Raw genomic sequence first — 230,686 nt, forward strand, 5'->3', positions numbered from 1 at the left:
ACCCCGTATTACCTCAACACCATTTCGCGCAACGGCCGGCTTGCCGTTTTGGCGAACCTTGGAACCCGTCCGATATCGATCCGTTGGAAGCCATTTTATCGAATCACGGCGACTCCTGCGCGGCGGTCATTCTCGAACCGATCGTCCAAGGCGCGGGCGGCATGTGGTTTTATCATCCCGACTATCTAAAATCGGTAAGCGCCTTATGCAAAAAATATGAGGTATTGCTGATCGCCGATGAAATTGCGACCGGCTTCGGCCGTACCGGCAAACTATTTGCCTGCGAACATGCCGGTATTTCGCCGGATATTTTATGCCTCGGTAAAGCCTTGACCGGCGGCTACCTGACGCTAGCCGCTACATTGACGACCGACAAAGTTGCCGAATCGATTTCGGATGGGCCGGCCGGCTGTTTCATGCACGGCCCGACATTCATGGGGAATCCTCTGGCCTGCAGCATCGCATCGGCGAGCATCGACTTATTACTCGAGTCGGATTGGCAAAGTCAAATCGCGGCCATTGAGGCCGGACTCAAAAAAGGCTTGGAACCGTGCCGCAACCTGGCTAGCGTTAACGATGTCAGGGTGCTCGGCGCGATCGGTGTCGTTGAAATGAAAGACCCTGTGAGCCTTTCCGAAATTCAAGACCGCTTGGTTAAACAAGGCGTTTGGTTAAGGCCGTTCGGGCGTTTAATTTATACGATGCCGCCTTATATAATCGACGAACGCCAATTGCAAAAATTAACCGCGGCGATTTTTGAAACCCTACAACTAACGGATCATTAAGCGTTATACTTCGCGCGGTTTAGAGTAGGTCGGGTTAGCGCTAGCGTAACCCGACATTTTGCTCATCGATATGTCGGGTTACGGCTCCGCCAAACCCGACCTACCCGGCTACGAACTTTCACAATAACGTTCATGAAGACCCGGCCATCGCCCCGGCAAATCAAAGTTTAACCGCGTAGCCCGGATTGAGCGCAAGCGCAATCCGGGGCGTTCGAGGCCACGCAATCCCCGTATTCCGCTTACGCTGCATACGGGCTACGCGCTTCTTCCGGCGAGTATAAACAGCGTAGTCCGGATGGAACCCAGCGCAATCCGGGAAGTTCGAAGCCACGCCATTCCCGTATTTCGCTACGCTGCATACGGGCTACATACCTTAATAGCAACTTGGGAAAGAGCGGAGCGGATTGGCCGTTTTTAGCTTGATGCGTATGGCTTGCAAACCCCGTCTTGCTAAGAAAGTTGGCTGACAAAAAAAGTAGGTTTCTGCCGTTAATTCTTTTGTTCCAACTGCCATTCGTTTAGCCAGTTGAACAAGGCTTCCTCTGTCATGGGTTTCGCAATGGCATAACCTTGACCATTTTCACAACCCAACTCAAGTAATTTCGATAAGTGTTCGGTTGTCTCGACGCCTTCCGAGATGACTTGTAATTTGAATATCGCGGCGAGATCAATAATCCCTTTAACTATCGCCAAATCCCCCTCGTCTTCCAGCATACCCAACACAAACGACCGATCGATTTTTAACGTTTTCGCCGGCAAGGTTTTCAAATAACTCAACGACGAATAACCTGTTCCAAAATCATCAAGCGCAAATACGACACCCAACGCTTGGCAAGCCTTCATCACCTTAGCGGCACGTTCATAATCTTCCGATGTCCCGGTTTCCCGTATTTCCAGTTCAAGACAGCCTGGCTGCAACTCGGGGTTTTCGTCAAGCTTGGCGGCTAAATTTTCAACAAAATCAGAATGCAATAATGCCCCGGGGGGCAACATTAATACTAATGGCAATATCGATTCCTGATTTTTTCCATTGATGCCAATAACTTAAGACCCTCGACAACACCCATTGGCCGATATTAATCTCCAACTGACTGCCTTGAATCATCGGTAAAAACTCGGCAGGGCTCAGTAATCCGCGAGTGGGATGTTGCCAGCGAATCAAGGCTTCAACACCCAGAAAAGTACCATCGCGAAGATTGATCTTCGGTTGAAAATACAACACAAATTCATTATCGGCTAATGCGCGCTCGATACGGGCAAATTGCTTTCCTTGCTCACAGGCTTGTTTTTCTTGAAGCACGTCGAACCGTTGAAATCGATTCTTACCTTGCTGCTTGGCTTGATACATCGCTTGATCGGCATGGCGAATCAGTGTTTCAGCATCGGCTGAATCGTCCGGATACAGCGTAAAACCCAAGCTTAACGATACCGACACATTTTGATTCGCCAGCAACATTTTTGCCGAAACGGCTTTAAGAATTCTTCGTAATATCGCCTTACATTCGCCGCTGTCATTGATATCCAACAATAACAATACAAACTCATCGCCGCCAATGCGTGCCAGCGTATCGCCTTCGCGTAAACAAGCCTTGATGCGACGGGTAACTTCGATCAATAATTGATCGCCGACTTGATGACCGAATCGGTCATTGATCGGTTTGAACTCATCCAGATCCAAATAGCACACCGCCATTAATTTTCGCGACCGCCGTGTATGAACGATGGCTTGTTCCAGTCGATCGGATAATAAAAAGCGGTTCGGAACCCCGGTCAAGGGATCGAAATGCGCGATACGTTCCAACGCATGCTGATGTTCTTTGATCGGAGTAATGTCGATAAACGAACCGATGAAATGATGGATACAGCCCTGATCGTCCCTGACGACGGCAATAGACGTCAATGCCGCGTAAATCTCACCCTGCTTGTTGCGATTCCAAATTTCGCCGTTCCAATAACCTTTCGACAGCAAGGCTTGCCACATGCTTCGGTAGAATTCGATATCCTGCCGCCCCGATTTAAGTATGCGTGGATTTTCGCCTTTGATTTCGTCAAGCCTATAACCGGTAATACGACTAAAGGCGTTATTGACATTGATAATACGGTTTTCAATATCGGTTATTACGATACCGTCATGGCTATAGGCAAAAACATTCGCGGCAAGACGTTGATCTTCTTCCTTTTGACGCAATGCCCGCCGCATCCGTTCGGTTTCCAACAAATTACGCACCCTAAGCTGAGCAATCTGGAGATTAAAAGGCTTGATCAAAAAGTCTGCCGCACCCAGCGATAAACCCTGAATTTCAGCTTCAATTTCACTCAACGCCGTCACGAAAATAATCGGTATATGCTGTAATTTAGCATCGGATTTAAACATGCGGCAGGTTTCATAGCCATCGAGATCGGGCATCATGATATCGAGCAAAACCAAATCGGGCGGAGTCTCGCTAGCCAGAGCCAAGCCTTTTTTCCCGCTAGTCGCTATTTGGATCTCGTATTGATCCTGTAATGCCATCCCCAATAGCGTGATATTAGCCGGTGTATCGTCGATTATAAGAATCTTCTGGCGCTCAATGCTCACAATGCGTTTCCCTTGGTCTCGGAGAATTTCTCACGCAATAATTTTAGCTGTAGATGAGCCTCCTCAAAATTCATATCGTTGATCAACTTACCAAGCGTGGCAAAATGCGAAGCAATCAAACTACCCTCCAGCTTTGCTTGCAGCATGCTAAATTGTTCAACGGCAGTAAACATATTTTTTTCCAATTGGCGCTCGAGACCATCGAGAATCTCGTTAATACCCTCGCAATTTTTGAAAAACATGCGTTCTTCATCGTTGCAAGTCAACGTCTTTTGCTGCTGAACCGCGGACAGATGGATATGGCTTTCGATAACGCTTATTAAATGCTCAATCGGAAAAGGCCGAACGAGTAACTCATCGATAAGCTCTTTGAATTCCGGCTCTAGCCCTTGTTGGCATAGTTGATCGCTAATGCCGATAATGAATGCTCGGGGAAGATGCTTGGCCGACTCCAAGACCCGAATCTTTCTCGCAAGCAGGCCAAGATATCTATTTTCCAAATTAGGTCCAATAATGATGGCATCCAACCCAAAATCCTTGTCGATAACGTCCGAAATTTGATCATCCTGATCGACACCAATCACTTCGATGGATCGTGCCTTTAGTTGTGCCGACAAATTAGCACCATGTCCGCAATCACTGTCGATCAATAACACGCGGCTTAGTCTAGGATTTGGATTCGATAATGGGCATGACTCATCGATATTGGATGGCAAAGCGCTGTTATCGATCTCATTATCGACGCGGGTAGGTATCCGAAACCAAAAACGCGAGCCTTGCCCTTCATCGCTCTCAAACCCTGCTTTGCCTTGCATCAACTCGGCAAAACGCGATACCAGCGACAATCCCAGCCCAGTCCCCACATAGCGCCGATTCGAACTGCTATCGACTTGGGTAAACGGTTTAAATAACTCGCGCTGTTTGTCCTTTGGAATACCGATACCGGTATCGCTGACCGAAAACTCCAATTGACAATTCCCGGACTCGTCAAGGACCGGACCCGCCTCGATCCGGATGGAACCGCGATCGGTGAATTTAATGGCATTACTGACCAGGTTGGACAACATTTGTTTAACTCTGAGCGGGTCAATTCGATAGACCTGTGCCTCGCCATCCACCCAAGCCGCATAAATCCTCAGGCCTTTTTGCTGGGCGGCGCCGGAAAAAAGTATCATGATTTCATTTAAAACCTTTTGCGGATGAACGGCTAAAAAATTTAGCTCCAAGCGATTCGCCTCGATTTTAGACAAATCTAAAATATCATTGAGCAAAGCAAGCAAATTAGTTCCGGACGTCAGAATCGTCCGAGCGCATTCTAGGCGTTTAGCATCATTGCATTCCTGCTTGGCTAATAATTGGGCCATGCCCAGAATCCCGTTCAATGGCGTCCGAATTTCGTGAGACATCGTCGCTAAAAAACTACTTTTGGCACGATTAGCGGCTTCCGCTTTACGAGTCTGTATTTTATTATTCAAAATCAGCGCGATGTGAGAAAAAAACGGTGCCAAATAATTGCGCATCTGTGCCGATCCCAGCAAATCGGACATTTTAACAACACCCAACATTTGATCGCCAATCGTCAAAGGCATCACCCATGTGCATGCCACCGCCGCAACATTATCTTTAAGCAAGGTATGGTTCAAATCGGTATTTTGTTCGACAAAATGATGTGTAGCGAAGACTTCTGCCACCAACGAATCTTCAATCTCACCGACAATCCGTTTTTCGCCGAATAAGTTGACATAGTGAATCTCGCCTTCGTCCAAATAATAAATCTCTGTATTGGTACCGCCTAAACTACAGCAAAGAGCCGCGATCATACTATCTAAGAAATAATCGATACCGGCAATCGGATTAAGCAATTCCACCATATGCAGGACAAGATGCAGATTGGCTTTTTCTTCGGATAGCTTACGGACACGATGTTCCAAATGCTCTATACGCCTTTGCAAATCATGTTCGTTTGAATTCATCATGCCCGTTCAAGTCGTTGCTTAATAGCTTCGAACACCACTTGCATTAAGTGTTCAAGATCCACTTCGAGCCACTGTAAAGGTAAATCCACAAAATCGGCCGCGGCTTGAGCGGCTTCGGAAAAATCGACGCTGCATGGGGTTTTGAGTGCAAGCATGAATTTATGGCTACTGTGAAAAATTTCGCGCACAACGGCAATATTGTTACCGAAACATGCCGTGATCATCGGTTGCCAAGTCAAGGCCCAATCCTCGACCAGAAAGTACGCTCCCCTTTCAAGCTCCTGCATGAAACGCTCGTAACCTAATAACATAACGATGCAATTTTGACCCCGGGTGCGGCAAGTGCGATGTTCTTCCAAATAATTGTCCATCAACGGATGGCAGCTGCCGTAAAAAACAAAGGTTTTGTCGCCTTTCGCCTCATGCTCTTGCAAGGCTTCGTTAAGCTCTTTCGATAAGCGATTCAGGTAATTGTGCAAGGCCGAATCCAAAAAATGCGTTTGTACATTCCAGCCATGAGTCCGAATCAAATAGTCGACTTCTTTGCGCAAAATACCGCAACCGACCATCGTCAATGGCTCTGTATGCTCCTGATGCAACACAAATTTTTTCATGTCAACTGCCCGTAGTCAAAGGCTGCCGTTATCATCGCCTTAATATTGCCCTCGGGTACCGCCAAAGGCATAACGCCATTACCGAATAAAAAATGTCCGCCCGGTTTGCCTATCTCTATGATACGCTTGACTTCGGCTTGTGTTTCCGCCTCATTCCAATGAATCATTTTGATATCGTCAATCACTCCACAAGTCAATCCTCTGGTATTGATCAAGCGTTTAGCTTCGGCCAAGTCAGCCAATGGACTGATGTAATGCGACTCGATGCCCAGTTGGTCAAACACCAAATCTATGACCCCATTAAACGGCGCCATGCCGCAGTAATAGACGACATCATCTACGCCGCCCGGCTGCAAATCGAGTTTCATCCAAGGCAACACGATTTCTTCGATGATTTTGTTACCGACGAAATAGGGAGAGCCGAACGGCGTTGAATACATCAGAACATTGGCTCCGGCCGCACGTAGCGCATTAATGTGCCGATGAACAAAATCAACGCATTTGCGCAACAATTCATCGCGCAGATCGGTCGGCCCGGTTAAAAACAGCTCCATCCATTTATCCATACCCATCAATAGCGCCGGCAAGGTCGTCGAAGCCGTAACATAAGCGCAAATGGCATGGGTCCGCCCTATTTCGGCGCGCAAAACCGCTAAACAATCGGCAATGGCTTGCCAAGCTTGATGTTGAGTGATATCGGTCGGGACTTCGAATTTGGCAATATCGTCCCAATTCTTGATCACGAAATCTTCTACATTAGGCACGCCGTCATCGGCAAATAATATTTTTTGGCAGCCCAACAATTCGGCTTCCTTGCCGACATAATGCAAACTCCACGCATTGTCATGACCGAAGCGCTTTAACATTCGCAATTGCGCTTCTGCAACACAATCGCCCCGTGCAAAATAATCTTGAGCGCGCATATCGAGTTCTCGCGCACCTTGATCGAACAAATTGCAAAAGATCGGAATACGCGGTGCCGGGTCGCCGTTTTTAGCCGCCGCTAAAATTTCTAAGGGTGTCATGGACTCACCTCTTTGATCAATTGAATAATAATTTTTGCCGCCGTCACGCCATCAGGAGCCCACGCATCGGCCCCCACTTTTTTATATAATTCCGGGTCGAATCGATAGGGCGCTCCACCAACCGCCAACTTTATTTTGTTTTCCAAGCCTCGCTCCTTTAATAAGGATCGAACTTTGATCGAGCCATTCTCGCCGGTTGCGGTATGCACCATCATGGCTGAGATCGCGATGACTTGTGCGTCGTTTTCAACGGCTTCGTCGACAAATTTTTCGGCGCTAATATTGATGCCTAAATCGATGACATCGACCATCAGCGATTTTAAACAACCTATCACGATACGTTTACCCAGCGAGTGCAAATCGCCATAGGCGGCTCCGATCACCACTTTGCCGATCGCCTCCGGTGCGCTGGTGAATTTCTCCAGCATTCGCTCGGTCACTTCGGAGGCGATTTGCGCCGTCATGAAATGTTGAGCCAAATTGGAATCGGGATCCTGTTCGATGCGCGCCATCATGGCTTCCACGGCAGGAATGACCAAATTGAACACAATATTTTCAGGACTGTAACCGTCCTGAAGAGCCCCGTCGACCACGGCCAATGCCGCCTGTTTATCGGTTTCGAAAACCGCTTCGTTGTATGCCTGCACATAACGACTCAACATATTCCGGCCCCCTTATGCCATCGGCTGCAAGCGCAATTGATCGATAAAACTTTCTTCATAACTACTGATCCCGCCTAAATTAATCGCTTTCGTCTTGCTTATGATCGCATTTAAACGAGCATTTGCATTTCGGTCCAGCAACAACTGCTCGCACCCGGCCAGACTCGCATTCGCAAGACGTTTGAATCTGTCGACCGGTAAACGAGGCAACAAGCCGACACGCATCGCATTATGCAAATCGAGGTGTTGCCCCAAACTACCGCAAATCCAAACCGCCTGTAAGTCGCTTGGTTTCAAATCGGCAAACCCGAGCAATTGCAACATGGCTGCAGCGGTCGAAGCCTTGGCTCGTTGAAAAATATCGATATCGCTACCAAAAATCGTCGACTGAGCATTGTTGGCATCAAGCCGATAACCCGTACCGCTCGGCTGCAATGATTGGGTAAAGCGACCGGAAGGTTTGAGTACCTGTTTGTCCAACATCACGGCAATCGCATCGATGAAGCCGCTCGCGCAATAGCCTCGAATCGGCTGGTCGCCAATTGTGGAAATCAGCCAACGCTCGCCGTCAGCGCGTACGCGATATATGGCGCCTGTTTCAGCCGTCAAGCCATTGCGCATCCCTACCCCTTCAAACGCCGGACCGCCCGGAACCGATGTCACCCATGCCGTAGTACCGTCCCACAGAGCAATTTCAGTATTGGTTCCCAAATCCGCCAACAGCCTCGGCTCGGGTTGCTCAGTTATACCTGTGGCCAAAAGATCGGCCAATAAATCCGAACCGACAAAACCGGCCAATGGTTGAACGATCGATATATCCGCATGGGGCATACGCCAATCTTGACGCCACGCGGCTATATCATCGATTCGGTACTCGACAGCAGTATGCCAGTTTTCAAGCCGATAAAGATCATCGCTATCGTTACCACCGCCAATCAACATTAACATGACGGTGTTTCCGACAATGCTAATCTTCCCGGTTTCGGCAAGGACATGAGCCACTTCCCCAAAATCTCGGCTTAATATATCTCGAATACCATCCAAGATAGCCTTGCGCCCTTCGGTCATCAAGCACCGCGAGGCTTGAACGTCCAATCGCCGGGCATCCAATCGAGTCAAGACATCAGCGCCGTGAGCCACTTGGGGATTGATGCCTACTCGGCAACCGATGAGCCGAGCGGTATGACGATTCCAAATAGACAAACGAATATGAGTCGTTCCTAGGTCGACCGCAATGCCATACGGTTTCCGAACCTCGTCGGTCACTTTCGAAAACACGACCGTAGGCCACTGGTATCGATCCGGACTCCTCCATTGCGACGGCGGAGCAGGATGGGCAAGGTAGGTTTCACCGTCACTCAAAGGCCTTAATTGACAAGCGAGCCTGCAGCCTTGCGCCAATTGATCCGGCAATAATTTCTGCCGTTCCGCCGGTGTCGGCGGATTGAACCGGCCGGAAATCACTTGTATCAAACAAGCGCCGCAAGTACCCAGCCCGCCACAGGCCGCACGAACACGAATTTCGGTGTGATCGAGCGCTTCTCGAACCGATGACGAACCGGACAGGTAAAGCTCTAAATCGCAATCATCCGTTCTCACACGCAACCGGTGATGTTTTTGTTGATCAATAGATTCTAAATTTTTTGGCATCGGTCTTTTAGCCGCAATTCCGGACACTATCTTGGAGGGTGGAACTCATATTACTATAGTAACGTTCATGAAGGTCCGGCAATCGATCGTCCCGGCAAATGAAAGTTCTCTGGTGGCGGAGGGTGCGGTCACTCGCCCGATAGGACGCCGGTGCCTATTTTTGATCTACGATGATGATAAATGAATTTTGAGGTCTTGATGTCAAACGATACCACGAGCATTGATAAGCGCCCTAGCATTCTGATAGTTGACGACGAAAGCGTCAATCTTTCGGTTTTCGGACAATGTTTGATGACGGATTATGCGGTATTGGTGGCAACATCGGGCGCTAAAGCCTTGGAAATTGCAAATAATACCTCACTAGACCTCATATTGTTGGACATCATGATGCCCGGCATGGATGGTTACGAAGTCATTAAAGCGTTGAAGGCTAATCCGAAGACGCAAGACATTCCTGTCATTTTCGTGACGGCCTTGACCTCCGAACTAGACGAAACGTTCGGTTTTTCATTGGGTGCGGCGGATTACCTCTATAAACCCTGCAACTTATCGATATTATCGGTTAGGGTCAACTCACAGATAGAACTAAAAAAAGCGCGCGAGCGCTTACAAAATCAAAATATCCATCTCGAGGCGGAACTGCAAAAACGCTTACAGGAACATCAATTGATTCAATCCGAACTGATGCAATCGGAAAAACTCGCCGCGATCGGTCAATTAGCGGCAGGAATCGCACACGAAATTAATAATCCCTTGGGGTTTATTTTTTCCAACCTCAATTCTTTTCAAGAATATGCCCTCGAAATTTTCGACTTGATCGACCAATACGACAATCAACTTTCCAAATGCCGGCCCCAACCGGACTGTCTCTCGAAATTACAAGACTTGAAGCAGCAAAAAGACTGGAATTTTTTGCGCGAGGATATCGCCGATCTGATTAGCGAATCCAAAGAGGGTTTAACCCGAGTGCGAAATATCGTCCGTGCCTTCAATCAATTCACCGATGACAACGGCCAAGACTGGCAGCAATGCGATATCAAGCTGAGCTTGGAGACGACCTTAAAAGTGTTCGTCTGCAGCCAACATATCCAATGCCGTATTCGCAAAGAATATGGCGACACGCCCGAGATCGAATGCATTCCTCAACTCATGAATCAAGTTTTTTTGAGTTTGCTGACCAATGCCTGGCAAGCCGTCGGCGAATCCGGTGAAATCATCATACGAACCGGTACCGATGACAAACAGATCTGGGTGGAAATTGCAGATGACGGCCCCGGGATTAGTCCGGAGCATCTGCATCGATTATTTGAACCGTTTTTCACGACGCGCCCCATTGGCAAAGGCATCGGCCTTGGCTTATCGACCGCGAATAATATCGTCCGAGCTCATCATGGCAGAATCGATGTTTCGAGCCAAATCGGAGAGGGCGCCAGTTTTAAGATTTGGTTGCCTATTCATCAAACGCATGACTGAATGATTAACTCTGCACAAACATCGACTACCTATTGCTACCGGCATACTCGCCGATATACTCCACTTCCACTTCGGCAAGCCCTTTAACGCCAATCGCTTTAGCCGCGCCTTTCGATAGATCGATCAAACGATTTTTGGCGAAGGGGCCGCGATCGTTCACGACCAAAATAATCGACCGGCCATTTTGCAAGTTAGTCACTTTGACTCTGGAAGGTAAAGGAAGCGTTTTATGCGCGGCGCTTAAACCTTCGGGATTAAACTTGACGCCCATCGCAGTGCGATTGCCGGATTCGGCGCCATACCAAGAAGCAATGCCTCTTTCCTTATATCCATTGGGATTGGTCAAGGGATAGTAGCGTTTGCCTCTAACTTGATAAGACCTATTATAAGGCGCATCCCTCTTGAATTCGATAACTCTATCGAAGCCATCATCCGGCACCGGCTGTTTGGAAGAACAGCCGAATAACATCGTAGCGACAATCGCCAAAACGGCGACGAACCCGAAATTACGTCCAAAGGGCAAATGATACGGTTTTTTATGCAACAACTGAAAAGCCATAAGATACTTAAAATTCAATATATTAATTAGCATTCTTAAAATAGCTTAATAAACTTAACGTCTGCTGAAGAACAACTGGCGAATCGATACGAGCGCCAGAATATTTCCGCTTAAAACCCAAAAGTACCGATTATCATCACCGTCATTCTAACCGGCCGCGATTTGCAGTAAAATCTTAAATGTTACATACTCCCAGATCAAAAAGGGGGGCTTATAATCATTTTTGATTGAGTTCACGATACTACAAATCCAGCCGCAGCTCATCCATCAAATTTAAGCTCCTAATTAATCATACTCTCTCGATAATGCCCGGGACGCAGGCACCAATAAAAATTAGCGTCAACTCGGTTAATCTAAGTTTCCACCTTCACCTATTTGCACATTTAGATTGCTGACAACCGGGACGATTGCAATGCCGCGGCATTTCGATAAACAAGACTTATGACCGAGTACGCTACGAAAACGACCTACTCTCAACACGAGGAATTAACATGAACATCAACGAAGCAATTTCATTGACCCGAAATCCAAGTCTCTGGCTATTGCTATTTTACTTGATGACACCGTTTAATTTAGCCTGGTCTCAAGACGCACAACAAGCAACGGAACCCGAGACTAGCACCGAATCCGTCACGCTCGACCAAACCATCGAAGCCATTACGGAACGTCGTAAAGCCCTGGAAAATGAAAGAACTGAAATCAAGCGGCGTTTGCAAAAAGCATCGGGCCAAGATGCCGAACTATTACAAAAGCAACTCGCACTGCTGGAGCAAACAGCGGCAACCTTTACCGCACAAATCATCGAACTCAATCGAACTCAGGAACTAGATGCTCAAAAAGCCGCCGACTTACAAGAAATTTCCCGACTAGAAAAAGATCCTAAGCCTGAAAAACCCGTTTCAGTTTTGGATTTGGATCGCGCACGAGAGCAACTCGCCATAGAATCGGCCCGGGTTAAAGTAGTTCGCGCCAAAGTCGATTTGGCAAAAGAAGGCTTGGTGCAAGCGCAACTGGCATTTAAACAAACACAAGACAAACTGACTCAATTTCAAAGTCAAAATGGAGCAATCGAGCCCTTGCTGCTGAAAGCGACGGAATTCGAACATGATCTCGCCGAACAACAACAAACGCTTCGCGAACTGGAACTGAAAAACGAAGAAAAAACGTTTTCAGTCTATGATACCCATCTTGAGCTATTACGTCGTCAAGTCGACTATTTACAGCAACACGCGCGCTTCGACAGTGCGGAATTAACCCAAAAAAACGAGAGCATCCGCAAACATGAATTCGAACTGAACCGCGATTTATCTCGACTCAACGATCAGCAAGCAAAGGCGCAAAGCCTATTGGATCAAGCTAGGAAGCGACTGGAAGCGGCTTCTTTCGAAGATATACAAGCCATTGAAGAAACAGAAGCGCGCCGCCTGGAGTTAGAAGCCCTTAAATCGAAAACCGATGCTGCGCAACGCGAACTAAAATTGCTTTCGGAAAAAAAGGAATTATGGCAAAAGCGCCATGCAGTATTCAACGAATCGGTCGAACTACAGGAATTACCGAACTGGCGATCGCAGGCCAACTCAGCCATCACACAAATCGAACAAGAACAAGCCACTATCAAGCTTTGGCTCAGCGACTGGCAAAGCCGACTGAATGCGGTCGGCAGCAAATCGACACCGGACAAGTCCATTTGGCAATCCCGTCAAAGCGAACACATACAAAGCATTATCGACACATTGAACGATTTAAACGGTGCAATGGATGAAAGCCGCCGGCTTCATCAATACTTGATCGACGATATTAATGCCAGAACCTCGCAATACAACCTTCGCGACCGGATCAAAAGTTTAATCAACATGGAGATCAATCATAATTCGCTATGGGATTGGCTTTATGCCTTCGCCATCGCGTCGATCACCTTCATTTTATTATTCGTTTTGCGTTGGTTCCTGATCCGTGGTTTAAAGCATGCCGCCGAACGCCAACATTTTTCCCAAGCGAATGAAATTCTAAGCACCGTCAAACGCGCCAATCTCATATTCTTTCTAGTCATCGCTGTCTTTTTCGCATCATTATCGCTAACGCTAGACCCCGCTACCGACACGACGATCGCCAAAATTACAAAAGTCGTTATCGCGCTACAGATCGCGATTTGGATGAGCGGTTTTATAAAAGCCTGGATTTTCCGTATCCTGTCGCGCAAAACCAAGCGCGACGGCGCCAGCATGGGCGCATTGGCCATCCTCAATTTCACGAGCCAAATAGTGTTATGGTCGGTAGCATTATTGCTGATTCTGCAAAACCTCGGCATCGACATCACCGCCCTGATTGCCGGTCTCGGTATCGGCGGTATCGCGGTCGCCTTGGCGCTACAGCGCATCCTCAGCGACTTATTCGCATCGCTTTCCATCGTTCTCGACAAACCCTTCGTCATCGGCGATTTCGTCAATTTCGGCGATTATTTCGGCACCATAGAACATATCGGCATCAAAACTACTCGATTGCGCAGCCTGACCGGCGAACAGATCATTTGCGCCAACGGCGAATTGCTCGATACCCGCATCCGCAACTACAAGCGCATGCAAGAACGGCGGGTCGTCTTCAAGATCCGCGTGGTTTACGATACCCCCTATGAACAACTGCAACGCATTCCGGCCATGATCAAAGCTATCATCGAAGCGCAAGAAAACACGCGCTTCGATCGCGCGCATTTCGCACAATACGGCGATTTTTCGCTCGACTTCGAAATCGTCTATTATGTGCTAACCCCGGACTACGCCTTATATATGGACAAACAGCAGGCTATCAACCTTGATATCTACCAACAATTTCAACAGGAAGGCATCGAATTCGCTTATCCGACTCAGTCGCTGTATTTGCATCATAAGTCCGTTTCGGAGCCTAAATTATCTGAAATTGGTTAATCCAGCCCTCAGGAAAACCCATTGGCCAAGAAAGTAAGTCTAAATCAAGGAAGCATCATCGCAAATGTCGTTCAAATACTCGGACGGCGGATTGTCTTGTCCGAAGTCGGTTGGGATAACGAAACGATCGCCTCGATCATCGAATTGGGCGATGAAGACCCGGACAAACCTTATCTGTTACCGGGCTTTATCGATGCGCATGTGCATATCGAAAGCTCAATGCTGACGCCATCCGAATTTGCCCGGATCGCGTGCCGGCACGGCACCGTCGCTACCGTTTCCGACCCGCATGAAATCGCCAATGTGCTCGGACTGGACGGGATTCGCTTCATGTGCGATAGCGCCGCATCGACGCCGATGCCGATATTGTTAGGTGCACCTTCATGCGTGCCGGCGACGCCGTTCGAAACGTCCGGCGCGCGCCTCGATAGCGAACAACTGGCCCGGCTTTTCGAAAACCGTCAGGCGGGTTATTTATCGGAAGTGATGAATTACCCGGGAGTTTTGCACGAGGACGCCGAACTCATGAATAAATTGGTTTTGGCCAAGCGTTTCGACTGCCCGATCGACGGTCATGCGCCCGGCCTGAACGGCGAAGACCTCAAGCGCTATGCGGCAGCCGGCATTTCGACCGATCATGAATGCAGCACGCTCGATGAAGCCCGCGAAAAACTCGCGGTCGGCATGCATATCTTAATTAGGGAAGGTTCGGCGGCTCGCAATTTCGAGGCATTGCATCCGTTGATCGACGAAGCTCCCGAGCGCGTGATGTTTTGCAGCGACGACAAGCATCCGGACGACTTGGTTGCCGGCCACATCAATTTCTTGGTCGCACGAGCCGTCGCGCACGGTCACAGCGTTTTCGATGCCTTGCGCTGTGCCTGTTGGAATCCGGTCGACCATTATGATTTGCCGGTCGGTCGCCTGCGGGTCGGCGAGCGCATGGACGCCGTACTGGTCGAAAACCTGACCGGCTTTAACGTACTTTGCACCTGGATTGCCGGCCAAAAAGTCGCCGAGCACGGCAAGAGTCTGTTGACGTATCACGCAACAAAACCCGTCAATCGTTTCGCCGCCGTACCGATCGACACATCCGATCTCGAAGTGCCGGCGAGCAGCGAGCAAATCCGTGTGATCAAAGCGTTCGATGGAGAGTTGTTCACGCAAGCTTTATTACGCACGCCTAAAATCGAGCATGACAAGATCGTGCCCGACATCGAATCCGACCGCCTATTACTAACCGTCGTCAATCGTTACGAAGCCGCCCGCCCGGCGCTGGCCTTTATCGAAGGCTTCGGCTTGCAACGAGGGGCGCTGGCGTCGAGCGTCGCGCACGATTCGCATAACATCATCGCGGTCGGCGCCGATGCCGATGCCGTTTGCCGCGCAGTCAATGCGGTGATCGAGGCGCGAGGCGGCATTGCGGTTGCGGACCGGGAGCATGTCGAATTACTGCCGCTGCCTATCGCGGGCCTTATGAGCGATGCCGACGGCGATAGCGTCGCGGCGCGCTATGCCGAATTGGACGCATCGGCCAAGCGACTGGGTTCGCCGCTGCGCGCACCGTTCATGACTTTATCGTTCATGGCCCTGCTGGTTATTCCCGAATTGAAATTGAGCGACCGAGGTTTGTTCGACGGCCGGACATTTTCCTTCACTCCACTGACGGTAACGCCGTGATGACTCGCTTGGTACTAAATCGCCAACTGATCGAGTATCATGCAAACCCGGCAACGGTCGTTCTGGACCTGATTCGTCAGAGGCAGGGCCTGACCGGCACCAAGGACGTCTGTCGGGAAGGCGATTGCGGCGCCTGCCAAGTGCTGCTGGGAAAAATACGCGGCGGTCGCCTGCGCTATCAGGCCGTCAATGCCTGTTTGTTGCCGTTGGGCGCGATCGACGCATGTCATGTCGTAACGGTGGAAGGCCTGAACGCCGAATTGTTGAATCCGGTTCAACGCGCCTTGGTCGATTGCGGCGCGATTCAATGCGGATTTTGCACGCCCGGCCTGGTTTTGGCCTTGACCGGTTTTTTTCTGAATGCCGAGACTTCCGATGAACAAGCCGGGATCGATGCGCTTGCCGGCAATCTATGCCGCTGCACCGGTTATGCCGGCATCAAACGCGGGATAGCGCGGCTCTGCCGGCAATTCGACCTATCCGGTTCGCCGCCGGAACGCAGGATCGACGATTTGGTGCAATGGCAAATCCTGCCGGCTTATTTTTCTGGCATTGCCGAGCAGCTATCGGCGATCATTCCATGCGAGGCGAGAGAGCCGTCGCCGGACGCGGTACTGGTCGGCGGCGGCACCGATTTATGGGTGGCCCGTCCGCAATCGCTGCACGCCCAGCCCTTGGCGTTCTTGCCCGGCAACGCCGACGGCGTTCATGTCGACGGTGACGACTGCATCGTCGACGCCGAGACGACGATAGAACAACTTCGAACCTCTAAGTTGTTTCGGCAATTGTTTCCGTCGGTCACGCAAGACTTTGAATTGATTTGCTCGGCGCCGGTCCGGGCCCGCGCGACGGTCGGCGGCAATCTGGTCAATGCCTCGCCGATTGCCGATCTGGCGGTGTTTTTTCTGGCCTTGAATACCCGTCTGCTGCTGGTTTCGCATGACGCAAGCCGCACCGTTTCGCTCAAGGATTTTTTTAGAGGCTATAAACAAATCGATTTGCAGAGCGGCGAACGCTTGCAAACCATCCGTTTTAATCGAGCCGCGGCACAGAGTTTCAGTTACGAGAAGGTCGGCATGCGCCGGTATCTCGATATCGCCGCCGTCAATTCGGCACTCGGCATTGAGCATGCCGACGGGCGCATCGTCACAGCCCGTTTATCGGCCGGCGGCGTTGCGCCGGTGCCGTTTTATTTCGAGAAGGCCTGCGCCTATTTGCAAGGCCGTCCGATAACTCCGGAGACCGTAACTGCCGCGGTCGAAATCGCCCGGCAAGAAATCGCGCCGATTTCCGATCTGCGCGGTTCAACCGAATATAAACGCTTGCTCTTAAGACAGTTGATCTTCGCGCATTTCATGAAGTTATTTCCGGAAGCTATCCGCTGGGAGCAATTACATGCAAGCCAATGATCTCGAACTGCACGCCCAAGGGCGCTCGACTTTCGTCGACGATATCGCGCCGCCGGCCGGTGTGCTGCATGCCTTTCCGGTCGTGTCGACGATCGCGCACGGCCTGATCGCCGGCATCGATTTCAGCGAGGCCTTGGCGTGCTCCGGCATCGCCTCGATAGTGACCGCAGCCGATATACCGGGCGTCAACAATATCGGCAATGTCGAGGCCGAGGAGGTGCTGTTGGCTGAACAAACCGTAATGTATCGAGGCCAGCCGATCGCCGTGATCGTTGCCGAATCCGAAAGCGAAGCCCGGCATGCGGCTGCGCGCGTCAAGGTCGACTACCGCGAACTGCCCTCCGTGTTCGACGCCCGCGAGGCGCAACGGCAAGGTCTGCACATAGCGCCGCCACGCATCTTCTCACTCGGCGATGTCGAGCAAGCCTGGCAAACATGCGATGTCATCGTCGAAGGCAAGACGCAATCGGGCGCGCAAGAGCATGTCTATCTGGAAACTCAAACCGCGATCGCCTGTCCGCTGGAAAACGGCGGATTGAAGGTCGTTTCGGCCACGCAGTCGCCGGGCATGGTGCAGCGGGTCATCGCGCGCGTTCTAAATCTGGCGATGACACAGGTCGAAGTTGACGTGCTGCGTCTCGGCGGCGGTTTTGGCGGCAAGGAAGAACAAGCGACAACCTGGGCCGCGCTCGCGGCTTTGGCGGCTTGCCGTCTGCAACGGCCGGTAAAAATACGATTGAGCCGAAGCGACGACATGCGTTGGACCGGCAAGCGTCACCCTTACGATGCCGATTTCAAGATCGGCTTGGATCGCGGCGGGAAGATCTTGGCTTATCAGGTCAGTTTTTACCAGAATGCCGGTGCGTTCGCCGATCTTTCGCTGGCGATCTTGGAGCGCACGCTGTTTCATGCCTCCAATAGTTATTTCATTCCGAACCTGCGCGCGACCGCGGTCAGTTGCCGCACCAATCTGCCGCCGAATACCGCGTTCCGAGGCTTCGGCGGGCCGCAGGCGATGTTCGTACTGGAGGCGGCGATTTTCAAAGCCGCTGCGGCATTGCAAATCGATGCAGCCGAAATTCAGCGCATTAATTTATTGCAAGAAGGCCAAGCGTTTCCTTACGGTATGCCGGCGACAGAATGCCGGGCCGGTCTCTGTTGGGAACGCTTGCAGGAAAAGCATTCGTTGTCTCTGCGGCAACAGGATATCGACGACTTCAATGCGAGCCATCGACTCGAGAAAAAAGCCTTGGCGTTGATGCCGATCTGCTTCGGAATTTCGTTTACCGCGACTTTTCTGAATCAGGCCGGCGCGCTGGTGCATGTTTATGCCGATGGTTCGGTCGGCGTCAGTTGCGGCGCGGTCGAAATGGGCCAAGGCGTCAAGCAAAAGATCGGAAACATCGTCGCGTCGACCTTTTCGATAGAACGTGACCGCGTCAAGGTCGAAAGCACGAATACCTCGCGCATCGCGAATATGTCGCCGACCGCGGCCAGCGTCGGCGCCGATCTCAATGGTCAGGCGACTATATTGGCTTGCCGGCAGATTCTGCAGGGTTTGAAGCGAGTCGCGGCCGGATTGCTCGAAATCGAGGCCGAAGCCGATAAAATCGTCATCGAACAAGAACGCGTGTATTTCAACGGCCAGCCGACCGCAATCGGCTGGAATCAATTGATTTCCGCAGCCTATCTGTCCCGGACGGCGTTGTCGGCGCATGCGCATTATGCGACGCCCGGAGTCTATTTCGACAGAAGCAAGGAACAGGGCCGGTCTTTCGCCTATCATGTTTACGGCTGCGCTGCCATTGAAGTAACGGTCGATTGCTTGCGCGGGATTTATCGCATCGATGAAGTCGTTATCGTGCATGACGGCGGCAAGAGTCTCGCGCCCGAGGTCGATCTCGGCCAGGTCGAGGGCGGTCTGATGCAGGGCTTGGGCTGGATGACGATCGAAGATATCCGTCATGATAGCCAGGGTCGTTTACTGAACAATACGCTGACCGCCTATAAGATTCCCGATATTCATTTCGCACCGGAAATCAACGTCGAATTTTTGGCCAAGGACAATCCGGCCGCGATTCTGCATTCGAAAGCCATCGGCGAGCCGCCGTTCATGTATGGGGTCGGCGTGTATTTCGCGCTGCTCAAGGCGATACAGGCTTTCAATCCGGCCTTTGAACCGGAGTTCAGCGCGCCAATGACGCCGGAAAAAGTGTTGCTGGCCTTGTACGCCGAGTCATGATATTAGAAAAAGCAATTCACCATGATCATGAAGAACACGAAGTTAATTCAATGGCTTGCCATGCCTTTGCAAAACATTTTTGCTTCTCTGAAAAGTTGTTCAAATTTTTATATAAACTCTTGAAAGACTTCACGACCTTCATGAGCTTCATGGTTAAACTGCCGGATTTGGGATAATGGCACTGTTGACGCTGCGCAACAGCATGTCGGGCGCGTTGATTTATGCGGCGGGCGATGGCGGGGCGGCGCTGTTGACCGGCGAATTCCAATGGCCGCGATTGCTCGGCATGATGCTGGTTGGGGGTTTGTTGTATGCGATCGAAATTCCTGCCTATTTCAGTTGGCTGGCGCGTCGTTTCGGAGGAAGCGATCTTCGCAACCGTATTCTACGCGCCTTGCTGGCTCAGGCGTTTTTCAATCCGCTATGGATCGCACGGCATATCGCATTGATCTATTGCGTGTCGGGCCGCTTTGCCGAACTGGGCTGGCAACTATTGAACATCGGTTTGGCGTCATTTCTGCGCATCGTGCCGCTGGCATTTGCGGCCAATTATCTGATTCAAAATTATATTCCGCTACGCTGGCGTTTTTTCTACAGCGCGGTTTTTTCGGCGACGATGGCGGTCTATTACGCAATGAGTGAGGCATTCTTTGGCTAAATCGGCATCTTTATGGCAATGGCTCGCGAACCGGCTGACACGGCATCGTTCCGTCATGCTCATGATCGTCGTCGAAAGTCATGGCAGCTCGCCCGGCAAGGCGGGTGCGAAAATGGCCGTGACGGCAAACGGCGAATGCTTCGGCACGGTCGGCGGCGGTGCGCTTGAAAGCGCCTTGCTCAAAGAAGCCCGTTCGGCCTTGCAAGAACATATATTCGAGCCGAGGCTTAGACGCTTGCAGCATCATTTAACAAGAGACGGCGAAGCGTCCGGCATGATCTGCGGCGGCGAGCAAACCGTTTTGCTGTATCCTTGCCAACAAGATCAGTCCGCTTTATTCCGGCGCTTGGCTAACAATCCCAAAGGAGTGTTGACACTGTCGCCGGCCGGCATCGCATTCGATCACACGCAAATCGTGCCTGAGTCGTGCCGGTTTACCCGGCAGGGCGACAACGATTGGCTGTATCGAGAATCCGTCGGTTGGTCCAGACAGGCTTATATTATCGGCGGGGGTCATGTCAGTTTGGCTTTATCGAGGACCCTGGCGACGCTCGATTTCGATATCATCGTGATCGACGAACGCGATAACCTCGACACCCTAACCCGCAATATGTATGCGCGACAAAAGTTGAAACTGCCCTACTCTGACATCGACGCCGCGATACCGGAAGGCAGCCAAATCTATGTCTTGATCATGACGCATAGTCATTATGCCGACCAGAAAATCGCCGAGCGCTTGGCCGGCAAAAAAGTCGCCTATCTCGGCGTATTGGGCAGCCGGAAAAAAATCGTCCAACTCAAGGCTAAGCTTGCCGAAACGCTGTCTTGCGATGAGCTTCAACGCATTCGAGGTCCCATCGGCTTGCCGATCCATAGCCATACGCCCGAGGAGATCGCGGTCAGTATCGCGGCCGAATTGATACAGATTAGCAATAGTGCGAATTCCGCACTCGGTTTGTAACTATTCAGTCCCCCGGAAGTTATCGTTCCCACGCTCTGCGTGGAAACACCTGAGTACCGCTCCAGCGGTACGAGAGGCTAGAGCGTCTCGGTCTTCATTCCCACACGGGAGCGCTCATCGTTATACACAAATATCGGTAAACTTGCTAAACAGAGGTTATCGTATACTTGAAAACGGTGCTGTTTGATAAATCTGCGGATATTGAACATCAGTGGCTTCGAAATCGCGACGAAGGCGTCGCTCCCACAAAGGGGCGGATGCTCTGTGGGAGCGATCCCCAGATCGCGATTTCGAAGTCGGGAACGTTTGGCGACAAGAAATGGTATCGAGGCCTCATTAGCTAAGATTGCAAAACGGTAATTTTTGACTTATGGATAACGATGAGCGAGGGAGCGGGGAACGATAGGGGGTGAATAATTACCTCGTTTTTTAAAGTGACTGATCAAAAAAACCAATAAACAATGGAATGATCAGATGTTTTTGACTATCCGCCGCAATTCAATAATCAAGCCGGGAATATCATCTTGAATAATACTCCATAGAGTATCGTTATCGATGCCCAAATAACCGTGTATCAGTCTGTTGCGCGTTGCGATGATTTACCGCCATGGAGCATAGGTATCTACACAAGTACTTGCTCCTTTTCCCTTGAGGGAGAAGGTTGGGAGAAGGTTGGGATGAGGGGGATATAAGTGGTTGTTTTTACTCTCACCGCCGCAATCCTCTCCAACAGGAGAGGGTGCTAGAGCGGATTATAACTAATTGTATTTATTATATAAAAACTTGTGTAGATACTTATGGCCATGGAGCCACCGGATCGGCTTCCCTGACTTCTTTTGGGATATGAGTTGCGGCCTCTCCGATCAATTCAAGCTTACGAAGCGTTGCATCATAGTTTAGCCCGGTGGTTTCAAATGACTGTCGATCCAATCCTTCACAATAAGCCAAAACATTTTCGGCAAAATGCAGCATATCCTTCAAATAAAATCGCCATTCCCGTTCAGATATTTACGGCTTCCCGCTCTATAAAAGGCTGCAATTCGGTTCTAAGCGCTTTTTCAGTGACTAAATCGACCGGTACGCCCAGTTCATCTTCCAACAAAAACTGTACACCGAAATATTTTTCCGAGGTCGCCGGCCCGTCAAAGGCTACGATAATATCGACGTCGCTATTCGGCCCCGCTTCATTGCGCACGGTAGAATCAAACAAAGCCAGCCGCGTCACACCGTAACGCTCCATCAACATAGGTTTTAATTTTTCTAAGATTGCCAATGCGCACTGCCGATTCATAGCATTTATCCGATTGACTCAATTTTCAAATCCGATCTTCCGCGATTCCTGCTCGTCGAATCATGTTGTTGGATTGCGGAAATTAGGTGAGGCCTGTCAGGGCCCGCTGCCATTGTTCTTGGGCTGACGCGTAGCGCTTGTTTTTGTCGATGACACACTGAATGTCTAGGGTATTTGATTGATAGGAACTTTCATTGCGGTAAAGTGAAACGACATAGGTATTAAAAGGCACATTTTGGCTCACCTAAAAAGCATAATACAGAAGACAGCAGCGCGCGTTAGCGCGTCCGCTGGGCTGACTTGTTACTTGTTCCCAGTGATGTCCTTAAGTCCGCCGGAGACATACTTGTGCAGGACACTAGACACCAAAGACTGATATGGAAGTCCTTCTTCTAATGCTCGGCGCTGAAGTGCCTCCAGATCACGGCTGGAGATACGGATATTGATCCGCTTATCTTTCTTGAATGTTTCTTCCGCTGCCTGGGTGAGAGACTCCCGACGAGCAGCATCTAGATCCGACTTAAAGTCCCCAGACTCATATGCATCAAGTAGCTCTTGCTCTTCTGGATCTAATTTAATCTTGGCCATACTAATCCCCTAGAAATTTCTTGGTAGCCTTGCGACTGGGAATAATCGTCTTGAGAAACAATTCCTTATCATTCTCAACATACGGTACCAGCCAGGCATAATCATCAATTCGAACCACAAACAACCTCTGATTCGGGTACTTGTCCTTGCTGGGATGAGGTCCATCATCAAGTAAACCACCGGATTGAAGAGCGAACAAAACATCTTCGAAGGAAACTCCGCGCTCGCTCATCAGCTGCTGGTTCTTTTCCGCATTCCAGTTAATCTGCTTCATGAGATGAGTCTAGCAGGGCATGTACTTATTGTCATCTTGCTAACAAGTTACCTGATTAGCAAGTTTCTTCAACCAAAGACCAGGACATTCTGGGCCTGAAGGCCGCATACAAGCCACTCAATTACCCAGTAGCCCGTATGCAGCGTAGCGGAATACGGGAGTGGCGTGGCTCCGGGCTTCCCGGATTGCGCTACTCTCCATACTGGCGCACAAAAACCGCCCGGTCAGGTTGACCGCCATCACGGTTTCCCATTGTTTCAAGGTCATCTCAACAAAAGGCGCATCGAGTTGTATGCCGGCATTGTTGACCAAAATATCGAGACTACCCCAAGTCCCGATGACTCGTTGAAACATCGCCATCACTTGATCCTCTTGGCTGACATCGGCCTGAACCGCAATCGCTTCGCCGGTTCCGGGACTGGCGCCCCAGATGGTGCCTTCGTCGTCGAGACAAATACCGTCCGGCGTTGCCCCGCTCAAATCGGCCCAAGTTCGGGCGTCTTTCAACAAGCCGTCTTCGCCGATCGTGGACGACACGCGCGGCTCAATGCCGGCGATCGTTCGACGAATTCATACTTCTCTCGTCAGTCCGGCAACGTAAAAACAAGATAGCCCCACGCCGGGAAATCGAGCCGCATGCCCTCCTCGTTTATTTCAACGCTCGGTTTTTGCTGCCGCGAACTCAACAGGACTTGCTGCTGATTGAGGCCCTCTTGGTTTGGCGACCATTCAAGACGGCATTGGCTCGGCTGAGCAGCATAGTTCACGACGACCCAGGCCGTTTCATCGGTCGATCACCATCGATAAACAATGAAATCCTGCCAGGATTCGTTGCCGCCTTCGACCGGACGACATTCCGCCAATGCCCATTCGCCGCTTCTAAACACCGGTCTTTGCAAGGTCTGCAGCAAGTCGCTGTAAAACTCGCTCAAGCGTCTGTCGGCGGTCTCCTCGGGTCCTCGGCATAGATGAATCGGAATGTGTACCCGGTTACCGGTCAGTTGTCCGTCATGAAAAAAACGCAAGCCGGGCGAGAGAAAAGTGACGATCGCGGCGGCTTCGTGGACATCTTGCGGAAAAATCTCCGCGGCGCGCGGTTCGTCGTGGTTTTCGAGAAAACGCGCCAGTTTATTTTGAAAATCGAGACCCGCAACCAAATGATCGCGCACGGGTCGGCAAGCCCTGTCTCTGAGCCGGTCGTAAAGGCGTTTGTCGTAGGTGTAATCGAAGCCTTGTTGCTGCAGCGTCCATTCGAGATCCCAATAGACTTCTGCCAGCAGCATGAAATCCGGAAATCGCTCGCGCACCTCCGCGATCGCCTTCGGCCAAAACGGCTCAATCGGTTTTCCCCAGGTTCGCTCGAATACGTCCGGCAAAACCAACATCGCCATGTCGCAGCGCACTCCGTCGCAGCGTTCGGCAACGGCAAGCAATTCGGCTATCATCGACTCCTGTACTTTCGGATTGCCGTAATCCAGTTGCAGCGTATCGGGCCAACCGTCGAAATAAGGATCGCGGCCGTAAGCAAAGACTTGCCTGCCCTGCGAGCTTTCCAATTCGATATAATTTTGCGGTTCGCGCTCGATATCTTCTTTCGAGCCTTGAATATAAAATTCCGGATGTTCCCGAACCCAAGGATGGTCCAATGCGGTGTGATTAGGCACGAAATCGAGCATCAGCTTCAGCCCTCGCTCGTTTAGCTTTTTGCGTACACTAGCGAGGGCTTTATCTCCGCCAAGGCACTCCAACGTTCGATAGCGGGTTACCGCGAAGCAGGAACCGCAAATGTCGTCTTCGGACAAGTCGGCCAGACTGGCCCGAAAGCCTTGCTGCCACGGTTCATGACTCCGGGAAACTTGTGCTCCGGCCTGACCGGCCTGCCAAACGCCCAACAGCCAAACCCAATCGAAACCTTGCTCGGCAATACCTTGCCATTCGTCATCCGGCCAGTCGCCGATGCCGGCGGCCCGTCCCCGGTCGCGGCAAAACCGTCGATGCCGAACCCGTGTATTGATTTGATAAAGCGATGGATAATTTATAGCCGGCATCAAATAGCCTTATTTTTTATGTAGGTTCTTCGCTACGAAAATCGAAGGACGATCAGCCTTGATAAACCTCATCATGGCTATCGGCATTAACCACCAAGCTGGTGAAAGTATTGCATCCCTACATGCTTCGACTTGGCTCTCAAAAAACAGCTTTTTTGTACCTTTGTTATCAATCACTTGCGAAAATGCAAAAAAGTCGGAAATTGATGACAAGCAGCGGCTGTTTCATGGTAACGCCATGCGACCGAATGGCGCTTACTTTGCTCAGCACGAACGGTCTCCAACACATGCCAACTGCTCTTTTTAGGTTCCTACTTCGATCTCGGACACGAGCGGCAGATGATCGGAGGCAATTCTGCTCAATTCCGAAACATGAACCTCAAGCGAAATCATGCGTTCCGCAGGATCGACCCAAATTCTATCCAGACTCAGCAGAGGTCGATGAGCCGGAAATGTCGCCAATGCCGGCATTTTATTGAAGCGGCGCTTCAACCAGCGCATCGAACGTCCCCAAAGCAGCCATTCATTGAAGTCGCCCAGCACGATATTGACATCGGCGGTGCTGCTAGCCAAAGCCGACAACACGCTTCGAACTTGCCGGCGCCGTTCTCCCGGGGACAAACCGAGATGAGTTGCCAGTACCGTCAGGTTCGTGTTGTCGAACGTCAACTTTGCATCGATCAAGCCGCGCGGTTCTCTGCCGGGCACACTGATATCGATATGGTCCACGGAGCGAATAGGAATGCGGGACAGCAAGACGTTACCGAAATGCCCGTGTTTCGCTAAATACGTAAATCCGCTGATCGCGTTCGCCACGGCGGCCTGTTCGAGCTCCGCCAGCACGCTCTCGGGATGAGCGATCAATGTCTCCACTTCCTGCAATGCGATCAAGTCGGCATCGATTTCTTTCAGCACTTGGGCGATGCGGGTCGTATTTCTGGCACCGTCCCGGCCGATGCAACTGTGAATATTGTAAGTCGCGACTCTAAGCTTCATACGCTCCCGCTGCTCGCCCCTTTGCCGTATTTTTTTCGCAGATGCCCCAGAAAAAAGAACAAAGCTGCGCCGAATAAAACGATTGCGATCAATAATCCGACGATATAACTCGATCCCGTATCGCGCATCGCCACGGAAATACCGTAAGCCAAGAGAACTAGGACGGACACGGCAGGCAGCAAACCGATCATCGTTCCGAGCGCAAAGTCGTATAGGCGAATTTTGGAAACCCCTGCGATCAAATTGACGATTGAAAACGAAGCCACCGGAAAAATACGAAAAAATATGACCGATTTCAGCCCGGATTCGGAGAATTTCCGAGTCAGACTGTTCAATAAATCGCCGCTCAATCGGCTCATTTTATCGCGACCTAGTCTTCGTCCAATCAAGAATAAGCTCACCGCGCTTAATTCGGCGCCGATCAGTGCATACAAGAAGCCTTGCCAGGGCCCGAATAACAGCACTGTGGCTATTAGTAGCACTGTAACCGGAAAAAAACACAAGCCGCCCGCGATGTAAAGAAATGGAATCAAAAGAAATGTGTAATGCTGTTGTTGCACCCACAAAGCGGCCGCTTCGACCGTATCGAAAACCGAGTATTCACCCAAGTCGGCCCAGCGCCACAATGCCCCGACCACCAGAAAAATAGCGATCAACAAGACGTTGTTCAACATATGTTTGAAAACGGGGAGTTGTTGTTTCGGGCCAATAAGATATTGGAACAATTCATCCGGCTCTATCGGTTGCTCAGGATCCAATAATTCGGACTCGGGCACCCATTGATCGACTTCATCGGGAATTTCGCCGTCTAACGGCACGAGCCTACGCGCGCCCTTGCTCAACGATTCGATCGCGCCGGCCAATGTTCCTGTTTCATGATACGCTTTCGCTACCTGTTCGATTTCCGTGTCGAGATGTTCGGCCAGCAATCCATTACGAAATGCCGATATCGCTTTCGATTCCGGAGAGCCTTCCTCCGCCGCGATCGCCAAATCGCATTCCGAATCGAAACCGAGCGAGCGATTACTCAGGTTCGACGAACCGACGCGAACGAAACAATCGTCGATCACCATCACTTTCGCATGCACCATCAAATCCACCTCCGGATCGACGGAAATTCTCGGATAATACACTTGCAGGCGCCGATGGCGGTCGACCTCGCGTAATTTCAACAAGATCCGAGCGCGCAACACGTCCATGGTGTGCTGTTCGAGCCAACCGCCGGTTTTTTTCGGCTGCACGATGATCACTTCGGGCCCGTCCGTTTCTTGTAAACGCGCCGTCAATGCCTCGCCGATTCGAAAGGAGCTCAAATACTGGTTTTCGATATAGATGAATTTGCGCGCCGCGGCAATCGTATCCAGATAGAGCCGTTCGACCTCGCGCACTTCTGCGTAGTCGCGATGTCTAGGCCAGGTGCGTGCAATCACGACCTCAACATCGTTGAAGTCCGCTGTAACACTTTCCGGCCAAGAATCGCCGATCTCGATTCGCTCGTCGATCAACGGCGCTTCACCGTAAGCTCTTTGCCAACGTTCGCTGGCCAATTCGCCGAGTGCTTGCGCCGCCGGACCGTCGACTAGCATCTGCATGTCGTGAAACGGCGGATAAGCTTCGCCGTCGGGGTCGACCCGGCGTTTATCGTCCGGTAAATGCTTAGAGGTATCCCAACGCCATTTGCTCAAGTCCAAACCACCCGCAAAGGCGACGGCGTCGTCAATAACGACCATTTTCATATGCTGGGACGCGCCAACCGGATGTTCCCCGTCCAGGCAAAATCGAACTTGCTTGTGGGTGCTCCATAGCAATTTGTAGCGAGGAAAAAATTCGCGCTCCATCGCATAGATCATCGCAAAATCCCAACTCAACACATAAATTTGCAGTCCCGGATTCCGTTTAGCCAAAAAATCGAGCAGTTTTCCCAACTCTTCGGGGCATTCGGCGATTTCACCGTTTCGAATCAAGCGCAATTCGCTATGCAAATCCCAACCGACGATCATGATTGACCGTCGTGCTTTCTGCAATGCTTCGTGCAAGGCCCGAAAGTAATTTTCGCCGTCTATGATCAAAGCGACACGATGCGCTTTCTCAATTCGCCAAGAGTTTTCGCTCCGGAAAATATTTTTCATGCGCACGGCTCCTTCAAGAAGCGATTACCGAGCAATGGAAAGCTTCGTCGTTTGAAAAATCCCTTTTTTATGGAATCTAGACGGCTTCGAATGCCGCGAAGAAGGCTGCGCTCCCACAGGTAGTTGAAATCATTGTGGGAGCGCAAAAAAAATGCTGGGCCTATTAGTAACCATGGATTATCAGCTACATTGATTTGAAATTTTTATTTGAATTTTGAAGCAGCCGATTTAAACGATTGACTCATCGAATCCCAAGCGCTTTCCAAACCGCCTTTGAGGTCTTGCCAGGCACTCTCACTGGCTGCTTTGATCTCCTCGAGTTTTGCAGAAGCTTCATCGCGCTTCTTTTTTAAATCGCTGATTTCTTCCTTGTATTAAATCTCGGCATCGGCTTCGGCCTGCTTTGCCTTAGCCTGGAGCTTGTCAATCTCGGCATTCCATTCGTCGAGTTTAGCTTTCATTTTTTCTACATACGCATCTTTTTCGCTCATGACCGACTCCTTAATTATTGATTAAAATATCGAACAAAATAGTTTTCGGGTCACGGCTCCGGGTAAAAAATTTACCGAAACCTGTTTGCAATATACGCAACTCTTCAATTTAACGCAATTTTATAGATCTTAGGCTACTCTAATTCTAATACTCTGTAACTCAATGCTTTTTTCGTAACGTACGATAAAATCAATTTAAAATCGCCATACATTAAGAATTTCGTGAAAAATAATCTCCTGGAACCATCAGCTTTGCAGCGGGTTCGATGTAAATATTCAGTCACCCTCTTTGAAAAAGAGGGTTAGGGGCTGAGGTATCCCCACAAAATAGCCAAATAAAACGATTTGCTATGGCTGAAAATTGATAGATATATTGATTTTTTCATCGTTCCTACGCTCTGCGTGGGAATGCATCCCGGGACGCTCTGCGTCCCCAGGGGTCGATAATCCCGAAAAGAGCAACGATACATTCTCGACTGTTTCTTAATCCAATTGCCCGCCGCAGTCGACGCAGAGCGTCTAAAGCGGCATTCCCACGCAGAGCATGGGAACGAGCGTTTTGTGGGGATACCTCAGGGTTAGGGGAGATTATTTAAATAAATCCTCCTCAATCCCCCTTTTTCAGAGAGGGAGGCCAAGTTCCAGCTTGTTTTAAATGGAGGGGGCTGAATGATTACGGTTCGGTAACTCGCTTGACAAAGAGCTCCGGCGCCGAATTTTGATCTCCGATGGATATAAGCGCTCTGAATGAATTTTGTATTTTCAATTACTACCGCCAATAGAGCCATTTGCAATGACAAAAAACAGGTCTTACTCCTTTTATACTCAAAAATTAGCTAACTTTGTGAAGGTATGGGGTGTGGCTAGCGAGGATGTCGGCAGCAGGGATTGCTGCCGTCAAGCCCCCATGGATGGGTTTACCCAGCACCTAAATTCCATAGTCCATTGGCTATGGTCAACTATCTGAGATAATTTAGGTGCTGGGTGAACGGCGGTCCTCGATAGACACATCCCATACCTTTTATTCTTAGTCGGTTTTTCAATCAAAAGGGAGTAGCATCATGAATCGCCCGCCCAATGAAAATCATGAAGCGTCTGAAACCATTGAATTATGGAAATTCGTTTCAATCAGCGATTTTGAACGCCCTATCGTTCTGAGCACGGATGCGGCCCGACAAAAATGGCTTTTATTCAAGCGCCTTTTTACCCGTGCCGACGAGTCCTCGACGCCAATAAAACCGGAAGATGCCTTACAAACTTTGTCCGAGGCGCGCTTGGACCAGCTCGTCCCTCCAATCGACCGGCATGCGGCCGTCGATGCGCTCGATCGGGTATTGGAAGACTGGTTGCAAACTCGACCGAACGGCTCCCCGGTTAAATTCATCATAGGTCAAGCTTTTTCGGCTAATGAGGAAGTTCTCGCCCGTTGGACCGCTCGGCATAACGCTCGTCTAATAACCAAACCCACTATAGAACAAATACTCGAAAATGATTCGACTTGGCCCAATGTTCCGACAGACTCCCAAAGTCTTTGGGTTTTGCCGAATTTGGACAAATGTTTTCTGCGTCATGCGGAAGGATTATCGTTGATTCGGCGATTTTTAACCTTGGCTTTAAACGGTGATTTAGGACCCGGAATTATCGGCTGCGCCGACTGGTCTTGGACCTACCTGCGACGGGTCTGCTCCTTATCGAACGGCAATGCATTGACACTGCAAGCATTCGACGGCAAGCGACTCTCCGCTCTATTCTCGCAACTGGCAAGCTCCGCCCAACCGATCGGTTTGCAATTCCTAAACGCCAATACAGGCAAAACCGTTTTATCCGATTCTCAGGAAGGAAATTTAGACGTCAGCAAAGACTTGAACAAATTAGCCATGCGCTGCCGCGGCAATGCCGAAATCGCCAGACTTTTTTGGCGCGATAGCTTGAGAAATGAGCCTGAGGAAGCAGCGCTTGAAGATTCGACGCCAACTACCACAGTTTGGGTCGGTCCTTTCACTGAAGGTGCCGTTATACCCGGCTCTCATGATGAAAACGTCGCATTGATCCTACACGCCCTGCTGATACACAACGGATTGCCGGCTAAGGTCTTAACCCGAGTCTTACCTTTTTCCGACTATCAAATCATGGATTTATTATTCAATTTGAAGTCCTTGGGCGTCGTTCATTTGCAGCATGGCAACTGGCACGTCGCGCCAATGGGCTATCTCAGCAGCCGGCATTACTTAAGCGCGCAAAACTTTCTGTTGAGCGATTTTTAGGAGAATACAATGGACAACAATAACATCGCCAACATTTTCATCAAGCCCGATTTAGGAACCTTACAGCACGTAGTACTCGTCATTTTGGGCACCGTTTTCGTGATTCAGGCGATGCAAAAGCTTTTTCCCTGGATCGCCGATTATCTCCACGGCGCTTCACGGCTTTTCGTTTTAGCGATGATTCCGTTGCTGCGGCTGATTTTGATTCTGGCGGCATTTATATTGATCGTACCCCGTATCATAGAACCGTCCATGCAAAACATGTTGGCGTTGTTGGGCTCTATCGGAATCGTTCTGGGTTTCGCCTTGAAGGATTACGCCAGCGGTCTAATTGCCGGTATCGTCGCGGTCGGCGAGAGACCCTACCGTAACGGAGATTGGATCGAAATCAACGACATCTACGGCGAAGTCAAACATATCGGCATGCGCGCCGTACAAATCGTCACGCCGGACGATACCGCCGCTTATATCCCTCATACCAAAATTTGGAACGAGCCGATTCTGAACGCCAACAACGGTACACCGATGCTGCAATGCGTGGCCAATTTTTATTTACACCCGGATCATGATGCCGTTCGAGTCAAACAATTACTGCACGATGTCGCATTGACCAGCCCTTATTTGAATCTCGAGCAACCCATTGCCGTGGTCGTTCAAGATCAGCCCTGGGGCACGCATTACCGAATCCGGGCCTATCCTATCGAACCCTACCAGCAGTTTCGTTTCATTAGCGACCTGACTATTAGAGCCAAGGCCGGTTTAAAAAACCTTGGTATTATTTTTGCCGTTGCACCGGCGCTTCCGAAGAATAAAAATATCCATTGATTCAAAGGTTCCGCCAGAACCCTTTAGTTTGGCACAACGTAAAAACGAATTGACTGTCATTTATTTTCTCCATGTTAGAATCATCCGGACACTTAAATAATAACAATTGGGAGGCATCATGACGCCGACGGAAAAAACCTTATTGATTCATCAACAGCCCGAAAACTCGGTTCGGCTCCGCAGCGCCTTGGAAGCCGCGATTCATTACGGCGGAGAATTGGAACCGGTATTGCTCGACGAGTTTATGAACGATCCTGCCGCCTTTTTGCGAGGCCGTTTACATGTTGTGAGCCTCCTAACTAGCAGCGAATTGTCCCAATTATTACGCGAAGCCCATCGTTATCGATTCAGTGTCGGCTTACTGCCGGCTAAGGATAAGTCGATTATCTGCCGACTTTTCAACATTGCCGAACAAATCGAAGATGCGGTCCCGCGCGCGCTCGACCCCGCCAAAGCCTATCCTGTGGATTTGCTGCTGTGTAACGATGAAGCGGTAATCTGGACGGTTTTGATCGGTGAAGCGCCTTTCATCACGATGCGCCAACATGCCTACGAAAAAAAACCGCTACGGGAGCAGGTAAACGAATTTATTGCCAGTATTCCCAATCTGGCCAAACTCAAACCCTTCGAACTATCAGTCTCAACTGAAAAAGGCCAGCGCATCGAAACGGCCGTTACCGGCGTGTTGGTTATAGAAAACGATATCGAAACGCTTGCCGCTAACTTGATTAATGAATCCATTTCGTCACAAGACGGCAAGTTATCGGCCATTTTTTTGGCGCCTTCGTCGGTGATGGAGTTTCTTAATTTCTTGATGATCGCGATTTATTGCAAGCTTCGCGCGGTCAGTCATCTACCAAAAGCGGTCGGTTATATCAAGAGCGCCACGTTGGAATTATCGAGTCCGAACACCCTTTCGTATGCGATCGACAGCCGGCAGCGCAAAGCTGATCGTATTTCGTTGAAGACCATTCCTCAAGGTATTGCGATCAATGTCGGCGAACGCTACAAGGCCGCGCATAGAGTCATTCATGACGACGCGAAAGACACGGCTAAAATCAAACCGCTTAGACATAGCGCGGCACATATTAACCGTTTAAAAAAGAGAATGCCGTTTTTCTCGACCGCAGTCGAGTCCGATTTCAAGGATTTGTTTTTGATGCTGCGCGACAATGCCAAACTATCCGGGCCTTATATTAGCCTGATGATCTTGAGCAGCATGCTGGCGACCTTCGGCCTGTATCTCAACAGCAGCCCCGTCGTCGTCGGCGCGATGGTGTTGGCGCCGCTTATGGGTCCGATCGTGTCGCTATCGATGGGTATTCTGCGCAACGACAGCAAATTACTCAGAAGCGGCATGACGGTATTCGGCATTGGCGTTGCCCTTGGTTTGTTCGTGTCGATCATCACCGCGCTTTTAATTCCTTACGAACAATTAACCGGTGAAATCCGCGCCCGCTCGCAACCGAGCCTGCTGGATCTAGGCGTTGCAATTATCTCGGGCAGCGCGGCCGCCTATACGCACGCCAAGGCTACCCTATTTAGAACACTGCCGGGCGTCGCAATCGCGGTCGCTTTAGTTCCGCCGCTGTGTTCGATGGGCATTGGCATTGCCTGGTGGGACTGGAATATCATCAGTGGCACCGGCTTGTTATTTTTGACTAACTTTGCCGGCATTGCGCTCGCCGCTGCGGTTACTTTTCTGTTTTTAGGTTATTCGACGATGTTTCGAGTCAACCGGGGACTCGGCTTATCGTTGTTACTACTTTTCTTAGTCAGCGTTCCGCTCTATCATTCTTTCGCTAACACAGCGATACACAGCCGTATTACCAACGCGATCAATGCAAAAACCTATAAGGTGAACGATAAGACGATAGAAGTCGACGATGTCGAAGTCGTATCGATTAGCGAAAAAGTGCGCTTATCGGTAAAGCTGCATAGTTCCGACCCGCTGGTATCGGAAGATGTCGCCGCGCTCCGCGATTACATCAGTAAACAAATCGAACGCCCCGTTTTATTGGATGCGTCATTTAGTATTTTGCAGTAGCTGGAAAAACCAAGCCGCTCATTTGCCTTGTTCTCAAGTCCGAGAACAAGGCATAGACCAACAATCTTGAGCACAAAAAATACATCACCGCCGGACGGTTTTTTGAAAGCCGTCCGAAACGCCTTTATCTCGATCCTTAAGCCACTCTTTCAACGCGTCGTTGTGCGCGTTTGCCAGCCGTCGCCGGAGGCTTTAAGCGCATCGACAATATCGGCATCGAGGCGAATGCTAACCGGAATTTTCGGACTATCGCTTTTCGGCCGCCCCATTGGCTTCAGCATGGAAAATTCGGCATCGGTTAATTCGTAGGTATCGGAATCGGCATCAATACCGGCATTGATTTGCCCTTCTTCCTCATCATTGGGCAGTTCGAAGACGCGGCCTGATTTAGACATGACTTGATCCATTCAACGCCTCAAACCACTCTCTTATAAGCACAAGCCGGCAGGACCAAGGTCGTACAGACAATGATCAATAGCAAACCGATCGATAACAGCAAACCCATACTCGCCAAGCCCAGATGTGGTGTAAACGCCATGCTGAACAAGCTGCACAAGGTCGTCAGACTGCTGAAAATCACGCCCCGTGCCGTACTGGTTTGTAAGACACTCCGCTGTTCGTCCGGCATGCTCCGCAACCGGTTCATGATGTAAATACCGCTGTCGACGCCAAGCCCGAACAGCAGAGGAATCACAATGATATTCGCGAAATTAAAAGGATTATCCATGACGACCGTCGAGGCGGCGGTCAATACCGCGGTCATCAACAACGGCAACAACATTAGAAATGTATCTTTAATACTGCGATTGACCAGCAACAAAACGAACGTAATGGCAACAAGCGCGCCGATCAAGGCTTGTTGAAAGGCCTTGACTACAGCATTGCCCGACTCGATATAAATCACCGGCAAATCGGTGGCATTCGGCGCAATTCCCCTCACTTCGGCAACAAATTGCTTCAGGTTTTCGTGATCGCCAAGATTTTTACTCGGAAAGACTTGAATACGGTAAATACCGTCCTTGCTGAGCCAACGTTCGGATAAATCCTTCGGCAGGCTGTTCAGCGTCACAATATCGGCATCGAAGGCTTGCAATAGCAGATTCATCGTATCCGGCAAAGTACCCAGCAGATTGTTTTGCAAACGGTTCAACATGCTTTCTTGCTCGGACAAGGATTTCGATTGTAATTGAAGCAACAAGCTCTCCAAAGCGTGGCGTAGCCTCAATAAATTGCCCGTCAATTCGCTATTGGGAAGATCCTGTAAATGTTGTTCTATATGATTTTTAAAGTGCGTCAAGGCCGTCAAATGATTGTCGATGTTGTCTTGCTGCAACGGCGGAAACGTGGCAAAACGAAAACCCATCAGCAAGGCCGTAACTATTCAGCCCCCCCCATTACAAAAATCATCCAATCAGTCACTAAAAAACTGTATTTTCAAGCCGCCAAGACGTATCCTGTGCACCATGCAACTGAGCGATCATGACCTAAACCAACTGGATGAAGACAGGCTTCTGGACTTACCGGAAGAGGATTTGCGTCGCCTTTCGATTCGCTTGCTCAACGATCTCAAGGAAGCACGCGAGCGCTTGAAGCAAAACTCGCGCAATAGCTCCCGGCCACCCAGTAGTGAAGCACCGTGGGATAAGGCGAACGATACAGCCAGTGATACCGATGCGATAGACGCTGGCGAAGACACGCCGGACCAGGAGGCAGATAACACATCTTCCGCCCCACCTGCTAAAGAATCCAAACAAGATTCTCAAACCGACTCGTCTCAAGCTTCGGATGATGTGCGTAAACCCGGTAAGCAGCCTGGTGCGCAAGGCTTCGGTAGACAGCAAGTCCTGCCGGTGACCGACTATCAAGACCATCGTCCCGAGCTTTGCGCGTGTTGCGGTACTGTGTTCACGACAAGTCAGCAAAAAGCGTATACCGCTTTTGATACCGTTGACCTCACCTGGGCTGACGCGAACGATCCGGGCTTGAGATTGATCACGACGCGGCATACCTATTATGAAGCGACGTGTCACTGCGGCCATGTGACGCGAGGCGAACCGTATCGTCATGTGCCCCACGGCAGTTTGCCGAACGTCGTGTGCAGCGAATGGCGCCTGGTCGGGCCGGGTTTAGCCGCCTTGATTGTGTGTCTGGCCTATCGCATGCGGCTATCCCGTGAGCGCATCCGCGAATTCTTGCAGGATTGGTTAGGGTTAAGTCTCAGTGTCGGCACCATCAACAACACCCTGCATGAAAGCGGCGCGGCGGCGCTGCCGATCGAAGACGAACTCATTGACGCCGTGGTCAATAGTCAATTACTGCATGTCGATGAAACGTCTTGGATGGAACTGACGACCTTCTTATGGCTGTGGGTGTTCAGTACGGATACCGTGACTGCTTACTGGATTGCCTACCGCAGTGCCGAATTGCTCGAGAACCTCTTGGGCTCGGATTACTTGGGCTGGCTCATGAGCGATGGCTACCAAGCCTATCGCAGATACCCGAATCGCGTGCGTTGCTGGGCGCATCTGCTGCGCAAAGCCCAAGGGCTGGAAGAGAGTTTCGACCCTGTGGCACGCCAGTTCGGCAAACAAACACTAGCGTTGCTGAATACACTGATGAACGCGATTCGAGAGGCCCGTGTCGACCCACCCGACAAACTGTTGACGGAAACCTTTCAAGAATCACTGGCGCTCTATCGAGCGCTATGCGAAAGCCTGCGCGAAGCAACGCATAAAAAGACGCGTGAGCTGGCCGGTGAAATGCTCAATGATTGGGAGGCGATCTTTCAGGTCGTTGCATCCTATCATTTGCCGTTGACCAACAACGAAGCCGAGCGGGCACTGCGGCACTGGGTGATTTTGAGACGCATCAGCTATGGCACTCGCACCGAACAAGGCTCGCGGGTATTCGCCATTTTAATCAGCGTGATCGAAACCTGTCGTAAAAGACAGCAATCCCCTTGGCTTTATTTGGCAGTAGTCATTGATCATCAGCGAACCGGTCGGCCGATTCCAAAATTGCCTCCAGTGGACTGGGGGTCTGAATAGTTACGCAAGGCCAGCTCGTGAATCATATCGAGCTTGATTTCTTGATCCTCCGGAACGAAATCGAAGATCGTCAGCGCCGATTCGACCGATGGCAAGCGGCTCAATTGGCGCGCCTTGTCGAGAGCTTCCGATTCACTGGAAGCCAGTATCGTCAAGGTCATCGGCGATGTCTGTTTGGTTTCCAGCAACTCCAAAAATGTCGCTACGGATTCGCTTTTCGGGTCACGCAAGTTCAAGGGATTGAAATCGAATCGAACTTGCGTCAATAAGCCTAAACCGGCGAGCGTTAAAGCGAGCGCCATCCATTTAATGCGCATATGATGCCGCATCGGAATCTCGTAAACCCAATCCGGAAAGATGCTTTGAGACAGCTTGGCACTCGGCTTGAGCGGAAACAGCTGCAACAATGCCGGCAATACCGTTACCGACACGACTAAGGCAATAAACATCCCCCCGCCGGCAATCACGCCGAGTTCGGAAACCCCAGTATATGCAGTCGGAACGAAGGAAAAAAAACCGACCGCAGTCGTCACGGCGCAAAGCATAATCAACGGACCGACTTTGCGCACGGCTTGAATCAGCGCTTGTTGTTGCGGAATCTGTCGTCGCAACAACTCTTGGTAGCGCAAACTGAGCTGTACCGTATAATCGACGCCGATACCGATATAAAGCACCGCGAACGACACCGAAATCAGATTCAAATGCCCAACAGCCAAGGTGGCGAATCCTGCGGTCAACACCAAGCCCATCAACAACACGGTAAAAGTAATCAGCACCAATTTCACCGATCGTAAGCCGATAAACAAGGCCGTACACACGAGAATTATCGAAAAAAACGAAGCGATTTGCGCACTGCGCTGAACGCTTTCCAACTCATCATGCTCAAGTACAACCTCGCCGGTCAAGCGAATCGAAACATCGGGAAGCGCCGATTTCGCATCCTCGACAATAGCGCGAACGCTCTGCAAGGCTTTTTCGCTCGGAATCAACTCAGTGAAATCGAGCACAGGCTTCAACAAAATGAAGCGTTTCGTACTCAATAAGTCTTGTTCATCGCTCAACATCAATTGTTGCCAAGACAGGCGAATATCGCGGTTGTCGAGCAAGCCCTCGGTCACATGCGCGACGTTATCCAACAAGGGATTCAAATCGACCGGCAACTCGCGGTCCTCGCCAGTCAAGGCCAGTCCGATAATCTCCAAAAAGCTTTTCAGCGTGTTATCGCTCGATAAGGCGCCGATAAAAGGTTGCGCTTCGATCAAATTCGCGGCCAATTCATTGAGCGTCTCGAAATCCAGATAAAGCAAGCCGTGACGGTCGAAAAAAGCCCCCTCGCCCGGTGCATAAACCGATTCGATACCTTCGGTTTCCCGCTTAAACCGCTCTACCAAGTTAGCGACCGCCTGCGAGGCTCTTTCCGGCGTCTCGGCATCGACCACGACCAGAATGGCCTCTTCGTCCTGCGGAAAAGTTTCCAGAAAACGGGTCCTATCCTGCAAAAACGGCAATTCTTTCGACAATATCTCGGTCGTGTCGGTGTTTATGCCCAGATTATGAAAGGCGTAGTGCAAACTGAACCCGCAAACGATTAACAGCAGCGCGATAACCGTTTTCGGAAATTGAATCAAGAAAGTATCTAATTTGGCAAAGAATCTGCCGAATATTGCCAACAATTTGTTCATGCATCCACCTATGACTGTACTTTTTATTTAGTTTGCAACAGTTCATCGAGCTTGTCGAATGGATGAGGTTGAACAAATTTGTCGGGATGGATTTGAGATGAAATCAAGTGATTTCGGGGCTTCGCATCTAGTGTCTACGAAACCCCGTAAGAGTCGATTAACCGAAGTGTCACGACCTCACCGCTATGCGAAATCTATAAACACGCATCTACCCTTTATCCTATGCATCAACGCAGATTTCATCTCGGAAAATTATATTGTTGCTGAGGATAACCTGGCTGTTGAGGATATTGCTGTGGATAACCACCCTGCGGTTGCGGAGGATAGCTTTGTTGATTTGGATAGCCTTGCTGCGGGTAGCTATTTTGTGGCGGACGAGGATAGTTCTGTTGTTGCGGGTAATTTTGTTGTTGAGGGACTCCTTGAGGTTGCTGAGGATTGGTACCCTGATTGACAGGAGTTTGGTTAGCAACGATAGCCAACTCAACACGCCGGTTTTGAGCTCGATTCTCTTCGCTGGTATTGGGGACTTTCGGCATCGATTTACCCATCCCTTGCTGTGTGATCCGGGCATAATTGACTCCGCGCTGAATCAAATAATTCGAAACACCGCCTGCCCGTTGATCGGACAATTTAAGATTATAACTTTCGCTGCCGATATCGTCGGTATGTCCAGTGACGGTAATGTTGGATTCGGGATAATGATTCAACACATTGGCAACGGAATCCAATGCGCTCATCGCCTGGGGTGTCAATTGCGCGGAATCGAAGCCGAACGTAATGCTGCTCGGCATCGTCAGGTTAAGTGTATTTTCCGAACTTCTTTGTATTTCGATGCCCGTACCCTGCAAGGATTCGCGCATCTCTTGTTCTTGATTATCCATATACAGACCGACTGCAGCACCGACCGCGCCTCCGGCCAGCGCACCCAGACCTGCATTTTTCCAGTCGTTACCGCCGAATAAAGTGCCGGCGCCTGCGCCTACCGCCGCGCCTATGCCGGTTCCCATCGCGGTCTTGCTCATCCGGGATTGCCCGGAATAAGGATCGGTCACACAAGCCGATAAAAGTACGGAGCTAACAGCCAGTATTAAACATTTATTTTTCATAAACATAGATTCTCACGGTAAATTTGAAGCTATTAATAATTTTATATTGCTACAGATTAAAACACTAAATTAAAGCTGAGCTGAATAAGCTTTAGCTGCATGATTTTTGAGATACACCTATCGCATAAAATTTCGGCAATAGCGTATGTAAGGCACAGGAGTGTTCGCCAAAGGCTTTAACAGTCCATCACCTAGCGTTAAGTGAAGGACTGTCAAAGATCCGGTCAATCGAGCAACTGACTTTCCAAAAATAGGGCAATTATTTACGACAAAACCCTATATCGTTTTATCTTCTTCCGAGTGATACTTCCCGACAATCCAATAAGTTACACCTAAAGCCAGCAAAACAACGCCTGATGCGTAGACATACTGCGGATCGATCGCTTTATAATCGAAGATAATAATTTTCCGAGCAACCGCCATGACTGCGGTTGCAAGCACTAACCGGATCGGAATGACATCAGTACGTAAATACAGCGTGATATTGATAAAAATTTCGATGGCAATCAAAACCATCATAAACGATCCGAAAGTCGCCAAAATATCGCTGACTGTCAGCATTAGATAAGGCGGAGTAAATAGTTTATCGAAAATAACGACAACGACATCCCAAACACCGAATATGATCACCGCCACCATCAAAACGGCTAAAACGTTGACGGCTTTGATAATTGTTTTATGCAAACTTCCAATCAGAGGATTCACATCTTCCGTGGGTAATTCGGCGTGAGCCATTTGGGCTTGATATTTTTTTCTAAAATGCTGCATCAGCAAAGAGACAATGTTTTGCTCGTGTATGAAATAATCCGACCCGGCATCATGCTCAAAAAACGAATTCAGCCCTTCCACGTTCGATAAATCGGCATCGGTAATTTTTTTAAATCCCATGCTCCAGTCGGGAAACTGTCTTTTATCGACAACCTTACGCTCAAGGATATTTATCCCACTATGACGCGGATCTTTTTTAATACAGTTATAAAGAGCATCCACGTCCTTATCTTCGCCTTCCAAAACTTGAACGAAGGTATCCTGGCAATACAACAACATGCCTGTAATATTCCGAGCCGCATTATTAACTCGGCACTTCTCAAGCATATTCAACATATCTTCATCACTCATCGGACTAGTCGCCGAACTGATATAAAGCATACGGATCAACATGTTTACCCCTTCTAAAATTTATAATTATTATTGAGCGATTCATTATAAACCCCAATGAATCTCTGAAAATAGGATACCTCGATATTTACTTTCGACAATGAAATTGAATCATTCCTTGCGCATTGTGACTAGCCGAACTTAAGCGTTAACAAGCAAAGGTAATGCGAGTGTCGTTTCCGAGTGGACTGGAAATTGGAGATAAAATCCAAAAGCAACTAGTAGGAAGTGACTTAAAATCTATGTTTATTCGTTCGGATTATCTTCGATATCTTGGTAATTAGCATCCGAAAAACGAGGCGTGCAGATCGCCAGAAAAATCAAATCTTCCGGTCCGATATTGGCAATCCGTTGCCGGCACGCCGGCGGGATCAACACGATGTCGCCTGGCTCGACTTCTTGCGGCGGTAAACTTCCGATTTCAACCCGTCCCATGCCTTGTATGATGACATAACGCTCGACGGTTCCGACAAGACGATGCCAACGTGTCGTAACGCCCGGCTCGACGCGGGCTCTTGCAATGGACAAATCCGGATCGTCGAAGCTATTGGACTGCTCGATAATGAAACACTGTTCCGGAGTGTAAAATTCATCGTCGAGATTTAGTTTTTTTATCGATGCTTGCATTGATTTTTTCCAGGCATTTTTAAAGATTTAATCGAACGGCACAAGGACAAGGACAAGGGAATTATTCAGCTCTCTGTTTTTTATACCATTTGGTAACATGGTTTCTTGCTTAAAAAAAGGGTACTGACTATTCACATACTGGAAACTAAAAAACGGTTGGCAGCTTTTCTGTTGTAATTATTCACACCCCTATCGTTCCCACGCTCCGGCGTGGGAATGAAGACCGAGACGCTCTAGCGTCTCGTACCGCTGGGGCGGTACTCAGGCGTTCCCACGCAGAGCGTCACTGCCATTAAGTTAAGGTCCTTGGAGTTTTACTCCCCTCTTTGAAAAAGAGTGGCTGGGGGAGATTTTTCCTCGTTCCCATCGCTCCAGCGTGGGAACGCATACCGATCTGGTTTCGACAGCCAAGGCACGGATTCCCACGGAGGACCGTGGGAACCAGAAAAGGCTTAGCTTAATGGCAGTGTCGCAGAGCGTGGGAACGATAATTTCCGGGGGACTGAATAGTTACTTTCTGTTTACATAACACAGGTTCGGGAAAACAAGATTTCTGTTATGTTAAGAAATATCCCTCAAGTATTCACTTTCAAATAATTCACGATGCATCACGCCAATTTAGCCGAAGCCTTCCAAAACATTCTGCCGTTCGAATCGGTACTGTACGAGCCCGAGGATCTAAGGCCTTATGAATGCGATGGACTGCCGGCGTACCGGCAACTGCCGATGATCGCGGTTTTGCCTGGCAATGAAACCGAGGTCATCGAAATCCTAAAAATCTGCGAAGCGGAAAAAATTCCGGTCGTCGCGCGCGGTGCCGGCACCGGGCTTTCCGGCGGCGCGTTGCCGCATGCCGACGGCGTACTGCTGTCCTTCGCCAAACTAAACGGAATACTCGAAATCGACCCCGTGGCCTGTACCGCGCGCGTGCAACCCGGCGTGCGGAATCTTGCAATCAGCGAAGCAGCCGAAACCTACGGGCTGTATTACGCACCCGACCCATCATCGCAAATTGCCTGCACGATCGGCGGCAACGTCGCCGAAAATTCCGGCGGCGTCCATTGCCTGAAATACGGACTGACCGTGCACAATATCCTGAAACTGCGAGTGTTGACTATCGAGGGCGATGTGCTCGAAATCGGCTCGGAAGCGCTCGATAGCTCAGGGTTCGATCTGCTCGCTCTGATGACCGGCAGCGAAGGCATGCTCGGCATTATCAGCGAAATCACCGTGAAACTGCTGCCGAAACCCGGAACGGCCCAGTTGGTGATGGCCGCATTCGACGACATCGAAAAGGCCGGCGCGGCGGTCGCGAATATTATCCGGGCAGGCATCGTGCCGGCCGGTCTGGAAATGATGGACAAGATGACGATACAGGCCGTAGAAGCCTTCATTCATGCCGGCTACGATCCAGACGCCGCCGCGATTCTTTTGTGCGAATCCGACGGCTCGAACGAAGCGGTTGCCGAAGAAATCAAGAAGATACGAAACATCATGCGCGAAAGCGGCGCGGTCCGTATCGATACCGCGCGCGACGAGGCCGAACGCCGTCGTTTTTGGGCCGGGCGCAAGGCCGCCTTTCCGGCGGCCGGCCGAGTCTCGCCCGATTATTACTGCATGGACGGCACGATTCCGCGCAAGCATCTCGCCGAAGTTCTGCGCCGAATCGAAGACTTGTCTTCCGAATTCGGACTGCGCTGCATGAACGTGTTTCACGCCGGCGACGGCAATCTGCATCCGTTGATTCTATACGACGCAAACCGGGACGGCGAACTCGAAAAAGCCGAAGCCTTCGGCGCGCGCATCCTCGAAATCTGCATCGAGGCCGGCGGTTCCTTGACCGGCGAACACGGCGTCGGCATCGAAAAATTGAATCAAATGTGCATGCAATTCGGCGACGACGAGCGCGACCTGTTTCATGCCGTCAAGGCCGCATTCGATCCGGACGCGCTGCTGAATCCCGGCAAGGCGATTCCATCTTTGCACCGTTGCGCCGAATTCGGCGCGATGCATGTCCATCGCGGCGACGAGAAGTTTCCGGATTTACCGAGATTCTGAACATGGAAGCGATAGTCGAACAACTCACAGAATGCGTCGTCAACGCGAACGAGAACAAACAGGCGCTTTGCATTCGCGGCGGCGGCAGCAAAGACTTTTACGGCAATCCTCAAGGGCTGCACGATTCGAAGCTGGAAACCGGACCGTATCGAGGCATCGTCGATTACGATCCGACGGAACTGGTCGTCAGCGCCCGAGCCGGAACTCCATTATTAGAACTGGAAAACCTATTGAACGAACACGGCCAGATGCTGGCCTTCGAACCGCCTGATTTCAACGGGGCGGCGACGCTGGGCGGTTGTATCGCGGCCGGACTTTCGGGACCGAGGCGCGGCTATGCCGGAGCGGCCAGAGATTTCGTGCTCGGCGTCAAACTGCTCGACGGCCGGGGCCGAATTTTGAACTTCGGCGGCCGGGTCATGAAGAACGTCGCCGGCTACGACGTCTCGCGCCTGATGACCGGCGCGATGGGCACGCTGGGTGTCATACTCGAAGCCTCGCTCAAAGTGCTGCCGAAACCGGAAACCGAACGAACGCTTTGTTTCGAACTGCCGGTCGAGCAGGCACTGGAAACGATGCGGCGCTGCGCCGGCCAAACCTTACCGATTTCGGCAACCTGTCATATCGACCGGCGTCTTTATATCCGGCTCTCCGGCATCGAGTCCGCCGTTGATGCCGCGCACGTCAAGCTGGGCGGAGACGAATTCGGCGGCAATCTGAGCTTTTGGGAATCGATCAAAGATCAGACGCATCCCTTTTTTCGCGACAACAAAAGGCTCTGGCGTTTATCAGTCAAGCCCACTGCCCCGCCGTTTTCGATCACCTGCGAACAAGCGATCGAATGGGGCGGCGCCCTACGCTGGTTTGCGGCGGCCAAAGATTATGATGCGACAGCGGTTCGCGCACAAGCCGAAAAAGCCGGCGGACATGCGACGTTGTTCCGCGGCAAGGACCCGAACATACCGGCCTTTCATCCGCTGCCGCCGGCCTTGTTGAATATTCATCGGCGCCTGAAACGACAATTCGACCCGGCCGGCATCTTCAATCCGCAGCGTCTGTTTCCGGAGTTTTAAACGATGCAGACCAAACTCGACGAACGATATCAAAATACGTCGCAAGGCCGCAAAGCCGAAACGATACTGCGTAACTGCGTCCATTGCGGCTTCTGTCTTGCGACCTGCCCGACCTACCAGCTTTCGGGAAATGAACTCGACAGCCCGCGCGGCCGGATTTATCTGATCAAACAACTGCTCGAAGGCCAGGAAGTCACGCGGAAGACGCAATTACACTTGGACCGCTGCCTAACTTGCCGCGCCTGCGAAAGCACCTGTCCTTCAGGCGTGGAGTACGCGCACTTGCTCGATATCGGCCGCAATGAAGTCGAACAAACGATAACTCGCTCTCCTATCGACCGGATGCTTCGTTTCGCGTTGCGCAAGGTACTGCCGAACCGCAATTTGTTTGCGTTTGTTTTGAAATCGGCTAGGCTGGGCCGGCCCTTGCTGCCCGAGCGATTGCAAAGAATGGTGCCAGCCCAACCGAAGATTCGGCAAAACCCGCCGCAGGCCAATCATCCACGTAGAATGCTGGTGCTGCAAGGCTGCGTGCAACCCGCGTTAAATCCCGACATCAACCACGCTGCAGAACGCGTGCTGGACAAGCTCGGCATAACGCTTCTCGAAGCGCAAAAAGCCTCTTGCTGCGGCGCTCTCGCCTATCATCTCGACGCACAACCCGAAGGACTGGATGCAATGCGCCGTCTGATCGATGCCTGGTGGCCCTACATTGAAAATCCCGATAAGCCGATTGAGGCGATCGTCGTCACGGCGAGCGGCTGCGGCGTTATGGTCAAGGATTACGGCCGTCTGCTGAAACACGACTCGGCTTACGCCGAAAAGGCGGCCCGCGTTTCGGAACTGACCAAAGACATCGGCGAAATCGTCGCCGCGGAACTGCCCGAACTGACTCGCCTACTGGAAAACTGCCCAGCGCCCGAGGCCGAAACCATCGCGTTTCACGCGCCTTGTACGCTGCAACACGGTCAGCGGCTCAATGGCGTCGTCGAAAACATTCTGCAAACGGTCGGTTTTCGATTGACCCGCGTCACCGATGCTCATCTCTGTTGCGGCTCGGCCGGCGCCTATTCGATAGTACAGCCTCACATCGCCCGGCAGCTACGCGACAACAAAATCGCCGCCTTGACCCGGGACGATTCGACTCTTCTGGTCACCGCGAACATCGGCTGTCAGATGCATTTGCAAAGCGGCACCCCGATGCCGGTGCGTCATTGGATCGAAATTCTGGACAAGGTTTTGTGCGGACAAACGGAAGACCGTTATCCCTAAATTCGGCTGTTTGACCATGAAACACATGAAGTTACTCCCTTTTGATTGAAAAATCGTCTTAGAATAAAAGGTATGGGATGTGTCTATCGAGGACCGCCGTAAACCCATCCATGGGGGCTTGACGGCAGCGTTCCCTGCTGCCGACATCCTCGCTAGCCACACCCCATACCTTCATAAAGGTAACTATTCAGTCCCCCGGCAATTATCGTTCCCATGCTCTGCGTGGGAATGCCTGAGTACCGCTCCAGCGGTACGAGACGCTAGAGCGTCTCGGTCTTCATTCCCACGCCGGAGCGTGGGAACGATAGGGGTGTGAATAATTACTCATAAAGTTAACTAATTTTTGAGTATAAAGGGAGTAATAAGGTATTCGATAAGATTATCTAAATATTCCAGCTAAGGATTAGGTCATAAATAACGTCCTTATTTTATGTGGGTTCGGTTGCTCGATTGACCGGTTCGGCGGCAGGGAGCCGCCGTCAGGCCTACAAGGACGTATCACCTAGCGCCTAAATTACCCAGGATAATGAATGATGGCCAATGGAATTTAGGTGCTGGGTGAATACATCCCTGTAGTCTCTATGCCAGCTCCATGCTGGCAAAGCCTTTGCCGCACACCCCGTCACCTCCTCAGCCACTGCCGAAATTTGAAGTGCGAAAGGTATAATTATTCACACCCCCCCTATCGTTCCCACGCTCCAGCGTGGGAACAAAGACCGAGACGCTCTAGCGTCTCGTACCGCTGGAGCGGTACTCAGGCATTCCCACGCAGAGCACTCGCCGTTATACACAAGTATCGGTAAACTTGCTAAACAGAGTTCGTCGTATACCTGGAAACGGTGCTGTTTGATAAATCTGCGGATATTGAACATCAGTGGCTTTCCCTCACCTAGCGTTAGGTGAGGGACGACGAAGGCGTCGCTCCCACAAGGGGGCGGATGCTCTGTGGGAGCGATCCCCAGATCGTCCACCACCTAACGCTAGGTGAGGGAAAGTCGGGAACGTTGGGCGACAAAAAATGGTATCGAAGCCTCATTTCCTCGTTCCCATCGCTCCAGCGTGGGAACGCATACCAATCTGGTTTCGACAGCCAAGGTACGGATTCCCACGGAGGACCGTGGGAACCAGAAAAGAAATGACAAGCTTCGCTTGTCGCACGGGGTCTGAATACTCACCCGTCGGGATATTTGCTTCGACAAGCCTAAGCTTCTTGTTGATCAGATTACTTTTACTGCGTAATCAATTATTATATGAACCGATTCAGTTGATTTCTCCAGCAATGAATTCGAGGTGTGCAATGTATTTAGTCAGGCTAATATACGCCAGCAGAGCAAGAGAAGGTTTCGGACCGACCGATATCGAGCAAATTTTAGGAGTTGCCCGCAAAACCAATGCCCAAAAAGGCATAACTGGCATGTTGTGTTTCAATGGTTATAATTTTTTGCAATCATTGGAAGGCTCGCGTACAGCTGTCAATGAATTGTACCGTCATATTCTTGAAGATAAACGCCATTTCGATACAACTTTGTTGGAATATCGCGAGATAATAGCCCGCGATTTTGATAATTGGCATATGGGATATCTAGGGTTGACCAAAGAAAATCAAGCGTTATTGTTGCGTTTTTCAAATAATTTGGAATTTGACCCTTTCAAGATGAGTGGCGCCACTGCTCATGCAATGTTGTGTGAATTAAGCGAGACGCTTCAATAGAAATTACCAGAATATCTTGAATTAAAAACCCAGCTTGACCTATCTAAGTAACTTACCTTAATCCGCTACTATGCCAAAATCTGTCACATTGAAGTCTCGATTAACCGTCCATTTCCTTTCATACGGTGTTTTTTTCTTTATAGCGAGCTTAATCTTTACTTTTTCCCTGCAAAACCATGACGTTTTTAATACATTATCAGTAGAAATACGATCTCAGGTTTTGCAAATCGCTTATATTTTTCTCGGCATACTGGCAGCATTTACCGCGCTTGTCGTTATTATGCTCAATATACTGCTAGAGAAAAACCTCACCATTCCGATTAACAAAGGCATTTCGCGGCTGGAAAACATGCAAAAGGATTTGAATATTCGTTTTGAATATTCAAATGACGATGAACTGGGAAGTTTATTTTCCGCTTTCAATGGTTATTCGAGCCAATTGCATCAAATCATAGAAGAAGTCGCAAGAACCTCGGACGACCTTAACGTTGCTGTCGAGCAATTTGCCGGCAATACTCACCAAAGTATCGATCTTGCACATTCACAACAACAAGAGACCGACCAAGTCGTCAAGGCGAGTGCTCAGATGACCGTTTCATCAAATGAAACGGCCGAGCATGCCGATGCGACTCAAAAAGTCGCCTCCGACGCTAAAGAACAAACCAAAATGGGATTACAAGTAGTCAATGAAACGATGTCCTCGATCAGTATGTTGGCAAATCAAATGGAATCCATGCAATCGGCGGTCAGTCGACTCGACCAGGGCAGTCACAATATCGGAGACGTAATCGACACTATCGCTAAAATTGCCGATCAAACGAATCTTTTAGCATTGAACGCGGCTATCGAGGCCGCTCGAGCCGGCGAGCACGGTCGCGGTTTTGCCGTTGTTGCCGATGAAGTTCGAAAACTCGCTTTTGATACGCAAGAAGCCACTCAACAAATACATGCCATCATCGCCGACCTGCAAGAATCTGCACAAGCAGTAACCGGTGCGATTGAACAAGGCACGACACAAGCGCATAACTGTGTAGAACAAGCCAATAAGGCCGGAGAATCTCTGCATACAATAGATCATCGAGTGGATTCGGTTTACGACATGGGAAAACAAATCGCTTTAGCCGCTCGCGATCAAAATAGCGTAGCAACCGATATTAGCCAAAGCATGCTGCGCATTAATGAACTCGCCGAGGCAAACGCTCAGGCAATGAATCAAAATCAAGAAGTGAGTCAAGCGCTGTCTCAGCGCGCCCAAAAACTGGAAAAATTGGTTTCCAACTTCAAAACCAACACACTCTCATCCAGCATCGTCGAATTTGGACGCGACGATATCGAAAGCGCTATGCGTAGAATGAGCAGCGAAGAATTGGATCGTATTGCATTCGGTGCAATCGAATTGGATAAAAACGGTCGCATTTTGCGATATAACTCCGCGGAAGGCGATATAACCGGACGCAATCCGAAAGAAGTCCTCGGTCGAAACTTCTTCACCGAAGTCGCCCCCTGTACAGACACTCCCCTATTCAAAGGCGAGTTCGACAAAGGGGCTCGTATGGGCTTTCTCAACAAAAAATTCGAATACACTTTTGATTACAACATGCGCCCGACCAAAGTTAAAGTACATATGAAAAAATCACTGAGTGGCGATACCTATTGGATTTTTGTTAAACGTGTATGATGTGGTGGAAAAACGGCGCTAATATGCGCCGATTGGTTGTCGATTTCGTTCTTGGGCATATAAGTCGATTACGCCCTGGCGCTCACATGCCGTCTCCGCAAGCAGTCATGCTTTCAGAAAACTGGCCGGCTTCGCCGCTCAACATTGACTCATTGGAATTGGTGGATTGCGCAACGGCATTCGCACGAATGTTGCATATTGCGGACTCCGGGCTGGAAGATTTTTTACTTGCCAAACCTTCGGTCAACGGTTGGAAGGAGATCGCGGCGGCGAGTCTTGAAAATTTTCATCAATTCATCAGTTTTTCTAGCTCAGGATCGACATCTTCTCCTGTCGTTACGACAATACCCCTCGGCCATATTCAACAAGAAGTCGATTTTATCGCTCAGCATTTGTTAACCGGCAATAGCGCTGTTCGTCGAATCTGGACTTTGATTCCGGCTCAACATATCTACGGCTTTATTTTTACAATGGCATTGCCGAGCAGATTGGTCAATCGACCGGAAGTGATAGATGGACGCCAACGCTTACCGATTTCATTAGAAAAAAGCTTACAGGATGGAGACATGATCGTTTCAATACCTGACTTTTGGCAACATTGGATAAATTCGGGTCTTAGATTGCCGCGTCCGGTTACGATTGTTATGGCCGGCGCACCTTGCGCACCAAAAATACTCGCGGCTTTATTAGCGCAAAACGCAGATACCATTGAAATTTACGGAGCAACCGAAACCGGAGGCATCGGCTATCGAAAAAAACCTGATGAGCCGTTTGCTTTATTCCCTTATTGGCAAATTGTCAACGATTCGATTCGTAACCATCTTCATAGCGCTAACATTCCAGACAAACTACACTGGGTAGATAAAAAACACTTCATTGTTCAAGGACGTAAAGACGGAAAAGTCCAAATCGCCGGAATCAATCTTAGTCTCGAAGCGATTGCTTCAGAGATCAAACAGCATGCTGCTATCCACGAATCGGTGGTTAGGTTCGACGGAAACCGGCTGAAAGCATACATCGTACCTAATAAAGACAGCCAACTAAACTCGTCCATGTTGATCGATGAACTGTCTTCATGGTTATCGACTCGACTGCCTAGTACACAGATACCCAAACATTTCACGGTAGGTTCAAAATTGCCGCGAAATGGGATGGGTAAACTATGTGATTGGGATTGATTACTCTTTTAATCCTACTTCCTTAATATACCCGTCGCAGATCAAAATTCGGCGCCTGGGTGTCCGCTAAAGGACGCCGTGAATACGTCCATGTAGGCTCTATGCCAGCTCCATGCTGGCAAAGCCTTTATGAGCGCCATGGATGGCGTGAATGTCGATTTTGCAGGAGCGAAAATCGACCGGACACCCAGGCACCTCCTCTGGCGCTGCCGAAATTTGAAGTGCGAAAGGTATATACCTATCGGAGATGTGTGTAAAAAATGCCCGCCCCACTTTTTCCACGCTTTTTCCTTGATTTTATGCGGTAAAATGCTCTCGATAAACGTCCCGTTCTGAAATCCGCTAAATAAACACTATGAAATCATCTTTATTGTTTTCGCTACGATTATCGTTATGTTGCATCCTAAGCCTATTGATCGCAAAGCTGCCGCATGCAGAAGAGACTTTATCCGTCGATAACGAAGCGGTGATCGAGCAATTGCAACAAGAATTTCACGATTCTTATCCGGAAACCGCCTCGCCTTCGAATAAAGTCCAAAGCCAAGAACTGATTGCTGCCGAAGCCGAATGGGGAATCCTACCGCCTTACCAGACTACGGTTTGGGCCTATAACGGGAAAATCGCCCCCGTTATCCGCATCAACCTGGGCGAAACGCTCAAGCTGACCTTGCACAACAAGTTACCGCAAGCGACCTCGATTCATTGGCACGGAATAAGACTGCCGAATGCCATGGACGGCGTGCCGGGCGTCACCCAGCCGGCCATCGAACCCGGCGCAAGCTTCACCTATGAATTTACCCCGAAAGACGCCGGCACGTTCTGGTTTCATCCACATGCCAATTCTCCCGAACAAATCGAACGCGGCTTGCAAGGACTATTGATCGTCGAAAACCCGGACGAGCCGAAATATTCGCAAGATCTCGCCTGGATCTTGGATGACTGGCTATTGGAAAAAGGCGCGAAAATTCACGACCGCTTCGTCACCGGTCATGACTTGATGCATGATGGACGCTGGGGCAACGTTGTGACGATCAACGGCCAGTACCGGCCGTCTATTCCGGTAAAACCCGGCGAACGCATTCGGATCAGAATGGTTAATTCCGCCAACGGTCGCGTGTTCGCGCCCACCGTGGAAGGCATCGAAACCCAAATTATCGCCGTTGACGGTCTGCCGGCCCAAAGCCCCATAACGTTACAAAATTTTTATTTGGCTCCCGGCAATCGCATCGATCTGGACCTGACCATTCCTAAAAACGCCGCCGGAAAAACATTCGCTGTTTTGGATAGCTTCGGCAACAAAGCCAACAACTTGGCCATGTTACAAGTGGAAGACACGGCAGCGGTAACTACGCCGACCTTCAAGCCCATCCAGGCCAAGCATTTTCCGAACTGGCGATCGGCAATCGACGCCCCGGTCACGCACGAGTTCATGCTGAACGCAATGCGCGGAGGCGAACACGGCATTACCTGGACCATTGACGGCCACAGCGGTCACGACACTATCGCGCAAGAACTGCAAGCCCATCGCTTTTACCGCCTGCGCTTTACCAACCGCTCTTATCGCTTGCATCCGATGCATCTGCACGGCCAATTCTTCCAAGTTATCGCGGTCGACGACCGGCCGGTGCGAGAAGGCTTTTGGCGCGACACGGTATTGATTGGTCCCAAGCAATCGGTCGATATTGGCTTGGTGCCGATCGACAAAGGGCTCTGGGCGCTACACTGCCATATTCTCGAACACGCCGAAGCGGGCATGATGACTACGATACGTATTCAATAATCCGAAAATCTCGGTACGAATTATCACGGAACATTGCTAGCGAGCAAAATCATTCGACTAAAATAACCCCGCTCTTCCCAAAAATACGGCTATAGGTTTTGAATATCAACTGACGTTCCTGTCGCCGAGGCCATGACTTGGTATTCGATGCTGAAATGTGTGCTTTGCCAATCCGGCCGCCACCATTAAGGCTCGGTTTTCACTAGAACCATGAGGAACGCGGTTTGAATGATGCTCCCATTCCTCTCCATGGTTTCTCGCCAATAACGGCTCCTCGCGAAGTACGATCCTAAGATGAAAACCGGCAGCCAAGATATACCTTTCGCACTTCAAATTTCGGCGCTTCAATACCTTCTCCCTCCGGGAGAAGGCTAGGATGAGGGGATAAAAAAACCGAAATTTGATATGCGAACACTATAGATAATTTCAAGATCTGCCCCCACTTCTCAAAAGTTTAGCCCAATTTCAGCACATGAACTAAATAGTTGTGGTTGGGCATGCCTTCATAGGGGCGATCGGGGCTTATCGTCATTTGGGTCTTGACGCCCCAATTATACATGTAGCCGGCTTCGTTAATGTAGACCCAATGGCGTAGGCCAAGAAAGCCGTTATTTATGTTCGCGTTATCACCGACACCGCATACGCAATTCTTGAAATTACTTAAGTTCTCTTTGCACCAGACACCATTGTGTGGAATCTCGGTCGCCTTGGCACCGATCCAGTCGATATATGCCATCAATGCGTTCTTTGTCATGGCAATACCCCAGCCGGCTTCGGTTGCCTTTGCTCCTTGAGTACCGCCACTCAACTTGATCGCATTGACTGATTTTTGGCACTCTAGGATCAGAGTGTCAATGGTCTTGTTGGCATGAACGCCTCCGAACGTCCGAGTGAACCTAACCAGTTCATCCGCAATCTCCGGTTTACTCAACTTAACATATTTTAGAAAAGCCAATATAGACAGCCCCAGGTTATATTCCAGTTCGTCCTGACTCAGTCCATTCAGAGCATCGCCGTCATTTTTCGATAGTAGTATTCCATGAATTACGGAGACGAACCCGCAAACACCACCCCAATAGTTTTGACCAAGAAGCTGCATGATAAACCCTCTTTTTTCTAGCGTTATAATTAAGAAAATGACTCATCCAGAATGGCGATAAAAATGTTTAATTTATAGCGATGTATGCGGTAATAGTTTAAAAACCATCGAAATCGTCATCCCGACAGGAATTGACGGGGCCCCGGCGACCCAAGCCGGGATGGCGCCAACTTTTAACGCGAACATAATCTAATTAATAGCCCATTCAACAAACGACGTCAATAAATCGGTAAATTGAGGTCAATCCTTATGGCACTCGCTCTTCACAGTTTCACTTATTTGACTAAGCGGATCGCAGCAAGGGCTTTGATTTTGCATTATTTCGTTGGTTTCCGAGAAACCGGGGTTTCGACTAGAACGGACACCCCCAGCGCGGCAGGATCTCCCTTGTGTCAAGATAGTTGCCGACGAACATTAAAAATTGAAGTGCAAGGTCGGGATGTCAAATGTAAGGTCTGCCCCACAGCCTTTCTCCGTCCGGCCTACACCCATAAAAACCGACCTCTAGCGCCCCGATGACCCAGGGCGGTCTCTCATTATTTTTCCTGATTAGCAAGATGCTTCAGCTTACCGAAGCCAAGTGTCCGAGCAGGGGCTAGTCGTAGTCGCAAAAACTAAAATATGCTGTTACCCAAGCTCCAGCTTGGGTAACCTGTTCAGGAAGCTCTAGCTTCCCGACAATCAAGAAAGATTGAACGAGCGAGTCGGCGTTGATTGAGAAAGTGCGGAGGTTGTGTCGGTCACAGGAAGCTGGAGCTTCCGGTGTGTCTTTCCCAAGCTGGAGCTTGGGAAAGAGCGTGAGTACATCAAGGAGAAAGGCTATCAAAACATTCATGCGTTAGTCGCATTTTCAGGTGAAGTGGAATTCAGTAAAAACGATCCGAACGTGGCCGGTTTGCGGGGCGAAAAGTTTAGCGAAAGCTCGATGAACCCCAATCTCAAAGGCCGTGACATGCGTAAAGCCTTTGATACGGACGATTATCAGGTCATGCTGGTCGCCAACAAATACCAAACCGGCTTTGATCAACCCAAACTTTGCGCGATGTATGTGGATAAGAAATTGGCCGGCGTGGAATGCGTACAGACGCTATCACGAATGAATCGGAATTATCCCGGCAAAGCGGAAACCGGCACGTTTATCTTGGATTTTTTTAATGATCCCGACGATATCCTGAAAGCCTTTCAGCCTTACTACCAAACCGCGGAACTTACGGATGTCTCCGATCCGGATTTAATCTTTGATCTGTACGACAAGCTGAGAGCCGCCAATATCTTTACTTGGCAGGAAGTGGAACAATTTTGCGATGCGTTTTTTGTCAAAAGCAAAAGCAATGCGGCACTGGCCAATATTTGCAAACCGGCGGTTGATCGCTGGCAAAAACGTTACAAATCGGCGGTGGATGCTTACAAACAAGCGAAAGCCATTTTTGAACGCACGAAAAAAACGGCCGATGCGGTGTTGATCGCGAATGCGGAAAATTCTTTCAAACAATGCAAGCAGGAAAAGGATGCCTTGGAAATCTTTAAAAAGGACTTGGGCTCCTTCGTGCGTTTTTATGAGTTTATGTCGCAGATTGTCGATTATGACGATAAAGCGCTAGAAAAGCTCAGTCTGTATGCGCGTAATCTACGGCCTTTGTTGCGCGAAACCTTTATGGAAGAAGACAACATAGATTTGGACAACGTGACCTTGAGTCATTACCGTCTTTCGATGATCCGCAAGCAAGACATCAAGCTACAAGAAAATTCCGCCGATTATAAGCTGGTGCCAGGCGATGATGTCGGCAAAGGTAAAGCCAAGTACAGAAAAGAGGAATTTCTGTCGCAGATTATCAGCCGCTTGAACGAGCTATTTATTACGGACAACCTGACAGAAAAAGACCTGGTCAATTACGCTTATGCCATCCGCGATAAAGTCAGTGAAAACGAGATCGTCATGAACCAAATTGCCAATAACACCGCCGAGCAAGCGATGCTGGGCGATTTTGTCAAAGCGATTGACGATGCCATCATCGATAGCAGCGAAGCGCATCAGAATCAGAAGCTGCAACTTTTATCCAATCCGGCAAAAGCCGCCGCCTTTGCTAAGGTGGTGTTTGATTTGTTGAAATCGTAGCGTTGCGAACTCAATGAATTCCACCGCATTAGGTCGGGTTAGGCGATAGCCGTAACCCGACTTGACGCTGGGGTTCTATACATGAGTATCTACACAATCTTTGTAACTATTTGAAAATAAAAAGAAAAATAATTTTTCAATCAAAAACACAACCCATTGATTATGTTATCTTTCATAAATATGTGTAGATACTCATGGGTTCTATGTCGGGTTACGCTTACGCTAACCCGACCTACGCAACCGATACCCGGCGCCGCAGCTTTGCTGCAAAACCCAGTAGACCTAAACCCAAAAGCTCAAGCGTGCCGGGAGCCGGAACCGATCCAGAACCAGTCTGCTGATCATTAATGGTATAGGTCAGCGAAGTCAGGCCATTGTTCCACCCGTCTGGACCGAAGCGGAACTGAAAGCCTGTCGTAGAAGTGACATTGGCTGTAACGTTGAACGGAGAATTAGATGGTGTTGGTATTTCTGCAGTACCCGTTGAAACTGGATTAACTAGATCATCGAGATCGAAAATGGACCAAGGTACTAATCGATTTCTGTTTAGATAATTTCCAAGCTCAAAGGAAATCAGGGTCAGTGAGGCGCCGCCGAGCGGTTCTAAATTGAAAACGCATATGGCTGATGCATTAGATCCGCAGTAAAACGCATCCTCTCCACTATAGCTGTCGTTCCACATGAACATGTTGCCATTAACACTCCAGGTGAAATTTATGTCGGCTGTGTCGCCGAAATTATCCGAAACAGTAGTTCCGTTTGCCACTGAAAAATCGCTGGGATTAAGCGTGATGGGTGCCGCATAGCTTGCGACCGAGAAACCGAGACCACCGACTAAAACAGCAGAGGTAAGCAGGGCATTGTTGAATAGCATTGAAGCCTCCTAATGACAAGAATACAAAAAAATAAAAAAGATATCTCTAAACTCAGGTTAGTTGCGAACATGATCGATACCTTTAAAAAAGGGGTTGAACAATTACTAGCCTCATGGTCCTAACTTTGATCGATACTGGATTTCTAATGTTAATTGCTTTAACCCCACAACCTTAAAGCAAAAAACACGCCATTTTTTATATCATTCATTTTTATGGTTTTTTTTGTTCTTAGATAAATATTGGCTAACCTTTGTAAAATTTATCGACAAACACAAAAAAGAGATAGCAATAAGGGCGCAAAATTGAACAATGTAATGAACAAAAAATGGCGGCACAAGAAAATGCGGTCGAATTTTTCACTAAACGCTATCTCTAAAGCAGCGTCTAGCTTGGGTTAACAGTCATTTGACAAGCCAACGCTTACAATAAACACTTAATAAAAATAATGTAAATTTTTTTGACATCAGAAACGAGTCCAAAGTAATTATTCACAACCCACTATCGTTTCTCCCCCCTGCATGGCAACGATAAATGCTTGAGTGAAAATATCACCCAATAAAGTACGCGGCATTGCCAAGCCGCATTGACACCGTTCTTTTCGATCTCTTTTGTCAAACGAACCAAAAGCCCGTTGGATTTTGATGAGGGATGCCCAGCGCCATGATGCGAAACGCGAGACACCGCAGATCAAGCGGCTAACCGATGTGGCTTGCGAAGTTCAAAGTTCTGGTTCCGATGTCGACGAGTCGCCTCCGCCCATGGTTGGCTCGGGGATGAGAATGCGATAGCCGCGTAGCTCCGATTAGCGAACGCGTAATCGGAGGAATGAAGACTATATTCGTGCGATTACGCCATGCTAATCGCACCTACGGCCCTGCGAAATATGCAAATAAAGGAGGAACAGAATTTCAGGTGATTTGTGTATCCAAATATACAGCCCGCAACGGCTCTGGCAATTGCTCGGCGGGGAAGGTTTTAGCACGGATTTTACCAAGGTGCCACCACCAGAGGGATAGGGCTTGCGTGTCGTCATCGCTCAGAAGATAACTCGCAATCCAGTCCAACCCAACAACAGAATCGACCACCATTAAATCGATATCGATCAATTCAATTTGTTCGTTACCGCTTAACGGCATTTTGGCAATCCGGTCGCGCGCTTGACGTAATGTAAGTCCTTCGCCGACTTCAAGCGCAAACATGATTTCTTCGCGATAACATCTCAATCGATCAGAGTACGGACAAGCCATAGCGGGGCTCCTATTTTTTCAATATCATCTTTCTAGGGCCGGTAAATGTTGGCTTCCAATCTGAATGCCCTAATCTGTATCAATCGATATAAGATCCTCAGTCGCGATCTGGGGATCGCTCCGACAACTCTGTATTCAATCCCCCGGCGTCAACTGCTTCAACAATGCCTCGATGAATTCCAGCTTCTCTTCGGTTGCGTTGAAAGGCATGATGAAGCGCAATTTGTCCGCGCCGTCGAATTTGTAGACTTGCGCCTGGGTTTGTATCAATTCGATCAGGCGGGCCGCGTCGATCTTCGGTTCATGCGAGAACACGATGCGGCCGCCGCCGGCGTTCGCTTCGATTTTTTTGATGCCGAGTATTTCGGCTTGCTGTTTCAGTTCGGCGACGCTGAACAGCGTCTTGACCGGTTCCGGCAACAGGCCGAAGCGGTCGATCATTTCGATTTGCAAGGCTCTCAAGTCCTCGTGCGTGTCGGCGCTGGCGATGCGTTTATACAGCACCAGCCGGGCATGGATATCTGGCAGGTAATCTTCGGGAATCAAGGCCGGCGACTGCAGATCGACTTCGGGGCCGGTTTCCATCGGCGCGTCGAGTTCGGGCTGTCGGCCCGATTTCAATGCGTTGACCGCACGTTCGAGCAGCTCGGTGTAGAGCGTGAAGCCGATTTCCTGGATTTGTCCGCTTTGTTCGTCGCCGAGCAGTTCGCCGGCGCCTCGGATTTCCATGTCGTGCGACGATAGCATGAAGCCCGCGCCGAGGTCGCCCGACGCTTCGAGCGCTTCGAGCCGTTTCAAGGCGTCCTTGGTCATGACCGTTTTCGGCGGAATCACGAAATAGGCATAGGCGCGATGATGCGAGCGCCCTACCCGGCCTCGTAACTGGTGCAGTTGCGCGAGACCGAGCTTGTCGGCGCGGTTGATCACGATCGTGTTCGCGCTCGGGATGTCGATACCGCTTTCGATGATCGTCGTGCTGAGCAATAAGTTGAAGCGCTGGTGATAGAAATCGAGCATGATCTTTTCCAACTCGCGCTCGGGCATCTGGCCGTGCGCGATCTCGATGCGCGCCTCGGGCACCAGGTTTTCGAGCTGGCGCGCCATTTTCTCCATCGATTTGACGTCGTTGTGCAGAAAGAACACCTGGCCGCCGCGCTTGATTTCGCGCTGGCAAGCTTCCTTGATTTGCGAGTCGATCCATTCGCTGATGAAGGTCTTGATCGCGTGGCGATTCGGCGGCGGGCTCGCGATGATCGAGATTTCGCGCAGACCCGACATCGCCATGTTCAAGGTTCTCGGAATCGGCGTCGCGGTCAGCGTCAGCATGTCGATCTCGTTGCGCAGCTTCTTGAAATGCTCCTTTTGGCGCACGCCGAAACGGTGTTCCTCGTCGATCACGACCAGGCCGAGCTCGCGGTATTTGATCTCGTTCGACAGCAGTTTGTGCGTGCCGATCACGATATCGACCTTGCCCTGTTCCAGGTCTTCGAGAATCGCTTTTTGCTGCTTCGGCGTCACGAAGCGCGACATCACTTCGATGCGCACCGGCCAGTCGGCGAAGCGATCGCGGAAATTCTGATAATGCTGCTGCGCCAACAGCGTGGTCGGTACCAGCACCGCGACTTGCTTGCCGCTTTGCACCGCTATGAAGGCCGCGCGCATTGACACTTCGGTCTTGCCGAAGCCGACGTCGCCGCAGATCACGCGATCCATCGGCTGCGGGCTGGCCATGTCTTCGAGAATCGCTTCGATCGCGGTTTGCTGGTCCGGCGTCTCCTCGAACGGAAAAGCGGCCGCGAAGGCTTGGTATTCGGTGTTGTCGACTTCGAAGGCATGGCCTTTTTTCATCGCGCGTTTAGCGTGGATGTCGAGCAATTCGGCCGCGACGTCGCGAATGCGCTCCATCGCCTTTTTCTTCGCCTTGCTCCATTGATCGCCTCCGAGCCGGTGCAGCGGCGCGTTTTCCGGGCTGATACCGGTATAGCGACCGATCAGGTTAAGCGACGAGACCGGCACGTAGAGTTTGTCGTTGTTCGCGTATTCGAGCATCAGGAATTCAGCGGCCATGCCGCCGAGTTCGAGCGTCTGAAGCCCCAAATAACGCCCGACGCCGTGCTCGACATGCACGACCGGCGAGCCGATCGTCAATTCGTTCAGATTGTTGACGATGTTTTCGAGTTCTTTCGCGGCCGATTTGCGGCGCCGGCGGCGCTGCTGGACTTTTTCGCCGCTCAACTGGCTCTCGGTGATCACGACGATCGCCGGACTGTCCAACCACAAGCCTTGATCCATCGGCGCGACGACCATGCACGGCGATTGTTCGGATTTCAGAAAGGCGTTCCAATGCTCTACTAATTGGGTCTTAATGCCGAATTTGCTCAATTTGCCGATCAGGTCTTCTCTGTGTCCGGCCGTTTCGGCGACGAACAACACCTTGCCGGGAAAGTCGTCGAGAAATTGTTGCAACGCGCGCGCCGGCTCTTTCAGCTTCGCGTCGATCGTCACATCGGGCAGCGGCTTGCAGTGGAAGTCGAATTCGCTTTTACCGCCGAGCCTGGCTTGACTCAGCGTCACGCGCGCGAATTTTTCGGTACGCTCGCGCATCTCCTGCGGCGACAAAAACAACAGTTCGGGTTCGAGCAGCGGTCGTTCGACATCGTATTTGCGCTGCTCGTATCGTTCTTCGGCCTCGCGGTAGAACGACTCGGCGCTTTGCGCAAAATTTTCGGCCGTGATCAACACCGCCGTATCGGGTAGGTAATCGAATAGCGCAGCGGTGCTTTCGACGAACAGCGGTAGATAATATTCGATGCCGCCGAACGCGACGCCTTTGCTGACGTCGAGATACAAACTATTCTTCTGCGAGGCATTCGGGAAACGGGTTCGAAAGGCTTGGCGAAAATGCTTGATCGCTTCGTCGGTGAACGGAAATTCGCGCGCCGGAAACAATTGAATGCGGTCGATTTTTTCGACCGAGAGCTGCGTCTCGGGATCGAAGGTGCGGATCGATTCGATGTCCTCGTCGAACAATTCGATGCGGTACGGCACCTTGCTGCCCATCGGAAACAGATCGACAATCGCGCCGCGCACCGCGAATTCGCCGTGCTGGTAAACCTGCGACACGCAATGATAGCCGACGCTTTCGAGTTTCGCGCGGTTCAGTTCCAGATTGAAGATATCGCCGACGCTTATCGAAAAACTGTTGGCCAGAACGTGCTCTCGCGGCGCGAGCCGGTGCATCAGCGTCGAAACCGGTACGATCAGCGCGCCGCGTTGGACTTCGGGCAGCGCCGCAAGAGTTCTCAAGCGTTCCGAAACGATGTCCGGGAGCGGCGAGAACACGTCGTATGGCAGGGTTTCCCAATCGGGAAAATGCAAAATCGGATGCTTATTTTGCAGAAAGAACGCCAGTTCATGTTCAAGACGCAGTGCCGTTTGACTATCCGGCGTGATAATCACGAACAAGCGTTTTTCTTGTTGTATCGCCGATGCCAGCGCAAGTGAATCGCCGCAACCGTGTAAACCGGTCCAAATTGAAACGGAATGGGCTTGTGATGGAATTTCGGTTTGAAAAATTAAATCTTGGTCTTTGGACATGACTCGGCGTCAAAATTGAGAAATTTAAAACCGCTATTATATACGTTTAATAGACGGCTTCTCAGTAGATGCATTTGAAATTTAGAATGGCGGAAACGTTAATCCTCACGATCGTAAGATGGCCGGTTTCACCTTAGAGCATGAAAGCACTGATTTCATGCCTGTTTCTAAAGGGTGAATCCCGACCCAACCTTGCATGTATATATTCGTCGGCGTATATTGATAACTAAGGATCATAAGAATACGAACAGTCCTATAAGTGAATATCACGGTTTTCTCTTCAGCATTTACTCAGAGTGAAAATCTCTCCCGCGTTTGCAAGGATCGCCAAAGTTGCGGTCGTAAAAGACCGCGTAAGGTTAAAGCTTATGTCTATCGTAAAACGTTTACACTCCATGCCGTTCGGCTCTCATATACTCGACGACGGACGCGTCAATTTCCGCTTGTGGGCGCCCGGCGCGAAGCAAGTCGAACTTTGTTTACAAGGTTTGGCTCCGGAAACACGATTATTGATGGCGCCGGAAGATGATGGCTGGTTCGGCATTACCAGCGAATTAGCCAGCGCCGGATTTTATTACCAATACCGAATCGATAAAAAAATACAAGTTCCCGATCCTGCCTCCCGATATCAACCGCAGGATATCCACGGTTCCAGTCAGGTCATCGATCCCACCGAATGGCAATGGCAAGACGATGATTGGATAGGCCTGCCTTGGGAAGATTCGGTCATTTACGAATTGCATGTCGGCACGTTCAGCAAGGAAGGCACGTTTGCCGGCGTTAAAAAGCATCTGGATCACTTGGTCGATTTAGGCGTCACTGCGTTGCAATTGATGCCGATCGCAGACTTCCCCGGGCGCTGTAATTGGGGTTACGACGGTGCACTGTTATTTGCCCCCGACAGCCGCTACGGGACACCCGACGACTTAAAAGACTTGATTGCCAGCGCTCACGCCAAAGGTCTGATGATTTTCAACGATGTGGTTTACAATCACTTCGGACCGGAAGGCAATTATCTTCATCATTACGCACCGGCATTTTTCAACGACCGAACGCATACTCCGTGGGGCGCGGCAATTAATTTCGACGGCGAACACAGCCATTGGGTACGCCAGTTTTTTATCCATAACGCCTTATATTGGCTTAACGAGTTTCATTTCGACGGCCTACGCTTGGATGCGGTCCATGCCATTTTCGACGAATCCGACCCGGATTTTTTGAGTTGTCTGGCCGAAGCCGTGCGTCGCGGTCCGGGGTTCAATCGGCAAATTCACTTGATCCTCGAAAACGACGCCAATGCAGCGCATTACTTGAGGCAAGATTCGGAGCACCCGGAACGCTTTTTTACCGCACAGTGGAATGACGACTTTCATCATACGCTACACGCACAGCTGACCGGAGAACACCAAGGTTATTATCAAGACTACGGCGAGCAGCCGATTCAACACCTAGGTCGTTGCCTTGCCGAAGGCTTTGCTTTCCAGGGAGAAATTTCAAAATACCGAGACGACAATCCGCGCGGCGAACCCTCGAAAGATCTACCGCCGACGACTTTTGTCAATTTTCTTCAGACTCACGACCAAATCGGCAACCGAGCCTATGGCGAACGCTTATCGACTCTATGCCCGCCCGAAGCGTTACGGGCCGCAACCGCGATATTGCTGCTAGCCCCTTCCCCGCCGTTGTTGTTCATGGGGCAGGAATGGGCCTGCAGCCGTCCTTTCAACTACTTTGTCGACTTCTCCGACGACTTAAATAAGCAAGTCGCCGAAGGCAGGCTCAACGAATTTGCCAAATTCCCCGATTTCAAACCGAACCCCAAAAAGCCGATTCCGACGCCGAATGCGCAGGAAACCTTCGAGTCGGCAATACTGGATTGGAACGAAATCGACGAGACGCCGCATCTACAATGGCTCGAATATCACCGAAAACTATTACGCATTCGAAGCCGGCATATTCGGTCGAGACTCTACGGATTGGCCGGAGGGCAAGCCGAATATCGGGTGCTCAATGAAAATGCATTTTGCGTGCAATGGCCGATGAATGATGGAAGCATTTTGAAAATGATCGCCAACCTCGGCAGCGAGCCGGCTTGGGTCAACTGTTTCAGTGAGGGAGAAGTTTTATTTGCCGCCGAACCCGATGCGTCCGAGCGTGTCGAGCAGGGCCGGTTAACGCCTTGGTCAGTGATTTTTCTATTGGCCGAAGCCGATAACGAGTCTTAAGAAATATGCACAACATAACTTTCCTAAACCGTAAGCTTTGTGGCGATTCCTGCCCGTTCCTAAGCTTTCTCGATGAGCTAAAAACTAGCGGCCATGGCGCTTTCCGATAAACCAAAGGCGGACTCCGTCATTCCTGATTCGACTTATCGGTTACAATTAAACAAGCATTTTAATTTTGAGCAGGTCGCCTCCTGCATTCCCTATCTTCACCGCTTAGGCATTAGCCATTGTTATCTATCGCCTTTTCTGAAAGCCCGCCCGGGGAGTTCGCATGGCTACGATATCGTCGACCATAACACGCTCAATCCGGAAATAGGCGGGGCCGAAGACTTCGACACCCTCATTAGTCGACTTCAACAACACGGCATGGGCTTGATCGCCGACATCGTGCCCAATCATATGGGCATCATGGGCGCCGACAACGATTGGTGGCTCGATGTCCTGGAAAACGGGCCATCCTCGTCCCATGCCTTATTTTTCGATATCGATTGGCATCCGGTCAAAAAAGTCCTCGAAAACAAGATCTTGATTCCGGTATTGGGCGACCATTACGGAAATATTCTCGAAAAACAAGAACTGAAACTTAGCTTCGACAGCGAGCGCGGCGAGTTCAGCGTTTATTATTACGAACATCGCTTTCCGATCGATCCGCAAACGTATCCATTGATCTTGAGTTCGCAACACGAACGCTTACATGAGTATTTCGAAGCAGACGACCCCGTCTTACACGAATATCAAACGCTCGATAACAGTTTCGGAAAATTACCCGCCTATACTGAAATAACGCCGGAGTCGATCGAAGAAAGAACCCGCGATAAGGAAGTATTTAAAAAACAATTAGCGAGACTTTGTTTAGAGAATGCCCGGCTTACATTATTTATCCGGTCTAGGATAACGGAAATCAATCGACATCCCAAAGACTGCGGCGAACTGCACGCCTTACTGGAACGACAAGCCTATCGCCTGGCTTACTGGCATGTAGCCGGCGATGAAATCAATTATCGCCGTTTTTTCGACATCAACGACCTGGCCGGGCTCAGAGTCGAGGATGCGGAGGTTTTCGACGCCAGCCACCGGCTTGTCCTGAGTCTCGTCGAACAAGGTAAAATCCAGGGCTTGCGAATCGATCATGCCGACGGCTTGCATGATCCGGTCGCTTATTACCGACGCTTGCAATCGGAAAATATGTCATGTTCCGATAAGGATTGCGCTTCGAAAATTGCTCCTCTTTATATCGTTGCCGAAAAAATCGTCGCGAATTATGAATATCTTAACAGCGACTGGCCCATTCACGGGACCACCGGTTATGAATTTGCCGCGATCGTCAACGGACTGTTTATCGACATTACCTCCGAAAAAGCGTTGACTCGCACTTATACGCGCTTTGTCGGATGTAAACGGGATTTCGACGAGATTCTCTATCAAGCCAAAAAGCATGTGATGGAAACGTCGCTGGCCAGCGAACTCAACATGCTAGCGATCCAACTCAGTAGAATCGCCGAAGCCAACGCTAAAACCCGCGATTACACCCTCAATGCCTTACACGATGCACTAAAGGAAACCGTATCCTGTTTTCCTGTCTACAGGACTTATATTAACAGCCTAAACGTACGCAAAGAAGATAGCCAATATATCGACTGGGCCGTTCAACAAGGGCGCCAACGCAGTCGAGCATCCGACCTGACGATATTCGGCTTTATCCATGACGTCTTATTATTAAAAACCGGAGATTCGACAGTTTCCAGCAATGACTTATTGAAATTCGTCATGCGCTTTCAGCAATATACCGCGCCGGTCATGGCCAAAGGCACCGAAGACACGGCTCTCTATGAGTACAACCGGCTGGTTTCGTTAAACGAGGTCGGTAGCGACCCTAGACATTTCGGCAACTCGAGCAATGCATTCCATCATTTCAACCAGGAACGCGCGCGAAAGTGGCCCCATAGTTTATTATGTCTATCCAGTCACGACACGAAACGAAGCGCCGACACGCGGGCTCGAATCAATGTATTGAGCGAAATTCCGCAGCAATGGCATGAAGCGGTTTTTCGTTGGCATCGCATTAATCGCATCAGAAAAGATAAAAGCGAAGCCGTTATCGCGCGTAACGACGAATATCTGTTTTATCAAACACTAGTGGGCACTTTTCCGCTAGGCGAATTAAACGCGTCAAATTTATCCGCGTATAGAGAACGTGTTGAAAATTACATGCTCAAAGCCGTACGCGAGGCCAAGCAGTTTAGTTCTTGGACGAATCCGAACACGGCTTACGAACAAGCGGTTGGCCAGTTTGTCAAACGCTGCTTGAATGGGACACACTCGACGCTTTTTTTGCCGGATTTTCTCGAATTCGAACGCGAAATTCGCCCGGCGGGATTGCTCAATGCCCTATCACAAACGCTGCTGCTATTAACCTCCCCCGGCGTGCCGGATAGCTATCAAGGCAACGAAAACTGGCGATTCTCGCTGGTCGACCCGGACAACCGACGACCGGTCGACTTTAATCGCAACAGCAATATCCTGACCGAACTCGATAAACGAACAGGCCAAGATCGAGCCGATTTACTGGAAACGATCGAAGATGGACGCATCAAATTATTTGTGGTCGCGCAAACCCTGCGCTTCAGGCGCAAGTATTCCGACCTGTTTCAAAATGGCGATTACATCAAGATCGATTGCAGCGGAACTCAGGCCGATCATATCGTCGCCTATGCCAGAAAAACGCAAGACCAATGGGCTCTAATCGTCGTACCCCGACTGACGATAAGCTTGCTGGATAAAGAAACCCGACGTGTCCGCCCGGAAATTTGGCAAGATACGGCGTTGACATTGCCGCAAGATTCGCCGTTGAGATTTTACGAGATTTTCAGCCGAAACGCTTTGTCGGCAAACGATAAAAACGGAAATCCCCAACTTAAATTAAGCGAAGTATTCGAATACTTTCCGTTCGCTCTATTGACCAACCTTGTGCCGGACTAAGCATTTGGTCATAAATAACTACCCTATTTTATGGAGGGTTCGGTGACTCGATTGGCAGGTGTCGGCGGCAGGGAATGCCGCCGTCAAGCTTACATGGACGTATTCACGGCGTCCTGTCAAGCGAGTCACCGAACCCTCGACAAACCTCAAAATTCCAGGAAGTTATTTGTCGCGAAATCCTAAGCCAATCTCACGATGCGCTTCGCTAATCAAAATCAGGTATATTTCATCACCTACTGAATAAAGAACAATGCTACGCCCAAGCCGACCGAACACAACATCGCGCCGCCAACCCTAAAACCGAGCGCGCGGCCGCCGATACTCAATGCCATGATACTCTTGACGATCGAATTAACTGACACCGCAATCAAAATGGCCAATACCGCGACATCGATCGCCAAACCTTCTTGACTCATGCGCGACATCGACAGCGTAATCGGGTCGACATCGGTGATTCCGGAGATCGCCGCGACAAAATAGACTCCGGTATCGCCGAAATAAATCCGCAGCATCCTAGCGATGAATAAAATAGCGAGCAACAACGCCCCGAATTTCAGCGCCATAACTAATTGAAAAGGATTTTCCAGCTTGAGGTCAGTATCGGATTCATAGATATTTGTCGCAGTTCTCCAAAACAGAAATGCGAAGAGATAACTGAGCACCCCCATCGAGAGAAGCGCCGGAAATAAAGGCCTCAACAAAGCCGGATTAATGATCGAAGCCAAAAACAAGGTCCGAGGAAACATCGTCGCGCAAGCGGTGAGAATTCCGGCAGACAGCGCATTTTCGTCACCCGGAAATTGCCTTGAAAACCTCGCCAAATTAAGCGTCACCGCGGTCGACGAAGCCAAACCGCCGAATACGCCGGTCAAAACCGGACCGTGCCGATTACCGGCAATCTTGATCGAAAAATATCCCAAATAAGATATCGTCGCAATCAAGACCACCATCAACCAAACATGATAGGGATTGAAAACTTGCCAAGAGTCTAAGTAACGGTCGGGTAAAATCGGCAGTATGACGATCGAAATTAGCAGCAACTTTAGTGTTGCGAATAATTCCCGACGCTCGATTTTTTTTAACCAACCATGCAGTAAAGGTTTAAAACCGAGTAAAAAAGTAACGACGACAGCCGATGAGGAAGCCAAGACGGTATAACCGAAAACGGCCAGCGCGCCGAATGCAAAGGCCAGCAACGAGGCGATGACACTGGTGACACCAAAGTCCTCGGTTCTCTCAAGGCTACTGTGATAAGCAACCATTAATACTAACGTCAATGCCAAAAAAGAAAAACCGATCAAAAGCGGATCCACCTCCCGAGCAAACAATGCCCAAACGCCGCCGAGCAAAGAGATTAGACCGAAAGTACGCAACCCGGCCACACGCGTTCCTTCTCCCCAATCGCGAGACTCCCAACCGCGCTCGAGACCGATTAGCAAACCGATGCCGAGGGCCGTACCTAACAATTTGAAGTTTTCCAAATCAGTCATGAACCACCCCTGACAAAATTATCGACTTAGATCATCCGATTTACGATAACCCTAAAAAGTGCAGTTAGCATGCGTTGTAGACCGTTCGTGCTGAGCCAAGTCGAAGCATGAACGGTCTACAACACTTTCACCGACTTAATGATGCTTCAAAACTACCCTTCACCTTACGACAAGGCTCTCCTGAGCCTATACTCGAAAGGCTCAGGGCTCACAGGTAGTTTGAAGCACTCAACTGCTCTTTTTACAATAATCGGAACGGCAGCTATCTCTTGCAGTCCAAACGATTAAAAGAATAAGATTCCGGCCGATGAAGCATTTCGGCTTAGAGTATCACGAATTTTATCAATGTAGTCTTTCAGACGGCATCGTTCTATCGCGGAGTAATTATTCACACCCCCTATCGTTCCCACGCTCCGGCGTGGGAATGAAGACCGAGACGCTCTAGCGTCTCGTACCGCTGGAGCGGTACTCAGGCGTTCCCACGCAGAGCGTGGGAACGATAATTTCCGGGGGACTGAATAGTTACATCGCGGAAGCTGATATTTCATTTTTTTCTGGTTCCCACGGTCCTCCGTGGGAACCCATACCTTGTCAGCCGAGGCAAGATCGGTATGCATTCCCACGCTGGAGCGGTGGGAACGAGGAAAAGGTAATTTTTGACTTATGTATAACGATGAGAGCTGGAGCTTGGGAAAGAGCGTGATGTAAGTTGGCCGTTTTTAGCTTGACGCGCATGGCTTGCGAACCCCGTCCTGCTAGGGATATGCTGATCTTTGGGCTTTAGCTGAAGAAACTTGCTAATCAGGTTATGTTATGTCGGTCGAGCAGAAGCGACACCGACTCATCTAATCGGAGGTTATCGACATCATGATCAAGATCAAAAATATCGACCATATTGTGATCCGTGCCCGAAACCCGGAAATCATGATACGTTTTTATTGCGATGTGCTAGGTTGCCGTTTAGAAAAATCGTCGGAAAAAATCGGCTTGTATCAATTGAGAGCAGGAGCCTCATTGATCGACATCGTTTCAGTCCAAGGCGAACTGGGTCGGCAAGGAGGACGGGCTCCGAGTGAAGAGGGTCGGAATATGCATCATTTTTGCCTGCGCATCGACCCGTTCGACGAACAAGAAATCAAACGGTACTTAGTAGAAAAAAGCGTGAGCTACAGTGATATCGAAACACATTATGGAGCCGAAGGCTATGGACCTTCGATGTATATCAAAGACCCGGAAAATAATGTTATCGAATTGAAAGGGCCTGCGAATGCTTAGTTTTTTTCGAAAATCAATCCCTCCTTTTCCCTAGGTCGAGTTTAACGCTTTACTATTCCATAATGATCGAAAAAACCGCCTAAGAATGAAGGGTATGTGATGTGTCTATCGAGGAACGCCTTGAACTCATATATGTACTTGACGGCAGCGCTCGAACGCTAGGCATGGCGTGAATGCAGTTTTTACAGGAGCAAAAACCTACCTTGCTGCCGGCATCCTCGCTAGCCACATCCCATACCTTCATAAAGTTAACTAATTTTTGAGTATAAAGGAAGTAAGTTCGAGCATTCCGGAAGTGACCTTTACCTAGAAAAGTCAAGCACTGTTGGACAGACTCGGATGCACGAATCTGGATATCTATCTAATCTTCTTATTTTTTACGATTGCAGTAACTATTTTTCAATAATTTTGGGCTACTGTAAAATCCGCTGTAAGAATTGACAAATGTTACTGAATTTTATTGAAACGATTTTTAACCCATGTTTGACACCTAACTTTAAAACTCTTTATGAATCAATATTTTATTGGATCATAAATGACCGTAAGGCACTACATAGGCGTTTTTTAAGCGTAATTCGATCTATAGTAGAGTTTTTTGTACACCTCCAGGAAGCGGGTCAAGGCCCAATGTGTGGTAAATCCGTGCTAATTCCGCTTCCGGTTGTGTGCTTTTGCGGATGTGCAGAATACCGCCGTCGGCGCGCCGGAAGGAGGCGGTGACGCGCTGCTGAACGGACAAGATGTCGCGCAGTGTGGACCAGCGGTCGTGAATGCCGTGTTCTTTCAGTTGCCGGCGGATGATTTGCACGAACTGATAGGCCAGGACGGTGATGAACAAATGGCCGTCGACGCGGACTTCTTTGTGATGGTAGACCGGACGAAGCCCGAGTTCGGATTTAAGGCTACGAAACACCGCTTCCAGGTCGGTGAGCATGATATAGGTGCGCCACAGTTTTTCAGCATCCCATTGCGTTTCGTTACTGCGGAGGCAATAGACGCCGGGATGGCTCAGGCGGCTGCCGGCTTTGGGCTGTTTCGACCAGGTCAGGCCGATGACTTTTTCGCCGGTCTCATCCGGGGTCAGTTCGATCGTGTAATGCTGGCCGATACCGTGGTATTTTTCTTGGAGCCGACCGATGCGCTGTTGCAGTTTGTCGAGGCGCTTTTCGGCGCGAGGCTTGTGGAGGCCGTCGGCGATTTTTTGTAATCCGGCTTCGAAGCGCTCGCACAGGTGTTGATTGATGCCGCGCTCTTTTTGTTCGCGCTGTTCGGAGTAGCAATACAAGCGCACTTCTTGGTGTTCGCTGTCGTCGATGCGCTGGATGTGGACGGCGGAGCCGGCGGCGGTTTCGATCGGGATCGCGGTGTCGGCTTCGAATTGCCGAGCGCGTTCGCGGCTGACGACCAGATAGCGGTAACCGTGTTCGCGCAGCCAGGTGAGATTGGCTTCCGTGGCGATGCCTGCGTCCATGACCACCAAGGCGCCGGGTGGTGCACCGAGGTCTTTGAGCATCTCGGCCAAGGTCTTGCCTTCCGAGGCATTGCCGTCGAAGGTCTGGGAACGGCGGACGAAGCCGCTGCCATCGAGCACCAAGCCCAGCGTGACCAGTGGACAGTCGCGGCGCTTTTCTTTGGAGCGGCCCCGTTGCGCTTTCGGATTGGCGGCCGCCGTGCCTTCGAAGTAGGTATTGGTCAAGTCGTATAAGGTAACCGTGGTCTCGAAACCGAACAGATCGTGCACCCGGTTGAACAGCGTGCGTTCGATGACGTCCCGGTGCTTCATCAAAGCGTCTGAAGCCCGATACAACGTGATCGGCTTCATGCGTTCGAAATCGACGTCCAACAGCTCGCCCAAACCGCTGCGCTGACCTAGCCAACGGTGCGTGGCGGCCTCAGAAGCCGGCGCTGCCATGCGCCCGATGATCGAACCCACGACCGCCGCCCGTATCGGCCCGGAGAGACCCAGTCCCATCAGCAGCGAGGTAAAATTGACCAAGTCCATCGCCGCCAAACCGACCTGCTCGACACCGATCGAACGGGGCCTCGCTAATTCCAGCGAGTTCGCATCAATGGTATATATTTCAGCGGGAGTCCGGGACTCCGGTGGCTCCGACGAGACCGATTCCGAAGCCGCCTGTGCGGCTTCATTGACGACACTCATGGCTGGGGTCGGGATCAACGAAAGCCTCACGAGCAATGGCGCGCTTTCCGCCAACAAGCGCGCGGCGATATGTTCCGCGGCCAAGGCCACCGTCTGAGGTAAGTCCGGATCGAATAAACTCGTTTGCAACGATAACAACTCCAGGACACGGCGACATAAGGCCGGCCAAAAAGTGGGCTGGATCGAAAAATGCCGGCCTAGATTCAGCAGTGTGACCTGTTTAACTTTTTGACCGATGCGTTCGGAATGAACCAGTCGATAAGTCTCATGAGGTTCGCCGGTGGCTCTGCAGCGGGTTTGAGTGCGTCGAATAAACATGCCGTCAACTTAGCGCAAACCGCGAGGCGGCGCAAGATGCCTAAGGCATTTTATGGCACTACATTAGCCATTTTCGAGGAAGTCGATTTTTATAGCCCAATGATATCAATTAGTTAAAAAATTAATAATTTTTGCGAATGATAGATATTTACTAGAAAATGTTAAAGGTGGGTTAAGCGCTTATTTATTGATTTTGCATTATTGTTGACCTATTTCTAACCGATTTTAACGCGTTTATGTCAGAAAAGTTATAGGCAAAAAAAAAGCCGCATATTCTGTAAGCGGCTGTTTTATAAGTCTAAACAATGGAGGCTGCGGCCGGAATCGAACCGGCGTAGATGGCTTTGCAGGCCACTGCATAACCACTTTGCTACGCAGCCATAGTATTAAATAAAAAAGCCGCGAGATTCGCGGCTTAAAAGTTTATTGGAGCGGGAAACGAGATTCGAACTCGCGACCCCAACCTTGGCAAGGTTGTGCTCTACCACTGAGCTATTCCCGCGTCGCTTCAATAACGAGTATTATACTTGAATATTTTAGCTCGTCAACTTTTTATTGAACATTTATTGAATTGGTCCAAGCTGTTTTGCCTTGGCATTCACCTTCCGCTTCAATTTTCACATTAGCGAAGGCATTTTTTTTGCCGAAAGCATCTTGAAAACCAAGAACAGTAACAGGTGTTCCAGGCGGCATATGCTTGCATCCGCCAACTCTGTCGTCTTCTTCTGTATCATCATAAGCTGCAATCGTGCCCGGCACGGCAACCAATCGTATCGTGGCGTTCTTATCGTAAGCATTCGGCCCTTGTAGAACATATTTTTGACCGATGACCAAGTTTTTCATAACCGGCCCAGATACGGATGAACCCGATCCCCCTCCGAACATCATGATACCCAACAAGACCACGACACCGCCTACAGCACCGTAAAAAATCTTAGGTTTTTCATCCTTGAGCTTCATTGCGGAACTTAAAAAGCCACCTGCCATTTTTTTTATTGATTCCGCTTTATCTTCAGAACTCTTTGAAGCTGTCTCTTTTTCAATTGTTTCCTGGGTGCTTTCCGAAGCTTGGTTATTGTTATCTTCGCTGCTCATATTTTTCCTCTCAATCTTCTAGTTATTATAGCTAACAATAGGCCTCTACTCGTTATCAAACAAAGCCAGTAAAAACCTAATCCCATTGCATTATACCCATATATGGACTCCTCGTTTATTGCAAGCCAAGTTTTCAAAAAATGATGTCAAAACAGAGATCAAGATTGCTGCCATATATTCGGTCTCTCAACAGAGGCTTTATTGCCTCAGGACTCCTGATGAATCTATCCGCGCGCTTATTCCTCAACCATCGTAACGGTTTCTTAAGAACCTATGGGTATAACGGGTTGTAAAAGCACCGGTCTGACCTGTTGTTGTCATCACTGATTGTCTACTTGCCTCCGCAATCTTGTGTACTCGGTTAAATCAATCTCACTCATCAGGGTTATCCACGCTTTGTCCACGGGCTCCGAGCTCTCTTCTCTAGCTGGGAGCCGGTGGGCAAAGGGTGGATAACCCGGCCCAATGCCCGCGTTAGGCAGGCGCCCCTTGATAAGCTTCATTTTTCGTGGTCATTGCCCACAAGATGCGGGCGTTTTTGTTGGCCAGGGCAACCGCGGCCTTGTTAAAGCCGCGTCGCTCGACCAGCGACTGCAGCCACCGGCTGAGTTGATCCGTTTTGCCAGCACAGTTTTTGACCACCGCGCGGGCACCATGAATTAAGTTGGTTCGGATATAACGATTACCCCGCTTACTGATCCCCAGATAGCGGGGTTTATCGCCGCTGCTATGCTGCCCGGGAACCAGGCCCAGACTCGCCGCATAATCTCGGCTACTGGTATAGCCTTTGCCGTCCCCGATATCAGATGCCACAATCGTGGCGGTGATCGGACCCACCCCGGGAACATCCAGCATGCGCCGGCTTAATGCATCGGCTTGACTGAGCCTGCCCAGCCGTTTGTCTTGCTCCTTAATCACCTTATCCAATTCTCTCAACCGCTCAGCTTGCTCCGCAATCAGCTCTCGACACAGCGCTGTTAGTCCGTTCTCGGCATCTTCTAAAATATCAGGCAATTGTTTTCTGACTTGATCGACCCCTTTGTGAATGGCAATGCCGCGCTCCAGCAAGGCTCCACGAATCTGATTCACTACAGCAGTTCGTCGTTTGACCAGATCCTGGCGTAGATTATGAAGCAGTTGCATATCTTGCTGTACCTCGGTTTTGATCGCCACCACCCGCTTATTGGGCCGGCCGACCGCATCAAAAATCGCTTGGGCATCGTTAAAATCATTCTTGTTGCCGACCACGAAGCTCTTGACAAACTTCGCGTTCAATAACATCACTTCATGGCCCAGTTTAGTTAATTCTCTAGCCCAATAATGGCTACTGCCGCACGCCTCGATACCAATCGTGCTGACCGGATAATTGGCGAAGAAGGTCAAGACTTGCGCCCGTTTGAGTTTTTTCTTGATGACTTTATTATCCGCATTCAACGTATACAGATGAAAAATGTTCTTTGCGATATCTAAACCAATTACGCTAGTATTCATCTCGGACTCCTCTTGTTTTGTTTTTTACTAAGGTGCTATTTGACACCAACAGAGTGAGAGGAGTCCATATCATCATCGTAGATCAAAATTCGGCATCGGGATGTTCGGCCCTTCTCCTAACGCTAGGTGAGGGACCGAACATCCCGATGCATCCTAAGGCGCTGCCGAAATTTGAAGCGCGAAAGGTATCAATATTGCAACGCTAGTGCATTCAACTCGGATTGATCAAATTACCACGATAGCAAAAGTTTTCAAGCTTAAAGTTAAGTATCTTAAACTCTACTTCAAAAATAATTAGAATTATCAGAGTTTTTAGCACGCTTTAGTTGGTAAGTATTCAGTCCCCCTCTTTAAAAAAGAGGGGCTAGGGGAGGTTTTTTAAATAAATCCCCCTCAATCCTCCTTTTTCAAAGAAGGAGACCAACAATTGCGACTGAATTGCGGTAATTTGCCAACGGGGTCTGAATACTTACTTTAGTTGAATCCCATCTACTCAAATAAAGTCATATCCCTTTTTGGTTTCAGTCTTTTGAACACTTAATTCCTCGACTCTTCTACATTCGAATTGCCAGTAACCCAATCCGATATTTTTTCTATCTCGGAGAATAATCGGGAACGTTTCATTATTCATAGTCATACGAATCAAATCACCATCCTTAAGATTAAAAGACTCAAGTATGATAAAGCTTTTTTCGCTTTCTTGAGTCTTAACGCCATAAATCAATGCTTTTTGAGGCAACTCGTCTGTTTCGTTTCTTGTATATAATTTATAAGAAACCGCAAACACTTGACTAGCCAACAATTGGATTTCAAAACCAATCTTTCCGTCAGCTTTAACTGAAGTAATTTTGTTGACAACACCCAGCGATCGCTTAGAAATCGGTGAATTTTTTTTTCTAAACCCGATTAAACTCCCGATTGAGATCATGCCTGCCTTGTTGAAGCGACACGCCAGCGATCTTTCCGAAGCCGATTCGGCTAACATCTCATCCTCTCCTAATTTGTTCGCGGGGTCTGTGCTAAGCAAATCGTGGCACGCTTCCAAGCCAATACAAAAATACCGCTCCAACCTGTCGCCGAATGCCGGCACGCCATGAAACTCGATCCCGGTCCATCTTGAAATCAAATAATCTAATAATTCAGCCGGCAATACGCCATCAACGTCTTTTACTAGCATTAATGAACTAAAACGCGCTTGCTCCTTCGAGACAAACCTGGATTTGTTTTGAAGAACTTTTATTAGCTTATTAAAACCCAAATATAATACCGAAGAATCAGAGGGCGGAGCAGATTCCGATATAAAATGCGGTCCTTGATCCTCATCTGTCAAAATAATGCATTGATGTGGCTGGGTCTCGAAGGGAGTATGACCTATCACCATATGAGCGCTGTGTTGTTCAATGAAATTAAATACCTGCAACACCTCTTTTTGCATAAGACCCGAAGGTTCAGCCAGGCAAAGCAACAAAATTTGCCTATAGCAATCACCCACAGAAAGCCCCTGCCCTGGTTCTAAATGACTTTTAGTAACATTGGTCGAATCTTTTTTGATTTTCACGCTTAAGCGATACAGCGAATGGATATCTATCCATACCCAATCCGGAACCGGAAAATTCATTAAATAATAACTGACGACAATGTTGCTCAGACCTCTGATCGCTCTTTGAATAGATAAAGGTGCACTCTTACCTTGAAACCAACCTAAGCTTCTTCGAGTAAGCTCTTTCACAACAATCCAATAACCGAGCGTAAATTCCTTTTCTATTGCGATCAATACGTTAAATATTTTATGCTCGTCAGGCTCTTTCGGAAATCCCTCCTGCATTAATCTGAAACGCAAATATTCCTCTACACTGGAAACTCGAAAACTTAATATTTCCAGCGCATCGAGACGAGTCTGAGCACTCATTGCCAGGCTATTAAACTCTTTCAAAAAATCGTATATTAAACGCGTAGACAACCCGGGGTTGGCAACCGGCAGCTCATCCAACCAATGTTTCAATGCCTTTTCTTCGAATATTCTTAATCTTTCAGGAATATTCTGTTGGGCGGGTATTACTAAAAAAAAAGAATTTTTCAATGATCCCTCAGATTTAAGCGCTCAACCAAAAACTGAAACATGTGCTTGACCCAACATCTCGTTTGCAACAAATATAAAGAAAAAAACGCTCGATTATTACAAATGTTTTTATACACCTTTAATGGATTCGGTCATAAATAACTTCCCTATTTTTAATGCGCAAGGTAAGCAGGTTCGGTAACTCGATTGACAGGTGTCGTCGGTAAGACAGATTTTTTCTCCGGCATAATCTGCATTCACCCAGCACCTAAATTGCATAGCCCATTGGTTATGTCTTGGATAATTTAAGTGCCAGGTACACGGCGCCTCGTCAAGCGTGTTACCGAACTCGCGACAAATCTTATAGCGCCTAGAAGTTATTTGTCACGAAATCCTAAGCACATCAAATATAGGTACCGGCTTTCACAGAAGACTCGGGAGACCGGTGGAGGCTCTAAGACCCCCGCTGGGATTATAGAACTTACAATATCGTATTCACCCAGCAAATAAAATTTTTAATTATAGTCAATATTCTATGGAATTCAGGTGCTGGAGGCTTGACGACAGTTCTCGAACACCAAGGATGGCGTATATTAGGGCACCAACAGTAGGCGCTTTGGCGATGTAGGGCAGAAATGCTCCTGCATTTTCTGTATCCATTACATCCCTGTAACGCAGAAACTAGCGAGGAGAAAATTTGCCCAGCTGCCGACATTTTCGCTAGCCAAACCTTCATGTATTCATAAAGTTAGCCATTTTTAAGTATAAAGGGAGTGTTGCTAAAATTATTCTGAATCCATACCGACAATCGACAAAAGTCTCATTTTATCCAGCGCATATTCTCGCAACGCCGATAAAATTGCTGAATCCGCTGAACTTTCGGACTGCAACTCCTGCACTTTTGAGAAATATTCATTAATCGTCATGCAATTGCTAACAGCACCCGTCAAACGCTCCACACAATCTTTCATCCAGCGCGCCCGCTCCTCCTCGTTTAACGTTTCAGGATAGTTCCGGGCTCGATATCGGAAAAACATTTCCGATAACCGCGGATCGCTGAAGTTTAAACGCAAGCTAGCTAAATTCTCAGGAAGAGTTTTATGAACTTTCTCCATTGTTTTTTTGTCGCTATCGCTGAAAAAACCGCCACTGTAAATCATCAAATCAGGGTCGGCATCAGATTCCGGAAAATCCGTTTCAAAGACATGGGTAATTTTTTCTAAGATATTAGAATCGTTGCGGATTTTATCAATATACCGGTAGCAACAATCAATATCTATATTAAGCCTAGCTGCATCATTGGACCTTATAACTGCTATCGGTGCCAGAACAGGGCATTTATTAACATGCACTGTTTTAAGAGGAATCCTTTCGACTCCTTTCGGAAGATCTTTTGTAGCTATAAAAATTCTTTGCTTTATTTCATCGACAGACAAATTAAGCAGAATTTCAGGGTCACTAGAAAGATCATAAACCACGACTCCATTGTTATTGCTTGGGTGCCGACAAATAGGCAGAACCACGGCCATACAATGATTTTTGACAGAGTATTTTCCTGAAATGTGAACAACCGGTTTAAAGCTGCCTGTCTGCAATAATCGGTTTGCGGCAGATTTAACTCGGTTATCAAAAAGAAAATTAAATAATTTCGGTTGCGACTCTCGAATCAGTTTAGCCACAGCTATCGTTGCGTAAACATCCGACAACGCATCGTGAGCCATCGCATGCTCAATACCATTAGCCTTAGTCAATTCTTCCAACCGAAAAGTAACTATTCCCTCCTCGGTTACCGGCCACTCAATACCGCCGGGACGAAGCGCGTAAGCGGCTCGAACCACATCGATTATATCCCAACGGGAATTACCGTTTTGCCACTCTCGCTGATAAGGATCGTAAAGGTTCCGATACAAAGTATTGCGGGTTACTTCATCGTCGAAACGAATATTGTTATACCCTAGGGTGCAAGTATTGGGCTGAGAAATTTCACAAGAAATCGCTTCGATAAACTCAGCCTCGCAAATTCCTTTTGCTTCGGCAATTTGCGGAGTAATACCTGTAATTAAACAGGCAACGGGATCGGGAAGACAATCGAGTGCGGGCTTACAATAAATGACAAGCGGATCGCCTAACACATTGAAATCATAATCGGTACGAATTCCGGCAAATTGAACCGGCCTGTCGCGCCTAGGATCTATTCCGAACGTTTCGTAGTCATGCCAATAAAAAGTCCGTCCGGTCACAATGGGTCGACAGGCATTTAAAGATTGACCAAGGCTTTCAGCACATCGGTCCGACTGACAACGCCCACAAGCTCGGAATCTCGAAAAACAGGAAAACTTCTAATCGCAGAATCCTTGAACTTGGCCGCAATGTCGACGATGCTCGCGTCCGCATCGACCGAAACAATATCCGTGGACATAAATTCGGAAACCTTACCCGCCGAACCTTGGTTATAAGCCGATTCCAATACCACCTTCATGCTATCCTTTTCGGAGAACATACCAACTAACTTGCCTTGACCGTTTATCACGGGAGCACAGGTAATTTTATGGGAAAGCAATTGTTTAATTGCTTCAACGACATTGGCATCTTCCTTGAGTGTGACCATATTTCTTTTGGTCATATAATCGGCAACAGTAATTTTAGCCAGCATGGATTAACTCCTAAATATGGTTATTATTATCAACGAAAGGAATCATTACACACAAACACAAGTGTTAAACTTGTCCTTCCGCTTCCATTTTTTTTCTTTTATCACACTTTTTAATGCAAACGCAATCGCCTTTATTAGCCCCGCCGCACGAGCCCTTGATAGCTTTTCTCCCAAAAATAACGCCCACTGCCATTATCGCAATAACAATGAGCATAAATGCAAATGTTACTAAAAAGTAAGTCATTGTCCCTCCTTAAAATAATCGCGATACGCCGAGGTTGATGTTTCACTGAACCCCTGCGCGGTTTTAGTAATAAATAAGACGGGAAGATGCAACTGCTCTGCCAATCGTATACCATCTTCGGCGCCTAAGACCATAAAGGATGTTGCCCATGCATCAGCCTCCATTGCGGTTTCGCTCAATACCGTTACCGAAGCAAGGTTATGATTGATAGATTTTCCCGTTCTTGGATCGATCGTATGTGAAAATCTGACCCCTTCTGCTTCAAAATAGTTTCGGTAATCTCCGGAGGTCGCCACCGATATATCGGTAATCGATACGATTTTCTGTATCATTCGCTGCTCCGAAGACGGTTTTTCTATAGCAATACGCCAAGCATTACCATCCGGTTTGTGTCCTCTCAGTCGAAGCTCGCCGCCAATTTCAACCAAATAGTCTTTAATACCTTGCTTTTCCAACAGCAAACCAACTTGATCGACTCCATAACCTTTAGCGATCGCCGATAAATCAAGATAGAGATCAGGATGATTTTTTTTGATCGATAAGGGCTCGTCTCTTAACTTCAGATTCCGATAACCAATTCGCCGCATCGCAAGAAGAATCGCTTTGTTCGAAGGCGCCTGAAACGAAAGAGGGTCAGGACCGAAACCCCATAAATTGACTAACGGGCCGACCGTAATATCAAAGGCGCCCTCCGTCAGGTCACTAATGCGTTTAGCTTCAGCCAAAACGCTGTACAGAGACTCGGAAACCGGCTGCCATTCGACAGAATCGCTGTTATTAATTATCGATAATTCTGATTGCGGCCGATAGGTGGACATCTGATCGTTAACGAGTTCCAGCAATTCTTTAATGTCAATGTTAAGCTGGTCGGTTTTGACCCCGTCAGGCAACACCGCTGCTTTGATGCTAAAACTGGTACCCATCGTTTGACCGGTCATCTCGAAAGGGAAAACCGCTTTGCTAGCCCCCTGATCATCACAGCCCGCCAATAAAAAAACGAGGACCAGGAAAATCCCGAATCCTCGTTGATTTTGTTTTACATTCATAGATCTTTTTTTTCATCCCCTCCCGAAAGACTCGGGAGAGGTGATTACCTTTAAATTATCAACCGCCGAAATCATCCAAGAAGATACTTTCAGGCTCGACTCCGTTTTCCAACAGCATGTTGATAACCGACGAGTTCATGATTGGAGGCCCGCACATGTAGTATTCACAATCTTCCGGTGCCGGATGGTTTTTAAGATAATTTTCATACAACACATTGTGAATAAAGCCTGTGTACCCGTCCCAGTCATCGTCAGGAAGAGGGTCGGACAACGCGACATGCCATTCGAAGTTATCATTCTCGGCCGCCAACATGTCGAAGTCTTCAACATAGAACATTTCGCGCTTACTGCGCGCACCGTACCAGAAGGTTATCTTGCGTTTCGACTTTAATCGGCGTAATTGATCGAAAATATGCGAACGCATAGGAGCCATACCTGCGCCGCCGCCTATGAAAACCATCTCCTTATCGGTATCTTGCGCGAAGAATTCGCCGTAAGGACCCGAAATAATACACTTATCGCCTGGTTTTAAATTAAAGATGTAAGATGACATGATTCCTGGCGGAACGTTTTCAGGCGCTCCCGGTGGCGGCGAGGCGATCCTGACGTTTAACATGATTTCCTTTTCCTCAGGATAACTTGCCATCGAGTAAGCTCTCAAGGCAGGCTCTTTGACTTCGGAAACATAACGCCAAAGATTGAATTTATCCCAATCTTCACGGAAACGTTCTTCTACAATGAAATCTTTGTATTTTACGACATGAGGAGGACATTCAATTTGAATGTAACCGCCTGCGCGGTAATTGATCGCTTCACCTTCCGGCAAGTCTAAAACCAATTCTTTGATAAACGTCGCAACGTTATGATTCGACTTGACAGTGCATTCCCATTTTTTGACGCCGAAAACAGAATCTTCGACTTCAATTTTCATGTTTTGCTTAACCGTGACCTGGCAAGACAGACGCTCGCCTTCGTTCGCTTCACGCTTAGTGATATGAGAGCGTTCAGTCGGCAAAATTTCGCCGCCACCCTCAAATATTTTGACGCGGCATTGCGCACATGAGCCGCCGCCGCCACAAGCCGAAGGGACGAACAATTTGTTGTCTGCCAAGGCAGTCAACAACTTAGACCCGACAGGAGCATGAATCGTTTTCTCATCATTGATAAGAATTTCGACATCTCCCGAGGCAACTAATTTACTTTTTGCGCCGATGATCACAAAGACCAGCGCAATCACGATCACCGTGAAAATAATAATCCCTAATGCAATTTCCAGCATTACGATACCTTTTTAAAGTTGGATTCCAGAAAAAGCCATGAAGCCAAGAGACATCAGACCCGCGGTAAGAAAAGTGATGCCAAGACCTTGCAGGCCACCCGGTATATCACTGTATTTGAGCTTTTCGCGCACACCGGCCATGACCGTAATAGCCAATGCCCAGCCGAAACCGCTACCGATGCCGTAAGTGACACTTTCGCCCAAACTGTAATCGCGCTCGATCATGAACAAACTGCCGCCAAGAATCGCACAGTTGACCGTAATCAACGGCAAAAACACACCCAAGGCATTGTATAAAGCCGGAAAGAACTTATCCAAAATCATTTCCAGGATTTGAACCAGTGCGGCGATCATACCGATACAGCTCAACAACGACAGAAAGCTCAAGTCAACGCCGGTAATCCCTAGCCATGACAACGCATCTTCTTTCAACAAGCTGTGATAGATAATATTATTGGCCGGAACTGTGATAGTTTGCACGACCATCACAGCAATACCCAGCCCCATAGCAGTCGAAATCTTTTTCGAAACCGCTAGGAATGTACACATTCCCAGGAAAAACGATAACGCCAGGTTTTCGATGAAAACCGCTTTAACAAACAAACTGATATAGGCTTCCATTAGTGATGCCCTCCTTCACCGTGAGCAATCGGCATGATTTCAAATTCAACATGCTCGCGTTGCTCGGGCTTGAATTGACGAAACACCCAAATGATCATTCCGATAATAAAAAACGCGCTAGGCGGCAACAGCATTAAACCATTCGGATCGTACCAACCGCCATCTTTAGTCAATTCGAAAATTTCGATACCAAGAAGTTTTCCGGAACCGAACAATTCGCGGAAAAACGCGACGATAACCAAAATCAAGCTATAGCCCAATCCATTACCGATGCCGTCCATGAAACTTTCCAGTGGCGGGTTTTTCATCGCATAAGCTTCGGCGCGCCCCATCACGATACAGTTAGTGATGATCAAGCCGACAAATACCGATAATTGCTTGCTGATGTCGTAAGCAACCGCCTTCAATATTTGATCGACAACGATAACCAAAGACGCGATGATCGTCATTTGTACGATGATCCGAATACTGCTCGGAATATGATTCCGGATTAAACTGATCGATGCGCTTGAACACGCCGTTACCGACGTCAAAGCAATCGCCATGATCAATGACGTCGACATTTGCGACGTCACCGCCAGAGCCGAACAGATACCCAATACCTGAAGGGTTATCGGATTTTCGTTAATTAAAGGTTTAATTAAAACCTTTTTAGTTTCGCTCGTTAATATTGCACTCATGATTAACCCCTACCCGTCTGTTCTGACTTTATCTAAATAGGTAGCAAAGCCTTCTTTGCTCATCCAATACTTAACCAGATTGGACACACCCACGCTGGTTAAAGTGGCGCCGGCTAATCCATCAACTTGGTATTCGGAGCCCGGCTTACTGGTATCGACCGTTCCTTTGACCAATTTCAAAACCGGCTCACCGGCTTCGTTGTAAACTTTTTTGCCTTGCCATAATGCTCGCCAATTTGGATTGACCACTTCACCGCCCAAGCCCGGCGTTTCGGCTTGGTCGTAAAAGTTGATGCTTTGCACGGTTTGACCGTCAGCTTCCAGCGCTAAAAAGCCATAGAGCGTCGACCATAAACCATATCCGCTAACCGGCAGAATAATCGACTGTATTTCTTCTCCGTCCTTGACCAAATAAACTTTAGCAATCTTGGCTTTGGCCTTGATACTGGCAATATCCTCTTCCGGCGGAATAGCGATACTTAATTCTGGATCCTTGGTCGCTTTCCGTTGATCGTAAGTCGCAACATCAATACCCTCGACATAATCGCCGGTTTCCAGATCAACCAACTTAGCCTCGATTTGCTGATCGAAAGCAGCATTGATATCGACCCCTTCTTGTAACAAACCAGCGACATCAAGAATATTCTTCTTCATGTCCAAGGCTTTATTATTAGCTTGCATTGGCCTCAGGGCAACCGCTGCAATGGAAACCAATATCGCGCAAACAAAACAAACCCATAACGCAATCGCAAGCGTCTTCTCTAGACTATCGTTACTCTGCGCTAAAACTTTATCCGCGTATATCTTGAATTTTTCGTAGTGTTTACAATCTTTTAGATTAGGCATGACGCTTCACCCTTCTTCTAATGTTTGCCTGAACGACAAAGTAATCGATGATAGGCGCGAACATGTTCGAGAATAGAATCGCCAACATGATTCCCTCGGGAAACGCCGGATTCACTACTCTGATCAAAACCGTCATAACACCCACTAACATTCCAAAAATCCAGCGACCGGTATTGGTCATCGCTGCACTCACGGGGTCGGTAGCCATGTAAACCATACCAAAAGCGAAACCGCCGACGGTCAAATGCCAATACCATGGGAAAGCAAACATCGGGTTGCTGTCGCTGCCGATAAAATTAAATACCGATGACATAATCAGCATGCCGAGAAACACGCCGCCCACGATACGGTAAGAAGCGATTCGGGTGTACAGTAAAAATGCACATCCAATCAAAATAGCGACTGTCGAGGTTTCACCTAAACATCCCGGCATGAAACCGAAAAAAGTTTGCATCCATCCGTAACCGGCCTCATGCACGGCATCCAGGCCACCTGACGCAGCCAAACCTAAAGGCGTGGCAGCCGTGTAACCGTCAACCGCAACCCAGACCGAATCACCTGAAATCGATGCCGGATAGGCAAAATATAGGAATGCACGTCCAGTCAACGCAGGATTTAAGAAGTTTTTACCGGTACCGCCGAAAACTTCCTTGCCGATTACGATTCCGAACGAAATACCCAGCGCGACCTGCCACAGCGGCATGTCCGGCGGCATGATCAGGGTATAAAGCATCGACGAGACCAAGAAGCCTTCGTTGACCTCATGACCACGCACGGTCGCGAACAGAACTTCCCAAACACCGCCGACAGCCAGGGTTACGATGTAAATTGGCAAAAAGTACAGTGCGCCATGAACCAAGTTGGATAACGGATTATATGGACTATATCCGAATATCATCATTGGCAGACTACGCCAACCGTCCGTTTTTTCTAGCCCCATCGCTTCCATCGCGACATTCGCTTGATAACCTGTATTATACCAAGCCATCAGGATACAAAAAAACGTTGCAATAACGACAAACGTCATCGTACGTTTCAAATCATTACCGTCTCGAACATGAGTTTTACCGCGCGTCACCTCAGCGGGCGTATACAAAAAAGTATCAACCATCTCGTAGAGACCGTAGTACTTCTCTAGCTTACCGCCTTTGGTAAAATGCGGCTCTATGCTGTCTAAAAAATTTCTAGCCGACATTAGCCTTCCTTCTCGATTTTAGTTAAATTCGCTCTCAGAACCGGACCGAACTCATGTTTACCCGGGTCGACAAAGGTAAACAGAGCCATATCTTCCTCGTCTAACTCCAAACAACCTAGCATTTGCGCTTGATCCGTATCGCCGACAACCAAAGACTTTAGCAATGGCGTTGGCAAAATATCCATCGGCATTACCGATTCGTAGACGCCAACCGGAACAATCGCCCGATTACTACCGTTTTTATTCGTCGTCAACGGAAACTTACGTCCACTATTTCGGTCTTTACTGGAAGTGTAGACATTGAGCGCGGAATATTTATCCTTGCCCGGAACGATCCAACCGAAGAACTCACGGTCACGACCTTCTTTCAACACCGAAACTTGGCTGCTGTAATAACCCAGATAATCCGACCAGTCGACCGCTTTGTGGCCATAGATGACCGAACCGGAAATCACGCGATTTTCCCCGTCCATCAGCTCTCCAGCAACGAGTTCGCTGAGACATGCACCGACACGGGTTCTTATCAATCTTGGTTTTTTAGCGGTGGGCCCCGCCAATGAAACCACTCTTTCAACATTCAATTTACCGGTCGTGAACAACGCACCGATTGCCATCACGGCTTGATAATCTAAATGCCAAACCGTTTTATTAGCGTTGACAGGGTCAATAAAATGAATGTGAGTGCTTGGCAAACCGGCCGGATGCGGGCCTGAGAACTCGGCAACTGTTATGGAAGATGCGTTTCCGGTCGGTATTTCGGCGCCGGGAGCTTTACAAACATAAACTTTGCCATCGGTCAATTTAGCAATCACTGCCAGACCGTTGCTAAAGTCTGCAGAGCGTTCGTTGATGATTACTGACGGATCGGCGGCCAATGGATTGGTATCGATTGCGGTAACAAAAATCGAGCTAGGACTGCTATCGATTGTCGGCGTCTTACCATAAGGACGCGTTCTCAACGCAACCCACAAACCGGAAGCGATAAGATTTTCCTTGACTTGATCGGTTGATAAACCGTCCAATTCGGAGTCTTTATATTTAGCAAACGATTCTGCTTCATTACCCTTCAGCTCGATGACAACCGATTGCAAAACGCGCTTGGCTCCGCGGTTAATCGCCTTGACGATCCCAGCACCGGGCGATGTAAAATTGACACCTGGATTTTTTTTATCGGAAAAAAGCACCTGACCGAGTTTGACTTTGTCACCTTCGGCTACCATCATGGTAGGCTTCATCCCCACATAATCCATACCCAGAACGGCAACCGACTTAACCTTATTACCGTTTTCTATTATTTGTTCGGGCTCTCCAGTGATTGGAAGATCCAAACCTTTTTTTAAATTAAATTGCATAGTAAATAAGCCTGCTCTCCAGACATATCGCGGCGAACAACCCCCTTATTCGAAACAGCCGGAACAAGAGGCACTTGAAGACGTAAACCCAGGCATTAGACCATAATTTCGTGTCGTTCTCAAGATCGTTAAATACCCATTGAGTCAACACACTGTCGCCTATCACGCACAATTCGGCTTATTATTATGAATTTAAAATTTGCGATACGATATCTATCAACAAAAAAGCCGTTACATACCAAGTAAGTAACGGCTTTTTTGTATCGATTCGATGCTATATTAAACACATCATATATCGTCAGTGTTCTATTTGCTAAAAATTAACTCAAATTGCGATGACTCCCGATACATCAAGCGAGCCCACCGAACCACCGCAAAGCCAACTGCTTGTAGCAGTTATTTTCTGCATATTCCTTAGCTAAAAATCTATCAATGTATCGATAGCATATTGTCCAATGCTTTTTTAGCCAGCACGGACTCGCGCTCCGGGACCGATATCCGATTAACGACATGTCCGTCCACCAGATTTTCCAGCACCCAAGCCAAATGCTGCGGATCGGTTCTAAACATCGTCGAACACATGCATACCGTCGGCGACATGAAATGCACATTTTTGCCTTGACCCTTGCATTCGTCGTTCAGTCGATTGACCAGATTTAGCTCAGTCGCAACTAGCCAACGCGTTCCAGGTTCCGCTTCGCGCACGATTTTCAAAATCGCTTCGGTCGAGCCGATATATTCGGATTTTTGGCAAACTTCAAAACTAGCCTCGGGATGTGAAATCACATGCGTTTCGGGATATTTTTCCAGGAACCGGTCGATATGCTCGGGCTTGAACATTTGATGAACCGAACAAAAACCTTTCCAAAGAATTATTTTTGCATTTCGAATTTGTTCCTCGGTTAGCCCTCCCATTGGCTTATCAAAATCCCAAGTTACCATTTCCTCAAGCGGGATGCCCATTCGATAACCGGTATTACGCCCTAAATGCTGATCCGGAAAAAACAACACCTTCTCACGCCTGGCAAAACTCCATTCGAGAATTTTTTGCGCGTTCGACGATGTACAAACGATACCGCCATGCTCACCGCAAAACGCCTTCAAATCCGCCGCGGAATTGATGTAAGTGACCGGTGTCACCATGCTATCCGGGTCTAAAACCGACGACAATTCTTTCCAACATTTATTGACTTTGATGACATTCGCCATATCGGCCATAGAACAGCCAGCCGCCAAATCGGGAAGAATTGAAATTTGATCGGGCCGAGACAGAATATCGGCGACTTCGGCCATGAAATGCACACCGCAAAACACGATATATTCGGCTTCGGACGCTGCCGCATTACGCGACAACTTCAACGAATCCCCGCTATAGTCGGCATGCTTGAACACTTCGTCGCGCTGGTAATGATGTCCAAGAATGACGCAGCGCGAACCGAGCTTTTCCTTCGCGGCTGCGATGCGCGCATCGCATTCTTCATCATCGAGAAGCGCATAATCTTGGATGGGTAAGGCTGTCGCAGACATTTTTATCACTCAAATTTTGTAGGGTGCGCAACGCGCACCCTTATTAAACTTCGTTCGCTTTATTCATAAGACTAGCGTCGCATACGAACCGATAAACACACTCCGAGCAAAATTAATTTTGCTTTTCGTCTTTTCCGGTCGGCTTACGCAATTTGATACCCAATTCCTTCAATTGTTCCTCGCTGACAAAAGCCGGCGCATTAAATAATGGACATGCTGCAGTTTGCGTTTTCGGGAATGCAATCACATCGCGGATCGAATGCGCGCCGGTCATCAACATCACTAGACGATCCAAGCCGAAAGCGATACCGCCATGAGGCGGCGCCCCGTATTTCAATGCATCCAACAGGAATCCGAATTTCTCGCGCGCTTCATCGTGGCCTATACCGAGAATCGCAAACACGATTTGCTGCATGTCGGTCCGATTAATCCTAATCGAGCCGCCGCCGACTTCGGTTCCGTTTAATACTAAATCGTAAGCACGCGACAAAGCATGCCCCGGATCGGCTTTCAACTCTTCGACAGAACAACTCGGCGCGGTGAACGGATGATGAATCGCGGTATAGCGCTGAGCCTTTTCGTCCCACGCAAACATAGGAAAATCGACGACCCATACCGGTTTCCAATCGCCATCGAGCAAGCCGCGATCTAAGCCTAATTTGACCCGTAAAGCGCCCATCGCCTCATTGACGACATCGGCCTTGTCAGCGCCGAAGAAAATCAGATCGCCGTTTTGCGCACCGGCTTTAGCCATCACCTTGGCCCAGACTTCATCGGGCGCAAATTTAACAATCGGCGACTGCAGCCCTTCGACACCGGCCGCCAAATCATTGACCTTGATATAAGCCAAACCTTTAGCGCCATAGATACCGACAAACTTGGTCAAATCGTCGATTTCCTTGCGGCTCAATTCACCGCCCTCGGGCAGACGCATCGCGACGACACGCCCGTGCGGATCGTTAGCAGGCCCTGAAAACACTTTAAAATCGACTTCGCGCATTTCTTCGGCAATATCGACTAATTCCAGAGGTATACGCAGATCCGGGCGATCGGAGCCGAATCGACGCATCGCCTCGCTATAGCTCATAACCGGAAACGGATCGACCAAATCAACACCGATGATATCCTTGAACAAACGGCGAATCATCTGCTCCATAATCGCCATGATTTCTTGTTCGTTCATGAACGAAGTCTCGATATCGAGCTGCGTGAACTCCGGCTGCCGGTCGGCGCGCAAGTCTTCGTCTCGGAAGCAACGTACCACCTGGTAGTAGCGCTCCATGCCGGCAACCATCAGCAACTGCTTATAGAGTTGCGGCGATTGCGGTAAGGCAAAAAAGGCGTTTGGATGCGTGCGGCTCGGTACGATGTAATCCCTTGCACCTTCCGGCGTTGCTTTGGTTAAATAAGGCGTCTCTATTTCGAAAAACTCCTTATCGTCGAGGAACTGACGCAAATTGCGCGTCACATCGCGGCGCACCTTCATTTTATGCTGCATCTCGGTGCGGCGAAGATCGATATAACGAAAACGCAGACGCATTTCCTCATTGACTTCGATCTCGCTTTCGATTGGAAACGGCGGCGTTTCGGATTCATTCAAGACTTCGATGCTTTTGCCCAGCACCTCAATCTCACCGGTTGCCATATTAGGATTATGCGTACCCTCAGGACGGTCTCGAACAATACCTTCGATACGTAATACATATTCGCTACGCACGCTCTCGGCTATTGAAAACGACTCCGGCGCATCGGGATCGAATACTACTTGCACCAAGCCTGCACGATCTCTCAGATCGATAAATATAACGCCGCCATGATCCCGGCGACGATGCACCCAGCCGCATAAAGCAACCGATTGTCCTAAATGTTGGGTATTCAATTCTCCACACTTGTGGCTACGCATAACTCTTCTCGTGTTAATCCAAAAAATTCGCCGATGTTACTTACTTACAACCTGTTATGCAAGCCGCCGTTATTGGGCAGAACAAGCACCGCTACCGCATCCGCCGCCGGTTGAAGAACACGACGCGGGAGCGGAAGCCTCGCCGGCGACATTTTTCTTATTGCCGCTTTTAAAATCGGTTTCATACCAACCGCCACCCTTCAATCTAAAACCGGCCGCGGAAATTTTTTTCATCAACTCGGGCCGGCTGCAGGCAGGACAATGAACCAAAACAGGATCGCTCATTTTTTGTAAAGCCTCATGTTCATGACCGCAGGCTTGACATTGATATTCGTAAATAGGCATTTTCGACTCCGTAACAAGAAATAATTCCCAAAATAAGGGCGCGATTTAATTTTTCAAGCCCATAAGGTAAAATCATCGTTTAAAAAATAAACACATTATAATGAATAAACTTACCATTACCCAGCCCGACGACTGGCATTTGCATATCAGAAACGGCGAGATACTCAAAACCGTACTGCCGCATACCGCTAAACGCTTTGCAAGAGCCATCATCATGCCCAACTTAAAGCCTCCGGTGACGACGGTCCGACAGGCCTTGCAGTATCGCAATGAAATTTTGTCGGTCCTTCCTTCCGAGCCTCATTTCACGCCATTGATGACGCTTTATCTAACGGGCTCAACCACTATCCAAGACGTCAAAGAAGCCGCCGAATACGAACACATCCATGCGTTTAAACTCTACCCTGCCGGCGCGACCACCAACTCCGATGCCGGAGTCGCCGACCCGAAGACGATTTATCCGATTTTCGAGGCAATGCAACAATTCGACATACCGCTGCTGATTCACGGCGAAGTCGTCGATCAGGACTGTGATATATTCGACCGGGAACGCGTGTTTATCGAGCGCACGCTCAACGATATTACTCGCCAATTTCCAAATTTACGCATCGTACTCGAACACGTCACCACAAGTGATGCGGTCGAATTCGTCAAATCAGCGCCGAATACGATTGCGGCAACCATTACGCCGCAGCATTTACTCTACAACCGTAATGCGATGTTAGTCGGCGGCATAAAACCCCATTACTATTGCCTACCGATCTTGAAGCGAGAACAGCACCGCCAGGCTCTAGTCGCTGCCGCAACCAGCGGAAATCCAAAATTCTTTTTGGGCACCGACAGCGCTCCACACCTAACCGGCTCAAAAGAAAATGCCTGCGGTTGCGCCGGCTGTTTCAGCGCTCATGCAGCAATAGAGCTTTATGCCGAAGCCTTTGATAGGGCGAACGCTTTAGAAAAACTGGAAGGGTTTGCGAGTTTTTTCGGCGCCGATTTTTACCGATTGCCCAGAAACACTCGCTCAGTCACATTGATTAAAGAACCTTGGATCGTACCTGAATTTTACGGGCATGGAGAAATTAATATCACACCGCTTAAAGCCGGCGAGCCGTTATCTTGGAAACTCGAGGTCGAGGGCCGTGAATCCTAACTCCGATAACTTATACCATGGAGGAGTCATGAACCTAAATTCGGCAGCTCAACCATGAATCACATGAAGTTAATGAAGTATTTCAATAGATTACCTAAACACTCCACTCCCTTTTGATTGAAAAACCGTCTAAGAATAAAAGGCTTGGGATGTGTCTATCGAGGACAGCCGCGAACCCATATATGGCTTGACGGCAGCTCAAACGCCAGGGATGGCGTGAATGCAGATTTTGCAGGAGCAAAAATCCGCCCTGCTGCCGACATCCTCGCTAGCCACACCCCATACCTTCATAAAGCTAGCTAATTTTTGAGTATAAAGAGGGCTAGCTAACCTTTCGGGTGAGCGAAAGTTGTTTACAAACGAAAGAGAAGTCATTGAATTAACTTCTTATTCTTCATGATCTTCATGGTGAAATGCTTTTTTGAGATGAAGCGTTTGCCTCGGTTAAAATCTTTTTACAATTAGGAAAGTTTTTTCATCTCATCCATTTTATCGAAATCAACCCCAACACTTACGATAAAGCTAGTCGCTTGCTCAATATTCATTTCGGACTTTATGACTCTGGATTGATTCACAATCACCGTAAAACCTGAAGTCGGATTCGGCGACGTCGGCACAAACAACACATACTGATCATCCTGCTTATTGGTCACATAAGCAGGAACCCAAAGCCCTTCTTTTGGGTACTCTATATAAACCACCTCGCGCGCTTCCTTACGCTCATGCGAGGAAAACATATTAATGACTTTTTTAGTTACCCGATAAATGCTATTCAACAACGGAATTCTATCGATAATAAAATCGAACGCCGCGATCGCCCAGAACTTACCTTCCTTGACGATTTTGTGCCCAATCATCGATAAAATCAAAAAACTAACCGCAAAGACCATCAATGTATACAGGTAATTATCGGCATAACCATATACCATCCTAAAGAGGTCGGAGACCCGGTCTTTTACGAAGATGACGATCTGTAAAATGATCACAATCGGAATTACCGCGAAAATTCCAATCAAAAAGTTATTTAAAACCGCCTTAAGCTGTTTATTCATCATGCCCTCTTTTCGTTGTCATGTGATGGTAAAGCGTGACACTTCTACCCATAGTAGATCAAAATTCAGCGCCGGGACCGGGGACTCGCCAAAGCACGCCTTTAACCCAGCATCTAATTTATACCAAATGGCTAAGCATAGCCTATGAGCTATGAAATTTAAGCGCCGAGTAAATAAGCCTCTATACCAAGCCCCCGGCGCCGCCTTAGGCACTGCCGAAATTTGAAACATAACAGGCTATTTGTTCTGTACTCACTGACTTAATCTGACAACAAGACTACAAAGATTTCCAAATCAATACAGCGCCCGATATTCCCAAAAATGCCGCGAAAATTTTAGCGTATTTTTCGTTATCGATGTTCTTATAAAGCATTTCCTCAGTCAATAAAAATACAACCACGGCAATTTGCAACAACGACACATTATCGGCATAAGAAATCACATACTGATGTTTAACAAAAAACAACGTCAAAATCTGAAATACTGCGAACATGCCATAACAAACCGCAACAGTCGACCGAGTCTGATTTTTTTCATACTGTTTGCTATGCGCCATCGCAGTCAATAGAGAGCCGCCTAAATTAGTCAAGCCATGCACGATGCCCATCGAAATCAGATAAGTTCTTTCGTAACTGACCAGCTTCCTGATTATTTTATTGACGGCGCCGACCGCATCCTTAAGCGCAACGAAAATTAAAAATACCCCAATCAATGCGCCGATATTGATTCGAACGCTAGTCACGATAAATAAAAATACCACGACGAATGGTATGCTGTATTTCAATACATTCCTAACGAAGTTAATATCTATAAAATGATGATGCTTAACCAACTGCAACAAATTGATGGCGATTGAGATCGGTAACAAAATCTCAAGCGCATTGATGAACTGATAGCCCAATAGCAATAACAAGGGCGTACCAAACAACAAAACGCCCACGCCAAAAATCGACTGAATGACGGTCGTCGCTATGATTATCAACAAAATATCCAATGGCATCGATATCGCCTTTTTATTTTTATACTCACCGTAGATTAAAATTCGGCTTAGGGTACCCGTACCCCTAACCACCACTGCCATTAAGTTAAGCCGTCATAAAAATAAGTCATTCATGCGTTCAGGTTCTACTCCCTTCTTACTGAAGAATCGTTCAACTTTGTTGGGTATGGGGTATGCCTATCGAGGAGCGCCGTGAACCCGTCCATGGGGGCTTGACGGCGGCTCCCTGCCGCCGACATCCTCGCTAGGCATACCCCACACCTTCTCGTTCTTATACGCTTTTTCGGTCAAAAGGGAGTAATATGCCTTAAACGCTTACCTTACATGGCACTGGATTCCGCCAACCCATGACGGATTGACGGTTTTCCCTTAACGTAATGACAATAACCCTAACCGCCCCTTGCACTTTCATTTACCGGATTGATGATAGCCTATTCATGATCATAAGGATTAACGACCCTAATTTTAAATCGGGCATTCTTGGTAAACCCGGAAAATGCTCGGTCGACAACGCCTAATTCCGCAAGATTATTGACATCAGCGGATTGCGAAATTTCAGCCGATTTGATCAAAATTAATTCATCGGCATCGAGTGTAAATGCGAGCCAAGCGGCAAGACTGTCGGAAGTCACATCCCAGCTAGCGGGAACACCGGCTTGGTTCAGTTCATTGACATCGGGTAACCAAATGATCGGTTTTCCTAGGTCGAGCTGTCGAACAATATCGGCAATCGAGCCAGCCAATAAACAATCGCGATGCATCGAATGCATCAGCAAGGCCATCTGCTGCATCGCCAAAAGGGCCATTTCGTGCGCGGTAATATCATCGAAGCGCCAACGCTGTTGAGCCTGCCGTACTTGCTCGGCAAAATCGCCGCCGCCGGGAACCCAAATACTCCCTTCCCGGTACAAAGCTGCCGCTTTTTCCAAGCACGATTTTAAAGCTCCGCCACGTTCAAGACTACCGCCGAACTTTATGACCCGCAAGCCGGTTTTCATACAACCGTTAGCTGGCTCAAAACCGATATCATCGCCGAAGCTTTGTCGAAGCACTCCTGGTATTCCTCTTCCATAACCGAGTCGTTCACGATACCGCCGCCGGCCCAAAAACGGATCGTATCATCCGAATGCACTAGGGTTCTGATCGCGATATTGGTATCCATATTGCCGTCGAAACCTATATAGCCGATCGCTCCGCAATAAACACCTCGCCGATGCGGCTCCAATTCCTCGATGATCTGCATCGCCCTGATCTTTGGCGCACCGGTAATCGAACCTCCGGGAAAACAGCTTCTCAGCAAATCCAAGCCATGCCGGCCTTCCGTCAACTCGCCGGTTATCGTGCTAACTAAGTGATGCACGGTCGCATAACTTTCGATATCGAATAACCGAGGAACTTTAACGGAACCTTTTTTGCAAGTCTTACTGATATCGTTGCGCAATAAGTCGACGATCATGACATTTTCGGCTCGATCTTTATTGCTGCTTTCCAACTGACTGATTTGATCGAGGTCGTCGGCGTGACTCGATTTCCTCGGGCGCGTTCCTTTGATCGGCTTGGTTTCGACAAAGCCGTCACGAAGCTTTAGAAAACGCTCCGGCGAGGAACTCAACACGGATGCCTCCGGCGTATTCATATATGCGCTAAACGGCGCCGAATTTAATTTTCGCAGTTTCAAATAAGCCGCCCAAGGATCGCCATGGCATGGCGCACTGAAACGCTGGGCAAGATTGATTTGGTAACAATCGCCATCTTTCAAATATTTTTTGATACGGCTAAATGCTTCGGCATAGTCCGCCTGATCGAAGTTGGCTTCAATAGGCCCTGTAACATAAAATCCATTTTGCATACCCTCTTCCGGCAATCGGCTAAACAATTTCGTTAAATTCGCCAATTGCGCCTCGTCGAGGTAACCGACCAAGCGGCTACGGCGCAGTTGATGATCGACAATCACAGCCCACTCGTAAATACCGACCGCCATTTCGGCAATATTTTCGGCATTCCTCGCAATGACAGGTAGTTTTTCCAAGCGGCGAGCCAAATCGTAAGAAAAATAACCGATGGCGCCGCCATTAAACGGCAAATCGTCGAATCCCGACCGTTTCGGTAGTAATTGTTTTTTGACCAATTCAAAAGGATCGTCGGTCGATTCGCTGACAACAACCCCCCGTTTGATCTTGGTGACATTTCCATGTGTGACTAAGGTGCAAACCGGATCGGCGGCCATGATATCGAAACAGCCTTGTCGACTAACCGGATATCCGCTATCCAAAAACACCGCCCAAGGTTTACCGGCAAGCGGTGCGAACAAGCGAGCACTATCTTCGAAATATGGAAGTGGTTGATTGATGATTTTAGATAGCGACATTTAATAGAGAAAGAGGGTAACCGTTCGGAGTCATCCAAGTATCCGTAATGTTTGGGAACGCAGCATCAAATGCCGATGAACAAGATTGCAATTTTATAACATCCTAGGGTATTTAAGAAACGTAAAAGGAAACGATGCCAGGACAAATGCATTTATTTAAATTCGGCAGTTTAACCATGAAGCGCATGAAGCTCATCAAGTCTTTCAACAGCTTATTCTAAAATTTTAAAAAGCCTTTCCTGACGCAACTATTCAATCCCTCGGCAATTATCGCTCCCACGATCTGCGCTCATAGTTATACATAAATTGTAGGGTACTCTGCGCGTACCAAAGCCGTGCCCCGGCGGTTCGGTAGGCAAACGAACATCCCGGGGTTACCATGGTACGCATAGCGTACCCTACGAGGCTGCCGACATCCTCGCTAGCCACACCCATACCTTCATAAGGTTAGTCATCTGTTGAGTATAAAGGGAGAAAGCTTTAAGCCTTCGGACGATCATCGAACCGTTTCGCATCGGACGGCAGTTTATCGAATACCGGATGCCTGGTAATACCGTAATGTTCCGGATAATAAACGCCGCCTAAATACAAGCCGTCGGGCGGCGCCGTGATTCCGCCTTGATCACGATCCTTGATCAGCAATAAGTCTTGCGTCCAATCGACCGGCTGTTTATCCATACCGATTTCCATCAATACGCCGGCAATGTTTCTGACCATGTGGTGCAAAAATGCATTGGCCGAAATATCCATAATGACCTTTTCCTGTTCGCGGTAAACATCGATAAAATGCATCATGCGGCGAGGACTTTTGGACTGACAGCCTTGCGCTCTAAACGACGAAAAATCATGGTCACCAATCAAATATTGTGCTGCTCGATGCATTTTATCGGCATCAAGCCGCTGATAGCACCATGTGACTTGTTTGCGCAGCAACGCCGATTTCATCGGCCTGTTCAAGATAACATAGCGATAAAACCGGGCAATAGCGCTATAACGGGCATGAAAATCGAAAGCCGCCAGCTGCGCCCAAACGATCCTAATGTCATCGGGCAAATGAGTATTCCCGCCCATTACCCATCCATACATAGATCGCTCGGCTTGCGTGTCGAAATGCACCACCTGCTCGAGCGCATGCACGCCGGCATCGGTACGGCCCGCACAGATTACTGTAATCGGTTCGTCGGCGATTTTGGACAACGCAGTTTCCAACTCGGATTGAACGGTGCGCCGGGCGGTTTGCCATTGCCAACCGAAAAAAGCGCTGCCGTCGTATTCGATTCCTAAAACGACTCTAGGCATCTCAATCTAATAATTTATTCATGAATATAAACTTCGGTATTGATCGCAACGCGCTCGAATAAATCGATCAGATCGGCATTAAGCATGCGAATACAGCCGTGCGACTCGGGCTTGCCGTTCATCAGTTCGTCGGGGCAACCGTGAATATAAATATAACGCCAAGCCGTATCGACCGAACCGTAGCGGTTCTTTCCGGGCTCGAGGCCGCCCAACCAGAGAATACGGGTTAAAATCCAATCGCGCTCGGGAAATTGCACGGCTAATTCCGGTGAATAAATTTCACCGGTCGGCCTTCGTGCTTTGAAAACGGAGCAATCCGGAAGACCCTGGCCGATTTTCGCGCGAATCTTATGCCAGCCGCGCGGCGTGCATTCGCTACCCCTCAATTCGCCGGGGCCGTTTTTTGCCGTGGAAACGGGATAAGACTTTACAACCCTACCCTCATCGACAAGTACTAATCGTTGCGAGGGAATCGAAATGTCAATAAAGGAGTTGGGTTTCATGGGTTTATTAGTGAATAGTGAATAGTGAATAGTGAAATGGCACGACATTTTAACTACTTGTCAAGCCCTAATTTCCCCTTTCCCCTTTCCCCTTTCCCCTTTCCCCTTTCCCCTTTCCCCTTTCCCCTTTCCCCTTTCCCCTTTCCCCTTTCCCCTTTCACCTTTCACCTTTCACCTTTCACCTTTCACCTTTCACCTTTCACCTATAAATCCAGCAACTCGTCATTAACATCTTCCATATCGAAATACGCCGGATCGAATTCATCAATTGCCAAACGTTCGAGCATTTCATCATACTGCGGATTTTCCGGATCGCTTAATATTTTGAGCAAGTTTTCATAACCTGGAATACCACCACAGTCTTCAGGCGGCGCGGCGCGTTCGCCTTCTATACAACGGGGCAAATGGCCGCTATTGTCATCGTTAGATAGGATTTTTTCCAGCGTTATCGTATGCATCCAACTATCGCCGAAATCGTATTCGTATTTAATTTCCTGCATCTCCTGATTCAGAAGTTCAGAAATCCTATGTTGACTTTCATCCTTTAAGTCAAACTCTTCGTCCGGTAAGCCGTAAAAAACGCCTTCGGCGATAAACTGATGCAAATGCGAATCAAGCCATCCCATCGCAACTTGAATAATATCGTGTAATTGTTGCAGGCTTGCGTGTTCCGACACCAACAAACGACGCCAGATAGGCGGAGTAGAGCCATCCAACGACACTTTGATTTGATATACGATGTTTGTCATTTTTTAACCTTTGAATTATTAAAATTAATATTTATCGATTGATTTCGTCATAGGCACGTCGATTTCGAATTGCTGTCGTTGCGCCAGCCATTCACCGATCAGCAGCATTAAACAGCGCAATCGATTCCACATGCGCGGTTTGCGGGAACATATTCATGACGCCGGCTTTTACCAGTTTAAAACCTAAATCGTTTACTAATATGCCGGCATCGCGGGCCAAGGTCGAAGGATTACACGAAACATAAACGATACTTTCGGGCTGCCAATGTTTGAAATGGTGCAATACTTCCGATGCGCCGGCGCGCGACGGATCGAGCAAAATCTTGTTATAACGTTGTTTCGCCCACGGTAAATCGACAATCGCCTTACTCAAGTCGGCCGCGTGAAACTCGACATTATCCAGATTGTTCAAGCGGGCATTCGCCCGTGCATGATTCACCAACGGCAAATCGCCTTCGATACCGACCACTTTTCCTGCGTAACGGGCCATCGGCAAGGTAAAGTTTCCAAGCCCGCAGAACAAATCCAGCACGACATCGTCCTTCGTCAAATCCAACGCTTCGATGACCCGATTAACCATGAGCCGGTTGATTTCATAATTGACCTGCGTAAACATCGCCGGCCTGAAGCGAAAAACGATATCGTGATCCGGTAAGGCATAAGTCGGGGTTACCACAGGTTCGCCATCGATCGGCGCGATCGTATCGGGGCCTTTCGACTGCAGACACAAGATCACATTATGCTTATGCGCAAAAGACCGCATTCGCTCCTTATCCTCGTCGGTCGGCGGCTCCAACACACGTACCGCAAGCACGCAATCCTCATCGCCGATCGCGACCTCGATCTGCGGGATTTTCTCTCTGATCGTCAAGCCGCCGATCATCTCCGACAAAGCCATTAAGCGTGTTCCGACGATCGGATGCATGACTTTGCAGCTTTCGATTTCGGCCAAAAACGGTTGGCGCTTTTCACGGAAGCCTACCAATACCCGCCCCTTTTTCGCGACATATTTGACGCCCATGCGCGCCTTGCGCCGATACCCCCAGTGCGGTCCGTCCAACGACGGCCAAATTTCCGGAATATCGAGCTTACCGATGCGCTTAAACTGCTCTTTCAACAATTCCTCTTTAATATGGATTTGCTCGCTTGAAGCGACATGCTGAAAACTGCACCCGCCGCATAGATCATAATGCGGACATTCGGCCTCGACACGGTGCTCGGCCTTACTCAATAGTTTGACGACTCTGCCTTCGGCGAAATCGCGGCGAATATCGGTATAGAGGAATTCAAGCTCCTCACCCGGCAATGCAGCATCGATGAATACCGCCTTGCCGTCGACATGAGCGACGCCTCGCCCATCGTGCGTCAGCGAGTCGATCACGGTTCTAACCGGTGTTTCCGGTAATTTTTTACGTTCCCTTTTTCTCCGCGCCATGCTTATTTTTGTCTCCAACTGCCGTTCGGTGCTTGATACCACCAACCGGACCGAGCATTGCCGATCCAACGCGCGGCAAACGTCGATTTGATTTGCGCGAACCAATTGGGCTGGCCATTGGCATTGGCGATGGCCTGGTAGAGCTTATTACGATCGGCGTTCTCGGCGGCCACCAAGCGATTCACTTGAGTTCGGTCTCGCAAAGGCACGGCAAAAGGATCACGGACCACTAAAAGACCGTCCGAACCGATACCTATGTAGCCTGCATCGTAATACGGTTTCAATGACGAAAAACGGTTTTGCATCGATGCGGTCAGACGTCTGATTTCGGGCGAGTCGATCGACAAATCGGCTTGTTGCGCATGCGCCGGAGAAATCACGACATTCAATATCCCGTCGATCAATCGATAAAACACGATCTTCAACGACTGTAAGTCGCTTTGGGGCTTTTGGGATGAATCAGTCGTTTGCTGTATATCTTTAATGATTTGATCCGCCGCTTTTTCCGCAGCAGCGGCGGGAAAATAGATATTAATCGTCACGCAAGCCGTTAGCAGCAAGGCGCCGATAATCGATATTTTTTTCATGTTTGACTCCGGTTACTCGATGACCATGTCGTCCGACGCCATCGTAATGCGTTTCAGACGCTCCAATAAGACGTTCCAATCAACTCGAGGATTATACCCCATCACATCGATTCTCGGCAGGCCGCCGCCTTTGACGATGTAATAACCCTGCTCGGCCGGCTCTACGCCTGTCAACTGGCACACGCCATTATGCAAATAACAGCCGATGCCGAGACGCTCGTAGCCGAAAGTCTCGAAAAAACCTAAAAAGGTTCTTGAAATCAAGTCGGTAGCCCCGCCTCCGCCGATACTGGCTAAATTTTCGACTGCGGTTTGGCTGATTCGGCGACTCGAATCGTCATCATCCGACGTGCCTAACCATGCAAAAAAAGTCACTGGTTGCCAATTTTCCAAATAGAGATCGCGAACAAAACCGGACAAGCGCCCTTCGATACCGCCGAATTTAAATTTGCTCGTCAATTGTTCCAGATCTAGATTATCAATCTCGATTGAGCCATACACTTGAGAAAACTCACTGAATAAGCCGGAAGATGCCAGTTGGCTGATCGCAATCCGACCGTCGAACACATCAATCGTCAACTCGCCATCCAAAGTAAGCTTATTTTCCCGGTAATCGACGCCGGGGATTTTGCCGCTAATCGTTCCGCTCATCGGCGTCCAGTCCAAGGCCTGCGTCAACTCTTCCAATAAAATATCTTCCAATTCGCCGATAAAAAACAAATCGTGCTCGTCGTTATCGCGTGCAGTCCAATCGAAACGATCGATAGCTAGAGCACCGCCAAGTAACGGTAAGCGCGTTTTATTTAATAGGCGAAACGAGGTCGCTTCGGTCAAAAACGATATTTTAGCCGAGTCAATCGGCACATTACCCAGTTGTAACTGTTGCCAAGCAAAGACCGAAGGTTTAGCAGGACCTTCCCGAGCGGACCAATGCAGCGACCCGATTCCATCGGTTAAAGCCAAGCGAGATTGACTGTCGCTTACGTTCAAACCATCGATATCCACAGCTAGGTCGAGCAACGTATTATTATGTATCGACGTGTCGGCGCTTAAACGCCCGGACAGACGCATGCCTTCTGCCGGCGTACCTAAGAGCAGCGAATCGAGATAAGTGCCGAATACAGACTGCAAATTTTCCGCATGGACAAAAAACCGTCCCTGCTCGAGACTCAAAGAAGGAATCATTTTAACCTGACCGCTTCCGGATACCTCGAATACGCCGGGGTGGCGGAAATCGACATGCACGATGTCCACTCGCCGCGAATCGACATGCCAAGTACCCGCGCTATTGATCGAGACAGTTTCAGGCGGCAGCTCGACAAACCAGGGCTCGAGATACAAAGCGCCCTTGGCGAATTCGATGCGGCTCAGCCATTGCCAGTTGCCCGTCACCGAACCGGCCCGGAAAGACCATACAGCATCGATATCTTCGCCGGCAAGACTACCGTCCGTTGCCTGTCCGGATAAACCCTTAAGTCTGGCATAGACGGAAAGCTTATTTAATTCGATTCCAGGCCCTTCGGCAGAGATATCGATATCGACACGCCCTGCGCCTATCTGAAAATCATCGGAATCGATAAAAGGTTTGATGGCGCCGCTTTGCAAGCCGCGCGAATTGACTTGAAGCGTCCAGCGCTCGTCTTCGACCGAGGCATGCACGTCAATTTCGCCGCCGCCGGCTTTGAGCCGTTCAATGCGTACTTCACTACGGTGGGTTCCGATACTGAAACGAAAATCGAAAGCCGGCGATTGTAACCAAGCGCTATTGATTTTCGCCCGGCCTTTGAAACAATGGATTTCATCATCGCGCCAACTGAAATCCGAACATTCGATACCGACGAATGTTATTTCATCGAAGGGCGCGGGAAGCCCGAGAGATTGCACCGATAAAACGACATTTTGAGACGGCGCCGCAAATTCGGACAACCGAATATCAACACCTTCAAGCAGCCAACCTTCCGCTTCGAACGTAGCTATTGTCAAGCCGACCGAATCCAATGCCATTACTGTTGAAGACATTAACAAACACGAGGAAATTCCAAGCGTTTTCATGGGACATAGTATACTCATCCTAGATGAAAATTCGGCGCCTGGGTGTCTGCTAAAGGACGCCGTGAACCCAGCACCTAAATTATCAAAGGAAGTTAACCATAGCCAACGAGCTATGGAATTTAGGTGCTGGGTGAATACGTCCATGTAGGCCCTATGCCAGCTCCATGCTGGCAAAGCCTTTATCAGACACCCAGACGCCTCCTCTGGCACTGCCGAAATTTGAAGTGCGAAAGGTATAGCTAATAGCCTTAGATCAACCGGGAAAAACACCGGTCGATAAGTAGCGGTCGCCACGATCGCAGATAATTACAACAATCACCGAATTTTCAACTTCTGCAGACAACCTCAATGCAGCAGCAACGGCTCCGCCCGACGATACCCCGGCAAAAATACCCTCCTCGGTCGCCAGCGCCCGCATCGTGTTTTCGGCGGTTGCTTGATCGATATCGATAATTCTATCGACGCGGCTTCGGTCGTAGATTTTCGGTAAATATTCCTTCGGCCATCGCCGAATACCGGGAATTTTCGAATCGCCTTCCGGCTGAACGCCCACGATTTGAATCGCGGGATCTTGTTCTTTTAGATAGCTCGATGTCCCCATGATAGTCCCGGTCGTACCCATCGAGCTGACAAAATGCGTGATACGGCCTTCGGTATCGCGCCAAATTTCAGGACCGGTACCTTCATAATGCGCGCGCGGATTATCCGGATTGGCAAACTGGTCGAGAATTCGGCCTTTTCCTTCACGCTCCATTTGCCGGGCCAAATCAATTGCCCCTTCCATGCTCGATGCGGATGGCGTCAAGATGATCTCGGCGCCGTAAGCCTTCATCGATGCCCTACGTTCCTCGCTCATGTTATTCGGCATGATCAAGGTCATTTTATAGCCTTTAATCGCGGCCGCCATGGCCAATGCGATACCGGTATTGCCGCTGGTCGCCTCGATCAAGCGATCGCCCGGCTTGATTTCCCCGCGCGCTTCGGCATGCTTGATCATACTCAGCGCGGGCCGGTCTTTTACCGAACCGGCAGGGTTATTACCTTCCAGTTTGGCTAAAATAATATTCGACGAATCTCCGGGCAAGCGTTGTAATTTAACCAGGGGAGTATTGCCTACACAGGATTCTATCGTTTTAAAAGTCATGTCTGAATTGTCTAAAGTAAAGTTATTGCTGTGAGGAAAATAAAGCTAAGGATTTAGACCTAAATAAAACGTCCCTGCCAATAGCGTCTATTTTCGAGCTCTTGAAAAGATTTTCCGGCTAAGCCTTACTGTCGATCGAAGGCGGCTCTAGCGGTATTTCGAATGCGAACAGACTGCCATAGCCTTCGCCTTTCGATTCAGCCCAAATTCGCCCGCCATGGTGCTCGACAATGCGCCGGCATAAGGCCAAACCCATTCCGGTACCCTCGAACCGCGTTCGCGGTTGCAAGCGACTGAAAAAAGCGAACAAACGATCAATCTGCGCCGGATCGATGCCAATACCATTATCCTTGATACGCACTTGCCAAACGCTATTGTCCCGCTTTGAAGTTATTTTCAAATGCGGTTTATGTCCTTCGCAATATTTAACCGCATTGCCGATCAAATTCTGAAACAAACGAATCATTTCATCCGGACTCGCATACACTTGCGGCCATTCGCCGTCGATATCAAGGATCGCCTTCGACTCGTTGATAATGGCTGCCAATACATCGAGCGACTCATTGAGCACCTCGAGACTTTCTACCCGGCGCATTGCCTCGGTTTTACGACCGACACGGGAAAACTCGAGTAATGACATAATCATCGCATCCATGCGTTTAGCCCCTTCAAGCACGAAATTAAAATTAAGCTGACCGTCTTCGTCTAACTTACCCCTCAAATCGTTCGCTAAGAATTGCAAATGCCCAATGATGCTTCGCAAAGGCTGACGCATATCATGAGAAACGCTGTACGCGAATTGTTCGAGATCGGCATTCGACTGCTGCAAGGCTTCAGTTTTCCGTTCGAGCTGCTCGGTCGCATGCCGCCGCTCCATTTCACTCGCGGCGCGCGTTGCAAATACTTTCAATAGAGACAACAAAAAATCGGGGTTATCGATCGGCTTGAGACCCATCACCCCCATATGCCCCAAAAATTGGCCCTGACTATCCGACAACGGTATCCCAACATAACTTTCTACGGCATTTTGTTTTAGCCAAACATCATCCGGAAAATACTCGGCGACTTTTTCGGAAAACACGCTAATCTGCTTTTTAATGACATTCTCGCAAGGCGTGCCGCAAATATCGTAACTAAAATTTTCGCCGACCGTTTCACCGTTCCAAAACGCGATCGTTCGGGCTTTTCGAAAATCGCTACTATCTATTTCGGCAACGAATGCAAAACGCATGTTCAACACGCTCGCCAAGCATTCAACCAACGACGCAAAAAAGGTTTCCCCGACCACGGACGATGTTCCTTTAATAATCGCCTCCAGTGTGTTACGCGTTTGCGTCAAAAGCTCGGTCTTCTGAAACACTCGCCGACGTTCCGCCTTCAATTTCTTATTGACTCTCCATAGCCCTAAACTCAATAGCGAGATCAAAGCAGCAATGACTAGGGCTGCGATAATTTGCAGCGAATAACGCCGCCAAACATCCTCAAGCGTAAAACGAGGCGGCGAATCGAAAGGAGGTAAACGCAAGTCTCGCAACAAATCCGCCACGGAAGTGTAATCGGTCGGAATAGTAAAACCACGAATTGCTAATTGGTGCGTAACCTCGGTATTGTCGGTTAATAAGAATAGAGCGGCTACAACACGACGAGCCAACGTTTCGTTAATATGCGGCAAAGAGGCAATAGGCCATTCGGGAAACAAACGCGTCGATATCGCAGCAGGAAAATCGGGTAAATCTTGACGATTTAGTACATGCACTCGGGCCAGGTCGAGTTTTCCTTGCAGAGCCATCGACTCGAGCACACCGCTACGCACAAAACCGACCTCGGCATCGCCGTTAAATACGGCTTCTATGACCCGGTCATGAGGCATCCCTGTTACCAATGGCTTAAAATCCTGACCGGCATATAAATTATTTTTCATTAATTCATGAGCCTGCATTTGATAGCCGCCCAGCGATCGGGTCGTGGCGACGGCAACCGTTTTTCCGCGCAAATCGGACAAATGTCTAAGTTCTTCACGATCGGCCAGTGTAAAAATCACGCCGCCAAATGCCGAAAGCGCTTGACCGCCCTCGCTTTTAACCAACGTTGCCAAAGGCGCCGATAAACCGCTTCGGTAAGCCATTAACCAATAATGCGATGGATTCGTCAAAATAAAATCGATTTGACGCGTCGCGACTGCCTGCTCCAACTCTTCATAACTCATTGCCTCGACGCTAAACTCGCAATCCGGAACCGCTTGATTCAAAATATGCGCTAGCGGTTGATATTGCTTCTGAATATAGTCTTTGGAACGATACGCCAAGACACCTATTTTCAAAGGATCGGCCAAAACAGTTGACTCAAAAAGAATGCACAAAAAAGCTAGCCCGACACAACAAGAAACGTGATTGTAAATCCCGGCAAATTTTTTCATCGGACCATCCTGCATCCGACAAACAATATCAGTCTTCGGCAATTCATACGCCTTCTTACTGATCTCTCAAGCGTTGCAACCAAGTTTCCGCCGGCTCGGGTTTACCGTATAGGTACCCTTGATAAATCACTCTGCCGCGAGCTTTCAAAAAGTCGCTCTGCGCTTGAGTTTCCACCCCTTCAGCCACTGCCTGTAAACTCAAATGTTCCGCGACCGCTAAAATGGTTTCGACCAATGCGGCATCGTTAGGGTCGGTCGGAGCATCTTGTATGAAACTTTTATCGATTTTTATTTCATGTATCGGCAAGCGTTTTAAATAAGCCAAGCTCGAATAACCGGTGCCGAAATCATCCATCGAAAAATGAATGCCCATCGTCGACAATGTAGTCATTTTAGCCACGACATCTTCGAGATTACCGATCATCAACCCTTCGGTCACTTCCAGAACCAAATGCGTCGGATCGGCACCGCTCAGCGTCAATTGCCGTTTTATTTCCGCCACGAAATCCGAACGTTCGAAATGCCTCGGACTAATATTTACCGAAAGCCGAATCGAACGGCCTTCGCCATCGAGTTCGGCCAATATCCTGCAAACCGAACCGAGCATCCAGCGATCGAGCGCTACTATCAAATCGGTGGCTTCGGCCAGCGGAATAAATACTCCGGGCATGATCAAGCCTCGTTCGGGATGCTGCCAACGCACCAGAGACTCCGCTCCAACCTGGACACCGTCGCTATCGACCTGTGGCTGCAAATAAAGTTTGAGTTGCCCTTCGGCGATCGCCGTACGCAATTCGCCTTCGAGCTTGAAACGTTCCTTGACCGCATCCCCCATCGCAGTTTCGAAGAACACAACACGTCCTCCGCCTTCGGTTTTGGCGCGATGCATGGCCATATCGGCCTGACGTAATATATCGATTGCTGTTTCACCGCTTCCTTCGGAACACAGTGCGATTCCGACCGCAGCATCGAGATGCAATAGCTCACCGTCGACCTCGAACCCACCTCGCAATTCGGCTCGCAATTTTTCCGCCAGCGCTAACGCTTCTCGTCCGAATGCTTCTTGCGTAGGCGATTGGCGCGTCAGTAAAACGGCAAACTCGTCGGAATCCAACCTTGCCAATAAATCATCATCACTCAATGTATCAAACAAACGGGTAGCGACGGTTTTAAGCAATTCATCGCCGATCGCCAGTCCGCGAGCTTCATTAATATCCTTAAAACGGTCAAGATTTAATAAAAGCACGCCGGCGCATCGCCCTTTCCGATCTATGCTAATTAAGGTTTGTTCCAATTCCTTCAAGAACAGAGCACGGTTGCCTAGACCGGTCAACGGGTCGCGCCACGCCAATTTTTCGGCCGCCTCTTGCGCACGCCTGATTTCGCTTAGATCCGCAAATACGGCGATATATTGCGTCACGTTCCCTCGTTCATCCCTAACCGCACTGATCGTTTCCCATTCCAGAAACATCTCTCCGTTCTTGCGTCGATTCCAGATTTCGCCGGCCCATTCTCCTTTATTCCGCAATGATCGCCACATCGAAGCCCAAAACAATTTACTATATCGCCCGGAGTTTAACAGGCGTGGGTTTTTTCCTTGCACTTCGGCTTCGGTATAACCGGTAATGCGCGTAAAGGCCGGATTAACAGCAATAATGTTTGCATCGGGATCAGTCACCATGATCGCTTCACCGGCCGTTTCAAAGACACGCGTGGAAAGTCTATGACGCGCCTCGGCTTGTTTACGCTCGTTAATATCGCGTCCAACCACGACTAAGCCTTTGCGGCGACCATCTTCATGAAACAAGGGAATCTTAAGAATCTCAAACGTGCGCGAAGATCCGTCGGGACGAGGAATTTCTTCTTCAACTCTGCTCATAACTCCGGCTTGCCAGGCTTTTTCGTCGCTGGCTTCACAGGCCAAAAAAGCCTCCTTGTAAAAGTCTTGGTAAACCGCTAACTCTGAGTCTTTTTTTCCTCGATAATCGACATGCTCCAAACCGAACAATTTCAAATCGTAATCGTTCGCTTCGAGCCAACGCCCTTCGCCATCCTTAAAGCAAACGATATCCGGCAGCGCATTGATTAACGTCCGCAAATGCATGCCGGTTTCAGCCAAACGTTGCTCAAGGCGGACGCGACTAATCGCATAACGAATCGCGCGCACCAATCCGTCAGTTTCGAAACGACCTTTGACTAAATAGTCCTGGGCTCCGCTATCCAATGTGCGCAATGCGAATTGACTATCGTCATTACCGGTCAAGACAATCAATGGCAAAATTCCGGCGACTTGACGAACCGCATCTACGGTATCGAGCCCACTCGAATCGGGCAAGGTCAAATCGAGCAAAACCACATCGAGCGAACGGTCCTGCAACAGACGCTTCGCTTCGGTCAAGGTTGTCGACCAAATAATTTCGAAATGGACGTCCCGAGACGCACGTAAAGCCTGACGGACCAAATTAGCATCGCCGGGATCGTCTTCCACCATTAATATTCGATAAGACCCGGTTTTTGCCATCATTTGTTAAACGTTTGAAGGGTAATCATCATTGGAAGTAATTATAAAGGTATCCGAAAAAAAATTTTCATTGGTTTTTATTTATCGCTTTTGCTACTTCTTTTCGATCAAAAAACCGATAAAAAATAAGAGCTGTGCGATATATATAACGAGATAAGACACTTGTAAAATGAAACGAATAAACTAAGCTCTTCTGTATACCTATCGGAGATCAAAATTCGGCACCGGGGTGCCTTCTAAGGCACTGCCGAAATTTGAAGTGCGGAGGGTATATAAATAAACATAAGAAAAATCGATCTCGTAACGCTCCGACGCATTCTTTACAGCCTACCCTTGCAATCCGAGGCACCGCCCGAACACCTGCTTAGAAATTACAGTATGACTCACGGATGATCGTCTATCTTGCCTATTGATACTTGACTACCCGGACACCTATCCCCATGCCGTTTAGAACCGATTACGACTACTCCACCGAAGAAAACATTCAATTTATGCATCGCATCGTTAAACTCATGATGCGGCATAAAATCACCCCAACCCCAATCAATTATGCCGTATTTTACGAATATACAGCGAGTTACAATGACAACCTCAAGGCCGCTGTCGATCAACTCATTGCCGAAAATGATCCTTTCGATATGGAGACCGGCCTAGCTTTATATAAAAAACATATCTGTCATGCGGCACTGGTATCGTTCGACAAAATCAATCAAGATATACAAAGGATCATTAATCATACCGAAAAATCGGTTAATGAAACCCAGCAAAAAGCATCCGAAGCCAGCGATAGTTTCGAGGAAAAATCGATACGCCTGGAAAGCATAACGAATTTGGAAGAATTGAAAACCGTGCTGACCGAAATTGCCGGTGAAACAAAGAGTTTAATTGACACCAGCGATCATTTTAAGACACAACTGGAAGCCGCTAATCAAGAAATGGAGCAGCTGCGCAAGGAACTTTCAAAAGTCAAGGAAGCGGCGACCGTCGATGCTCTTACCGGACTATTGAATCGCGGAACATTTGATGAAACGCTAACCAACCTCCTCGAGGAATCGAGCGACAAAGACATTTGCCTCACACTATTGGATCTGGACCACTTTAAGCAGGTCAATGATAAATTCGGACATTTAATCGGCGACAATGTGTTGAAATTCACCGCATCGCTACTGAAAAAGTATAGCGAAAAACATCATTATGTTGCTCGTTACGGGGGTGAGGAACTGGCCATCATCATGCCCGACACTTCATTATCCACAGCGCAGGATATTGCCGAAAAAATCAGAACATCATTACAAAACAGCAAACTAAAGCGCAAAAATAGCAACGAATCGATCGGCACCATTACGTTATCGATCGGTATCGCGGCTCGAAAACAGAGCGACACAATGGAAAGTCTTATCTTACGCGCCGATCAGGCCCTATATAAAGCCAAAAAAACCGGGCGTAACAAAGTTATTTGCGAATGGGCCATGGATGGAATCGGTCATTGTTGACGAGAATACCCCGAGTCTCCTTATCGATAATCTAAAAATCGTCAGTACAATCAATATTCTAAATCCGGCAATTTAACCATGAACCAGATGAAGTTCATGAAGTCTTTCAATGGTAATTTTGAATAACACTTTAGGGAAGCACAAATTATCTGCATAGGCAGAATATGCTATTGAATTAACTTCTTATTTCTTCATCAACTTCATGGTGAGATGCTTTTTCTAGGTATACGGTAACGCACACATTTGGTGCCATGTTGCACTAGCAATGACTATCCATGCACTAAATCATGCCATCGTTTGCCAAGAAAAAAAACGCGTCTCCGTCACTCTCAAATCTAAAAAAACCTATCTTCCTGTTATTATTGAATTATTAATTACGATTACGTAAGAATATCAATGTTGGCATTACATTTGCTTAAATATCAATAAATCTCCGACGATGGAGCAACTGACAAGCTCACTGTCGAGCAAACCGGACAAAGGCGTCTCTCATGCGATAACTCTCCTATCGCATGGCAGACGCCTTTTTTTTGCCTGAATTTTATATTTGCGGAACCAACCATGAACTCAAACTTAGTATCCAACGATAAACGACGACCGACCATATTGGCGGCTACCGCAGCCTTTTTACTTATGGCAAGCACGAATGCTGCTTCGGTAGAAAACATCGAAAAAGAAGACCTGAAATTGGGTTTCATTAAGCTAACCGATATGGCGCCATTAGCCATCGCCTATGAAAAAGGCTATTTCGAAGATGAAGGCCTTTATGTGCAATTAGAAGCCCAAGCTAATTGGAAAGTATTGCTCGACCGCGTCATCAACGGCGAGTTGGACGGCGCGCATATGCTGGCGGGACAACCCTTGGGCGCGACAATAGGCTTCGGCACGAAAGCCGATGTGATTACCGCATTTAGCATGGACCTAAACGGCAATGCCGTGACCGTTTCGAACGACATCTGGCAACAAATGAAACCTCATGTACCAATGCAAGACGGCAAGCCGGTGCATCCAATCAAAGCCGAATCTTTGAAACCGGTGATCGAAAAATTCAAGGCCGAAGGCAAACCGTTCAACATGGGCATGGTATTTCCGGTTTCGACGCATAACTACGAACTGCGTTATTGGCTGGCGGCCGGCGGTGTTCAACCCGGTTATTACGCGCCGCCGGGCGAAACGGTCGGACAACTCAATGCCGATGTGCTGCTGTCGGTCACTCCGCCGCCGCAAATGCCGGCTACGCTCGAAGCCGGCACGATATACGGTTATTGCGTCGGTGAGCCTTGGAACCAGCAAGCGGTGTTCAAAGGCATCGGGGTACCCGTCGTGACCAATTATGAAATTTGGCGAAACAACCCGGAAAAAGTATTCGGTGTCAGTAAAACCTGGGCCGATAAAAACCCGAACACGCATTTGGCAGTCGTCAAGGCACTGATTCGCGCGGCTATTTGGCTCGACGCCGAAAACAATAAGAACCGCATGGAAGCGGCCAAGATTATCTCCGACAGCCGTTATGTCGGCGCCGACTACGAAGTGATTGCTAACAGCATGACCGGATCTTTTGAATATGAAAAAGGCGATGTCCGTTCGCTGCCCGATTTCAATGTATTTTTCCGTTATCACGCCACGTATCCCTATTACAGCGATGCAATCTGGTTTCTGACGCAAATGCGCCGCTGGGGCCAAATCAACGAATACAAATCCGACGAATGGTTCGTAGAAACGGCTAAAAAAGTCTATCGCCCCGATATCTATAGAGCCGCCGCAAAAGAATTGATTGCCGAAGGCAAAGCCAAGGCAAGCGATTTTCCGCCTGAAAACGAAACCGGATTCAAACCGCCGCAAGCCGATTTTATCGACGGCATTGTTTACGACGGCAGCAAACCGAACGAATACCTAACGAAATTCACAATCGGCCTGAAAGGCAAAGAAATATTGAAAGACGGAAAAATCAGCCAATGACGGCGCATCGCTCCGAATAAACCAAGTAAGGATTTGGTCGTCAATAACTTTCCCATCCTATGGAGGGTTCGGTAGCTCGATTGGCAGGTGTCGGCGGCAGGGAAAGCCGCCGTCAAGCCTACACGGACGTATTCACGGCGTCCTGCCAAGCGAGTTGCCGAACCCTCAACAAAACTCATAGCAATAGGACGTTATTTATCACTAAATCCTAAATAAAGAACAACCCCTTCCGATAGTGACATCGAATGTCGCCTAGGTGCAAGGATGCGCCATTTTTTTAGACATTCACGCCCAAACATGACCGTTAGCTAGACAAAGAGGTTCGCCATGTCGACTACATTAATCAAATTTTTCAACGTGACCGGGCTGACCTGGTTCGTCCCGTTCGTCAAGCTTTGCGCCGGCGAAAATCCGCAGCAGCAAATGCGGCAAATCGGTTTGACGATCATCGTGCCGATACTGGCTTTCGTCGTATTTCTTGGCCTTTGGAATGCCTCGGCCGTAAAAATCCAAACCAGTTTGGGGGCAATCCCGGGACCTGAAGCGGTATGGCAAGAAGCGCAGGGACTGATCGACGCCCATCATGCCGAAAGAAAAAAAATGGCCGCATTCTACGAGCGCCAAAAAATCCGCAATCAACAAAAGTTGGCGCGCGACCCGCAAGCCGAAATCAAAACACGGCCCTATACCGGAAAACCGACTTACTTCGATCAAATTTTGACCAGTCTTTATACCGTATTCACGGGCTTTATCATTGCAACGTTGATTGCTGTGCCGCTCGGTATTCTTTGCGGCATGAGCCCTGTCATCAATACCGCGATCAATCCGATGATTCAGATTTTCAAACCGGTTTCGCCGCTCGCTTGGTTGCCGATTGTGACGCTGGTTGTCAGCGCGGTCTACATCACGACGGACGATTCATGGTTCGAAAAAGCCTTTTTGACCTCGGCGATTACCGTCACGCTATGCTCGTTATGGCCGACGCTGATTAACACCGCGGTCGGCGTATCGTCGATCGACAAGGATTTGGTCAATGTCGGCAAAGTCCTTCGTCTTAACTGGAGCACGCAGATCAAGAAGATCGTACTGCCCTCGGCCTTACCTTATATCTTCACCGGCATGCGCATGTCGCTTGGGGTCGGCTGGATGGTGCTGATCGCAGCCGAAATGCTCGCACAAAACCCCGGCCTCGGAAAGTTTATCTGGGACGAGTTCCAAAACGGCAGCTCGAATTCCTTAGGCCGTATCATGGTCGCGGTATTCACGATTGGTATCATCGGTTTCATGCTGGACCGCGTCATGCATTCGCTGCAACAAGCCTTCTCCTTCGGCAAAACACTCTGACCCGGAGACCGACATGAAAACATCCCGACTCTTACGTATCGATGACGAATCAATCGACACGCCGGCACCCGCCGCGCCGTTAGCTAAGGTTCATACCTTGAAACCTTTCCTGCAACTCAAAAACGTTTGCAAATCCTACGGCGAGGGCAAGAGTAAAACGCCGGTATTGAAAAACATCAATCTGGACATCGAGGCAGGCGAATTTATCGCGATCGTCGGTTTTTCCGGCAGCGGCAAGACCACGCTGATTTCAACGATCGCGGGATTGATCGAGGCCGACAGCGGCGAGGTGCTTAAACAAGGCCGGCCGATCAAGGGACCGGGGCCTGACCGTTGCGTGGTCTTTCAAAATTATTCGCTGCTGCCTTGGCTTACCGTATTCGACAATGTCGCACTGGCCGTCGATCAACGCTTCAAGGATTGGCCTGCCGACCGGCGTAAAGCGCATACCGAAAAATACGTACGCATGGTGAATTTGGGGGCGGCAATGACTAAAAAACCGGCCGAACTGTCGGGCGGCATGCGTCAACGCGTCAATGTGGCCCGGGCTTTGGCCGCCAATCCCGATATCTTGTTGTTGGACGAACCCTTGAGCGCACTAGATGCACTGACGCGCGGTAAACTCCAGGACGAAATCCTCGCGATTTGGCAAGCGGAAAAGAAAACCGTCATTTTGATCACGAACGATGTCGACGAAGCCATTTATATGGCCGATCGCGTCATCGCGCTAAATCCCGGGCCCGGCGCGACATTCGGCCCCAGTTTCAAGATACCGTTGGCAAGACCGCGCGACCGAACAGCGCTGAATCACGATGAAACCTTCAAGAAACTTCGCGCCGAAATTACTCGCTACTTGATGAATGTCGGCATGCAAAAAACCGACGCGACCGATAAAGAAAATTTAGTCTTGCCGGATGTTCGGCCCAACACCAGCAACGATTGGAAATTGGACATCTCAGCTTTAAAACCCAAACAAAACGATTTGGGCAAACCTCGTTATCTGGAATTCTCGCAACTCTCGAAAATCTATCCGACACCCGACGGTAAAAGCACGGTCAAGGTTGTAGACGGATTCGACATGTTAGCCAAAAAAGGCGAATTCATCTCGATCATTGGCCATTCGGGCTGCGGTAAATCGACCGTGTTGTCGATGACCGCAGGCCTAACCGACGTTTCCGAAGGCGGTATCGTACTCGACAACAAAGAAATCGACAGTGCCGGTCCGGACAAGGGCGTCGTATTCCAATCGCCCAGCCTATTTCCTTGGTTGACCGCGTTCGAGAACGTCATGCTTGGCGTTGACAACGTTTACCCGCATGCATCGCAATCCGAACGCGATGATATCGTCGAATATTACTTAACCCGCGTCGGACTGGCCGATGCGATGGATAAAAAAGCAGCGGACCTCTCCAACGGCATGCGCCAACGGGTGGGAATCGCCCGCGCCTTTGCCTTGTCGCCGAAACTGTTATTGCTCGACGAACCCTTCGGCATGCTCGATTCTCTGACCCGTTGGGAATTGCAGGAAGTTCTGATGGAAGTCTGGGAACGAACCCATGTCACCGCGATCGTCGTGACCCACGATGTCGATGAAGCCATCTTGCTCGCCGACCGAGTCGTGATGATGACCAACGGCCCGCACGCGAAGATCGGCAAGATCGAAACGATCGACCTACCAAGGCCGCGCACACGACAAGCCTTGCTCGATCACCCGGATTATTACCAGTACCGAGAAAGCCTACTGACCTTTCTGGCCGAATGCGAGCATACGCATTGAGACGCTTATATAACCTCAGTTCGGGATAAAAGAATCATATACACCAATGGATTAAGGTTGTATCAGGCGGCTCTGGAAGAAGTGTGCGCGGCATGGATGCCGCGCTCAAGCCTCCATGGACGGATTCACGGCGTCTTCTGGAAGAGATGCCTGATACAGCCTGATTTCCTCAGGTTTGTATAGGATACGCGATACATCCTTTGTCTGCCGTGTTGCCTATCCAGCCCTTAAGGATCGCATAGCCGACCAAAACGATTTCATGTTCATTAAGGAGAATACGATGCTATTAGCTACCGCTTTACCGCTTAAAACCCGAAGGTCTTGGCATATCGCCTGTTCGGCAACATTAATCGCAATAACATCGTCCGCCCGGGCCGGCGAATTTGACGAAACGATCGAAAACGCACTCAAGTTCGGACAAAGCGACGGTAAATACGGTCAAGTCACTTTCGACCTAAACTATCGTTACGAACACGCCAACACCGAAGGCACCCCGCCGGAACCGGCCAATGCCAATACCTTTCGCTTACGTCTAGGGTATTTGAGTCCGAATGTATTCGGTTGGCAAGGCTTCGCCGAATACGAGAATATCTTTGCTGCGCAACGCGATTACAATGGCGTATCGACCGGCAACAGCCGTTATCATGTTGTCGCCGACCCGGCCGACCGGCACGAATTGAATCAACTCTGGCTCACTTTTAACGGTATTCCGGATACATTGATCAAGGGCGGACGGCAACGCATCAAGCTGGATGACGACCGTTTCATCGGTAACGTCGGTTGGCGGCAAATGGAGATGACCTACGATTCTGTGCTGGTGACGAACACGTCGATTGCCGATTTGACGATTCGGGCCGGCTATATCGGCAGGGTCCGAAACATTCTTTCGTTGACCGACAACACCGAACTGCCTTTACTCAACGTCAATTACAACTTCGGTAATTTGGGCAGTACCGTTGCTTACGGTTACTGGTTGAAATATACCGAAGACAGGGCGTTGTTCGGCCGCTCCAGCCAGACCTACGGTATTAGATTGATCGGTTCGCCGCAAATCAACGAAGACTTGGCACTGCATTACACGGCCGAATACAGCTATCAAGCCGATTATCAAAACAATCCGAACAACTTCGCATTGGATCGCTACAACCTGATGGGCGGCTTGACGCTATTCGGCATCACTGCAAAAGCGGCGATGGAACAACTTAACGGCAACGGGCGCAATGCCTTCCAAACGCCGCTCGGCACTAACCATGCCTTTCAAGGCTGGGCCGACCGATTTCTGGCAACGCCGGCCGACGGTATTCGGGACGTCAACTTCACCTTGGGCAGCAGCGTGCTCGGCGCCAATTTAATGTTCGTCTATCACAACTTCACCGACGACAGCGGTAGTATCGATTACGGCAACGAATACGATTTCCAAGTCACCAAAGCCTTCGGCAAGCACTATTCCGTCTTGCTGAAGTACGCCTATTACGCCGCCGATGCCAACGCCCCCGCTTTTGCCCAAAACGACACGCAAAAGGTTTGGGTACAGGGCAACATTTCTTTTTAATCGCTTGGCTATTAACACGCTCGGGTAAAGTCATCGCGCCCGCTTCTTCTTTGAGGAGAATGATCATGAAACAAAAACTGGTCGTCATCGGCAACGGCATGGCGGGCATGCGCACCGTCGAAGCCTTGACCGAATCGGCACCCGACTTATACGACATCACCGTGTTCGGCGCCGAACCTTACGGGAATTACAACCGCATCCTGCTGACGCCGGTCTTGTACGGCGAAAAACGGATCGATGACATCATGATTCACGACTTCGCTTGGTATCGAAAACACCATATCACCTTGCATTGCGGCCCGGATAAAACCGTCGTCGATGTCGACCGGAGCCGCCGCCGCGTGATCGCAAAGGACGGCACGGAAGCTTCTTACGACCGGTTATTGATCGCAACCGGTTCGCTGCCGTTGATTCTACCGATTCCGGGCCGCGACACCGAAGGCGTGATGAGTTTCCGAGAAATCGCCGATGTCGAAACGATGATCGCAAAAAGCCGAAGCAAACGGCACGCCATCGTACTCGGCGGCGGCTTGTTGGGCTTGGAAGCCGCCAACGGTCTTAAGCAGCGCGGCATGCATGTGACCGTCATCAATCGCGCCGATCATTTATTGAATCGCCAACTCGATAACGAGGCCGGCGATCTCTTGAAAGCGCAGCTCGAAGCCAAGGGCCTGCATTTCAAGCTGGGTTGCACGATCGAAAACATCATCAGCCGAAACGGCCATGTCTCGGAAGTCGATTTGAGCGACGGTAGTTCTCTACCCGCTGACCTACTGATCATGGCAACCGGTATCAAGCCGAATATCGCGCTCGCAAAAACCATCGGTCTCGACTGCGAACAAGGCATCGTCGTCGACGACACGATGCAAACCAGCGACTCTAATATCTATTCGGTCGGCGAATGCGTGCAGCATCGGGGCGAATTATTCGGCCTGGTCGCGCCGGTGTACGAGCAAGCCAAAGTCTGTGCCAGGCAATTGAGTCATCGAAGCGATGCGCGTTATCAAAGCTTATTACCGGTAACCCGGCTCAAGGTGACCGGCATCGATCTGTTTTCGGCGGGCGATTTCAATGGCGGCGAACACTACGAGCAGATCGTTTTCAAGGATCCTGCCCTGTATATCTATAAAAAACTGGTCATCAAGAACCGGCGTATCGCCGGCATCTTGCTTTATGGCGATACCGGCGATTCGGCTTGGTATCTCGATTGTTTAAAAAACGGTACCGATATTTCGCCGTACCGCGATTTTTTAATTTTCGGGCGCCCAACCTTGTCGATTGCCGCGTGACTGCCGCCATGAACGGAAAGACGATCAAAACCACCTGTCCTTATTGCGGAGTCGGCTGCGGTATCGTTGCTACCGTCGATGATGCTATCGCCCACAAAGTGACGATAGAAGGCGATTCGGATCATCCCGCCAATTTCGGTAAACTGTGCTCGAAAGGTTCGGCCTTGGGCGACACCGTATCCATGGAAAATCGTCTGCTGCATCCCGAAGTCGATGGCATACCCTGTGACTGGAATACCGCGCTCGACACCGTTGCCGACGGTTTGACTTCTGTCATCCGGCAATACGGGCCCGACTCGGTAGCGTTCTATGTTTCGGGCCAGTTATTGACCGAAGATTATTATGTCGTCAATAAATTCATGAAAGGCTTTATCGGTTCGGCCAATATCGACACCAATTCAAGGCTATGCATGTCCTCGGCGGTCACTGGTTACAAACGGGCTTTCGGCGCCGATGCCGTCCCGTGCAACTATGAAGACCTGGAAGCCGCCGAATTGATCGTGCTCACCGGCTCGAACACCGCCTGGTGTCACCCGGTCGTGTTTCAGCGTATTCTCAAGGCCAAAGAAAACAATCCGGCACTGAAAGTCGTCGTCATCGACCCGCGCCGAACCGCAACATGCGACAGCGCGGATTTGCATTTGGCGATCAAACCGGGCATGGACGGCTTATTATTCAACGGTTTGTTGGCCTATTTGGCACAAAGCGATGCGCTCGATAACGACTATATCGCCGCGCATACTCAGGATTTCGAATGGGCTTTACAGTCCGCCCAAAGTACTGCAGGAAGTATTGAAGCTGTCGCGCAAGACTGCGGCTTGTCCTCGGTCGACGTCGAAACGTTTTACAGTTGGTATGCGAACACCGCTAAAACCGTTACGGTCTATTCGCAAGGCATCAATCAATCGGCCTCCGGCTCCGATAAATGCAATGCCATCATCAATTGCCATTTGGCGACCGGTAGAATCGGGAAACCGGGCATGGGGCCTTTTTCGTTCACCGGCCAGCCGAATGCGATGGGCGGTCGCGAAGTCGGCGGATTGGCCAATACCTTGGCCGCGCACATGGAATTGGATAATCCCGAGCATATCGACCGCGTCGCCCGCTTTTGGCAAACCGATAGGATCGCGACCCGTCCCGGCCTGAAAGCGGTCGAACTGTTCGATGCAATCGATGCGGGCACCGTCAAGGCGGTTTGGATTATCGCAACGAATCCGGTGGTCACACTGCCGGACGCCGATAAAGTCAAAAATGCGCTGAAACGCTGCGATCTCGTCATCGTATCGGATTGCATCAAGAATACCGATACGGTCGATTTGGCACATGTCCGCTTACCGGCGGCCGGCTGGAGCGAAAAAAACGGTACCGTCACGAACATGGAAAGGCGAATATCGCGTCAGCGACCGCTATTCCCGTTTTCCGGAAACGCTAGGCCGGATTGGTGGATCGTCAGTCAAGTCGCCGTCCGCATGGGCTTCAATCATGCCTTCGCCTACCGGTCCGGTGCCGACATTTTCCGCGAACATGCCGCGCTGTCCGGCTTTGAAAATAACCGGAAAGACCAACCGCGCGATTTCGATATTTCAGCCTTCGCGGATCTGACCGAAGACGCTTACGACCGGTTACAACCTGTGCAATGGCCGGTCACCAAGAAGAATCCTAACGGCACCGCGCGCCTGTTCACCGACGGTAAGTTTCATACCGCGTCTCGAAAAGCCCGGTTCATTGCGATACGCCCGCGCCTGCCGGTTAACAAGCCCGATCCGAATTATCCTTTTACGTTGAATACCGGACGCCTGCGCGATCAATGGCATACGATGACCCGAACCGGCTTGTCGGCGAAACTGAATGCTCATAAACCGGAGCCTTTCGTCGAGATTCATCCGCTCGACGCGGCACGTTATCATTTACAAACGCATGACCTAGCGACGGTATCTAGTCTTTGGGGCAACATGATTGCCCGAGTCGTCGTCACCGAAAACCAGCAACCCGGCAGCCTCTTCGTGCCGATGCACTGGACGGCGCAACTCACTAGCAGAGGACGCGTCGGCGCATTAGTCAACCCGGTGGTCGATCCGCATTCCGGCCAACCGGAAAGCAAACAAACGCCGGTAACCATCACGCCTTACCGAGCGCTTTGGTACGCAACGCTATTGTCGCGTTCGCCGTTGGCCATAGACGATATAGAATATCGCGTTACATTCAAAGGCAACGACTTCATCCGCTACGAGCTGGCCGACCGTACCCCCTTCCCTTCTTGGCGCGATTGGTTAAGTTCGTTATCCGGCGAATCGAACAAGCCTCATTGTCTGGAATACAGCGATCCGGAACGGGGCGATTATCGCAGTGCGCTAATCATCAACGGTCGACTGGAAGTTTGCCTGTTCGTGTCCTCATCACCGCTATTGCCGGAAACCGGCTGGCTTGAAACGCTATTCGCGCAACCGCAGATCAACAAAGAGGAGCGCTTACGATTATTGAGCGCTTTGCCGCCGGAAGGACAAGAGGATTGCGGCCGCTTGGTTTGTTCCTGTTTCAATGTCGGCGAAAAGTCGATCGCCAAAGCGGTTCGGGAATTCAATTTGGCGAACATCGAACAAATCGGGCAAAAACTCAGCGCAGGAACCGGCTGCGGCTCTTGTCTGCCTGAGTTGAAAGGGTTTTTACCGAAGCAATGACTATTTGCCTTTTTACCTAGAAAAGCATTTCGTCCACGAAACACACGAAAATCACGGCTATAAAGCATGTAGCCCGTATGCAGCGTAGCGGAATACGGGAATGGCATGGCTCCGAACTTCCCGGATTGCGCTACGCTGCATCCGGGCTACTATGTGTGTTAAACTCCCACTCCTTCCAACTTGGCATATGACAACATCAACCATTTGATACCCACCTGCTGGAAATTGATCTGAATGCGCTCCTGTGCGCCGCTGCCTTCTCTTTGCAGCACCACACCTTCGCCGAATTTTTCATGGCGGACGCGCTGCCCCAATTTGTATGAACCCGGCTCATGACTATCCACGTTTCCGGTAAATGAAACCGGACGGCTGACCTGGGCGCGCATCCTGACTTCCTGAAGCGTTTCGGTCGGAATTTCTCGCAAAAACCGCGAAGGCTTCGGATAGGTTTCGCGCCCCCACAAACGCCGGGATTCAGCATAAGTCAAACACAAGTTTTCCATCGCGCGAGTCATGCCGACATAACAAAGCCTACGCTCTTCTTCCAAGCGCCCCGGATCCTCGATCGATTGTTGCGACGGAAACAAACCTTCCTCGAAACCGACCAAAAACACCCTCTTGAATTCCAAGCCCTTAGCGGCATGCAAGGTCATCAGCTGCACGCAATCTTGCTCGGCACCACTTTGCATTTCGCCGGCTTCGAGCGCCGCATGCGCCAAAAACATATCGAGTTCGCTTAAATTTTCTTCGTTATCTTGATCGTACTCGAACAGTCGTGCGGCATTGACCAATTCTTCCAAGTTTTCGACGCGTGCCTCGCCTTTATCGTCTTTTTCTTTTTTATAAAACTCGATCAAACCGGACTTTTCGACAACGAGTTTGACTTGCTCGAACAGCGGTAAGCCTTGCGTCTGTTCGGCGAGGTGTCGAATCAAGGCAATGAATCCGTGCATGGCGTTCAGCGCTCTCGGCGTCATCAACTTTTGATCGATTGCGAGCTTGGCCGCTTGGCGAAGGGACAGATTCCTGTCGCGCGCCAATACTCGGATGTCGTCCAAAGATTTGGCGCCGATACCGCGCGTCGGCGTATTGACGACGCGTTCGAACGAGGCATCGTCGTCAAGATTGGCCATCAGGCGCAAATAAGCCAAGGCATTTTTAATTTCGGCCCGATCGAAAAAGCGCAAGCCGCCGTAGACACGATAAGGAATACTGGTCGCGATCAGCTTTTCCTCGAACTGGCGCGATTGCGCGTTGGAACGGTAAAGAATCGCGATGTCGCTGCGCATTCCACCTTCATTGACCCATTTTCGAATACGCTCGACAACGTAATAGGCTTCGTCCTGCTCGTTGAACGCGGCATAAACCGAAATCGGCTCGCCGTCCCCGCTATCGGTCCAAAGCTCCTTGCCCATTCGTCCTTCGTTATGCTCGATGACCCGGTTGGCCGCTTTCAGAATATGGCCGGTCGATCGGTAGTTTTGTTCCAGTTTGACGACCTTATGGTTCGGATAATGCTTTTGAAATCGAAAAATATTTTCGATTTTCGCGCCGCGCCATCCGTAAATGGATTGATCGTCGTCGCCGACCACGAATAGATTATCGCGATCTTGCGTCAACAGCCGCAGCCAGGCATATTGAATCGTATTGGTATCTTGAAATTCGTCGACATGCACATGCCGGAACCGTTGTTGATAAAAACTCAAGGTTTCGGGATTGTCGCGCAGCAATTCATGCGCGCGCAGCAGCAGTTCGGCAAAATCGACCAGACCCGAGCGCTGACAGACCTCTTCGTAAGCCTTATAAATCGCCAGCATTTGCCGCGCAAAAAAATCGCCGGTTTCCGGCATGTGCTTGGCCCGAATACCCTCGTCTTTTTGCGCGTTGATATACCATTGCGCTTGCTTGGGCGGCCATTTGGCCTCGTCCAGATTCAGGTTTTTGTAGAGACGCTTGATCAGCCGCAATTGGTCGTCCGAATCCATCACTTGAAAAGTCTCGGGCAGTTGCGCTTCTTTGGCGTGACGTCTGAGCAGGCGATGCGCGAGTCCATGAAAGGTGCCTATCCACATCGAACGCGCAGAAATATTGAGCAGATCTTCGATACGGGTGCGCATTTCCGTTGCGGCTTTATTAGTGAAGGTGACAGCCAAGATACTATGCGGCGAATGGCCTTCGACTTGAATCTGCCAAGCGATGCGATGCACCAAGACCCGGGTCTTGCCGCTACCGGCGCCGGCTAAAACCAACATTGCGCGGGACGGCGCCGATACCGCTTCGCGTTGAGCATCATTGAGAGGATTAATAATTGAAGTAATATCCATTTGTTATCGTTGAAACATTTCTATAAGCTATGCGCGTTTAAGGAAAGCAATAATGACGGCCGGACCGGGCTTTAATAACCAACATTAATTAGCAGAGGGGACTTACAATGAGCTTCGATTTTAAACGCATGATAAAATTCGAACACAATCTTGGCGATAAGGATAAAAAATACCGCATGTTCGGAGGCGCGGCATTGGTATTGATATCTTTATTCACCGCAAAAATTATTTTATTACTGTTAGGAACCGTATTGATCGGCACCTCTTTTTTCGGTTGGTGTCCGGTTTATTCCGGGCTCAACAAGAACACTTGCACTAGCGGCGAACCGGAAAGTAGCCAATAAGCCGCTTAATTTCTACAGGGACGTAGATCAAGCGGCTTAATAAGAAAGACCTGTCAATCCTCCTTTTTATATTCGCCTTCCAAGACATTATTATCTTTGGATCGCCCGGGATGAACCGCGCTACCCGTCTGTATCAGGTGGTTCTCAATCACATAACGGGCGATTTTGCCGCGCAGCTGAGGTATTAGACATGCAAAGCCAAGCACATCGGTAAAAAAACCGGGAGTCAATAACAATGCTCCACCAACCAGCAATATCGGCCCTTCAATCATTTCGTAAGCGGGAACCACGCCCTGGTTCAAATTATCTTGAAAACGCCTTAAGGTCGCAAAACCTTGCTGTCTTAACAAAGCAGCGCCCAATACGGCAGTAAATACCACCAAAACAACCGTCGGAAATACACCGATCAAGCCGCCGATGGGCAGCAGCAAATAAATCTCCAAAAAAGGAATGATCAAAAAACACAAAAATACAACTTGAAAAACTTTCATTTAAAATTCCTAAACAAATTTCACATTGGAAACAGATAACCCCGGAAAGTTTCCCATTTGAAATCAATTATACCTACTCTAAGATCGAAATCCGGCACCGGGAGCCCTCGGGCACTTCCGAAACTTGAAGTACGAAAGTTATGAACCCATTTTCATCCGCTCAAAATCAATGAACCAAGACCGGCGAAAAATCGCACCGAGACCTTATCCTGAATTAAACGTTACAATATAGGGATTTTAAAACCGAAACTCCAGAACAAATTGACCGAGTCTCCAGTTATGTCGAATCACATTATCCTCTTTTGCACCTGTCCGGATCAGAATACGGCAAGCTCTATCGCTCAAACATTAATCGTAGAAAATTTAGCCGCTTGCGCAAATATTCTTCCAGGATTGACTTCCGTTTATCGCTGGCAAGATCAAATCGAAACGGATCAGGAATACCTGTTGCTCGTTAAGACACGACGCGATATTTACCCGCAAGTGGAACAACGCATACAAGAGACGCATCCCTATGAACTTCCCGAGATCGTCGCGGTCTCTGTCGAACACGCTTTGCCTGAGTATCTGAAATGGATCGATTCATGCCTATCAAAATAATACTGCTTTGCCTCATTGCAAATTTTCATCAAGCCGTCTTTGCCATCAGCGAAAGCGACTTACTGCCGCAAGAGCAAGCTTTTAAACTCACCGCCAAGGCTAATACAGAGAATAAAATCGTTCTAACCTGGCAGATCGCCGACGGCTACTATTTGTACCGTGATAAATTGGGCGTTGAAAGCCGGTCAGAACGGATTACACTCGACGATATCACTTATCCTCCAGGAAAAACGAAGCATGACGAGTTTTTCGGCGACATGGTCATTTATCGAAACAAACTCGCCGTTGAAGTGCCGATCATCAAGCTAGACAATGCGCTTAACACCTTGCAATTGACAGTTAAACATCAGGGTTGCGCCGATATCGGCATTTGTTATCCTCCTCAAAAGACCGCACTGACGGTAGACCTAGCGCCTCAAGAGGCTCCCGCGAAAACCGGCTCGATTTTCGGCTTAGTTCAGGGCCTGAGCGACTTAAAGCTAAATCTGTTCCAGGATGAATTGCTTCCGGCGGAACAAGCCTTCCGCTTTTTCGCTTCGGTCAAGGACCCGAACACGCTGACCGTCAATTGGCAAATTGCGGAAGGCTATTATCTATATCGCGACAAATTTCAATTCGATATCCTAGATTCCGAAAAAGTAAAAATCGGCAACTTCACTTTGCCCGGAGGCACGCCTTACCACGACGAGGAATTCGGCGACGTTGAAATCTTCCGTAATGACCTAAGCTTCGATTTGCCGATTAACCGCTATCAAGCGGATCAACAAAATATTATTCTTCAAGCACAATTTCAAGGCTGCGCGGATCGAGGCGTATGTTATCCTCCGATGTCGCAAAGCACGCCATTGGATCTACCGATGACCGCACAGGCATCGAAGCCGATCAATGCCTTTACAAGCACTCGGGTCGACGAACCGCAATCCGAACAAGACCGCATCGTTCAATCTTTGCATCAAAACACGCTCTGGCTAACATTACTGTCCTTTTTCGGCTTCGGGTTGTTACTTTCTTTCACACCCTGTATTTTTCCGATGATACCGATTTTATCCGGCATAATCGTCGGTCAACGCAACCGGGTAACCACTAGCCGCGCCTTTCTTTTATCACTGAGTTACGTCACCGCCTCCGCATTGACCTACACGGTTTTCGGTGTCTTGGCAGCGTTATTCGGCAGCAATCTACAAACGACCTTTCAACAACCTTGGATTATCGCGCTGTTCAGCGGTATTTTCGTATTGTTGTCGTTGTCGATGTTCGGTTTTTACAACCTAGAAATGCCCGCATCGATTCAAACTCGACTGCATAAATCCAGCGACAAACACCGTGACGGTTCGTTTTGGAGCGCGGCGATCATGGGCTCGTTATCTTCTTTGATCGTAGGCCCCTGCGTTGCGGCTCCGTTGGCCGGCGCGTTGATCTATATCGGCCAAACCGGCGATGCCGTGCTCGGCGGCATCGCATTATTCGCGATGGGATTCGGTATGGGAGTGCCTCTATTGATACTCGGCGCATCGGCCGGAAAACTATTACCGAAGGCCGGTCAATGGCTGAATGCAACCAAAGCGGTCTTCGGCGTGATCATGCTGGCTGTCGCCCTATGGATGCTGGACCGTATTTTGCCGCCCGATATCACGATGTTCCTATGGGCCTTATTACTGATCATACCGGCCATTTACCTGAAAGCGATTGACCCGTTGAGCGAAAATGCAGGCGGCTGGAAAAAGCTTTGGAAAGGCGCCGGAGTCGTGATGCTGACCTACGGCGTCCTGTTATTGATCGGCTTAGGCATGGGCAACCATAACCCGCTAAAACCTTTGCAGGGACTGAGTTTAGCAAGCACAGCCAAGGCCGAAAGCCCCCTGCCCTTTGTCGAAGTCGCCTCGCTACATGAGCTCGAAAACAGCATAGAAAGGGCAGCCCGCAACAATCAACCGGTCATGCTCGACTTTTATGCCGACTGGTGTGTCTCGTGTAAGGAAATGGAGGCCTATACTTATATGCACCCTGAAGTCAAACAAGAACTGAATCGCTTCGTTTTATTGAAGGCGGACGTCACGGCAAACAATTTTGAACATCAAGCCTTGCTGAAAAAATTTAACTTAGTCGGGCCTCCGGCCACTTTATTTTTCGGTACCGACCTAGCCGAAAAAAAACATTTACGCGTGATAGGCTATCAGGATGCCAACGCTTTTTTAAACATACTGCGGCAAGTTGATTTATGAAACAAACCACGGCACTTATTATCGCCGCAGTTGTCGCTTTAGCCGGCGGAATTTGGCTACAAAATAAAACACAGCCGGAAACGCATAGTGAAACCATGGAACTACCGGATTACCGACTACCCGATTTGAACGGCAACGAACGCAGCCTATCCGAATGGCGAGGAAAAATCACCATCGTCAACTTTTGGGCAACCTGGTGCCCTCCTTGCCGCGAAGAAATCCCCGAATTTGTTGCCTTACAGCAAGAATACCAAGACCGTGGCTTGCAATTTGTCGGCATCGCTATCGAAACTAAAGAATCGGTCAAAAAATATCTCGACTTTGTCGACATCAATTATCCGATGCTAATCGCCGGCGACCAAGGCATCATCTTGACTCAACAATGGGGAAATTCTGCCGGAATCCTTCCTTTCAGCCTTATCTTCAATCAAGAAGGTCGAATAATTCATAAACAATCCGGACAATTATCCCGCAACAAGATTATCGAAATCATCGAACCTCTGATGGACTGAGAAAACATCAAATCATTCGATAAACCATGTAAATGTCTTAAAAGATCCAGTGATTACGCCTTATTTGTGTTAAATGACATAAATATGGACAAACGTGCTTAAATTAGGGAGAATTATCGGCACCGAATCTAAATTAGCACTTCAATTGCATGGCGAATATTTGCGTTATTAACGGTCCGAACTTGAATCTGCTGGGTCTAAGAGAACCTACCCATTACGGTAGCAAAACCTTAGCCGATATACAGCTGGCGATGGAAAAATCCGCCTCGACTCTGGGTCACGCGCTCCGTTTTCACCAATATAACGCCGAACACCAAATCGTGGAATTGATTCATCGATCTTTTTCCAACGATGTCGATTTTATCATTATTAATCCAGCAGCTTTTACTCATACCAGCGTGGCGATACGCGACGCATTGCTGGCGACCAAGATTCCCTTCATTGAAGTGCACCTGTCGAACGTACATGCCCGGGAAGCTTTTAGAAAACATTCCTATTTTTCGGATATTGCCGTGGGAGTTGTTTGCGGACTGGGAGCCATCGGTTACGAATTGGCCTTGACGGCCGCTCACGAGATATTAGCAAAGAGAACATAACACAATGGATATTAGAAAAATAAAAAAACTGATCGAGCTCATCGAAGAATCGGATATTGCCGAATTAGAAATCAGTGAGGGGGAAGAATCCGTCCGAATTAGTCGTTACTCGAATGCCGCCCAAGTGAACTACGCACCGGCTCAATTCGCTCCGACCACCCCATCTTCGGCACCCGCACCAAGCCCTGTAGAACCGACAGAGAAAAAAATAACCGGTCATATTGTAAAATCGCCGATGGTCGGCACTTTCTACAGGTCCGCGTCTCCCGGCGCCAAACCTTTTGTCGATATCGGACAATCGGTACAAGCAGGCGATACTCTCTGTATCATAGAAGCGATGAAAATCCTCAACCAAATCGAAGCCGATAAAACCGGTACAGTAACGCAAATATTGGTTGAGAACAGCCAACCCGTCGAATATGACCAACCTTTGTTTGTCATTGAATAACAACCCAAAGGTATTTAATCATGTTCGATAAAATAGTCATCGCCAATCGAGGCGAAATAGCCTTGCGCATCTTGCGCGCTTGCCGTGAACTTGGAGTCAAGGTTGTCGCGGTACATTCCGTGGCGGACCGGGATCTAAAACATGTTAGGCTAGCCGATGAGTCGGTTTGCATAGGCCCCGCCCCATCCACCGATAGCTATCTAAATATCCCAGCCATCATAAGCGCGGCCGAAGTCACCGATGCCGAAGCCATTCATCCGGGATACGGCTTTCTATCGGAAAATGCCGATTTTTCGGAAAAAGTAAAGCAAAGCGGCTTTGTTTTCATCGGCCCGAATGCAGATACGATCCGCATAATGGGCGATAAAATCGCCGCAAAAAAGGCAATGATAGCCGCCGGCATTCCCTGTGTACCGGGCAACGGCAATCCGTTAACCGACAATAATAAGCAAAACCTGCAAATGGCTCAGGAAATCGGTTACCCGGTTATCATCAAAGCCGCCGGCGGCGGTGGCGGACGCGGAATGCGCACCGTACATACCGAAGCCGCATTGATCAATGCCATTACCATGACGAAAGCGGAAGCGAGTGCCGCGTTCGGAAACGATACCGTGTACATGGAAAAATTCCTGGAAGATCCCCGCCATATCGAATTCCAGGTGATGGCCGATTCACACGGTAATGCGATCCATCTTGGCGAGCGCGATTGCTCGATGCAGCGAAGGCACCAAAAAGTCGTCGAAGAAGCGCCGGCACCGGGCATTACCGACGAAGAACGTAACCGTATGGGCGAATTGTGCGCCAAAGCTTGCCGCGATATCGGCTACCTGGGCGCAGGGACCTTCGAGTTCCTGTATGAAAAAGGCGAATTCTTCTTCATAGAAATGAATACGCGGGTTCAAGTCGAGCATCCGGTTACCGAAATGGTCACCGGCTTCGATATCGTTAAGGAACAATTACGTATCGCCTACGGATTACCCTTATCGATTACTCAAGAGCAAGTCAAAATTCAAGGTCATGCGATCGAGTGTCGACTGAATGCCGAAGACCCCAAGACCTTCATGCCCTGTCCCGGTACGATCCATCAATTCCACATGCCGGGCGGCCCCGGCATTCGGTGCGAAACACACATCTATAACGGCTACAAAGTACCGCCTTATTATGATTCGATGATCGGTAAGCTAATCGCGCACGGCGAAAACCGCAATAGCGCCATTGCAAGAATGACAACCGCATTGAACGAAATGGTGATCGACGGTATAAAAACGAATATACCGCTCCAAAAAGACATCATGACCGACTCCGGATTCATCGCCGGACAACGCAACATTCACTATCTTGAAAAGCTATTGGACTTAAACTAGCATGCTTGATTGGGTCGGGTCACGCTATCGCTGACCCGACCGCAAGATCCCAGCTGAGTAAGCATTTCCAGTAAATACCCTCCTTTAATCGACAATGATGGCTTTATGTCCTGGCATCAATTAAGCGTGATTACCGACGAAGTCTCGGCGCCCGAACTTTCTGATTATTTCAGCGATCTGGGCGCGGTTTCGGTTACTTACATGGACGCCGAAGACCAACCGGTCTATGAGCCCCCGCCCGGCGAAACCAAGATCTGGCCTAATACAAAAGTCATCGCTTTGTTTGAACTCGATACCCAGCCGGAAGACATTAAAGCACGAGTATTCGACGCTTTTAATCGGCATTCGCTCAAGGAGTGGTCGGCGGAAATTCTGGAAGACCAAGCCTGGGAACGCGCCTGGATGGAGTATTATCATCCGATGAAGTTTGCCGATAGACTTTGGGTTTGTCCGACCGGACAAGAGCAACAAGAGCCCGGCACGGTTTGCCTGACTCTCGACCCGGGGCTTGCCTTTGGTACCGGCACGCATCCGACTACCGCATTGTGCCTGGAATGGCTTGCCGAACATGACCTGAGCGACAAAACCGTCATCGACTACGGCTGCGGATCGGGAATATTGGCGGTTGCCGCCGTGTTGCTCGGCGCTCGTGAAGCTCATGCCATCGATATCGATCCGCAGGCACTAACGGCGACACACGACAATGCGATAAAAAACGGCATTGCCGATAAAATCCGATGCTACTTACCGGAACAATTCGCGGCCCGCACCGCCGACATCGTTATAGCCAATATCTTGGCTCAACCGCTGATCGAATTATCCGGCAAGATCGCCGCACTACTCGCTCCCTCCGGCTCTTTGGTTTTATCCGGTATTTTGAACGAACAAGCCGAAGCCGTCAGCGCAGCGTACCGGCCTTTTATTACACTCAATCCGCCGGCAATCCAAGAGGACTGGTGTCGCCTGGACGGACGAAAAGATAAATAAGCGATGTTCACACAATGCCCCGAATGTCACCACCCGCAAACGTTGACAATAGATCAATTACGCGAAACTCGGGGCATAATCCGCTGCAGCCACTGCTCGACGCAATTTGATGCACTGCAACGACTCGGCGAAACTCCGGCGGATGTTCCATTGGCCCCTTCTGAAGAACAACTACCCTGGGTACAAGACCGAAAGGCCGCTAACCCGCTTTTATGGAATTCATCGGCAGCCGCAGGCCTCATCCTGTTGTGCGGACAAATTATCTATTTCCAAGGTCCTTCGGCATTACAACACGAAAAATTCAGACCCTGGTTCATTGAAGCGTGTTCTTATTTAGGCTGTTCATTACCCGACTACAGAAACCTGACCGACTTTTCGGTTTTAACGAGCTCGCTGATCTTGACCGCCGATCAAAATTACTATTTCAAGGCCACCATCAACAATCAGGCTGAATTCGCCCAACCGTATCCGGGCATTAAACTGACTTTATTGAAGCTTTCCGGCGAACCATTCGCGCAACGCGCATTTACACCGGACAATTTAACTTTCCGCACCGACAAAATCGCGCCTCACGAAACCATCGAAATCGGTCTCGCCATCGCCGCACCCAGCGCTTCGGTCGGCGGCTATACTTTCGAACTTATATAACCCAGCATTAACAAATGTAGTGTCTACGGCCTATGCTACTGAAATAACAAAATCAAAAATCATGCAAAATTTAACTTTGTAGCGCCATAAAATTTATTATCACATATTTTTTCAATAACTTATGATAGAGAAATGTTAAAGCTGGGTTAATTCATGCCGCATCCTGAAATTTATTTAAAGAAAAACGAAGACCGACGCTTGCGCCAAGGCCATTTATGGGTTTTCAGTAATGAAATCGACACCAAACGAAGCGCGCCCAACGATTTAGAACCCGGGCAACTGGTTAATATCCTTGCGGCCGACGGCAAACAACTAGGAAGCGCCTACTTTAATCCGCACACCTTAATTTGCGCGCGCTTATTATCCAGAAAGTCCGACTTGAGCTGTAGCGTCAAATTTTTTAAAAAACGACTAAGTACCGCATTGCAACTGCGCGAACAACTCTTCGGTAAACCTTATTATCGTCTTGTGTTCGGAGAAAGCGACGGCCTGCCCGGCTTGGTTGTGGACCGTTTCGGCGATGTTTTATCGGTGCAAATCACGACCGCCGGCATTGAACGCCACAGAAACGAATTACTGACCGCTTTGATCGAATTGTTTAACCCGCAAGCCATCGTATTGAAAAACGACAATAGTCAACGTGCATTGGAAGGCTTACCTTTAGACAATGAAATCATATACGGCAGTTTGCCGGAAACAATGATCATTGAAGAAAATGGGTGCTTATTTAGAGTCGATATTCAAGAAGGCCAAAAAACCGGCTGGTTTTACGACCATCGCGACAGCCGCAATCGTCTTATGCAACTATGTAAAGAACGAAGTGTATTGGATTTGTTCTGCTATACCGGCGCTTGGAGTATTCCTGCGGCCGTCGCCGGAGCCTCCGAAGTCACTTGCGTAGACGCCTCCGAAAATGCACTGAAGCTTGCATCGAAAAATGCGCAATTAAACGGTGTGGACGCAAAGATGAAATTCAAGCACAGCGATGTATTCGATTTTCTGAAGGCTGCCCGTCAAGAAAACCGACATTACGATACTATCGTCCTTGATCCGCCCGCATTGATCAAACGCAAAAAAGATTTTAAGCAGGGCTACGAAGCTTACCGGCGCCTCAATCATTTAGCCTTGCAAATATTATCTCCGAACGGCATACTGGTTTCAGCATCCTGTTCACACCATCTAGGACGCGATGCGCTCCACGAGATCCTAAGATCTTCCGCGCGTCATATAGATCGACATTTAATTTTTTTTGCCGCCGACGGACAGGGCCCCGATCACCCGATACACCCGGCAATACCCGAAACGGATTATCTAAAGACGTTTTTTTGCGCCGTTTCTCCAAGCTTATGACCTTTTCGTTATATGCCTACTGAAGCAACAAAGCCGCCATGCGCATTGTGCGGCCAATCGGTTGAAATAAAAGCCTTTACATTCGACACACCTACAAAACAGTTATTCTTCTGCTGTGCCGGTTGTTTAAGCATTTATCAACTGCTCAACGAAAATCAAAGCACCGACGCTAATCAATCCGACGACCCAATCACACCACCTAATAAAGAGGTCTATTAACCATGAAAGCCTGCAATTCCTGCGCTCACCGCGTTGCCATCGGACGCAATTACCGAAACGTTCCTGTTTGGAAAAGAGCGATTGGAGTACCGTTGATTTATTTACCGATACTGACGTTACCATTCGTATTTGCTAGCGCTTACCTAACCTATCTACATTTACGTTTGATCGGCGCCAAAGACCTCAAAACCTTATCCGACTTCTTGCCGGCCCGCTCGACCCATCGCTATAACTTAAAAAACCAAATTACAATGGACCCAACATTCAAATTGAGTCCTTCACAATCGAAACTTTATTGGCTATTCAACTGCACTTGGTATTGCCCACTCAGCGTCGGCCTGTTCGAATGGCATACTTACATGGTCAAAATCGTTGAAAATTGGTGGTGCCCATTCGGTCACGAGAAAAAAGAAAACTATAAAGACGGTGCTATCGATAAATCGTTCTGGCATATTTATCAAAATGATGAAGACAAACTTAACCCGGAAGACCGTGTTAACCCCATCTGGAATGACGAAGTTGAAAAAGAGCAAGAGGAAAGGTGAAAGAAAAAAGAGGAAAGAGGAAAGAGTAATAGTGAGCAGTACGTAGCCCTTATGCAGCGCCAGCGGAATACGGGAAATTCTTGGCATCGTCCTTCCAGAAGAAGCTACGCTTCATCCGAACTACGCTTATTGAAGCGCCGGTCTGCATTTCCACGCAGGAGCGTGAGAACGAGGAAAAACTCCATTCACTATTCACTGATCACCGCTAACTAAAACCATGCAAATAGGACCGCATACTCTCGAAAACAATCTAATCCTCGCCCCAATGGCCGGAATTACCGACCGTCCGTTCAGAACGCTCTGTAAACAATTCGGCGCGGGACTTGCCGTATCTGAAATGGTCAGCTCCCTGCCGTCATTGCAAACCAATAAACGCACCTTATTAAAAGCTGACCACAGCGGCGAAACGGGCCTACGTTCGGTGCAGATTGTCGGAACAAATCCGCGGCAAATGGCCGACACCGCTAAACTTAACGTCGACCGGGGCGCCGACATCATCGATATCAACATGGGATGCCCGGCAAAAAAAGTCTGTGCAGTCGCCGCCGGCTCTGCCCTAATGAGAGATGAGGATCTAGTCAAACGCATTCTCGAAGCCGTCGTCGAGGCAGTTTCGGTTCCAGTCACATTGAAAATCCGCACCGGCTGGGATCCGCAAAATCGTAATGCGCCGACTATCGCTAAAATAGCCGAAGACGCCGGCATTGCCGCACTGACCATACATGGCCGAACACGCGCCTGTAAATTCAATGGCAACGCCGAATACGAAACCATCAAGCAAATCAAAAAAATCATCGCAATTCCGGTCATCGCGAACGGCGACATCGACTCGGCCGACAAAGCTCGTTATGTCCTGAAAAAAACGGGGGCCGATGCGCTTATGATCGGCCGCGGCGCTCAAGGCAACCCTTGGATTTTTAGCGACATAATCAATTCTTTACATAACGAAGAACCCTTAGAATCGCAAACTATCGACTCGACCCGCGAAACTTTATTGAGTCATGTACAACAATTATATAGTTTCTACGGCAACCTAAGCGGTGTTAAAATAGCGCGCAAACATATCGGTTGGTATCTTGACAGGCTCGGCATCTTGCCTGTCGAAATTCGCAATGCTATCAACCGAGCTCAACAGCCGACCGAACAAATTCAGCATATCGACTCGGCATTCCGGCATTTTTCATACCATCGTGCTGCATAATATGGAAGCAACTCAACAATCCGCTAAGGTGATTAATATTGACAATAAAATACCGACCGCAATACCGTTGTCTGCACAGGTCAAACAAGCCATTGAGCTCTATTTTTCGCAACTAAACGGTCATGATGCGGCAGGACTCCACGCAATGGTCATCGGCGAAGTCGAAAAACCGCTGCTGGAAGTCACGCTACAGCATGCCGGTTATAACCAAACCAAGGCAGCCAAAGTACTCGGTTTAAGCCGTAGCACCTTACGTAAAAAACTGGACCAATACGGTATCTCTTAACCCAGCCTTAACATTTAGTAAAGATAGGGTATTAAAAATAACAAACATTATGAAACTACATTTGTTAAAGCTGCGTTCATTTTTACTAATATCGCTTTCGTTCAAGGATATTATTTTTCCGGGCTACCTAAAAAAAATTTAACCACGAAAAGAAAAAGGCATTAATCGAATTGTCGAAAAGTAAGTATTCAGTCCCCCAGCTATTCTCGTTCCCGTGCTTTGCGTGGGAACGCCTGAGTACCGCTCCAGCGTTACGAGACGATAGAGCGTCTCGGTCTTCATTCCCACGCTGGAGCGTGGGAACGATAAGGGGGAAATAATTACGTCGAAAATCGATGAACACCCTTTCTATAATCCCTAAGGTCTTCATAAACTTTCTATTTTTTGTGGCTTAACTGCCCAGTGATACCTGAAACCCTTTTCGATACCGATCAACACTCCTTACCCGAGGCCCCACTCATGTACAAAAAAGTTACTCGCGCACTAGTCAGCGTTTCCGACAAATACGGCATCGTTGAATTCTGCCGAGCACTGAACGACTTAGGCATTGAAGTTTTATCAACCGGCGGTACGGCAAAAGCCCTGGCTGAACAAGACATTCCTGTTATTGAAGTCTCCGACTATACCGGTTTTCCGGAAATGATGGACGGAAGAGTCAAAACCCTGCATCCGAAGATACACGGCGGTATATTGGCCCGGCGCGGCATCGACGATGAAGTGATGGCCGCCAACGGCATCGCTGCGATCGACATGGTCGTGGTTAACCTTTATCCGTTCGAGAAAACCATCGCCAGACCGGATTGCGACCTGGAAACTGCAATCGAAAATATCGACATCGGCGGACCGACAATGATTCGCGCGGCCGCCAAAAACCATAACGATGTCGCTGTCGTCGTGGACCCAAGGGATTACGAAGCCATCTTGTCGGAATTGAGAGAAAACAACATTGGCTTATCTCAAGAAACACGTTTCAGCTTAGCCTTGAAATGTTTTCAACATACCGCAAATTACGATACCGCGATTTCAGCCTACCTGGGCCAAGTGAATAGCCAAACGTTTCCCGAAGTCCTGAATTTGCAGTTCAAACTCAAACAAACCATGCGTTATGGTGAAAACCCTCACCAATCGGCCGCTTTTTACCGGGAGCGCAACCCGGCTGCAGGAAGCATCGCCGCCGCGAATCAAATACAAGGCAAAGAACTTTCCTATAACAATATCGCCGACTCTGACGCCGCGCTTGAATGCGTCAAGTCCTTCGAAGAGCAAGCCGCCTGCGTCATCGTTAAACATGCGAATCCATGCGGCGTCGCAATCGCGGACACTATTCTAGAGGCTTACAACAGAGCCCATGCGACCGACCCGACCTCGGCATTCGGCGGCATCATCGCTTTCAACCGAGAACTCGATGAAGCAACCGCCTCGGCCATCATCGAACGCCAATTCGTCGAAGTCATTATCGCGCCTACAGTTAACAACGACGCACGCGCTATTCTCGCGAAAAAACAAAATGTCAGGGTTCTCGAAACGGGTATCTGGACCAGCGGTAACGAGCCAGGCTTCGATTACAAAAAAGTGACCGGCGGATTATTGGTGCAAGATCGCGATCACGGCACCGTGGCACAAGCCGAACTAAAAGTTGTCAGTCGCCGCGCTCCGACTGCACAGGAACTCGCCGACTTGATGTTTGCTTGGAAGGTAGCCAAATTCGTCAAATCAAACGCGATCGTCTATTGCAAAAACGGTCAAACGATCGGCGTCGGCGCCGGACAAATGAGCCGCGTATATTCGGCTAAAATCGCCGGAATCAAAGCCGCCGACGAAAACTTGTCCGTGCCGGGTTCGGTGATGGCATCGGACGCGTTCTTTCCGTTTCGCGACGGCATCGATTCGGCCGCAGAATGCGGTATCACAGCCGTGATTCAACCCGGCGGATCGATGCGCGACAACGAAGTCATTGCGGCGGCCGACGAGCACGATATCGCAATGGTTTTTACCGGCATGCGCCATTTCCGGCACTAGCCACTATCATCAAAATAGAACTCGGTTAGCATCACTGCCATTAAGGAATATGCACAAAATAACTTCTACAAGTAATAGGCTTTGCGGCGGTGCGGTGACTCACTTGACAGGACACCGAGAATACATCCATGTAGGCTTAACGTCGGCGACTGATTGCCATGGATGGCAGGCTTTTCTGGTTCCCACGGTCCTCCGTGGGAAGCCATACCTTGGCTATCGAGACAAAATCGGTATACATTCCCATGCTTGAGCAGTGGGAACGAGGAAGAACCGGAATGTCGGCAGACTATTGCCAGATGACGACTTAACCAAATGGTAGTGATACAGAGCTGTGGGAGCGCTGGAAAATAATCTCCCCTAACCCCTCTTTTTCAAAGAGGGTGACTGAAGAATGACTCACTTTGTAATCGAAAAAGCGCTTAGGAACTTAAAAATCAGTGTTCATCCATTAAGTCGGTGTCATGTGTGCCATTAATTAAACCCCAATTTTGAGAAACCGAATGAAAATTCTTATTGTCGGCGGCGGCGGCCGCGAACATGCCTTGGCTTGGAAAGCCGCGCAATCCTCTAGCGCCGAAAAAGTCTTCGTTGCGCCCGGCAATGCCGGAACCGCATTAGAACCCAACCTCGAAAATGTCGAAATTGCGGCTGATGACGTTAGCGCATTACTAGCCTTTGCCAAACAACAACAAATCGACCTAACCATCATCGGCCCCGAAGCGCCGTTGGTCAAAGGCATCGTCGACAGCTTTCAAGAAGCAGGCTTAAAATGCTTCGGCCCCACCGCTCAAGCCGCGCAATTGGAAGGATCGAAAGCCTTTTGCAAAGACTTCATGGCACGCCACAACATACCGACTGCCGAATACCAAACCTTCACCGATACCGCCGAAGCGATAACCTATATCGAAGCGAAAGGGGCGCCAATCGTCGTCAAAGCCGACGGACTCGCGGCAGGCAAAGGCGTGATTGTCGCGCAAACCATCGCCGAAGCGACTAGCGCAGTCGAAGACATGTTATCCGGAAATGCCTTCGGTGCAGCCGGCAATCGTGTCGTGATCGAAGAATTTTTGGCCGGAGAGGAAGCTAGCTTCATCGTCATCGCCGACGGCAAACATGCTTTGCCCATGGCCACTTCGCAAGACCACAAAGCCCGCGACAACGGCGATAAAGGACCGAACACCGGCGGCATGGGCGCCTATTCCCCTGCCCCTATCGTGACACCGGAAATTCATGATCGAGTCATGCGCGAGGTTATCGAGCCGACGCTGCAAGGCATGATTGAAGACGGCATTCCCTACACCGGTTTTTTATACGCGGGATTGATGATCGCGCCAGACGGTTCGCTCAAAGTTCTCGAGTACAATTGCCGGTTCGGCGACCCGGAAACCCAACCGATCATGATGCGTCTAAAAAGCGATTTGACCGAACTCTGCGAAGCCGCCCTAGACGGAACTCTGAATTCAGTCGAAACCGACTGGGACGAACGCGCCGCTCTAGGCGTGGTCTTGGCCGCCGGCGGTTATCCTGGCGACTACCGAAAAGGCGACGTGATCACGGGTCTACCTAAATCGGAACTAGCCGACCGGAAAGTCTTTCATGCCGGCACTCAGTTGCAAGGCAATGATATCGTCACATCGGGTGGCCGAGTATTGTGTGCTTGCGCTTTGGGTGAAACGATTAAGGATGCTCAAGACAATGCCTATGCATTAACCGCCGAGATACAATGGGATGGCATCTATTATCGAACCGATATCGGCTTTAAGGCTATTCGATAAATTTCATCCTAAGCACGTAGCCCGGATTGCGCTGCGCTCCATCCGGGCTACGTGCTTTAACCAAAGAAAAGGGGTCAGGTTCTGAGGTATCCCCACGAAATAGCCAAATAAAACAATTTTTTGGCTGAAAATTCGTTGATAGATATATTTATTTTTTATCATCGTTCCTACGCTCTGCGCCACTGCCATTAAGTTAAGCCGTCACAGAGATAAGTAATGCTTGCATTCAGGCTCTAATGTGCCTCAAAAGCTTGCCATCCATGGCACTGGATTCCGCCAGTCCATGGCGGAATGACGGGTTTCCCTTAACTTAATGGCAGTGATACTCTGCGTGGGAACGAGCGTTTTGTGGGGATACCTCAGGGTCAGGTTACTTTTCGTCTTATCGCAGGTTATAAAAATCGTAACCGACTTCCCTTTTTACCCTGTCCATCAACCCTGAATTTTTCTTTCAAGTTCTTCGCGACTCATGTGCCTGACATCCTCGCCTTTAACCATGTATATCACATGTTCGCAGATGTTACAGGCATGATCGCCGATTCTTTCTAATGCTCGCGCCGTCCACAAGACATCAAGCGTTCGCCTGACATTGCGCGGGTCTTCCATCATCCTCGCCACCATTTGACGAATGATGCTGCCGTATTCGCGATCGACCATGGCATCCTGACCGGTAATCGACACGGCACTTTCGACATTTAAACGCGCAAAGGCATCCAAGGCACCGCGCAGCATTTTCATAACCAACTCGGCCAAATGCTGTATCTCGTAATATTCCTCGTTTCGAGTTTGTCCTCCGGTATCGCTCAAATGAATTGCCATTTCCGCGATTTTAGTCGCCTCATCGCCGATACGTTCCAAATCGTTAATCGTTCGAATCACCGACAACAACAAACGCAGATCGAACGCGGCAGGCTGACGCTTGGCTAAAATTTCGGTACAGGCCTGATCGATTTGCTTTTCGAGCCGGTTGACAAAATCGTCTTGTTGAATCACTTGCTCGGCAATTTCCATATCGTAACTGGTAAACGACAATGCGGCCAATTCGATTTGCCTTTCGACAATACCGCCCATCTTCAAAACGCTATTACGGATATCCTCGAGCTCCACGTTGTAATGACTCGAAATATGATGTCCGATTTTATTGATATCCATTGTTTATCCTCGCATGAAAGCGTAGTTAATAAATAAGCCCGAAATAGCGATTCCGACTGAGAACAGAAATCCTCCCGCAGAGGTGCAGAGGCGCGGGGAAGCGAAGTCATTACAGCCTGAACGACTTTGGTGTTCAAGGGCGATATAGCATCCCTCCCCCACCAAAGTTTCTATGCAGCGTGGGAACTATTTAAACCCTTCTTTCCCTGCGCCTCTGCGCGAAATTGGCTCGTTCCTTAGCCAATGCGTCCTCGATACCGTTGATAGTTGTTTGACGTTCCCGGCTTCGACATCGCGATCAAGGGATCGCTCCCACAATGGAGCATGCAACAAATTGTTTGTGGGAGCGACGCCTTCGTCGCGATTAACGCAGAGCCGGGGAACGATGAAAAATCTCATTCTATACCCATCGCAGATCAAAATTCGGCGCCAAGGTGTCCGTCAAAGGACGCCGTGAATACATCCCTGTAGGCTCTATGCCAGCTCCATGCTGGCAAAGCCTTTGCCGCACACCCTGGCGCCTCCTCAGGCACTGCCGAAATTTGAAGTGCGAAAGGTATATAACCTTTATTCTTTGCGCCTCTGCGCGAAATTAAAATTCCTTTAGCCGTAACGACCGGTGATGTAATCCTCGGTTTGTTTTTTCGACGGATTCGTGAATAAATGACTGGTATTGTCGAATTCGATCAATTTGCCCATGTACATGAACGCCGTGTAATCGGATACGCGCGCCGCTTGCTGCATGTTGTGCGTGACAATCACAATCGTGTATTTCTCTTTCAATTCGTTGATCAGCTCTTCAATTTTCAGCGTTGAAATAGGATCCAGAGCCGATGCCGGTTCGTCCAGTAACAAGACCTCCGGCTCGATCGCAATTGCCCTAGCAATCACGAGCCGTTGCTGCTGACCGCCCGACATACCTAAAGCATTGTCATGCAGTCTATCTTTAACCTCATCCCAAAGCGCCGCGCCGCGCAAAGCCTCCTCGACGGTCTCGTCGAGTGTTCTGCGATCGTTAATACCTTGTATCCGCAAGCCGTAAGCGACGTTTTCATAGATCGACTTCGGAAACGGATTGGGCTTTTGAAACACCATTCCGACCCGTCGGCGCAAAGCCGCGACATTTACCGATTTCGCGTAAATATTTTCATCATCGAGCAAAATAGTGCCCTCGATTCTAACATTATCGACCAGGTCGTTCATGCGATTGATACAGCGCAGCAATGTCGATTTTCCGCAGCCGCTCGGACCGATATAGGCAGTCACTTTTTGCCGCGGAATATGCATATCGATGCCGTATAAAGCTTGCTGATCGCCATAGAATAGATTCAGATTTTGTACCTTGATACACACTTCTTCTTGAGCCATGCCTTGCGGCTTCTTATCTTGAGTCAATGCATCCAAATCGAGCATGTGTTTCCGTAAGGGTTGATTCGTCATGGTGTTTAACCTAGCCTTAACATTTTATAATCGCAAACCATTGTAATTAAAATAAAAAATAGAGAATAAACAAACACTAAATAGCCTAGTGACCACATTTGTTAAAGCTAGGTTAACCTTCCAAAGCCCGGTATTTTTCGCGCAGATGATTTCTGATAGCAACCGCCGATAAATTCAATCCGACGATCACGACGACCAATAATAAGGATGTGGCATAAACCAAGGGCCTCGCCGCTTCGACATTCGGACTTTGAAAACCGACGTCGTAAATATGAAAACCCAAATGCATGAATTTTCTATCCAAATGCAAAAATGGAAAATTGCCGTCCAGCGGCAGCGATGGCGCTAATTTGACGACGCCGACCAACATTAAAGGCGCAACTTCGCCGGCCGCCCTAGCAACCGCCAAGATCAAACCGGTCATCATCGCGGGACTGGCCATCGGCAACACGGTTCGCCAAAGCGTTTCGGCCTTCGTCGCACCCAAGGCCAGGCTGCCTTCGCGGATCGATTTCGGAATACGCGACAAGCCTTCCTCGGTCGATACGATCACGACCGGCAATGTCAATAAGGCCAGCGTAATCGACGCCCACAATAAGCCCGGCGTTCCGAAAACCGGTGCAGGAGCGGCTTCCGGAAAAAACAGCTGGTCGATATTACCGCCTAGAATGTACACTAAAAAACCCAAGCCGAACACGCCGTAGACGATCGACGGGACGCCGGCCAGATTATTGACCGCAATGCGAATCAAGCGTGTCGTAAAGCCCTGCTTCGCATATTCTCGCATATAAATCGCCGCGATCACGCCAAGCGGCGTCACGATCACCGACATAATAATGACCATCATCACGGTACCGAAGATTGCCGGGAATATGCCGCCTTCAGTATTCGCCTCGCGCGGGTCGTCCAGCAAAAATTCGGCAATTTTTTCGAAATAATGCCCAGTCTTGGCCCAAACACTCATCGTATTCGGGCGATAAATTCTGACCAACTTAGCCAAAGGCATATCGATTTCACGACCATCGGCAGCCTTCATCACCAAGGAATCTCTGTTGATCGTCTTATACAAACCTTGCAACTCAGCTTGATAGGCCCGGTATTGCCGCTCGTACTCATCGCGTTCGACCGAAAGCTCTCGTTCCGCCTGTTCATCCCATTGCTCGTTCAATTCCAAGCGTCTTTGTTTAAGCCTCAGGCGCTCCAAACCGTAATTCACTGCGCCGATTTCCTTCTTTTCGAGTCGTTGAATTTGCTTATAGACCGACAAGGCATCACGTAATCTCTCCGACACGACCGAAAATACTTGCGGACCGTCGGCGATCACTTGCCCTTCTTGCTTGAGTGCAACCGGATAACCGTAAAAATTGCCCCATTCACGCCGCTCGATTACGAGAATATCGTCTGGATACTGTCGGCTCTGAATATTACGGTCCAGAATCCAGCGAAAATCCATACCGGTTAAATCTCGATTGCCGATTTTGATCAGGTGCTGCACCAGCAGATCCGCATCGTCTGACATCTTATGACCCGAAGCACGCGCCATCAAAGCCGTTGTGGCGCTGGTATCGACAACCTCGCCGATAATGGTTTGCTTGCGTCCGTCTTCCATATAACTAAATTCGGCGACATCCGAAGGCCAAAAATGCAAGGCTCCACGATACACGATCAACGCCAATAGGCCAACCACCAAAATCAGACAAGTGCTGACTGCCGCGGCATTGAGCCAAATCCAAGGGGAACCGCTTCTAAACCATCGTTTGATCATAAGGAACTGTATTTTTCACGTAAGCGCTGGCGAATCAACTCGGCCAAGGTATTAACGACAAAGGTAAACAAAAATAACACTAAGGCAGCCAAAAACAGTACCCGGTAATGTGTGCTATCGACTTCGGACTCGGGCATCTCGACCGCGATATTGGCCGATAAGGTGCGCATACCCTGGAATATACTCAAATCCATCACCGGCGTATTACCGGTCGACATTAATACGATCATCGTCTCGCCAACCGCCCGACCGAGTCCGATCATGATCGCCGAAAAAATCCCGGGACTGGCCGTCAACAGTACAACGCGCGTCATTGTTTGCCAAGGCGTCGCGCCCAGGGCGAGAGAGCCGACCGTTAAATGTCTCGGAACAGAAAAAATGGCATCCTCGGCGATCGAAAATATCGTCGGAATGATCGCAAAGCCCATCGCCAAGCCAACCACCAAGGCATTTCGTTGGTCATAGCCGATGCCCCATTCGGCATCGAGCCAATGGCGCAGACTGCCGCCGAACAGCCATGATTCCAAAGGAACGCTGATTAAAAACGCAAACCAGCCGCTCAACAAAATGATGGGGATCAACAAGGCGGCATCCCAGCCATCCGGAATCTTATGCCTCACCGATTCCGGCAATAATTGCCATAGGTAGGCGAAAACCAGCACCGCCGGCGGCATCGTGAGCAAAAGCGTGAAAATGCCGGCCAAATGCTCTTCGACAAACGGCGCAAGCCAAAGACCGGCGAGAAAGCCCAAAATAACAGTCGGCAACGCTTCCATGATCTCGATACCGGGCTTCACCAGCGTGCGCATGCGTGGGGCCATGAAATAAGCGGTATAAACCGCGCCCATCAAAGCCAGCGGTACCGCAATGAGCATCGCATAAAAAGCGGCTTTCAAGGTGCCGAATACCAATGGCGTCAAACTATATTTCGGTTCGAAATCATTGCTCGCCGAGGAAGACTGCCAAATATAGTCGGGCTTCGGGTAGCTTTCATACCAGACTTTTTGCCATAACGATTTGACGGAAACCTCCGGATGATCGTTTTCGACCGACCAGAAATCCATGAAGCCCGACTCGGATTCGACGATAAACGCATTGGCTCGCGGCGACATCGAAACCGTTTTCGGCATTCCATTCGACACCTGTGTTTCGATCAACTGCCGCTCGGCGGTCGTATGATAAATACCGGCGACGCCTGCGGTATCGACTACGATAAAACCTTTGCGGCGCTGCTCGGCATTGATGCCGGCAACCGCCTGTTCCGATACCTTGAACGATCGGATTTTTTGCATCGCCGGATTATTCCGGGCATCCCTGACCACGCTCCATTGCGCAACCAATCCGCCCGAATCGCCGATCAATAATGAAATACTGCCGTTCAAAAAAACCATCGAGGTCAATTTACGACCGGCTTCGATTACATTCAGATGCTGGCGAATCACCGGTTTCGACTTATCGGCAATATCGAAAAAACTTAAACGACCTTCGCTATCGGCGAGATATAAATTGCGTTGATCCTTGTCCATCAAGATAAACGCAATATCGAGAGCCGGCACATCGAGTATGCTGTCGGTCCGTTCGAAATCTTCATCATCATCGAACAACGAACGCTTCTTTTCGAAGCTCGTCAATATCACACGTTTATCCGACGTTTTGGCGACCATTGTGGTCTGATCGTCATCGACACGAATTGCAATCTTTTCGAGTGCTTGACCTGATTCATCCAAAACCAGCGGTTCTCGTCCCAACGGATAATCGACAACAGGGGTTATAACCCGCCGATTTTCCGGGTATGACACATTGTACTTGTGTTTCAGTACGATCACGCGACCGTCCGATAGACCGTAAACGGCAACACCTTTCTCGGGACCGCCATCGGCGAAACTGCTAATCCGAGCGCTTTCCGGCAAAACGATTGAATGAATCAATAGCGTTTTACCGGTCGGCGCGGCAAAGAAAATAACCCGGCCGTTTTCGGTGAAACGCACGCCAACTTCATTTTGCTCCTCGACAGCCAACATAGCGGTGTCGCCAAGCGCCTGCTCCGGCACAGGGTAATGCGCGACAGATTCTGCGCTAGGCTCGATAAACAACGGCCACACAACATACAATAAATAGAAAAAAATCAACATTATCGCGGCGATGATGCTCAAGCCGCCAACGATAACGCCGTAACGAGCCACACTGTCCTTGATGAGTCGCCAACGCGGATAGAAGCCCGTCATGGCATTCAGAGAGGCCGAAGCCTCGGAGTTCGGTTCTGTCATATGGATGGTTGAATGATCAATGCCGCTAGAAAATAGTTAATGCGTAATTATTGACACCCTCCTATCGTTCCCACGCTCCGGCGTGGGAATGAAGACCGAGACGCTCTAGCGTCTCGTACCGCTGGAGCGGTACTCAGGCGTTCCCACGTAGAGCGTGGGAACGCTAATTTCCGGGGGACTGAATAGTTACGTTAATACTTCCCGATATAATGTGCTCGATTTAACTGTGCCGGAGAATAGTGAAATAATGCTGCTTTTAGACTACCTGTCAAGCGCCGATTTCATCTTTCATCTTTCATCTCATTTTATCAACCCCAGAACTTTATTGGCGACCTTGGCCGGCAACGGGATATAGCCGTCTTTAATGACGACTTGTTGACCGGTTTTGGATAAAACCATTTTGATGAATTCTTGCTCGAGCGGCGCTAAAGGTTTATTCGGATGTTTGTTGACGTAGACATATAAAAAACGCGCCAACGGATAAGTACCGGCAATCGCGTTTTCCGGCGTCGCATCGACATAGGCCTGCCCTTCTCTTGACGCCAGCGCAACCGTTTTGACCCCGGAAGTCTTATAGCCTAAACCGGAATAACCGATTCCATTGAGCGAACTGGTTACCGATTGTACGACCGATGCCGAACCGGGTTGTTCGTTGACATTATTCTTAAAATCGCCTTTACACAAGGCCTCATCTTTGAAATAACCGTATGTGCCGGATACGGAATTGCGTCCGTATAGTTGTATGCTTTGGTTTTGCCAAGCACCATCAAGCCCTGCCTGTCCCCAAGTCACGATATCGCTTGGATAACCGCATTTACGTGTCGACGACAAAATCGCATCGACTTGTGCCAAGGTCAAACCTTGGACCGGATTGTCCTTATTGACGAATACCGCTAGGGCATCTATAGCGACAGGAATCGCAGTCGGTTTATAGCCGTATCTACTTTCGAAAGCATCTAATTCGTTATCCTTCATTTTCCGACTCATCGGCCCGAGATTGGCTTTACCTTCGGTCAACGCCGGCGGCGCGGTCGAAGAACCCGCAGCCTGCACCTGAATATTGACGCTTGGATAAATACGCTTGAATTCCTCGGCCCACAAGGTCATTAAATTGGCAAGTGTGTCGGAGCCTTCACTCGACAGATTGCCGGATACGCCGCTCACTTTATGATAGTCGGATAGACCGGGATCGACCGTCTGCACGGCTCCAGCGGGGCCGGCAACTAAAGAAGCCATAGAAAAACTCAATATCAGAGTTATTTTGTTAAAGCTGTATGAAAACATCATGAATCGACTCTCTAATGAAGGTAACGCCATTATTCCATTGCGGAACGATTGGATAAGAATATGACTTCTATATTACAAGATTATGACAACGAAGAAGCGCGTGTAATCGAGACTAATTTCGCACTATGCTCGCCAAGCTTCGTCCAATCGGACGGCATCGTCAAAACTGCAAGCGTAGCGGTCGCAAGCAGCTTGCCGTCATCGGGCATCTCAATGCCGGCAACCAAATAATGCAATAAAGTTTCAAGACCGGGATTATGCCCCACCAACAAAACCCGTCCAATATCGGTCGGGCAGGCGGATAAAACAGTCTTAAAATCGGCTAATTCGGCTTCATAGAGACGCGAGTCCCGAATAATCTCTGAGTCGGAAAATCCTAACGCTTCACCCACTCTCTCCGCGGTAGTCAACGCACGCACGGCAGGCGAAGTAACGATCAAGCCGGGAATTAGTTTTTGCTTACGCATCCATTGTCCGATGCGAGCCGCGCCTTTTTTGCCGCGTTTTTTCAGAGGGCGATCGAAATCATCGGCATCGACCTCCCAATCCGATTTACCATGCCGAAGCAACATTAAAGTTCTAGCCATCGCTCAAAAATCCCCACGCTAAAAACGAACCATAACCCAAAAACCAGCAATCCCCCATCCACCTTTCACCTCTGCCCTTGCCCCTTTGACCTATAGTATGCATTCCCACGCTGGAGCGATGGGAACGAGGAATCTTGACCTGTGTGACTCCGATACCGTTTATTGACACCTGAGCTTTTCGGCTTTCCCTCACCTAACGCTAGGTGATGGACGATCTGGGAATCGCGCCCACAAAGGGCTCCATCTACCTTTCCTCTTTCACCTTTCCTCTTTCCTCTTTTACCTTTAACCTAAAAATTTTGTAATTTACTTTTCATATTAACTTGTTAGTATTCCAAAAATATGACAGTTTATGGAAAAGCTTTTCCTGACAAATCCTTCAATGATATCCCGCCAATGACTACAACCACTTTGAACTTCGAATTCCCGGGGTATTTGACCGATAACAAATTTTTGAGCCAATTGGCTGACAAGGCGAATTTAAAACCTGTTTCCGAACACTATACTTTAATATCTTATTATGATAGCTTCGACTGGCGTCTTTATCGAGGCGGTATCATCTGCGAATTAAATCGCTCCCAAACAGTTTCTATTTTAACGTTGAAAAATCTTCATACCGGCCAACTGATCGCATCAGCCGACCTAGACTCTGTTCCTAAGTTCGCGAAAGAATTTCCGTCAGAAAACATCCGTAATCTACTCGCTCCATTACTCGAAATGCGTGCTCTACTGCCACTGACGACGCTGGAATGTACTCGAAAATTTGTCAATGTACTGAATAAGGATGAAAAAACAGTATTGAAACTAATGATCGATACCTTCGAATATATCCCTTGCCGGCTTCAATTAACCCCGGTAAAAGGCTACGATAAAGCCGCGCTCAAGTTCATCGAAGCCTTGATTCGCATCGGTTTAGTCGAGTCCAATCATCCCCCGCTAATCGATGCGCTTAAAACTCAAGGACGAAAACCGAAGGATTATACCTCTAAGCTGAACATCAAGCTCGACCCGAAAATGCGCTCGGATCTTGCGGTTAAATATATTTTTAGCTACTTACTAAAAGCCATAAAAATCAACGAACAAGACACCATTGCCGCTACCGACAGCGAATTTTTGCATGATTTTAGAGTCGCTGTACGAAGAACTCGTGCCGGACTCAATCAACTAAAAAATGTTTTACCCGACGCCGAAACGGCGCGTTTCAGCCATTTTTTTGCCTGGCTCGGTCAAATCACGACTCCGACACGCGATCTCGACGTTTATCTACTCGATTTCGACAATTATAAGAAAAGCGTGCCGCCCGCACTTAGAGAAGACTTAAATCCGCTTTACGACTTTATCGACCGCAAACAAAAGCAAGCGCAAAAAAATCTCGCCAAAAAATTAAAATCGCCGGACTATATCGCGCCGCTAATCGAATGGGAAGAATTTTTACGCTCGCCGACGATCAAAAGACCGACTCAAGCCAATGCCTTGCTACCGATCAAGACATTAGCCGACAAGCGCATCTTAAAAGTTTTCCGGCGCATCATCAAAGATGGGCAACGCATTACCGATCAATCGCCTCCGGGGGAACTGCACGACTTACGAAAAACTTGCAAGAAATTGAGATATCTCATGGAGTTTTTTCAAAATCTGTACCCGAAAAATGAGATCAGGTCATTGATTAAAAGCCTGAAACATTTCCAGGATATCCTAGGCGAATTCCAAGATCTCGAAGTCCAAGAGATTACCTTGAAAAAATTTAGCGAAGAGATGATGAACGAAGGAGTCCCGGCCGACACGTTTCTGGCAATGGGCGTTTTGATTCAAACGATAGACAAGTGCCGACAACAAGCACGCGAAGCTTTCCAGGAAAAGTTCGACACATTCGATCAACCCGATATTCAAGATGCGTTTCATTCGTTATTCGGTTGTTAGCGCCGATCGGCCTCAAGACATAGGGCACACAAGAAAACACTATGAAAATCATTGCAACATTCAACATTAAAGGCGGCGTAGGAAAAACGTCCACGGCCGTCAATCTTGCTTATTTGGCGGCATGTGGCGGGTCGCACACTTTAGTGTGGGACCTGGATCCTCAAGGGGCGAGTAGCTACTACTTCAGAATCAAGCCCAAAATCAAGGGCGGCAGCAAAAAATTGATCGAAGGCAAACATGAATTGGACGATATGATTAAAGGTACCGATTTCGATAACCTTGACTTGCTGCCTTCGGACTTTTCTTTTAGAAATCTTGATTTAGTGCTGGAAAGCAAGAAAAAGCCGACACATCAGCTCGAAAAACTATTGAAACCACTCTCTCAGGAGTACGATTTCATCTTCCTGGATTGTCCGCCGAGCATCTCATTATTATCGGAAGCCGTCTTCAAAACCGCAGACATATTGCTATCGCCCGTCATTCCGACGACGCTTTCAATAAGAACGCTGGATCAATTGAAGCAATTTCTCAAAAAAGAGAATAATAAAAAAATACGAGTCATGCCGTTTTTTTCGATGGTCGATCGCCGCAAAAAAATGCACCTCGACATCCTTGAAACGACCCCCAAACAATTCCCGGAATTGCTGAAATCGGCGATCCCTTATGCCAGCGACATCGAACGCATGGGCCTTGAACGCATGCCGCTAGGCGGCTTCGTCAAAAGAGGCCGATCATTACAAGCCTATCAAGATCTCTGGGAAGAAATAAACCGTAATTTGTAGTCGATTTTTAAAAATAAATATTGAATGGCAATCAAATTCTTAAAGAGGCTACTTCATTACCAATTCTATCGACTTCCTTTTGATTGAAAAACCGTCTAAGCATTTCGTGAAAAATATATCCATCGTAGATCAAAATTCGGCACCGGGGTGTCCGTCAAAGGACGCCGTGAGCCCAACACCTAAATTCCATAGGTCTTTAGCAATGATTCAAAATCATGGCTTATTTAGGTGCTGGGTGAATACGTCCCTGTAGGCTCTATGCCAGCTCCATGCTGGTCCCTCACCTAGCGTTAGGTGAGGAATCGAACACCCCGGCGCCTCCCCGGGCACTGCCGAAATTTGAAGTGCGAAAGGTATAACTTCGTGGAGCCATGAGTTTCATAGCAGGCTCGATAACTCGTTTGACAAGATCCCGGTGCCGAATTTTGATCTACGAGGGGTATAACAAGTCCAAATCTGCGAACTTTTACAGCAACTGCCTCTTAACCCATTCGATTGACTTTTCGATACCATCGCCGAACGGCACCGCCGGTTCAAACCCCAATCGGCTGCGTGCTTTATCGATCGAAAAATCCTGATGAACACCGAGAACCTGCACAGCCTGTCTCGATAATAAGGCTTGCGTTTGCAAACCTGTGACGCCTCTGACATGGCGGTAACCACTTTCCAAAAAGTGTCCCAGCCTAAACGCTAAAGGATACGGCAAACTGATTTTTCGATAACGCGAGCCAAGCCCCAATGCAATATGATCGACAAATTCGGCCCAGGTTACCGAACTCGCATCCGAAACATTAAACACTTCGCCAAAGGCGTTTTCATTGAATAGCGTCAACTCGATTGCATCGATGAGGTTATCAATATATGTCAAACCGGCACATTGCTTACCGCCGTCAATCAATAACATGAAGCCGGATTCGACCGCTTTTGCAATTTCACCGACCAACGTTTTCGAACCGGGACCGTATATCGTTGCGGGACGCAAGATCGTATGCACCACCGAACTAGCCGAAACGATGCCCTCGGCTTCTTTTTTGGTTTCCGCATACCAATTCGCAAATTTTTCCGCCGGTCGATGATCTTCCGTCACGCCTCTTTTTCCGGAATGACCGTAGACATCGGTCGTACTGACATGAATGAAATGACTAATTCCGCATTTAGCCGCTTCCTTAACCAGGACCCGAGTCGCACCAACATTCGCGGTTTTGATTTCGTGCACGGTTCCCCAATCCGAGACTAAGGCCGCACAATGAATCACGACATCGCAACCGGTTAACGCTTCACCGACAAAACCGGCATCGGTTAAAAATCCGCGCTTGAGCTCGACTTGCGGCCGCTCGAGCCCTAAGGCATTGGAGGTCGGCCTTAGCAGGCACACCACCGAATGACCTTGGCTACACAAGCGCTCAACCAAACGTTTGCCGACAAATCCCGATGCGCCGGTCACGGCGACTTTGAGGCTTGGGACCATCAATAGCCTCCCTTGATCGTTCGCTTCGCGATTTGATAAATCGTCTTCCAGTTTTCGCTGCCGACTTCCTGGCTGTTACGCAAAATCGCCTCCATCGCATTCAGGAAATGATCGACTTCTTTTTCGGTGATCACCATCGTCGGCAACAGTTTGATCACATCGTTATGGCCGGACGCCATTGTGATGATCTGATGATCGCGGTGTAGCGGAATCACGATCAACTGCGGGAACAGGCCGGCGCTCGCGGCATGAATCAATTTCCATTCCATTTTACTGCGCAACGATTCGGGACAACCCAGTTCGAAACCGATCATCAAGCCCATGCCGCGTACGTCCTTGAGCAGCGAATAACGCTCTTTCAATTTGTTCAATCCGTCCATCAAACGCTTGCCCATCGCGTCGGCATTCTCGACCAATTTGTCATTTTCCATCACTTCGAGCGTCGCGAGTCCCGCGACCATCGCCAAACGATTACGTGCATAAGTCGAATGATGCACATAACAACGATCGAGCGTATTGAAGACTTTATCGAAAATGCTGCGCCGCGAGATCATCGCGCCGACCGGCATGTGACCGCCGCTCAAGGCTTTTGCGACCAATACGAAATCGGGCTCGATACCCCAATGATCGAGCGCGAACCAACGCCCGGTTCGTCCGAGCCCGGATTGAATCTCGTCGAAGATCAAGAAGGTGCCGTATTTACGGCACAGGCGTTCGACTTCTTTGAAATAACCGTGGCTCGGCATCGTCACAGCGCGTCCCTGAATCGGTTCGACGATGAACGCCGCGACGTCCCTCGCGCTCAATTCTTCTTCGAGCCGCTCCAGATCATTAAACGGCACCCTATCGCAGCCCGGCAACAGCGGACCAAACCCTTTGCGGAAATATTCCTCGCTCGATACCGACAATGCCCCGTAAGTCAGGCCATGATAACCGCTCTCGCATGACAGCAGGCGATGACGCTTCGACGCCGCGCGTGCGAACTTCAATGCCGCCTCGACCGTTTCTGTGCCCGAGTTCGTGAAAAACACACGGTCCAAACCGTCCGGCAAGCGTTTGCACAGATTCTCGGCCAACAAACCGGACAAGGTCGAATGATGAATTTGCACGCCGTCCGGCAAATTCGAATCCAGGGCCTTGATCAATGCGCGATTGATCGCTTGATGATTGTGCCCGAGGCTCGCGAAACCTTCGCCGCTGTGCATGTCCAAATAGGCCTTGCCTTCGTTGTCGTAGAGATAATTCCCTTCGGCTTTCGCATAATGCTTGTTGAAGCCAAGGATATCCATCACTTCGACCAGTTTCGGATTCATATACTCGCTGGCCAAATCATAGCTGTGTGTATGGCGTTCCTCGTATTCGCTTAGAAACTTCATGTCGATATCCCATACATTTGAATCGCTCACATTGACTCCTCAATCGTTTTATTTATAAAAATAATTAATTCCATTAGTAAAACTCTTCATTGACGACCGTTCGATTCGATCGAAAACGCGGCAAAACAAAACCTGTTATTTTTATCGATTATTCTTTCATAAATCTTACAACCGGCTGTTTTCAGATTCGTTCATCTTGCCCGCCTATTCCGGAATGAAAATTGACGCGTTACCGGCAAAAGTCAAGCTCAATTCGTGCATTGCACGCGCAAGCGACATACAGCAGATTTCTGTCCCTCTCTGGCGCATAATTCTTTTCGGAAGTGTCGGGCACGATTTCCCGCGTGGAATTTTTTCGGCATGATCCTTCTGCGCCCGGTTTCCCCAGAAATAGATCTACTCTTGAATGTCTCAGCATATCGCCTGACTCGGACATCGATGCTTTCGAGAGCGCCGCCGAGTTTGGTTTCGACTTGTTCAAGGTAGGTTCTTTCAGCGGCTTCGATAGAATTGCATATCGTGGGATGGGTCACGATTAAAACTGTAATGATTCGAACGATTGCGGATCGACCTCGGCCTAACAGAAAGTTTTTCGATTGAAAATCCTTGCGGGGGAGCTCAACATGAAAAAATTTAATAAAATAAACATTTTCATGTTTTTTGTATATTTTGTGAACAAAGTCCTGTTTCGGGGATCATTTCCCTTCGATCTCATCTTGGCAATTCGAACAAAAGGAGGCGCGGGATCAGCGTTAAGTCTTTCGGCCGTCGCATCGCCGCATTAACAGCACTCGCCGTAATTCCCCGAATCGATTCGAGCCAGCGCGGCGCGTAGCGCTTCTCGCCGCGTTGCATTCGCTCTTTTAAACCTGCCGGTATTGGCCACCTGTATGCCTTCTGCCACATTGGTTAAGAACGAGCATGAAATAACTTAGACAACTGTTGGAAGGGGGTTTGGTGGCTCGATTGACAGGTGTCGGCGGCAGGGCAGATTTTTGCTCCTGCAAAATCTGCATTCATGCCATCCATGGCAATCAGATTCCGCCGTCAAGCCTACATGGACGTATTCACTCAGCACCTAAATTCCATAGCCTAATGGCCATGTTTAAGTCTTTTGGATAATTCATCCAGCACCTAAATAAGCCATGATTTTGAATCATTGCCAAAGACCTATGGAATTTAGGTGCTGGGTTCACGGCGTCCTGTCAAGCGAGTCACTAAACCGCCACAAAGCCTACTACTTGTAGAAGTTATTTTGTGCATATTCCTTAGTTGTTTTTCCAATAACACCTTAGGAAACATATTTTGCTTACGGCGAGACCGGTATGCGTTCCCACGCTGGAGCGTGGGAACGAGGCAAACCATTCATGACTTGTCGGGGGTAACGCTTGACCGGCTTTATCTCAGCAGCAATAACGGTTTTTTGCTATGCAGCAGCATTTTCGCGGTGAAACTGCCGAGCAAGAGATCGCGTAATTTTGTATGACTGAACGCGCCCATCACGGTCATGTCGATATCATGGGTTTCTTGATATTCACAGAGCACCAAATCGGGTTTTCCTGCCAGTTTTTGTGCGACCACCTCGATGCCGCCTGCTTGCTTCAGCTTGTTCTCGGCTATTTCGAGCAACTTACCTTTATCGTCACCTTTGCTGACACAAATCAAATAACAAATTAAACCTTTATATAAGGGGCTGTTCGCAACGATGTCGAGTGCTTTTTCGGACGCCGCGCTACCGTCATAGGCAAGCATGATGCGCTTGGGAGCCTTGAATGGCTCGTTGACCACCAATATCGGTCTATGTAAAGAACGGATGATCGATTCCAGTTTCGCGCCGATCTTGTCGGGATGATTTTCATGCACTTTACCGCGTAGACCAATCACTAATACTCGCGTGACATCCTCTAGCTCTATCAAAGCCTCGACTAGACTTCCGTGCCGTTGCGTCAGGATAGGATCGCTAATTCCGGATTGCATGACGCGTTGCTTTGCGGTTTCGAGCAACAGCTTGCCTTGCTGCAAACGCAATTTGATACGCTGCTGATCCAATTGCGTAATTTCTTCCAACAATTCGTCGCGGCTGTCCAGACCGATATTGCCGGACAGATCGGACATTGTCGCGGTCTCGGGATGATGATCGATCGTGTGTAGTAATTTCAGCGGTACTTCGACGCGCTGCGCGATCCAGGCCGCGTAATCGCATACCGCTTCGGTCAGCGCCGATCCGTCGATACAAGCCAGCACTCTATTTTCGTTATTATTCATTAGTGTCCACCCATGATTTTTTCGATTTCTTCCGGCTTGTCGTGTACTCCGAACCGGTCGACAATCGTTGTGGTCGCTTCGTTCATGCCGATAATTTCGACTTCAGCGCCTTCGCGCCGGAACTTGATCACGACCTTGTCCAATGCCGTGACCGAGGTTATATCCCAAAAATGCGCGCGATGTAAATCGATGACGACTTTTTCGACCGCTTCTTTAAAATCGAACGATTGAATGAATTTTTCGGCTGAATTGAAAAAAACCTGACCGACAACGCGATAGATTCTGACGCTTTGATCTTCGTCGATTTCCGATTCGACATATAGAAAATGACTGATCTTGTTGGCGAAAAACAGCGCCGCCAACAACACGCCGACGAACACGCCAATCGCGAGATTATGTGTAAATACCACTACGATCACGGTCATGATCATAACGACACTGCTCGAGAGGGGATGTTTCTTCAAATCGAGCACCGAACGCCAACTGAAGGTACCGATCGAAACCATTATCATGACTGCCACGAGCGCGGCCATCGGGATTTTCGAAATCCATTCGTCGAGAAACACCACCATGATCAGCAGCAGTGTACCAGCCACCAACGTCGACAATCGTCCGCGACCGCCCGATTTGATGTTAATTACCGATTGTCCTATCATCGCGCATCCTGCCATGCCGCCGAGCAGACCCGCACCGATATTAGCCAGACCTTGGCCTTTACATTCGCGGTTCTTGTCGCTGCCGGAGTCGGTCAGATCGTCGACGATGGTTGCGGTCATCAACGATTCGAGCAAGCCCACCACGGCCAAGGACGCCGAATAAGGAAAAATAATTTTTAGGGTTTCAAGCGTCAACGGAACTTCCGGCCACAAAAATATCGGCAAATCGTCGGGCAGTTCGCCCATGTCGCCGACCGTGCGGACGTCCAATCCCAAATAGATCGACAAAGCCGTCAATGCGGCGATACAGAGCAACGGCGACGGCACCGACTTGCCGATCACCGGAATCAACGGAAACAAATAAATAATCCCTAATCCGCCTGCGGTCATCGCGTAAACGTGCCAGGTCACGTTGGTCAATTCCGGCAATTGCGCCATGAAGATCAGAATCGCCAAGGCATTGACGAAACCGGTTACGACCGAGCGCGACACGAAACTCATTAGACTGCCGAACTTGACGTAGCCGGCGAAGATCTGCAACACGCCGGTCAATAGCGTTGCCGCCAACAGATATTGCAGTCCGTGATCCTTGACCAAGGTCACCATCAACAAAGCCATCGCGCCGGTCGCGGCAGATATCATGCCGGGCCGGCCGCCGACGAACGCGGTCACGACCGCAATACAAAACGATGCATAGAGGCCGACTTTCGGATCGACGCCGGCAATGATCGAGAATGCGATCGCCTCGGGAATCAGTGCTAGCGCGACGACGATGCCGGCCAATAAATCCCCCCGGATATTGCCGAGCCAATCTTGTTTTTTCGATAAAAAGAGCATGATATTCCTGTCAATACAAAACCGTCGGCGACCGATCCAACCGCCGAATGAAAATTAAGAGAACAAATATGTTCACTGCCTTCTTCTCGTATTCTGTCCTGGTTACGAGACGAAAAGAGCCTTCGAAGTCTGCAATCAAATGCAGCTATAGTTTAGAAAATCCGGGAAAACATTAAGGTGAGTATGTTTATGAGTCATCGAGACTAAATTTAATAGTGTTGGAATCCGGTTTATCTTCATATCGTCAACCAAAACAGCAGCAGCGACAGACCGGCTAGGTAAGCAGCCGTCAGTTTAATTTTCTGTTCCGGCAATAACGCCCGCCAATAGGCCAATCTTCGCCTTCTATATTTGAGCCAGGCTGCGGAACAGTTTCTTTTCAAGCGCCGGACAATATGCGGAAATGCACGGACGAAACGATATAATCCATACAGTCCAATCAACAAAACCGCATTGACGATGATCGTCTCGCTTTGATGATGATCGGTATGTAGCAAATGTTCGAGTATCTCTTCGACATAGCCTTCGATAAACTCGATTAGCAGATGCAGAATTTCAAAAACCGAATGCATGATTTCGATTGCGAAATCCAACAGGTCTTCGAAAAACAGCAGCGCGAGAAACAGCCAAAAGAACTGCCGAGCGACTCTTGCGAGCATCTGCCGATCGCTTTCGTCAGGCGATGCAGGAGCGGGCTTTTTAAATATACCGATCATCCATCCGTTAATTTGCGATTTCTTCAGTTTTTCAATGAAATCAAACACACAATTTGCCTTTGATGTTATTGCCGCGCGTTACGGCACCGAAGAGAATTTTAGGACATATCGGGCTCGTTGCCGCAAATAGCCCCTTTAACCCGGCACAACAACCGGGTGACCAATGCTTGCTCATCCGGCGACAATGCGCCTAACACCTCGGCTTCTACCTGATCGGCAATGTCCCATAATTTTTGCATGACCGGCAATGCATTTTCGGTCAACTCGAGCCGATAGGCGCGCCGATCATCGCTGTCTTTGATGCGGCGCACCAAATTCCGCGCTTCGAGTTGATCGAGCTGCTTGACCAGTGTGATCGGTTTGATATCGAGAATATCGGCCAAATCGACTTGTCGGCAGTTAGGGTTTTCGGACAAATGCACCAAGACCCGCCATTGCGAATGAGTAATACCGATAATTTCGGCATTTTTATTAAACCGCTGACGAATGACGTGACTGATTTCGTAGCTGAGAAAGCCGAAACGAAAATGCATATAGATTGGCTTTAATATAGTAAGCGAGGGGCATTATATTAGATTGGCTTAAACGCAACAAGTATAAATTTGGTTGAAAACAATCCCAGCGCTGAAGACGAACACTCAATTTCCTTAAATCATCAAGCAATATCAATCGTTGAGGAACACTAAAATCCTGACAATAACCATGCTAATAAGTTATCAAAAAACATGCCGTCACATTTTTACTCATTCTTGTATCATTTAGCCCAAATACAACAATATTTTGCATAATGCCAACAGCATTACTATAATCATTATCGAACTTAGGTTTGGGTTGAAACTTGAAAAATGCCTGTGTTTGATTTCATTCCAAAAAGCACGCCCTCTTATTCGAATGAATGAAACTAGTACTCACTCATCTTTACAATGTCGGGTGAAAATCGTTTAGCTCAGCGTAATTCCGCTCATCCTTCGACAGGACTCTCCTGAGCGCAGCCAAAAGCTCAGGAGAGCAGATTTACTCTTACCTTTCAAGACAAGATTAACTGAGTACTTGGGGCTCAGCAACCGATTTTCGGAAGTTATATGAACAATATCCTTACAAAACTATTAATGGCTCCGTTTTAGAAACGAAGCAAGATACGCTTGCGCCTTAACAAGTCGCTTAATCGACAAGGCATGGTCGAATATATTGTAATTCCGCTCTCTTAAACCGATACTCAACAATTATCCGCCTATAAATCCATGGCAAAACATACCGCATCGATACAAACCCGCTTACTCGAATCCATCGCAATACTTCCTTTGCGTTTTCCTTGGATTTTGTTGTCATTGTTTGTTTTGTTATGCGCTCTGAGCCTGAACTACACAATCAAAAATCTCGGCATCAATAACAACACCGCAGAGTTATTGTCTCAAGAACTGCCATTTCAAAAGGTTAGACTCAGATTGGAGGAAGCATTTCCGCTCGATGCCGCCGCGATTATTGCCATTGTCGAATCGGACACGCCAGAAGAAACCTCTCTCGCCGCTACATACCTAGAAGAGAATTTGCGGACGAGGCAAAACCTATTCGAATCGGTTTATATTCCTGAAGACAATCCTTTTTTCCGGCAACAGGGTTTTTTATTCCTGAATTTGGACGATCTCGAAGCCTTATCGGAAAAACTGGTCGACGCCCAGCCGTTTATCGGCCATCTATCCAAAAATTATCACTTCGCTGGTTTTTTAGACATTCTCTCCCTGGCGCTAACGGAAAGCGATCGCGACTTAACGATGCCGATCGACCCGTTATTGAGCGCTTTCAATGAAACGGTGTCCGCAACCCAAGAAAACCGCCATCATTATTTATCTTGGCAAAAAATGCTGACCGAAGACAGCTTCGGAAAAGACCAAGCCCGCCGTCTCGTCATCGCTAAACCGCATCTCGATTTCAGCGATTTGATGCCGGCAGAAAAACCGATGAACTACCTCAGAGCGCTTTCCGAAAAAATGCAATCGCGGTTTCCGGGCGTGCGCCTGAGTTTCACCGGCGAAGTGGCGTTGGAACACGAAGAAATGGAAAGCGTTAACGAAAGCATGGTCATTTCCGGAGTCGTTTCGCTGATCTTGGTTTGTTCCGCGCTTTGGCTAGGGCTTCGCTCGGTAAGATTGGTTTTCTCGACCTTCATCGCATTGATCGCCGGACTCGTCCTAACCGCCGGGTTTGCTGCTGTCGCCATTGGCCACTTGAATCTAATCTCGGTCGCATTCGCGGTTTTGTATATAGGACTGGGCGTCGATTTCGCGACCCACCTATGCTTGCGTTATCAAGAGTGCCGCCTGCATGCCATGCCAACCGATGCGGCCATTTCGGATAGTATTCATACGGTAGGTCCGTCATTGTTTTTATGCGCTTTGACGACCGCGATCGGCTTTTTCGCATTCATACCCACCGACTTCAAGGGCGTTTCGGAACTCGGTATCATTTCCGGCGCCGGCATGTTTATCGGCTTGGCAATTTCACTGCTTCTGCTGCCCGCCTTGTTGAAATTGATGCGTTTCAAACCGATAAGCGCGAAGCCTACCGCAACACTGCCGGATTGGCTCTATCAATTTCCGTTCCGCCATTCCAGGTCTATCCGCAAGATCGCATTATTACTGGCGGTTGCTAGCGGCATTATTTTGACGCAATTAACTTTCGATTCAAACCCAATCCATTTACGAGACCCGAAAACCCCGTCGGTTGTCGCATTTAAAAAATTATTGCAAAGCAAAACCGACTCGCCGTTCATCATTTCCGCACTCACCGACAGTCTGGAAGAAGCCGACAACCTGGCCGCGAAATTCAGCGGATTATCGAGCGTTCATGAAGCAATCACACTGAGCAATCTCGTACCCGAACAGCAAGACGAAAAATTAGACATCCTCGATACACTCAATTTGATCATGCCCGCGCAGCTCGATCGATTCGACCGCGCTTACGAAAAATCGGATATCAGAAGCGCTTTAATCAAATTCGACCAATCGTTGAAACAAACCTTGTCGCAAAATGCCACACCGGTTTCGGCCGAATTGCTTGAGCAACTTCGCCGAAACATTCAAGCTTTCATCGACCATGCCGACAAGGCCGAACAACCCGATGCGGTCTATTCGCAGCTGGAAACCAATGTGATGATTTTATTGCCGGAAACGATGCGTATGTTGCGGGAAGGCCTAACCGCTACCGAATTTGCAATCGACGATATTCCCGAAACTGTCAAAAGCCATTGGATCAGCCCTAACGGTATCGTTCGACTGCTGGTTCTACCCGAGCAAGACCTTAATGACCCAGGACATCTAAAAGTATTCGTCAATCAAGTACTGGATACCTATCCGCAAGTATTCGGCTTGCCGATCGGCGACGTCACTTCAGGTCAAGCAGTTGTCGACGCGTTTATAGAAGCCTTTTCAAGCGCCCTGGCGTTTATCGTTATTTTATTACTCGTCATCACACGCAGCATCAAGACGACAATATTGATCATTGCGCCGCTATTATTGGCCGCAATCCTGACCGGTGCATTCAATGTCCTGCTCAACAATCCATTCAATTTCGCGAATATCATCGTCTTGCCTTTGCTATTGGGGATGGGAGTCGACAGCGCGATTCATATCGTGTATCGACTACAACACAAACAAAGTAATCAAACCGACTTGCTGCAATCGAGTTCGGCGCGCGGCGTGTTTTTCAGCGCATTAACGACATTATGTAGCTTTACAAGCCTGGCGTTTACTTCCCACCTGGGAATCGCCAGTATGGGGCTATTGTTGTCGATCGGTATTACGATGACTCTAGCCAGCAGTCTAATTGTTCTACCGGCGTTAATTAACACCAACAAACAAAAACGATCCTAATCATTTTTCTTTCTAAACCTTTTTAATCCAATGTTTAAATACTTTTTTCAACTCGTTTTCTTATTGTTTACCTTAAGTTTAGGCGACGTTTTTGCCCATGCCGTAGTCACCGAAACCTCATTAAAAATCGACCCGATTCAGGCCGGCAAAGCCAGTCAGGTATCGCTGACCTTTAATTCCAGAGTCGAACTGGCTTTATCGCATTTCGATCTGGTCAAAAAAGGCGATATTCACGAAAGACTAAAGGTCGATCAAGGTCAAAAACGAGGCGAAGTCATCATCGAGCTTCCTGCACTCGATCCCGGAGAGCATGCGATTCGGCTCAAAGTATTCGCCGCCGACGGTCATTTGACCGAAGACATCATTCATTTTTTTGTTGTCGAATAAGGGCTTTGCAATGGGTGGGTTAGCTGATTTTCTGGACTCTCTAGTCGGCGGCGTCGACCGCGTCTTCTTTAGCGTGGTGATCGGCGGATTGGTTTGGGGCTTGTTTATATTGAGACCATGGAATACCCGCGAGCGTTATTCCGAACCACAACTCAATTCGACCGTCACTTTGATCTACTACGGCGCTTTAGGTCTTTCTTTATCTCAAGCCTTATCGCTGATAATAAAAGTATGGTTGATGAGCGCAACCTTAGGCGTATGGCCATTTCCGGCATTTGCCGAAACCATTCAATTTAAAGCCGGCATGGCCCGCATGCTATTGGCTGGAGGCTTGGCATTCTATATCGGCCATACACTCATCACTCAACCTGCCGCGAAAGACAGATGGTTTCTTGCCGGAGCAATCGCCACGCTGGTACTTATTGCCGGTGCTTGGCTTGCGCATGGCGCGGGCCGCTATGAAGCGCGCATTCAATTGATGACGCTGACCGTAATACATCAAACCGGCGCCGCGATTTGGGTCGGAGGCATATTTCAATTGCTTAATATCTGGCGATTAACTCGGCGAAAAACCATAGCCGTCGATATTTGGCCGGCGTTTCTAAAAAAATTCACCGTTATCGGAATCGCCTCGCTTGCCATTTTACTGCTAACCGGACTGCCGATGACCTTCGAATACATCGATAGTTGGAACGGTTTTATCGGCACAGGCTATGGCAATTTATTACTAGTCAAGTTATTCATGCTAGGCATTGCTCTGTTTTTGGCTTATTTGAATAACCGAGGAACCCGGGAATATTTAGCGCAACATCGGGAAACAAAGCTCTACCGAGAAATACCCTATTACATCCAGGCTGAAACCTTTATCTTGATCAGTATATTGTTTACCGCCGTCAGTCTGGCAACCCAACCGCCCGCGGTTGATATTCCGGAAACCACCGCGACCTGGCAGGAAACTCTCGCTACTTTTAAACCTCGCATCCCAATGATGACTTCGCCGACACACGAAGAATTGATGGCCGGCGAACCCGGAAGAACGGCAATTGTCGGCCAAGTCCCGTCGCGCGCAATGACCGATTGGTCTGATTATAACCACAATATCGCCGGCGTCTTCGTCGCAACTATTGCATTACTGTCGATCTATGCCAATCTACGTCCGCCACCCCCGCATCGCGGACCCTTATGGCCGCTAGGCTTCGCAATCCTCGGACTATTTCTGTTTATTCGTAGCGATCCGGAAGTCTGGCCGCTAGGGCCGGTCGGCTTTTGGGAAAGCACATTGAATAGCGGCGAAATTTTACAACATCGTATCGCGACTCTCTTGGCCTTCATCATGGGCGTACTGGAATATAAAGCGCGGCACCCTAATAACGTGCATAGAAAGCTGGTGTACATGTTTCCGATACTTGGAGCTTTTGGCGGTTTGATGCTGCTGACGCATTCTCATGTCGGCTTTCAAGCTAAATCAGCCTTCTTGATTCAAGCCGGACACACCTTGATGGGCTTTTTTTCAATACTCGTAGCCAGCGGGCGCTGGCTTGAAATACAACTGAACGACCCGAAACAAAAACAAATCGCAGGCCTAATCTCTGCGTTCGCGATGTTACAAGTCGGCATGATTTTGATGTTCTATCAAGAGCCGCTTTATTAAGCCTTTCGGCACGCTTCGTTTGATGGCTAATGAAGCATCCATTGAGAAAATACTATGAACCTAGCTAACGACTATCCATTACTGAGCCTGATCGATAAACCGGCGGATTTACGAAAACTGACCAAAACCAATCTGGTTCCGCTTGCGAAAGAACTGCGCGAGTTTTTAACTCACACGGTCAGTATTTCCGGCGGGCATTTCTCGGCAGGCCTCGGCACCGTGGAGTTGACCGTGGCGCTGCATTACGTGTTCGATACGCCGCGCGATCAATTGGTTTGGGATGTCGGCCATCAGGCCTATCCGCATAAGATTCTGACCGGGCGCAAGGAGCGCATGACGACGATCCGCACCCGCGACGGCATTTGCGCGTTTCCGAATCGTGACGAGAGCGAGTACGATGCCTTCGGCGTCGGCCATTCAAGCACGTCGATCAGCGCGGCCTTAGGCATGGCGATCGCATCGGGTTTGCGCGGCGAGGACAAGCACTGCGTCGCGATCATCGGCGACGGCAGCATCACCGGCGGCATGGCCTTCGAGGCGATGAATCATGCCGGTGCGATCGATGCGAATCTACTGGTGATCCTAAACGATAACGATATGTCGATTTCGCCGAATGTCGGCGCGTTGAATAATTATCTGACTAAGATTCTGTCGAGTAAGATTTATTCTTCGGTACGCGAAGAAAGCAAGAAAGTCTTGAGCAGCATGCCGAGCGTCTGGGAACTGGCGCGCAAGACCGAGGAGCACATGAAAGGCATGATCGTGCCGGGCACCTTGTTCGAGGAAATGGGTTTCAATTATATCGGCCCGATCGACGGTCACGATCTGGACATGCTGGTGTCGACGCTGGAGAATCTGAAGCAAATTTCCGGCCCGCGCTTCTTGCATATCGTCACCAAGAAAGGCAAGGGCTATCCGCCGGCGGAGAAAGACCCGCTTGCTTATCACGGCGTCCCGGCCTTCGACCCGAGCCGGGATTGCCTGCCGAAATCGGCTCCTTCTCCGCATCCGACTTATACGCAGGTGTTCGGCCAATGGCTCTGCGACATGGCCGAGCAGGACGAGCGCCTGTGCGGCATCACCCCGGCAATGCGCGAAGGCTCGGGTTTGGTCGCATTTTCCGAACGCTTTCCGAAGCGCTATTTCGATGTCGCCATCGCCGAGCAGCATGCCGTAACCTTGGCGGCGGGCCTGGCTTGCGAGGGCGCAAAGCCGGTCGTCGCTATCTATTCGACATTTTTACAACGCGGCTACGATCAATTGATACACGATGTGGTCTTGCAAGACTTGGATGTATTGTTCGCGCTCGACCGCGCGGGTTTGGTCGGCCCGGACGGCCCGACCCATGCCGGCAGTTTCGATTACACCTACATGCGCTGTTTGCCGAATATGCTGATCATGGCGCCGGCCGACGAGGACGAATGCCGGCAGATGCTCTATACCGGTTATATTCATAAAGGCCCGGCTTCGGTGCGTTATCCGCGCGGCAAGGGTCCTGGCGTGCCGGTCGATTGCAGCATGACCGCCCTACCGATCGGCAAGGCCGAAATTCGCCACCAAGGCGGACGTATCGCGATGCTCGCCTTCGGCAGCATGGTAGCGCCATCGATCGAGGCCGGCAAGCAACTCGGCGCGACCGTCGTCAACATGCGTTTCGTCAAGCCGCTCGATGAAGCGTTGATTCTGGAACTGGCCAAGAGTCACGATGTCATCGTTACGGTCGAAGAAAATGTCGTCGCCGGCGGCGCCGGCAGCGCGGTCAACGAATTTCTGCAAGCGCAAAGAATCATGATGCCGGTGTTGAATATCGGCCTGCCCGACGCCTTCATCGAACAAGGCACGCGCGAGGAATTACTGAGCTATTGCGGATTGGATACACAAGGTATATTGCAGAGCATCAAGCAATTTTGCGCGTGACATCATTGGCGAAAGCCGGCTTTGCTCGATTGACCATAGATAAACCTAAATTCGGCAGTTCAACCATGAAGCACATGAAGTTCATGAAGTATTTCAATAGATTACCTAAACATTGCAGCTAATCTTTCGGGTGAGCGAAAGTTGTTCATAAACGAATGACAAGTTATTGAGTTAACTTCTTATTCTTCATGATCTTCATGGTGAAATGCTTTTTCTAAGATAAAGCACTTCGCCTAGGGGCGAATTCATTGAATTCAGGACAATTAGGACTTCGAAACAAACCGTGGAAGTTGAGCGTCGGTGGCTTTCCCTCACCTAGCGTTAGGTAAGGGACGACGAAGGCGCGCTCCCACGGCGGGCGATTGATACACCGTGGGAGCGATCCCCAGATCGCGATTTCGAGGTCGAAAATGTCAAGCTATAACAAATGGCATCGAGGCCGCATTGGCCAAAAAGTCTAGCCCGAATAGAGCACAGCGCAATCGGGGAAGTTTGAATCCACGCCATCCCCGTATTTCGCTAAGCTGCATACGGGCTACCGTTTGCTGTGAATCGCACACCTAATGCTCTTTCCCAACTTGAAGCTGGAGAAAAATCGGATGTGTGGGTTAGTCGTTTTTAGCTTGATGCGCATGGCAAAGAGTAATTCGTTTATTTCGACAGTCATGGGTATTTCGTCTCCGAAAGCTAAAAGAAATGATTAGAATAGTCGGCATGAAAAATCGCATATTAATCACCTAACCGAACCGAAACTTCATGACTTATTCGCGTAGAAAATTTTTACACCACGCTACAGCATCGGGCTGTTACGTCATAGCCGCTTGTGCAGGACTGATGACTCCGGGACAAGTTTTCGCCGAATGGGCCGAAGACTATTTCTCCCCGGGAAAACTCGAACAAACGCTGGATCGTTTGCTTGCCGGAGCGGGCATTGCCGATTCCGCTGCAATTTCGCTCAACCTACCGTTAATCGCCGAAGACGGCGCAGTCGTGCCGATCAAGGTTGCCAGCACGCTAAGCGATGTCGAAAGCATCGCAATTCTGGTCGAGAAAAACCCGGTACCGCTGGCGGCGATTTTCACATTGTCCGAAAATACCGAACCGTTCGTATCTGCGCAACTAAAAATGGCCGAAACCTGCGATGTTATTGTCGTAATCAAAGCTGGTGATAAGCTCTATAGCGCACGTCAAAAAGTCAAGGTCACGATCGGCGGCTGCGGAGGCTAAGGATTTGGCCGTAAATAACTTCCCTATTTTAAGGAGGGTTCGGTTGCTCGATTGGCAGGTGTCGGCGGCAGGGAAAGCCGCCGTCAAGCCTACACGGACGTATTCACGGCGTCCTGCCAAGCGAGTGACCGAACCCTCAACAAGGCTCATAGTTCCAGGACATTATTTATCACGAAATCCTAACATGACCAAAACCAAAATTCGCCTCAACGCCAAAAACGACAAAACCGAATTGAAAATCTTGATCGCGCATCCGATGGAACACGGTCGCAATCGCGATCCGGAGACGCAAGAATTGATTCCGGCGCATTTCATCAAGACCTTGACGATAAGCCAAAACGGAAAAACGATTTTGAGCGCACAGATGGCCGGCAGCATCTCGAAAAATCCTTATTTTGCCTTTTGGTTGAAAGGCATTGCAAACGGCGACCTGATCCGCGTCGACTGGTTCGACAATCAAGGCCTCAGCGGCAGCGCCGAACAACGACTAGCCGAACCGTCATGAGCAAAGGCTTACGCTTTGTTTATCTATTATTACTGGGGTGCTGATGCAGCACAATGTTTATAGCTTGTTTTTATTACCATGAAGGGCATGAAGATAATGAAGGGAAGAGAATTGAGTGCTTTATGAACTGTCCCAATATCACAGATGAGCTGAATCAATAGATGAACTTAATACATAAATTCAATGTAGTAATACAGCGTTTTCAAGTCCCGTTAATGACTAAAAATATCAAAACAATGGCGGGACTGGAGTGCTGGCTTCGTCTGCGCAGGTAGGTAAAGCCCGCACTCCAGGGGCAATAATGATGACATAGGCTGTTAAGGGTGAGTAACGCATTTAAATTGAAAACGCTGTATCTTCAAGTCCTTCATGCGCTTCATGGTAGAAAATAAATGACATTTTTTGGAATCAGCATCCTATTACTGGGAATCCAGGCCGGATCGGCACTTGCCGACCCGGAACAGGACCGCAAAGCCTTGACCGAACATTACCGGACACTATTTCCTAAATTGACGCTACAGGATTATGCCGACGGCGTTTATGCAATCGACCCCGGCGCCCGGCAATCCTGGCGGGCGATCGAAGAATTTCCGCCGTACGAATGGGCTTTGGAAGAAGGTAAAACCCTGTTTTCGATACCTTTTTCCAATAGTACACATTATGCGGACTGCCTGCCGAATCGCGGCATCGGCATCGCTCAACTTTATCCGAAGTGGAATAGCGAAACCGGCGAAGTCGTTACGTTGGCAAAAGCCTTGAACGACTGCCGCGAACGAAACGGCGAACCCCCTTTACCCTATCAAAAAGGCGAAATCGCATCTTTGCTCGCTTATTTGGCCTCTACAAGCCGAGGCAAAGCCCTCGCGATCGAAATTCCCGATAGCGACCCGCGCGCCTTGGCCGCCTATCAAGCCGGGAAAGCTTTTTATTACGAACGGCGCGGTCAATTGAACTTCAGTTGCGCGACCTGCCATGTGCAAAACGCCGGTAAACGGCTACGCTCGGAAGTGTTAAGCCCGTCATTGGGGCACACCAGCCATTGGCCGGTCTATCGTTTAAAATGGGGTGAAACCGGCACGCTGCACAGACGCTTTGCCGAGTGTCTCAAACAAGTCCGTGCGGAATCACCCGGCGCACAAAGCGCCCAATTCCGTAATTTGGAATATTTTTTAAGTTATATGGGCAACGGCATCCCGATAAACGGCCCGAGTATCCGCAAATGATCAAAACTCAACCTAGCTGCACAGAAATCTTCGAATCGGGACTAATGCCTTGCGAAGACGCGCTTTCCCGAATTTTAGCCAATCTGCCGACTATTAAGGGCTATCAACGATTGCCGATTGAAAAAACTCGAGGATGCACCTTGTGTGAAGCCGTCTTCTCGACTCTGAATGTCCCTGCGCATACCAATTCGGCTGTCGACGGCTATGCACTGCACAGCTCCGAACTCCCGTCCGAAGGAATCAAACGACTTGCCGTAAAAGGCCTCGCCCTGGCCGGTGTTCCTCATCAACATGTAATCGAGCCGGGCACATGTCTACGCATCATGACCGGCGCTGCTTTGCCTAAGCCGTTCGACACCGTGATCATGCAAGAGCATGTCGAAACCGGGGACGACTTTATCGCCATCGATAATCGGCATAAAGCCGGCGATAACGTTCGCCGCGCCGGAGAAGATATCAAACAAGGTGAAACCGTCTTGGCTCCGGGGCGATACCTCACGCCGCCGGATATCGGCTTACTCGCTTCACTCGGCATTAACGAAATCAATGTCAGACGCCGACTGATCGTCGCGATCGCCTCGACCGGCAACGAAATTTTTGCTCCGTTTGAAACGCCCGGCGAAGGCGGCATCTATGATAGCAATCGTTATAGCCTCTTAGCGGCACTGGACAGACCCGATATCGAAGTCGTAGATCTCGGCATTATCGAAGACGACCCCGATGCTTTATTGAAGCGTTTTAACGAAGCAGGCCGTTATGCCGACCTCATCATCTCATCAGGCGGCGTTTCGGTCGGAGAGGCCGACTTCACGAAAACGGCCCTGCTAAAATCAGGGCAAGTCGACTTCTGGAAAGTCGCAATCAAACCAGGTAGGCCCTTGGCATTCGGGCGCATCGGAAATGCCGCATTTTTCGGCTTACCGGGAAATCCGGTCGCGGTATTGGTCACCTTTTATTATTTCGTTTTACCGGCCTTGGAAAAAATGCTAGGCATCGTCGATAAGCCGATCGCCCCAACAATCATCGCGCGTACAACCGAAAAACTACGCAAAAAACCGGGACGAACCGAAATACAGCGCGGCATCCTCAGCCGCGATCAAGATGGCGACTGGATCGTCAGAACCACCGGCAAACAAGGCTCGGGAATTTTGATGTCGATGAGCAAAGCCAATGCGTTTATCATTTTGAATCATCAAGATACATCTAAATCCGCCGGCGACTGGGTCACCGTAAGACCCTTTTGCGGCATGTTTTAACCCCCTCCAAATAAATTATTAGATATTTAATGTCAATTCTGTTAGATTTGCAATTGACTTTCATCTAAACGCATGCTAGGTCATAGGATCTCATGACAACTCAGCCTTGCTGTTGTCACGGCAAATGGACACATCCAAAAATTATTACAATAAAGGGGGTAGCTATGATTACCGACGAAATTATGATCACCATGGCCGCTACACTGTCGACCACATTGATTATTATGCTTCTAGCGATAAGAAACACCGTACATAAAAAACGACTCAGAAGAAGCCTCGATTGGCTCGAAACCGCCAAACATTCGAAATACGATACGGCACATTTCCAAGATTTAAAAAACGGCATCGACCCTGCTTACATCTATGGCGGCAACTCAAGCACCTCAACTTTTAAGTTATCGCTGAAAATTTCCTTCGGCATTGCCGTATTATTGGGATTTTCTTGGTGGACTTTTCAGTTATTCACGAAAGGCGTTTTGATTTGGGCTGCGGTTTCGGGTTTATTTGCCGTGATCGGCTTGATTCTGCCGTTTCTGATATGGCGACAGGTTATGCAACGGGAAGAAATCAAAGGCAGGGCGGGACGAATACTCAAGCAAATTGAAAAAAACCTCAAGGAATCTCACGCTGAAACATCCCAACAAAGTCGCAAACCCGATACATCCACGGTATCAATAACCGAAAGCGCTCCGGTTAAAGACAATAAAACACGGATTGAACAAAAAATTCCGGTTCCCGAAGATTCGGTATTGAGACGTCACTTATTGTCGCAGTTGCGCGCCGAAGTCGAAGCAACGTTATTTCCGCGTCCGACCGATTGCGTATTGCTACGCCACTACGGGCAATTGGTCGAATCCGAAATACAAAACCGTTTACTTAATCCGGAAGCCTTACAACGTTTTAAACTTATCGATGGCATCGAAATACCCGACGCTGCCACTCCGGCTTCTATTATCGAAGTAAAGCTAAAATCAAGACCCATAGAACACGCAATCGCCGGCACACCTGGCAAATCTGACTCTAAGCACGAAGTCCCCGAGGATAGCATATTGAGAAGACACTGGTTGACGCAACTACGTAGCGAAATCGAAGCGTCGCTGTTTCCGCGCCCGACCGATTGCGTATTGCAACGGCACTATGAGCAATTGATCGAATCCGAATTGGAAAACCGCTTAGTTAATCCGGAAGATTTATCTCTGTTTAAATTCATCGATGGCCGGGAATCGGCACTTGACTCTACCACGTCCCCGAAACCCGAACGCATCGACACGCTAATTATTAAGACCGATTCCAAAGCAAAAAACGAACCTGAACAAATTACAATCCCCGAGGACTCCGTATTACGACGTCATTTTATAAACCAATTACGAAGCAAAATTGAAACAGAAGTCTATCCGCGTCCGACAGAGGCAACTCTGCAGCGCCATTACGATCAACTCATCGAAGCGGAATTAGCCTCGCATTTGAAATGGAACACAAACTGGATCCGGTAGCTATACCCATCGCAGATCAAAATTCGGCACCGGGGTGCCCGTCAAAGGACGCCGTGAATACATCCATGTAGGCTCTATGCCAGCTCCATGCTGGCAAAGCCTTAGCCGAGCACCCCGGCGCCTCCTGAGGCACTGCCGAAATTTGAAGTGCGAAAGGTATAGATCATTATTCCTTTCAAAACATTAGACCGGTAGAGACAGTCGACTCGTCTCTACCGGAATATCTGCCAAACCGATAACGAATACCGTCAAGACTCGCTCAAAGCGCCCCGGCTTTCATCGACAAATTTTTCGGTATCGTCATCCAACTGGCGGCTCGTCCGCCCTAACGGCTCATGAACATACAGCGACTTGGATAAGGCCTTGGCGCTGGAAAATTTAGTGTCTTTAACCGGCGGCTTCATTTGATATTTAACCGGCATTTGATGGTCCGCCAATTGCAATGCCGGATTGAATACTTTATCGAATTTAAACAGATTCTTCGCAAAGTTCGTTTGGCCTCGCATTAAATTGCCGACCAAGACCTTCGTCACATCGCGCATGGCCGCCCACCCCATGTGCTTAGTAAACATCACACGCTGAGTTTCGACCAATTCCGCATAAAACTCCTCTATCGGTAAGCGAGTCGGCAGCACCGCATGCTGAATATCGAACAATCGATAATCGCGAGTCGTCAAATTACGCGACTCGGTCAGCCAACTTTCGGTTCCCGGATAAGGCGTATTGACGCTGATATTAACGATTTCAGGCACTTCTTTACACCACTCCCTGACCACACGGAAACGCTCATGATCCCAGTCGGTATCGGCGATGATATTGATCGCGACATTGATACCCAGAGTCCGAGCAAACTCCAAAGCCTCGAAATTACGACTTAAATCAATACGTTTACGATATTTTTCGAGCCCGTCCTCATCGATCGACTCGATACCCAAGAACATGTAGCTCATCCCGAGTTCCTTCCAGAACTTGAAGACATCTTTGTTACGCAGCAACACATCGCCGCGCGTTTCCAGATAATATTCTTTCTTAATGCCTTTCCGAGCCAAGGCCTCGCCGATTTCGAAGCCCATTTTTTCTTGAATAAATGCGACATCGTCGACAATAAAAATCCCGGGCTCGCGAATTTTTTCCATTTCTTCGACGACTTTATCAGGGCTCATCACGCGATAACTTCGTCCATAGAATGTCCAAGCGCTGCAGAACGAACAGTCCCATGGGCACCCCCTGGAAAACTCGATTGATGCACAAGGATCCAGCGTGCCGAGAAAATATTTATTACGATGTCGAACTAAGTCTCGAGCCGGCGCAAGATTGTCAAGATCGGGGATAAACGTCGGCTGTCCGCCCTCGCCTTTCATCGTCACCACACCAGGTACATCATGAACGTTTTTCCTGTCTTCCTTGATAGCTTGGAACAACAAAGGAAGTCCCGACTCGCCCTCGCCTTTAAGAATGGCATCGAGACTACCTTCGCTATGTTCCAATAATTCTTCGGCGGTAAACGAGGCGCTATGCCCGCCGATAAAGACAAATCCTTTAGGCAAACGCTCTTTCACGGCTTTGACGAGATCGATAACCTCAGGAACATTGGCCAAATAATTCAACGAGAAACCAACGATATCGGGTTGCCAATCGTCCAGCAGACGAAATAAATCTTGATGAGACTCTACCTGCAAGTCGATCAACCGGGTATCGTAACCTTGCCGCCGTGCCGTTTCGGCAACTTGTTCCAGTCCAAGCGGCTCAAGGCGTAAAAATACCTTGGTATACATTAGCGGGCTAGGATGAACAGCAAGAAATTTCATGTTTTCGACTCCTTATCAGGCCACAGTTATGTTCAACAATTTGTACAAAACTTCCAAAAATAGTATCGACTCACTATAAAAAAACTTACTATAACGGTCAAATTTAATTGCTTTAAACTAACTGGACCGGGTTCAAATATCCGATCTATATAAAACCATGGATCTAATGATAAAACTCACCGTATTCTCGATATTTGTTTTACTGCTTCTGTCTATCACCGCGCTGGTATTAGTCGTGGAAGATGAACCTAAGCTAAGAGAAAGGCCCGATATCACTCCCGAGCAAATCGCCCGAGGAAAACAAATTTTTGAACAAAACGACCCGCGACGCCTAAGAACAGGCACGATAGCAAGGGTAAGCATTGAACAGAGGGATCTGGACTTAGCCGTCAATTATTTCGTCAATCAATATATAGGCGGCGTTGCCGGCTTAACAATCAGACAAGGTCGAGCCATCATTGAAAGCACCTTAAAATTACCCTCAAATCCACTGGGCAATTATTTAAATGTAACAATGGAACTCAAGCAAACCCATAGCCTTCCTGAAATCGACCATCTATCGCTGGGCAAATTAAAAATACCCGGACTCATAGCAAATAACATAAGCAAAAGTATTTACAGCCTTATGCTGCCGGATGCCGATTGGAAGGCGCTTCAAGCCATGATCAGAAAGGTCGGATTCATCAATAAACGGATGATCGTGACTTATAAGTGGCATGAAAATTTACCGACCAAACTCAGCGGCGCTTTTTTACCCGAACAAGAACAGCATCGAATAGAAGTTTATCAGCAACGCTTGGTAATGCTAACGCGCGCATCCAAAAGGCAGTTGAGCTTGACCGAACTCACACAACCCTTATTCCAATTGGCAAACGAACGCAGTCGCAGAGGCGACCCGATTGGAGAAAACCGTGCCGTCATCCTGGTGCTAACGTTATTTGCCAACCGTTTAACGCTGAATAAAATTATTCCTTCATTGAAAAGCCATTATCGTCCGATTTGGCGAACCGTCACTCTCAATCTACGCAACGATTTAAGCAAACATTATCTAGTGTCGGCTACGCTTGCCGCCTATGCCGGAACTCCATTGGCAGATGCCATAGGATTATATAAAGAACTGGAAGATTCGAGAGGCGGCAGTGGCTTTTCATTCATCGATATGACCGCTAATCGGGCCGGCACGCTCATGGGCGAACTCGCCGTGCAAAATCCATCACAAGCCAGAAAAATTCAAGAATTTATGACCACGGCCCAAGAGCGCGACATCATCCCCGAAACGGTCGACTTGCCCGAATATCTTGCAGAACAAGCATTTAATCGACTCTACGGCGGCTTAGAAGGCGCCGCCTATCAGAAAATGGTACAACAAATAGAGCATCGAATCGCCCAATTACCGATTAACAAACAATAAACAGCGTTTCGATTCCCCCCCCTAACCTAACGTTCATAAAGGACAAAAGAATGTTTTGGAACAGGTTTTAACTGTTCAATACCCTAGTAGGTTACGCTTTACATACCATGGCAACCCATACGCATCAAGCTAAAAACAGCCAACCTACATCAAGCTCTTTCCCAAGCTGGAGCTTGGGAAAGACACACCCCGGAAGCTCATAAGCGCCAACTTAGCGCTCATTCTATGGTGCATTTGCCGCTTTATGAAAAACAACACCGGTTCCGAGGAGGGTGCGGTTGCTCGACCGACAGGCGTCGGCGGCAGGGATAGCCGCCGCCGAGCCTACATGGACGTATTCACGGCGTCCTATCGGGCGAGTGACCGCATCCACCACAGTTTGCACTTTCATTTGCCTGACGATTGCCGGGCCTTCATGAACGTTACTTAAGTTGGCGCCAATGCCCCGGAAGCTCCCCCTTCGACAAGGCTCTCCTGAGCGCAGCCGACGGGCTCAGGGCAAGAGCTTCCTGAGACCGACACAACCTCCGAGCATTCTCAATCAGCCCCCGACTCGCTCGCTCAATCTTCTTTGAATGTCGCCCCCTGTGTCGGAAAACAGGAGCTGGCTAACAGCATATTTTAGTCTATGTGACCTCAATGCCATTTATTGTAACTTGGTGTTAACGGTCTCGAAGTCGCGATCTGGGAATCGCTCCCACAGTGTATCCGCCTTCCTCTGAGGCTGCGACTCCTTCATCGCCCCTCACCTAACGCTAGGTGAGGGGCCGAGCACCCCCGGCGCCTTCTTAGGCACTGCCGAAATTTGAAGTGCGAAAGGGCATAGCTTATTTCCAAACGCTCATAATGCTAGTGAAATCGTCCGTCCATGAACGAGCATCGGCGTAATGGGGCACTTTTTGCCAATTATGCTGCAAGTCGGCATTGACTAAAGGTAGAAGGTCCGCTTCTTTTCGAGCCAGAATGGCCCAATCCGATCGATAAACAAAAGGAATATTTTGCTCAGGCCTGAATTCTTGCAGCAACAGCGTCAATCCCAATTTTTCCGCATGATCCGCCAACACCTTCTTCAACTCCAGATAACGATTGGAAATGTGGAAAACCAACAAGCCGTGATTTTCCAGTCTGGAAAAATACAACTCCAAAGCTTCCTTGGTGAGCAAATGGGTCGGTATCGAATCCGAAGTAAACGCATCGATAACCAATAAATCAAAAGGATTCGATTGATTTTCCAATGTGATTCTGGCGTCCCCGATTTGAATATCGTAACCGCTGATACAATCCGTTAAATAAGTAAAATACTCTGGGTTCGTTGCGATCTGCACAACGGCCGGATCGAGTTCGAAAAATGTCCAGTGTTGAGACGCTTTGGCGTAACCGGCCATTTCTCCAGCTCCAAGACCGACAACGCCTATCCGCCAAGCGTTGTTTTGGTTGTTGTAATTCGCAAAAATGGAACCCAAAGGCCCTTGCGGACTGTAATAGCCGTTCGGCGTGCATTGCCGATTGACATCGTTCAACAACTGCAAGCCATGCCGGGTTGTGCCGCTATAAATTTCATGCAATGTGTGCGTATTGTTGTCGACATTGAGATCCGAAATTTTCTTGACCGACAATACGCCATAAAAATTTCGGCTTTGATGCAAGAGCTGGTCTCCGCCTTGATGTTTTTCCGGCGCCGCACAGGACAACACCAACAGTCCAACCAAAGGAAAATACAACGAATTTTTTTTAAATAGAAAGTAGGCTGCACCCATTAAAGCAATGATCGCAAAACTAATGAGAAATGCATCGTCCAGTTGTTTGACACTGATCGATAAAATGACCGCAAACGTAATGAAGTAAGCGCTAAAAATAATTTTCGCCAAATGTTCCTTAACATACTGACCAATGCCATTGATCGGGTTCAACAACAATGCGCAAACAATCATCAGTGGATATTCGTAAATCGAGCTGAATATAAACGGCGCGATAAAGCTGTTAAAAATACCTCCGAGCATCCCGCCGAAAGACATGATTAAATAATATTGAGTAAGATAGTTTGTCGAGGGGCGTTTCTTTGCTAACTCCCCATGACATACCATGATGGATATAAAGAAAACGAATAAATGAATCAATAATTCGACTGAAAAAGAGGCCAGTTTTTGATTCGAAAAGTAGTAAATCAAAAAGGGCGCGACCAGCCAGGGCTGTATCAATAATATTTTTTTATGAATCGTCGTGCCGTAGCCGGAAAATACCAAAATAAATGAGAACAAATACAAGGCTAAAGGAATAACCCATAACAACGGCACCGTGGCAATATCGATGCTGATGAAATTAGTCGTGCCCAATAATAAACTGGAAGGCACAAACGCCAATAATAACCATTGAATTTGTAATTTCAGCTCAGGCTTTTCGACTAGATTAACCCTTGATGCCTTGTTGACTGCAGGCTGAAAGTGCTGCTGTTTCAGAACTAGCATACACAATGCAATCAAGCCTATCAGCACAAGAAAGCCCGCACTCCAATATTGCTGTTGCTGGCTAATACCGATGGCGGGCTCCAGTAAAAAAGGATAGCTCAATAACGCGATCAAGCTGCCGGCATTACTGGCGATCGAAAGATAATAAGGGTCGTTACTGGTCTGGTGGCCGATTTTTGAAAACCACTTTTGCAATAAGGGCGAGTTAGTGGACAACACGAAAAACGGCAAACCTATCGACACAAATAGAGTCGACAACAACCAAATACTGGGATTTTCCGAACTGGGCGGCCTACTACCCTCAGAGATACTTACCGGAAGGAAATAAAGACTGATAAGCAGTATCGAAAGGTGGATGGCAAGATGCTTTCGATAACCAAAGCGAGTTGAAAGAAAATGGGCATAAAGATAACCCAAAAAGAGGATGCTCTGATAAAACACCATACAGGTATTCCATACGGATGCAGAGCCGCCCAATAAAGGCAAAAGCGCTTTCCCAAACATTGGTTGTAAAACAAACATTAAAGAAGCACTGCTGAATAATGTCAACGCGAACAAGAAGATAGGAAAATTGTCGCGTCTGATTTCACTATGATGTGTAATGTCCATACGCCCCCCCTAAATAACTAATTTACGGTGAAAATTAAGTTTTGACCGGATTAACCTCTAATTTGGCAATAATTATCGACAGGCTTATGGGCGTGTCGGACGAGTATTTCTTGACTGCATTGGTTGGATATTATGATCGATTTCACATTTTTTCAAGTCCTTGATTAAAAAAACTTACCTTTCCGCGCAATAACTAAATAACTTATTGTTTTTATTGATTCTAGTTAAGCCGACAGAAAAGCGCTCATGTCCGCTACATGACAATAACCTTAAGTTTCTTGCGGATAGGGCTTGCATAAAAAAAGCTAAAGCGTTATTTATTTAATAACTCAAGCGGCAACACCTCTTTTCTATAATAAACCTAACAATTTAAGAGGTAGTAGACTATGAAAACAACACTAATCCTGACGGTTACACTGATTATCGGTGTCATAGCGTACTTGGTTTACCGTCCCAACACTCATGATACCTCATCGGACTATACCGTTCTTCAGCATGTAGAAGCATGCAAGGCTGAGCTTGGGATCACCCGAAAATTGCCGGTACTCTCATGTTTAGACGGCACACAAGTGCCTATCTATGTCGACAAAAAAGAAATTCAAGAAGATAACTGGGAAAAACTCCTCTCCAATTCCAAAAGATGCGACAACCCTCATTGGCTAGGCGGCGATATGGGCTGCTGGACTTATTCGCATTTACAAATTAAGCAACTCGATGACGACAACATCATGGTGCTCAACTGCCGGCAAAAAGGGAATCAATTCGAAAAAGATTGGTTTCGGAAAACCAAAGCAAATTTAGGCATGAACCAGCAGCAAAGAAAAGAACGCTTTGAGAAAGCGTCTAGCACTGAGAAAACCGAACTTTATTACCTCTACAATACTTTTAACGATATCGGCATTATCCTGCGGAATACAAAAACAGGAAAAAGTTGTTATCTCACTCAATATGGCGAAGCAGTGGTCGGTTTTTTGCCGCCCCTTGATACCCCCCTTCCTAGCAAGAACGATTATTTAAATCAATACAATCCGGAGCAAGCAAGACCACCGAAAGACTTTCCGCAGGATCTTTGGTACCGCGATGCCAACCAGGCTTTTAAATCGCCGGCGTTTACCGCGGAAGCCGGTTGCGTTGCCTGCCACAATGCACACGGCGTCAAATACAGTCCATACATCAATTCAAAACACGGCCTACCGGATATTTACACGATGGCGCCTTTACCCTTTTTAGCGGTTGGCAAGCCTTTTCAAAACTTCTTTAACAATCATAATATTCTCCAGATTACAACCGACCCTATAGACGGTGAACCACAACTATGTACTCAGTGCCATAAAATGACGACCTCCGGAACTTGCGGTTATAGTTTTGAATTTGCCACCGGTCATCCCGACAAAACGCTGAGCACCTGGCTAACTTCGGGTCCGAACGAAAGAAACTGGATGCCGCCTATTGCCGCAGCCCCAGCCCTGATAAAAAAACATGTCGCCGCGATGAAATGCTGTTGCGACAACCCTCAGTCTCAAGGATGCAAGACCCGCAAATTCGGTCCGACTCTTGCCGACCTTCCTAAAGGTTTCCATGAAGGCAAAGGTTGGGTTAGCGGCCAAGAGCCTGGCCTTTGTAAAGACATCATGGAGTCCTACCAATGGAATGCCGATAAGTTTTGATATCTCTGTTACTTCTCGCACATCACATCGACCCAAAACCTTCCAATGCCGGGTCGCAATACCCGCCTGGCCTTGGATTATTTGCGCATGACTAAAACTCAACACAACGAGGCCCGACCTAGGTGCGCGATGCGCACCCTACACTTGGCGCCTAATAGCCTTATATGGACTCCTCGTTTATTGCAAGCCAAGTTTTCAAAAAATGATGTCAAAACAGAGATCAAGATTGCAGCCATATATCCGGTCTCTCAACAGAGGCTTTATTGCCTCAGGACTCCTGATGAATCTATCCGCGCGCCTATTCCTCAACCATCGTAACGGTTTCTTAAGAACCTATGAGTATATCGGGTTGTAAAAGCACCGGTCTGACCTGTTGTTGTCATCAATGATTGTCTACTTGCCTCCGCAATCTTGTGTACTCGGTTAAATCAATCGCACTCATCAGGGTTATCCACGCTTTGTCCACGGGCGGAGAGCTCTCTTCTCTAGCTCGGAGCCGGTGGGCAAAGGGTGGATAACCCGGCCCGAAGCCCGCGTTAGGCAGGCGCCCCTTGATAAGCTTCATTTTTCGTGGTCATTGCCCACAAGATGCGGGCGTTTTTGTTGGCCAGGGCAACCGCGGCCTTGTTAAAGCCGCGTCGCTCGACCAGCGACTGCAGCCACCGGCTGAGTTGATCTGTTTTGCCAGCACAGTTTTTGACCACCGCGCGTGCACCATGAATTAAGTTGGTTCGGATATAACGATTACCCCGTTTACTGATCCCCAGATAGCGGGGTTTATCGCCGCTGCTATGCTGCCCGGGAACCAGGCCCAGACTCGCCGCATAATCTCGGCTACTGGTATAGCCTTTGCCGTCCCCGATATCAGATGCCACAATCGTGGCGGTGATCGGACCCACCCCGGGAACATCCAGCATGCGCCGGCTTAATGCATCGGCTTGACTGAGCCTGCCCAGCCGTTTGTCTTGCTCCTTAATCACCTTATCCAATTCTCTCAACCGCTCAGCTTGCTCCGCAATCAGCTCTCGACACAGCGCTGTTAGTCCGTTCTCGGCATCTTCTAAAATATCAGGCAATTGTTTTCTGACTTGATCGACCCCTTTGTGAATGGCAATGCCGCGCTCCAGCAAGGCTCCACGAATCTGATTCACTACAGCAGTTCGTCGTTTGACCAGATCCTGGCGTAGATTATGAAGCAGTTGCATATCTTGCTGTACCTCGGTTTTGATCGACACCACCCGCTTATTGGGCCGGCCGACCGCATCAAAAATCGCTTGGGCATCGTTAAAATCATTCTTGTTGCCGACCAAGAAGCTCTTGACAAACTTCGCGTTCAATAACATCACTTCATGGCCCAGTTTAGTTAATTCTCTAGCCCAATAATGGCTACTGCCGCACGCCTCGATACCAATCGTGCTGACCGGATAATTGGCGAAGAAGGTCAAGACTTGCGCCCGTTTGAGTTTTTTCTTGATGACTTTATTATCCGCATTCAACGTATACAGATGAAAAATGTTCTTTGCGATATCTAAACCAATTACGCTAGTATTCATCTCGGACTCCTCTTGTTTTGTTTTTTACTAAGGTGCTATTTGACACCAACAGAGTGAGAGGAGTCCATATCATCATCGCAGATCAAAATTCGGCGCCGGGGTGTCCGTCAAAGGACGCCGTGAATACATCCCTGTAGGCTCTATGCCAGCTCCATGCTGGCAAAGCCTTTGCCGCACACCCCGTCGCCTCCTCAGCCACTGCCGAAATTTGAAGTGCGAAAGGTATAACACCATTAATTTCAAAAATATTTCAGTTAATGCTGTTACCCAAGCTCTAGCTTCCCGACAATCAAGAAAGATTGAACGAGCGAGCGAGCGAGTCGGACTTGATTGAGAATACGCGGAAGTTGTGTCGGTCTCAGGAAACTCTTGCCCTGAGCCCGACGGCTGCGCTCAGGAGAGCCTTGTCGAAGGCTTGCCCTGAGCGCAGCCGAAGGGGAAGCTTCCGGGGTGTCTTTCCCAAGCTGGAGCTTGGGAAAGAGCGAGATGTGGGTTGGTCGTTTTTAGCTTGACGCGTATGGGTGGATGTAAAAGCCAGCCCAAATATAAAAAAAACCCGCTCGAAAGCGGGTTTTTATTGTTCGAAAGCGATGAAAGAAAATTACTTAACCCAGCCCTAACATTTATCGAGCATAAGCAATTGAAAGCTAATAATAATTTTCAATATCATAATCCATCGTCACTACAAGAGTTGTTAAGGCTGGGTTAATTTTCCATCCAAATCAATTCTACACGGCGATTTTGCACCCGACCTTCTTCAGTTCTATTATCGGCAATAGGACGATTGGGGCCGAAACCTTTAGCGTGCATACTGTCGGTTACCCCTTTAGCTTTCAGGTAATCAACAACCGATTGCGACCGGCGCTCAGACAATCTCATGTTGTAGTTGTAGCCACCTTCGCTACTGGTATGACCTTGAACTTCAATTTCTTTTTCTTGTGGATAGGCAATCAACTTTTCAGCGACTCCATCTAAAATTATCTTTGCTTGTTCGGTCAGTTCGGCAGAATCGAATCTAAAGTTAACGCCTTTGAGCTCGATACTGATAGGGCAACCCTGCGCATCGACCTTGCTACCGGAAATAGTCCCCGGGCATTTATCCAAACAATCGTTGACGCCGTCACCATCCGAATCCAGGTTCGAACAATCCGGAGCAGCCGGCTCGGGTTCGAATTTAACGGGTGTAACAGCGGCTCTCGGTTTTTCTCCGAACGGAATCACAAAGCCGACATTGACGGTCATGTCATGAAATTCCTCGGTACCAGGACGCAGATTGGCGTTGAAGTTATTGTTGTAACGGTAACGCACATCACTACGAAGCAAAAAGTTATCATGCAATTCATAAGTAAACCCGGCACCGCCTTCGCCGGTAATCGAAGCTGCGCTGTTGCCAGGCACGCTGGTATTCATGCCGCCGATGCCGGCAACGATATAGGGCGAAAAGGTATCGCGAAAAAAGTAATATTGCAGATCCGCCGAACCGCCGGTTAAATCCCAACGCCCTTTGGTTTGACCTGTTTCGGCGTTATTGTAGCCGCTGAAACCTTGGTAGAAGCCCCTCAACTCTACGTTGAAGTGTTCGTTGAGCATTTTCCCGAAGCCCATACCGCCGCCCCAACCGTCTTTAGCGCCGCGGTCGCCGCCTGATTTGATGAAGGTGCCGAATGGCGCAACATACCAGCGCTCATCCTGTAGTTCTTCGGCCCAAGCCGAAGGAGTGGCGACAAATCCTGCCAATAAAGCACTAGCCATTAATTTTTTTAAACACATAACAACCTCTAAACTGAATAAAAACCTTTAACAATCCGGGGTTCTCGATAGAAATGACCGATATGAAAAATGTTTACTTTTTAAGAAAAACTCAAGTTGCATGCAATTTAAACCAAGTCCGTTGTATTTTTACAACAAAGACCTGTCGTATTTATACACTTCAAGTGTACATAGTTTACATCATTATTTTTTCCATCAACACAATTTTTTATTAAAAAATATTATTTATCAATAACTACAGCCCCTTACTTTAATATTTTTTTTAACTAATTAAATGTTTTGTTATCGCCACGCCGAGATTGTATTTTTTTCGCAACAATAGACAAAATAACAGGCTTTTGTATGCCGTGAATGTTTCAGCTTATTCACGAAAATTTTGAGCACCAATGAATCCGGAATCGTACCTTTCAACGGAGAGTGCTAGGTTATGGCAACCCAAAAAACCCATATTTTATGGTGTTCAACTGACAAACCATGCTGAAATTACCCACATTCGAAAACACTGTGTTCACTCTATGTAATGGTATTTTTTTTAATATTGGCATATAGTTGAACTTAAGCTCCTCCGTCATAACCCAGTGCAGCAGAGAGACACCATGGAATCGTTCATTCAAAATCTCGTTGAAACCCACGCAAGGCGCCCAACTCGGCTTTTAGCAATATTACGCGCCGTTCAGGCGCGATACTTCCATATCCCGAACCAAGCCATTCGATTGCTATCCAAGGAATTAAATATTCCAACAACTCGCATTATCGGCGTCATTGAATTTTATAGCTTTCTTCATTTAACGCCGCGCGGACGTTACGATATATTGATTAGCGATTCGATTACCGATCACATGCTCGGCAAACACAATTTGATGGACTATCTATCTAACAAACTTTCCGTGTCGCCCGGCAGCGTTCGTGAAGACGGATTGATCAGTTTGGATAATACTTCATGCACCGGCATGTGCGATCAAGGCCCCGCCGGACTGATCAATGGCCGCGCGATCACTCGCCTTGACCGACCTAGAATCGACGCGATCGCACAATTGATCGACGAACAAAAAGCACTTGACGACTGGCCCAAGGAATTCTTTGAGGTCAGCGATAACATCTATCAATCCGATTTGCTATTGAGCAGTCGCCTAACTGCCGGAGAAGGCCTCCAAGCGACTTTCGCACGCGGCCCAAAAGAAACGCTATCGGAAGTCGATAAATCCGGACTCAGAGGGCGAGGCGGCGCAGGCTTTAAAACGGCAATGAAATGGCGATTTTGCTCCGAAGAATCGGAACAAGAACGCTATGTAGTCTGCAATGCCGATGAAGGCGAACCCGGAACATTCAAAGACCGAGTATTACTGAATAGCTATGCCGACCATGTTTTCGAAGGCATGACTATTTGCGCGGCACTAATCGGCGCCAAGCAGGGTTTTCTGTATCTACGCGGCGAATATCTTCATCTTTACCAAAAATTGGAAAACATTCTCGAACAACGCCGTCAGGCCGGTTTGCTCGGTAACGATATTCTCGGCAAAGGCCTAAATTTCGATATCGAGATCTGTCTCGGCGCCGGCGCCTATATCTGCGGCGAGGAGTCGGCATTAATCGAATCGCTCGAAGGCAAATGCGGTATTCCGCGAAATCGTCCGCCCTACCCTGTTTCCCAAGGCTATTTAAACAAGCCCACTGTCGTCAACAACGTTGAAACTTTCGCGGCCACCGCCAACATTGCCTTACACGGAGGCGCTTGGTTCGCGGATAAAGGCACGGAAAAATCCCAAGGCACCAAGGTTCTTAGCATTAGCGGCGACTGTCTACGTCCCGGCATTTACGAATATCCGTTTGGCGTTACGGTACGGAAAATTCTGGAGGATTGCGGCGCCCACGATGTACTTGGCGTTCAAATCGGCGGGCCGTCCGGCACCTTTATTTCCAACCAGGAACTCGATCGCATACTAGGATTCGAGGATTTAGCCACGGGTGGCTCGTTCATCGTGTTTAATTCGACACGCAACATTCTCGACATCGTGCGTAATTTCACTGATTTCTTCGCGCATGAAAGTTGTGGTTTTTGCACACCTTGCCGTGTCGGCACGTCGTTATTGAAAAAACAACTCGACAAGATCGTCGACGGCCACGGTTCGGCCGGTGATGTGGTTGCCCTTGAAGAATTGACCCGCCTGGTTAAAAACCATAGCCATTGCGGCTTAGGCCAAACGGCGGCCAATCCGATCATTCATACCTTGGAAAGGTATCCCGACTTATATCAAAGCCAATTGAAAAAAATCAGTTACGAGCCCGGCTTCGATTTAAACGCTTCCCTTGAAACTGCCAGACGCATGGCAAACCGTAATGATGCAGGGGCACATCTAGCCCAGGTGGAGGAATAGCATGAGCAAAACATTTACCTTGGACGGCAAGCCCATTCCATTCGAAGATGGACAAACCATCATGGATGCCGCTACTGCGGCCGGCGTTTATATTCCGCATCTATGCCATCACCCGGAATTCACGCCGCACGGTAGCTGTAAGCTATGCAACGTTAATGTCAATGGCCGCACATGTTCAGCTTGTACATTCCCGGCAACAGAAGGCCAAAATGTATTGAGCGAAACGGCCGAAATCAATCAGGACCGCCAAAAAATCACACAAATGCTATTCGTCGAAGGCAATCATTTTTGCCCGTCCTGCGAAAAATCCGGCAACTGCCAATTGCAAGGCGTCGCTTATCATTTGAATATGCTCGACAATCATTTTCCGCACTTTTTCGCGGAACGTAAAATGGATGCGAGCCACCCGGACGTCATGATCGACCATAATCGCTGCATTTTTTGCACTTTATGCGTCAGAGCCAGCCAACAAGCCGACGGCAAAAACGTTTTTGCGATTTCAGGCCGTGGTATTAACAAGCACTTGATTGTTAATTCCGAGTCCGGGCAGTTGAAAGACAGCGATATCGATGCCGGCGACCGAGCCGCGCACATCTGTCCGACCGGAGCGATTCTGATCAAACGAACCGGCTATACAATCCCGATCGGACAACGTATTTACGATCACAAACAAATCGATCAAGTCAGCTTGGAAACGGAGCACGAGAGTCATGACTAATAAAATCAGAGTCGCAACCACATCGCTAGCCGGCTGTTTCGGTTGCCATATGTCGTTTCTCGACATCGACGAACGTATGCTGCAACTCGCCGAGGCGGTCGAATTCGATCGTTCGCCGATTACCGACATCGAACATTGCACGAATTGCGACATCGGTTTAATCGAAGGAGGCGTATGCAATTCGGAAAACGTACATGTATTGCGCGAATTTCGTAAAAACTGCAAAACACTGGTCGCGGTCGGCGCCTGCGCCATCAACGGCGGCTTGCCGGCGATGCGTAATTTCATTCCGCTTGAAGAATGCCTAACCGAAGCCTATTTAGACGGCATCGGCGTCGAAAACCCGCAGATTCCAAGCGACCCGGAGTTACCATTGCTGCTGGACAAGGTTCGCCCGGTGCATGAAATCGTCAAGATCGACTACTTCTTACCGGGATGCCCTCCGTCGGCAGATGTTTTTTGGAAATTTTTAACCGACTTGCTCGAAGGCCGCGAACCCTCGCTGCCATACGAGTTGGTGCATTATGATTGATGTGGATTCTCGCGCTGAGATAATTCGAAAGGATTAATTATTTCCCGCAGAGGCGCAAATGCGCCGAGAACAGCATTATTAAGATTTCGGCAGTCCACAGGGGTTGCTCGATGAACCAACCCTATCATTGAGTGAACCATGGAATAAACTCTGCGCCTCTGCGCGAGTCAATAAAATTATCGAGAACACTTATGTACGAACATTTAGAAACAGCCGCCAGCCCGGAAAACCTTAAACGTGTCGTAGTCGATCCGGTATCCCGGGTCGAAGGCCATGGCAAAGTCACATTACTGCTCGATGAAAACAACAAGGTCCAACAGGCCCGCTTGCATATCGTCGAATTTCGCGGCTTCGAGCGCTTCATTCAGGGCCGTCCTTATTGGGAGCTGCCTGTTTTAGTGCAGCGCCTATGCGGCATCTGCCCGGTCAGCCACCATTTAGCGGCCGCCAAGGCAATCGATCAGCTCGTCGGCATCGACCCGGAAAATCTGCCTCCGGCCTCAACCAAATTAAGGCGCTTGCTGCATTTCGGCCAAGTCATGCAGTCCCACGCCTTACATTTTTTCCATTTGTCGAGCCCTGATTTATTGTTCGGCTTCGAAAGCGAGATCGGCAAACGCAACATCATCGCGGTACTGGCCGAGCACCCTGAAATCGGCGTACAGGGCGTCAAGCTTCGCAAATACGGCCAAGAAGTGATCCGCATGATTTCCGGCAAGCGTGTACACGGCACCGGAGCAATCGCCGGCGGCATGAACAAACCGTTATCCCGTGAAGAGCGCGATTATTTGTTGACCGATATCGATCAAATGATCGAATGGGCGGCGGCAACGGTACAACTAGTCAAAAGAGTCCATTGTTCGAATCTGCCCTATTACGACGATTTCGCGACAATACGCAGTAATTATCTGGGCCTCACCCGCCCGGACGGTGCGCTGGAGCTTTATCACGGCGGCCTCCGTGCTAAAAAAGATAATGGCCAAACAATCATCGATCATATCGATTATTGCCGCTACAACGATTATATTCATGAAGAAGTCCGTTCCTGGACCTACATGAAGTTTCCTTATTTGTTGTCGGAAGGCAAGGAAAACGGCTGGTACCGCGTCGGCCCGCTGGCCCGCGTCAATAATTGCGACTATATCGACACCCCGTTGGCCGAGGCGGCTCGCATCGAATTCAAACAACACGGCGGTGAAGCAATGGTTCATAGCACCCTGGCAACCCATTGGGCGCGAATGATAGAAACGCTACACTGCGCCGAAAGCATCAAAGTCTTGCTGAACGACCCGGAAATCATGAGTGACGACCTCGTCGCGCAAGGTGAAAAGCGATTTGAAGGCATCGGCGTGATCGAAGCCCCTCGCGGCACACTGTTTCATCATTATCAAGTCGATGAAAACGACATTGTCACCCGCGCCAATTTGATCGTTTCAACAACCAGCAATAACATGGGCATGAACGAATCGGTCCGCCAGGTCGCCGCCGAATATTTAAACGGTCGCGAATTGACCGAGCCGCTGTTAAATAACTTGGAAGTCGCGATCCGCGCCTACGACCCTTGTTTATCGTGCGCAACCCATGCAGTCGGCAAAATGCCCTTACAATTGGAACTGATTGATGCGGATGGTCAACTCATCGATAAATTGGTTAAACGAAGCGATGGTGTCATTAGCAGCTCATCTATCTGACGAAAGATGAAATCGACGCATATGTTTTCCAGCCCATCTTACGAACTACGCCACCTATTTCGGCGAGGGCGTAAGATCGGCTGTCCCTCGCACCTTTCCTTTAGACAAACCCTCTGCAAAGCGCTACACTCAAGATGACAAAGGAATGTCGGCAATAATTGCAAGGATGCGGCAAACCGTTCCGACATATTGGTTAAGGAGTACAACTTATGTATAGTAAATGGGTCGTGGTAGCAGACAGCAGTAGAGCACGTTTTTTTTTCTATGAAGGAAAAAAAGAACCTTTGCGCGAACTTGAGGATCTAGTCCATGCCGAAGGAAAGCTCAAGACACAAGATGTCGTTTCCGCCCAACAAGGCGGGCGAGGTAACGGAGCACACTCGTTTGAACCGGTTACCGATGTCAAGCAACAAGAAGCCATCCGTTTCGCTCATCAAATAGGCGATAAATTGGAACAGGGCCGAGTTAACAACGAATTCAACGATCTCGTTTTAATTGCCCCTCCGGCTTTCCTCGGCACGCTGCGCCAAACCCTAAACGACCAAATCATGAAACTAGTCGGCAAATCGATCGACAAAAACCTTGTCGCTCAAGACGAGTCCAACATCCGAAACTACCTCTGATAGGATGAAAATTTAAGTCCATGACCAGGCCCCGATTAAAATTAACCGGGGCCTTCCGCTCGCTCCTTAAAAAGTTTTTATTTGAAACGAATACTTTGAAACTTCGCCCCCGGGGTCCGCGTTTCCATTTCAACGATTTCAGATAATTCGATTTTTTGCCTTTCCCCATTATCAATAACCAAAAATTCGCGCTTATCCTGTTCAGTCACAACGTCGATCGCTTTGCCTTCGAGACTTCGATGTTCCGTCAGTGTCAATTTGACGAGGTAACCGTACATACAGGCGATTTCTATGTAGTCGTGAAGCTCGCAAGCTATTGGTTCAATCTTCATCACGCTCCCCTTTTTTTCAACCCATAAAAAAGCCCCGGACGAAATGACTCGACCGGGGCTTTGCGTCAAGCGATGAACTCGAACGGCGATTACATCATGCCGCCCATACCGCCCATACCACCCATTCCGCCCATGCCACCCATATCAGGCATGCCAGCGCCTTTATCGTCACTTGGCGCGTCGGCGATCATCACTTCAGTGGTGATCATCAGACTCGCGACGGATGCAGCGTTTTGTAATGCGAAACGAGTGACTTTTGCAGGATCCAAAATACCCATTTCGATCATATCGCCGTATTCGCCGGTTGCTGCATTGTAACCGAAGTTACCAGTGCCTTTAGCGACTTCGTTCAAGACGACTGAAGACTCTTCGCCCGCGTTTTTGACGATTTGACGCAGAGGCTCTTCCATCGCACGGCGCAGAATGTTGACACCGACATCTTGATCGTGGTTCGCGCCTTTCAGCCCTTCCAGCGATTTCAAAGCGCGGACCAGGGCAGTACCGCCACCGGCAACCACACCTTCTTCAACCGCAGCACGAGTAGAGTGCAGCGCATCTTCGACGCGAGCTTTTTTCTCTTTCATTTCGACTTCAGTCGCCGCGCCGACTTTGATCACTGCAACACCGCCGGCCAATTTAGCCAAACGCTCTTGCAATTTTTCTTTATCATAGTCGGAAGATGCATCATCGGCTTGCTTGCGGATTTGTGCTACCCGTGCCTTGATGCTTTCATCTGTGCCCGCACCGTCGATAACCGTAGTATTGTCTTTAGTGACTTGAACTTTTTTCGCTGTGCCCAAAAGATCCAATTCAGCTTTTTCCAAAGACAGACCGACTTCTTCCGAAATCACGGTGCCGCCAGTCAAAATCGCGATGTCTTCAAGCATCGCTTTACGACGATCGCCGAAGCCAGGCGCTTTAACCGCAGCGACTTTAACGATACCGCGCAGATTGTTGACAACCAGAGTCGCCAGCGCTTCGCCTTCGACGTCTTCGGCAACAATCAACAACGGACGGCCTGATTTGGCAACACCTTCCAGTACCGGCAACAAATCACGAATGTTGGAGATTTTTTTGTCGTACAGCAGGATGAACGGATTTTCCAATTCGGCGCTCATGCTGTCTTGATTGTTGATGAAGTAAGGAGACAGGTAACCGCGATCGAACTGCATCCCTTCGACAACATCCAGTTGGTTGTCCAAACCTGAACCTTCTTCGACGGTGATGACACCTTCTTTACCGACTTTTTCCATCGCTTCGGCGATGATTTGACCAACAGACTCGTCGGAGTTGGCGGAGATCGTGCCGACTTGCGCAATCGCTTTGCTGTCTGTGCAAGGCGTTGCTGCCGCTTCGATGGCTTTGACCGCTGTAGTCACGGCTAAGTCGATGCCTCTCTTTAAGTCCATCGGGTTCATACCGGCTGCAACGGCCTTCAAGCCCTCGTTAACGATGGATTGAGCCAGAACGGTCGCAGTCGTGGTACCGTCACCGGCAACGTCGGATGTATGAGACGCGACTTCTTTAACCATTTGCGCGCCCATGTTTTCGAATTTGTCTTGCAACTCGATTTCTTTCGCAACCGAGACGCCGTCTTTGGTGATGGTCGGTGCGCCGAAGCTTTTATCCAAAACCGCATTACGGCCTTTAGGCCCCAAAGTAACTTTTACCGCATTCGCTAAAATATTGACACCTGCAACCATCAGGGTACGTGCGTCACTACCGAATTTAACTTCTTTTGCTGCCATGTTTATTCCTAGATTCTGTGGTTAATGTTAAATACTTAATCAGTTAAAAGAGACCGTTAGCTCAGAACAGCCATGATGTCTTCTTCGCGCATCACAACGACTTCTTCACCGTCGATTTTGACTTCGCTACCTGAATATTTACCAAATAACACTTTATCGCCGACTTTAACTTCTAACGCACGGACTTGACCGTTATCGAGCGCTTTACCGGTTCCTACCGCTAAAACTTCACCTTGACTCGGTTTTTCGGCGGCAGAACCAGGCAATACGATACCGCCGGCGGTTTTGGTTTCTTCTTCAACACGTTTGATAATTACTCTGTCGTGTAAAGGGCGTATTTTCATCAATATCTCCTAATCGATATAAACAATAAAGTGGATTATTAGCACTCGCTAGTAATGAGTGCTAATAATAATCAGCTTTTGCAGTCTGTCAAGTTCTTTGGCATCATTCGCACCTAAATTGATATTTATCCTAAAAATATGAAAGACGACCAACTATTACGCTACAGCCGGCAAATCATGCTGCCGCAAATCGATATCGAAGGCCAGCAACAATTGCTTGGCGCACACGTCTTGATCGTCGGTGCGGGCGGCCTTGGCTCACCGGCTTCGATCTATCTCACGGCAGCCGGTGTCGGACAAATCACTATTTACGATGACGACACAGTCGACCTTTCGAACCTACAGCGACAAATCGCTCACTACACCGACGATATTGGGACGGACAAAGTAATTTCAACCCAAAAGACCTTAAAAAAATTAAATCCGGATACTCAAGTTAATATTTTCAAGCAGCGCTTGACCGGAATCGCGCTCGACAAAACCGTAGAAAAAGCCGATATCGTCCTTGATTGTAGCGATAATTTTTCGACCCGATTCGCGATTAACAGCGCCTGTGTCAAACACCAAACACCATTGGTATCCGGAGCCGCGATACGATTTGAAGGCCAAGTATCGGTTTTTACACCGGGATTACATGACAGCCCTTGTTACAACTGCTTGTACTCGGACACGGGAGAAGAGATGCAGAATTGCGCAACCAACGGCGTTATTGCGCCCATTACCGGCATTATTGGCTGCATTCAAGCGCTTGAGGCAATTAAGTTAATTACCGGCGCCGGCGAAACGCTAACCGGGCGATTATTATTACTGGACGGTTTGACGATGGAATGGAACAGCATGAAATTAAGAAAAAACCCGAAATGCCCTACCTGCGGAAAATAGATCGATAAAATCACCCGAATTGCACTCTTTTACCGGTTGTTGAAGTTTTTTCCACAACAACGAGATGATTCGGCGGGATACCCAAGCCTCTTCTTGCCGAATAACCTTGACCGCCTTATTAAAAAACCTTGTCAAATCGGCAAACGGTAAATACCCCCTGGCTCCCGAAACCAAGCAATCGATGACCTCACGATCGGTCAACTCAGGTGCGACCAAAATTATTTTGCTATCGGGACTCGCCGCATTTAATAACGCAATATATTCGGCGGTTTGCTGTTCGCGAAGTTCATAGCGAAGCACAACGACAAGCGGCTTGTATCTTTCAACCGCGATCAAGGCCTTTATTTCGTCATGATCGACTCGTATTTTTAGGCTCGGATCGTCGATGAACCGCAGAATGTCTTCGTCATTATCAATTATTTGCAAATCTATCATAAATTTACCGATCGTTTAAGTTTTAAGTTTCCGATTTTCAAAAAGCCAATTCCACCCCTCTGTGTTTATTTGAGTCAAAATCATCCACGTTTTCAACTTAGAAAAGAGTCTAGTCTGTTTTGCGTAATTGTTAACTGTACCGAAGTACTATATTGCTCAACCTACTCCCTTTTGACCGAAAAAGCGTATAAGAACGAGAAGGTGTGGGGTATGCCTAGCGAGGATGTCGGCGGCAGGGAGCCGCCGTCAAGCCCCCATGGACGGGTTCACGGCGCTCCTCGATAGGCATACCCCATACCCAACAAAGTTGAACGATTCTTCAGTAAGAAGGGAGTAGATCACTCTTCAACAATCTGCACTCGCTGAGTAATGCCGCAAACCAGTGTGTAGGGGATGGTTCCCGACCAAGACGCCACCTCTTCGATCGGCAATCCGCCTCCCCATAGCGTCACCGGATCACCCGGCTTGGCATCGTCTTGTCCGCTCAAATCGACCGTGATCATATCCATCGATACCCTACCGATCATCGCGACGCGCTTGCCGTTAACAAGAACCGGCGTGCCGGATCGAGCATGACGAGGATAACCGTCCCCGTAGCCAATTGCGACAACCCCCATTTTAATCGGCCTATCGCACACCCAAGTACCGCCGTAACCCACCGTATCGCCTTGCCGTACGGATTTAACGGCAATCAACCGGGAATGCAAAGCCATGACCGGCTTTAAATCGAAATCACCTCCAGTCGTTTCGGGGAACGGAGAAATTCCATACAACATAATTCCGGGTCTTACCCAGTCGGTCAACGCTTCCCGCCAACCTAAAATCCCGGCTGAATTCGCGATGCTACGCGGCCCTGCAAAACCCGACAATGTCCTGTTAAATAAGTCGATTTGTTTCAAAGTCATTGGGTCGGATCTCAGGTCGGCATTTGCCAAATGGGTTATAAAACCAACCGGTTGCTTGATTAACGAGCTCGATCTCAAACGCTGATGAACTTTTACGACCTCGTCAGCCGAAAACCCCAAACGGTTCATGCCGGTATCGATTTTCAACCAAGCATTGATTCCGATAGAGCCGAATTTTCGATCAATGATATCCAACTGCCCGAACGAGTGAATTAAGGGATCTAAACCGAAATCGATCAAATCGTCCAATTCCTCAGAACACGTAAAACCTTCCATAACCGCGATGCGTTGCGTAATACCTGCTTGGCGCAAGCGAATGCCTTCATCGACGCGGGCCACGGCAAAGCCGTCCGCTTCGGTTAAGCGTTCCGCGACGCGCAATAATCCGTGTCCATAAGCGTTGGCTTTAATCACCGCCATGACTTTAGAGTCGGGTGCGTAACGCCGGGCCACATTCAAATTATGGCGTAACGCATCTAGGTTCAATTTGACATAAGCGGCCGGCGTCATTCGTAATCGTCTCCGCCGTAAGGGTTTCCGGCAAAGTTTTCAAATCGAGTGTATTGCCCGAGGAAAGTCAACCTGACCGTGCCTATCGGACCGTTACGTTGCTTACCGATGATAATTTCGGCCACGCCTTTCTCCGGACTATCCGGATTGTAAACCTCATCCCGATAAACGAACACGATCACGTCGGCATCCTGTTCGATACCGCCCGATTCACGCAAATCGGACATCACCGGCCGTTTATTGGGCCGCTGCTCCAAATTCCGGTTAAGCTGAGATAATGCGATAACCGGCACATTGAGTTCCTTGGCCAAGGCTTTGAGCCCCCTGGAAATATCCGATATTTGCTGAACCCGGCTATCACCGCTTGCCGGTGACTGCATCAATTGCAAATAATCCAATACAATCAAACCCAGCTGACCATGTTCGCGCATCAATCGCCGCGCTCTCGAGCGGACTTCGGTCGGCGTCAACGCCGGCGTATCGTCGATAAACAATTTGGTTTCGGCCAATAAATTAATCGCCGAAGTCAAACGCGGCCATTCGTCGTCGTCAAGTTTACCGGTCCTAATTTTATGTTGATCGATACGCCCCAATGAGGACATCATACGCATCGCCAAGGAGTCTCCAGGCATTTCCATACTGAACACCGCAACCGGTTTATCGCCTTTGATTGCAACATTCTCCGCCATGTTCATCGCGATCGTGGTTTTACCCATTGACGGTCGGCCTGCCACAATAATTAAATCGGACGGCTGCAGGCCCGAGGTCATTTCGTCGAAATCATTGAATCCGGTGCTCGCGCCGGTGATATTGCCTTCTTGCTCATAAAGCATTTCGATCTTATCGACCGCCTGCGCCAGCAACGACTTGATCGACGTGAAACCGCCCTGCCCGCGTTGGCGCTGTTCGGCGATTTGAAATACTTGGCGCTCGGCATTTTCGAGCAACTCCGATGTATCGCGCCCTTCCGGATTAAAAGCCGAGTCGGATATATCGGTTCCGACATGGATCAACTGCCTTAAAACGGACTTATCGCGAACAATGGTTGCATAAGCGACGATATTCGCGGCACTCGGCGTATCCTTTGCCAAGGTGCCTAAATAGGCCAGACCGCCGACCTCGTTCAATTGTCCGGCGGAAGCGAGTGCCTCCGATAAGGTAATGACATCGAAAGGATCTTGTTTTTCCGCCAATTTTTCGATGGCTCGAAAAATCATTCGATGATCCTTGCGATAAAAATCGCCTTCGACAACTTTATCGGCGATCGAATCCCAGGTTTGGTTATCCAGCATCAAACCGCCGAGCACGGATTGCTCGGCTTGTATTGAATGCGGCGATACTTTTAAAGCTTCGGTTGCGTAATCGCGGTCGAATACATATTCTTCAGACATAATATCGGTCAAGGGAAATACTGCTAAATAGAAGTTGATTGAAAATCGGTACGGATTCCGACACACCGAATTCCGACACATAGAAAGTTACTGCGATTCAGTTATGAGAAAACTCGTTTACTCCGTTCGTACCGAAAAAATCGCTGCACTTACTGTGAAAGTACGATGCCGGCTCCGAGAAAGGTGCGGTTGCTCGATCGACAGGCGTCGGCGGCAGGGCAGATTTTTGCTCCTCGGCAATTGCTCCTGCATTGCCCTAATACACGCCATCCATGGCGTAATGCAAAATCTGCATTCACGCCATCCTTGGCGATCAGATAGCCGCCGTCGAGCCTACATGGTCGTATTCACCCAGCACCTAAATTCCATAGCCTATTGGCTATGGTTAACTATCTTGGATAATTTAGGTGCTGGGTTCACGGCGTCCTGTCGGGCGAGTGACCGCACCCTAACCCGCCTCGCACTTTCATTTGCCGGGGGCGATTGCTAGGCCATCATGAACGTTACTGTGAAAGTTCACTAATTCGGACTCCTTATCTAATTTTTCGGTATGAAAAACAATGTTGTTTCCGAATAAGATGCGGTTGCCAGACCTTCATGAACGTTAGGTTGAATGTGCGAGGTGCATTAGAGGAGCGCCGCGAACCCACCCAAGGAGAATAAAAATAAGGGTATCCGAGGGCGTAGAGCCCACATAGACGTATTCGCCCAGCACCTAAATAAGCCATGGTTATGAATTATTACCAATGACCTATGGAATTTAGGTGCCGAGCCTGTCAAGCGGGTCACAGAACCACTGCAAAGCTAACTATTTTGAGAAGTTTTTGTGCATATCTCTTCACTTAACGTAGCGCTCCGTCCCCAGCAAAACCACTAAACCCCAATACGAGAAATCCCAACCGCCTCTCGCAATTGCTTCATAAAAGGCACGCTTATATCGCGGGCCTTTTTAGCGCCTTCCTGCAATTCGTTTTCAATATGCTCAGGCGCCTGTAATAAGGCTTCATAACGCTCTCGGGCCGGGGCAATATGGTCGTTGATATATTCGAACAACAACTTTTTCATTTCACCCCAAGCAATACCGTCCGCATAGAGTTTTCGAACTTCATCGACTTCCGAAGGCCGGGCAAAAGCCTGATAAATACCAAACAAAGTGCAACCATCGGGATCTTTCGGCTCGCCCGGTTCAAGTGAATTGGTTTTGATTTTGTTAATCAGTTTTCTGAGTTTTTTCTCGGGTTCGAATAGCGGGATCGTATTGTTGTAACTTTTACTCATTTTCCGTCCGTCCAAACCGGACAGAGTCGCGGCATTTTCAGTCACAACCGCATCCGGGATAACAAAATGTTCGCCATAAATATGATTGAAACGCCCGGCGATATCCCGAGCCATTTCGATATGCTGAATTTGATCTTTTCCGACAGGTACCTTGTGTGCATTGAATATCAAAATGTCGGCCGCCATCAGAATCGGATAACTAAACAAACCCATCGTAATGCCTTTGTCGGGATCGTTTTCGCCGCCTTGTTCGTTTTCGGCAACCGCTGCCTTGTAAGCATGCGCCCTATTCATGAGTCCTTTTGCCGTTACGCACGTCAACATCCAGGCCAACTCGGTAATCTCCGGCACATCGGATTGCCGGTAAAACACCGCATTCGAGGTATCCAGGCCGAGCGCCAACCAAGTCGCGGCAATTTCGAGACTCGACTGTCTGACTTTTTCCGGGTCCTGGCATTTGATCAAGGCATGATAATCGGCCAAAAAATAAAACGGACTGACGTTTGCATCCTTACTAGCAGCAATGGCCGGCCTAATCGCGCCTACATAATTTCCCAAATGAGGAGTACCGGTGGTCGTGATACCGGTTAAAACGGTTGCTTTTGTCATTATAAATAAATCCCCAAAACCCTGACGGGGTTCACATCGTTAAAATCTGCAAAATATTACATGATTTACAATCAATAGCCATAGTCTATCCGAAAACTTTTACCCACAACTCCCTTTAAGCTCAAAAAATGGTTAACTTTATAAAGGTATGGAGTGTAGCTAACGAGCAACAATGCCAAAACAGAATCTCATAATATGAAGTTATGCAACTTTCAAGGTGATTTTCATGAACAAGCATTTTATTTATAGTAAACTTCGCGCAAACAGTCTGAAAGCAAAAACGAGCACTGCCATTCACGGAAAAACAATTTATCCAATTATAAAGAAGAGAGTTGACATGCTGGAATACGATGAAAAACGTAATTACATCCGAATGAGCGTCGATTGCGAACTCACCTACAAGTTAGCCGATGCAAGCGAAAGTCATTCCGGAATTTGCACATCCATTAGCGGTTCTGGTGTCTCCTTCATTGCGGATCAGTCCTTCGATCCCGGAAGCGCTATGGAGGTCAATATTACGCCCAAAAACACAATCACTCCGCCCATGACCGCCTATATCGAAGTTGTCAGAACGACAAAGCAAGATGATGGCCGCTACGAAATTGCCGCCGCAATCAAGAGCATCAAAGGCCATTAACTTACATTATTCCAAATTGGCCGAGATTGCTAACTCATGTATACGATTACTAAGGAAGTCTATTTTTGCTATGGGCATAGACTGATGAACCACCCAGGCAAGTGCCGTCATCTTCACGGACACAGCGTTAAGGCTGCTATCACGATTAAACAAGAACATCTTAACGAGCAAGGCATGGTTTGTGACTTTTCGGACATAAAAGCGTGTGTAGAAGACTATATCAACGAACATTTGGATCATAATTTTCTATTGCATAAAAACGACCCGATCATTCCGTACTTAACCGAAACCCAAGAGCGATTCATGGCTCTAGACGAGCATCCAACCGCGGAAGTATTGAGTCAAATGATTTATCAACATATTAAAGAACAAGGGTTCGATGTCGACCAAGTGACCTTATGGGAAACCGCAAGCGCTCATGCCTGTTATAGGGAATCCTGATCTATCATGAGCAGGATTCATCCGCAAAACAAAGCGGCGTGCTTGGAAACCATCTGTGCTTCTAATTACCGAAAGTTGTTAAGCTTAATTCCGAACATCAGAAATCTGGCACAATCGGCGGTCGGAAAAGCCTCGCAAAAACCTGACCTGCAGCTTGAGGTTCTCGAACGCTCGACACACACGCTTACTGTAAAACTCAGCCATCGATTTGGTCAATTACCCAACGATCTATGGGTGCCGGATGTCACAGTACGCGTATATTTGGACGCGGAACTCGTCGAAGTATTGCGCGATCATGCCAGATCAGACGTCTCTCGCGTCTACAAAGACCCCGGCAAGATCTCTGAAATCTTAAATTATAAATGGCAATTAAATTATTTTTTGCTGAAATGGCTGGATCACTGCCTGAGCATTAATTATCAATTCACCGATCGAAAAGCCACTGAAGTTATAGCCTGATTTCCCCATAGCCTCTATCACCCCATACACTCTTAGCTAATCCAATTTCGGGACAAGAAAATCCTGTTAAACGAGTCACGAACCTCCAAAAAGCACACTGTTTCGGGCGCTTACTGTGAAAGTTTGTGGATTTGGACTCTTTCAAGCGCGCCAAGATTTTTCGCGAAAGCTGAAATGGGGTCCATCCGATTTCAGCAGCGAAAAATGACTTGGCGATTATTGCCTTCGGCGGCCCCGATTCGCCCTGCGTCCGTGCCACTACGCCACATCATCGTATACTCGATGCGGCTCCGTAGCACTCCCACAAATGGCTTTACGCCGTGTCGCGATGCCTTGTATTTTGCCTCCGCCTGCGCTATTCGCGCAGACTCCGGCAAAACACCCGGCGCTACGGCTATCGGGGACTAAAAATCATCACTTCGCTGACGCTCCGTTTCCATGATTTTCAGCGATCGCTGTTTCCCAAGCGTTGCTTGGGAAACGATTCCGCAAGCTCCGCTTGCCGTCACGGGAAGCAGAGCTTCCGGAACTGCCTTCCCAAGCCGAGTTCTCATCGTTACACATAAGTCAAAAATTACTCTTTTACAATCTTATCCGATGAGACCTCGATACCATTTATTGTCACTTAACAATCTCGACTTCGAAATCGCGATCAGGGGATCGCTCCCACAGAGCATCCTGCCCCTTGTGGGAGCGACGCCTTCGTCGTCCCTCACCTAACGCTAGGTGAGGGAAAGCCACTAATGTTCAATATCCGCAGATTTATCAAACAACACCGTTTCCAAATATACGATGACCTCTGTTTAGCAAGTTTACCGATACTTGTGTATAACAGAGAGAGCCGAGCTTGGGAAGGAGCGAACCCAGCCAACGCCGCGCACTTTCATCTGCCGGGGCGATGGCCAGGCCTTCATGATCGTTACTGTGAAAGCTCGTAGTTTCGGACTCTTGGGCCCCTCGCTCAGGCTCATGAGTCATTAAACAAGACTGGAATTTGTCTATTAGATAATTTAAATGTATATTTGAAATTCTCGTTTGAATATCTGATCCGCGATGCCCGAGCCTACAGCCAAACCGTTAAAAACTCGCACCCGCTTAATTATCGCGGCCAGCCGAATTTTTGCCGAAAAAGGCTTTCAAGAAGCAACGATTGCCGAAATCTGCGAACAAGCCCAAACTAATATTGCTTCGGTCAATTATCATTTTCGAGATAAGGAAAGTCTTTATCTCGAAGCCTGGCGCCATGCGTTTCTCAAGGACCTTGAAATTTATCCGTCGGATGGCGGCGTTGCGCCCAGTGCTTCCCCAGAAAAACGCCTAGCGGGTCGTATTCGCTCTTTGATCGCCCGCATCGCCGACGACGATTCGCATTTTTTCGCGATCATCAACAAAGAAATGGCGCAACCGACCTCGTTGCTGCCGGAAATTCTCGAAAAAGAAATCAATCCGCAGCGCCAAGCCATGCTTGAACTCATTGCCGAATGCTTGGGACCGAATGCGGATCAACGTACGATACATTTTTGTCATGCCAGCATCATCGGCCAATGCTTTCATCTTTTGAAAATCAAACACATGCAAAGCCACTTTCCGGCACGAAGATACAATCCGGAATTAGAGAACCCGACAGCCTACGCCGATCATGTCGTGCATTTTTCATTGGCCGGAATTAAAGCACTGCGCGACCGTCTCGAACCAAGCCTTGGAGACGAGACATGCGAGTCATAAATTCTTCGATTTTATTCATCGTCGCTTTTCTCAGCGCATGCAGTATTGATATCAAAGAATTCAATCCGCCGATTTCAGTACCGGAAACGTTTTCGATTACCGGCGGCGAATCCCTTCAAGACCGCTGGTGGCTTAACTTTAACGATCCTGCGTTGAATACTCTGATCGATACGGCGCTTCAGCAAAACCTCGATCTCACCGCGGCATTCGAAAGGCTCAAACAAGCCGAAGCCGAAGCTCGCAAGGCAGGGTCCGAATTGATCCCCGCCGTTAATGCTACGACTAACGCAAATCGCCTCATCGAGGATAACGCCAATACCGGCTCGCTGACTTTCGACAACTTTTCGCTGGGCTTGATCGCCAGCTACGAAGTCGACCTATGGGGCCGAATCCGCGCCGGCACTTACGCGGCCGAACAGGAAATCAAAGCCGCCGAACAAGACATCCATACCGCCGCGATTGCCTTGTCGGCCGAAATAGCGCGCGTTTGGTATCTATTGACCGAACAAAAACTACAGCTCGACTTATTGAACGAACAAATCGAAGTCAATAAGCAATACGCGGACTTAGTCGAAGTCCGCTTCAGAGGCGGCCAAGCAACCGCCGCCGATGTATTCCAACAGCGGCAATTACTTGAAGGCGTAGTCGGCGACCGCTATACAGTGCTCGCGAATATCGAGGTATTAAAAAATCAATTGGCGGTCTTGACCGGACAAGCCCCCGGAACATTGGACATTGTTGCCGGCGATCATTTTCCCGAGCTCGCAGGCCTACCCGAAACCGGCTTGACCTCGGATTTGATACAACGACGCCCGGATGTCAAGAAGGCCTATTATCGCTTGCAAGCCGCCGATCTTCGTATTGCCGCGGCCGTGGCCGACCGCTTTCCGAAACTCGGCTTATCGGCCAGCCTCGATACCTCGGCTCCGGACTTACAAGCCTTCTTCAATAATTGGATGGCAACGTTGGCCGGCAATCTGGTGCTGCCCTTGATCGACGGCGGACGCCGGGTGGCGGAAGTCCGGCGCACCGAGGCTGCAACAGAAGAAGCACTGAACCTCTATGGTCAGAGCGTCTTGCAATCGTTGCAGGAAGTCGAAAACGCATTGGCACAAGAAACGCGCCAGCACGAGCGGCTAAATAGCCTCAAAGAACAGCTCCGCTATCTGAACGAAGCCAATGACAACATTCGCATCCGGTCCGCCTATGGGATTTTCGATTTTTTACGGGTGCTGTCGACATTGAACAGCTTACAAGCGATGCAGCGCACACTCATTCGCGCCGAACGCGAATTGATCGATTACAGAATTCAACTTTACCGGTCGCTTGCAGGCGGCTGGCCGCTTACCAAACCGGTTTCGAATAGGAACGATACCCATGACTAATCCCTTCAAGAAATTCGCCACACTGCTGATTTCGCTGGCGATCATCGCATTTACCGGGGCATTGTCTTTTTATTGGCTAAGCAATAAGCCCCGCGCGGTCCGCGCCCCCGTTACGACCGTGGCGCCATTGGTCGAAATCATAACGCCGCAAGCCATCGATTATCAAACCACCGTTTTCGCGCTCGGCAATGTCATCCCGGCGCAAAACGTCAATCTTAATTCGCGTGTCGACGGCATGGTCATTTCGGTCAGCGATCAGTTCATCGAAGGCGGCTTATTGAAAAAAGACGAAGAAATCGTCCGTCTCGACCCTACCGACTACGAGTTACGCGTACGCAGAGCGCAAAGCGATCTCACCCAAGCCCGTTTCAACCTAAAAATGGAATTGGGCCAACAAGCCATCGCACAACGCGAATATCAATTGCTAGGCCAGGAATTGGACGAACTGGCTCAAGAGCTGGTCCAACGAAAACCCCATCTGGAAGCCGCCAAGGCATCGTTAAATGCCGCCGAAGCGGCGCTGGAACAAGCCAAGCTGGATCTCGAACGCACCCGTACGATCGCACCGTTCAACGCCGTCGTCACGGCCCGCAACGCCAATGTCGGTTCCTGGGTGTCGACTTTCTCGACCGGCACTCCGCTCGTGCAGTTGGTGGCAACCGATTATTATTGGATCGACGTATCGCTGCCGCTCGACAAATTACGTTGGATAACGATTCCCGGTTTCAACGGCGACCAGGGCTCGCAAGTCACGATCAGTTACGAAAGGGCTTGGGGGGCCGATGCATTCAGAATCGGCGCCGTGAAACGCCTGAAAGCGGAAGTCGAAGCCGAAGGCCGCATGGCTAAATTATTGGTTGAAGTGGAAGATCCGCTCAGCCTAAAGCCGGCTAACCAAAATTCACCTCGCATGATGCTAGGCACATTGGTTCGGGCGGCAATTACCGGCAAAACCCTCGTCGACGTACTTCCTGTGCCGGAAACCGCATTGCATGACGGCAACCGGCTCTGGCTAATGAGCGAACAAGACACACTGGACATCGTCAAAATAACCCCCGCCTGGGCCGAACAAGGCGTCGTTTACTTGCATGCCTCGGAACTACCCGGTCAGCCGCGCATCATCGTCAGCGATCTTTCCACACCGGTTCAAGGCATGCGAATTCGCACCAACGAAACCGACCGTTCTTCATCCGCTAGGTAAAGCATCATGCAGTCACAACAAGACCCAAGCCGCACCGGCCCCGTTGCATGGATGGCAGGTCATTCGGTCGCGGCCAATCTCGCAATGGTCGTGTGCATCATCGGCGGACTACTGTTTTTAAACAATATCCGCCAAGAAGTATTCCCCGACTTTGAAATCGACAGCGTCAGTATCAGTGTCGCTTATCCCGGCGCTAGCCCGGAAGAGGTCGAACGCGGCATTGTCCTCGCGATCGAAGATGCGGTAGGCGGCTTGGACGGCATCAAACAAATCACTTCATCGGCAAAAGAAAACGCCGGCACGGTTACCGTCGAAGCGCTACGCGGTACCGACTTGCAAAAGTTTACACAAGACATTCAAAAAGAAGTCGACCGCATTACGACTTTTCCAATCGATGCCGAAAAACCGCAAATAACCTTGATCGCCAGCAAGCGCAGAGTAATCTCAGTTGCATTATACGGAGACGCGGAAGATGCCGTTTTACACGAATTGGCCGAACAACTCCGCGATCAACTATTGCAAGACCCGGGCATCACCCAAATCGATCTCGAAGGGGTCAAACCGCTCGAAATCGCGGTCGAAATTCCGCAAGACATGCTGAGGCGCTATCGTTTGTCGTTAGGCGACATCGCTCAACGCATCGCGTCGGCCAGCATCGACCTTCCGGCCGGCAGCGTCAAAACCGACAGCGGCGAAATTTTGATCCGCATCAAAGAACGCCGCGATTACGGGCGCCAATTCAGTCAACTGCCTATTATTACCACCCCAGACGGTAGCCAGATTAAACTCGGCGACATCGCTCGAATAACAGACGGCTTCGATGAAAGCGATTATTATGCGACTTTCAACGACAAGCCGGCCGTGATGCTGCAAGTCTATAGCGTCGGAGAACAAACGCCGATACAAGTCTCTGAAACGGTCCGTAACCATCTCGATAAAATTGCTCCCGAACTACCCGAAGGCATCTTCACCGACGTCCGGCGCGATGCCTCGGAAGACTACGGGCAAAGGATAGACCTCTTGTTGCGAAACAGTGCCATGGGTTTGTCGCTGGTATTTATCTTGCTGGCGTTGTTTCTTGAGCTACGTCTGGCATTTTGGGTCATGATGGGTATTCCTATTGCGTTTCTCGGGTCGTTTTTGTTCCTGCCCAGTATCGGCGTCACGCTGAACATGATTTCATTATTCGCATTTATCATCGCGATCGGCATTGTTGTCGACGATGCGATTATCATCGGCGAAAATATCTATCATTATCGACAAGAAGGCCTGTCTCCGCTGCAGGCGGCCATTCAAGGCGCCCGTGAAATGGCGATGCCGGTTACATTCAGCATCCTAACTAACATCGCAACCTTCATGCCGCTGCTGTTCATTCCCGGATTTACCGGCAAAATCTTTTTTATGATTCCGTTGGTCGTGATCACGGTTTTCTTGCTGTCCCTCGCCGAGAGCTTATTCATTCTGCCGAATCATCTCGGACACCTAAAACCATTGAAAAGCCAAGGTATTCAGGCCAAAATCCATCATTATCAACAACGTTTCAGCGATGGCTTTCGCCGCTGGACACTGCATCGATATGGCCCATTTCTCGAAAGCGTACTCCAGCATCGATATCTGACTGTCACATTGGCATTCTCACTATTGATTGCGGCATTGGCCTATGCCGCTAGCGGACGTATGGGCATGACCTTATTTCCGAAGGTCGAATCCGATTATGCACAAGTCACTTTAACGATGCCGTTTGGAACGCCGTTCGAAAAAACCGAGGCCATCGCCCGACACCTGTCGGAAGCGGCGCGGCGCGTTGCATCAAACGTTCCGAACGGGGACCGATTATTGAAAGGGCAATTTACCGAACTCGGCACAATCGACAGGCAACAGACGCTCGGCAGCCACTTGGCTACCGTGCGCACCTATCTTGCGCCACCCGAAGTGCGCGACGATATTCTTAGTACCGAGCAATTTACCCGGCGCTGGCGCGAAGAGGCTGGAGAAATTGCCGGCATCGAAGCGATTTTATTCGAATCGGACGCCGGCGGCCCCAGTAGGGGGCCGGCGATCACGGTCGAACTTAATCACCGCGACATACAAGTCCTGGAGCGAGCAAGCAGACGCCTTGCACAAACGCTTAACGCCTACCCTATTGTCAATGACGTCGACAGCGGCTTGACCAGCGGCAAGGAACAACTGGACTTTACGCTGCTGCCCGAAGGAAGAAGCTTGGGATTGACGGCGCAAGATGTTGCGAGGCAAGTCAGAAATGCGTTTTTCGGCGCCGAAGTGCTCCGTCAGCAACGCGGCCGTAATGAGATTAAAATCATGGTCAGGCTGCCCGAAAACGAGCGCATGTCGCTAAAAAACGTCGAAAGCCTAATGCTGCGTACGCCGGCAGGAATCGAAATTCCGCTTACCGAAGCCGTGCAAATCGAACGCGGCCGCGCCTACACCGAAATCAACCGCCGTAACGGCCGACGCAATATCCAAGTCAAATCGGGCGTCACGCCACGCAGCCGCGCGGGAGAAATCATTAACGACCTCAAAGCCGCCGAACTGCCGCGCCTGCAAGAAGAATTCCCGGGATTGCAATATAGTTTTCAAGGGAGTCAAGCCGAAATGGCCGATAATCTCAGCAGTCTCAAAATCAGTTTTGTCTTTGCACTGCTGGCGATCTACGCGATGTTAGCGATTCCATTTCGCAGCTACATTCTGCCGCTGATCGTCATCGTCAGCATTCCGTTCGGCATCATCGGGGCTATATTGGGGCATTTGTTGATGGGTTACGACCTGAGTATCCTTAGCATGCTGGGTATCGTCGCCCTATCCGGCATCGTCGTCAACGATTCGCTGGTATTGATTAATTACGCGAACGAACATCGCATCGGCAGCGCCAAAACACCTTTACAAGTCATCAAAGCCGCCGGAATTCAGCGCTTCAGGCCAATACTGTTAACCACGCTCACCACTTTTTTCGGCTTAATGCCGATGATACTGGAAACATCTAGACAAGCGCGAATGTTGATCCCGATGGCGATTTCAATCGGTTTCGGCATTTTGTTTGCGACCTTGATTACACTGGTACTGATTCCGTCGTTATATCTGGTTGCCGAAGACGTTAGGGTCTTGTTTCACAAATTGAAAATTGCATTTTCCGCCAAGGATTAGCGGACTATAAAATGACCCAAACCCTACGCATCCAAGGTAGTATTTATCGAAGGCTTTGGCAGAACGGGGCTTACAACCCATAAGCATCAAGCTACAAACGGCCAATACGCTTAACGCTCTTTGCCTAGCTTTAGCTCTCATCGTTATACATGAAGTCAAAAATTACCGTTTTGCAATCTTAGCCAATGAGGCCTCGATACCATTTTTTGCTGCCCAACGTTCCCGTCTTCGAAATCGCGACGAAGGCGTCGCTCCCACAAGGGGCCGGATACTCTGTGGGAGCGATCCCCAGATCGCGATTTCGAAGCCGAATACGTTAAGTAACATTAAATTGTATCGGGTCACACTTGCCAAGATGGCAAGATGGTATCTACGACTTATGTATAACAATGAGTGCTCTGCTTGGGCTAGAAGTCTTGGAAGCTCCGGCTTCCTGAACAGGTTACCCAAGCTGGAACTTAGGTAACAGCATATTTAAGTTTTTGTGACCTTAATGCCATTTAGTGTAACTTAACATTCTCGGCCTTCCCACACCCAACGCTAGGTAAGAAAAAGACACTGCAACCTATTGAGTTAACTTTCTATTCTTGATGATCGTCACTGGTCAAATGCTTTTTTAAGTATATAGAAAACAGCTAATCTCGGCTTATGCAACTAATAACACCGGACAACCGAGCCGGTCGGCAAATATCGACGCCGCACTTTGTGAAGCCTCAGGATCGGATCTATCGGCGCGCAGCACGACGATACTGCAACCACGCTCTAAAACATATTGCATGATCGAGTCGTAACTTCGACTTGATTGAATAAAGAAATGAGAAGCGAGATTGCTACCCGCAAGCAAAGCTTTGGCTTGTTGCTCCATTTCGGCAATGCCGTTATCGGATTGCCTCTGCAAAATAATATTGAGCTCCGATTTTTGCGATATGGCAATATCGATAGCCAATTTAAGCGCTCGTTCCGATCCTTCCGTACCATCATAAATTGCCCAAACCGGAGGACTAAACTTTTTAACGGAAATCTTTTTAATCGCCAACGACCGATTACCGCGCGGTCTATCCAAAAGCAATAAATCCATGGTAGCGGCTGCCGCCATCGCCTCGGCCAGATAGTGACCGCGAACGACTGTCAATGATACCGTCAATTCGGATTGTTTCGCCAACTCCTCGAGCTGTTGACGAATTCGCTGGATCCGGCGGGCCGATGCCGAACCGACTCGGTCGGCATCGAACTTGAGCTCCGCACTGGTCACTCTATCCACTTCGGTCGCAAAAGGAAGACCCGCCAAATGAAACAAATTAATGTCTTCGATAAACAAAGCTGTTAGTTGTGCCCCTTGCGACCTCGCCAGGCTTGCCGCCAACTCCAACAAGGCAGAGTCTTGCAGAGCATCGACAGCAATCAACATTTTTTTTGGGGTAACGTTAAGGTCAATCATGGCCGTTGCTTTTCGACAAAAAGGCCTGACTGATTTCGGTAAACCGAGCTAATTGCGCATCGACCTTACCGTTCACCGTATCCTGCGGAAACACGCCGTTTTCGTCAGGATCGCCCGCTACCATTCCGGTCAATAACTCCAAGGCTTCATCGACATTTTTCACCGCATAGATATGAAACTGCCCGGATTGGGCGGCATGCACGACATCCCAACGCAGCATCAAATGCTTGATATTCGCGGAAGGTATGATCACGCCTTGAGTCCCGGTCAGTCCTTGTTTTTTACAGATATCGAAAAAGCCTTCGATTTTTTCATTGACGCCCCCGATCGCCTGCACACGTCCTAACTGATTGACCGAACCGGTCATCGCCAAATCCTGACGTAACGGGATTTGGGTCAGCGATGAAAGAATCGCGCACAATTCGGCAAGCGAGGCGCTATCGCCGTCGACACCGCCATAGGACTGCTCGAAAACCAACGTCGCCGACATCGAAAACGGCTTGCTTCGGGCGTATCGGGAGGCGATGAAACCGGCCAAAATCAATACTCCTTTCGAGTGAATCGCGCCGCCCAATTCGGTTTCCCGTTCGATATCGACCAGTTTGCCGTTACCGAGGCGCGTCGTCGCGGTAATCCGGGAGGGCTGACCGAAACTGAATTCGCCGATCTGCAACACCGACAAACCATTGATCTGTCCCGCCACGCTGCCTTGCGTATCGATCAACACCGTACCGCGCTGAATATGCTCGTAGAGCCTTTCCCTGATCCGGTCCAAACGATAGACCTTCTGATCGATCGCCTGCTGTACATCACTGGCATTAATGCAATCGTGTCCGTTTTGACCGGCCCAATAATCAGCCTCTATCAGTAAATCTTTGATGCTGCGCAAATGCGTCGAGAGCTTTTCGGCATCGCCGGTCATCCTAGCGCTATGCTCGATCACGCGCGCGACGGCATCCCGGCTCAAGGACTGCAATTTTTCCTGCCTTGCAATCGTTGCCAATACTTTTGCGTATTCGATCGCCGAGTCTTCTCGGCCCACCGTATCGTCGAAATCGGCCGCGACTTTAAATAAATCCTGAAACTCGGGATCGTAATAATTCAACAAATAATAAATCAGCCGATCGCCCAACAGAATCAGCTTCAATTCGAGCGGAATCGGCTCCGGTTCAAGCGCCGATGTGCTAATTAGGCTGAGGCTTCGCTCCAGCGATTCGATGCGGATTTCGCCGGATTGCAGCGTCCGTTTCAAGCTTTCCCAGGCATAGGGCTGCATCAATAATTTACGCGCATCGAGTATCAAATAGCCGCCGTTCGCTTTATGCAATGCTCCCGGCTTGATCATCGTGAAATCGGTAACCAACGAGCCCATAAAGGCCTCATGATCGCAGCGCCCCATCAAATTGGCATAATTCGGATGATCCTCATAAACGACCGGCGCGGTTTTGTTATCGCTCAAGTCGACCATTAAATTCACTTGATAACGCTTGAAAGGATCGGATTGTTGAGGCATTTCCATGAACGGCAGAGCCGACTCTCGGTGAGGAATGAAGTCGCGTACATGACCGATAATATCGCGCTCGATCTCGTCAAGATAATCGAGAACGGTTTGTTGATCTCCGTAGGTTTCCTTGAGTTCATGGATCGAATGGCCGACTGCAAATTCGGCCACTTCGCGGTTCAGTTCCTTGATTTTACGCTTCGTTTCCTTACGCCACGCCGGAAATTTCTTCAATAATTTTTGCAGGCGCTGTTGCAGCTCAATGATCGCATGTTGAATTCGTTGCTGCTCTTCCTTGGAGAGTTGATTGAAGCGTTCGGCATCGATCACTACATCTTTTTCATCGACCGGCGCGAAGGCATAGCCGGTCGGGGTTTCGGTTAGGATGATATGGGCGTTCGCGGCTTCTTCACGCAATCGGTTAATTTCTCGAAACTCGCGATGCCGCGACTCCTCCTCTATTTCCTCGACTCGTGAGCGGTATTCGTCGCCTTCAAACGACGCCGGCAAGGCGATTCTCAATTCATCGATCAATTGCTCCATATCCTTTTGGAACAATTTGCCTTTTCCGGCGGGCAAGGACAAAAGCCGAGGCTTGGCCGGTTGATCGAAGTTGAACACATAACACCAATCCGAAGGAATTTTTTTATGTGCGGCTTCCTGCTCGACCAACTGCATAACGGTCGTCATTTTGCCGGTTCCCGAGGGCGCCAATGCAAAAATGTTATAGCCGGCTTTATCGACTCGAATCCCGAACCGAATCGATGCAATAGCTCGCTCCTGCCCGACGATGATTTCAACATCCTTGAGTTCGTCGGTGGTTTGAAAGTTTAAGTCGCCGACGCTACAAGGTTTATAGAGTAATGCGGTCTCCAGAGGTACAATTTTCATTTTATCCCTGCCTTTTTATATAACCAACAGCATTAGAACATAGACTTCTCGCAGCCACAATCGAGAAGTCAATGACTATCAGATATCGTCCCGGCCTAACGGCTTACTAAAATAATATCCCTGAAAACCATCGCAACCGCATCTGTGCAAATGCTCTAGCTGCTCCCACGTTTCGACGCCTTCGGCAATCAAATCAAGCTTTAAATGTTTCGACATGCCGATAATTGTCTCGACGATCACCGCATCGTTATCGTTGATTCCCAAATTGACTACAAAAGTCTTATCGATTTTCAATTGATCAATCGGCAATCGGGTCAAGTAAGATAACGAAGAATAGCCGGTACCGAAGTCGTCGATTGAAAAGCGTAAACCTAATTCTTTCAGCGCATGCATCTTTTCGATAATGCCCTTGACATTCTGAACGATCAATCCTTCGGTAATTTCCAGAATGATATGCCGGGGATCGACTCCCGTCGATCTGACGATATCGTTAACCAAATCGATAAAGCCTGAAGCGCTAAATTGTTTAGGACTGATATTGACTGAAATATGCGGAACTTCCTTCCCTGCCCTGTGCCAAGCCACCCATTGCTCGCATGCCTTGGTCAGTACTTGACTACCGATTTCGACAATTAAACCGGTCTCTTCGGCTAAAGGAATGAAATCCTGCGGCGAAATGACGCCTTGCTCGGGATGCTGCCATCTGACCAATGCTTCATAGCCGAGTAATTGTTTATGATAATTAAATTGAGGCTGATAAACTAATCCCAGGTAATCGTGAACCAATGCATTTCTAAGCTCTTTCTCCAGTTGCAGTCTTTGATTGACTTTATCTTGCATATCGGGATGAAAGAAACAATAGGTGTTCTTTCCGCTGTTTTTCGCGGCATACATTGCCGTATCGGCTTGTTTCAACAAATGATCGAAGGTATCCCCGTTATTCGGAAACAAGGTAATGCCGATACTCACCGAAACACGAAGCTCATGCCCCTCCAGTAAATAAGGCATTAATAATAGATCGAGAATTTTCTCGGCGACAACTTTGAGCTGGTTCGATGCAATGGTCTTATCATAAGAAAGATTGGACAACACGATAACAAATTCGTCGCCGCCCAAACGGGAAATCATATCCTCCTCTCTAAGATCCCTTCTAAGGCGATCGGCAACTTGCCTAAGCAGCAAATCCCCGACTTTATGCCCCAAGGAGTCGTTGATGGTTTTGAAATTATCCAAATCCAAAAAAAACAATGCACCGTAAATCTTGAAGCGAATTGTAGTAGCCAACTCTTGCTTTATTCTCTCCTCGAGCAAACTACGGTTGGCGAGTCCGGTAAGCGAGTCGTAATGCGCCAAGGTCCACAAATCGGCCTGTGATTTCTTGATTTGAGAAATATCGCTGAACACTGATATATAGTGAGCCGGCTTGCCTTTTTCGCCGATCACATTGATCGTTTGCCAGGCCGGAAAGACATCTCCGGATTTCTTCTTGTTCCAAATTTCGCCCTGCCAACGTTTATTGGTCGTGATACTTCGCCACATTCGGCGGTAAAAATGGATATCTTGTTTACCTGAAGAAAGAATCTTGGGGGTTTTACCCAGAACATCCTGTTCGGTATAACCGGTAATATTTGTGAATGCGGGGTTTACATAAAGAATACGCGTCGATTCGTCTGCAATCATCATCGCGTCGGAAGTCGCTTCGAACAAGGTTTTGTAGATTTCCAGCTTGATTTCAATAGACTCGGCATCCACGCTCGATAGGCTTTTGTTGTCTGCTGAGCGTCTATTCGCCGGAAATCGATGTTCTTGTTTTTGCATGCAGCCCTCTTAAATTACCAGCGATTCGCAAGCGCTTAAATCCAATAAAAAACGGATCAATACTCTGAAAACATCGACACACCCTTAGCAAGTACATCAAAACTTTCAGAACAACCAATCATTAAAAAGGAAATCTAAACAATGCTGTAATCAGACTGTCTAACGCCTCTGAAAAGCGTTACTTGGCGGCACGGGGGCTGGGGGCCGCATCAGGGGTAACTATTCAGTCCCCCGGAAATTATCGTTCCCACGCACTACGTGGGAACGCCTGAGTACCGCTCCAGCGGTACGAAACGCTAGAGCGTCTCGGTTTTCATTCCCACGCCGGAGCGTGGGAACGATAGGGGGTGTGAATAATTACACCATCAGGGCGACAATAGTAAATGAATTTGCCCGTTAGTAAAACAGATTTGTTCCTTATCTCACAAGGATATTTATTTTAAAAGCATTAATTAATTCAAATAACTGAGCGGCACACTTGGTTATAATTTGAATATTGTTTTACTTTAAGGTCGGTTCGAAGCCGTATTGAATACCTGGATAACCTATGACCGATTTTAATTATTTTGCCGCGTCAGGATTCTATTTTCCGAGCATTTCACTGAGCAGTTTTTTCCAAGCCGGGCACTTAACAATGCTGATCGCGGCCTTATCTATTTGGGGCTTTGTGCGTTATCACCGAAAATACCGCAATCTTCTTGTTGAGCATCATGACCAACAGCAAAAACTCAAACATCTAAAGTTAGCCACAAACAATGTATTTTACGAATGGCATATCGAAACCGGAAAGATCGAAGGCTGTGAGGATTTCGCCAAACTATTCGGCTTTTCCGAACACGAAAATGCTATAAACCATGATCTTTTTCTAACAAAGCTTCACCCTGACGATCAAATCCGCATAAAACGAGTTTTCGAAGACGCATTAATCCATCTTGATACATTTACCGCTCACTATCGCTTACAAACTCCGGAACACGAAGTCGTTCCTATTCGTCAACACGGCAAGGTCATCAGGGATCCGAGCGGTAAGCCGTTAAAAATACACAACGTAATTCAAAAAGACGATAAATTTGCCGATAAAGCTTCGAGCGAAAACAAGCAACTACAGCATATCGTTACAACATCGGGATTAATCGGGGTTATAACGATTAATCCCGAAAGCCGGATACTATCGGCTAACGAATATATCTATCGACTCTCAGGCCATGACCAAGCTACGCTAAAAAACGCCCCATTACGGACTTTGCTCGGTTTTCCGGATTTGAACGAGCGTTTTTTGTTGGCCCCGAACATCGACCATAACGGAATCATCAACGGTCAATTTATTCACAAAAACGGCACGGTCAGCAGCGTTAAACTGTCCGTCAACTCCGTTAACAACGATTCCGGTGCGATCGATTATTTTGTCATATTAATATCCGGCATTTGCGAACATATCGAGGAAGACCGAAAACTGTTGGAGCGAGAGCAACGGCATAAAAACACCCTAATCCGAGAGGTGCATCACCGAATCAAGAACAACTTACAAGGAATTTTCGGCCTATTGCAAAACAACGCATTGGAACACCCCGAAGCCAAGGCGATTCTCGAACAAAGCATGCTGCAGATCAACTCGCTGGCAATTACTTACGGCTTGCAAAGCAAGACAGAAAACGGGGAAATTTATCTATGCGACATTGTTCATTCCTCGACAGAATTCTGTCAGCGCTTATTTTTTAGCACCAACGAAGCCGTCGATCTGCAAATCCCCGTCGATCATCCGATTCGAGTCGATCGAGACAATGCCGTTTCGTTATCTTTAATCGTTAACGAACTATTGCTCAATGCCATCAAGCACACCCCCGGAGTAAACAAAAAACTCTCGGTTTCTCTGGATTTTGATAAGCATCATGCGACCTTTACCGTCAAGAACGAACCGGCTTCGCTACCCCAAGGTTTCGATTTCGAACAATCGATAAAAATCGGCACCGGACTTTCGCTAGTTAAAACATTGATGCCGGAACAATCGCGATTGTGCATTTACCAGACGAACAATTCAGTCAGCGCACAATTAACGATGATGCCGCCATTGATTTTTCATAAAAGCCAAACCAATCCGTTTTATAGCTCAAGCATCAAGTAAGCCTATGATTACAAAATGCCGCCCCAATTCTTTACATCCAGATGCTTTTCAATTAGATTACCGGAATAAATACAAACCCCAGCCCCCGCTTTGTATTCTCTTTATCGAATTATTGGCGCATCTTGATCGAGCCAATTATGTTCGTCTAGAAGTAGTTAAACTTCAAACTTTTATATTCAGATTCTGTCCTATCTTTCTTAAACTTTGCTTAGCCGCCAAGACTTTAGCCGGATACCGCTATTGCGCGGATATGACTTTAAAATAAGGTAGGAATAAGTTCGCTATGTTGAATGCATGATTCACCGTAATTATTCGCATCCCCTATCGTTACCACGCTGGGGCGGTACTCAGGCGTTCCCACGCAGAACGCTCATCGTTATACATAAATTGTAGGGTACGCTGAGCGTACCAAAGCCGTGCCCTGGCGGTTCGGTTGGGTTTGGCGCATGAACATTGCGGGGTTACCATGGTACGCACAGCGTACCCTACGCAGATCACCTAGCGTTAGGTGAGAAAGATCCGAGAGTGTTAAGTGACAATATAATGGTATCGAGGTCTCATTGATTAAGATTGCTAAAGGGTGATTTTTGACTTATGTATAACGATGAGGCAGAGCTTAGGAACGATAATTGCCGGTGGACTGAATAGTTACAGCCAATCACCTATGGAATTTAGTCTCTAGGTTCACGTCTTCCTTATTGAACAAAAAACGAATCACTTACAAGCATATTTTGGAAACTATTTTTAGCGATTACCTAAGCGCTTACGGCCGCACCGGCCTAAATTTAACTATTAATGAATAAAACAATACTTCTTGCCGACGACGACCGGCTCATTCTCGGAACCATGAGCCGTGGACTAAGGCTATCCGGTTATAATGTATTAGAAGCGGCATCGGGCGATACGGCTATTAAACTCGCTCAAGATCAAAAGCCGGACATTGCGGTTTTAGATATCCGCATGCCGGAAATGACCGGCATAGACGTTGCCAAACATCTTGTACAAGTGCTTGACGTTCCAGTCATATTCTTGTCCGCCTATTCCGACGAAGACACAGTAAAAGCCGCCATCGCCTCCGGATGCATGAACTATTTGGTCAAACCCTGCAGTCTCGAACAATTGATTTTGACCATCGAAGCGGTACTCGAAAGAAACAAGGAAATCATTAACCTGAAATACGAAAACAAGCAACTCGACAAAGCGCTATCCCAAAGCAGAAGCGTCTGCATAGCGATTGGCCTAATAATGAAGAATCAACTCCTCACCGAAGAGGCCGCATTTGAATATTTGCGCAAAAATGCCAGAGACCAGCGACGAAAAATAACCGAATTGGCCGAGGAAGTCATCCAAACCTTCGCCGGTCAAGACAATCTTAGCCAGACCCGCTTATAATGCAACTATTCAGTACCCGGCAATTATCGCTCCAGCGTGGGAATGCATACCGATCTTGCCTCGGCTGACAAGGTATGGATTCCCACGGAGGACCGTGGGAACCAGAAAAAAATTACCGTTTTGCAGTCTTAGACAATGAGGCATCGATACCATTTTTTGTCGCCCAACGTTCCTGTCTTTCCCTCACCTAGCGTTAGCCTAGAAAAAGCATTTCACCATGAAGATCATGAAGAATAGGAAGTTAATTCAATAGCTTATTACGCGTTTGTATAGGACTTTCGCTCACCAAAAAGGTTAGCGAGAAGGATTTGGTAAGTTCTTGGAATCCTTCATGAACTTCATGTGCTTCAGGGTTAGGTGAGGGACAACGAAGGCGTCGCTCCCACAAGGGGCCGGATGCTCTGTGGGAGCGACCCCCAGATCGCGATCTCGGAGCCACCGATACCCAATATCCGCAGATTTATCAAACAGCACCGTTTCCAGGTGTACGATGACATCTGTTTAGCAAGTTTACCGATATTTGTGTATAACGATAAGCGCCGGAGCGTGGGAACGATAGAGGGTGTGAATCATTACTTACTGACTACTCAATAATTGCTGCATCGCATCTACTGATAACGGTCTGCTTAATAAATACCCTTGAATTTGATCGCAGCCTAATTGGCGTAAGAAATCCGCTTGCACTTGGGTTTCCACGCCTTCGGCAATGCATTTAAGGCGTAAATTGTGAGCCAGATTAACAATGGCCTCGACCAATACTTCATCGTCGGCGTCACCTGGAATATCTCGCACAAAGGATTGATCAATTTTAAGCCTGTCCACCGCGAAGCGTTTGAGATAGCTTAAACTGGAATAACCGGTACCAAAATCATCAATCGAAAATTGTACGCCTCGTTGGTTTAACGTATTCACCACCTGCAACACATACTCTGGATCGGTAACCAAGATGGATTCGGTTAATTCCAGCTCCAGATGGTGCGGCGGCAAACCGGTTTCTTCCAAGATTTCGGTGACCGATTGCAATAAGTTGTGCCTTAAAAATTGCACACAAGACACATTGACGGACACACGCAAATAATGCCCTTGTAGCCACGGCGGAACAGTTCTCTATAACTTTACATGATAAATCAATGAAATATAACTAATCCTGGACAAACTTACATTTTTCAGATATAAAGCATCCTGACATTCTATGTTTGGGATACAGGCTTTGAACCTTCAAGAGATCATCGTACAGCCAGTTCAGTCGAAAGAGCAGGAACGTTTTCAGTCATTAATGAAGGCACACCACTATCTGGGCGCTTTACCAAAGATCGGACATACCTTGTGGTATGTCGCCAGCTATCATAATCAATGGCTGGCACTCATCAGCTTTTCCGCCGCAGCCTGGAAATGTGCTGCGCGTGATCAGTGGATTGGTTGGAGCTATCGGGTTCAATATGATCGCCTTCACCTGATTGCTAACAATAGTCGCTTTTTGATTCTCCCCGAGCACCATTATCCTAACCTTGCGTCCCGGGTTCTTTCCTTATGTGAACGGCGAATTTCTCAGGATTGGCAGCAACGCTTCGGTTACCCCTTATTATTGCTAGAAACTTTCGTTGATCCTCAGTTGTTTCATGGCACGATTTATCGTGCTTCTAACTGGGTGCATGTCGGCGATACCCGTGGTTACCGTCGGATTCGCCAAGGCTATAGCCCTAGAGCTCAACAGCCCAAGCAGGTTTTTGTTAGACCCTTGGAAAAGCGCGCTCAAACTCACTTGTCGCAACCTATGCTTAGCCCCTGTTATGGCTATGGAGCACCAAAAATCATGCTAACCGCCGATCAAATGCGCACTTTACCAGAGTTCTTTCTTGATATTCCTGACCCGCGGCGTAAGCAGGGACAGCGTCATTCTCTGCCGTGTATTCTGGCTCTTGCCACAGCTGCCGTGCTCTGTGGAATGGAAGGCTATAAAGCGATTGGCAGCTGGGCGGATGACTTAGGCCAAAAAGCGCGAGCCCGTTTTGGCTGTCGCAAACGCAATGGGCGTTATCAGGTACCCAGTCGCACCACCTTTAGAGAAACCTTAATTAGCGTCGATCCCGCACAACTCGATCTTGCGCTGCAAGGCTGGAACGAACAATTCGCCGAAGCCGACGAAGGCTTGGCCGTCGACGGTAAAACCCTGCGTAACGCGATTGATGAAGACGGTCGTCAAACACACATCCTGGGCGTCGTCGGGCATCAGACGGGACGCTGCCACACTCAAAAAAAGTCGGTGCTTTGCCTGTAGAGGGAAGCGATGAACTTAAACAGACCAACGAAATCGGGATGTTCATCCCGGTTATGGATGCCCTGGCAAATATTGCAGATAAAACGATCACCGGCGACGCTCTTTTAACACAGCGTAAACTGGCGCACTATCTGGTCGAAGACCGGCAGGCCCATTATGTATTTACCGCCAAAGACAACCAACCCACAGTCGCCCAGGATATTCGCCTAGCCTTTGAAAATCGCCAAGCGCCTGACTATAGCGAGCCCTACACCTTAACGCATGGTCGTATTGAGTCACGCTCTATTTGGACGTCTACGCTCCTGAACAACTACCTTGATTTCCCTTTCGTCGGGCAAATATTTGCCATACAACGCCACACCATCGACAAAAAAAGCGGCCAAGAAACCTTTGAGATGGCTTACGGCCTGACCAGTCATTCGCCGATGAGCGCCAACGCTGAACAAGTGCTCAAGTTCAATAGAGATCATTGGGGCGTTGAGAGTCATCATTACCTACTGGATTGGAATTGGAATGAAGATCGTTGCAGGATAAGCAAAGGCCATGGACCTGAAAACATAACCTGTCTGCGCAGATTTGCCGCAGGGTTGATTAAGTCCATGAGTAAAGACAGTGTGGCAGCCACTACCGAAAAGCTGGCGCGTAATGTACGACGGGTATTCGATTACCTACGCATGACAGAGAATTCGAGAAAGGTTATATTGCGATACCAAAGTCAAGAAGTTTAGAACGGTTTCGCCGTGCCCTTGTAGCAACCATTCTTGCATTTGTTGACAGGCTTGACGCAGCACCGACTGCCCTAAGGTAACAATCAATCCACACTCTTCGGCAACCGAAATAAATTCTGCCGGTGAAATCATTCCCAGTTCGCCATGATGCCAGCGCGCTAAGGCTTCAACACCGACAATCTGTCCGCTTTTAATGTCAAATTGGGGTTGATAAACCACAAAGAAATCTTCGCGCTCCAGCGACAAACGCATGGCATTTTCTAAAGACATACGGCGCATCACCTGCACATTCATGGCTGTGGTAAAAAACTTATAGTTATTGCGCCCACTGGCTTTAGCCTGATACAAGGCGGTATCGGCTTTTTGGAGCAGCCCATCGAATTCCTCACCGTCATCGGGATACAAACACGCGCCGATACTACATGATAACTGTAGTTTATGGACGTCAATGTCAAATGGGCGTGACAGCGCTACCAAGATTTTAGTGGAAATCTCGGCTAAATTCTCGGCATGGTGGATATTGCCCAGCATAATAACAAACTCATCACCGCCTATACGACTGACGGTATCCGCTTCGCGCACACAATCGCGAAGGCAACGGGCTATTTGTAAAAGCAGCTTGTCACCTATGGGATGACCTAAGCTATCGTTAACATTTTTAAAATTATCTAAATCCAAATACAACAAGCCTAGTTTCTTACCTTGGCGCTGTACATAAGACACCGCTTGTTGAAAACGATCCTTTAATAAAGTGCGGTTGGGCAGTTCCGTTAAAAGGTCATGATGCGCGAGAAACTCAATATACTCTTGGGCTTGTTTATGTTCGGTAATATCCATAAATACGGCAATGTATTCACTCGGTTGCTCCTCGGTTGTCGTATGCGCCACCGAAATACCAAGCCATTGCGGATAGATTTCTCCATTCTTACGCCGATTCCAAATTTCCCCTTGCCAATAGCCTTCACGATTCAGTTTCGTAAACATTTGTTGGTAAAAACCATCATCATGCCTCCCTGACTTGAGCAAACGCGGGGTTAAACCGAGCACTTCGGCTTCCGTGTAACCCGTAATTTGGGTAAAGGCAGGGTTAACCGAGAGAATCCGTTGCTCACCGTCCGTGACGACTACGGCTTCCCGGCTATAACGAAACACCATCGCATCGAGTTCGAGTTTGCGTTGTTGCCGATTACGTTGTACCAAGGCCCATACATTATTGGCAAACATTTCTAAAACGGCCAAATCACCCGCATCATAAGGGTCTTGTTTATTACCTACTCCCATAATCATCACGACATTATCGTCTTCGAGAACCGGCACGCTCATGTGGCGTAATAAGGCCGCATGGCCTTCCGGCAAGCCTTTTTTGTTAGCCAATGCCGGGTAATCATTATGAATAACCGGCTGACGCAAACGAAAACAGTCCGCCCACACACCGGCATTCGCTAACGGGTAATGATTATATGCACCGCTGTACAATTTTGCAGGGTTTTACCTGACCATACCCCGAAACTAATGGTATTTTGATCACTGTTGACAAAATGTACATAAGCGATGTGGCTATCGGTTAGCGTCTCGGCGTGCTCTAGGGCAAAACGCAGCAGAGACTGTTCATCCATTTTCGTAGCTTGCCTGGTTAAACTTAATAGAGCGGCATTGCGTTGACTGGTTAACTCTTGGGCTTGTTGACTCCGTATACGCGTGAGAAATAAACCGATTAATTCCGCTATGCCCTCAATTAATTGTTTTTCTTCATCAAGAAACGGTTTGTTGTTTGGCAAAATACGCGGCTTCCTATAGCCGACGCTAATTTTACCGACCACTTGCGCATCAACCTGAATATCGCTTTCCAGCTTATCCATTGTGGCTGAAAAGCTATTGTTGCCGTAGATTTTGGAAGCTAAATCAATAGACACCGAGACATCGTCCGTGTAATACATGCCCATTGGCAACAGTCTTAACACGTCGGCAAAAAAAGCATCTTGATCGCTCATTAATTGCGACGCTCGGGAAATAGCATAAATCGCTTTTAGCTCCTTAATACGCTCGCGTAAGCTCAAGGACTGATTTTCGAGGGCCCGATCTCGCTCCATCAAGGCAAGCTCAGCCTGCTTGCGTGCAGAAATATCTTCGATAATGACCACTATATAATCAAGTTGGCCGCTGGCATCACGCACCCCTTGCTTGATCACATGCACATCAATGATTTCGCCGTCACCGCGAATACAGCGCTTATCCAGCGCATAACCCTCAAGTTTGCCTGTGAGTATGTCATTAAACTGCTCTAATTCGGCGTCAAGACCGGAAGGATGCGTTAAATCCACCCAGGTCAGCTTAATCAGCGCATCACGCGAATATCCGAACAAGTCACAGAGTTTATCGTTGACTTCTAGCCATTGTTTATCGGCACTGATGGCTGCCATGCCGACCGGTGCGGAATCAAAATAAGCCTGAAAGTGTCGGCGACTTTCTTCCAGCAGGACATGTTGCTTAACCACTGCGGTTTGATCGACCATTAAAACGACAAAATGATACGCATTATTTTCTATTAACTCGGGCAATGACGAAACATGCATATCCGCTATAAACTGTTGTTCATCGGCCGTTTTTAATTCGATACCAGCTTGGCTAGCACAATCTTCGTTGCGAGCTATCTGTAATAATTCCCGCAAACGGCCATGCTCTTTTTTAGGTAGCAGGCGAGGAAAATAATGTGAACGTAATTGCTTGCGGCCTAAGGCAAACCGTTGTTCAGCTATCGCATTACACTCATGGATGACCCCAACTTCATCAATAACTAAAGCCGGTACCGGCAAAGCCGCAAACAAACCGCTAAAGCGGCGCATGGCTTTTTCAGTAAAAGCTTGATTTTCGAGCAACTCTTCGTTTTGAATTTCTAATTCCGCGTGATAAATCTTAAGGTCTTCAATTAAGCGGGAGACATCCGTCTCACCACGCGCCACTTCTTGTAGGGCAAAATCAAAATCGCCGCGTTGCAATGCCTCGCTAGCTAATTTTTTAATCTTATTCATCCTGCTCCCCCTCTATCCAGGCTGTAATATTGACATGGCTGACAATAATGCCTCCCAACGGATGTTTGACTGACGTGGCGTTCATCAAAAACCAGCGGCGCTCGGTAGGTGAGTGACAGGGATATTTAATCGAAAAATGCGCTAGCTCGCCGCTTAGAATCTGCCTCATGCCAATCAGAACTTGCCGAGCAATCGCATTATCAGGGGCATGTTGAGTCTTACATACGTCAAGATAGTTAATGCCTGGACCTGTATGAGCCAGTTCATGATCACCATTGCTTTCGGCAAAATCTCGCCAGGCTTTGTTAACCACGGTAATCACTCCGTTAGCATTTAATACGGCAATATGTTCGGGCAGGGAATCTAAAATCGCCTGCAGACGTTGCGCATCTTTAATGTGGGTAATATCGACAAAAGTCAATACCGCGCCATTGAGGTTTTTCGGACGATCGATATACGGTAAGATTCGCACCAAATACCAATGATCAGTGTGGGTTTTGGCTTCACGCTCCATCAACTGTGCAGTGTCGATTACACGCTGCAAATCGTGCAAGAACTCGGGATATTCCATTTGATGGGTAAAATCATCAATCGGTCGCCCAATATCCCCTTCTCGAATACGGAAAATAGACCCTGCTTCCGGAGTAAAGCGGGTTAACTTCAAGTTGTTGTCCACAAATATCGTAGGAATCAGCGCGGCGCGCGTCATATTGTCTAAATCGGCGTTCAGGCGGTTGAGAATATCGATTTTTTCCTGATTTTCGGCGTTAACGGTATACAGCTCTTCGTTCACCGACTGTAATTCTTCATTGGTGCTTTGTAGCTCTTCATTCGAAGCCATTAATTCTTCATTGGTCGCTTGCAATTCTTCGTTAGAAGTCTCTAGCTCCTCAATCGTCGCTTGTAAACTATCGCGGGTGATCGACAACTCCCATTCCAAGCTTTGAATACGATCAGCCGAAACTTCCGCGACATCAATATTATCGGCGCCGACTAAGGACATTTCTTTCTGCGCCAGCACTTCAAAGGACATTAAAAAATGCCGCTCTGCCTGCCTTTCGTCCACTAACGGTCTAACCACAATCCGCACCCGTTCGCTTTGATGCTTACCCGCATCCAGCAACTGAATTTCTGAATTTAAGGGGGTATTGTCTTTAGCAACTTTATGCAGCAAGGCTACGCATACCGGTGCTAACTTGCCCACCAGCAATTTAGAAATTTCTAAACTGGCGCTGCCGGGTTGAATTTGCATATAACGTTGCACATCGCCATATACATGCATCAGTTCGCGGTCCTCATTGATTAATAATGCAGGCGGCGCATAACTTTGCATTAACAATGCTTGACCCGCTTCGATAATACTGGTTTCAGCGTTTCGATATTTTTCTCGGTGCGGCTGACTCACCCGCAAGCGGTTATCATTGCTGTTAGTACTGCTTTTAAAATTAAGCGGTAACGAAACAGGCCGCAGCACGCGATAGATTTTATGCTTTGCGTTAATGACACTAAAATCTTTATGTAACGCGCCTAAAGATTCACTGGAACCGAGTAATAAATACCCGTTATGCGCCAATGCATATTGAAAACACAGCAAGGCGCGTTCTTGTGCCGCCACATCAAAATAAATCAATGTATTACGGCAACTGACTAGATTCATGCGGGTAAACGGTGGATCGTCGAGAATATTGTGCCGCGCAAAAACGATATGCTGGCGGATTTCATTTTTGACGACAAACTGATTGCCAGTGCGATTAAAAAAGCGTTCGAGACGATCGGACGACAACTCGTTGGCGATGGCTTCCGGATAAACCCCGGCACTTGCAAAATCAATGTTTTGTTGTTCAACGTCGGTGGCAAAAATTTTGAGCAAAGGCCAACGGCGCAATTTATCGAAGGCTTCAGCAAATAAAATGGACAGTGTATAAGCTTCTTCACCGGTCGCGCACCCAGCCACCCAGACGCGTAGCGGTTGATTATCGCGGTGTTCTTCCACCAAGGTCTGGATGACCATTTTTTCTAATGATTCAAACGTTTCGGCATCACGAAAATAACTGGTCACCGGAATCAAAATATCGCGTTTCAGCGTAATGATTTCGTTGCGATCACTTTCCAGTAAGTGTAAATAATTGCTTAAATCACGTACATGCCGCACTTGCATTCGTCGTTCAATGCGACGTTCTACCGTTGCCGATTTGTACTCCTTAAAATTAATGCCGCCGACTTGATACAGCAAATGCAAAATCTTTTCTAAAGGATCACCAAGCAACGTTTGACCCGTATCATTCACCTTTACAGTCGGTTGAATGCTATTGTTAACATGACCGACAATTCTGGCCGCTAAGATTTCTGGTGACATCACTTCATCGACTAAGCCGGTGGCAATGACGCTACGCGGCATGCCATCGAATTTAGCAGTTTCCGGGTCTTGCGCCAGAAGAAAACCACCGGCATCATTAATCGCCACCGCGCCTCGGGTTCCGTCAGAACCGGTGCCGGAGAGAATCACGCCAACCGAATGCTTGCCAAATTCTTTGGAGAGGGAGGTAAAAAATAAATCAATCGGTAAACTCAAGCCATGCGGATTTTTGGGCAACAAACATAGCTGACTGCCAGCCACCGTCATATTCTTCCCCGGCGGAATCAAAAAGACCTGGTTAGGCTTGATTTGCATGCCGTTTTCGGCCATCAACACGGGCATCGCGGTGTGCCTTGCCAACAAATTATCCATCATGCTTTTGTGATCGGGGGAAAGATGTTGGATGACAACGAAGGCAGCCCCCGAGTTGATCGGGAGTTTGTCGAAGAAACGCTCCAAGGCGTCTAAACCGCCGGCGGATGCGCCGATAGCGACCACATAACCGTTAAACAGGCGAGTAGTTTTTGGTGAGGGATTGAGAGTAGAGACTTGCGATAAATCAAGCGAGTCTTTGACAGGCGTAGCAAGGCCACTAGCGATGACCCGCCTGGAATGTTTTTTGTTTCGCGCCATGATGCGAAGAAACCTATTTTAATGTTAAGAGCAATTAAAACTGTCTCATTGTAACAAGACTTATAAGCCTGGTGGGATTTTTCAAACGTTATTTTGGAGAGGATTGTAATTGTTGCATTTGAAGTTGGCACGACGGACAAACACCATAAATTACCGATAGCGTTAACGGCTTTTTATCTGTTTGCAAGCTTTCCGCTTCAACCCACTGCTCGGCTTGCTTGAGTAAATTGCAAATACTGCAACGCACTCGTGTGTGGCGATCACGCTGGTTGGAACGTATAAAAAAAATGGGCGCCACCCGCGGCTCGGTATGCAATTGGTAGTTGCTAATTCGCACTTCGCCACGCTCATTCGCCATCAGCCGCATTTGTAAATAACGGCGCAAGTTTGGCGCATCACACCGATAATCAAAACAGGCGCTAGTATTTTTTTGCCGGACAACATCGAGTAACTTTTGCACAAACTGGCGAGTAACATTGCCGCTAATGTAATCGAACAATGATTTACCAACGACGTGTTGCTTCTTGAGTTGCGGTGCGTCATTTGCGTCGGCAAACTCATCCCAGCGGCCGTTAATGGCGATAATGACATTATTGGCGTCAACGCTAAATTCTAAAAGGATTGTGTCTGTCATGGTCTAACATGGCCCTAATCATCGTGCCGCTCGAGTATATCGAGCGCTTTTTCCCATTCGAATATTGAAATCAGATGCAGCAATTCGTTGCCTTGCGTTTTCCCCAAGACCCCGCGCAATAACGCCGCTTCACGTTCGGCGATATCGATGGCCTTGATATCGCCAATGCGTAGCAAGGCTTTAAGTGGTTCGATAATTAAATCGGCCCGCTCCGAGTCGATCTCGATTTCTTCGGTTTGACGAGCCTCGAGCACTACAAGCCATTGTTGCATCGCCTCCTCAAGCTGTTGCGCAAGATCCCGTGTCAAATCCGTAATGCTATCGCGTTTTGTACGCACCGCAATTTCGAGCTGTGAGGCTAGTGCCGACAACGATTGCGCGCCGATATTGCCGGCAGCACTTTTCAATGCATGGGCAAGCTGTTGAAGCCTGTCCGTATCGTTGGCTTGAAGAGCGTCGTGCAGTTTCTGACCATCGTCTCGGTGATGTTCGACAAATAATGACAATAATCGCTGCGGTAAATCGGGGTTTAGTGCCTCGCTGAGTTGAGTCTTATCGATTTGAACATGTTTCTGTCCCGACCCGCTGGGCGCGTTGTCGACTGCTTCGGCTGATAGCGGAAGCCATTTCAGCAAGGTATTGTAAAGTTGTTCCAAATCGACCGGCTTGGCGATAAAGTCATTCATGCCGACCGCTAAACAAGATTTTCGATCTTCATCGAATACATTAGCGCTCATCGCCAATATCGGCGTTTCGCGATAGTCCGGTAATTGGCGAATAACCTGAGTCGCGGCCAATCCGTCCATATTAGGCATTTGCATATCCATCAACACTAAATCGTAGTGTTGCCGTTTCGCTTTTTCGACCGCTTCGATGCCGTCTTCGGCGACATCGACCGATAGGCCGACGCTATGCAGCAGTTCGAGCGCGACTTCGCGGTTGATCGGATTGTCTTCGGCCAATAACACGCGTTGCCCCCGGCGGGTATCGCGCAATTGTTGTTCGGCGTCTATTGGTCCGGTTTGCGCTGCTGCCGGTAATGCGCCGTGACCTTTTTGCAGATTGACGGTGAACCAAAACGTGCTGCCTTGTCCCGGCTCGCTTTCGGCGCCGGCTTCGCCCCCCATTAATTCGGCAAGCCGGAGGGTAATCGACAAGCCCAATCCGGTTCCGCCGTATTGCCGCGTAATCGTTTCGTCTACTTGCGTAAACGGGCGAAATAAACGTTGCAACTGTTCCGCTTCGAGACCGATACCGCTGTCTCGCACATCGAAACGCACCCGCAAGTCGTCATCATGCACCTCGAGTAGTTTTGCCCTTATGTCGATACTACCCTGTTCGGTGAATTTAACGGCATTACTGGCTAAATTCAAGAGCGCCTGGCGCAGCCGCGTTACGTCTCCATACAGCCATTCCGGGACTGAATCATCGTCGATCGTAATGGTCAATTTTTTCATGTGTGCGGATTCGGCGATCAAAGACCGAACATGATCGAGTACCGCCGATAAATGAAAATCGACATGATTAAGCTGCATCTTACCCGCTTCGATTTTAGATAAATCCAAAATATCATTGATAATCGACAACAGATGCCGACCGGCGATTTCAATTTTATTCAGACGGTCGCTTTGCGCGGCGGTCGCGTCGATGCGCATTAAATGCGCCAAACCGAGTATCGCGTTCAACGGCGTCCTGATTTCATGGCTCATATTGACGATAAACGCGCTTTTAGCTCTATTCGCGACTTCGGCTTGCTGCCGGGCCGTTTGCAATTCCGCCGTGCGTGATTCCACCAGGGTTTCGAGATGATTGCGATAATTGTCGAGTTCGGTCGCAATTTGCTTTCTTTCGGTAATATCTTCCTTGACCGCGACATAATGCGTAATCGTCCCGTCCTGTTGACGAAGCGGTGTAATAACCGCAAATTCGATGTATTCGCTGCCGTCCTTGCGTTGGTTGTAAAACTCGCCTTTCCAGGTTTCGCCTTGCGTCAAGGTTTGCCACATTGTTTCATAATTCACTTGCGGCGTTTTACCGGAATGTAGAATTCGCGGATTTTGCAAGAGAACGTCGTCGAGCGTATAACCGGTGTTAGCGGTAAACGCCTGATTGACGTATTCGATTTGCGCGTCGGCATTGGTAATCACGATACTCTCGGGGCTTTGCTCAACCGCGAGTGCAAGTTTTTTCAACTGATCTTCGGCTTTTTTACGTTCGGTAATCATTTCGGTGTAGATAATGATCCCGCCAATCGAGCCGTCGGCGTTATACCAAGGACGGCATTCCCACTGAACCCACTCCAAGCTTCCGTCTTCGCGCAGATAGGTATCTTCATCGTTATGCGAGGCCATCCCTTGCAACGCTTTTTGATGCGCATCACGCCATTTTTGCGGCAAGTTGGGAAACACCTCATAGTGATGCTTACCGATAATATCGGAATCGGTGACACGATAATCATCGAGGTAGCGCTGACTGACATATAAATAGTTTAAATCGCCGTCGTGAATTGCAATGCCGCCTCGGCTATGTTCGATGACATAGCGCATCAGTTCATACGAATGCGTCAGTTCCATCTCCATTTGAATGCGCGCGGTGATATCCTCTAAAGCACCAAATAACACCGGCAGTCCGTCATCGGTATGTTTAGTTTCAACAAAAGCCGCCGATTGAATGTATCGTCGTTCGCCATTTCGATGTTTTATGCTCAAAACGACATGACTCGATTTGCCGGGTTCGAGCGCTGTAATAGCCCTCGAAAACAGCATTTGATCATCTGGCGTGACATAATGACGCCAACAGCCACGCGCCATCAGCGCGTCATTGTCGTCACCGAATATCGCTTCGGCGTTGCCGACAATCCAATCCAGTCGGTAATGGCCATCCCGCCCCTTTTTACAGGAGTAAACCAAATCGTTCGCAATCGTCGAAGCAATGCGAAAGCGCTCTTCTCTTTCCTGCAATTCCTCTTCGATTCGTTTGCGTTCGGTTAAATCGATGTCTATACAATAGATTTCCTTACCGACTGGACCTTCTTGCATGACGTGATTAGTAAAGACCGTGACCGAGCCGCCGTCTTTGCATCGCAATGTCAGTTCGGCAGCCGGAATGTTAGGGCCACCGGTTATCCAGTTATTGACACGAGTAATCACGTCCTCTCGCATTGCATCGGGTATAATCAAGTCTTCCAAACGGCGCCCTAACGCCTCTTCCCTTGTATAGCCATACAAAGTTTCGCTGGCTTTATTCCAAAATATCACGCGGCGCTCTTCGTCATAACCTTGCACGGCAATACTGGGCGTTTGTTCGAACAAAAATCGAAAGCGGCGTTCAATGTCGCGCAAGGCCAGTTCCGCGCGTTTTTTTTCGGAAATATCCTGAAATGCGCCTTGCACTTTAATAATTTTACCGGCATCGTCACGAACGGCTTCGCCGATCGCGCGAACCCAGACCCGTCGGCTTGTCGCCGAAACGATTTCCATTTCTTCATCATAAGCGATTCCTTGCGTGGCGCAGAGATTAAATACCTCGCGGATTTTATCGCGCCATTCCGGCGCATAAAAGCTTATGCCTTCTTCGAGTTTCGGCGAATAACCGGCCGGTTTGTCATGAATCGCCGCGACCGTATCGGACCATTTGACCCGGTTGCCGCTTAAATCGACGCTCCATCCGCCCATGCGACCTAAGCGTTCGGCGATACGTAAAAGCGATGCATACTCTTGTAAGGACTCTTTTTGTCCCAGGTAACGTTGGATAAGCAAATAATGATGAGGCAGTATCGCGGCGATCAGTGTCAGCAGTAATGTCATGCCGAGTCCGGCCAATGCGATCCATAAAGGTTGATGCGACGCGGATTCCGTAGTGCATTCAGGCGGCATTGCAGCAGTCACGGTCCAGGTGTTTCCGGCCAAGGTCAATCGGCGGCTCAGCGATCTAGCGTCCAATGCTGTGTCGCTGTTTTGTGCGAAGAGTAAATGTTCGGGTGTGGCCGTGATACCGTCATGTATTTTCAGAGACAGCGATGAACACAGATTGTATTGTGGACGCGACAGCAAAATTTGCATCATGTCGTTGATGCGCACGGCGGAGAACACCCAACCGATAAATTTACGATTGGATTCGGACAAGTCGGCATTGCCGGACGTAGCCGGATTATAAACGGGCATATACAGAATGTATCCGGGCTGTGCTTCGGCTGCGGGCTCCTGAATGAGTATCGTTTTTGCCGTCATTGCCGCACGACCACTGTCTCGGGCCCTATCCATCGCCATACGGCGTAACCTTTCCGAATAACTGTCATAACCTAGCGCTTGCCGGTTTTGTCCGTCGAACGGTTCGATATAGACGATCGGCGCATGCTTGTCATTCGGCATTTCCGGCCAAACCCGATAGTCCGGCAAGCCTTCGGCCCTTACCGCTTCGATGTGCGAATTAAGTGCATTGCGTTCGATCAACGGCGCGAAACCGAACGCGTTGACGCCGGGAAAATAGTTTTGGATGTCGAGTCCGGTAACGAATTGCTGAAACTCCTGACGGTTTACGTGTTCGCTACTCGCGAAGAACCCCACAACGCTACGCAATACTTGTTCACTGTCTTCGATTTTATCTTTGATCGCAAAGAGCAATCGGTCGAACCGACGTTCGAAGTCTTGCTGGGCGAAGTTTTCTTGATTGATCTTGACTTGTTGCCAATAGAGCCCGGTCAGCGTCACACCACTAATCGCCAATAACAACGGTAATGCAATGAAAAGCTTATAAGTTTTTCGCTGTATCGGTTTTGCCGTTTTTTTCATGTCGCTGAGTTTGCCGATAACGACGCTGCGGTATCATCGTCGAATCGTTTGGCGATCTGTTTGAATGTCGTGTAGCTGTGTTGAAATGCATCGATCATATCGGGGTCGAACTGACTGCCTCGACCGGCAACGATCAGGTCTCTCGCCTCACCGAACGGCATTGGCGGTTTATAAACGCGCTTCGTCGTCAGCGCATCGAATACGTCGGCAACGGCCATGATGCGCGCCGAAAGCGGAATCGCATCGCCGCTCAACCCATCCGGATAGCCTTTACCGTCCCAGCGTTCGTGATGCCAATGAGCAATTTCCTTGGCCAGCACCAAAAAATCGACCTTCATCGCAACATCTTGTTCGGCCAGCTCGATTGCCGCTGCACCCCGTTCGGCATGGGTTTTCATGATGACCCATTCGTCAGCGCTTAGGGGCCCCGGTTTCAATAATATTTGATCCGGAATCGCGACTTTACCGATATCGTGCAGTGGTGCCGGGCGAGTCAAGAGTTCGATGTAATGATCGTCTAAGATGGCATTGAAACGCGGATCTTGCTTTAGTTGTATCGCCAATTCGCGCACATAATGTTGTGTGCGCAGAATATGATTGCCGGTCTCGGGGTCGCGGGTTTCGGCTAAATGCGCCAATGCGCGAATACTGACCTGTTGAATCAAATCGTTTTCGAACATGCGTTTTTGGACTTCGCTCTCAAGCCATGCGTTTTGATCGATCAGACGATCGTGGGCGCTTTTTAACTCGATATGCGTTTGCACCCTAGCCAATACGACCGCCGGCATGATCGGCTTGGTAATATAATCGACCGCGCCTAATTGGAAGCCGTTGACTTGATCTTCCTGACTATCCATCGCCGTGATAAAGATAACCGGAATGTTTTGAGTCGAAGGCTCGGATTTAAGCGTTTTTAGAACGTCGTGTCCGCTTAGATCCGGCATCATGACATCGAGCAAAATCAAATCGGGAACGGGTTCGGTTCGAGCGAGTAGTAGACCGCGACTACCGGAATTGGCAACTCTCACGCTATAATCGTATTTTAGAATTTCGCTAATCAGCGCCAAATTGGAAGGCTCGTCGTCTACTATAAGAACAGTCGGTTGAGTCATGGTCTTCGAATAAAAATGCCGTGAGTTGATCTTAAAAAATCAGTTGAGTATCTATATCCCGTTCGCCCTTAGCTTAGTCGAAGGGGAACGAGTCGAATAAGGCAGATTCAACTAGGTTCTCTTGAGCGCAACCGAAGGGCTCAGCACGAAAGGATTCCAACGCTCCAACTGATTTTTTAGCTTTTGATTTCACTATTTATGCAATAAAGAATAGTATACCTTCCCATGATTGCTTAGCGTATGTTATTTCTCGATTGTCGCCGATGGACTTTCAATGTTGCTTTATAGATTAGCTTAGGATTTCGTGAAAAATAACTTCCTTGTGCTATGAGTTTTGTAGCAGGTTCGGCAACTCGCTTGACAGGCGTTCCTCGACAGGCATACCCCGCACCCTGAATGCGGCGAAATTTTTCAAACTGGGAATTGCTGCGAACTTGTAATTATTCACACCCCCCTATCGTTCCCACGCTCCGGCGTGGGAATGAAGACCGAGACGCTCTAGCGTCTCGTACCGCTGGAGCGGTACTCAGGCGTTCCCACGCAGAGCGCTCATCGTTATACATAAATTGTAGGGTACGCTGCGCGTACCAAAACCGTGCCCTGGCGGTTCGGTTGGCACATGAACATTGCGGGGTTACCATGGTACGCACAGCGTACCCTACGCGGATCGCCTAGCGCTAGGTGAGGGAAAGCCGAGTGTGTCAAGTGACAATAAA

171 protein-coding genes and 2 tRNA genes (1 of these 173 running past the window's edge) are annotated in these 230,686 nt (G+C 48.8%); 78 read left to right on the top strand and 95 right to left on the bottom strand.

Annotated elements, in window-relative coordinates:
* Positions 1-785, top strand: partial view of an adenosylmethionine--8-amino-7-oxononanoate transaminase gene (gene bioA, locus WJM45_RS12135; RefSeq protein ID WP_341325362.1) — the 3' portion only. Its footprint begins 505 nt before the window's first position; only the last 785 of its 1,290 coding nucleotides appear in the window; its start codon lies off the left edge, out of view; its stop codon occupies positions 783-785.
* Positions 786-1,274: 489 nt separating this feature from the next.
* Here bioA and WJM45_RS12140 read toward each other — a convergent pair whose 3' ends face one another.
* Genes WJM45_RS12140 through WJM45_RS12170 form a run of 7 tightly spaced genes read right to left on the bottom strand, consistent with a single transcriptional unit; the run spans position 1,275 to position 9,290 of the window.
* Positions 1,275-1,793 (bottom strand): EAL domain-containing protein, encoded by a 519-nt coding sequence (locus tag WJM45_RS12140; protein ID WP_341325363.1) that lies wholly within the window; start codon positions 1,791-1,793, stop codon positions 1,275-1,277.
* Complete coding sequence (locus tag WJM45_RS12145) at positions 1,747-3,363, bottom strand: diguanylate cyclase (protein WP_341325364.1); 1,617 nt, start codon at positions 3,361-3,363, stop codon at positions 1,747-1,749. Before WJM45_RS12145 ends, WJM45_RS12140 begins: the two co-directional genes overlap by 47 nt.
* Positions 3,360-5,339, bottom strand: coding sequence for an ATP-binding protein (locus WJM45_RS12150; protein WP_341325365.1), 1,980 nt, complete (start codon positions 5,337-5,339; stop codon positions 3,360-3,362). The genes WJM45_RS12145 and WJM45_RS12150 overlap by 4 nt, the downstream gene beginning before the upstream one ends.
* Positions 5,336-5,953: a DUF1638 domain-containing protein gene (locus WJM45_RS12155; RefSeq protein WP_341325366.1), complete on the bottom strand. Its 618-nt coding sequence runs from the start codon at positions 5,951-5,953 to the stop codon at positions 5,336-5,338. Before WJM45_RS12155 ends, WJM45_RS12150 begins: the two co-directional genes overlap by 4 nt.
* On the bottom strand, positions 5,950-6,978 hold the full coding sequence (locus WJM45_RS12160; RefSeq protein ID WP_341325367.1) for a uroporphyrinogen decarboxylase family protein: 1,029 nt from the start codon (positions 6,976-6,978) through the stop codon (positions 5,950-5,952). The genes WJM45_RS12155 and WJM45_RS12160 overlap by 4 nt, the downstream gene beginning before the upstream one ends.
* Positions 6,975-7,640: a cobalamin-dependent protein gene (locus WJM45_RS12165; RefSeq protein ID WP_341325368.1), complete on the bottom strand. Its 666-nt coding sequence runs from the start codon at positions 7,638-7,640 to the stop codon at positions 6,975-6,977. The genes WJM45_RS12160 and WJM45_RS12165 overlap by 4 nt, the downstream gene beginning before the upstream one ends.
* A 12-nt stretch (positions 7,641-7,652) precedes the next feature.
* Positions 7,653-9,290, bottom strand: coding sequence for an ASKHA domain-containing protein (locus WJM45_RS12170; protein ID WP_341325369.1), 1,638 nt, complete (start codon positions 9,288-9,290; stop codon positions 7,653-7,655).
* A 198-nt stretch (positions 9,291-9,488) separates the two neighbouring features.
* Between WJM45_RS12170 and WJM45_RS12175 the strand changes: the two genes are divergently transcribed.
* Positions 9,489-10,763 (top strand): response regulator, encoded by a 1,275-nt coding sequence (locus WJM45_RS12175; protein WP_341325370.1) that lies wholly within the window; start codon positions 9,489-9,491, stop codon positions 10,761-10,763.
* A gap of 25 nt (positions 10,764-10,788) precedes the next feature.
* Here WJM45_RS12175 and WJM45_RS12180 read toward each other — a convergent pair whose 3' ends face one another.
* Entirely contained in the window at positions 10,789-11,322 is a 534-nt protein-coding gene (locus WJM45_RS12180) for a septal ring lytic transglycosylase RlpA family protein (RefSeq protein WP_341325371.1), read from the bottom strand.
* 491 nt (positions 11,323-11,813) lie between these two features.
* Here WJM45_RS12180 and WJM45_RS12185 point away from each other — a divergent pair, with 491 nt between their 5' ends.
* The 6 genes from WJM45_RS12185 (at position 11,814) to WJM45_RS12210 (ending at position 21,193) form a co-directional block, all read left to right on the top strand.
* Complete coding sequence (locus WJM45_RS12185) at positions 11,814-14,243, top strand: mechanosensitive ion channel domain-containing protein (protein WP_341325372.1); 2,430 nt, start codon at positions 11,814-11,816, stop codon at positions 14,241-14,243.
* 21 nt (positions 14,244-14,264) lie between these two features.
* Complete coding sequence (gene ade / locus WJM45_RS12190) at positions 14,265-15,923, top strand: adenine deaminase (RefSeq protein ID WP_341325373.1); 1,659 nt, start codon at positions 14,265-14,267, stop codon at positions 15,921-15,923.
* Complete coding sequence (locus WJM45_RS12195; protein ID WP_341325374.1) at positions 15,923-17,332, top strand: FAD binding domain-containing protein; 1,410 nt, start codon at positions 15,923-15,925, stop codon at positions 17,330-17,332. The genes ade and WJM45_RS12195 overlap by 1 nt, the downstream gene beginning before the upstream one ends.
* Entirely contained in the window at positions 17,319-19,574 is a 2,256-nt protein-coding gene (locus WJM45_RS12200; RefSeq protein WP_341325375.1) for a molybdopterin cofactor-binding domain-containing protein, read from the top strand. The genes WJM45_RS12195 and WJM45_RS12200 overlap by 14 nt, the downstream gene beginning before the upstream one ends.
* Before the next feature lie 175 nt (positions 19,575-19,749).
* Entirely contained in the window at positions 19,750-20,232 is a 483-nt protein-coding gene (locus tag WJM45_RS12205; protein ID WP_341325376.1) for a hypothetical protein, read from the top strand.
* Positions 20,225-21,193: an XdhC family protein gene (locus tag WJM45_RS12210; RefSeq protein ID WP_341325377.1), complete on the top strand. Its 969-nt coding sequence runs from the start codon at positions 20,225-20,227 to the stop codon at positions 21,191-21,193. The genes WJM45_RS12205 and WJM45_RS12210 overlap by 8 nt, the downstream gene beginning before the upstream one ends.
* A 470-nt stretch (positions 21,194-21,663) precedes the next feature.
* Here WJM45_RS12210 and WJM45_RS12215 read toward each other — a convergent pair whose 3' ends face one another.
* The 7 genes from WJM45_RS12215 to WJM45_RS12245 all read right to left on the bottom strand — a co-directional run bounded on the left by WJM45_RS12215 (position 21,664) and on the right by WJM45_RS12245 (position 25,394).
* Positions 21,664-21,792, bottom strand: coding sequence for a HepT-like ribonuclease domain-containing protein (locus tag WJM45_RS12215; RefSeq protein WP_341328940.1), 129 nt, complete (start codon positions 21,790-21,792; stop codon positions 21,664-21,666).
* A 196-nt stretch (positions 21,793-21,988) separates the two neighbouring features.
* Positions 21,989-22,165, bottom strand: a complete 177-nt coding sequence (locus tag WJM45_RS12220; protein ID WP_341325378.1) for a HepT-like ribonuclease domain-containing protein — start codon at positions 22,163-22,165, stop codon at positions 21,989-21,991.
* A 28-nt stretch (positions 22,166-22,193) separates the two neighbouring features.
* Positions 22,194-22,484, bottom strand: a complete 291-nt coding sequence (locus WJM45_RS12225) for a nucleotidyltransferase family protein (protein WP_341325379.1) — start codon at positions 22,482-22,484, stop codon at positions 22,194-22,196.
* A gap of 303 nt (positions 22,485-22,787) precedes the next feature.
* Positions 22,788-23,072, bottom strand: coding sequence for a CopG family antitoxin (locus WJM45_RS12230; RefSeq protein ID WP_341325380.1), 285 nt, complete (start codon positions 23,070-23,072; stop codon positions 22,788-22,790).
* A 1-nt stretch (position 23,073) separates the two neighbouring features.
* Positions 23,074-23,346 (bottom strand): BrnT family toxin, encoded by a 273-nt coding sequence (locus tag WJM45_RS12235; protein ID WP_341325381.1) that lies wholly within the window; start codon positions 23,344-23,346, stop codon positions 23,074-23,076.
* A gap of 117 nt (positions 23,347-23,463) precedes the next feature.
* The gene (locus tag WJM45_RS12240) at positions 23,464-23,883 is read right to left on the bottom strand and encodes an SDR family NAD(P)-dependent oxidoreductase (RefSeq protein WP_341325382.1); all 420 of its coding nucleotides are present in this window, start codon (positions 23,881-23,883) and stop codon (positions 23,464-23,466) included.
* A 257-nt stretch (positions 23,884-24,140) separates the two neighbouring features.
* Positions 24,141-25,394: an alpha-amylase family glycosyl hydrolase gene (locus tag WJM45_RS12245; protein WP_341325383.1), complete on the bottom strand. Its 1,254-nt coding sequence runs from the start codon at positions 25,392-25,394 to the stop codon at positions 24,141-24,143.
* A 58-nt stretch (positions 25,395-25,452) separates the two neighbouring features.
* Here WJM45_RS12245 and WJM45_RS12250 point away from each other — a divergent pair, with 58 nt between their 5' ends.
* Positions 25,453-25,701 (top strand): hypothetical protein, encoded by a 249-nt coding sequence (locus tag WJM45_RS12250; protein ID WP_341325384.1) that lies wholly within the window; start codon positions 25,453-25,455, stop codon positions 25,699-25,701.
* On the opposite strand, the gene WJM45_RS12255 is transcribed toward WJM45_RS12250, so the two are convergent.
* Together WJM45_RS12255 and WJM45_RS12260 are read right to left on the bottom strand one after the other, a co-directional pair.
* Positions 25,698-26,390, bottom strand: a complete 693-nt coding sequence (locus tag WJM45_RS12255; RefSeq protein WP_341325385.1) for an endonuclease/exonuclease/phosphatase family protein — start codon at positions 26,388-26,390, stop codon at positions 25,698-25,700. The genes WJM45_RS12250 and WJM45_RS12255 overlap by 4 nt on opposite strands.
* The gene (locus WJM45_RS12260; protein ID WP_341325386.1) at positions 26,387-28,519 is read right to left on the bottom strand and encodes a VTT domain-containing protein; all 2,133 of its coding nucleotides are present in this window, start codon (positions 28,517-28,519) and stop codon (positions 26,387-26,389) included. The genes WJM45_RS12255 and WJM45_RS12260 overlap by 4 nt, the downstream gene beginning before the upstream one ends.
* A gap of 1,552 nt (positions 28,520-30,071) precedes the next feature.
* Between WJM45_RS12260 and WJM45_RS12265 the strand changes: the two genes are divergently transcribed.
* From WJM45_RS12265 to WJM45_RS12275, 3 genes are all read left to right on the top strand, one after another.
* Positions 30,072-31,274: a hypothetical protein gene (locus WJM45_RS12265; RefSeq protein WP_341325387.1), complete on the top strand. Its 1,203-nt coding sequence runs from the start codon at positions 30,072-30,074 to the stop codon at positions 31,272-31,274.
* Positions 31,275-31,283: 9 nt separating this feature from the next.
* Positions 31,284-32,099 carry a mechanosensitive ion channel domain-containing protein gene (locus tag WJM45_RS12270; RefSeq protein ID WP_341325388.1) on the top strand — a complete coding sequence of 272 codons (816 nt, stop codon included), beginning with the start codon at positions 31,284-31,286 and terminating at the stop codon, positions 32,097-32,099.
* A gap of 118 nt (positions 32,100-32,217) precedes the next feature.
* Positions 32,218-34,146, top strand: coding sequence for a DUF389 domain-containing protein (locus tag WJM45_RS12275; protein WP_341325389.1), 1,929 nt, complete (start codon positions 32,218-32,220; stop codon positions 34,144-34,146).
* A 149-nt stretch (positions 34,147-34,295) separates the two neighbouring features.
* On the opposite strand, the gene WJM45_RS12280 is transcribed toward WJM45_RS12275, so the two are convergent.
* Positions 34,296-34,541: a BrnA antitoxin family protein gene (locus WJM45_RS12280; RefSeq protein WP_341325390.1), complete on the bottom strand. Its 246-nt coding sequence runs from the start codon at positions 34,539-34,541 to the stop codon at positions 34,296-34,298.
* A 20-nt stretch (positions 34,542-34,561) separates the two neighbouring features.
* Entirely contained in the window at positions 34,562-35,509 is a 948-nt protein-coding gene (locus WJM45_RS12285; protein ID WP_341325391.1) for an MMPL family transporter, read from the bottom strand.
* Positions 35,510-35,609: 100 nt separating this feature from the next.
* Here WJM45_RS12285 and WJM45_RS12290 point away from each other — a divergent pair, with 100 nt between their 5' ends.
* The gene (locus tag WJM45_RS12290) at positions 35,610-37,193 is read left to right on the top strand and encodes an IS66 family transposase (protein WP_341325176.1); all 1,584 of its coding nucleotides are present in this window, start codon (positions 35,610-35,612) and stop codon (positions 37,191-37,193) included.
* Here WJM45_RS12290 and WJM45_RS12295 read toward each other — a convergent pair.
* The 4 genes from WJM45_RS12295 to WJM45_RS12310 all read right to left on the bottom strand — a co-directional run bounded on the left by WJM45_RS12295 (position 37,136) and on the right by WJM45_RS12310 (position 41,769).
* A complete protein-coding gene (locus WJM45_RS12295) occupies positions 37,136-38,875 on the bottom strand; it encodes an MMPL family transporter (RefSeq protein ID WP_341325392.1) in 1,740 nt (579 codons plus the stop codon). The genes WJM45_RS12290 and WJM45_RS12295 overlap by 58 nt on opposite strands.
* Before the next feature lie 239 nt (positions 38,876-39,114).
* Positions 39,115-39,984 carry an OmpA family protein gene (locus WJM45_RS12300; RefSeq protein WP_341325393.1) on the bottom strand — a complete coding sequence of 290 codons (870 nt, stop codon included), beginning with the start codon at positions 39,982-39,984 and terminating at the stop codon, positions 39,115-39,117.
* Positions 39,985-40,260: 276 nt separating this feature from the next.
* The gene (locus tag WJM45_RS12305) at positions 40,261-41,145 is read right to left on the bottom strand and encodes a phosphate-starvation-inducible PsiE family protein (protein ID WP_341325394.1); all 885 of its coding nucleotides are present in this window, start codon (positions 41,143-41,145) and stop codon (positions 40,261-40,263) included.
* 243 nt (positions 41,146-41,388) lie between these two features.
* Positions 41,389-41,769, bottom strand: coding sequence for a cupin domain-containing protein (locus WJM45_RS12310; RefSeq protein ID WP_341325395.1), 381 nt, complete (start codon positions 41,767-41,769; stop codon positions 41,389-41,391).
* Between the two features lie 603 nt (positions 41,770-42,372).
* Between WJM45_RS12310 and WJM45_RS12315 the strand changes: the two genes are divergently transcribed.
* The 7 genes from WJM45_RS12315 to WJM45_RS12345 all read left to right on the top strand — a co-directional run bounded on the left by WJM45_RS12315 (position 42,373) and on the right by WJM45_RS12345 (position 52,519).
* Positions 42,373-43,827, top strand: a complete 1,455-nt coding sequence (locus tag WJM45_RS12315; protein ID WP_341325396.1) for an FAD-linked oxidase C-terminal domain-containing protein — start codon at positions 42,373-42,375, stop codon at positions 43,825-43,827.
* Positions 43,828-43,829: 2 nt separating this feature from the next.
* Positions 43,830-44,900: a glycolate oxidase subunit GlcE gene (gene glcE, locus WJM45_RS12320; RefSeq protein WP_341325397.1), complete on the top strand. Its 1,071-nt coding sequence runs from the start codon at positions 43,830-43,832 to the stop codon at positions 44,898-44,900.
* Between the two features lie 3 nt (positions 44,901-44,903).
* Positions 44,904-46,172: a glycolate oxidase subunit GlcF gene (gene glcF, locus WJM45_RS12325; RefSeq protein ID WP_341325398.1), complete on the top strand. Its 1,269-nt coding sequence runs from the start codon at positions 44,904-44,906 to the stop codon at positions 46,170-46,172.
* A 1,297-nt stretch (positions 46,173-47,469) separates the two neighbouring features.
* Entirely contained in the window at positions 47,470-47,883 is a 414-nt protein-coding gene (locus WJM45_RS12330) for a BLUF domain-containing protein (protein ID WP_341325399.1), read from the top strand.
* 220 nt (positions 47,884-48,103) lie between these two features.
* Positions 48,104-49,561 (top strand): photoactive yellow protein, encoded by a 1,458-nt coding sequence (pyp, locus tag WJM45_RS12335; RefSeq protein ID WP_341325400.1) that lies wholly within the window; start codon positions 48,104-48,106, stop codon positions 49,559-49,561.
* Positions 49,558-50,739 carry a hypothetical protein gene (locus WJM45_RS12340; RefSeq protein WP_341325401.1) on the top strand — a complete coding sequence of 394 codons (1,182 nt, stop codon included), beginning with the start codon at positions 49,558-49,560 and terminating at the stop codon, positions 50,737-50,739. Before pyp ends, WJM45_RS12340 begins: the two co-directional genes overlap by 4 nt.
* 355 nt (positions 50,740-51,094) lie before the next feature.
* On the top strand, positions 51,095-52,519 hold the full coding sequence (locus WJM45_RS12345) for a multicopper oxidase family protein (RefSeq protein WP_341325402.1): 1,425 nt from the start codon (positions 51,095-51,097) through the stop codon (positions 52,517-52,519).
* Positions 52,520-52,973: 454 nt separating this feature from the next.
* Here WJM45_RS12345 and WJM45_RS12350 read toward each other — a convergent pair whose 3' ends face one another.
* Positions 52,974-53,618 (bottom strand): hypothetical protein, encoded by a 645-nt coding sequence (locus WJM45_RS12350; protein WP_341325403.1) that lies wholly within the window; start codon positions 53,616-53,618, stop codon positions 52,974-52,976.
* Positions 53,619-54,351: 733 nt separating this feature from the next.
* Here WJM45_RS12350 and WJM45_RS12355 point away from each other — a divergent pair.
* Positions 54,352-55,734, top strand: coding sequence for a hypothetical protein (locus WJM45_RS12355; protein WP_341325404.1), 1,383 nt, complete (start codon positions 54,352-54,354; stop codon positions 55,732-55,734).
* 232 nt (positions 55,735-55,966) lie between these two features.
* Here WJM45_RS12355 and WJM45_RS12360 read toward each other — a convergent pair whose 3' ends face one another.
* The 3 genes from WJM45_RS12360 to mfd all read right to left on the bottom strand — a co-directional run bounded on the left by WJM45_RS12360 (position 55,967) and on the right by mfd (position 61,453).
* On the bottom strand, positions 55,967-56,608 hold the full coding sequence (locus WJM45_RS12360) for a PEP-CTERM sorting domain-containing protein (protein WP_341325405.1): 642 nt from the start codon (positions 56,606-56,608) through the stop codon (positions 55,967-55,969).
* Between the two features lie 909 nt (positions 56,609-57,517).
* A complete protein-coding gene (locus WJM45_RS12365; RefSeq protein WP_341325406.1) occupies positions 57,518-57,856 on the bottom strand; it encodes a hypothetical protein in 339 nt (112 codons plus the stop codon).
* A gap of 135 nt (positions 57,857-57,991) precedes the next feature.
* Positions 57,992-61,453, bottom strand: coding sequence for a transcription-repair coupling factor (gene mfd / locus WJM45_RS12370; protein WP_341325407.1), 3,462 nt, complete (start codon positions 61,451-61,453; stop codon positions 57,992-57,994).
* Between the two features lie 368 nt (positions 61,454-61,821).
* Here mfd and treZ point away from each other — a divergent pair, with 368 nt between their 5' ends.
* On the top strand, positions 61,822-63,678 hold the full coding sequence (treZ, locus tag WJM45_RS12375) for a malto-oligosyltrehalose trehalohydrolase (protein ID WP_341325408.1): 1,857 nt from the start codon (positions 61,822-61,824) through the stop codon (positions 63,676-63,678).
* A gap of 93 nt (positions 63,679-63,771) precedes the next feature.
* Positions 63,772-66,657 (top strand): malto-oligosyltrehalose synthase, encoded by a 2,886-nt coding sequence (treY, locus tag WJM45_RS12380; protein WP_341325409.1) that lies wholly within the window; start codon positions 63,772-63,774, stop codon positions 66,655-66,657.
* A gap of 233 nt (positions 66,658-66,890) precedes the next feature.
* Here treY and WJM45_RS12385 read toward each other — a convergent pair whose 3' ends face one another.
* On the bottom strand, positions 66,891-68,147 hold the full coding sequence (locus WJM45_RS12385; protein ID WP_341325410.1) for an MgtC/SapB family protein: 1,257 nt from the start codon (positions 68,145-68,147) through the stop codon (positions 66,891-66,893).
* An 867-nt stretch (positions 68,148-69,014) separates the two neighbouring features.
* On the opposite strand from WJM45_RS12385, the gene WJM45_RS12390 reads away from it, so the two are divergent.
* On the top strand, positions 69,015-69,422 hold the full coding sequence (locus WJM45_RS12390) for a VOC family protein (protein ID WP_341325411.1): 408 nt from the start codon (positions 69,015-69,017) through the stop codon (positions 69,420-69,422).
* 580 nt (positions 69,423-70,002) lie between these two features.
* Here the strand turns inward: WJM45_RS12390 and WJM45_RS12395 are convergent.
* From WJM45_RS12395 to WJM45_RS12485, 19 genes are all read right to left on the bottom strand, one after another.
* Positions 70,003-71,901, bottom strand: a complete 1,899-nt coding sequence (locus WJM45_RS12395; protein ID WP_341325412.1) for an IS1634 family transposase — start codon at positions 71,899-71,901, stop codon at positions 70,003-70,005.
* A gap of 306 nt (positions 71,902-72,207) precedes the next feature.
* Positions 72,208-72,281, bottom strand: a tRNA-Cys gene (locus WJM45_RS12400).
* Between the two features lie 47 nt (positions 72,282-72,328).
* Positions 72,329-72,403: transfer RNA gene (locus WJM45_RS12405), tRNA-Gly, on the bottom strand.
* Positions 72,404-72,453: 50 nt separating this feature from the next.
* Positions 72,454-72,996 carry a hypothetical protein gene (locus WJM45_RS12410; protein ID WP_341325413.1) on the bottom strand — a complete coding sequence of 181 codons (543 nt, stop codon included), beginning with the start codon at positions 72,994-72,996 and terminating at the stop codon, positions 72,454-72,456.
* 474 nt (positions 72,997-73,470) lie between these two features.
* Positions 73,471-74,487 carry an IS110 family transposase gene (locus WJM45_RS12415; protein WP_341325414.1) on the bottom strand — a complete coding sequence of 339 codons (1,017 nt, stop codon included), beginning with the start codon at positions 74,485-74,487 and terminating at the stop codon, positions 73,471-73,473.
* 493 nt (positions 74,488-74,980) lie between these two features.
* Positions 74,981-76,567 carry a hypothetical protein gene (locus WJM45_RS12420; RefSeq protein ID WP_341325415.1) on the bottom strand — a complete coding sequence of 529 codons (1,587 nt, stop codon included), beginning with the start codon at positions 76,565-76,567 and terminating at the stop codon, positions 74,981-74,983.
* A gap of 764 nt (positions 76,568-77,331) precedes the next feature.
* Positions 77,332-78,786, bottom strand: coding sequence for an exodeoxyribonuclease I (sbcB, locus tag WJM45_RS12425; RefSeq protein WP_341325416.1), 1,455 nt, complete (start codon positions 78,784-78,786; stop codon positions 77,332-77,334).
* A gap of 17 nt (positions 78,787-78,803) precedes the next feature.
* A complete protein-coding gene (locus tag WJM45_RS12430; RefSeq protein WP_341325417.1) occupies positions 78,804-79,199 on the bottom strand; it encodes a CBS domain-containing protein in 396 nt (131 codons plus the stop codon).
* Between the two features lie 64 nt (positions 79,200-79,263).
* Positions 79,264-79,443 (bottom strand): (Na+)-NQR maturation NqrM, encoded by a 180-nt coding sequence (gene nqrM / locus WJM45_RS12435; protein WP_341325418.1) that lies wholly within the window; start codon positions 79,441-79,443, stop codon positions 79,264-79,266.
* A complete protein-coding gene (locus WJM45_RS12440; protein ID WP_341325419.1) occupies positions 79,440-80,489 on the bottom strand; it encodes an FAD:protein FMN transferase in 1,050 nt (349 codons plus the stop codon). Before WJM45_RS12440 ends, nqrM begins: the two co-directional genes overlap by 4 nt.
* Positions 80,490-80,547: 58 nt before the next feature.
* Positions 80,548-81,768 (bottom strand): NADH:ubiquinone reductase (Na(+)-transporting) subunit F, encoded by a 1,221-nt coding sequence (gene nqrF, locus WJM45_RS12445; protein ID WP_341325420.1) that lies wholly within the window; start codon positions 81,766-81,768, stop codon positions 80,548-80,550.
* 12 nt (positions 81,769-81,780) lie between these two features.
* Positions 81,781-82,389 carry an NADH:ubiquinone reductase (Na(+)-transporting) subunit E gene (nqrE, locus tag WJM45_RS12450; protein WP_341325421.1) on the bottom strand — a complete coding sequence of 203 codons (609 nt, stop codon included), beginning with the start codon at positions 82,387-82,389 and terminating at the stop codon, positions 81,781-81,783.
* A complete protein-coding gene (locus WJM45_RS12455) occupies positions 82,389-83,069 on the bottom strand; it encodes an NADH:ubiquinone reductase (Na(+)-transporting) subunit D (protein ID WP_014148702.1) in 681 nt (226 codons plus the stop codon). The genes nqrE and WJM45_RS12455 overlap by 1 nt, the downstream gene beginning before the upstream one ends.
* 9 nt (positions 83,070-83,078) lie before the next feature.
* A complete protein-coding gene (locus tag WJM45_RS12460) occupies positions 83,079-83,915 on the bottom strand; it encodes a Na(+)-translocating NADH-quinone reductase subunit C (RefSeq protein WP_341325422.1) in 837 nt (278 codons plus the stop codon).
* Positions 83,908-85,110 (bottom strand): NADH:ubiquinone reductase (Na(+)-transporting) subunit B, encoded by a 1,203-nt coding sequence (locus tag WJM45_RS12465; protein ID WP_341325423.1) that lies wholly within the window; start codon positions 85,108-85,110, stop codon positions 83,908-83,910. The genes WJM45_RS12460 and WJM45_RS12465 overlap by 8 nt, the downstream gene beginning before the upstream one ends.
* The gene (locus tag WJM45_RS12470) at positions 85,110-86,462 is read right to left on the bottom strand and encodes a Na(+)-translocating NADH-quinone reductase subunit A (RefSeq protein ID WP_341325424.1); all 1,353 of its coding nucleotides are present in this window, start codon (positions 86,460-86,462) and stop codon (positions 85,110-85,112) included. The genes WJM45_RS12465 and WJM45_RS12470 overlap by 1 nt, the downstream gene beginning before the upstream one ends.
* A 429-nt stretch (positions 86,463-86,891) precedes the next feature.
* Positions 86,892-87,989 (bottom strand): quinolinate synthase NadA, encoded by a 1,098-nt coding sequence (gene nadA / locus WJM45_RS12475; protein WP_341325425.1) that lies wholly within the window; start codon positions 87,987-87,989, stop codon positions 86,892-86,894.
* Positions 87,990-88,101: 112 nt separating this feature from the next.
* Positions 88,102-89,892: an aspartate--tRNA ligase gene (gene aspS, locus WJM45_RS12480; RefSeq protein WP_341325426.1), complete on the bottom strand. Its 1,791-nt coding sequence runs from the start codon at positions 89,890-89,892 to the stop codon at positions 88,102-88,104.
* A gap of 69 nt (positions 89,893-89,961) precedes the next feature.
* Positions 89,962-90,237, bottom strand: a complete 276-nt coding sequence (locus tag WJM45_RS12485) for a zinc ribbon domain-containing protein (RefSeq protein WP_341325427.1) — start codon at positions 90,235-90,237, stop codon at positions 89,962-89,964.
* Positions 90,238-90,337: 100 nt separating this feature from the next.
* Here WJM45_RS12485 and pyrC point away from each other — a divergent pair, with 100 nt between their 5' ends.
* Positions 90,338-91,387 (top strand): dihydroorotase, encoded by a 1,050-nt coding sequence (gene pyrC, locus WJM45_RS12490; RefSeq protein ID WP_341325428.1) that lies wholly within the window; start codon positions 90,338-90,340, stop codon positions 91,385-91,387.
* A gap of 461 nt (positions 91,388-91,848) precedes the next feature.
* Here pyrC and WJM45_RS12495 read toward each other — a convergent pair whose 3' ends face one another.
* From WJM45_RS12495 to WJM45_RS12555, 13 genes are all read right to left on the bottom strand, one after another.
* Positions 91,849-92,439 (bottom strand): DUF502 domain-containing protein, encoded by a 591-nt coding sequence (locus tag WJM45_RS12495; protein ID WP_341328941.1) that lies wholly within the window; start codon positions 92,437-92,439, stop codon positions 91,849-91,851.
* A 277-nt stretch (positions 92,440-92,716) separates the two neighbouring features.
* Positions 92,717-93,439 carry a hypothetical protein gene (locus WJM45_RS12500; protein ID WP_341325429.1) on the bottom strand — a complete coding sequence of 241 codons (723 nt, stop codon included), beginning with the start codon at positions 93,437-93,439 and terminating at the stop codon, positions 92,717-92,719.
* Positions 93,440-93,870: 431 nt separating this feature from the next.
* Complete coding sequence (locus tag WJM45_RS12505) at positions 93,871-94,491, bottom strand: uridylate kinase (protein ID WP_341325430.1); 621 nt, start codon at positions 94,489-94,491, stop codon at positions 93,871-93,873.
* Entirely contained in the window at positions 94,434-95,807 is a 1,374-nt protein-coding gene (gene pabB, locus WJM45_RS12510; protein WP_341325431.1) for an aminodeoxychorismate synthase component I, read from the bottom strand. Before pabB ends, WJM45_RS12505 begins: the two co-directional genes overlap by 58 nt.
* 480 nt (positions 95,808-96,287) lie before the next feature.
* Complete coding sequence (truA, locus tag WJM45_RS12515; protein WP_341325432.1) at positions 96,288-97,106, bottom strand: tRNA pseudouridine(38-40) synthase TruA; 819 nt, start codon at positions 97,104-97,106, stop codon at positions 96,288-96,290.
* A gap of 14 nt (positions 97,107-97,120) precedes the next feature.
* Entirely contained in the window at positions 97,121-97,609 is a 489-nt protein-coding gene (locus WJM45_RS12520; RefSeq protein ID WP_341325433.1) for a L,D-transpeptidase, read from the bottom strand.
* 203 nt (positions 97,610-97,812) lie between these two features.
* Positions 97,813-98,358, bottom strand: coding sequence for a plasmid pRiA4b ORF-3 family protein (locus tag WJM45_RS12525; RefSeq protein WP_341325434.1), 546 nt, complete (start codon positions 98,356-98,358; stop codon positions 97,813-97,815).
* 91 nt (positions 98,359-98,449) lie between these two features.
* Positions 98,450-99,793 (bottom strand): 23S rRNA (uracil(1939)-C(5))-methyltransferase RlmD, encoded by a 1,344-nt coding sequence (gene rlmD / locus WJM45_RS12530; protein ID WP_341325435.1) that lies wholly within the window; start codon positions 99,791-99,793, stop codon positions 98,450-98,452.
* A 2-nt stretch (positions 99,794-99,795) separates the two neighbouring features.
* A complete protein-coding gene (locus tag WJM45_RS12535; protein WP_341325436.1) occupies positions 99,796-100,380 on the bottom strand; it encodes a YdbL family protein in 585 nt (194 codons plus the stop codon).
* Between the two features lie 12 nt (positions 100,381-100,392).
* Positions 100,393-102,399 carry a C4-dicarboxylate ABC transporter gene (locus WJM45_RS12540; protein ID WP_341325437.1) on the bottom strand — a complete coding sequence of 669 codons (2,007 nt, stop codon included), beginning with the start codon at positions 102,397-102,399 and terminating at the stop codon, positions 100,393-100,395.
* A 286-nt stretch (positions 102,400-102,685) separates the two neighbouring features.
* The gene (cysM, locus tag WJM45_RS12545) at positions 102,686-103,576 is read right to left on the bottom strand and encodes a cysteine synthase CysM (protein ID WP_341325438.1); all 891 of its coding nucleotides are present in this window, start codon (positions 103,574-103,576) and stop codon (positions 102,686-102,688) included.
* A 118-nt stretch (positions 103,577-103,694) separates the two neighbouring features.
* Positions 103,695-105,908: a PhnD/SsuA/transferrin family substrate-binding protein gene (locus tag WJM45_RS12550; protein ID WP_341325439.1), complete on the bottom strand. Its 2,214-nt coding sequence runs from the start codon at positions 105,906-105,908 to the stop codon at positions 103,695-103,697.
* A 139-nt stretch (positions 105,909-106,047) separates the two neighbouring features.
* Positions 106,048-108,516, bottom strand: coding sequence for an EAL domain-containing protein (locus WJM45_RS12555; protein WP_341325440.1), 2,469 nt, complete (start codon positions 108,514-108,516; stop codon positions 106,048-106,050).
* 437 nt (positions 108,517-108,953) lie between these two features.
* Here WJM45_RS12555 and WJM45_RS12560 point away from each other — a divergent pair, with 437 nt between their 5' ends.
* The 7 genes from WJM45_RS12560 to WJM45_RS12590 all read left to right on the top strand — a co-directional run bounded on the left by WJM45_RS12560 (position 108,954) and on the right by WJM45_RS12590 (position 120,605).
* A complete protein-coding gene (locus tag WJM45_RS12560; protein ID WP_341325441.1) occupies positions 108,954-110,006 on the top strand; it encodes a GGDEF domain-containing protein in 1,053 nt (350 codons plus the stop codon).
* 561 nt (positions 110,007-110,567) lie between these two features.
* Positions 110,568-111,965, top strand: coding sequence for a CmpA/NrtA family ABC transporter substrate-binding protein (locus WJM45_RS12565; RefSeq protein WP_341325442.1), 1,398 nt, complete (start codon positions 110,568-110,570; stop codon positions 111,963-111,965).
* 327 nt (positions 111,966-112,292) lie between these two features.
* Positions 112,293-113,309 (top strand): ABC transporter permease, encoded by a 1,017-nt coding sequence (locus tag WJM45_RS12570; protein ID WP_341325443.1) that lies wholly within the window; start codon positions 112,293-112,295, stop codon positions 113,307-113,309.
* 13 nt (positions 113,310-113,322) lie between these two features.
* A complete protein-coding gene (locus WJM45_RS12575) occupies positions 113,323-115,086 on the top strand; it encodes a nitrate ABC transporter ATP-binding protein (RefSeq protein ID WP_341325444.1) in 1,764 nt (587 codons plus the stop codon).
* Positions 115,087-115,366: 280 nt separating this feature from the next.
* Positions 115,367-116,638 (top strand): alginate export family protein, encoded by a 1,272-nt coding sequence (locus WJM45_RS12580; protein ID WP_341325445.1) that lies wholly within the window; start codon positions 115,367-115,369, stop codon positions 116,636-116,638.
* Between the two features lie 65 nt (positions 116,639-116,703).
* Positions 116,704-117,927 carry an FAD-dependent oxidoreductase gene (locus tag WJM45_RS12585; protein ID WP_341325446.1) on the top strand — a complete coding sequence of 408 codons (1,224 nt, stop codon included), beginning with the start codon at positions 116,704-116,706 and terminating at the stop codon, positions 117,925-117,927.
* An 8-nt stretch (positions 117,928-117,935) separates the two neighbouring features.
* Positions 117,936-120,605 carry a molybdopterin-dependent oxidoreductase gene (locus tag WJM45_RS12590; protein ID WP_341325447.1) on the top strand — a complete coding sequence of 890 codons (2,670 nt, stop codon included), beginning with the start codon at positions 117,936-117,938 and terminating at the stop codon, positions 120,603-120,605.
* A gap of 158 nt (positions 120,606-120,763) precedes the next feature.
* Here WJM45_RS12590 and uvrD read toward each other — a convergent pair whose 3' ends face one another.
* Positions 120,764-122,929 carry a DNA helicase II gene (gene uvrD / locus WJM45_RS12595; protein WP_341325448.1) on the bottom strand — a complete coding sequence of 722 codons (2,166 nt, stop codon included), beginning with the start codon at positions 122,927-122,929 and terminating at the stop codon, positions 120,764-120,766.
* Between the two features lie 107 nt (positions 122,930-123,036).
* On the opposite strand from uvrD, the gene WJM45_RS12600 reads away from it, so the two are divergent.
* Positions 123,037-123,273: a DUF2892 domain-containing protein gene (locus WJM45_RS12600; RefSeq protein ID WP_341325449.1), complete on the top strand. Its 237-nt coding sequence runs from the start codon at positions 123,037-123,039 to the stop codon at positions 123,271-123,273.
* Positions 123,274-123,326: 53 nt separating this feature from the next.
* Here the strand turns inward: WJM45_RS12600 and WJM45_RS12605 are convergent, their stop codons facing one another.
* Positions 123,327-123,764, bottom strand: a complete 438-nt coding sequence (locus tag WJM45_RS12605) for an FxsA family protein (protein WP_341325450.1) — start codon at positions 123,762-123,764, stop codon at positions 123,327-123,329.
* A 279-nt stretch (positions 123,765-124,043) separates the two neighbouring features.
* Here WJM45_RS12605 and cutA point away from each other — a divergent pair, with 279 nt between their 5' ends.
* The 14 genes from cutA (at position 124,044) to purD (ending at position 138,536) form a co-directional block, all read left to right on the top strand.
* Positions 124,044-124,364 (top strand): divalent-cation tolerance protein CutA, encoded by a 321-nt coding sequence (cutA, locus tag WJM45_RS12610; RefSeq protein WP_341325451.1) that lies wholly within the window; start codon positions 124,044-124,046, stop codon positions 124,362-124,364.
* The gene (dsbD, locus tag WJM45_RS12615) at positions 124,349-126,586 is read left to right on the top strand and encodes a protein-disulfide reductase DsbD (protein ID WP_341325452.1); all 2,238 of its coding nucleotides are present in this window, start codon (positions 124,349-124,351) and stop codon (positions 126,584-126,586) included. The genes cutA and dsbD overlap by 16 nt, the downstream gene beginning before the upstream one ends.
* The gene (locus WJM45_RS12620; RefSeq protein ID WP_341325453.1) at positions 126,583-127,098 is read left to right on the top strand and encodes a redoxin domain-containing protein; all 516 of its coding nucleotides are present in this window, start codon (positions 126,583-126,585) and stop codon (positions 127,096-127,098) included. Before dsbD ends, WJM45_RS12620 begins: the two co-directional genes overlap by 4 nt.
* A gap of 149 nt (positions 127,099-127,247) precedes the next feature.
* Positions 127,248-127,694 carry a type II 3-dehydroquinate dehydratase gene (gene aroQ / locus WJM45_RS12625; protein WP_341325454.1) on the top strand — a complete coding sequence of 149 codons (447 nt, stop codon included), beginning with the start codon at positions 127,248-127,250 and terminating at the stop codon, positions 127,692-127,694.
* Positions 127,695-127,698: 4 nt separating this feature from the next.
* Positions 127,699-128,142, top strand: a complete 444-nt coding sequence (accB, locus tag WJM45_RS12630; RefSeq protein ID WP_341325455.1) for an acetyl-CoA carboxylase biotin carboxyl carrier protein — start codon at positions 127,699-127,701, stop codon at positions 128,140-128,142.
* A gap of 20 nt (positions 128,143-128,162) precedes the next feature.
* Entirely contained in the window at positions 128,163-129,506 is a 1,344-nt protein-coding gene (accC, locus tag WJM45_RS12635) for an acetyl-CoA carboxylase biotin carboxylase subunit (RefSeq protein WP_341325456.1), read from the top strand.
* 105 nt (positions 129,507-129,611) lie between these two features.
* Complete coding sequence (gene prmA / locus WJM45_RS12640; protein WP_341325457.1) at positions 129,612-130,493, top strand: 50S ribosomal protein L11 methyltransferase; 882 nt, start codon at positions 129,612-129,614, stop codon at positions 130,491-130,493.
* Between the two features lie 3 nt (positions 130,494-130,496).
* Positions 130,497-131,141, top strand: coding sequence for a zinc-ribbon and DUF3426 domain-containing protein (locus WJM45_RS12645; RefSeq protein WP_341325458.1), 645 nt, complete (start codon positions 130,497-130,499; stop codon positions 131,139-131,141).
* Positions 131,142-131,294: 153 nt separating this feature from the next.
* Positions 131,295-132,491 carry a class I SAM-dependent rRNA methyltransferase gene (locus tag WJM45_RS12650; protein WP_341325459.1) on the top strand — a complete coding sequence of 399 codons (1,197 nt, stop codon included), beginning with the start codon at positions 131,295-131,297 and terminating at the stop codon, positions 132,489-132,491.
* A gap of 221 nt (positions 132,492-132,712) precedes the next feature.
* Complete coding sequence (locus WJM45_RS12655; protein WP_341325460.1) at positions 132,713-133,255, top strand: hypothetical protein; 543 nt, start codon at positions 132,713-132,715, stop codon at positions 133,253-133,255.
* Positions 133,256-133,472: 217 nt separating this feature from the next.
* Complete coding sequence (gene dusB / locus WJM45_RS12660; protein WP_341325461.1) at positions 133,473-134,456, top strand: tRNA dihydrouridine synthase DusB; 984 nt, start codon at positions 133,473-133,475, stop codon at positions 134,454-134,456.
* Between the two features lies 1 nt (position 134,457).
* Positions 134,458-134,742, top strand: coding sequence for a helix-turn-helix domain-containing protein (locus WJM45_RS12665; RefSeq protein ID WP_341325462.1), 285 nt, complete (start codon positions 134,458-134,460; stop codon positions 134,740-134,742).
* A 459-nt stretch (positions 134,743-135,201) separates the two neighbouring features.
* A complete protein-coding gene (purH, locus tag WJM45_RS12670; RefSeq protein WP_341325463.1) occupies positions 135,202-136,761 on the top strand; it encodes a bifunctional phosphoribosylaminoimidazolecarboxamide formyltransferase/IMP cyclohydrolase in 1,560 nt (519 codons plus the stop codon).
* Positions 136,762-137,261: 500 nt separating this feature from the next.
* Positions 137,262-138,536: a phosphoribosylamine--glycine ligase gene (gene purD / locus WJM45_RS12675; RefSeq protein WP_341325464.1), complete on the top strand. Its 1,275-nt coding sequence runs from the start codon at positions 137,262-137,264 to the stop codon at positions 138,534-138,536.
* Positions 138,537-138,968: 432 nt separating this feature from the next.
* Here the strand turns inward: purD and phoU are convergent, their stop codons facing one another.
* The 6 genes from phoU to WJM45_RS12705 all read right to left on the bottom strand — a co-directional run bounded on the left by phoU (position 138,969) and on the right by WJM45_RS12705 (position 147,034).
* Positions 138,969-139,688, bottom strand: coding sequence for a phosphate signaling complex protein PhoU (gene phoU / locus WJM45_RS12680; RefSeq protein ID WP_341325465.1), 720 nt, complete (start codon positions 139,686-139,688; stop codon positions 138,969-138,971).
* A 603-nt stretch (positions 139,689-140,291) separates the two neighbouring features.
* Complete coding sequence (gene pstB / locus WJM45_RS12685) at positions 140,292-141,128, bottom strand: phosphate ABC transporter ATP-binding protein PstB (RefSeq protein ID WP_341325466.1); 837 nt, start codon at positions 141,126-141,128, stop codon at positions 140,292-140,294.
* A gap of 112 nt (positions 141,129-141,240) precedes the next feature.
* Positions 141,241-142,893, bottom strand: a complete 1,653-nt coding sequence (pstA, locus tag WJM45_RS12690; RefSeq protein ID WP_341325467.1) for a phosphate ABC transporter permease PstA — start codon at positions 142,891-142,893, stop codon at positions 141,241-141,243.
* Positions 142,890-145,160 carry an ABC transporter permease subunit gene (locus WJM45_RS12695; protein WP_341325468.1) on the bottom strand — a complete coding sequence of 757 codons (2,271 nt, stop codon included), beginning with the start codon at positions 145,158-145,160 and terminating at the stop codon, positions 142,890-142,892. The genes pstA and WJM45_RS12695 overlap by 4 nt, the downstream gene beginning before the upstream one ends.
* A gap of 300 nt (positions 145,161-145,460) precedes the next feature.
* A complete protein-coding gene (locus WJM45_RS12700; RefSeq protein WP_341325469.1) occupies positions 145,461-146,447 on the bottom strand; it encodes a phosphate ABC transporter substrate-binding protein PstS family protein in 987 nt (328 codons plus the stop codon).
* Positions 146,448-146,527: 80 nt separating this feature from the next.
* Positions 146,528-147,034: a histidine phosphatase family protein gene (locus WJM45_RS12705; RefSeq protein ID WP_341325470.1), complete on the bottom strand. Its 507-nt coding sequence runs from the start codon at positions 147,032-147,034 to the stop codon at positions 146,528-146,530.
* Between the two features lie 396 nt (positions 147,035-147,430).
* Between WJM45_RS12705 and WJM45_RS12710 the strand changes: the two genes are divergently transcribed.
* A complete protein-coding gene (locus WJM45_RS12710) occupies positions 147,431-148,954 on the top strand; it encodes a CHAD domain-containing protein (RefSeq protein WP_341325471.1) in 1,524 nt (507 codons plus the stop codon).
* Between the two features lie 41 nt (positions 148,955-148,995).
* Positions 148,996-149,736, top strand: a complete 741-nt coding sequence (locus WJM45_RS12715) for a ParA family protein (protein ID WP_341325472.1) — start codon at positions 148,996-148,998, stop codon at positions 149,734-149,736.
* Between the two features lie 466 nt (positions 149,737-150,202).
* Here WJM45_RS12715 and WJM45_RS12720 read toward each other — a convergent pair whose 3' ends face one another.
* The 6 genes from WJM45_RS12720 to WJM45_RS12745 form a co-directional block, all read right to left on the bottom strand.
* Positions 150,203-151,204, bottom strand: coding sequence for an NAD-dependent epimerase/dehydratase family protein (locus WJM45_RS12720; RefSeq protein WP_341325473.1), 1,002 nt, complete (start codon positions 151,202-151,204; stop codon positions 150,203-150,205).
* Complete coding sequence (locus WJM45_RS12725) at positions 151,204-152,610, bottom strand: aspartate aminotransferase family protein (protein WP_341325474.1); 1,407 nt, start codon at positions 152,608-152,610, stop codon at positions 151,204-151,206. The genes WJM45_RS12720 and WJM45_RS12725 overlap by 1 nt, the downstream gene beginning before the upstream one ends.
* A gap of 1,368 nt (positions 152,611-153,978) precedes the next feature.
* Positions 153,979-154,845 carry a universal stress protein gene (locus tag WJM45_RS12730; protein ID WP_341325475.1) on the bottom strand — a complete coding sequence of 289 codons (867 nt, stop codon included), beginning with the start codon at positions 154,843-154,845 and terminating at the stop codon, positions 153,979-153,981.
* Complete coding sequence (locus tag WJM45_RS12735; RefSeq protein WP_341325476.1) at positions 154,845-156,338, bottom strand: SulP family inorganic anion transporter; 1,494 nt, start codon at positions 156,336-156,338, stop codon at positions 154,845-154,847. Before WJM45_RS12735 ends, WJM45_RS12730 begins: the two co-directional genes overlap by 1 nt.
* A gap of 236 nt (positions 156,339-156,574) precedes the next feature.
* The gene (locus WJM45_RS12740) at positions 156,575-157,102 is read right to left on the bottom strand and encodes a hypothetical protein (RefSeq protein ID WP_341325477.1); all 528 of its coding nucleotides are present in this window, start codon (positions 157,100-157,102) and stop codon (positions 156,575-156,577) included.
* 50 nt (positions 157,103-157,152) lie between these two features.
* Positions 157,153-157,587, bottom strand: coding sequence for a MarR family transcriptional regulator (locus WJM45_RS12745; RefSeq protein ID WP_341325478.1), 435 nt, complete (start codon positions 157,585-157,587; stop codon positions 157,153-157,155).
* 708 nt (positions 157,588-158,295) lie between these two features.
* Between WJM45_RS12745 and WJM45_RS12750 the strand changes: the two genes are divergently transcribed.
* From WJM45_RS12750 to WJM45_RS12790, 9 genes are all read left to right on the top strand, one after another.
* The gene (locus WJM45_RS12750) at positions 158,296-160,923 is read left to right on the top strand and encodes an MMPL family transporter (RefSeq protein WP_341325479.1); all 2,628 of its coding nucleotides are present in this window, start codon (positions 158,296-158,298) and stop codon (positions 160,921-160,923) included.
* A 30-nt stretch (positions 160,924-160,953) separates the two neighbouring features.
* Complete coding sequence (locus WJM45_RS12755; RefSeq protein WP_341325480.1) at positions 160,954-161,310, top strand: copper resistance CopC family protein; 357 nt, start codon at positions 160,954-160,956, stop codon at positions 161,308-161,310.
* Positions 161,311-161,320: 10 nt separating this feature from the next.
* On the top strand, positions 161,321-162,961 hold the full coding sequence (locus WJM45_RS12760; RefSeq protein ID WP_341325481.1) for a CopD family protein: 1,641 nt from the start codon (positions 161,321-161,323) through the stop codon (positions 162,959-162,961).
* A 54-nt stretch (positions 162,962-163,015) separates the two neighbouring features.
* The gene (dxs, locus tag WJM45_RS12765) at positions 163,016-164,878 is read left to right on the top strand and encodes a 1-deoxy-D-xylulose-5-phosphate synthase (RefSeq protein WP_341325482.1); all 1,863 of its coding nucleotides are present in this window, start codon (positions 163,016-163,018) and stop codon (positions 164,876-164,878) included.
* A 756-nt stretch (positions 164,879-165,634) separates the two neighbouring features.
* Positions 165,635-166,105 (top strand): thiosulfate oxidation carrier protein SoxY, encoded by a 471-nt coding sequence (soxY, locus tag WJM45_RS12770; protein WP_341325483.1) that lies wholly within the window; start codon positions 165,635-165,637, stop codon positions 166,103-166,105.
* Positions 166,106-166,289: 184 nt separating this feature from the next.
* Positions 166,290-166,610, top strand: coding sequence for a thiosulfate oxidation carrier complex protein SoxZ (soxZ, locus tag WJM45_RS12775; RefSeq protein ID WP_341325484.1), 321 nt, complete (start codon positions 166,290-166,292; stop codon positions 166,608-166,610).
* A gap of 392 nt (positions 166,611-167,002) precedes the next feature.
* Positions 167,003-167,833, top strand: coding sequence for a sulfur oxidation c-type cytochrome SoxA (soxA, locus tag WJM45_RS12780; protein ID WP_341325485.1), 831 nt, complete (start codon positions 167,003-167,005; stop codon positions 167,831-167,833).
* Complete coding sequence (gene glp, locus WJM45_RS12785) at positions 167,830-169,089, top strand: gephyrin-like molybdotransferase Glp (RefSeq protein ID WP_341325486.1); 1,260 nt, start codon at positions 167,830-167,832, stop codon at positions 169,087-169,089. Before soxA ends, glp begins: the two co-directional genes overlap by 4 nt.
* 164 nt (positions 169,090-169,253) lie before the next feature.
* Entirely contained in the window at positions 169,254-170,582 is a 1,329-nt protein-coding gene (locus WJM45_RS12790; protein ID WP_341325487.1) for a hypothetical protein, read from the top strand.
* A 248-nt stretch (positions 170,583-170,830) separates the two neighbouring features.
* On the opposite strand, the gene hpnR is transcribed toward WJM45_RS12790, so the two are convergent.
* Positions 170,831-172,390, bottom strand: coding sequence for a hopanoid C-3 methylase HpnR (gene hpnR, locus WJM45_RS12795; RefSeq protein WP_341325488.1), 1,560 nt, complete (start codon positions 172,388-172,390; stop codon positions 170,831-170,833).
* A 157-nt stretch (positions 172,391-172,547) separates the two neighbouring features.
* On the opposite strand from hpnR, the gene WJM45_RS12800 reads away from it, so the two are divergent.
* Entirely contained in the window at positions 172,548-173,801 is a 1,254-nt protein-coding gene (locus WJM45_RS12800) for a hypothetical protein (RefSeq protein WP_341325489.1), read from the top strand.
* A gap of 244 nt (positions 173,802-174,045) precedes the next feature.
* The gene (locus WJM45_RS12805) at positions 174,046-174,231 is read left to right on the top strand and encodes a hypothetical protein (protein WP_341325490.1); all 186 of its coding nucleotides are present in this window, start codon (positions 174,046-174,048) and stop codon (positions 174,229-174,231) included.
* A gap of 397 nt (positions 174,232-174,628) precedes the next feature.
* Here WJM45_RS12805 and WJM45_RS12810 read toward each other — a convergent pair whose 3' ends face one another.
* Entirely contained in the window at positions 174,629-176,875 is a 2,247-nt protein-coding gene (locus WJM45_RS12810) for a fused MFS/spermidine synthase (RefSeq protein WP_341325491.1), read from the bottom strand.
* 386 nt (positions 176,876-177,261) lie between these two features.
* Between WJM45_RS12810 and WJM45_RS12815 the strand changes: the two genes are divergently transcribed.
* Positions 177,262-178,542, top strand: coding sequence for a hypothetical protein (locus WJM45_RS12815; RefSeq protein WP_341325492.1), 1,281 nt, complete (start codon positions 177,262-177,264; stop codon positions 178,540-178,542).
* Positions 178,543-179,078: 536 nt separating this feature from the next.
* Here WJM45_RS12815 and WJM45_RS12820 read toward each other — a convergent pair.
* Together WJM45_RS12820 and WJM45_RS12825 are read right to left on the bottom strand one after the other, a co-directional pair.
* On the bottom strand, positions 179,079-180,095 hold the full coding sequence (locus WJM45_RS12820; RefSeq protein WP_341325493.1) for an IS110 family transposase: 1,017 nt from the start codon (positions 180,093-180,095) through the stop codon (positions 179,079-179,081).
* A 705-nt stretch (positions 180,096-180,800) separates the two neighbouring features.
* Positions 180,801-181,865 (bottom strand): OmpA family protein, encoded by a 1,065-nt coding sequence (locus tag WJM45_RS12825; RefSeq protein WP_341325494.1) that lies wholly within the window; start codon positions 181,863-181,865, stop codon positions 180,801-180,803.
* Positions 181,866-182,461: 596 nt separating this feature from the next.
* Here WJM45_RS12825 and WJM45_RS12830 point away from each other — a divergent pair.
* From WJM45_RS12830 to WJM45_RS12850, 5 genes are all read left to right on the top strand, one after another.
* Positions 182,462-184,240, top strand: a complete 1,779-nt coding sequence (locus WJM45_RS12830; protein WP_341325495.1) for an NAD(P)H-dependent oxidoreductase subunit E — start codon at positions 182,462-182,464, stop codon at positions 184,238-184,240.
* Position 184,241: 1 nt separating this feature from the next.
* Positions 184,242-184,958: a 2Fe-2S iron-sulfur cluster-binding protein gene (locus WJM45_RS12835; RefSeq protein WP_341325496.1), complete on the top strand. Its 717-nt coding sequence runs from the start codon at positions 184,242-184,244 to the stop codon at positions 184,956-184,958.
* Positions 184,951-185,490 carry an NADP oxidoreductase gene (locus WJM45_RS12840; protein WP_341325497.1) on the top strand — a complete coding sequence of 180 codons (540 nt, stop codon included), beginning with the start codon at positions 184,951-184,953 and terminating at the stop codon, positions 185,488-185,490. Before WJM45_RS12835 ends, WJM45_RS12840 begins: the two co-directional genes overlap by 8 nt.
* A 191-nt stretch (positions 185,491-185,681) precedes the next feature.
* On the top strand, positions 185,682-187,181 hold the full coding sequence (locus WJM45_RS12845) for a Ni/Fe hydrogenase subunit alpha (RefSeq protein ID WP_341325498.1): 1,500 nt from the start codon (positions 185,682-185,684) through the stop codon (positions 187,179-187,181).
* 209 nt (positions 187,182-187,390) lie between these two features.
* Positions 187,391-187,804, top strand: coding sequence for a host attachment protein (locus WJM45_RS12850; RefSeq protein WP_341325499.1), 414 nt, complete (start codon positions 187,391-187,393; stop codon positions 187,802-187,804).
* 77 nt (positions 187,805-187,881) lie between these two features.
* On the opposite strand, the gene WJM45_RS12855 is transcribed toward WJM45_RS12850, so the two are convergent.
* The 3 genes from WJM45_RS12855 to groES all read right to left on the bottom strand — a co-directional run bounded on the left by WJM45_RS12855 (position 187,882) and on the right by groES (position 190,228).
* On the bottom strand, positions 187,882-188,136 hold the full coding sequence (locus WJM45_RS12855) for a Rho-binding antiterminator (protein ID WP_341325500.1): 255 nt from the start codon (positions 188,134-188,136) through the stop codon (positions 187,882-187,884).
* 89 nt (positions 188,137-188,225) lie between these two features.
* On the bottom strand, positions 188,226-189,884 hold the full coding sequence (gene groL / locus WJM45_RS12860; protein WP_341325501.1) for a chaperonin GroEL: 1,659 nt from the start codon (positions 189,882-189,884) through the stop codon (positions 188,226-188,228).
* A 56-nt stretch (positions 189,885-189,940) separates the two neighbouring features.
* The gene (gene groES / locus WJM45_RS12865; protein ID WP_341325502.1) at positions 189,941-190,228 is read right to left on the bottom strand and encodes a co-chaperone GroES; all 288 of its coding nucleotides are present in this window, start codon (positions 190,226-190,228) and stop codon (positions 189,941-189,943) included.
* A gap of 138 nt (positions 190,229-190,366) precedes the next feature.
* Here groES and moeB point away from each other — a divergent pair, with 138 nt between their 5' ends.
* A complete protein-coding gene (moeB, locus tag WJM45_RS12870) occupies positions 190,367-191,110 on the top strand; it encodes a molybdopterin-synthase adenylyltransferase MoeB (protein ID WP_341325503.1) in 744 nt (247 codons plus the stop codon).
* On the opposite strand, the gene WJM45_RS12875 is transcribed toward moeB, so the two are convergent.
* The 4 genes from WJM45_RS12875 to WJM45_RS12890 form a co-directional block, all read right to left on the bottom strand.
* Entirely contained in the window at positions 191,072-191,545 is a 474-nt protein-coding gene (locus tag WJM45_RS12875) for a DNA-binding response regulator (RefSeq protein ID WP_341325504.1), read from the bottom strand. The two genes, moeB and WJM45_RS12875, sit on opposite strands and share 39 nt — an antisense overlap.
* Positions 191,546-191,883: 338 nt before the next feature.
* Positions 191,884-192,960 carry an alanine racemase gene (alr, locus tag WJM45_RS12880; RefSeq protein ID WP_341325505.1) on the bottom strand — a complete coding sequence of 359 codons (1,077 nt, stop codon included), beginning with the start codon at positions 192,958-192,960 and terminating at the stop codon, positions 191,884-191,886.
* Complete coding sequence (gene dnaB / locus WJM45_RS12885; protein WP_341325506.1) at positions 192,957-194,351, bottom strand: replicative DNA helicase; 1,395 nt, start codon at positions 194,349-194,351, stop codon at positions 192,957-192,959. The genes alr and dnaB overlap by 4 nt, the downstream gene beginning before the upstream one ends.
* An 873-nt stretch (positions 194,352-195,224) precedes the next feature.
* Positions 195,225-196,238 carry a tryptophan--tRNA ligase gene (locus WJM45_RS12890; protein ID WP_341325507.1) on the bottom strand — a complete coding sequence of 338 codons (1,014 nt, stop codon included), beginning with the start codon at positions 196,236-196,238 and terminating at the stop codon, positions 195,225-195,227.
* Positions 196,239-196,464: 226 nt separating this feature from the next.
* Here WJM45_RS12890 and WJM45_RS12895 point away from each other — a divergent pair, with 226 nt between their 5' ends.
* The 7 genes from WJM45_RS12895 to WJM45_RS12925 all read left to right on the top strand — a co-directional run bounded on the left by WJM45_RS12895 (position 196,465) and on the right by WJM45_RS12925 (position 205,248).
* Positions 196,465-196,875 (top strand): PilZ domain-containing protein, encoded by a 411-nt coding sequence (locus tag WJM45_RS12895; protein WP_341325508.1) that lies wholly within the window; start codon positions 196,465-196,467, stop codon positions 196,873-196,875.
* Positions 196,876-196,911: 36 nt separating this feature from the next.
* A complete protein-coding gene (locus tag WJM45_RS12900) occupies positions 196,912-197,316 on the top strand; it encodes a 6-carboxytetrahydropterin synthase (RefSeq protein WP_341325509.1) in 405 nt (134 codons plus the stop codon).
* 6 nt (positions 197,317-197,322) lie between these two features.
* Positions 197,323-197,775 carry a DUF1249 domain-containing protein gene (locus WJM45_RS12905; protein ID WP_341325510.1) on the top strand — a complete coding sequence of 151 codons (453 nt, stop codon included), beginning with the start codon at positions 197,323-197,325 and terminating at the stop codon, positions 197,773-197,775.
* A 1,053-nt stretch (positions 197,776-198,828) separates the two neighbouring features.
* Complete coding sequence (locus tag WJM45_RS12910; protein WP_341325511.1) at positions 198,829-199,500, top strand: CerR family C-terminal domain-containing protein; 672 nt, start codon at positions 198,829-198,831, stop codon at positions 199,498-199,500.
* A complete protein-coding gene (locus tag WJM45_RS12915; RefSeq protein WP_341325512.1) occupies positions 199,488-200,885 on the top strand; it encodes an efflux transporter outer membrane subunit in 1,398 nt (465 codons plus the stop codon). Before WJM45_RS12910 ends, WJM45_RS12915 begins: the two co-directional genes overlap by 13 nt.
* On the top strand, positions 200,878-202,086 hold the full coding sequence (locus WJM45_RS12920) for an efflux RND transporter periplasmic adaptor subunit (protein WP_341325513.1): 1,209 nt from the start codon (positions 200,878-200,880) through the stop codon (positions 202,084-202,086). The genes WJM45_RS12915 and WJM45_RS12920 overlap by 8 nt, the downstream gene beginning before the upstream one ends.
* Before the next feature lie 6 nt (positions 202,087-202,092).
* The gene (locus WJM45_RS12925) at positions 202,093-205,248 is read left to right on the top strand and encodes an efflux RND transporter permease subunit (RefSeq protein ID WP_341325514.1); all 3,156 of its coding nucleotides are present in this window, start codon (positions 202,093-202,095) and stop codon (positions 205,246-205,248) included.
* Between the two features lie 646 nt (positions 205,249-205,894).
* Here the strand turns inward: WJM45_RS12925 and WJM45_RS12930 are convergent.
* The 3 genes from WJM45_RS12930 to WJM45_RS12940 form a co-directional block, all read right to left on the bottom strand.
* Positions 205,895-206,686 carry a universal stress protein gene (locus tag WJM45_RS12930; RefSeq protein ID WP_341325515.1) on the bottom strand — a complete coding sequence of 264 codons (792 nt, stop codon included), beginning with the start codon at positions 206,684-206,686 and terminating at the stop codon, positions 205,895-205,897.
* Complete coding sequence (locus WJM45_RS12935) at positions 206,679-209,078, bottom strand: ATP-binding protein (protein ID WP_341325516.1); 2,400 nt, start codon at positions 209,076-209,078, stop codon at positions 206,679-206,681. The genes WJM45_RS12930 and WJM45_RS12935 overlap by 8 nt, the downstream gene beginning before the upstream one ends.
* A 78-nt stretch (positions 209,079-209,156) precedes the next feature.
* On the bottom strand, positions 209,157-210,896 hold the full coding sequence (locus WJM45_RS12940) for an EAL domain-containing protein (protein WP_341325517.1): 1,740 nt from the start codon (positions 210,894-210,896) through the stop codon (positions 209,157-209,159).
* Positions 210,897-211,443: 547 nt separating this feature from the next.
* On the opposite strand from WJM45_RS12940, the gene WJM45_RS12945 reads away from it, so the two are divergent.
* Both WJM45_RS12945 and WJM45_RS12950 read left to right on the top strand, forming a co-directional pair.
* On the top strand, positions 211,444-213,018 hold the full coding sequence (locus WJM45_RS12945) for a PAS domain-containing protein (protein WP_341325518.1): 1,575 nt from the start codon (positions 211,444-211,446) through the stop codon (positions 213,016-213,018).
* A gap of 795 nt (positions 213,019-213,813) precedes the next feature.
* Positions 213,814-214,410, top strand: a complete 597-nt coding sequence (locus WJM45_RS12950; RefSeq protein WP_341325519.1) for a response regulator — start codon at positions 213,814-213,816, stop codon at positions 214,408-214,410.
* 576 nt (positions 214,411-214,986) lie between these two features.
* On the opposite strand, the gene WJM45_RS12955 is transcribed toward WJM45_RS12950, so the two are convergent.
* Positions 214,987-215,484, bottom strand: coding sequence for an EAL domain-containing protein (locus WJM45_RS12955; protein ID WP_341325520.1), 498 nt, complete (start codon positions 215,482-215,484; stop codon positions 214,987-214,989).
* A 118-nt stretch (positions 215,485-215,602) separates the two neighbouring features.
* On the opposite strand from WJM45_RS12955, the gene WJM45_RS12960 reads away from it, so the two are divergent.
* Positions 215,603-216,688 (top strand): Druantia anti-phage system protein DruA, encoded by a 1,086-nt coding sequence (locus WJM45_RS12960; protein ID WP_341325521.1) that lies wholly within the window; start codon positions 215,603-215,605, stop codon positions 216,686-216,688.
* The gene (locus tag WJM45_RS12965) at positions 216,679-217,416 is read left to right on the top strand and encodes an ISAs1 family transposase (protein ID WP_138767055.1); all 738 of its coding nucleotides are present in this window, start codon (positions 216,679-216,681) and stop codon (positions 217,414-217,416) included. Before WJM45_RS12960 ends, WJM45_RS12965 begins: the two co-directional genes overlap by 10 nt.
* Here WJM45_RS12965 and WJM45_RS12970 read toward each other — a convergent pair.
* From WJM45_RS12970 to WJM45_RS12995, 6 genes are all read right to left on the bottom strand, one after another.
* On the bottom strand, positions 217,357-218,892 hold the full coding sequence (locus WJM45_RS12970; protein ID WP_341325522.1) for a diguanylate cyclase: 1,536 nt from the start codon (positions 218,890-218,892) through the stop codon (positions 217,357-217,359). The two genes, WJM45_RS12965 and WJM45_RS12970, sit on opposite strands and share 60 nt — an antisense overlap.
* Positions 218,859-220,445: a PAS domain S-box protein gene (locus WJM45_RS12975; RefSeq protein WP_341325523.1), complete on the bottom strand. Its 1,587-nt coding sequence runs from the start codon at positions 220,443-220,445 to the stop codon at positions 218,859-218,861. The genes WJM45_RS12970 and WJM45_RS12975 overlap by 34 nt, the downstream gene beginning before the upstream one ends.
* On the bottom strand, positions 220,438-223,434 hold the full coding sequence (locus WJM45_RS12980; RefSeq protein WP_341325524.1) for a chemotaxis protein CheB: 2,997 nt from the start codon (positions 223,432-223,434) through the stop codon (positions 220,438-220,440). Before WJM45_RS12980 ends, WJM45_RS12975 begins: the two co-directional genes overlap by 8 nt.
* A gap of 88 nt (positions 223,435-223,522) precedes the next feature.
* Positions 223,523-224,068, bottom strand: coding sequence for a hypothetical protein (locus WJM45_RS12985; protein ID WP_341325525.1), 546 nt, complete (start codon positions 224,066-224,068; stop codon positions 223,523-223,525).
* A gap of 14 nt (positions 224,069-224,082) precedes the next feature.
* On the bottom strand, positions 224,083-228,858 hold the full coding sequence (locus WJM45_RS12990) for a PAS domain S-box protein (RefSeq protein ID WP_341325526.1): 4,776 nt from the start codon (positions 228,856-228,858) through the stop codon (positions 224,083-224,085).
* Positions 228,855-229,970 (bottom strand): two-component system response regulator, encoded by a 1,116-nt coding sequence (locus WJM45_RS12995; RefSeq protein ID WP_341325527.1) that lies wholly within the window; start codon positions 229,968-229,970, stop codon positions 228,855-228,857. The genes WJM45_RS12990 and WJM45_RS12995 overlap by 4 nt, the downstream gene beginning before the upstream one ends.
* Between the last annotated feature and the right edge of the window lie 716 nt (positions 229,971-230,686).

The organism is Methylotuvimicrobium sp. KM2, assembly GCF_038051925.1.
GTDB lineage: Bacteria > Pseudomonadota > Gammaproteobacteria > Methylococcales > Methylomonadaceae > Methylotuvimicrobium.

What these genes read in the sequence shown, in the direction of transcription:
- WJM45_RS12150 (WP_341325365.1), bottom strand. Translation starts at nt 5,339, where the DNA reads ATGATGAATTCAAACGAACATGATTTGCAAAGGCGTATAGAGCATTTG.
- WJM45_RS12155 (WP_341325366.1), bottom strand. Translation starts at nt 5,953, where the DNA reads ATGAAAAAATTTGTGTTGCATCAGGAGCATACAGAGCCATTGACGATG.
- WJM45_RS12160 (WP_341325367.1), bottom strand. Translation starts at nt 6,978, where the DNA reads ATGACACCCTTAGAAATTTTAGCGGCGGCTAAAAACGGCGACCCGGCA.
- WJM45_RS12165 (WP_341325368.1), bottom strand. Translation starts at nt 7,640, where the DNA reads ATGTTGAGTCGTTATGTGCAGGCATACAACGAAGCGGTTTTCGAAACC.
- WJM45_RS12170 (WP_341325369.1), bottom strand. Translation starts at nt 9,290, where the DNA reads ATGCCAAAAAATTTAGAATCTATTGATCAACAAAAACATCACCGGTTG.
- WJM45_RS12175 (WP_341325370.1), top strand. Translation starts at nt 9,489, where the DNA reads ATGTCAAACGATACCACGAGCATTGATAAGCGCCCTAGCATTCTGATA.
- WJM45_RS12180 (WP_341325371.1), bottom strand. Translation starts at nt 11,322, where the DNA reads ATGGCTTTTCAGTTGTTGCATAAAAAACCGTATCATTTGCCCTTTGGA.
- WJM45_RS12185 (WP_341325372.1), top strand. Translation starts at nt 11,814, where the DNA reads ATGAACATCAACGAAGCAATTTCATTGACCCGAAATCCAAGTCTCTGG.
- WJM45_RS12195 (WP_341325374.1), top strand. Translation starts at nt 15,923, where the DNA reads ATGACTCGCTTGGTACTAAATCGCCAACTGATCGAGTATCATGCAAAC.
- WJM45_RS12200 (WP_341325375.1), top strand. Translation starts at nt 17,319, where the DNA reads ATGCAAGCCAATGATCTCGAACTGCACGCCCAAGGGCGCTCGACTTTC.
- WJM45_RS12205 (WP_341325376.1), top strand. Translation starts at nt 19,750, where the DNA reads ATGGCACTGTTGACGCTGCGCAACAGCATGTCGGGCGCGTTGATTTAT.
- WJM45_RS12220 (WP_341325378.1), bottom strand. Translation starts at nt 22,165, where the DNA reads ATGCTGCATTTTGCCGAAAATGTTTTGGCTTATTGTGAAGGATTGGAT.
- WJM45_RS12225 (WP_341325379.1), bottom strand. Translation starts at nt 22,484, where the DNA reads ATGAATCGGCAGTGCGCATTGGCAATCTTAGAAAAATTAAAACCTATG.
- WJM45_RS12230 (WP_341325380.1), bottom strand. Translation starts at nt 23,072, where the DNA reads ATGGCCAAGATTAAATTAGATCCAGAAGAGCAAGAGCTACTTGATGCA.
- WJM45_RS12235 (WP_341325381.1), bottom strand. Translation starts at nt 23,346, where the DNA reads ATGAAGCAGATTAACTGGAATGCGGAAAAGAACCAGCAGCTGATGAGC.
- WJM45_RS12245 (WP_341325383.1), bottom strand. Translation starts at nt 25,394, where the DNA reads ATGCCGGCTATAAATTATCCATCGCTTTATCAAATCAATACACGGGTT.
- WJM45_RS12255 (WP_341325385.1), bottom strand. Translation starts at nt 26,390, where the DNA reads ATGAAGCTTAGAGTCGCGACTTACAATATTCACAGTTGCATCGGCCGG.
- WJM45_RS12260 (WP_341325386.1), bottom strand. Translation starts at nt 28,519, where the DNA reads ATGAAAAATATTTTCCGGAGCGAAAACTCTTGGCGAATTGAGAAAGCG.
- WJM45_RS12265 (WP_341325387.1), top strand. Translation starts at nt 30,072, where the DNA reads ATGAATCGCCCGCCCAATGAAAATCATGAAGCGTCTGAAACCATTGAA.
- WJM45_RS12270 (WP_341325388.1), top strand. Translation starts at nt 31,284, where the DNA reads ATGGACAACAATAACATCGCCAACATTTTCATCAAGCCCGATTTAGGA.
- WJM45_RS12275 (WP_341325389.1), top strand. Translation starts at nt 32,218, where the DNA reads ATGACGCCGACGGAAAAAACCTTATTGATTCATCAACAGCCCGAAAAC.
- WJM45_RS12280 (WP_341325390.1), bottom strand. Translation starts at nt 34,541, where the DNA reads ATGTCTAAATCAGGCCGCGTCTTCGAACTGCCCAATGATGAGGAAGAA.
- WJM45_RS12285 (WP_341325391.1), bottom strand. Translation starts at nt 35,509, where the DNA reads ATGGGTTTTCGTTTTGCCACGTTTCCGCCGTTGCAGCAAGACAACATC.
- WJM45_RS12290 (WP_341325176.1), top strand. Translation starts at nt 35,610, where the DNA reads ATGCAACTGAGCGATCATGACCTAAACCAACTGGATGAAGACAGGCTT.
- WJM45_RS12295 (WP_341325392.1), bottom strand. Translation starts at nt 38,875, where the DNA reads ATGAACAAATTGTTGGCAATATTCGGCAGATTCTTTGCCAAATTAGAT.
- WJM45_RS12300 (WP_341325393.1), bottom strand. Translation starts at nt 39,984, where the DNA reads ATGAAAAATAAATGTTTAATACTGGCTGTTAGCTCCGTACTTTTATCG.
- WJM45_RS12305 (WP_341325394.1), bottom strand. Translation starts at nt 41,145, where the DNA reads ATGTTGATCCGTATGCTTTATATCAGTTCGGCGACTAGTCCGATGAGT.
- WJM45_RS12310 (WP_341325395.1), bottom strand. Translation starts at nt 41,769, where the DNA reads ATGCAAGCATCGATAAAAAAACTAAATCTCGACGATGAATTTTACACT.
- WJM45_RS12315 (WP_341325396.1), top strand. Translation starts at nt 42,373, where the DNA reads ATGCATCACGCCAATTTAGCCGAAGCCTTCCAAAACATTCTGCCGTTC.
- glcE (WP_341325397.1), top strand. Translation starts at nt 43,830, where the DNA reads ATGGAAGCGATAGTCGAACAACTCACAGAATGCGTCGTCAACGCGAAC.
- glcF (WP_341325398.1), top strand. Translation starts at nt 44,904, where the DNA reads ATGCAGACCAAACTCGACGAACGATATCAAAATACGTCGCAAGGCCGC.
- WJM45_RS12330 (WP_341325399.1), top strand. Translation starts at nt 47,470, where the DNA reads ATGTATTTAGTCAGGCTAATATACGCCAGCAGAGCAAGAGAAGGTTTC.
- WJM45_RS12340 (WP_341325401.1), top strand. Translation starts at nt 49,558, where the DNA reads ATGATGTGGTGGAAAAACGGCGCTAATATGCGCCGATTGGTTGTCGAT.
- WJM45_RS12345 (WP_341325402.1), top strand. Translation starts at nt 51,095, where the DNA reads ATGAAATCATCTTTATTGTTTTCGCTACGATTATCGTTATGTTGCATC.
- WJM45_RS12350 (WP_341325403.1), bottom strand. Translation starts at nt 53,618, where the DNA reads ATGCAGCTTCTTGGTCAAAACTATTGGGGTGGTGTTTGCGGGTTCGTC.
- WJM45_RS12360 (WP_341325405.1), bottom strand. Translation starts at nt 56,608, where the DNA reads ATGCTATTCAACAATGCCCTGCTTACCTCTGCTGTTTTAGTCGGTGGT.
- WJM45_RS12365 (WP_341325406.1), bottom strand. Translation starts at nt 57,856, where the DNA reads ATGGCTTGTCCGTACTCTGATCGATTGAGATGTTATCGCGAAGAAATC.
- mfd (WP_341325407.1), bottom strand. Translation starts at nt 61,453, where the DNA reads ATGTCCAAAGACCAAGATTTAATTTTTCAAACCGAAATTCCATCACAA.
- treZ (WP_341325408.1), top strand. Translation starts at nt 61,822, where the DNA reads ATGTCTATCGTAAAACGTTTACACTCCATGCCGTTCGGCTCTCATATA.
- treY (WP_341325409.1), top strand. Translation starts at nt 63,772, where the DNA reads ATGGCGCTTTCCGATAAACCAAAGGCGGACTCCGTCATTCCTGATTCG.
- WJM45_RS12385 (WP_341325410.1), bottom strand. Translation starts at nt 68,147, where the DNA reads ATGACTGATTTGGAAAACTTCAAATTGTTAGGTACGGCCCTCGGCATC.
- WJM45_RS12390 (WP_341325411.1), top strand. Translation starts at nt 69,015, where the DNA reads ATGATCAAGATCAAAAATATCGACCATATTGTGATCCGTGCCCGAAAC.
- WJM45_RS12395 (WP_341325412.1), bottom strand. Translation starts at nt 71,901, where the DNA reads ATGTTTATTCGACGCACTCAAACCCGCTGCAGAGCCACCGGCGAACCT.
- WJM45_RS12410 (WP_341325413.1), bottom strand. Translation starts at nt 72,996, where the DNA reads ATGAGCAGCGAAGATAACAATAACCAAGCTTCGGAAAGCACCCAGGAA.
- WJM45_RS12415 (WP_341325414.1), bottom strand. Translation starts at nt 74,487, where the DNA reads ATGAATACTAGCGTAATTGGTTTAGATATCGCAAAGAACATTTTTCAT.
- WJM45_RS12430 (WP_341325417.1), bottom strand. Translation starts at nt 79,199, where the DNA reads ATGCTGGCTAAAATTACTGTTGCCGATTATATGACCAAAAGAAATATG.
- nqrM (WP_341325418.1), bottom strand. Translation starts at nt 79,443, where the DNA reads ATGACTTACTTTTTAGTAACATTTGCATTTATGCTCATTGTTATTGCG.
- WJM45_RS12440 (WP_341325419.1), bottom strand. Translation starts at nt 80,489, where the DNA reads ATGAATGTAAAACAAAATCAACGAGGATTCGGGATTTTCCTGGTCCTC.
- nqrF (WP_341325420.1), bottom strand. Translation starts at nt 81,768, where the DNA reads ATGCTGGAAATTGCATTAGGGATTATTATTTTCACGGTGATCGTGATT.
- nqrE (WP_341325421.1), bottom strand. Translation starts at nt 82,389, where the DNA reads ATGGAAGCCTATATCAGTTTGTTTGTTAAAGCGGTTTTCATCGAAAAC.
- WJM45_RS12455 (WP_014148702.1), bottom strand. Translation starts at nt 83,069, where the DNA reads ATGAGTGCAATATTAACGAGCGAAACTAAAAAGGTTTTAATTAAACCT.
- WJM45_RS12460 (WP_341325422.1), bottom strand. Translation starts at nt 83,915, where the DNA reads ATGCCTAATCTAAAAGATTGTAAACACTACGAAAAATTCAAGATATAC.
- WJM45_RS12465 (WP_341325423.1), bottom strand. Translation starts at nt 85,110, where the DNA reads ATGTCGGCTAGAAATTTTTTAGACAGCATAGAGCCGCATTTTACCAAA.
- WJM45_RS12470 (WP_341325424.1), bottom strand. Translation starts at nt 86,462, where the DNA reads ATGCAATTTAATTTAAAAAAAGGTTTGGATCTTCCAATCACTGGAGAG.
- nadA (WP_341325425.1), bottom strand. Translation starts at nt 87,989, where the DNA reads ATGTCTGCGACAGCCTTACCCATCCAAGATTATGCGCTTCTCGATGAT.
- aspS (WP_341325426.1), bottom strand. Translation starts at nt 89,892, where the DNA reads ATGCGTAGCCACAAGTGTGGAGAATTGAATACCCAACATTTAGGACAA.
- WJM45_RS12485 (WP_341325427.1), bottom strand. Translation starts at nt 90,237, where the DNA reads ATGCCTATTTACGAATATCAATGTCAAGCCTGCGGTCATGAACATGAG.
- pyrC (WP_341325428.1), top strand. Translation starts at nt 90,338, where the DNA reads ATGAATAAACTTACCATTACCCAGCCCGACGACTGGCATTTGCATATC.
- WJM45_RS12495 (WP_341328941.1), bottom strand. Translation starts at nt 92,439, where the DNA reads ATGAATAAACAGCTTAAGGCGGTTTTAAATAACTTTTTGATTGGAATT.
- WJM45_RS12500 (WP_341325429.1), bottom strand. Translation starts at nt 93,439, where the DNA reads ATGCCATTGGATATTTTGTTGATAATCATAGCGACGACCGTCATTCAG.
- pabB (WP_341325431.1), bottom strand. Translation starts at nt 95,807, where the DNA reads ATGTCGCTATCTAAAATCATCAATCAACCACTTCCATATTTCGAAGAT.
- truA (WP_341325432.1), bottom strand. Translation starts at nt 97,106, where the DNA reads ATGCCTAGAGTCGTTTTAGGAATCGAATACGACGGCAGCGCTTTTTTC.
- WJM45_RS12520 (WP_341325433.1), bottom strand. Translation starts at nt 97,609, where the DNA reads ATGAAACCCAACTCCTTTATTGACATTTCGATTCCCTCGCAACGATTA.
- WJM45_RS12525 (WP_341325434.1), bottom strand. Translation starts at nt 98,358, where the DNA reads ATGACAAACATCGTATATCAAATCAAAGTGTCGTTGGATGGCTCTACT.
- rlmD (WP_341325435.1), bottom strand. Translation starts at nt 99,793, where the DNA reads ATGGCGCGGAGAAAAAGGGAACGTAAAAAATTACCGGAAACACCGGTT.
- WJM45_RS12535 (WP_341325436.1), bottom strand. Translation starts at nt 100,380, where the DNA reads ATGAAAAAAATATCGATTATCGGCGCCTTGCTGCTAACGGCTTGCGTG.
- WJM45_RS12540 (WP_341325437.1), bottom strand. Translation starts at nt 102,399, where the DNA reads ATGTCTTCAACAGTAATGGCATTGGATTCGGTCGGCTTGACAATAGCT.
- cysM (WP_341325438.1), bottom strand. Translation starts at nt 103,576, where the DNA reads ATGACTTTTAAAACGATAGAATCCTGTGTAGGCAATACTCCCCTGGTT.
- WJM45_RS12555 (WP_341325440.1), bottom strand. Translation starts at nt 108,516, where the DNA reads ATGATGGCAAAAACCGGGTCTTATCGAATATTAATGGTGGAAGACGAT.
- WJM45_RS12560 (WP_341325441.1), top strand. Translation starts at nt 108,954, where the DNA reads ATGCCGTTTAGAACCGATTACGACTACTCCACCGAAGAAAACATTCAA.
- WJM45_RS12565 (WP_341325442.1), top strand. Translation starts at nt 110,568, where the DNA reads ATGAACTCAAACTTAGTATCCAACGATAAACGACGACCGACCATATTG.
- WJM45_RS12570 (WP_341325443.1), top strand. Translation starts at nt 112,293, where the DNA reads ATGTCGACTACATTAATCAAATTTTTCAACGTGACCGGGCTGACCTGG.
- WJM45_RS12575 (WP_341325444.1), top strand. Translation starts at nt 113,323, where the DNA reads ATGAAAACATCCCGACTCTTACGTATCGATGACGAATCAATCGACACG.
- WJM45_RS12580 (WP_341325445.1), top strand. Translation starts at nt 115,367, where the DNA reads ATGCTATTAGCTACCGCTTTACCGCTTAAAACCCGAAGGTCTTGGCAT.
- WJM45_RS12585 (WP_341325446.1), top strand. Translation starts at nt 116,704, where the DNA reads ATGAAACAAAAACTGGTCGTCATCGGCAACGGCATGGCGGGCATGCGC.
- WJM45_RS12590 (WP_341325447.1), top strand. Translation starts at nt 117,936, where the DNA reads ATGAACGGAAAGACGATCAAAACCACCTGTCCTTATTGCGGAGTCGGC.
- uvrD (WP_341325448.1), bottom strand. Translation starts at nt 122,929, where the DNA reads ATGGATATTACTTCAATTATTAATCCTCTCAATGATGCTCAACGCGAA.
- WJM45_RS12600 (WP_341325449.1), top strand. Translation starts at nt 123,037, where the DNA reads ATGAGCTTCGATTTTAAACGCATGATAAAATTCGAACACAATCTTGGC.
- WJM45_RS12605 (WP_341325450.1), bottom strand. Translation starts at nt 123,764, where the DNA reads ATGAAAGTTTTTCAAGTTGTATTTTTGTGTTTTTTGATCATTCCTTTT.
- cutA (WP_341325451.1), top strand. Translation starts at nt 124,044, where the DNA reads ATGTCGAATCACATTATCCTCTTTTGCACCTGTCCGGATCAGAATACG.
- dsbD (WP_341325452.1), top strand. Translation starts at nt 124,349, where the DNA reads ATGCCTATCAAAATAATACTGCTTTGCCTCATTGCAAATTTTCATCAA.
- WJM45_RS12620 (WP_341325453.1), top strand. Translation starts at nt 126,583, where the DNA reads ATGAAACAAACCACGGCACTTATTATCGCCGCAGTTGTCGCTTTAGCC.
- aroQ (WP_341325454.1), top strand. Translation starts at nt 127,248, where the DNA reads ATGGCGAATATTTGCGTTATTAACGGTCCGAACTTGAATCTGCTGGGT.
- accB (WP_341325455.1), top strand. Translation starts at nt 127,699, where the DNA reads ATGGATATTAGAAAAATAAAAAAACTGATCGAGCTCATCGAAGAATCG.
- accC (WP_341325456.1), top strand. Translation starts at nt 128,163, where the DNA reads ATGTTCGATAAAATAGTCATCGCCAATCGAGGCGAAATAGCCTTGCGC.
- prmA (WP_341325457.1), top strand. Translation starts at nt 129,612, where the DNA reads ATGTCCTGGCATCAATTAAGCGTGATTACCGACGAAGTCTCGGCGCCC.
- WJM45_RS12645 (WP_341325458.1), top strand. Translation starts at nt 130,497, where the DNA reads ATGTTCACACAATGCCCCGAATGTCACCACCCGCAAACGTTGACAATA.
- WJM45_RS12650 (WP_341325459.1), top strand. Translation starts at nt 131,295, where the DNA reads ATGCCGCATCCTGAAATTTATTTAAAGAAAAACGAAGACCGACGCTTG.
- WJM45_RS12655 (WP_341325460.1), top strand. Translation starts at nt 132,713, where the DNA reads ATGAAAGCCTGCAATTCCTGCGCTCACCGCGTTGCCATCGGACGCAAT.
- dusB (WP_341325461.1), top strand. Translation starts at nt 133,473, where the DNA reads ATGCAAATAGGACCGCATACTCTCGAAAACAATCTAATCCTCGCCCCA.
- WJM45_RS12665 (WP_341325462.1), top strand. Translation starts at nt 134,458, where the DNA reads ATGGAAGCAACTCAACAATCCGCTAAGGTGATTAATATTGACAATAAA.
- purH (WP_341325463.1), top strand. Translation starts at nt 135,202, where the DNA reads ATGTACAAAAAAGTTACTCGCGCACTAGTCAGCGTTTCCGACAAATAC.
- purD (WP_341325464.1), top strand. Translation starts at nt 137,262, where the DNA reads ATGAAAATTCTTATTGTCGGCGGCGGCGGCCGCGAACATGCCTTGGCT.
- phoU (WP_341325465.1), bottom strand. Translation starts at nt 139,688, where the DNA reads ATGGATATCAATAAAATCGGACATCATATTTCGAGTCATTACAACGTG.
- pstB (WP_341325466.1), bottom strand. Translation starts at nt 141,128, where the DNA reads ATGACGAATCAACCCTTACGGAAACACATGCTCGATTTGGATGCATTG.
- pstA (WP_341325467.1), bottom strand. Translation starts at nt 142,893, where the DNA reads ATGATCAAACGATGGTTTAGAAGCGGTTCCCCTTGGATTTGGCTCAAT.
- WJM45_RS12695 (WP_341325468.1), bottom strand. Translation starts at nt 145,160, where the DNA reads ATGACAGAACCGAACTCCGAGGCTTCGGCCTCTCTGAATGCCATGACG.
- WJM45_RS12700 (WP_341325469.1), bottom strand. Translation starts at nt 146,447, where the DNA reads ATGATGTTTTCATACAGCTTTAACAAAATAACTCTGATATTGAGTTTT.
- WJM45_RS12705 (WP_341325470.1), bottom strand. Translation starts at nt 147,034, where the DNA reads ATGGCTAGAACTTTAATGTTGCTTCGGCATGGTAAATCGGATTGGGAG.
- WJM45_RS12710 (WP_341325471.1), top strand. Translation starts at nt 147,431, where the DNA reads ATGACTACAACCACTTTGAACTTCGAATTCCCGGGGTATTTGACCGAT.
- WJM45_RS12715 (WP_341325472.1), top strand. Translation starts at nt 148,996, where the DNA reads ATGAAAATCATTGCAACATTCAACATTAAAGGCGGCGTAGGAAAAACG.
- WJM45_RS12720 (WP_341325473.1), bottom strand. Translation starts at nt 151,204, where the DNA reads ATGGTCCCAAGCCTCAAAGTCGCCGTGACCGGCGCATCGGGATTTGTC.
- WJM45_RS12730 (WP_341325475.1), bottom strand. Translation starts at nt 154,845, where the DNA reads ATGAATAATAACGAAAATAGAGTGCTGGCTTGTATCGACGGATCGGCG.
- WJM45_RS12735 (WP_341325476.1), bottom strand. Translation starts at nt 156,338, where the DNA reads ATGCTCTTTTTATCGAAAAAACAAGATTGGCTCGGCAATATCCGGGGG.
- WJM45_RS12745 (WP_341325478.1), bottom strand. Translation starts at nt 157,587, where the DNA reads ATGCATTTTCGTTTCGGCTTTCTCAGCTACGAAATCAGTCACGTCATT.
- WJM45_RS12750 (WP_341325479.1), top strand. Translation starts at nt 158,296, where the DNA reads ATGGCAAAACATACCGCATCGATACAAACCCGCTTACTCGAATCCATC.
- WJM45_RS12755 (WP_341325480.1), top strand. Translation starts at nt 160,954, where the DNA reads ATGTTTAAATACTTTTTTCAACTCGTTTTCTTATTGTTTACCTTAAGT.
- WJM45_RS12760 (WP_341325481.1), top strand. Translation starts at nt 161,321, where the DNA reads ATGGGTGGGTTAGCTGATTTTCTGGACTCTCTAGTCGGCGGCGTCGAC.
- dxs (WP_341325482.1), top strand. Translation starts at nt 163,016, where the DNA reads ATGAACCTAGCTAACGACTATCCATTACTGAGCCTGATCGATAAACCG.
- soxY (WP_341325483.1), top strand. Translation starts at nt 165,635, where the DNA reads ATGACTTATTCGCGTAGAAAATTTTTACACCACGCTACAGCATCGGGC.
- soxZ (WP_341325484.1), top strand. Translation starts at nt 166,290, where the DNA reads ATGACCAAAACCAAAATTCGCCTCAACGCCAAAAACGACAAAACCGAA.
- soxA (WP_341325485.1), top strand. Translation starts at nt 167,003, where the DNA reads ATGACATTTTTTGGAATCAGCATCCTATTACTGGGAATCCAGGCCGGA.
- glp (WP_341325486.1), top strand. Translation starts at nt 167,830, where the DNA reads ATGATCAAAACTCAACCTAGCTGCACAGAAATCTTCGAATCGGGACTA.
- WJM45_RS12790 (WP_341325487.1), top strand. Translation starts at nt 169,254, where the DNA reads ATGATTACCGACGAAATTATGATCACCATGGCCGCTACACTGTCGACC.
- hpnR (WP_341325488.1), bottom strand. Translation starts at nt 172,390, where the DNA reads ATGAAATTTCTTGCTGTTCATCCTAGCCCGCTAATGTATACCAAGGTA.
- WJM45_RS12800 (WP_341325489.1), top strand. Translation starts at nt 172,548, where the DNA reads ATGGATCTAATGATAAAACTCACCGTATTCTCGATATTTGTTTTACTG.
- WJM45_RS12805 (WP_341325490.1), top strand. Translation starts at nt 174,046, where the DNA reads ATGAAAAACAACACCGGTTCCGAGGAGGGTGCGGTTGCTCGACCGACA.
- WJM45_RS12810 (WP_341325491.1), bottom strand. Translation starts at nt 176,875, where the DNA reads ATGGACATTACACATCATAGTGAAATCAGACGCGACAATTTTCCTATC.
- WJM45_RS12815 (WP_341325492.1), top strand. Translation starts at nt 177,262, where the DNA reads ATGAAAACAACACTAATCCTGACGGTTACACTGATTATCGGTGTCATA.
- WJM45_RS12820 (WP_341325493.1), bottom strand. Translation starts at nt 180,095, where the DNA reads ATGAATACTAGCGTAATTGGTTTAGATATCGCAAAGAACATTTTTCAT.
- WJM45_RS12825 (WP_341325494.1), bottom strand. Translation starts at nt 181,865, where the DNA reads ATGTGTTTAAAAAAATTAATGGCTAGTGCTTTATTGGCAGGATTTGTC.
- WJM45_RS12830 (WP_341325495.1), top strand. Translation starts at nt 182,462, where the DNA reads ATGGAATCGTTCATTCAAAATCTCGTTGAAACCCACGCAAGGCGCCCA.
- WJM45_RS12835 (WP_341325496.1), top strand. Translation starts at nt 184,242, where the DNA reads ATGAGCAAAACATTTACCTTGGACGGCAAGCCCATTCCATTCGAAGAT.
- WJM45_RS12840 (WP_341325497.1), top strand. Translation starts at nt 184,951, where the DNA reads ATGACTAATAAAATCAGAGTCGCAACCACATCGCTAGCCGGCTGTTTC.
- WJM45_RS12845 (WP_341325498.1), top strand. Translation starts at nt 185,682, where the DNA reads ATGTACGAACATTTAGAAACAGCCGCCAGCCCGGAAAACCTTAAACGT.
- WJM45_RS12850 (WP_341325499.1), top strand. Translation starts at nt 187,391, where the DNA reads ATGTATAGTAAATGGGTCGTGGTAGCAGACAGCAGTAGAGCACGTTTT.
- WJM45_RS12855 (WP_341325500.1), bottom strand. Translation starts at nt 188,136, where the DNA reads ATGAAGATTGAACCAATAGCTTGCGAGCTTCACGACTACATAGAAATC.
- groL (WP_341325501.1), bottom strand. Translation starts at nt 189,884, where the DNA reads ATGGCAGCAAAAGAAGTTAAATTCGGTAGTGACGCACGTACCCTGATG.
- groES (WP_341325502.1), bottom strand. Translation starts at nt 190,228, where the DNA reads ATGAAAATACGCCCTTTACACGACAGAGTAATTATCAAACGTGTTGAA.
- moeB (WP_341325503.1), top strand. Translation starts at nt 190,367, where the DNA reads ATGAAAGACGACCAACTATTACGCTACAGCCGGCAAATCATGCTGCCG.
- WJM45_RS12875 (WP_341325504.1), bottom strand. Translation starts at nt 191,545, where the DNA reads ATGATAGATTTGCAAATAATTGATAATGACGAAGACATTCTGCGGTTC.
- alr (WP_341325505.1), bottom strand. Translation starts at nt 192,960, where the DNA reads ATGACGCCGGCCGCTTATGTCAAATTGAACCTAGATGCGTTACGCCAT.
- dnaB (WP_341325506.1), bottom strand. Translation starts at nt 194,351, where the DNA reads ATGTCTGAAGAATATGTATTCGACCGCGATTACGCAACCGAAGCTTTA.
- WJM45_RS12890 (WP_341325507.1), bottom strand. Translation starts at nt 196,238, where the DNA reads ATGACAAAAGCAACCGTTTTAACCGGTATCACGACCACCGGTACTCCT.
- WJM45_RS12895 (WP_341325508.1), top strand. Translation starts at nt 196,465, where the DNA reads ATGAACAAGCATTTTATTTATAGTAAACTTCGCGCAAACAGTCTGAAA.
- WJM45_RS12900 (WP_341325509.1), top strand. Translation starts at nt 196,912, where the DNA reads ATGTATACGATTACTAAGGAAGTCTATTTTTGCTATGGGCATAGACTG.
- WJM45_RS12905 (WP_341325510.1), top strand. Translation starts at nt 197,323, where the DNA reads ATGAGCAGGATTCATCCGCAAAACAAAGCGGCGTGCTTGGAAACCATC.
- WJM45_RS12910 (WP_341325511.1), top strand. Translation starts at nt 198,829, where the DNA reads ATGCCCGAGCCTACAGCCAAACCGTTAAAAACTCGCACCCGCTTAATT.
- WJM45_RS12915 (WP_341325512.1), top strand. Translation starts at nt 199,488, where the DNA reads ATGCGAGTCATAAATTCTTCGATTTTATTCATCGTCGCTTTTCTCAGC.
- WJM45_RS12920 (WP_341325513.1), top strand. Translation starts at nt 200,878, where the DNA reads ATGACTAATCCCTTCAAGAAATTCGCCACACTGCTGATTTCGCTGGCG.
- WJM45_RS12925 (WP_341325514.1), top strand. Translation starts at nt 202,093, where the DNA reads ATGCAGTCACAACAAGACCCAAGCCGCACCGGCCCCGTTGCATGGATG.
- WJM45_RS12930 (WP_341325515.1), bottom strand. Translation starts at nt 206,686, where the DNA reads ATGATTGACCTTAACGTTACCCCAAAAAAAATGTTGATTGCTGTCGAT.
- WJM45_RS12935 (WP_341325516.1), bottom strand. Translation starts at nt 209,078, where the DNA reads ATGAAAATTGTACCTCTGGAGACCGCATTACTCTATAAACCTTGTAGC.
- WJM45_RS12940 (WP_341325517.1), bottom strand. Translation starts at nt 210,896, where the DNA reads ATGCAAAAACAAGAACATCGATTTCCGGCGAATAGACGCTCAGCAGAC.
- WJM45_RS12945 (WP_341325518.1), top strand. Translation starts at nt 211,444, where the DNA reads ATGACCGATTTTAATTATTTTGCCGCGTCAGGATTCTATTTTCCGAGC.
- WJM45_RS12950 (WP_341325519.1), top strand. Translation starts at nt 213,814, where the DNA reads ATGAATAAAACAATACTTCTTGCCGACGACGACCGGCTCATTCTCGGA.
- WJM45_RS12960 (WP_341325521.1), top strand. Translation starts at nt 215,603, where the DNA reads ATGTTTGGGATACAGGCTTTGAACCTTCAAGAGATCATCGTACAGCCA.
- WJM45_RS12975 (WP_341325523.1), bottom strand. Translation starts at nt 220,445, where the DNA reads ATGAATAAGATTAAAAAATTAGCTAGCGAGGCATTGCAACGCGGCGAT.
- WJM45_RS12980 (WP_341325524.1), bottom strand. Translation starts at nt 223,434, where the DNA reads ATGGCGCGAAACAAAAAACATTCCAGGCGGGTCATCGCTAGTGGCCTT.
- WJM45_RS12985 (WP_341325525.1), bottom strand. Translation starts at nt 224,068, where the DNA reads ATGACAGACACAATCCTTTTAGAATTTAGCGTTGACGCCAATAATGTC.
- WJM45_RS12990 (WP_341325526.1), bottom strand. Translation starts at nt 228,858, where the DNA reads ATGAAAAAAACGGCAAAACCGATACAGCGAAAAACTTATAAGCTTTTC.
- WJM45_RS12995 (WP_341325527.1), bottom strand. Translation starts at nt 229,970, where the DNA reads ATGACTCAACCGACTGTTCTTATAGTAGACGACGAGCCTTCCAATTTG.